The sequence below is a fragment of the Bacteroidota bacterium genome (assembly GCA_030706745.1).
GTDB lineage: Bacteria > Bacteroidota > Ignavibacteria > Palsa-1295 > Palsa-1295 > PALSA-1295.
Genome location: JAUZNX010000001.1, coordinates 403,701 through 604,821, shown reverse-complemented (window position 1 = coordinate 604,821; position 201,121 = coordinate 403,701). Strand labels below are relative to the sequence as shown.

The 201,121-nt window shown below is 54.1% G+C and carries 166 protein-coding genes, 3 pseudogenes and 1 riboswitch (1 of these 170 running past the window's edge); of the genes and pseudogenes, 92 read left to right on the top strand and 77 right to left on the bottom strand.

Translation table 11 applies throughout. The features are described 5' to 3' along the window. Positions 1-327: 327 nt before the first annotated feature. The 4 genes and pseudogenes from Q8902_02660 to Q8902_02645 form a co-directional block, all read right to left on the bottom strand. A complete protein-coding gene (locus Q8902_02660) occupies positions 328-2,652 on the bottom strand; it encodes a DEAD/DEAH box helicase family protein (protein MDP4198454.1) in 2,325 nt (774 codons plus the stop codon). Positions 2,653-2,890: 238 nt separating this feature from the next. After that, positions 2,891-4,030: a restriction endonuclease subunit S gene (locus Q8902_02655; GenBank protein ID MDP4198453.1), complete on the bottom strand. Its 1,140-nt coding sequence runs from the start codon at positions 4,028-4,030 to the stop codon at positions 2,891-2,893. A gap of 257 nt (positions 4,031-4,287) precedes the next feature. Then, positions 4,288-4,827 (bottom strand): annotated as a pseudogene (locus Q8902_02650) (four helix bundle suffix domain-containing protein). A gap of 96 nt (positions 4,828-4,923) precedes the next feature. Continuing rightward, on the bottom strand, positions 4,924-6,381 hold the full coding sequence (locus tag Q8902_02645; protein MDP4198452.1) for a class I SAM-dependent DNA methyltransferase: 1,458 nt from the start codon (positions 6,379-6,381) through the stop codon (positions 4,924-4,926). A gap of 76 nt (positions 6,382-6,457) precedes the next feature. On the opposite strand from Q8902_02645, the gene Q8902_02640 reads away from it, so the two are divergent. The 9 genes from Q8902_02640 (at position 6,458) to Q8902_02600 (ending at position 14,908) form a co-directional block, all read left to right on the top strand. Further along, a complete protein-coding gene (locus Q8902_02640) occupies positions 6,458-7,243 on the top strand; it encodes an ABC transporter permease (protein ID MDP4198451.1) in 786 nt (261 codons plus the stop codon). A 9-nt stretch (positions 7,244-7,252) separates the two neighbouring features. Then, complete coding sequence (locus Q8902_02635; protein MDP4198450.1) at positions 7,253-7,999, top strand: ABC transporter ATP-binding protein; 747 nt, start codon at positions 7,253-7,255, stop codon at positions 7,997-7,999. After that, complete coding sequence (locus Q8902_02630) at positions 8,000-8,566, top strand: phosphatase PAP2 family protein (GenBank protein MDP4198449.1); 567 nt, start codon at positions 8,000-8,002, stop codon at positions 8,564-8,566. 34 nt (positions 8,567-8,600) lie between these two features. After that, positions 8,601-9,458: an FAD-dependent thymidylate synthase gene (thyX, locus tag Q8902_02625; GenBank protein ID MDP4198448.1), complete on the top strand. Its 858-nt coding sequence runs from the start codon at positions 8,601-8,603 to the stop codon at positions 9,456-9,458. Positions 9,459-9,469: 11 nt separating this feature from the next. Beyond that, positions 9,470-10,162: a glycosyltransferase family A protein gene (locus tag Q8902_02620; GenBank protein MDP4198447.1), complete on the top strand. Its 693-nt coding sequence runs from the start codon at positions 9,470-9,472 to the stop codon at positions 10,160-10,162. Next, on the top strand, positions 10,159-10,881 hold the full coding sequence (nth, locus tag Q8902_02615; GenBank protein MDP4198446.1) for an endonuclease III: 723 nt from the start codon (positions 10,159-10,161) through the stop codon (positions 10,879-10,881). Before Q8902_02620 ends, nth begins: the two co-directional genes overlap by 4 nt. A gap of 3 nt (positions 10,882-10,884) precedes the next feature. Beyond that, positions 10,885-11,592: an HAD-IA family hydrolase gene (locus Q8902_02610; GenBank protein ID MDP4198445.1), complete on the top strand. Its 708-nt coding sequence runs from the start codon at positions 10,885-10,887 to the stop codon at positions 11,590-11,592. A gap of 5 nt (positions 11,593-11,597) precedes the next feature. Next, on the top strand, positions 11,598-12,035 hold the full coding sequence (locus Q8902_02605; GenBank protein ID MDP4198444.1) for a DUF3052 domain-containing protein: 438 nt from the start codon (positions 11,598-11,600) through the stop codon (positions 12,033-12,035). A gap of 158 nt (positions 12,036-12,193) precedes the next feature. Then, positions 12,194-14,908 carry an ATP-binding protein gene (locus Q8902_02600; protein MDP4198443.1) on the top strand — a complete coding sequence of 905 codons (2,715 nt, stop codon included), beginning with the start codon at positions 12,194-12,196 and terminating at the stop codon, positions 14,906-14,908. 58 nt (positions 14,909-14,966) lie between these two features. Here Q8902_02600 and Q8902_02595 read toward each other — a convergent pair whose 3' ends face one another. Beyond that, positions 14,967-15,947, bottom strand: coding sequence for an NAD-dependent epimerase/dehydratase family protein (locus Q8902_02595; protein ID MDP4198442.1), 981 nt, complete (start codon positions 15,945-15,947; stop codon positions 14,967-14,969). Positions 15,948-16,007: 60 nt separating this feature from the next. On the opposite strand from Q8902_02595, the gene Q8902_02590 reads away from it, so the two are divergent. Beyond that, on the top strand, positions 16,008-16,367 hold the full coding sequence (locus Q8902_02590) for a hypothetical protein (GenBank protein MDP4198441.1): 360 nt from the start codon (positions 16,008-16,010) through the stop codon (positions 16,365-16,367). Here Q8902_02590 and argH read toward each other — a convergent pair. The 6 genes from argH to argC are packed head-to-tail and all read right to left on the bottom strand — an operon-like array spanning position 16,355 to position 23,723. Beyond that, complete coding sequence (gene argH, locus Q8902_02585) at positions 16,355-17,731, bottom strand: argininosuccinate lyase (GenBank protein MDP4198440.1); 1,377 nt, start codon at positions 17,729-17,731, stop codon at positions 16,355-16,357. The genes Q8902_02590 and argH overlap by 13 nt on opposite strands. Further along, positions 17,731-18,993 carry an argininosuccinate synthase gene (locus Q8902_02580; GenBank protein ID MDP4198439.1) on the bottom strand — a complete coding sequence of 421 codons (1,263 nt, stop codon included), beginning with the start codon at positions 18,991-18,993 and terminating at the stop codon, positions 17,731-17,733. Before Q8902_02580 ends, argH begins: the two co-directional genes overlap by 1 nt. A gap of 57 nt (positions 18,994-19,050) precedes the next feature. Continuing rightward, positions 19,051-19,503: an arginine repressor gene (locus Q8902_02575; protein ID MDP4198438.1), complete on the bottom strand. Its 453-nt coding sequence runs from the start codon at positions 19,501-19,503 to the stop codon at positions 19,051-19,053. Beyond that, entirely contained in the window at positions 19,469-21,361 is a 1,893-nt protein-coding gene (argF, locus tag Q8902_02570; GenBank protein ID MDP4198437.1) for an ornithine carbamoyltransferase, read from the bottom strand. Before argF ends, Q8902_02575 begins: the two co-directional genes overlap by 35 nt. Positions 21,362-21,369: 8 nt before the next feature. Continuing rightward, positions 21,370-22,698 carry a bifunctional glutamate N-acetyltransferase/amino-acid acetyltransferase ArgJ gene (argJ, locus tag Q8902_02565; GenBank protein ID MDP4198436.1) on the bottom strand — a complete coding sequence of 443 codons (1,329 nt, stop codon included), beginning with the start codon at positions 22,696-22,698 and terminating at the stop codon, positions 21,370-21,372. After that, positions 22,695-23,723: an N-acetyl-gamma-glutamyl-phosphate reductase gene (gene argC / locus Q8902_02560; GenBank protein MDP4198435.1), complete on the bottom strand. Its 1,029-nt coding sequence runs from the start codon at positions 23,721-23,723 to the stop codon at positions 22,695-22,697. Before argC ends, argJ begins: the two co-directional genes overlap by 4 nt. Before the next feature lie 115 nt (positions 23,724-23,838). Here argC and Q8902_02555 point away from each other — a divergent pair, with 115 nt between their 5' ends. Both Q8902_02555 and Q8902_02550 read left to right on the top strand, forming a co-directional pair. Next, the gene (locus tag Q8902_02555) at positions 23,839-24,402 is read left to right on the top strand and encodes a hypothetical protein (protein ID MDP4198434.1); all 564 of its coding nucleotides are present in this window, start codon (positions 23,839-23,841) and stop codon (positions 24,400-24,402) included. Next, on the top strand, positions 24,399-27,338 hold the full coding sequence (locus tag Q8902_02550) for an FAD-binding and (Fe-S)-binding domain-containing protein (GenBank protein ID MDP4198433.1): 2,940 nt from the start codon (positions 24,399-24,401) through the stop codon (positions 27,336-27,338). Before Q8902_02555 ends, Q8902_02550 begins: the two co-directional genes overlap by 4 nt. 23 nt (positions 27,339-27,361) lie before the next feature. Here Q8902_02550 and Q8902_02545 read toward each other — a convergent pair whose 3' ends face one another. Continuing rightward, positions 27,362-32,338: a hypothetical protein gene (locus tag Q8902_02545; protein MDP4198432.1), complete on the bottom strand. Its 4,977-nt coding sequence runs from the start codon at positions 32,336-32,338 to the stop codon at positions 27,362-27,364. Between the two features lie 230 nt (positions 32,339-32,568). Here Q8902_02545 and Q8902_02540 point away from each other — a divergent pair, with 230 nt between their 5' ends. The 5 genes from Q8902_02540 to Q8902_02520 all read left to right on the top strand — a co-directional run bounded on the left by Q8902_02540 (position 32,569) and on the right by Q8902_02520 (position 42,874). Beyond that, positions 32,569-33,690 carry an FAD-dependent monooxygenase gene (locus Q8902_02540; protein MDP4198431.1) on the top strand — a complete coding sequence of 374 codons (1,122 nt, stop codon included), beginning with the start codon at positions 32,569-32,571 and terminating at the stop codon, positions 33,688-33,690. Positions 33,691-33,846: 156 nt separating this feature from the next. Next, on the top strand, positions 33,847-34,995 hold the full coding sequence (locus Q8902_02535) for a thiamine pyrophosphate-dependent enzyme (protein MDP4198430.1): 1,149 nt from the start codon (positions 33,847-33,849) through the stop codon (positions 34,993-34,995). Between the two features lie 110 nt (positions 34,996-35,105). Continuing rightward, positions 35,106-40,202, top strand: coding sequence for a hypothetical protein (locus tag Q8902_02530; protein MDP4198429.1), 5,097 nt, complete (start codon positions 35,106-35,108; stop codon positions 40,200-40,202). 282 nt (positions 40,203-40,484) lie between these two features. Then, positions 40,485-41,774, top strand: coding sequence for an aspartate--tRNA(Asn) ligase (gene aspS / locus Q8902_02525; GenBank protein MDP4198428.1), 1,290 nt, complete (start codon positions 40,485-40,487; stop codon positions 41,772-41,774). A 224-nt stretch (positions 41,775-41,998) separates the two neighbouring features. Next, positions 41,999-42,874 carry a hypothetical protein gene (locus Q8902_02520; protein ID MDP4198427.1) on the top strand — a complete coding sequence of 292 codons (876 nt, stop codon included), beginning with the start codon at positions 41,999-42,001 and terminating at the stop codon, positions 42,872-42,874. A gap of 50 nt (positions 42,875-42,924) precedes the next feature. On the opposite strand, the gene Q8902_02515 is transcribed toward Q8902_02520, so the two are convergent. Beyond that, a complete protein-coding gene (locus Q8902_02515; GenBank protein MDP4198426.1) occupies positions 42,925-43,551 on the bottom strand; it encodes a DUF899 family protein in 627 nt (208 codons plus the stop codon). 212 nt (positions 43,552-43,763) lie between these two features. On the opposite strand from Q8902_02515, the gene Q8902_02510 reads away from it, so the two are divergent. Continuing rightward, the gene (locus Q8902_02510) at positions 43,764-43,955 is read left to right on the top strand and encodes a histone H1 (protein ID MDP4198425.1); all 192 of its coding nucleotides are present in this window, start codon (positions 43,764-43,766) and stop codon (positions 43,953-43,955) included. A gap of 3 nt (positions 43,956-43,958) precedes the next feature. Here the strand turns inward: Q8902_02510 and Q8902_02505 are convergent, their stop codons facing one another. Genes Q8902_02505 through uvrA form a run of 7 tightly spaced genes read right to left on the bottom strand, consistent with a single transcriptional unit; the run spans position 43,959 to position 51,948 of the window. Continuing rightward, positions 43,959-44,540 (bottom strand): NUDIX domain-containing protein, encoded by a 582-nt coding sequence (locus tag Q8902_02505; GenBank protein ID MDP4198424.1) that lies wholly within the window; start codon positions 44,538-44,540, stop codon positions 43,959-43,961. 9 nt (positions 44,541-44,549) lie between these two features. Continuing rightward, entirely contained in the window at positions 44,550-45,503 is a 954-nt protein-coding gene (locus Q8902_02500) for a homocysteine S-methyltransferase family protein (GenBank protein MDP4198423.1), read from the bottom strand. 44 nt (positions 45,504-45,547) lie between these two features. Next, entirely contained in the window at positions 45,548-46,273 is a 726-nt protein-coding gene (locus Q8902_02495) for a gamma-glutamyl-gamma-aminobutyrate hydrolase family protein (GenBank protein ID MDP4198422.1), read from the bottom strand. Next, positions 46,270-47,289 (bottom strand): tetraacyldisaccharide 4'-kinase, encoded by a 1,020-nt coding sequence (lpxK, locus tag Q8902_02490; GenBank protein MDP4198421.1) that lies wholly within the window; start codon positions 47,287-47,289, stop codon positions 46,270-46,272. The genes Q8902_02495 and lpxK overlap by 4 nt, the downstream gene beginning before the upstream one ends. Continuing rightward, positions 47,286-47,852: a DUF374 domain-containing protein gene (locus tag Q8902_02485; GenBank protein ID MDP4198420.1), complete on the bottom strand. Its 567-nt coding sequence runs from the start codon at positions 47,850-47,852 to the stop codon at positions 47,286-47,288. The genes lpxK and Q8902_02485 overlap by 4 nt, the downstream gene beginning before the upstream one ends. Beyond that, on the bottom strand, positions 47,849-49,030 hold the full coding sequence (gene lpxB / locus Q8902_02480; protein ID MDP4198419.1) for a lipid-A-disaccharide synthase: 1,182 nt from the start codon (positions 49,028-49,030) through the stop codon (positions 47,849-47,851). The genes Q8902_02485 and lpxB overlap by 4 nt, the downstream gene beginning before the upstream one ends. After that, on the bottom strand, positions 49,027-51,948 hold the full coding sequence (gene uvrA / locus Q8902_02475) for an excinuclease ABC subunit UvrA (GenBank protein ID MDP4198418.1): 2,922 nt from the start codon (positions 51,946-51,948) through the stop codon (positions 49,027-49,029). Before uvrA ends, lpxB begins: the two co-directional genes overlap by 4 nt. A gap of 266 nt (positions 51,949-52,214) precedes the next feature. Here uvrA and Q8902_02470 point away from each other — a divergent pair, with 266 nt between their 5' ends. The 11 genes from Q8902_02470 (at position 52,215) to Q8902_02420 (ending at position 58,757) form a co-directional block, all read left to right on the top strand. Then, positions 52,215-53,090: an alkaline phosphatase family protein gene (locus tag Q8902_02470; GenBank protein ID MDP4198417.1), complete on the top strand. Its 876-nt coding sequence runs from the start codon at positions 52,215-52,217 to the stop codon at positions 53,088-53,090. Between the two features lie 113 nt (positions 53,091-53,203). After that, complete coding sequence (locus Q8902_02465) at positions 53,204-54,142, top strand: MlaD family protein (protein ID MDP4198416.1); 939 nt, start codon at positions 53,204-53,206, stop codon at positions 54,140-54,142. A 99-nt stretch (positions 54,143-54,241) separates the two neighbouring features. Further along, on the top strand, positions 54,242-54,388 hold the full coding sequence (locus Q8902_02460) for a hypothetical protein (protein ID MDP4198415.1): 147 nt from the start codon (positions 54,242-54,244) through the stop codon (positions 54,386-54,388). Positions 54,389-54,515: 127 nt separating this feature from the next. Beyond that, a complete protein-coding gene (locus Q8902_02455; protein ID MDP4198414.1) occupies positions 54,516-55,649 on the top strand; it encodes a DNA cytosine methyltransferase in 1,134 nt (377 codons plus the stop codon). Positions 55,650-55,665: 16 nt separating this feature from the next. Further along, complete coding sequence (locus tag Q8902_02450) at positions 55,666-56,409, top strand: TdeIII family type II restriction endonuclease (protein MDP4198413.1); 744 nt, start codon at positions 55,666-55,668, stop codon at positions 56,407-56,409. Between the two features lie 33 nt (positions 56,410-56,442). Continuing rightward, positions 56,443-57,162 carry a hypothetical protein gene (locus Q8902_02445; protein ID MDP4198412.1) on the top strand — a complete coding sequence of 240 codons (720 nt, stop codon included), beginning with the start codon at positions 56,443-56,445 and terminating at the stop codon, positions 57,160-57,162. A 262-nt stretch (positions 57,163-57,424) separates the two neighbouring features. Further along, positions 57,425-57,655: a hypothetical protein gene (locus Q8902_02440; protein MDP4198411.1), complete on the top strand. Its 231-nt coding sequence runs from the start codon at positions 57,425-57,427 to the stop codon at positions 57,653-57,655. Beyond that, entirely contained in the window at positions 57,645-58,031 is a 387-nt protein-coding gene (locus Q8902_02435; GenBank protein ID MDP4198410.1) for a type II toxin-antitoxin system VapC family toxin, read from the top strand. The genes Q8902_02440 and Q8902_02435 overlap by 11 nt, the downstream gene beginning before the upstream one ends. A gap of 94 nt (positions 58,032-58,125) precedes the next feature. Beyond that, the gene (locus Q8902_02430; GenBank protein MDP4198409.1) at positions 58,126-58,422 is read left to right on the top strand and encodes a DUF433 domain-containing protein; all 297 of its coding nucleotides are present in this window, start codon (positions 58,126-58,128) and stop codon (positions 58,420-58,422) included. Then, positions 58,419-58,622, top strand: a complete 204-nt coding sequence (locus Q8902_02425) for a DUF5615 family PIN-like protein (protein MDP4198408.1) — start codon at positions 58,419-58,421, stop codon at positions 58,620-58,622. Before Q8902_02430 ends, Q8902_02425 begins: the two co-directional genes overlap by 4 nt. Before the next feature lie 3 nt (positions 58,623-58,625). Continuing rightward, positions 58,626-58,757, top strand: a complete 132-nt coding sequence (locus Q8902_02420; GenBank protein ID MDP4198407.1) for a hypothetical protein — start codon at positions 58,626-58,628, stop codon at positions 58,755-58,757. 42 nt (positions 58,758-58,799) lie between these two features. Here the strand turns inward: Q8902_02420 and rodA are convergent, their stop codons facing one another. The 9 genes from rodA to Q8902_02375 all read right to left on the bottom strand — a co-directional run bounded on the left by rodA (position 58,800) and on the right by Q8902_02375 (position 69,102). Then, on the bottom strand, positions 58,800-60,050 hold the full coding sequence (gene rodA, locus Q8902_02415) for a rod shape-determining protein RodA (protein ID MDP4198406.1): 1,251 nt from the start codon (positions 60,048-60,050) through the stop codon (positions 58,800-58,802). A gap of 60 nt (positions 60,051-60,110) precedes the next feature. Next, positions 60,111-61,295: a HAMP domain-containing sensor histidine kinase gene (locus tag Q8902_02410; protein ID MDP4198405.1), complete on the bottom strand. Its 1,185-nt coding sequence runs from the start codon at positions 61,293-61,295 to the stop codon at positions 60,111-60,113. A gap of 48 nt (positions 61,296-61,343) precedes the next feature. Beyond that, complete coding sequence (locus Q8902_02405; protein MDP4198404.1) at positions 61,344-61,799, bottom strand: hypothetical protein; 456 nt, start codon at positions 61,797-61,799, stop codon at positions 61,344-61,346. A gap of 6 nt (positions 61,800-61,805) precedes the next feature. After that, entirely contained in the window at positions 61,806-62,972 is a 1,167-nt protein-coding gene (hutI, locus tag Q8902_02400; protein ID MDP4198403.1) for an imidazolonepropionase, read from the bottom strand. Between the two features lie 108 nt (positions 62,973-63,080). Further along, positions 63,081-64,424, bottom strand: coding sequence for a heterodisulfide reductase-related iron-sulfur binding cluster (locus tag Q8902_02395; protein MDP4198402.1), 1,344 nt, complete (start codon positions 64,422-64,424; stop codon positions 63,081-63,083). A 72-nt stretch (positions 64,425-64,496) separates the two neighbouring features. After that, positions 64,497-64,919, bottom strand: a complete 423-nt coding sequence (locus Q8902_02390) for a rubrerythrin family protein (protein ID MDP4198401.1) — start codon at positions 64,917-64,919, stop codon at positions 64,497-64,499. A gap of 143 nt (positions 64,920-65,062) precedes the next feature. Next, a complete protein-coding gene (locus Q8902_02385) occupies positions 65,063-65,809 on the bottom strand; it encodes a class I SAM-dependent methyltransferase (GenBank protein ID MDP4198400.1) in 747 nt (248 codons plus the stop codon). 183 nt (positions 65,810-65,992) lie between these two features. Further along, complete coding sequence (locus Q8902_02380; protein ID MDP4198399.1) at positions 65,993-67,318, bottom strand: oligosaccharide flippase family protein; 1,326 nt, start codon at positions 67,316-67,318, stop codon at positions 65,993-65,995. Next, complete coding sequence (locus Q8902_02375; protein MDP4198398.1) at positions 67,315-69,102, bottom strand: heparinase II/III family protein; 1,788 nt, start codon at positions 69,100-69,102, stop codon at positions 67,315-67,317. The genes Q8902_02380 and Q8902_02375 overlap by 4 nt, the downstream gene beginning before the upstream one ends. A 73-nt stretch (positions 69,103-69,175) precedes the next feature. On the opposite strand from Q8902_02375, the gene Q8902_02370 reads away from it, so the two are divergent. Both Q8902_02370 and Q8902_02365 read left to right on the top strand, forming a co-directional pair. Next, complete coding sequence (locus tag Q8902_02370; protein ID MDP4198397.1) at positions 69,176-71,266, top strand: DUF2723 domain-containing protein; 2,091 nt, start codon at positions 69,176-69,178, stop codon at positions 71,264-71,266. Then, entirely contained in the window at positions 71,263-72,336 is a 1,074-nt protein-coding gene (locus tag Q8902_02365; GenBank protein MDP4198396.1) for a bifunctional phosphoglucose/phosphomannose isomerase, read from the top strand. The genes Q8902_02370 and Q8902_02365 overlap by 4 nt, the downstream gene beginning before the upstream one ends. Before the next feature lie 45 nt (positions 72,337-72,381). Here Q8902_02365 and Q8902_02360 read toward each other — a convergent pair whose 3' ends face one another. The 3 genes from Q8902_02360 to Q8902_02350 all read right to left on the bottom strand — a co-directional run bounded on the left by Q8902_02360 (position 72,382) and on the right by Q8902_02350 (position 74,534). After that, the gene (locus Q8902_02360) at positions 72,382-73,347 is read right to left on the bottom strand and encodes an electron transfer flavoprotein subunit alpha/FixB family protein (GenBank protein ID MDP4198395.1); all 966 of its coding nucleotides are present in this window, start codon (positions 73,345-73,347) and stop codon (positions 72,382-72,384) included. Further along, positions 73,348-74,100 (bottom strand): electron transfer flavoprotein subunit beta/FixA family protein, encoded by a 753-nt coding sequence (locus Q8902_02355; protein MDP4198394.1) that lies wholly within the window; start codon positions 74,098-74,100, stop codon positions 73,348-73,350. Positions 74,101-74,168: 68 nt separating this feature from the next. Continuing rightward, on the bottom strand, positions 74,169-74,534 hold the full coding sequence (locus Q8902_02350; protein ID MDP4198393.1) for a hypothetical protein: 366 nt from the start codon (positions 74,532-74,534) through the stop codon (positions 74,169-74,171). A 160-nt stretch (positions 74,535-74,694) separates the two neighbouring features. Here Q8902_02350 and Q8902_02345 point away from each other — a divergent pair, with 160 nt between their 5' ends. Continuing rightward, entirely contained in the window at positions 74,695-75,594 is a 900-nt protein-coding gene (locus Q8902_02345; protein MDP4198392.1) for a DnaJ domain-containing protein, read from the top strand. 90 nt (positions 75,595-75,684) lie between these two features. Here the strand turns inward: Q8902_02345 and Q8902_02340 are convergent, their stop codons facing one another. After that, positions 75,685-77,481: an ABC transporter ATP-binding protein gene (locus Q8902_02340; GenBank protein ID MDP4198391.1), complete on the bottom strand. Its 1,797-nt coding sequence runs from the start codon at positions 77,479-77,481 to the stop codon at positions 75,685-75,687. A gap of 145 nt (positions 77,482-77,626) precedes the next feature. Here Q8902_02340 and Q8902_02335 point away from each other — a divergent pair, with 145 nt between their 5' ends. Continuing rightward, positions 77,627-78,166, top strand: coding sequence for an inorganic diphosphatase (locus Q8902_02335; protein ID MDP4198390.1), 540 nt, complete (start codon positions 77,627-77,629; stop codon positions 78,164-78,166). An 86-nt stretch (positions 78,167-78,252) separates the two neighbouring features. Then, positions 78,253-79,779, top strand: a complete 1,527-nt coding sequence (locus tag Q8902_02330) for a hypothetical protein (GenBank protein MDP4198389.1) — start codon at positions 78,253-78,255, stop codon at positions 79,777-79,779. A 20-nt stretch (positions 79,780-79,799) separates the two neighbouring features. On the opposite strand, the gene Q8902_02325 is transcribed toward Q8902_02330, so the two are convergent. Continuing rightward, entirely contained in the window at positions 79,800-80,303 is a 504-nt protein-coding gene (locus Q8902_02325; protein ID MDP4198388.1) for a DoxX family protein, read from the bottom strand. Positions 80,304-80,784: 481 nt separating this feature from the next. On the opposite strand from Q8902_02325, the pseudogene Q8902_02320 reads away from it, so the two are divergent. The 3 genes and pseudogenes from Q8902_02320 (at position 80,785) to Q8902_02310 (ending at position 83,238) form a co-directional block, all read left to right on the top strand. Continuing rightward, positions 80,785-81,372 (top strand): annotated as a pseudogene (locus tag Q8902_02320) (sigma-70 family RNA polymerase sigma factor). 307 nt (positions 81,373-81,679) lie between these two features. Continuing rightward, on the top strand, positions 81,680-82,375 hold the full coding sequence (locus Q8902_02315; GenBank protein MDP4198387.1) for a hypothetical protein: 696 nt from the start codon (positions 81,680-81,682) through the stop codon (positions 82,373-82,375). 14 nt (positions 82,376-82,389) lie between these two features. Next, positions 82,390-83,238, top strand: a complete 849-nt coding sequence (locus Q8902_02310) for a T9SS type A sorting domain-containing protein (GenBank protein MDP4198386.1) — start codon at positions 82,390-82,392, stop codon at positions 83,236-83,238. Between the two features lie 11 nt (positions 83,239-83,249). On the opposite strand, the gene Q8902_02305 is transcribed toward Q8902_02310, so the two are convergent. Further along, positions 83,250-84,416: a hypothetical protein gene (locus Q8902_02305; protein MDP4198385.1), complete on the bottom strand. Its 1,167-nt coding sequence runs from the start codon at positions 84,414-84,416 to the stop codon at positions 83,250-83,252. A 476-nt stretch (positions 84,417-84,892) separates the two neighbouring features. On the opposite strand from Q8902_02305, the gene Q8902_02300 reads away from it, so the two are divergent. The 7 genes from Q8902_02300 (at position 84,893) to Q8902_02270 (ending at position 90,533) form a co-directional block, all read left to right on the top strand. Beyond that, on the top strand, positions 84,893-85,654 hold the full coding sequence (locus Q8902_02300; protein MDP4198384.1) for a hypothetical protein: 762 nt from the start codon (positions 84,893-84,895) through the stop codon (positions 85,652-85,654). 60 nt (positions 85,655-85,714) lie between these two features. Beyond that, positions 85,715-86,488, top strand: a complete 774-nt coding sequence (locus Q8902_02295; GenBank protein MDP4198383.1) for a hypothetical protein — start codon at positions 85,715-85,717, stop codon at positions 86,486-86,488. Next, entirely contained in the window at positions 86,489-86,650 is a 162-nt protein-coding gene (locus Q8902_02290; GenBank protein ID MDP4198382.1) for a hypothetical protein, read from the top strand. Positions 86,651-86,823: 173 nt separating this feature from the next. Next, positions 86,824-87,495: a hypothetical protein gene (locus Q8902_02285; GenBank protein ID MDP4198381.1), complete on the top strand. Its 672-nt coding sequence runs from the start codon at positions 86,824-86,826 to the stop codon at positions 87,493-87,495. A gap of 2 nt (positions 87,496-87,497) precedes the next feature. Beyond that, entirely contained in the window at positions 87,498-88,067 is a 570-nt protein-coding gene (locus tag Q8902_02280; protein ID MDP4198380.1) for an ankyrin repeat domain-containing protein, read from the top strand. A 594-nt stretch (positions 88,068-88,661) separates the two neighbouring features. Then, positions 88,662-89,873 carry a carboxypeptidase regulatory-like domain-containing protein gene (locus Q8902_02275; protein MDP4198379.1) on the top strand — a complete coding sequence of 404 codons (1,212 nt, stop codon included), beginning with the start codon at positions 88,662-88,664 and terminating at the stop codon, positions 89,871-89,873. 105 nt (positions 89,874-89,978) lie between these two features. Beyond that, positions 89,979-90,533: a hypothetical protein gene (locus Q8902_02270; protein MDP4198378.1), complete on the top strand. Its 555-nt coding sequence runs from the start codon at positions 89,979-89,981 to the stop codon at positions 90,531-90,533. 3 nt (positions 90,534-90,536) lie between these two features. On the opposite strand, the gene Q8902_02265 is transcribed toward Q8902_02270, so the two are convergent. From Q8902_02265 to Q8902_02255, 3 genes are all read right to left on the bottom strand, one after another. After that, positions 90,537-91,490, bottom strand: coding sequence for a hypothetical protein (locus tag Q8902_02265; protein MDP4198377.1), 954 nt, complete (start codon positions 91,488-91,490; stop codon positions 90,537-90,539). Then, positions 91,483-91,872: a hypothetical protein gene (locus Q8902_02260; protein MDP4198376.1), complete on the bottom strand. Its 390-nt coding sequence runs from the start codon at positions 91,870-91,872 to the stop codon at positions 91,483-91,485. Before Q8902_02260 ends, Q8902_02265 begins: the two co-directional genes overlap by 8 nt. An 87-nt stretch (positions 91,873-91,959) precedes the next feature. Beyond that, entirely contained in the window at positions 91,960-92,604 is a 645-nt protein-coding gene (locus Q8902_02255; protein MDP4198375.1) for a hypothetical protein, read from the bottom strand. 369 nt (positions 92,605-92,973) lie between these two features. On the opposite strand from Q8902_02255, the gene Q8902_02250 reads away from it, so the two are divergent. Next, complete coding sequence (locus tag Q8902_02250; protein MDP4198374.1) at positions 92,974-94,236, top strand: T9SS type A sorting domain-containing protein; 1,263 nt, start codon at positions 92,974-92,976, stop codon at positions 94,234-94,236. Here the strand turns inward: Q8902_02250 and panB are convergent. Genes panB through Q8902_02235 form a run of 3 tightly spaced genes read right to left on the bottom strand, consistent with a single transcriptional unit; the run spans position 94,233 to position 98,046 of the window. Further along, positions 94,233-95,126 carry a 3-methyl-2-oxobutanoate hydroxymethyltransferase gene (gene panB / locus Q8902_02245; GenBank protein MDP4198373.1) on the bottom strand — a complete coding sequence of 298 codons (894 nt, stop codon included), beginning with the start codon at positions 95,124-95,126 and terminating at the stop codon, positions 94,233-94,235. The genes Q8902_02250 and panB overlap by 4 nt on opposite strands. After that, on the bottom strand, positions 95,093-95,875 hold the full coding sequence (locus Q8902_02240; GenBank protein MDP4198372.1) for a lipoate--protein ligase family protein: 783 nt from the start codon (positions 95,873-95,875) through the stop codon (positions 95,093-95,095). Before Q8902_02240 ends, panB begins: the two co-directional genes overlap by 34 nt. After that, on the bottom strand, positions 95,875-98,046 hold the full coding sequence (locus tag Q8902_02235; GenBank protein MDP4198371.1) for a hypothetical protein: 2,172 nt from the start codon (positions 98,044-98,046) through the stop codon (positions 95,875-95,877). Before Q8902_02235 ends, Q8902_02240 begins: the two co-directional genes overlap by 1 nt. A 331-nt stretch (positions 98,047-98,377) precedes the next feature. Between Q8902_02235 and Q8902_02230 the strand changes: the two genes are divergently transcribed. The 7 genes from Q8902_02230 to Q8902_02200 all read left to right on the top strand — a co-directional run bounded on the left by Q8902_02230 (position 98,378) and on the right by Q8902_02200 (position 106,485). Continuing rightward, entirely contained in the window at positions 98,378-98,875 is a 498-nt protein-coding gene (locus Q8902_02230; protein MDP4198370.1) for a response regulator, read from the top strand. Between the two features lie 76 nt (positions 98,876-98,951). Continuing rightward, the gene (locus Q8902_02225) at positions 98,952-101,927 is read left to right on the top strand and encodes an ATP-binding protein (protein MDP4198369.1); all 2,976 of its coding nucleotides are present in this window, start codon (positions 98,952-98,954) and stop codon (positions 101,925-101,927) included. A gap of 241 nt (positions 101,928-102,168) precedes the next feature. Beyond that, a complete protein-coding gene (locus Q8902_02220; protein ID MDP4198368.1) occupies positions 102,169-103,107 on the top strand; it encodes an ABC transporter ATP-binding protein in 939 nt (312 codons plus the stop codon). 111 nt (positions 103,108-103,218) lie between these two features. Then, on the top strand, positions 103,219-104,355 hold the full coding sequence (locus Q8902_02215) for an ABC transporter permease (GenBank protein MDP4198367.1): 1,137 nt from the start codon (positions 103,219-103,221) through the stop codon (positions 104,353-104,355). A 140-nt stretch (positions 104,356-104,495) separates the two neighbouring features. After that, entirely contained in the window at positions 104,496-104,744 is a 249-nt protein-coding gene (locus Q8902_02210) for a hypothetical protein (GenBank protein ID MDP4198366.1), read from the top strand. Positions 104,745-104,953: 209 nt separating this feature from the next. Then, complete coding sequence (locus tag Q8902_02205) at positions 104,954-106,084, top strand: ABC transporter permease (protein MDP4198365.1); 1,131 nt, start codon at positions 104,954-104,956, stop codon at positions 106,082-106,084. A 35-nt stretch (positions 106,085-106,119) separates the two neighbouring features. After that, a complete protein-coding gene (locus Q8902_02200) occupies positions 106,120-106,485 on the top strand; it encodes a copper-binding protein (protein MDP4198364.1) in 366 nt (121 codons plus the stop codon). On the opposite strand, the gene moeB is transcribed toward Q8902_02200, so the two are convergent. From moeB to thiD, 8 genes are all read right to left on the bottom strand, one after another. Further along, on the bottom strand, positions 106,409-107,557 hold the full coding sequence (gene moeB / locus Q8902_02195; protein MDP4198363.1) for a molybdopterin-synthase adenylyltransferase MoeB: 1,149 nt from the start codon (positions 107,555-107,557) through the stop codon (positions 106,409-106,411). The genes Q8902_02200 and moeB overlap by 77 nt on opposite strands. Next, entirely contained in the window at positions 107,554-108,177 is a 624-nt protein-coding gene (thiE, locus tag Q8902_02190; GenBank protein ID MDP4198362.1) for a thiamine phosphate synthase, read from the bottom strand. The genes moeB and thiE overlap by 4 nt, the downstream gene beginning before the upstream one ends. Further along, complete coding sequence (locus tag Q8902_02185; GenBank protein ID MDP4198361.1) at positions 108,174-108,752, bottom strand: thiamine phosphate synthase; 579 nt, start codon at positions 108,750-108,752, stop codon at positions 108,174-108,176. Before Q8902_02185 ends, thiE begins: the two co-directional genes overlap by 4 nt. 16 nt (positions 108,753-108,768) lie before the next feature. Further along, on the bottom strand, positions 108,769-109,581 hold the full coding sequence (locus tag Q8902_02180) for a thiazole synthase (protein MDP4198360.1): 813 nt from the start codon (positions 109,579-109,581) through the stop codon (positions 108,769-108,771). Positions 109,582-109,685: 104 nt separating this feature from the next. Further along, positions 109,686-109,886 (bottom strand): sulfur carrier protein ThiS, encoded by a 201-nt coding sequence (thiS, locus tag Q8902_02175; protein MDP4198359.1) that lies wholly within the window; start codon positions 109,884-109,886, stop codon positions 109,686-109,688. Then, a complete protein-coding gene (gene thiO / locus Q8902_02170) occupies positions 109,883-111,040 on the bottom strand; it encodes a glycine oxidase ThiO (protein MDP4198358.1) in 1,158 nt (385 codons plus the stop codon). Before thiO ends, thiS begins: the two co-directional genes overlap by 4 nt. Positions 111,041-111,068: 28 nt before the next feature. Beyond that, on the bottom strand, positions 111,069-112,976 hold the full coding sequence (gene thiC, locus Q8902_02165; GenBank protein MDP4198357.1) for a phosphomethylpyrimidine synthase ThiC: 1,908 nt from the start codon (positions 112,974-112,976) through the stop codon (positions 111,069-111,071). 3 nt (positions 112,977-112,979) lie between these two features. After that, positions 112,980-113,834 carry a bifunctional hydroxymethylpyrimidine kinase/phosphomethylpyrimidine kinase gene (gene thiD, locus Q8902_02160; protein MDP4198356.1) on the bottom strand — a complete coding sequence of 285 codons (855 nt, stop codon included), beginning with the start codon at positions 113,832-113,834 and terminating at the stop codon, positions 112,980-112,982. Positions 113,835-113,866: 32 nt separating this feature from the next. Continuing rightward, positions 113,867-113,974, bottom strand: a riboswitch (TPP riboswitch). Positions 113,975-114,253: 279 nt separating this feature from the next. On the opposite strand from thiD, the gene Q8902_02155 reads away from it, so the two are divergent. From Q8902_02155 to Q8902_02130, 6 genes are all read left to right on the top strand, one after another. Then, positions 114,254-114,715, top strand: a complete 462-nt coding sequence (locus Q8902_02155; GenBank protein MDP4198355.1) for an Hsp20/alpha crystallin family protein — start codon at positions 114,254-114,256, stop codon at positions 114,713-114,715. Positions 114,716-114,844: 129 nt separating this feature from the next. Next, the gene (locus Q8902_02150) at positions 114,845-115,396 is read left to right on the top strand and encodes an RNA polymerase sigma factor (protein ID MDP4198354.1); all 552 of its coding nucleotides are present in this window, start codon (positions 114,845-114,847) and stop codon (positions 115,394-115,396) included. Beyond that, positions 115,393-116,427 (top strand): hypothetical protein, encoded by a 1,035-nt coding sequence (locus Q8902_02145; GenBank protein MDP4198353.1) that lies wholly within the window; start codon positions 115,393-115,395, stop codon positions 116,425-116,427. Before Q8902_02150 ends, Q8902_02145 begins: the two co-directional genes overlap by 4 nt. 89 nt (positions 116,428-116,516) lie before the next feature. Beyond that, positions 116,517-117,056 carry a hypothetical protein gene (locus tag Q8902_02140; GenBank protein ID MDP4198352.1) on the top strand — a complete coding sequence of 180 codons (540 nt, stop codon included), beginning with the start codon at positions 116,517-116,519 and terminating at the stop codon, positions 117,054-117,056. Positions 117,057-117,537: 481 nt separating this feature from the next. Beyond that, on the top strand, positions 117,538-119,457 hold the full coding sequence (dnaK, locus tag Q8902_02135; protein MDP4198351.1) for a molecular chaperone DnaK: 1,920 nt from the start codon (positions 117,538-117,540) through the stop codon (positions 119,455-119,457). 76 nt (positions 119,458-119,533) lie between these two features. After that, positions 119,534-120,013 carry a hypothetical protein gene (locus Q8902_02130; protein ID MDP4198350.1) on the top strand — a complete coding sequence of 160 codons (480 nt, stop codon included), beginning with the start codon at positions 119,534-119,536 and terminating at the stop codon, positions 120,011-120,013. Between the two features lie 13 nt (positions 120,014-120,026). Here the strand turns inward: Q8902_02130 and Q8902_02125 are convergent, their stop codons facing one another. Further along, positions 120,027-120,617 carry a hypothetical protein gene (locus tag Q8902_02125; GenBank protein ID MDP4198349.1) on the bottom strand — a complete coding sequence of 197 codons (591 nt, stop codon included), beginning with the start codon at positions 120,615-120,617 and terminating at the stop codon, positions 120,027-120,029. 214 nt (positions 120,618-120,831) lie between these two features. Between Q8902_02125 and Q8902_02120 the strand changes: the two genes are divergently transcribed. Continuing rightward, the gene (locus Q8902_02120) at positions 120,832-121,461 is read left to right on the top strand and encodes a transposase (GenBank protein ID MDP4198348.1); all 630 of its coding nucleotides are present in this window, start codon (positions 120,832-120,834) and stop codon (positions 121,459-121,461) included. Between the two features lie 49 nt (positions 121,462-121,510). Here Q8902_02120 and Q8902_02115 read toward each other — a convergent pair whose 3' ends face one another. After that, the gene (locus Q8902_02115; protein ID MDP4198347.1) at positions 121,511-121,840 is read right to left on the bottom strand and encodes a hypothetical protein; all 330 of its coding nucleotides are present in this window, start codon (positions 121,838-121,840) and stop codon (positions 121,511-121,513) included. 171 nt (positions 121,841-122,011) lie between these two features. Here Q8902_02115 and Q8902_02110 point away from each other — a divergent pair, with 171 nt between their 5' ends. Next, a complete protein-coding gene (locus Q8902_02110; GenBank protein MDP4198346.1) occupies positions 122,012-122,608 on the top strand; it encodes a cupin domain-containing protein in 597 nt (198 codons plus the stop codon). 15 nt (positions 122,609-122,623) lie between these two features. Here the strand turns inward: Q8902_02110 and Q8902_02105 are convergent, their stop codons facing one another. After that, on the bottom strand, positions 122,624-123,982 hold the full coding sequence (locus Q8902_02105) for an APC family permease (GenBank protein MDP4198345.1): 1,359 nt from the start codon (positions 123,980-123,982) through the stop codon (positions 122,624-122,626). Positions 123,983-123,998: 16 nt separating this feature from the next. Then, positions 123,999-124,751 carry an SDR family NAD(P)-dependent oxidoreductase gene (locus Q8902_02100; GenBank protein MDP4198344.1) on the bottom strand — a complete coding sequence of 251 codons (753 nt, stop codon included), beginning with the start codon at positions 124,749-124,751 and terminating at the stop codon, positions 123,999-124,001. 159 nt (positions 124,752-124,910) lie between these two features. Here Q8902_02100 and Q8902_02095 point away from each other — a divergent pair, with 159 nt between their 5' ends. The 4 genes from Q8902_02095 (at position 124,911) to Q8902_02080 (ending at position 128,706) form a co-directional block, all read left to right on the top strand. Continuing rightward, entirely contained in the window at positions 124,911-125,516 is a 606-nt protein-coding gene (locus tag Q8902_02095; protein MDP4198343.1) for an HNH endonuclease, read from the top strand. Between the two features lie 103 nt (positions 125,517-125,619). Beyond that, positions 125,620-125,889: a helix-turn-helix transcriptional regulator gene (locus Q8902_02090; protein MDP4198342.1), complete on the top strand. Its 270-nt coding sequence runs from the start codon at positions 125,620-125,622 to the stop codon at positions 125,887-125,889. Positions 125,890-126,023: 134 nt separating this feature from the next. Further along, the gene (locus Q8902_02085; GenBank protein ID MDP4198341.1) at positions 126,024-126,554 is read left to right on the top strand and encodes a hypothetical protein; all 531 of its coding nucleotides are present in this window, start codon (positions 126,024-126,026) and stop codon (positions 126,552-126,554) included. A 1,147-nt stretch (positions 126,555-127,701) separates the two neighbouring features. Continuing rightward, a complete protein-coding gene (locus tag Q8902_02080) occupies positions 127,702-128,706 on the top strand; it encodes a T9SS type A sorting domain-containing protein (protein MDP4198340.1) in 1,005 nt (334 codons plus the stop codon). 9 nt (positions 128,707-128,715) lie between these two features. On the opposite strand, the gene Q8902_02075 is transcribed toward Q8902_02080, so the two are convergent. Then, positions 128,716-129,468 carry a uracil-DNA glycosylase gene (locus Q8902_02075; GenBank protein MDP4198339.1) on the bottom strand — a complete coding sequence of 251 codons (753 nt, stop codon included), beginning with the start codon at positions 129,466-129,468 and terminating at the stop codon, positions 128,716-128,718. Between the two features lie 19 nt (positions 129,469-129,487). Further along, complete coding sequence (gene coaBC, locus Q8902_02070; protein ID MDP4198338.1) at positions 129,488-130,762, bottom strand: bifunctional phosphopantothenoylcysteine decarboxylase/phosphopantothenate--cysteine ligase CoaBC; 1,275 nt, start codon at positions 130,760-130,762, stop codon at positions 129,488-129,490. Positions 130,763-131,144: 382 nt separating this feature from the next. Here coaBC and Q8902_02065 point away from each other — a divergent pair, with 382 nt between their 5' ends. Both Q8902_02065 and Q8902_02060 read left to right on the top strand, forming a co-directional pair. Next, positions 131,145-132,104, top strand: a complete 960-nt coding sequence (locus tag Q8902_02065; protein ID MDP4198337.1) for a transglutaminase-like domain-containing protein — start codon at positions 131,145-131,147, stop codon at positions 132,102-132,104. Between the two features lie 118 nt (positions 132,105-132,222). Beyond that, positions 132,223-133,872, top strand: coding sequence for a benzoate-CoA ligase family protein (locus Q8902_02060; protein MDP4198336.1), 1,650 nt, complete (start codon positions 132,223-132,225; stop codon positions 133,870-133,872). Between the two features lie 45 nt (positions 133,873-133,917). Here the strand turns inward: Q8902_02060 and Q8902_02055 are convergent, their stop codons facing one another. After that, positions 133,918-137,364 (bottom strand): choice-of-anchor D domain-containing protein, encoded by a 3,447-nt coding sequence (locus Q8902_02055; protein MDP4198335.1) that lies wholly within the window; start codon positions 137,362-137,364, stop codon positions 133,918-133,920. Further along, the gene (locus Q8902_02050; GenBank protein MDP4198334.1) at positions 137,361-139,196 is read right to left on the bottom strand and encodes a T9SS type A sorting domain-containing protein; all 1,836 of its coding nucleotides are present in this window, start codon (positions 139,194-139,196) and stop codon (positions 137,361-137,363) included. The genes Q8902_02055 and Q8902_02050 overlap by 4 nt, the downstream gene beginning before the upstream one ends. Before the next feature lie 336 nt (positions 139,197-139,532). On the opposite strand from Q8902_02050, the gene Q8902_02045 reads away from it, so the two are divergent. Beyond that, on the top strand, positions 139,533-141,245 hold the full coding sequence (locus tag Q8902_02045) for a T9SS type A sorting domain-containing protein (protein ID MDP4198333.1): 1,713 nt from the start codon (positions 139,533-139,535) through the stop codon (positions 141,243-141,245). A 145-nt stretch (positions 141,246-141,390) separates the two neighbouring features. Here the strand turns inward: Q8902_02045 and Q8902_02040 are convergent, their stop codons facing one another. From Q8902_02040 to Q8902_02025, 4 genes are all read right to left on the bottom strand, one after another. Further along, positions 141,391-142,497: a TlpA disulfide reductase family protein gene (locus tag Q8902_02040; GenBank protein MDP4198332.1), complete on the bottom strand. Its 1,107-nt coding sequence runs from the start codon at positions 142,495-142,497 to the stop codon at positions 141,391-141,393. Between the two features lie 405 nt (positions 142,498-142,902). Next, complete coding sequence (locus tag Q8902_02035; GenBank protein ID MDP4198331.1) at positions 142,903-143,367, bottom strand: hypothetical protein; 465 nt, start codon at positions 143,365-143,367, stop codon at positions 142,903-142,905. 175 nt (positions 143,368-143,542) lie between these two features. Continuing rightward, positions 143,543-144,982 (bottom strand): TlpA disulfide reductase family protein, encoded by a 1,440-nt coding sequence (locus tag Q8902_02030; protein MDP4198330.1) that lies wholly within the window; start codon positions 144,980-144,982, stop codon positions 143,543-143,545. 1,250 nt (positions 144,983-146,232) lie between these two features. After that, positions 146,233-147,744, bottom strand: a complete 1,512-nt coding sequence (locus tag Q8902_02025; protein MDP4198329.1) for an NADH:flavin oxidoreductase — start codon at positions 147,742-147,744, stop codon at positions 146,233-146,235. Between the two features lie 120 nt (positions 147,745-147,864). Between Q8902_02025 and pyrF the strand changes: the two genes are divergently transcribed. Beyond that, positions 147,865-148,680: an orotidine-5'-phosphate decarboxylase gene (gene pyrF / locus Q8902_02020; GenBank protein MDP4198328.1), complete on the top strand. Its 816-nt coding sequence runs from the start codon at positions 147,865-147,867 to the stop codon at positions 148,678-148,680. 15 nt (positions 148,681-148,695) lie between these two features. Here pyrF and Q8902_02015 read toward each other — a convergent pair whose 3' ends face one another. After that, positions 148,696-150,129, bottom strand: a complete 1,434-nt coding sequence (locus Q8902_02015; GenBank protein MDP4198327.1) for a T9SS type A sorting domain-containing protein — start codon at positions 150,127-150,129, stop codon at positions 148,696-148,698. A 233-nt stretch (positions 150,130-150,362) separates the two neighbouring features. On the opposite strand from Q8902_02015, the gene xseA reads away from it, so the two are divergent. Further along, positions 150,363-151,625 carry an exodeoxyribonuclease VII large subunit gene (xseA, locus tag Q8902_02010; GenBank protein ID MDP4198326.1) on the top strand — a complete coding sequence of 421 codons (1,263 nt, stop codon included), beginning with the start codon at positions 150,363-150,365 and terminating at the stop codon, positions 151,623-151,625. A gap of 9 nt (positions 151,626-151,634) precedes the next feature. Here xseA and Q8902_02005 read toward each other — a convergent pair whose 3' ends face one another. From Q8902_02005 to rsmI, 3 genes are all read right to left on the bottom strand, one after another. Further along, on the bottom strand, positions 151,635-153,125 hold the full coding sequence (locus tag Q8902_02005; protein MDP4198325.1) for a hypothetical protein: 1,491 nt from the start codon (positions 153,123-153,125) through the stop codon (positions 151,635-151,637). A 36-nt stretch (positions 153,126-153,161) separates the two neighbouring features. Then, positions 153,162-154,625 carry a hypothetical protein gene (locus Q8902_02000; GenBank protein ID MDP4198324.1) on the bottom strand — a complete coding sequence of 488 codons (1,464 nt, stop codon included), beginning with the start codon at positions 154,623-154,625 and terminating at the stop codon, positions 153,162-153,164. A gap of 150 nt (positions 154,626-154,775) precedes the next feature. Then, positions 154,776-155,477: a 16S rRNA (cytidine(1402)-2'-O)-methyltransferase gene (gene rsmI, locus Q8902_01995; protein ID MDP4198323.1), complete on the bottom strand. Its 702-nt coding sequence runs from the start codon at positions 155,475-155,477 to the stop codon at positions 154,776-154,778. A 191-nt stretch (positions 155,478-155,668) separates the two neighbouring features. Between rsmI and Q8902_01990 the strand changes: the two genes are divergently transcribed. Then, positions 155,669-157,780, top strand: a complete 2,112-nt coding sequence (locus Q8902_01990) for a T9SS type A sorting domain-containing protein (protein ID MDP4198322.1) — start codon at positions 155,669-155,671, stop codon at positions 157,778-157,780. A gap of 31 nt (positions 157,781-157,811) precedes the next feature. Next, positions 157,812-159,533 (top strand): T9SS type A sorting domain-containing protein, encoded by a 1,722-nt coding sequence (locus Q8902_01985; GenBank protein ID MDP4198321.1) that lies wholly within the window; start codon positions 157,812-157,814, stop codon positions 159,531-159,533. A 65-nt stretch (positions 159,534-159,598) separates the two neighbouring features. On the opposite strand, the gene Q8902_01980 is transcribed toward Q8902_01985, so the two are convergent. Then, positions 159,599-160,294 (bottom strand): hypothetical protein, encoded by a 696-nt coding sequence (locus Q8902_01980; GenBank protein ID MDP4198320.1) that lies wholly within the window; start codon positions 160,292-160,294, stop codon positions 159,599-159,601. Between the two features lie 617 nt (positions 160,295-160,911). Here Q8902_01980 and Q8902_01975 point away from each other — a divergent pair. Then, a complete protein-coding gene (locus tag Q8902_01975) occupies positions 160,912-161,304 on the top strand; it encodes a hypothetical protein (protein ID MDP4198319.1) in 393 nt (130 codons plus the stop codon). Positions 161,305-161,391: 87 nt separating this feature from the next. Further along, a complete protein-coding gene (locus Q8902_01970; protein ID MDP4198318.1) occupies positions 161,392-162,912 on the top strand; it encodes a hypothetical protein in 1,521 nt (506 codons plus the stop codon). A gap of 14 nt (positions 162,913-162,926) precedes the next feature. Here Q8902_01970 and Q8902_01965 read toward each other — a convergent pair whose 3' ends face one another. Beyond that, complete coding sequence (locus Q8902_01965) at positions 162,927-164,756, bottom strand: hypothetical protein (protein ID MDP4198317.1); 1,830 nt, start codon at positions 164,754-164,756, stop codon at positions 162,927-162,929. Beyond that, positions 164,744-166,447 (bottom strand): hypothetical protein, encoded by a 1,704-nt coding sequence (locus Q8902_01960; protein ID MDP4198316.1) that lies wholly within the window; start codon positions 166,445-166,447, stop codon positions 164,744-164,746. The genes Q8902_01965 and Q8902_01960 overlap by 13 nt, the downstream gene beginning before the upstream one ends. Positions 166,448-166,513: 66 nt before the next feature. On the opposite strand from Q8902_01960, the gene Q8902_01955 reads away from it, so the two are divergent. Beyond that, complete coding sequence (locus tag Q8902_01955) at positions 166,514-167,848, top strand: phage portal protein (GenBank protein MDP4198315.1); 1,335 nt, start codon at positions 166,514-166,516, stop codon at positions 167,846-167,848. Between the two features lie 20 nt (positions 167,849-167,868). On the opposite strand, the gene Q8902_01950 is transcribed toward Q8902_01955, so the two are convergent. After that, positions 167,869-168,252: a hypothetical protein gene (locus Q8902_01950; GenBank protein MDP4198314.1), complete on the bottom strand. Its 384-nt coding sequence runs from the start codon at positions 168,250-168,252 to the stop codon at positions 167,869-167,871. On the opposite strand from Q8902_01950, the gene Q8902_01945 reads away from it, so the two are divergent. From Q8902_01945 to Q8902_01905, 9 genes are all read left to right on the top strand, one after another. Continuing rightward, positions 168,253-168,822, top strand: coding sequence for an HK97 family phage prohead protease (locus Q8902_01945; GenBank protein ID MDP4198313.1), 570 nt, complete (start codon positions 168,253-168,255; stop codon positions 168,820-168,822). Positions 168,823-168,883: 61 nt separating this feature from the next. After that, complete coding sequence (locus Q8902_01940) at positions 168,884-170,161, top strand: phage major capsid protein (GenBank protein ID MDP4198312.1); 1,278 nt, start codon at positions 168,884-168,886, stop codon at positions 170,159-170,161. A 134-nt stretch (positions 170,162-170,295) separates the two neighbouring features. Beyond that, complete coding sequence (locus Q8902_01935) at positions 170,296-172,065, top strand: T9SS type A sorting domain-containing protein (protein ID MDP4198311.1); 1,770 nt, start codon at positions 170,296-170,298, stop codon at positions 172,063-172,065. Positions 172,066-172,099: 34 nt separating this feature from the next. Next, positions 172,100-178,600 (top strand): T9SS type A sorting domain-containing protein, encoded by a 6,501-nt coding sequence (locus tag Q8902_01930; GenBank protein MDP4198310.1) that lies wholly within the window; start codon positions 172,100-172,102, stop codon positions 178,598-178,600. Positions 178,601-178,745: 145 nt separating this feature from the next. After that, positions 178,746-179,354 carry a hypothetical protein gene (locus Q8902_01925; GenBank protein MDP4198309.1) on the top strand — a complete coding sequence of 203 codons (609 nt, stop codon included), beginning with the start codon at positions 178,746-178,748 and terminating at the stop codon, positions 179,352-179,354. A 90-nt stretch (positions 179,355-179,444) separates the two neighbouring features. Next, on the top strand, positions 179,445-179,885 hold the full coding sequence (locus Q8902_01920; protein ID MDP4198308.1) for a hypothetical protein: 441 nt from the start codon (positions 179,445-179,447) through the stop codon (positions 179,883-179,885). A gap of 77 nt (positions 179,886-179,962) precedes the next feature. After that, positions 179,963-180,382, top strand: coding sequence for a hypothetical protein (locus Q8902_01915; GenBank protein MDP4198307.1), 420 nt, complete (start codon positions 179,963-179,965; stop codon positions 180,380-180,382). Between the two features lie 77 nt (positions 180,383-180,459). Beyond that, positions 180,460-181,086, top strand: a complete 627-nt coding sequence (locus Q8902_01910) for a transglycosylase SLT domain-containing protein (GenBank protein ID MDP4198306.1) — start codon at positions 180,460-180,462, stop codon at positions 181,084-181,086. After that, entirely contained in the window at positions 181,083-181,589 is a 507-nt protein-coding gene (locus Q8902_01905; GenBank protein MDP4198305.1) for a hypothetical protein, read from the top strand. Before Q8902_01910 ends, Q8902_01905 begins: the two co-directional genes overlap by 4 nt. Positions 181,590-181,645: 56 nt before the next feature. On the opposite strand, the gene Q8902_01900 is transcribed toward Q8902_01905, so the two are convergent. The 4 genes from Q8902_01900 to Q8902_01885 all read right to left on the bottom strand — a co-directional run bounded on the left by Q8902_01900 (position 181,646) and on the right by Q8902_01885 (position 189,158). Next, entirely contained in the window at positions 181,646-184,564 is a 2,919-nt protein-coding gene (locus tag Q8902_01900) for a choice-of-anchor D domain-containing protein (GenBank protein MDP4198304.1), read from the bottom strand. 387 nt (positions 184,565-184,951) lie between these two features. Continuing rightward, positions 184,952-187,915: a choice-of-anchor D domain-containing protein gene (locus Q8902_01895; GenBank protein MDP4198303.1), complete on the bottom strand. Its 2,964-nt coding sequence runs from the start codon at positions 187,913-187,915 to the stop codon at positions 184,952-184,954. 178 nt (positions 187,916-188,093) lie between these two features. Continuing rightward, on the bottom strand, positions 188,094-188,426 hold the full coding sequence (locus tag Q8902_01890) for a (2Fe-2S) ferredoxin domain-containing protein (protein MDP4198302.1): 333 nt from the start codon (positions 188,424-188,426) through the stop codon (positions 188,094-188,096). 87 nt (positions 188,427-188,513) lie between these two features. Continuing rightward, the gene (locus Q8902_01885) at positions 188,514-189,158 is read right to left on the bottom strand and encodes a hypothetical protein (protein MDP4198301.1); all 645 of its coding nucleotides are present in this window, start codon (positions 189,156-189,158) and stop codon (positions 188,514-188,516) included. Between the two features lie 79 nt (positions 189,159-189,237). Between Q8902_01885 and Q8902_01880 the strand changes: the two genes are divergently transcribed. Together Q8902_01880 and ssb are read left to right on the top strand one after the other, a co-directional pair. Beyond that, positions 189,238-192,258: a S8 family peptidase gene (locus tag Q8902_01880; GenBank protein ID MDP4198300.1), complete on the top strand. Its 3,021-nt coding sequence runs from the start codon at positions 189,238-189,240 to the stop codon at positions 192,256-192,258. A 120-nt stretch (positions 192,259-192,378) separates the two neighbouring features. Beyond that, a complete protein-coding gene (ssb, locus tag Q8902_01875) occupies positions 192,379-192,840 on the top strand; it encodes a single-stranded DNA-binding protein (GenBank protein MDP4198299.1) in 462 nt (153 codons plus the stop codon). 92 nt (positions 192,841-192,932) lie between these two features. On the opposite strand, the gene Q8902_01870 is transcribed toward ssb, so the two are convergent. Then, positions 192,933-193,130, bottom strand: coding sequence for a hypothetical protein (locus Q8902_01870; GenBank protein MDP4198298.1), 198 nt, complete (start codon positions 193,128-193,130; stop codon positions 192,933-192,935). Here Q8902_01870 and Q8902_01865 point away from each other — a divergent pair. Then, positions 193,121-193,315: a hypothetical protein gene (locus tag Q8902_01865; protein MDP4198297.1), complete on the top strand. Its 195-nt coding sequence runs from the start codon at positions 193,121-193,123 to the stop codon at positions 193,313-193,315. The two genes, Q8902_01870 and Q8902_01865, sit on opposite strands and share 10 nt — an antisense overlap. A gap of 117 nt (positions 193,316-193,432) precedes the next feature. Here Q8902_01865 and Q8902_01860 read toward each other — a convergent pair whose 3' ends face one another. Beyond that, entirely contained in the window at positions 193,433-193,918 is a 486-nt protein-coding gene (locus tag Q8902_01860) for a DUF2127 domain-containing protein (GenBank protein MDP4198296.1), read from the bottom strand. A 129-nt stretch (positions 193,919-194,047) separates the two neighbouring features. On the opposite strand from Q8902_01860, the gene Q8902_01855 reads away from it, so the two are divergent. From Q8902_01855 to Q8902_01840, 4 genes and pseudogenes are all read left to right on the top strand, one after another. Next, complete coding sequence (locus Q8902_01855) at positions 194,048-195,799, top strand: DUF1800 domain-containing protein (protein ID MDP4198295.1); 1,752 nt, start codon at positions 194,048-194,050, stop codon at positions 195,797-195,799. 46 nt (positions 195,800-195,845) lie between these two features. After that, positions 195,846-197,486 (top strand): DUF1501 domain-containing protein, encoded by a 1,641-nt coding sequence (locus tag Q8902_01850; protein ID MDP4198294.1) that lies wholly within the window; start codon positions 195,846-195,848, stop codon positions 197,484-197,486. 34 nt (positions 197,487-197,520) lie between these two features. Further along, positions 197,521-197,745, top strand: coding sequence for a DUF433 domain-containing protein (locus tag Q8902_01845; protein ID MDP4198293.1), 225 nt, complete (start codon positions 197,521-197,523; stop codon positions 197,743-197,745). Further along, positions 197,742-198,064: pseudogene (locus Q8902_01840) on the top strand (DUF5615 family PIN-like protein). The gene Q8902_01845 and the pseudogene Q8902_01840 overlap by 4 nt, the downstream one beginning before the upstream one ends. Here Q8902_01840 and Q8902_01835 read toward each other — a convergent pair. Beyond that, on the bottom strand, positions 198,050-198,343 hold the full coding sequence (locus tag Q8902_01835; protein ID MDP4198292.1) for a glutaredoxin family protein: 294 nt from the start codon (positions 198,341-198,343) through the stop codon (positions 198,050-198,052). The pseudogene Q8902_01840 and the gene Q8902_01835 sit on opposite strands and share 15 nt — an antisense overlap. Beyond that, a complete protein-coding gene (locus Q8902_01830) occupies positions 198,324-199,850 on the bottom strand; it encodes a hypothetical protein (GenBank protein ID MDP4198291.1) in 1,527 nt (508 codons plus the stop codon). The genes Q8902_01835 and Q8902_01830 overlap by 20 nt, the downstream gene beginning before the upstream one ends. Positions 199,851-199,937: 87 nt before the next feature. Between Q8902_01830 and Q8902_01825 the strand changes: the two genes are divergently transcribed. Then, a complete protein-coding gene (locus tag Q8902_01825; protein ID MDP4198290.1) occupies positions 199,938-200,723 on the top strand; it encodes a UDP-2,3-diacylglucosamine diphosphatase in 786 nt (261 codons plus the stop codon). Positions 200,724-200,735: 12 nt separating this feature from the next. Next, a protein-coding gene (locus tag Q8902_01820; GenBank protein MDP4198289.1) for a PBP1A family penicillin-binding protein crosses the window boundary here: on the top strand, positions 200,736-201,121 show its beginning. The gene runs 2,056 nt beyond the window's last position; 386 of the gene's 2,442 nt are visible here — the first part of the coding sequence; its start codon is at positions 200,736-200,738; its stop codon lies beyond the right edge, outside the window.

Genomic DNA, 201,121 nt, shown 5'->3' with positions numbered 1-201,121 from the left:
TACATCTCCTCTATGCGATGGAAAAGCATCAACGGGCATATGACCCTAAATATCAAAAATCACAACGGAACGGAGGAACGAACTAATACGGTATCTCCGAAAACAGGTGCCCAAAGTTAAAGTAATACTTTAATTCTCTCTTTTGAGTTGTCATTTAATGAACGCCCTCTCCTTCCCAAAATTCGACTAATGTACCCCCGAGCCCGTTTCATATTTCATACTTCATATTTCATATTTTCCCCGAAAACGGGTGCCCATCACTTCACTAACAACATACAACATTCCACCCCCCTCGCGCAAGGTGCCCATCAAAGAATTCACGAAAAATTATCGAGCGGCGTACAAGGACTTCTGTAAGCCAAAGAACATCCCTCGGACCTTGTCGACGCTTCCCAGTACTTTCAGCGCATCGCTGGGGGTATGGTATTTCAGATTGAGCAGGATCGGGAGTTGCTCCTCGCCCAATTCGTCTACGCCACGTTCGAGATATTTCAGCAGTACAAACTGCAGGAAGTCCTGATGGTTTGCATCCTGCCCGGCCGTGACCCAGCCGCGCGTATGCTCGACCCGTTCGGCCCGCGTCATCCGTGGTGTTAGAAATGAGATGTAGCTCAGAACATCGAGCAGGTCACATTCTTGTGCGTCCAGCATTCGCTGTAGCGTTTCCAGTTCGTCCTTGCCATAACCTAACGCGGCGATGGATTCGAGGAAGGTCTTCCGCGTCCGAGGGTCCGACCAGATTTTGCGAAGCTCTTCCTCGTTCTTGAAGAACTGAGGCATTGCCGCAAACATCGACTCCATAAACTCTTGCACCGAAAGCGGCTTGCCATCCGCACTCCAGAACGAGGTCTGGATCATGTGCTGGATTTCGCGCTCTTTGCCATCGCGGAGTTTGATCCTCAGCTTCGTTGGGCGCTCTTGGGGCTCATCGGTCCTATCGGTCTGATCCGACTGATCGGTCTGATCTGTCCGATCCGACCGATTTTCTCCCACGGCAGTCTCGTCTACAGGATCGCCATCCCACTCCGGATCGGCAAAGTGCTTGTATGCATCCACGAAGTCGTAGATGGTGAAGTATTCCTTGCCTTCGAAAAGCCGCGTGCCGCGACCGATGATCTGCTTGAACTCGATCATCTGCTTGATCGGACGCAGCAGCACGATGTTGCGGATATTCCGCGCATCCACACCGGTCGATAGCTTTTGCGAAGTCGTGAGCACCGTGGGGATTGTCTTCTCATTGTCCTGGAAGGCACGCAAATATTGCTCGCCGCGTGCCGCATCATTCGCCGTTACTCGGACGCAGTATTCAGGGTCAGGATTCTTCTTCATCTGATTGATGAGGTCGCGTAAGGCAAGCGCATGGTCCTGTGTGGCGCCAAAGACTATGGTCTTCTCGCTCTGGTCCATCTCATTCATCAAAATGCGAACGCGGTTACGCTCGCGCTCTTCGATTTCGATGATCCGGTTGAAATCCGACTCCTCATAAATCCGGCCTTCCTCGACTTCACCCTCGATCACCGTGTCGTCAGACGTATAAACGTAGTCATCCAGCGTCGTGGATATCCGTTTGACTTTGAACGGCGTGAGGAAGCCATCGTTGATGCCTTCCTTTAGCGAATAGACATAGACCGGGTCGCCGAAATATTTGTAGGTATCGACATTGTCCTTGCGCTTCGGCGTGGCCGTAAGACCAAGCTGCACGGCAGGCGAGAAATATTCGAGGATGGCCCGCCAGGTGCTTTCGTCGTTCGCGCCGCCACGATGGCACTCATCAATGATGATGAGATCGAAAAAGTCCGCCGGGTAGTCGCCGAAGTATGGAGTGTTCTCCGGCCCGCTCAGGAAGGTCTGAAAGATCGTAAAGAAGACGGCACCGCTTTTGGGGACCTCTCCTTTCTTCCTGATTTCTGCCGGTTCGATACGCCTCAATGCGTCATCGCCATACTCCATCGAAAACACATTGAAATCCCGTTTGGCTTGATCTGCAAGGATATTCCGGTCGGCGAGGAATAAGATCCTCGGGCTTCTTGCGGCATCACGGCGCAGATTCCACTTTGAGCGGAAGAGCTTCCACGCGATTTGGAAAGCAATGAAGGTCTTCCCGGTGCCAGTTGCGAGCGTCAGCAGGATGCGATTCTTCTCTTCCGAAATCGCGTCCAATACTCGATTGGTAGCAAGCTCTTGATAGTACCGTGGCGTTTTTGTACCACCGACCGTCTCAAACGGAATCTTGCTAAATCGTTCTTTCCAATCATTCCAATCGGCAAAGGTCCGGCCCCACAGTTCTTCCGGAGTCGGGAAGCGCAGGACCGTGCCCTCCTTGCCTGTCTTCATCGCGATCTCGTAGATCTCGCGACCGTTCGTCGAATAGGTGTGGCCGATCTGGAGCTTCTTCGCGTAGGACTTCGCCTGCGTTACGCCTTCGGTAGGTTTGAAGCTTTCGGCTTTCGCTTCGATGAGACCAATATTTTGATTCTTGAAGACGAGAACGTAGTCGGCCTTCTCCGGTTTGGCGCGTGGACTGCCGGGCTGAATGCGGCCATCCGTAAAATAGTACTCACGCCGAATGCGTGAACCCTCGACAACACCCCATCCCGCCGCGTGCAGCAGCGGATCGATCAGTTCAGCGCGGGTTTCCGATTCGTTACGCATTAGTCGATTGCATTAGTGCCGAAGGCACGGAGTACTCGCAGCCCAGGGTAGAGTCCGCGCCAGCGGACGGAACCCTGGGTCTTCGTCGCGTTTGAATTCAATAGCCCTGAAAGGGCGATGTTTGCGCGATCGAACATTCGTACAACGCCCTTTCAGGGCTTCAAATTCTTTTTGGTGCTACGAACCCAGGGTTCCACTTCGTTTCACCCTGGGCTGCGGGTACTCCGCCGCTCCGCGGCTACAACTCCCCACGAAACGCGCTGCGCAACACCGATTTCTTCAACTCCTCCAGCGCCAACAGCTTCGACTTGTAGAGCGATTCTAACTGCTTCGTCTCCGAGGAGAGGGCGTCGAGCTGCTGAACGACTCTCTTTTGTTCGCTTACGGGTACTTTGGGAACAAGGAGATTTCGCAAGACCTTCAGTGAAACGGTCTTCTGCGCAGTACCCGTTGCTCCTTCATCGGCTTGCTTGCGCAGCTGGGGCGCAAGAATCAGATAGTACAGCCACTTTGAACTAACACTCGACTTCGGTCTAATCAGCCCAATATGTCGTTGGAAGCAGAATTCCATTTCGGTATCGACAATTACGGGAATGCCATAAGATCCGGTTACTGTGTAGAGAACATCACCGAACTTCGGACGTCGGTTATCCTTTAAGTTCTCGTAATACTTTCGCGCAACCTTGAAGGTGTTACCGAAGTCAATTATTCTAGACTCTTTGTTAATATCTGAAATAGTAATGAAGGGAATCCCAGTGGGTGCCTTCGGCGGCGGAAGGTGATCACCGTCTGTGATGTCTGTTGCCAAATCCGAGAGGCTTACTAGCTCAGCAATCATCCAAGCTCGAGCAAACACCCGTTGCAAATACGACTCAAACACCTCCCTCGCGTTGGCCAGGTTTTTCTCGGCGTTCAGTTTTGCGGTGGCCGCGCGCGCGAAGACCTCATCGAGAATGCCGACGATGCGCCGCTGCTCGGGGAGGGATTCGGGGAAAGAGATTTCAAGTGGACTTAAATTAGTCCGCGTGATCTGCGGCTGTGCAGAACCAGTAATTGCTTGCGACAGATCAATCGGACCTCGTAGGAGATACTCTAAGAATCGAAGATCTAAGTTGCCATTGCGCGGGCGAACAACCATTGCATTGCCTGTTATCCAGGAGCGTGGCAAGGAGACATTAATGCTTCCGCATGTGGCACCCCTGCAAGTTACCAAGAGTTGCGGTTCTTCGTGGTTGAAAGCATGGTATTTCCCGATGATACCATTTGCGCCGAAGACCGGGAATTTCCCATCAGCCGTCATCTCCTTCGCCGAAATTGTCTTCGGCTGGTAAATCTCGCACACCTCCCCGAGTGTCTTGGTCTGCCAGTTCGCTTTCATGGGCGGTGGTGGTTTTGGGGCTGTGGGCGGCCATGCGCGCCAGCGGGGCGCGGCTGAGCGCCGCGGGCCGGGTTGCCGGGAGCGGCGGGGTTGCGGGAATCGGTCGGATCGGTCTTATCGGACGGATTGGCCGGGTCGGTCGAGCGAGGCTGGTCGGTCGCGCGATGCTGATCGGTCTGATCAGACCGATTTGACCGATTGGTCTGCTTCGGCGGCTCTGCCTTTTTCGGCTGAGGCGGTGGCTCATACCCGTGCGTCTTCCGGTAGTCGGTTCGTGCTTTGGTCATCCGCTCGCGGATGCCACCATGGTGGACGAAGTCTCGCTCGAGCTGGCGGATCAACTGGTCCAGCAAAAAGTTAGCCTGATGGATCAAGCAAATCGCCACATTCGCAACCACATCGGCCGAGCGCGTTTCCCAGATCGCCCGATAGGTCTGATCGGCCCGATCCGACCGATAAATATCACGCGCAGCAGTGGCCTCCACGGAATCCCTCTTCCACTGCGGCAGATCGCGCACGCGCAGGTAATCCTCGTAGTCGAGCAGCAGTTCTTCTAAGCTCGCACGCGCGACGTTCATCAGCTTGACCTCTGTCTCCTTGGACGTGCCCGAAGCGCGGCTCCCTTCGGCGATATTTTGTTTGCCGCTACGGGCAGCTTGGACCATCTGGTCGATCGTTCGGTCGCCCTTGCGGAGGAAGCGTTGGCAGAAGTGGAACGTCATGTCGAATGCTGCCTCGGAGGCCTGGTAGGCACGCAGCTTGCGGTAGTCTCCGTGGGGGGTGATGAACTCTGGCATGGTGTGCGTTAGCGGATGCTGGGGCTCGGGGGAATCGGTCTGATCGGTCAGATCAGACCGATCTGTCTGATCTGACCGATTTGACCGATTCCCCGTTCAAGCGGATAACAGTTTGCTAATCTTTTCCATTGCCTCCGCACTCTCTCGGTCGAGCGAGCGCATCTCCTCCAGGATTTCCTTCGCGTCACGCAGCACCGCCTCGCCGCCTTTGCTTGGGTTCTTGACGGAGAGATCGTAGGTTGTTTTGTCAACATCCTTGATATCCACCGACCACGAGTTCTCCGAAGCAGCTTTCGTCTTCTGCAACTTCACAAACTCTGCGAGGTCGCTATCGCTCAGCGGCTGCGTCTTCCCAAGATTGCGACCCGCATTGAGTTGGTAGTACCAAATCTTCTTGGTTGGCGCGCCTTTTTCGAAGAAGAGGACAACGGTCTTCACGCCCGCGCCCTGAAACGCGCCGCTCGGAAGATCGAGCACGGCGTTCAACTGGCAACTCTCAAGCAACAGCTTCCTTAGGCTCACCGATGCGTTATCGGTGTTGGACAAAAACGTGTTCTTGATCACGATGCCCGCTCGTCCGCCAGCGCGGAGAATCTTGATGAAGTGTTGTAGGAAGAGGAATGCCGTCTCGCCGGTCTTGATCGGGAAGTTCTGTTGGATCTCGCGTCCGATGCCGGCTCCGAACGGCGGATTCGCAAGCACAATGTCGTAGCGGTCCTTCTCCTGAATGTCGTTGATGTTCTCGGCGAGCGTGTTCGTATGGAGGATGTTCGGCGCTTCGATGCCATGCAGGATCATGTTCATCACGCCGATGATATACGCGAGCGACTTGATCTCCTTGCCGTAGAGCGTCTTCGTTTGCAGGGTCTTCATCTGCGCGGTCGAGAGCTTCGCACTCTCTCCGGCGAGATAGACAAACGACTCGCACAGAAATCCGGCAGAACCGCAGGCGCCATCATAAATCGTTTTGCCAAGTTCCGGTGCAACGGCTCTGACGATCGCTCGGATCAACGGACGCGGCGTATAGTACTCGCCGCCGTTCCTTCCGGCATTTCCCATTTTCGCGATCTTCGATTCGTAGAGATGCGAGAGTTCGTGGATTTCCTCGTAGTGCCGGAAGTGCATCGTGTCCACGGTGTTCAGGATTTCCCGCAGCCGGTAACCGCTCGTCAGCTTATTCTTCAGCTCGTGGAATATCTCGCCGATCTTGTATTCAATCCGGTCCGGGCTGTCAACGCGGAATTTCCGGAGATAGGGAAAGAGCTTATCGTTGACGAAGTCTTTTAGGTCGTCGCCATCGAGCGCTTTGCTGTGGTCGAGCTTTCCGTCCTTCGCTTTTGGGCACGCCCACGCATCCCAGCGATACTTGGGGTCAAGAATGTAGCTGTACTTCTTCCCTTCAAATGCAGCGTTCTGCTTCTTGGTCTCTTCGAGATCGTCGAGATATTTCAGGAAGAGAATCCAGGATGTCTGCTCAATGTAATCGAGTTCGGTCGCGCAACCGGCATCCTGACGGAGGACATCGTCGATATTTTTGAAGGACTGTTCGAACATAGGCCCTTGGAACGGAGCGCGCCACTGCATCAATTCCCGACAACCTCTTTCGCTCGGCGTTCGTTAGTTGGGCTGCATGCGCAGCCCTTTTATCCTCCGAACCGTAGGCCGTATTGGCGGGAAGACCCGTGCTTTCGTCGCGGAGTTCGGGCAGGCCTCGAAGCTGCTCGGGGAGTCGTTCAGCTACACACGGTGGATTCCACGCGACCGGCGGCTGCTGCTCGATCAGATGGCGCACATCGGTTCGGACTCGCTGCCGCTCGTCTTCGTCATCGGATTTTTCACCGGCATGGTGAGCGCGTGGCAAGCGGCGTATCAATTCAAAGGGCTGATTCCGTACAGCTTGCTCGGCGCGGCCGTGAGCCGCGCGATCTTTATCGAGCTGGGTCCGGTGCTGACGGCGATCGTGATCGCGGGCCGCGTCGGCGCTTCCATCGCGGCGGAGCTTGGCACGATGCGGGTAACCGAGCAGATCGATGCGCTCGAAAGCCTCGCGATCAGTCCCGCGCGCTACCTGGCGCTGCCGCGCATCGTCGCGGCCATCGTCATGATGCCGCTGCTCGTTATTTTTGCGAACACGATCGCGCTCCTGGGCGCATACCTCGTCAGCAACATGTTCCTGGATATTTCATCCAAAATGTTTTTCGATTCGGTCCAGCGGTTCTTTCATCTCAAAGATATCTTTGGCGGACTCGTCAAGGCGCTGTTTTTCGGCGGCGTGACGGCGCTCATCGGTGTCCACGTGGGGATGCGAGCCTCGGGTGGCGCGGAGGGCGTCGGCAATGCGACGATCCGCGCGTTCGTGCTCTCGAGCGCGATGATCCTCGTGATGGACTACATGCTCTGGACCATTCTCTTCTAAGCACCCGGCATGATCGAAATCCGCAATCTGGTGAAATCGTTTGGCGAGCAGCCCGTGCTGCGCGGCATCGATCTTCGCATCAATGATGGCGAGACCGTGGCGATCATAGGCCAGAGCGGCTGCGGCAAGAGCGTGCTGCTCAAACACATCATCGGGCTATTGAAGCCGGATGCCGGCGATGTGTTGGTGGATGGATTGAACATGAGCACGGCCAAACCGCGCGCAGTCGAGAAGATGCGGCGACATATCGGATTCCTGTTCCAGGGTGCCGCGCTGTTCGACTCGATGAGCGTATTAGAGAATGTCACGCTTGGCCTTCGCGAGCATGGTCTGCGCGATGAAGCAGAGCTCGCGCGCATCACAAAAGAGAAGCTTGCACTCGTTGGGCTTTATGGCATCGAACATCAGATGCCATCGCATCTTTCGGGCGGTATGAAGAAGCGCGTCGCGCTCGCGCGGGCGCTCGCCACCGAGCCGAAGTACATGTTCTACGACGAGCCGACAACCGGACTCGATCCCATCACCAGCGATCAGATTGACGCATTGATCGAAGACCTGACAGCGAAGCTCAGTGTTACCAGCGTCATTGTCACGCACGATCTGTTTACGGTCGAGCGGATTGCCAAGCGTGTGATCTTTCTTCATCAGGGCCGCATTCATTTCGATGGCAAGCACTCGGAGTTGAGCGCGTCCGCGGATCCGATCGTTTCATTGTTTCTCGAGCGATACCGCGCTCCACTTGCGATCGTAAAATAAATGTACGAGATCGATCTCGCCATTCTGCATTTTTTCAATCAGTCGCTTGCCTGTTCCGCGCTGGACACGATTACGAGCGTCCTCACCAACGTGCGCTACTGGTATCCCGTCTATCTGCTCGGCGGGTTGTTCCTGATCTACCGGTACAAGTGGCACGGCGCACGAATGCTGCTCGCGGCCATCCTTCTCATTACCGTCACCGATTCCTTCGCACATCTCATCATCAAGCCGCTGGTCAATCGCCCCCGGCCCTGCGCGACCTTGCCGGATGGGTCGCACGTCGTTTCGTGGATTCGCCTTCCCGATGGCGCGCGGTGGGACGGGAGCTTCCCATCGAATCACGCACTCAACAACTTTGCGATTGCTGCATTCTTTGTCACACTTTGGCCGAAGAAACGTCGCACCTATTGGTTGTTGGGGGCCGCGCTGCTTATCAGTCTTAGCCGCATCTACGAGGGCGTACACTATCCGAGCGATGTGCTGGGTGGAACCGTGATTGGAATCGTGTTTGGGATTGGGTTCGCATCTCTCCAGCGAGTGCTCGAACGGAGTCTCCAGCAACGCTAACGATTTCAATTCGTCATGTGTTGAAAAAACCATTATGCCGCTTGACCCCAGTTTCGATTCCCAAAAGCCCGTCCTTGATCACGGATACGTCCGCCTGCTCGATATTATGGGCGATGACTCATCGCCGGACTCCGACGCACGCATTTCGACCGGTGTGGCCGCCCGAAGCGAAGACGCGCAGACGACGCTCGTCCGCTTCCTGCTCCGCCATAAGCACACGACGCCGTTCGAAGGAAGCGTGCTGAAGTTCGAGGTCCGCGCGCCGATCATGGTGATCCGTGAGTGGCACCGGCACCGGACGTTCAGCTATAACGAGGAGTCAGGACGTTACAAACAACTCGATCCGCTCTACTACACCCCCGCGCCAAATCGCGTGGCCTATCAGGCGAAGACCAACCATCAAGGCTCGGGCGAGCAGCACCCAGACGCCGAGCGGTTCATTCAGGAGTGGAACGAGGAGCAGCAGGAGTTCGAAGCGGACTACACCGAGCTAATCCAGACGCATAACGTTGCGCGCGAACTGGCACGACTGAACATGCCGCTCGCGCATTACTCCACATTTGTTGTCACCGGCAATCTGCTCAACTGGTTTCGCTTTTTGCAGCTTCGGATGGACCAGAACGCTCAGTATGAAATTCGTATGTATGCGAATGCCATTTACGAGCTGGCGAAGCAATACTTCCCTCGGTCGTTCGAAGCCTTCCGCGATTACTGGCTCGAAGCGGTCTCACTCTCAAAGCGCGAAGCAGACTTACTCAAGCAAATGCTTGGCACTGCGATTACGTCCGAGACTTTTGTGTCCGCACAGCCCACGCCCGGACCGAACTTCACCAAACGCGAATCGGAGGAGTTCCGTCAGAAGCTCGTTCGTATGGGACTGCTTGCGCAATGATGACTATTTGAATGATGAAGAATGAAGTACCAGTTGCAGTCGCGCCGTTCTATTCCGTCATTCTTCCAGCCTACAATCGCGCGCATCTAATCCGATCTGCCATAGAGAGTGTTCTTGAACAACGATTCTCCGATTGGGAGCTTCTGATTATCGACGATGGCTCGCGAGATAATACATTCAAGGTAGTCCGCGAATTGGTTTTGAAGGACTCGCGAATCCGTTACCACTTTGCAGCGAATCGTGGTCTTGCCATGGCGCGCAACCTTGGTCTGACAATGGGTCTCGGGAAATATTTCACGTTCCTCGATTCCGACGATGAATATGCGCCGGAGCATCTTGCACTTCGCGCCAAATATCTCCAAGCACATCATGAAGTAGAATTGTTGCACGGTGGCGTTGAAGTCATCGGCCCGGACACGGTCGCCGATAAGTACGACCCGTCGCGGCAAATCCCAATATCAGACTGCGTCGTGGCCGGCACATTCGTGATCCGACGCGATCTGGCGGAACGTCTGCATGGCTTCCGCGATGTTCCGTATGGCGATGATAATGACTTTTTCGAACGTGCACAAAATGTCGGTGTCGTCATTCACAAGATCGATTCGCCGACCTATCGATACAACCGTTTGGAGCCTGATTCGCTGTGTGCCATCGTGGAGCGAGAAGGCATCGAGGGTATTCGCAAATTCCGGGGGATAACATGAGCAAGCAAACACTGTCCGCCGCGCCACGTGATGGTGCGCTCGCGCCACGCAGACTTCCATCCGGTGAGTCGTTCGAGGAACGCACAACTCGCTTCCAGAAGATATTCACCCTGCTGCATAAAGCATATCCAGACGCAAGATGCGCACTGGAGTTTACAGACGCCTACGAGTTGCTTGCGGCAACGATCCTTTCGGCCCAGTGTACGGATAAGCGCGTGAACATGGTGATGCCGGAATTTCGAAAGGCATTTCCGAACGCGAAGAAACTTGCGAATGCTGAGCTTGCAGACATCGAGGACGTAATCAAGACCACCGGGTTCTTCCGGCAGAAGGCAAAATCGCTGAAGTCAATGGCGTCCGATATTGTCGAGACATTCGGCGGCAGCGTACCCGATACGATGGAGCAACTCATCACCCTCCGCGGTGTCGGTCGCAAGACGGCGAACGTTGTGCTTGGCGATGCCTTCGGCAAGGCCGAGGGCATCGCGGTCGATACGCATGTCACAAGGCTCTCGGGTCGGCTTGGCCTAACGAAGGAAACTGAGCCGGTCAAGATTGAACAAGACCTCATGAAGCTCGCGAAGCCCACGCAGTGGACGCTCACCGCTCACGTTATCATTTTGCATGGCCGCGCCATCTGCGATGCCCGCAAGCCCAAGTGCACGCAGTGCGTGGTTGCCGAGTTGTGCCCATCGGCAGGGATGAAGGGGAGTGTCTGACCAGTGCTGAAAGCCGTTCTCTTTGATCTCGACGATACGCTCTTCGATCATCGGCACAGTTCGCGCGAGGCCCTTGCTTTGTTGCAGCAGGATTTCTTTGGTGATCGGGATGAGGTGACGCTCGATGAGCTGGAGGCTGCAAATCACGCAATCCTGAACGAAGTCCATGTCGAAGTCCTCGCCGGAACCCTTGGCCCGGATGAAGCACGTGTCAAACGATTCGGGATGTTCTTTCGGCGGTTTGGCATCAAGCTTTCAACACACGATCTGCAGATTGTTGCGGCCTCCTATCGCGCGAATTATCAGTCCTCCTGGCGCGCTATGCCGGGAGCAGAGAAGCTGCTTCGGGCACTCCGGCATCGGGGTGTGAAGACTTCGATCGTCACCAATAATTTGGTCGAAGAGCAAATGTCCAAACTAGCGCGATGTGGACTCCTCGAACTTCTCGATAGCATCACGATTTCCGAAGAAGCCGGATTCTCGAAGCCCGATGCTCGCATTTTTCAGATCGCACTGGACCGACTTGGTCTGGAGGCGCAAGAAACCGTGATGATTGGCGATGCCTGGGAGAATGACATCCTTGGTGCAAGAGCGGCCGGAATTCGAAGCGTGTGGTATAATGCTTATTCCTCCGAACCGCCGGAACGGACGGTCCCCGAAATCCGAACTTTTGAGGATTCCGATGCGATACTACGACTGTTGTTTTTGTAATACTCATGCCTTCGAAGCGGAAATCCAAACGACTTAAACCGAATCCCGCCGGATATTCCAGCCGTCCGCTCAAGGATAAGCTTGGAATTAAAGAGGGCGCGGCGATCGCAATCCTCGAGGCGCCGGCGAACTACGCGTCGCTCGTCGGGATCGAGAGGTTCGATACTGAACTGGATCTCGATTCTTACGACTTTCTTCACTTTTTCACAGCAAGCGCTATCGGACTTGGACATGTCTTCCCCGTTCTCGCAAAACGCCTCAAGATGGATGGCATGCTTTGGATTTCATGGCCGAAGCTCTCTTCGAAAGTCGAGACAGACCTCAGCGAAAACGTGGTTCGTGCAATTGGTCTTGCCAATGGTCTGGTCGATGTGAAAGTTGCAGCCGTTGACGACGTCTGGAGCGGGCTGAAATTCATCTACCGCCTGTCAGATCGCGCCTGAACGCTCTATACAGTCTGGCCGAGTATTTGTTCGTAAAGAACTGGCCTGTCTCTCCATCAAAAAGAGGAAACTGAATTTAGGGTTAGGTTTGTCGTAACCGTGGATTTGAAGTGTTTCACAACATTGCCATAGTTGCCTGACTGTCAACGCCCACTCGGATGAGTCTCAATACAGCGGAGCGCGAACAACTTCCCGAATTGACTGTCCCATTTGGTGACAGGTTACCAGACTTACTCTCTAAACTCCCGGCATTTTTTTGGGAGACCGAGCTAAACGCCGACCTGAGAACCAGCCACTTTACATATCTCAGTGATAATGCCGAACGTATGCTTGGGTATCCGCGCGAGCATTTGCTGCGGCCCGAAAGCTGGCAGGAGATGGTCCATCCTGAGGATCGCGAGGTCTTCTACCAACAAACGCGAAGTCTCTATGCATCGAGTGATCGCGCAACCATTCATCATCGGATACTGACCGCCGATGGGCACGTGCTGCCAATCGAAGCTACGATCGTTGTCGTACGCGATCCCGCCGGTACGCCTGTGGCCTTACGCGGCGTGACGCTCGATATTACCGAGCGCTATAAAGGAGAGATGCGGTGGAAGCTGCTAATCGAAGCCGGCAAATTGTTTTCGGAGTCGAGCGAGTTCGAAGCGGCGCTCGATGCCGCAATTCAATTGCTGGTACCGGGCATGGCCGATCTCTGCCAGATTTTCCTGATGAGCCCCGATAAGGGCCTCGAGCTATTTTCGGTCGTCGCATCGACGCCAGAATTGGCTCAGCTCTCGAGAGAATCACAAGCACGGTTTACGCTGAGGGAAGATACTCGGCTCATGATCTTCAACGTGCTCCAGCAACGCGAGTCCGTTCTACTTCCCGAGATTACTGATGCGTTTCGAATCGAGCATAGTATATCCGATGAGCATCTGGCATTTCTGCGCCGCATGGACATCCGTTCGGGAATCATCACCCCACTCTTCGTTGGCGAAACGATGTTCGGCGTGATCTCGCTTTCGAGCAAATTCGAACAGCGCCGCTATGGCATTGAGGATAAGCTGTTCCTGGAAGAATTCGCGCGGACTGCATCGCACGCGCTGCACAAGTCTCGGTTGTCGCACGATGTCGAAAATGAACTCGCTCGCCGATCTCGATTACAGGCCCGCCTCGAGCTCATGGAGGACGTGAGCCAGCGTGTTGCCGGCTCGCTCGATCTCCAGGAATTACTGCACGAGGCGGCGGAAGCCCTTGTACCTCGATTCGCCGATTGGCTGACGATCGATCTCGTCGATAGAGTCGGAGATGTCTCACGCATTTTCGCGTTCCATGGTGACCCGAAACTGAAAGAGAAGCTCGAGGAGTATCGCGTTAAATACGGTCATGAAGCGACGCGGGGTCTGGTTGACATCATGCGGGAAGGCACGTCAGTCCTGATTGAACATTCCAGCGATACCGGCCCTCACAGCTTTGGCATTTCACCGGAACGATGGGCCGCACTCGAGGAGATCGGCGCGTCTTCGCTCATCATGGTCCCACTCCGCTCCCGCCGTCGAACGCTGGGCGTGCTCGGGCTGGACTTCGGACATTCGAAACGACACTATACACCGGATGATACCGAGCTCGCTCGAGAGATTGCTTCGCGGATCGCATCCGGAATCGATAATGCTCTGCTGTTTGCCGAGGCCCGAACTGAAATCGAACATCGCATTCAACTTCAGCAGACGCTCGAAGCGGCAAAAGAAGAAGTCGATGCCGCAAGTCGCGCCAAGGACCAATTCATGGCGGCACTCAGTCACGAATTGCGAACGCCGCTCACACCCGTGCTGGCCACGGTGGATCTGCTCGAAGGCGACCCGACCCTGCCAGCGGATTTTCAGCCGTTGATCGGGCTGATTCGGAGAAACGTCGAGATCGAGTCGCGACTCATCGATGACCTGCTCGACATGACACGGATCACCAAGGGGAAGCTCCGCATGACTGCCACGGATGTCGATCTTCACGCGCTTTTGCCAGAAGTCATCGAGATTTGCCGAACCGATATTGCGCGAGCGAATCTCCAAATCACGACCCGCTTTGCCCTCGATAACTCCTTCGTTCGCGGAGATAAGGACCGGCTGAGTCAGGTGTTTTGGAATGTCATTCACAATGCCACCAAATTCACTCCGGCGCATGGCGTGATAACCATCGAGACTCGCGCCGAGGGCGGCTCTGCCGTCATTGAATTCCGCGATAGCGGACGCGGCATTGAGCCATCCGAACTTGAACGAATTTTCGATCCGTTCGAGCAGCGTGATGTTGCCCGTGCCGGCCGTAGCGCTCAATCGGGTTTGGGACTTGGGCTCGCCATCTCCAAATCGATCATCGAAATGCATGGCGGATCGATCGAAGCGCGAAGTGATGGTCCGAATTCCGGAGCGACGTTTCTCGTTCGGCTGCAATCACTCCAGGTCAAGCAGGCGGCTTCCAGCATTCCTGCGCGACCGGTTCTCCCCGCCAATGGTGCGCGAATCCTCTTTGTGGATGATCACGCCGATACGAATGCGGCGCTTAAAGTCCTCCTTGAGCGACGCGGCTATATGGTCAGCACCGCTGTTAGTGTCAATACCGGACTCGAACTCGTGCGCAAGGAAGAATTCGATTTGCTCGTCAGTGATATCGGATTGCCCGATGGTAAAGGCACCGATCTTCTGCGTTTGATTCGCGCCGATGAAGCCGCTCATGTCTCACGGCGGCCTTTGAAGGCTATTGCTGTGAGCGGCTATGGTACGGAGGCCGATATTGCCCGCAGCCACGAAGCCGGATTCATGTTCCACCTGAAGAAGCCGATTGCATTTCCCGATCTCGAACGCGCGATTTCCGAAGCGCTCGCCAAGACGTAATGCTTCGTCAACAAGTGATGAAGAATGCGAGCTGGAGAACTACGCCACTTCGTCCTTCTTACATCCAACCTTCGCGGCGATACCACTCGACGGTATCGCGGATACCATCTTCAAGCGATACTTGCTGGCGATAGCCGAGGTCGCGACGGGCTTTTTCCGTGCTGCAGGTCCAGTGGGCCTGGACCATATCGCGCCCCTTTTCCCAATTCAGAACACTGGGCTTGCTGCGGAACATCGAGAAGAATTCGGAGAGTCCGGCAACGGTATACACAACCGCATGTGGAAGCTTCACAGTCAGACCCTTTCGGTTTACGATCTCTGCGGTCAGATCGCTGACTTCCCGCCACGTATGCTGATTTTCACCGGCGATGAAGTATGTCTCGTTTTGTGCTTCGTCGCGCTCGAGCGCCAGCCGTACACCTTCGGCGACATCTGACACATGCAGGAGATTTACGCGCTTATCCTTCATACCGATCAGTGGTTTCAAGCCTTTTCCGACGGTCTGGAAGAACGTGAGAATCGCCGTGTCTCGAGGTCCATAGGTCGCCGGGAGCCGAACGATCGTCACTGGGAAGTCCTGACGGGCGCGCTCGCATTCCTCCTCTGCCGCGCGCTTGGACTGCCCGTACGCTGTGATTGGATGCGGTGGGGTCAATTCATTCACGGGCTGACCGTCCAGTGAGGGACCCGTAGCCGTCTGGCTCGAGCACTGCACAAACCGGTGAATTTCAGGATTGTAGCGGCGGACTGCCTCGAGGATCGCCCGCGTAGCAAGTTGGTTGCCCTCGAAAAAGCCTTGTTTGTTCTTCGCCGCCGTGACTCCAGCGACATGAATGATCGCATCGACGTTCTCAACGGCGGGTTTCAGGGATTCGGCATCGAGCAGCCGTCCTTCGAGGATTTCTATAGGCTTTCCTTCGAGCCAACGGCGGCTGGAGGAGCCACGGACGAGAGCGCGCACATCATGTCCGGTTTCGATAAGCCGATCGGCGATGTGGGAGCCGACGAATCCGGAAGCACCGGTGACGAGAACTTTCATGTGCCAGCCCCAACGTGCATCGTGGGGAGTATACTCCCGATTTTACGGGTTTGGAATACTATGCTGAAACGGTTAATCCTACTCGCCTGTGCGGCGCTTTTTGCGGCCTGCAGCACCGATTCCACGCCACCCACTACGAGCAATTATTCGCTCCAACTCCAGTTCACGTCGCCGCCTTCCGTCTCCGGTACGGTCGCGAGTTTCGATCTCAAGGTGACGCGAAGCGGAGCGCCAGTGCAGGGGGCAACGCTAAAGATTACAACCTATCCCAAGGACACTGTCATCACAAGCAAGATCCTCTCCGGAGCGGACGGTGCATGGACTAACATTGGTGTCGTCATGGGAGCCTCGACGCAACAGGTCGCATTCCAGGCGTTCAAGGACACGATGACCAGCAACTTTGTCGTCTATGCGCCCTGACCGCGCCAAACTTCGATAGCTTTTCGGACCATCTTCGGATTCGAGCTGCCGGCAGATTTCTTCTCTTTGAGACTTCTGAGTGGATCGAGAAATTCAAACAAATCCTGATCGATCAGCGGCGAAAACGACTTAAGAGTTGAAAGTGGAATAGCTGGAAGACTAAGCTTGTGATCCGTCGCATAGGCCACGATCGTTCCGGTAACGTGATGGGCTTCACGGAATGGTAAACCCTTTCGCGCCAGGTAGTCGGCAATTTCCGTCGCCATCAATTCTCCTGTCATGACGGCCTCCCGCATCGTGCGAGTATTGAAAGTCGTTTCGCTCAACAAATACGCCATCATCTCCAGCGAATCGCGCGTCGTCTCGATGGCATCGAACATCGGCTGCTTATCCTCCTGCATGTCGCGATTGTAGGCCAGCGGCAACGCCTTCATCGTGGTCAACAGATTGATCAATGCGCCGTAAACTCGTCCCACTTTCCCACGGATCAGCTCTGCCATGTCAGGGTTCTTTTTTTGTGGCATGATGCTTGAGCCGGTGGTCACCCGGTCAGACATCGTGACAAATCCGAACTCCGTCGTGGACCAGATCACGAGTTCCTCGGCAATGCGGCTCAAGTGCATCATAATGATAGAGCAAACACTCGCGAGCTCAATGAGAAACGCACGATCGCTGACTGCATCGATACTATTATTCACCAGTCCTTCGAACCCCAGTTCACTCGCCACGAAATGGCGGTCGATCGGATGCGAGGTTCCGGCAAATGCCGCAGCTCCAAGCGGGGACTGGTCGACGCGGCCTAAGCAATCATCCAGCCGCTCGCGATCTCTCGCAAGCATTTCCAGATGCGCCATCAAGTGATGACTCAGCAGCACGGGCTGCGCCTGCTGTAAGTGCGTGTAGCCCGGCATGATCGCGTCCAAATGCTGCTCTGCTAAATCGAGCAGAACCTCGATGACGGCGGTGATCCGCGTGATCAGTTCGGGGATGGCTGCCTTGAGATAGAGTCGCTCATCGAGCACAACCTGATCGTTGCGGCTGCGACCAGTATGCAATTTGCCGCCGACCGCTCCAACCCGCTCCGTCAGCCAGGTCTCGATCGCAAGGTGCACGTCCTCCATGGAGGGATCGAACTGGAGCGCACCGCTTTCAATCTCATGACTGATCGCCTCCAGCCCGCTGACAATTGTGGCGGACTCCTCCTGACAGATGATCCCGGTTGCACCGAGCATCTTCGCATGCGCAATCGAACCGCGAATGTCTTCGCGCCACAGTTTGGAATCGAGCGCGATCGAACTTGAAAAGCGATGCGCGACATCCGCAATCGCTTCTCGGAATCTTCCGCCCCACAACGCAATCGCCATTAGCTGGTCACCTCAATAGTGGATCGTGATGTTTCGTGTTTCGAGACTCGGGCAATCGTACGAAGCGGTAGCGAATAGATTTTTGAGAAGCCCTCGCCGGCCGAGTGATCGAACGTATCCTCGGAGGTATACGACGCGAGCGCCTTGTCATAAAGCGAATTCGGCGACCAGCGCGATTGCACCGTGAGTCCGCCTTTATAGAGCTTCACGGTGACCGTCCCGCTCACGGCTTGCTGCGTCTCATCGACAAAGGCATCGAGTGCGACGCGGAGCGGCGAGAACCACAGGCCGTTGTAAATCAAATCGGCATAGTCCTGCGAGACTTTGGCTTTAAAATGCGCGGTCCAGCGATCGAGCGTAATCCGTTCGAGCTCGCTGTGTGCAAAATGGAGCAACATAGCTCCGGGTGCTTCATAAATTTCTCGTGACTTAATGCCAACGAGTCGATTCTCGATCATATCAATCCGTCCAACTCCATGCGATCCTGCGAGACGATTCAGGATTCGAATAAGAGCAACCCCGTTCATCTGCTTTCCATTCACAGCAACCGGAATTCCTTTTTCAAAATCGATTGTGACCTGCTCGGCCTGGTCCGGCGCGGATTCCGGTGCAACCGTTCGCTGGTATGCGTCCAATGGTGGCGCAACCGTCGGATCTTCGAGCACACCACACTCGATGGACGTACCCCATAAATTCTCATCGATTGAGTAGGGACTCTCTTTCGTTGCCTGAACGGGAATGCCGTGTTCCTGGCAGTATAAAATCTCTTCCTCACGCGAGCCGAACGGCCAATGCCGCACCGGAGCGATCACGCGAAGGTCTGGCGCAAGTGCCCAGACCGATGCATCGAATCGAATTTGATCGTTGCCTTTGCCGGTACAGCCGTGAGCAACCACGGTGCATTCTTCCTTGCGGGCAATCTCGACGAGAGATTTTGCAAGCAGAGGACGACCCAGCGCGGTCGCGAGTGGATAAGCACCCTCATAAAGCGCACTGGCCTTCAGCGCATGCCAGAGATAATCCTTCACAAACGACTCCGTCAAATCGACATGATACGCCGCACGAGCGCCCAGCGCCAGAGCACGCTCCCGAATGCCAACGAGTTCTTTCTCCTGCCCGAGATCGCCCGAGACGGTTACGATCTCCGCGCCAAATTCGGTTTGCAGCCAGTGCGCGATCACCGAGGTATCGAGCCCACCGGAATATGCCAGCGCAATCCGCGCACCTTCGAGGCCACTCAGTCCGTTTATGTTCTTGTCCATTAGTTTTCGTTGCTCGCATAAATTCTATAGATTCTATTGAACCTATAGATGTGTTTTTCAATCACCCTGCTCTGTAATAAATGCTCGAAGCCGTTTGATCAACTTCGGAATATCTTTCACCGATTGTGGCGCGACAAAGATCGTATTATCGCCGGCCAGCGTGCCGAGTACTTCTGGCGCACCCAAAGAGTCGATCAGTTCTGCTACACCCTGCGCGCGCCCGGCAAGTGTCTTGATGACGATCATCGACTCGTTCGCGTGGATCGCCGTTACTTCGTAACTGAGCAACGCGCGGACCCGATGATCCTCATTGCCATCCGAGGCCAAATAGCGCGGACCATCGGCCGTACCAACGCGAGCGATTCCCATCTCAGCAAGATCGCGCGAGAGCGTGCCTTGCGTGATCGCCATTCCGGAGCGCCGCAACGCGCGCGCTAAATCCTCTTGTGAGCCGACGCGCTCTCGAGTCAGAATCTCACGAATGGTGAACTGTCGCTTCTGTTTGTCCATATTCTTCAAACTCACCTACGGTTTCATGCTGCGGATCCTCATTCAGCTCCGCATTTTCCGCGAGCAGGGTGACCAGAATCGCCTTCTGCACGTGCAGCCGGTTCTCAGCCTGATCGAAAATTACGGAATTCGCCGAATCCATGGCTTCGGCCGTGATCTCTTCGCCGCGATGCGCCGGAAGGCAGTGCATTATGAGTGCATTCGGATGCGCCAGCCGCGTCAGCGCCGCGTTGATCTGGTAGTCCTTAAACGCAGCCCGTCTGGCCGACTGCTCCGACTCCTGACCCATACTCGTCCATACATCGGTATAGATCGCATCAGCGGAATCCGCGGCAATGCGCGGATCATCGACAACTTCAATCGTACTAATACCAGCCGCTTGCGCTCGCGCGAGCGTAACAGCATCCGGTGCATACCCATGCGGTGAGGCGATCGAGAGATGCATCGGATAAATTGCCGCCATCTCAATCCAAGAATTCGCGACGTTGTTGCCATCGCCGACAAACGCGATCTTCAGTCCCGGGCGCAATTTGCCATGCTGCCGGATCGTGTAGAGATCGGCCAGAATTTGGCATGGATGCGATTGGTCCGTCAGCGCGTTGACGATCGGCACATTCGCATGCTCTGCAAGGCCGAGCAAAATATTATGATCGAACAGTCGGGCAACGATGCAGTTCGAATACGATGCGAGTACGCGCGCGACATCCGAAACCGCCTCGCGCTCACCAAGGCCGACTCCCTCATTCGAAAGATAGAGCGATGTCCCGCCCAACTGGGCAACGCCAACTTCGAAAGACACGCGCGTCCGTAGCGAAGGTTTCTGAAACAATAACGTCACGTGCTTGCCCGCAAGCGGCTTCGCGTTCGTATGCTTGAGCACATCGGTCAGATGCATCAGATCCTCGAAGTCCTGCTTCGTCATGACCGTTAAGTCGAGCAGGTCCTGCTTCTGAACTGGCAACGTGGATGTACCAGACATGGCGCTCTTGATAGGGCGCGCTCGGCCGAAGACTTTCTCCTCTCGGATGATCTGCGTGCCGACACCTTCGTGAGTAAAGATCTCGAGCAACAACGAGTGATTCGTCGCACCATTGATCAAGTGGACTTTCTTCACGCCGTTTGCCAGCGCTTCGAACGCAGCATGCACCTTCGGGATCATTCCGCCACTGATCACGCCTTGTTTGATGAGTTGTTGCGCGCGGGCATTGGTAAGTGTTGGAACAAGCTCGCCTTCTACCAAGACCCCTTCAGTATCGCTTAGGAAAAACAACTTCTCCGCTCCGAGTGCCTGTGCAACACCGCTGGCGGCAATGTCCGCATTGATGTTATAGACTTCACCGGAAGTAGAAACACCAACCGGGGCGATCACGGGAATGACGCCCGTTCCAATCAGCGTATTGAGAAAGGCCACGTTGACGGATTCGACCTCGCCGACAAGGCCCAAATCGAATCCCTTCGGCGCGTATTTCTTTGCGGTGATAAGGTTGTTATCGATGCCCGAGAGTCCGAGCGCACTGCCTCCGGCATGATTAATAAGCCCAACAATGTCCTTATTGACACTGCCGGCGAGCGTCATCACAACGTTCTTTAACATTGCCTCGTCGGTATACCGCTGACCGCCAACAAAGCGGCTTTCGGTGCCGAGGCGCATCGCGAGATCAGTTACGGAATTGCCGCCACCATGCACGATAACGACGTTGATGCCGATCTTCTTGAGGAGCGTTACATCCTTCGCGAACGCGTCCTTGAGACCATCATCGATCATTGCGGCACCACCATACTTGATGACGAAGGTCTTGCCTTCATAGCGCTGGATGTATGGCAGCGCGCTTGTGAGTATTTCTTCTTTCGTTTGCATCTCAGGTGTCATGACCGGTAACTCGCGTTGATATGAACGTATTCCTTTGAAAGATCGCAGGTCCAGAAATTAGCTTCGGCATCACCCTGGTGTAAGTCAATCGTAATCGTGATATTTTCCTGCGAGAAGATTTCTTTTGCCTTTACTTCGTCAATCACGATGTTGTAGTTCTGCCCCAGCACCGGCAAGGTGCCAAAGAACAACTCGACATTCGCAGGATCGAAGTCGATGCCGGAATATCCAACTGCGGCAAGAATGCGGCCCCAGTTGGCGTCCGCTCCATGGATCGCAGTCTTGACCAGATTGCTGTTCGCAACGGATTGCGCAGCCGTGACCGCTTCTTTCTCGGTGTGCGCGCCTCGCACAACGATCTCGACTAACTTTGTTGCGCCTTCGCCATCGCGCGCAATCATCTTCGCAAGCTTCGTGAGAACATGCTCCAGCGCCGATTCGAACATCTCGAACTCAGGACCCTGAACGATTGCCACGCCGGACATGCCATTGGCAAGCATCAGCGCCATGTCGTTCGTGCTCATATCGCCATCGACGGAGATACGATTGAACGAACGATCGATGAGCCGACTGAACGTCCGCTGCAACAGCGGCTGCGGTACGGATGCGTCGGTAGTGATAAACGCAAGCATCGTCGCCATGTTGGGCGCAATCATTCCGGAGCCTTTTGCGATGCCGCCGATACACACAGGTTTGCCGTGGATCTCGAACTCGACGGCAATTTCCTTTGAATAGGTATCGGTCGTCATGATCGCGACCGCCGCATCGTTGCTTCCAAAATCCGAGAGTTGGGGCGGCAACTGCTGAATGCCCTGAACGACATTATCGATTGGCAAATATTGCCCGATCACTCCGGTCGAGGAAATCAGAACTTCCTCTTGTGGAATATTAAGTGCGCTGGCCGTTACCTCGACCATCCGCCAGGCGTCCTGCATGCCGCGATCGCCGGTACAGGCATTCGCATTCCCGGAGTTGACAACAATGGCCGAGCACTTCCTGCCGCCACGTGCCAGCAATTCCTTATCCACCACGAGCGGAGCGGCAATCGTCTTGTTGAGCGTGAAGACTGCGGCAACATCGGCCGGACTTTCGCTCTTGATCAGCGCGATATCCTTCTTGACCTTGCGAATTCCGCAATAAACACCCGAGGCCGAAAATCCAAGCGGGGCGGTTATGCCGCCATCGACCTCGTGAATATGTTCGTTCGAAGCGGGATCTTCGATCCATCCCTCGCCACTGGTTAGAATCTCGACTTCCGCGAGCGGCGCGTGACCGTTCAATGTCGCCGCCGGAATTTCGCCACCACTAAAAGTTGATGTGCTCATAATAGTCCCTCTGTCTCCTGAAACCCACACGCAAGATTCATATTCTGTACAGCCTGACCGGCGGCACCTTTCACAAGATTATCGAGCGTAGACATAATAATAACCTGATTGCGCTCCGGCACATACCGAAGCCCGATATCGACATAATTCGTATTCGTCACATGGCGAACTTCCGGAATTCGCTTCGCATGAAAGCGCACGAATGGCTTATCCGCATAATATCCTTCGAACGCCGCCTTGAGAGCTTGTAGCGCCTGCATCCCACTTCCGCGTTGCCGCGCAACGATGGTCGAATAGATCCCACGTGTAATCGGAATCAGATGTGGGATGAATGTCACCTGCACGGGTTGGCCGCCGATCTGTGTGAGCGCCTGCTCTATCTCCGGCGTGTGCTGATGATCGCCGGCGCGGTAGGCGCGGATGTTCTCGTTCACTTCGACAAACGAGTATTCGATCGCAGCCTTACGGCCAGCGCCCGAGACGCCGCTCATGCCATTGATGACAATGGAGTCCGGCTCGATCAATCCATTTGCAAGCAGCGGTGCGAGAGCAAGGATTGCGCTCGTTGCATAGCAGCCGGGATTCGCGACCAGACGCGCCGAGCGAATCGCCTCCGCGTTCCACTCCGGCAAGCCATAAACAGCCTTCGCCATGACACTTGGCGGAGCCGCCGCGCGCCTGTAATATTGCTCGTATGCCGAAGAATCCATCAGGCGATGATCCCCGCTCAAGTCAATCACGATCTTCCCTGCCTCGAGCAGTGCCGGTGTAAGTTCGATGGCCTCGCCATGTGGAAGCGCGAGAAAACAGATCTCAGCATCGAGCGAGCCGACACCATCGAACGATTCAAACTCCATTGCATCGCCATCAGCCCTGCCCGCATGAACGCTGCTCACCAGCGCACCCGCAGAGGTGTTGGCAAATGCCTGTGTAATCTTCACCGAAGGATGCCGCTCGAGTAAACGCAAAAGCTCGCCGCCGGAATACCCCGATGCCCCAAAAATCGCTGCCTTCAATTGCTTCACAGAATCCAGACAGAATACTTATGCAGAAAGTTGCATAATTATGCAGTTGGGTTCTTTGTCCTCAAAATTTCGTGGTGAACACCGAACAAGTGAGACCTGTGTTGATAAGAACATCATGCGTCCGATCTTTTTTTTCATGCTGATTATCGGTGTTGCCTCGTGCGGGACGCAACCGCGTGGCGAGGTCACCATCACGCTCAAATCCGGTGAGCAGCAACACGTACGATTTCTTGCTGTCGAGCAAGATGCAGTCGTCGTTCGGTCCGAACCCTGGGGTGATCTCAGCCGTATCAGAATCGGGGACATCGCCTCGGTGGAGCGGCCCGGAGCCGTAAGCCCGCTTGCGGTGATTGCCGGCGGGATTCTCGGTGCGGCCTTGGGTGGTTGGCAAGCATCAAGCAACTACACGTATTGGTCTGCGAGCCATCAAGTCAAGGCTGATTTCCGATCGATAGACGCCTTACCCGTGCAGCCCCCAGCCTCTCTCGCCGTGCTTGCGGTTGCGGAACTCCTGACTGGAACAGCACTTGGCATTTGGGCGGGTACCTTTATCCATAAGCCTGGCACGCAAGTGTCAACGGACGATTCGGATGTTGTTGCCAAGCTTCGCTCGCTCGCTCTATTTCCAAATGGAATGCCACGCATTGCTCGTGATTCTTCTGCACAGAATAACAGATGAACCAAGACTATTTGAATCTCGAACGTGACCTTCGCCGACACATCACGGGCGAAGTCCGGTTCGACCGTGGCTCGCGCGCGATCTACGCCGAGGATGCTTCAAATTACCGGCAGATGCCGATCGGTCTTGTCATTCCTCGGACTACGGAGGATGTCATCGCAGCCGTCGCCATTGCCCGCGAGCATGGCGCGCCGATTCTCTCTCGTGGCGCAGGCACGAGCATCGCCGGACAATGTGTGAATGCCGCCGTTGTGCTCGACTTCTCGAAGTACTTGAATCAAGTGATCGAGATTGATCCTGTTCGGCGGCTCGCGCGAGTTCAGCCGGGATGCGTGCTCGACAACTTAAGGAGTGCTGCCGAGAAGCATCACCTCACATTCGGTCCCGACCCGGCAACGCACAAGTATTGCACGTTAGGCGGAATGATCGGCAATAATTCTTGCGGCGTGCATTCCATCATGGCTGGCCGCACCGTGGACAACGTTCACTCGCTCAATGTCTTGCTCTACGATGGCACTCATTTGGTGGTGGGCAAGTCTATTGACTCCATAGACTCTGTAGAATCTACGAGAGCAAAAGAAATCTACCGGCGGCTGCAAACTCTAGCGGAGACTTATTCCGCTGAGATCCACGCCCGATTCCCGGATATTCCGCGCCGCGTATCCGGATATTCGATCGATCAGCTCTTGCCGGAGAACGGATTTCACGTTGCTCGTTCGCTCGTCGGCTCGGAAGGAACACTCGTAACGACCCTAGAAGCTATGGTTCAGCTTGTGCCGAGCCCGCCGAGCCGGGTATTGTTGGTCGCGGGATACGATGACATGGCAGCCGCCGGCGATCGTGTACCGCTCGTGCTCGACCACAGGCCGATCGGCTTCGAAGGCATGGACCGCAGGCTTACGAATGCGATGCAGAAGAAGGGGCTCCATACCAATTCGCTTCCGTTGCTACCGAGTGGCGACGCGTGGCTGCTCATCGAGTTCGGAGCCGAAACGGTTGATGCCGCGCGTGATGCGGCCGAGCGCTGCCAGAAGAGCCTGAAGCATGAAGGCGCGATGGTCGAAGCACGCATCTTCGATAGCGTGCAAGATCAGAAAGCCGTTTGGAGCGTGCGCGATTCTGCGCTCGGTGCGATTTCGCGAACACCCGGCGAGAAAGACAATTGGGAAGGCTGGGAGGATGCCGCTGTACCGCCGGCAAAGATTGGTGGGTATCTCAGAGAGTTTCGGGCGCTCATGGACCGCTTCGATTATAGCGGCGCGCTCTACGGGCATATTGGCGATGGCTGTTTACATAATCGTATCGATTGGGACCCAAAAAGCCAAGAAGGCATCGCGAAGTGGTTGCGCTTTGTCGATGAAGCGGCCGATCTCGTACTCAGCTACGGCGGCTCACTCTCTGGCGAGCACGGCGATGGACAGGCGCGAGGTGCATTGCTCCCGAAAATGTTCGGCCCGAGACTGATGCAGGCATTCGAGGATTTCAAGACCATCTGGGACCCCGACTGGAAGATGAATCCCGGCAAACTCATTCGCCCCTTCGGCATCGATGAGAACTTGAAGTTCGGCGCGCATTACAGTCCGCCGATCATCCAAACACATTTTGCATTCGCCGATGATGATGGCAGCTTCGCCCGCGCGACCGAGCGTTGCGTCGGCGCGGGAGTCTGCCGCAAAGAGCATGACGGTGTCATGTGTCCGAGCTACCGGGCGACGCGTGACGAACAACATGTCACGCGCGGCCGTGCGCACTTGCTCTGGGAGATGCTACATGGTGAGGTCATCACTGATGGCTTCAAGAGTAGCGAAGTTCGCGAGGCGCTCGATCTTTGTCTTTCCTGCAAAGGCTGCACCGGGGAGTGTCCCGTGCGCGTGGACATGCCGACGTATAAAGCAGAATTCCTCTCGCACTACTACAAAGGTCGCCTGCGACCGCGCGCGGCGTACGCCATGGGCCTCATCTATTGGGGTGCGCGTATTGCTTCGCGAATGCCCTCGCTGGTCAACGCGCTCACACACGCTCCGATCACGAGTACAATTGCGAAGAAGCTTGCAGGCATTCATCCGAAGAGAGCAATCCCACGCTTCGCGAATGAGACGTTTAAGCATTGGTACTCACGACTCCTGCCGGAAGGCCACTCCACACCGCCATCCGTCATACTCTGGGCCGACACATTCAATAACTACTTCCGGCCCGAGACGGCTATTGCGGCAGTGAAAGTTCTGGAAGACGCTGGCTTTGGGGTGAAGGTATACAAGCAGACAATGTGCTGCGGTCGTCCATTATACGATTGGGGCATGCTCGATCTCGCGAAGAAGCAACTCCTGGACATTCTGAGCATCGTTAGCGTGGATGTTGCGGCGGGGATGCCCATTGTAGTGCTCGAGCCAAGTTGCGCGTCTGTTTTCCGTGATGAAGCGCGCAAACTCTTTCCCCAGCGTGAAGATGCCAAGCACCTCGCTGAGAGTACATACTTATTAAGCGAATTCCTTGCGAAGTACGCGCCGGACTACCGTAGTGGCGCGATTTCCGAGTCTGCCCCGAACCACATCAAGTCCCACAGGGAAGGCGGGGAAACCCCGCCGCTACAATCTGGCATTCTGCATCTCCATTGCCATCACCATTCCATCCTCGATCGCGAAGCAGAAGGCTCGGTCCTGAAACGCGCCGGGATTGATGCCGAACAACTCGACGCCGGCTGCTGTGGTATGGCCGGAGCGTTTGGATTCGAAACGGAGCATTACGAGCTTTCGATGCAGATTGGCGAGCGCAAGGTGTTGCCGAAAGTCCGGGAGACTTCTGGCGATCAATTTATCATCGCCGATGGCTTTTCCTGCCGCGAGCAGATCCAGCAAGCCACAGGACGCAAGACCATGCACCTGGCGGAAGTACTCGCTTCGAATGTGGCTGAGCAAATACGCAGTAGCGAGCAATAGCTCGCTACTGCTTACTCAAATGTTTACTGCACTCGCGTCAAGGTAATATAGGAATGTGCATTGATGCGAAGAGGATCGGTACCGCTGCTTGTTTTCCGATCCTGAAACTGTAACGAACCGGAAGTGCCGCCTGTGATTAGAATACCGGTGATGCGCATCATCTCCGGAATTGTGCCATTGGCTGTAAAAGTATTATTTGTCTCGGTTCCTGAGCCACTAACGATCGTATGGCTGCGGGTTGATGTCGGATCGATAAATCCCCATAGTAGTGTGGAACCCGAGGGCGAGGTAAAAGCAAATTTGCAGCCGAATCCAAAATTGTTTGGATCCGTGTACATGATGAAGCCATCGAAAGTGTAGGTTGCACTGGCTTCCACCGAGGCACTAAGACCACTGACATTACTGAGTGTTGTCCCCGTATAATCCTGGTTGGAAGAGTTAGTCGCGAAGACCGGCCCCGAAGCACCCGCGGATGCCCAACCCAGAGTCACCGCATACGGACCGCTGCCACTGACACCGGTAGCGGCCAGTACTTGATTTGCCGTTGGCTGGGATATTGGCAGTGTGTAATTTATGCTTGCTGAACCCTGCGCGCCAGCCTGGAATGTCGTTACGCCAGTGCTTGTACCTTGGAGTTGAAGTTGCGTCGCCGTCCCGCTGTTCGAGAGTAGCAGGTTGCCATCTTTCACTTCCAGTGCTTGTCCAGGGGCGTTAGTATTAATCCCCACTGCTCCGCCCGAGAGCACGCGCAGACGTTCCGTGCCATTCGTTTTAACGATAAGATCGCTCGCGTTCGTCGTGCCGATGAACTCTGTCCCTGCAAGCGCGTTGCCGGTCGTGGCCCAACCGCTGCCGCCGGCCGATGCCCAGCCCAGCGTGACAGCCGAGCCGCCAACCGATGTTGCCGCGAGAACCTGATTCGCTGATGGCAACGAGACTGGCAGTATGTAGTTGATGTTCGTCGCACCTTGAGCGCCGGACTGGAACGTTGAGATGCCAGTGCCCGACCCTTGCAACTGCAACTGTGTGGCAGTGCCGCTATTCGAAAGAAGAACGTTGCCATTGCTCACTTCAAGTTTCTGTGATGGTCCGGTCGTGCCAATTCCGACACTCCCGCCGACATACCCGTTGCCGCTAATATTGAAATTCGATGAGGGTTGCAGGGTCAAGCCATTGTTGATGAATGTCCCACTCGCTGCAATCGTCGTAGCAATCACCGAAGCGACGGATGATTCCGACGCCGTCCCCACCACTTGATCGGCGCCGTTGTTGACGTAGAATGTAGCCGGTATGGCCGAGTTCAATCCATTGAGTGTCAGGGTGCCCGCCGCCGGATCGACGTTGATCGAGGTAGACGAGCCTGCTGCGGTTTTGCCGATGGTCGTATTGCCACCGAATGCGGACGAGTTGATCTGCACGCCGGAGATAATACCAGGCACACCATCAATCTCGACACCACCGTGCGAATTACCGATACTTGTAGAGCCTAAACCATTGGTATTGATTCTCAGGCCGACATCCGTATTGCCTGACTGGAGCGTGATGACACCGAGGGATGTGGTATTGCCGATCCTGGTATCGCCGGTCAGGTCAGCCCCCGAACCATATTGGATGTACACACCGCTTCCGATTGCGCCGCCATGCGTGTTTATGTCCACGCGATCTGCATTCGTAATATTGCCGATCGTCGTCGAGCCGTTGTCCGTGCCGCCATTGATGACGGTTGTCCCGGTCACAGTCAAGCCATTGCCGATCGTACCGCTACCATCGATATTGAAAGTTGCTCCGGACTGTTGCGTCGCACTATTATCTATAAAGGTGCCGAACGAAGCCAGCGATGATACCACATCGAGCGCCGATGCGATGCCCATGACATTGTCCACCCCGTTATTGACATAGAAGTTGCCAGGAACGACTGGGTTAAGTCCGTTCAATGTCAGACTGCCAGCTGCCGGATCGACATTGATCGCAGTCGACGACCCAGGCATCCAAAGATTTCCGATCGTGGTATTGCCCCCAATACCGTTTGTGGCGTTTATCATTACGCCATGGACGATCCCATTGACCCCATCGATTGCAACGCCACCAGATGCATTGCCGATGATTGTGGATCCCGCTCCATTATTATTGATGCGGATGCCGACATCCGGATTGTGTGATTCGATGTCCACGATGTTGCCGCTGGTGGCGTTTCCGATTTTGGTGTCGTATGGCTCGGCGATTCCGTTGATCGTCGTGAAGCCGCTAATACTCGCTCCGCCTCGCAGCACCGAGCCATTGGCGACTTGGAGACCATCATCGATGACACCACTTCCCGAAATGTTGAAGTTCGCACCGGCTTGTGTTGAGGTGCTATTCGCGATGAACGACCCATTTCCATCAAGCCAGGTAGCCGGAGCATCTGCGCCTTGGCTCATCAGGACTTGCCCTTGCGCACCTTGATCGCCTGCTGTTACAAGCTGAGCAGTGTTTCCACCGAGACCAATATTGGGTAGCAGGTATGTGTGCGAGGCCGTGAGGGTGCCGGGCGCAATCGAAGCATAGTGATACGCACCAACCCCGGCGCCATCATTCAAGGTAAAGGTACCCTGATTCGTCGAGGTACCGGAGATTATGCTACCATAACCATAAATCGCACCGCCGCCAGTAAAGGTCGAGATCACTTCGTAATTCGAGGTCAGACTTCCGCCGACGGTACCCGTGCCTGCGATGTTGAAGTTGGCGGTTTGCGGAGATCCATTTTGGTTCAGAATGAACGCGCCGCTGGCCGATGACCATACTGCCGGAGCGTCCGCGCCCTGACTCACAAGCACTTGTCCAGTGGTCCCTTGATCCGTTGCGATCACAAAGTCAGCAGTATTACCAGCAAGACCAATATTCGGTAGTAAGTAAGTATGCGAGGCTGAGAGTGTACCGGGTGCAATCGATGCATAGTGATAGGCACCAACCCCGGCGCCATCATTTAAGGTAAAGGTACCTTGGTTCGTCGAGGTACCGGAGATAATGCTACCATAACCATAAATCGCACCGCCACCGGTGAAGGTCGAGATGACCTCGTAGTTCGAGGTCAAACTCCCGCCGACCGTGCCAGTACCGGTGATACTAAAGTTGGCGGTCTGGGGAGCACCATTCTGGTTCTGAATGTAATTGCTGGAATTCGCAGGGAGATCGCCAGTTTGTATTGCCGAACTCGCCCACGACGAACCGTTACTTCGCAAGAAATTTCCACTGGCTCCGCTCGCGGTGATTCCCGTTCCGCCATTAGCTGCTGCAAGTGTACCGCCAAGTGTAATCGTCCCGGCTGCCGTGATTGGACCGCCAGATGTGTTTAGTCCAGTCGATCCGCCCGATATTCCGACCGAGGTGACTGTCCCAGAACCGCTCGAAGCTTGCCAGGAAGCTGTGGTGCCATTGCTCTGCAACACTTTGCCGCTATTCCCGGCTTGCGAGGGCAGGAGATTATCCAGTGCACCGCTGGCCGTCGTTGCGCCGGTACCACCTGCGGCGATTGCAAGTGGCGTGGTGAGCCCCGTGAGTGAGGTAATATCATTATTCACGCCGCTTGCTGCCGCACCGAGATTGGCACGGGCGCCGGCCTGGTTTGCGGATCCGGTCCCACCATGAAGCACGGATAGAGTATTGGATACTTCTGAAGTCAAATTGACCGGCCCAACATCGAGAAATCCGCCGCCATGCACGACCCCCGCGGGGAGCGAAGTCATGATCGAGCCGCCCAGACTTGTATTGCCAGAGACAACGAGATCGGTCGTGACACCGAGAGAGTGAGTGCTGACGGCATAGCCAGTGATGTCACCTGCCGCGAATCCCCCGCTGCCATCGCGCTCGATGAGTGTAAACGGAATATTGTTTGGTGTGCTTGCGCTGACAGTCTGCACGGTAGCGTGCACGCTGGTTGCGGTGGATCCTCCCACGCTTGCTACGACCGTAGCACTCTGCATACCCGTAACATCTCCAACGAGCGAACCGGTAAAGCTTCCTGCACTGCCCGATGTGTTCGAGTTATTGTTCGGAATATCTGAAGCCTGAATTGCGGAGCTTACCCACGCGATACCGTTGCTCCGCAGGAAATTCCCGCTGACACCACTCGAAACAATGCCTGTACCACCATTCGCAATCGGAAGTACTCCACCGACTTCCGTCGTGGCCAGATCGATTGCATCGGACGTCGAGCCTGTGCCGATGAATGCCGTCGCTTCAATCCGACCGCCGCCCGCCAGCAATGAAGCACCCGCACCCAGGGTCATCGCAGCTCCGGTATTCAATCCAGAGGTGATATTGTCGAATGAAATCGTGGACAGTGCAGATGGCGAAGTCCAAACAGGATTTCCCGCCCCGTTTACCATCAGAACTTGTCCGCTCGCGCCCGTGCTGCCATTGGACCCGAAGGTCCCAGTCAGAGTCAACCCGTTGGCGGAAGTCAGAGAGCCGGTGCCGGTCGTCGAAATATTGCCGCTCGTGGTGACATTATCGCCCGGAGTCGTCGGCGAAACAGTTGCGCCAGTTCGCGTCCAGACATCAGCAAATCCGGTGGTGCCGATGATGTTATCGACATAGAGCGTGGCGAAGTGATGCGTTGCATCGCCAAGATCCAGTGTGCTGGTGGTTGCCGGTCCCATCGCCGCGTTGAGTGTGATGGGGAATGCGAATGCTGGTGGAATCGTGACGAAACCGAGTCCCATTGCCGAATTCGTATTGGCGATAAAATTCGATTGGACCCACGTCGCACCATTCCAATACATGGTCTGACCGGTCGATGTCCCTTCGACGACGAACCCGGCGGGTGCATTGCCCGCCGGAGGTGGTGGCAACAAGTAAGTGTAATTGCTGCCAAGTCCGGGCGGCACTTCCAGCGTGATAGTGTGTCCGCTCCCATCATCGAGGACGATCGAATTCGCTCCAATCGAGCGTTGGGCGTAAATGGAAATCGGGACAAGGCAGGCAAGAATCCACGCCGCTACAAGGAGAACGAGATACTTCATAGGTATTATTAGGATGAGAACATTCGAGTGAATGGTGGATAGTATTCTCTCTATTCACTATCATTGATTCACTGCCAAAATCCTCCCTAAGACCAGCGAGAAAAAGAACCTATACTAAAATACGAACGTTTTTCTATGATCCGGCCAAAAACGGGAATTGTTAAGTGGATCAATCTGGCTTGATATGCCGCTGAATTCCATCTGTCCCTTCCTCGCCGTAACTTTGCAGAATGAGAATTGCAATCATAGGTGGCGGCCCGGCCGGACTCTACTTCGCACTGCTGGTCAAGAAGTGGCGACCGGATATTCAGGTCGATCTCTTCGAGCGAAACGGACCGGACGATACGTTCGGCTGGGGCGTGGTGTTTTCGGATAAGACGCTCAGCTACTTGAAAGTCGAAGATGCTGAGACGCATGATGAGATCGTTCGTCGGTTCGAAACGTGGGATAATGTCAACGTCGTCCACCACGATGAACTCGTGACGATTCGCGGCAACAAATTTTCTGGCATTGCCCGGATCGAGATTCTTCATATACTGCAAGCACGGTGCCGATCGTTGGGTGTGAACTTACACTTCCGCTCACCAGTGACCGATCCGACCGAACTTAAGTCTTACGATCTTTTGGTTGGCGCGGACGGCGTAATGAGTGTCGTCCGATCACGATTCGAGGACGCCTTCAAGCCCGATCTCTCGACGCGACCGAACCGATATATCTGGTATGGCACGCCACACCTGTTTCATGGGCTGACTCTGACCTTTCGCGAAAATTCCGCTGGTGTGTTCGCCGCGCATTCTTACAAGTTCAGCAAGTCGCTCAGTACCTTTATTGTCGAGTGCGACGAGGAGACCTGGGCCACCGCCGGCTTCCATGATATGGATGACGACTCCACCCGCGCCTATCTCGAAGCGGTTTTTCATCTCGATCTTGCGGGCTCGAAGTTGCTCTCGAACAATTCCAAGTGGATCAATTTCGTACTCGTCCGCAACCGACACTGGTCACATGAGAATGTGGTATTGCTCGGTGATTCGCTGGCAACAGCGCACTTCTCGATCGGCTCCGGTACCAAGCTCGCGCTGGAGGACTCGATCTCGCTGTTTCATGCCCTGCGGCTCAACGAGCGAATCCCCGACGCCCTGATCGCATTTGAAGCGCAGCGCCGTCCGGCGGTCGAAGCGCTGCAAGATGCGGCCTACGAAAGCCTGATCTTCTTTGAGAATCTCAAAGACTACATGCACCTCGATCCCGTGCCCTTCGCCTACAAACTGATGACGCGTTCTGGCCGCGTCGATGATGAGAAGCTGCGACAACGCGATCCCAAGTTTGCCGAGCGGGTGTTCGCGAGTCGATAGTCAGTTTCGGTGCATAGTGCTTTGTACTCAATACTACCGATCTTGGTGCCGAGTAAGCCCCTGTCTGAGTTCTTAAGACACCTTTTAGTATCTTTAGTAGCTGAACTCAGGACCCAGCACTGAGCACTTAGCACTCCCCAAATCCGTTATATGGGTATGAAACTCTCCCACGCCATCAGCCGCGCACTTTTGGATAGCGGCGTCCGAATCGCCACACATGTTCCCGGCCACGGCGCCACCGAGACCTTCGAAGCATTTCGCGATGCACTCGGTCAACCACTCCCGGTCTCCTTCCACGAAGAACCAGCGTATGCCATTGCACATGGTGCGGCACTCACTGGGGCACGTGCGGCCTGCATTATTAAGTCGCATGGATTTACAAAAGCGATGAACGCCATCACGGATTCGCTCTCCTGCGGAACGACAGCGGCCCTGATTACCATCGTGTTCGAAGATAAAACCGGAAGCCATTCGGACAATATCATCGAGATCCTTCCAATCATTGAAGGATGTGAGATCCCGTATCGATTGGGCCGTCCTGAAACCGCCTACCGAGATGTCGTCGAGCTTCTGATCCTTTCGGAGAAGTATCAACTCCCCGTCGTACTCGTGCTCGATGCAGCCGATATGGATCGTGATGTCGAAGCGGCTGGGCCCACGCTGCAATCGCCTCCCGCGTATGAGCGCACTCCATTGACTCATGTCGTCTGCCCATTGCTGGCACCGTATCAGCGCGAGTTGCTCGTGCAGAAGTTGCGCAAGGAGGATTGGCGTGAGATCCCACAACCTCAGCTTCCGATCGTCCCTGCATCACTTCCGCCGGCATACCAGAAGGCTGTTGCACCCTACATGCCGCTTTTTGACGTATTCAAAGAATTGGAAGTCGACTTTGTCTGCGGTGATGCTGGCGTTTCGACGCTCTCGGCATTTCCACCATTCAACATTGCACACGCTGCACTCTATATGGGCGGCAGCATCCCGACAGCAATTGGAGCATATCTCGCTGGCATGAAGCATTCGTGGAGTTTCATCGGTGATTTCTCATTTATAGCGGCCGGACACTACAGCTTGGTCGAAGCAGTATTGCGCCAAATTCCGATCAAGGTCCTGATCTATGCCAATGCCAAAGCCGAGACGACAGGTGGGCAGACTCTCGATCTTGCATTGCTGGAACGGCTTTTAGCCGGGTACGAGGAATATGTGATCCCTTTGGATAATCCATTCGATGCCGTGAAGACTCGTCAGATTTTGGAACAAGCGAATAGCTCTCCTGACTTGAGCATCGTGGTTGCGAACTACTGTTAGTGTATTGGGAAATTAGCTGATGTGAATTTTTGCCGGTGGGACGAAGTGGGAGTTGTGTGAGACAAAAGTCAATCCTCGAGTGTCATACATAGACTAATAATCTGCTGTTCATGGCTAAAGCCATCGCCATTCTTCTCGGATTGGGTTTCATTCTCACTGCTCCGCTTGCGGCGCAGCCCGGAGAACACGTCCGTTTATCTCAGGCATCGGGCCTTCGTGGCTCGATCGCCTTCGTCCCGAATCGCGGCCAGCTTGCCGATCAATTCGGAAAGCCGATGCCGGAGGTGCTGTATTCCGCGCAAGGCCAATGGCTGAAGTTCTATTTCACGAAGAGTGGATTTCACTATGTGTTCACACGAGGCATTTCGCGTGTGCGCAAGACTCATACCCCAGTAACAGCCGAGGATTGGATTCCGAAGAAGCTTCAGCTCTATCGTGTCGACGTGGCATTCACGGATGCCAATCAAGATTGCCAGATTGATGCGAGTGAGGAGTCCGCCTACTACACCAACTATTACGGTCCGAATTTTCCGGCTGGTATAACTCATGTCCCGGCTTTTCGCCGGCTCGTCTATCGCGATCTCTATCCACATATTGATTTGGTGCTCTACGTGCATGATGCGCAATCGAGGACACCTCTGGAGTACGACTTCATCGTGCATCCAGGCGGCGATCCTCGAGCGATTTCGTTGCGCTACTCGCACGCAACCTCACTTGCAGTAACACCGGATGGAACGCTCCGAATGGTATGTCCTCTGGGTTCTGTCCTTGATGAGAAACCGTATGCGTACCAAGCGCGAGAGGCTGGAAAAGAGATTCGGCCGGCGCAGTTTCATCTACACCATAACCAACTTAGGTTCGAGGTTGGCGCGTACGATCGCTCGCGCGATCTTGTGATCGATCCACCTCGATCCTGGGGGACGTACTTCGGCGGTGCGACCGATGACTTTGCGACCGATCTTGGAGTGGACCGTCACGGCAATACGGATATCTGCGGCGTGACCACGAGCTCGAACAACATCGCCACGCCCAACGCGCACTGGAAAACCCTAACAGGCAGCTTTGGGGTCAATGGATTCGTCGCCAGTTTCAGTCCGGTTGGTAATCTCCGCTGGGCAACCTATTACGGCGGGGATGCCCGAGACTGGCTCTATGGTATTGCGTGCGATACGTTTTGCGGCCCGGTTGTCGCGGGATGGAACGGTTCGGTCTGCATTCTGGGGGCCTTCGATAGTGACGGTGTGATACGATGGGCCAAAACTAATAGTGGCTCCCCCAGTGGACTCACAGGCTGTTCTGCCGTTGCTGTCGATAGCAGTAACAACATTATTATCGGGCTTGCAACACCGTATCCGACTGGTCCACCACCGCCTCCGCCGCCACCACCAATTCCCGAGGCATGGATAGTGAAGTACAACGCTGCTGGGACCGTGCTCTGGACGAAACATTTTGGCGCCGGACCAGTCACCCCGCCATTCAGCGGACTCGCGTGCGATGCCAGCAATCACATTTACCTCGGTTTGACGACTACGGCTGCGGGCTTGGCCACTCCCGGAGCCTTTCAAACGACCCCGGGTGTGTTCTGTATCGCAAAATTGGAGCCGACTGGTGCGACAGACTGGTCAACGTATTATCTGAATCTCAACTCGAACGGCAGCAGCACATCACTGCGGCATATTACAGTCGCACCCGATGGACATCTCTATTTCTGCGGCTATACAACTATTCCTGGGTTCGCCACGACCGGCGCATGGCAGACATCACCCGGAACCGGAATCAGTGGCATACTGGGTCACTTCGATTCCTCCGGTCATCGGATATGGTGCAGCTATCTTGGCAATAACGGGACATATTTACTGGCCAATGGCGTGGATACCAGCGGCAACGTCGTCGCCGGTGGATATACCGGCCAAGCCGGACTTGCCAGTGCGGGCGAATACCAGACCACGCTGATCGGTTCGACCACCAATCCGTTCATGGTTCGGTTCGATAGCTCCGGCGGTCGGCATTGGGCCACATATTATGGCGATGGCGGACAAATCAACGGCATCGGAGTCAATCGGTCTGCTCACGTATCGATCGCCGGTGCCTGTCCCTCCGACACCAGCCTTTTTGCAACAGCAGGCGCCCATCAGCTAAGTGGCGGTGGTCACACAGATGCCTTCATCGCAAAATTTTGCGACACACTGGAAATCAATGTGGCAGCTTCGCCGAGCCACGTTATTTGCCCGGGTACTCCACTGGTACTGACGGCAAGTCCAGGTTTCAACGGGTATCAGTGGACGCTCAATGGGATCCCAATCGCAGGAGCAAACTCGACTGTTCTGAATGTCGGCTCAGCTCTCGCGCCCGGACATTACCTGTATGCCGTACGAGGTAGTGCCACCGATGGTGAAATTTGCGCTTCAAAATCCTGGGACGTTCCGATTTGGGTAGTGAGCGGTCCCACGATCGCAATGGCCAGCGGCTACTGGCTTTGCAGCGGAGACTCAGTGCGGCTTCGGGATACTATCGTCGCCACTGGGCAGACTCGATACCTCTGGAGTCCAGCCACTGGACTCGATCATCCGGATTCGGCTCAGCCAATCGCTAAACCAACTGCGACGACAACGTACACGCTTATGGTTTTGGACTCGACGAACTGCTCGGCGTCGTCTCAGGTCATTGTCACCGTCAATACTCCGCCCACGGTAAAGGCACTGTCGACGATCACGCACGCCTTATGTCCTGGCACGGCGGATACGTTGAGCGCGATACCGCAACTGGGTAGCCCTCCATTCTTTTTCAACTGGTCACCGGCTGCCGGACTGAATAAGCAGACCGGCAATCCTGTCGTGGCTACACCTACTTCGACCACGCACTATGTCGTGACAGTCTCCGACGCGAACGGTTGCATCGCGAGAGATACCGTCGTCGTAACGGTCGGACAAGCACCGAAGCTTGCGCTGATAACTCCGCCAGCGATTTGTCCCGGCGCATCCGTCGATCTCAATGGGACTGTATCCGGTGGCCTCGCGCCGTATACGTACGAGTGGGCGCCAGATCCCTCTCTGAGTAACACCAGCATTGCAAATCCAAAAGCATCGCCCAATATCAGCACGAAATATTTTGTCACCGTAACGGATAGCAATGGCTGTGCCTCCACCGATAGCGTTCTCGTATCCGTTCGAACGCCTGCACATCCGCATCTCGCCTCAGATCGAGATACCATCTATTGCGCGAGCGATGCTGCAACGCTCACAGTTCCTTCCGCCGGTCTCACAAGTTTTGTTTGGTCGAGCGGAGAGAAGACGAAGACGATCCAAGCTGGAGCAGGTCCACATTGGTGTGTCGTAACCGATGCTAATGGCTGCACAGGCACGAGTGACACAGCAATGATCGTAACAGGCATTCTTCCGGCGCCCATCATACAAGGGCCGCCCTCAGTCTGCCCGAATTCCAGTGGAACATACACCTCGCATGATAAAGGCATCGCTACATACGAGTGGACCCTTTCGGATGGCGGCACAATCGCAAGTGGCAGCGGTACTTCCAACCTCGGCGTGACCTGGCAAAGCGCCGGCACGTGGACGCTCGAACTCAAAGAGACCACGACCGGCGGCTGCATTCGCGACACCACGATCACAGTTTCGGTCGAAAGCAGTCTGCATCCGCAAATCGTCGCATCGGGTCCACTGACAGTCTGCGTCGGCGATAGCGTTGTACTCACAGCATCGAGCGGCTACGATTCGTACAAGTGGTCGACCAACGATACCGGACTCACGCTCGCAGTGAAGACTACCGGCGATTACTCGGTCGCGGTCACGAACAGCGGCGGATGCGCTGGCACGTCGAGCGTCGTGCATGTCACCGTACTGCCGGACACGATGCCGCCACCGGTCATCACGGCAAGCAGCACGGTCATCTGCGAGGGCGATAGCGTTCGGCTCGGAACTTCGAAAGAATATCTGGGCTACCGATGGGCGATGAACGGCGCGCTCACCGGCGATACCACAGCATTTATTTACATCAAGCAAGCCGGTTCGTATATTGTCACGGTGGGCACCAGCACGCCATGTCCGATCACCAGCGCGCCGCTTACTTTTACGATTGCTCCTCGACCCAACGCGAGCATTTCGCCGTCGGGTCCGACCGCATTTTGCTCCGGCGATAGCATCGTGCTCGATGCCGGAGCCAACCATGCTGCCTATGTCTGGTCGCTCGATAGCACTGCGATTGCGGGCGCGACGGGCCAGACCTTCATCGCGCGACAATCCGGAAATTACTCAGTTGCCGTACAAGATCCGGGGACCTGCTTTGCCAATTCATCGCTGGTTGGCGTGACGGTCTATCCACTTCCGGCAAAGCCAGTCGTTACGCAGAGCGGTTTGCAGCTTACTTCTTCGCCATCGAATCAATACTTCTGGCAACGAAACGGTCAGGCAATTCCATCGGGTACTGCACAGACGATCACTGCCGATTCCGATGGAGCCTACACCGTTACCATCACCGATGCACATGGATGTTCTGCGACGAGCGATCCATTCAACTATTCGCGCGATACCGCGGAGGCCCTCGCAACTGTCTCCGTGCGGCGCGAAACGCTCGCAAGTCCAAACCAATCGTTTACCATTCCACTGGTGCTCTCGAACACGAGCCGCTTCGTCGAAAGCGGCGTGACAAGTTATGCGGGTGTACTCCGAATCGATCAAAACTTAGCAAAGCCCACGAATCCTGCAAGCACATTGGTGGCCGGCAACTGGATGATCCCTGTCGCGGGACCGATTACGATGACGCAGGATACGTTGGAGATGCTTACCTTTACCGCCGGACCAACCGGCCCACTCTGTGGCGATCTCCTCATCGACTCGTTCACGTTTCCGAATGCTCGCGTCGCAGTCACACGCGCAAACGGACAGGTATGCATCACAGCTGAGTGCAGCCCGATAGTTGGTTCATCGGACACGGCGTTCTTCATCCATTCCATCACGCCAAATCCATCCTCCGGCGCGTTCACTATCGAGTATCATATCCCTGAAGATAACCAAGTGACCATCCTGCTCGAAGATGTTCTCGGACGAACGGTCGCAGTGCTAAATGACGAGCCACTAACCCTTGGGACCTACCGCGAGATGTATTCGACCGGTACGCTTTCGAGCGGCGTCTATCGCCTCGTGCTCCGATCCGGCGAGCGGGTGCTGCATAAAATGATCGAAGTGAGCCAGTAGGGTGCTGGCCCATCAATTCCGAGTACCTCGCAGCACGTCCCTGCGGCCACTTCGTGCACCCGCACTGGCAGCTCAGGTCGCGTTGGTTCTGATTGCACGAACTCATAGTGGCGGAGCCACGGCAGGTATTAGCCTGGGGTGAAGCGAAGCGCAACCCCAGGACCCTTTGAACCGAATTTGTCGGAATCGCTTAGCAAGAACTCCTTGTTGATTTTTTGCTGACAATTATTCGCCTTTTGTGGCTTTAAGTTAGGATAACCGCATCAATGAACGAATACTCCTGTGCATAATAAGAATAGAGCCTACGTAAATGCCGCAATGCAAATGGTTGGTAATACGGTTTGCTTATGCGGATTCGCTGAACAAGTCCGCGTGCTAAAAAAAGTGGCCTTTCTTATTTTAAGAGATTCGACTGGTTCTATCCAATGCGTTACTACTGATCCAATTCTAATGCATTTGGTTGCTTCTTGTCCCGTTGAATCGGCTGTTCGCGTCCGAGGAACAGTTTCAATTAATGAGAACGTGAAGCTCAGCCCATTTGAACTATTGCTCGAGGAGATTGAAATTATTAACCCCGCTGAAGCTCTCCCATTTCAACCCGATGCCCATGAAGACGTTAGAGTAATGTGGAGATTCTTGGATCTTAGGACTTCAGCAAGGAATCTTATGATCTTTCGTATACAAACTGCCATTGAAGACGCAATGCGAGAGTATTTATCGGAAGATTTTGTAGAGTTACATACGCCAAAGTTAATGGGAGTGCCGAGTGAAGGTCGAGCCGAATTATTCGAGACTGATTACTTCGGCAAACGCGCATACCTTGCTCAATCTCCACAACTCTACAAACAACTTGCGATTGCCTCGGGCTTCGAAAAGGTATTTGAGATAGGCCCGGTGTTTCGCGCCGATCCGTCTGCGACGAGTCGACACACTGCGGAATTTACTGGCGTCGATATAGAAATGTCCTGGATCGATAGCCACGAAGACATCATGGACTTTGAAGAACGTTGGCTTGCGCACGTGATCGCTCGCGTAAAGGAGGATTACGGAGACACGATCCTAAAAGAATTTCATGTCACTCTTCAGGTGCCCGTCATTCCGTTTCCAAGAATAAGCATCGCCGAGTGTTATGATATTTTGGAACAAAAAGGACATCCGGTACATCGGAACGGGGATTTAAGCTCAGAGTTCGAAAAACTTATTGGTGAACACGTTGCGCAAACGCATAACCATGAATTTGTCTTTATAACCGACTATCCGATTTCGGTGCGGCCGTTCTATCATATGCGAACAGGTAACCTCACCAACAGCTTCGACCTTCTCTGGAAGGGCATGGAGATCACGACTGGTGCGCAACGCGAACACCGCTATGACATTTTGTTGGAGCAAGTCGCAGAGAAGGGTATTAACAAAGAGCACATTCAGTTCTACTTGGATTGTTTCCGCTATGGATGCCCGCCGCACGGGGGACTCGGCCTCGGACTCTCTCGTCTGCTTATGAATATGTTAAACCTTGACAATGTGAGAGAGGCAACCTTTATTAGTCGTACGAAGACTCGCTTAGTGCCGTGATGGATCACAGGGACATGCTACGCGAGCCCATCTCCCGGATAAACTGGATGTTCCTGAGAAGTTGGCGTCGGACGTGCTGCGCACTTCCACTTACAGGATAAGCGGAATGTTTGTGCTGCTCAGCGGCAGGACGTGCGCGGCACGTCCCTACGATTGTGTACAGGCGTACTCGCGGGGTACACGCCAGTCCGAAACAATAGCACTTCTCGCGTGTTAACCGCCCGATGAAAATTGCATTGGTCCGGTGTAGTGTGGAGGAATATTATTCCGGAGAAGGCATCGCCGATGAAGATTCGGTATTGCTCGCGGCGCTGCTCGGCAAGGGACTGGATGTTGAACCGGCGGTTTGGAATGACGCGAGCGTCGATTGGACGCGATACGATCTCGCCATTCTAAAATCGCCGTGGGGCTATGACGATCACATCGAGGAATTCTATGCGTGGCTCGACACGCTCGAATCGCTCGGCGTTCGTGTGCTCAATCCAGCCAACACGGTGCGATGGAACAGCAACAAGCGGTACTTGCGCGATATTGCGGAGGCAGGCTTGCCGGTCGTCCCGACCGAATATCTCGCTCACGGCACGCACGCCGATCTTGCGCCATACTTCGAGCGGTTCCGGGCCGAGAAGCTTGTCGTCAAACCGTGCGTGAGCGCCAGCGCAAAGAACACCGTCGTTGTTAGCCGCGACACACTCCGCGAGAGCGAGCAATCCATCGATCGATTGCTGATGGATGCCGAATATCTCGTGCAGCCATTCATGGAGGAAATCCTTGAGGGCGAGTGGTCGCATCTGTTCTTCGGTGGCACGTACAGCCACAGCTTGCTCAAAGTCCCGAAGCGCGGCGATTTCCGGGTCCAGCATTTTTTCGGCGGTGTGGTCCTGCCTCGCGTTGCGAATACCTCCGAAGTTCGCGAGGCCGCGCAATACGTCGAGCGATTTGCGAGCGACACTCTCTATGCCCGCGTCGATGGCGTGACCCGCGGCGGAACATTCCATCTCATGGAGTTGGAGCTGATCGAGCCGTACCTCTATCTCGACGCCAGCCCGAATGCGTGCAAGAATTATTGCCGCGCCTTACTGCAACGTGTGATGGAATAATTACCCACCCGTTGTGTACCGGCGGGTGCAACTCGCCGGTACACCGGGAATTAGCTGTGCGCGAGGTCCTTCTTTACTGCCTCGGAGTAATTGTATTTCGGATGCCAGTCGCGCTCGCTTGGCAAGAGATCGAGGAAATGCCAGACCGAGCAGTATGCGTCGCCAGGACCGAATGCAGCTTTCGATACGTGTTCGATCTCGAAGCCAGCGTCCACGCTCGACCCCGAAGCATTCTTGCGAAAGATCGAGACGCCGGGCTCATACCGTCTTGGCTCGGGCTCGAATCCCATGTCGTGCTTGAATGTCGTGCCTTCCGTTGAGAGCATGCGGAAATTCCAGCCACGGTCCCGTGCGAACTGGCGTTGCGTTTCGGGATCGTTCGGCGTGGTGACGACGAACGCGGCGCGGTCTTCCAGGTGCTTGGTGATTCCGATAAAGCTATCGGCCCACAGCGTACAATAGGAACATTGCTTGCCCATGTTGTGCACCACGATCAGCTCATCTTTATCGCCGAATAGCTCGCTCAGGCGGACTTTGACGCCGGGCCATTCGGTCAGTTCGTAATCGGCCACTCGCTCGGGTGGCTGCTCGCGGCGAAGCTTCGCGAGTTGCTTCTGCATATCGACAATTTGCTGTTCGAGCGCTTCGATTTCTGTTCGGTCCGTTGAGGTTTTCATAGTGCGGCGAATGTATGATGGAAATTCCGGTCCACGAAAATAGCGAATTTTCGGGTAAAACACTTGCATTCTGGCTCAGAATCTCGTATTTTAGCGATGTGGATGATCGGTCATCCGCCAGAACTCAGTTCTGATGGGAATCCAGCCAATGCCGGAAGGGTTTCCGAAATGTGGTTTTCGTCCATCAAATACGACAAATAGGAGGCAATAACATGAGCCGTTTTAAGGAATTGCAGGACTTACTTGCTAGCTTTGAGAAAGACTTCGAGAAGTTTTACGACAAGGGCAATAAGTCCGCCGGCACGCGCATTCGCAAGGCGATGAACGATATGAAGCGAAAAGCGCAGGAAATCCGCAAGGAAGTCCAGGAAATGAAGACGAAAGAAGAGCCGGCCGGAGCCTAATTCTTACGTTTCTTCGCTTGATGAGCGGCCTGCTCCTTTGGCAGGGCCGCTCGTTTCGCTTCTCCCTCCCACACCGGGCGATCCCGCACGGGACGATCCCAGAAGTGAGTCGCTGATTCGCAAGTACTCTCGAGCGAGCCCGCCATCGAGAATGTCCTCACACAGGTGCTGCAGAATCCTTCGATCTTCGGGCCACATAAAGCTCTCTCGGATTTTCTCGCGGGCGATCCAACGGTAATCGTCATGCTCGTGATTGAGCTTAACCCGTTGCTCCCGTGAGACGATGGCCAGAAACAGGACTTGATGAAAAAGTTGGTCGGTCTCAGTGGTCGGTCCCGGAATATAAAACGAACCGAAAGTACCAGAACGGTAAAACTCTTGCGGAGTGAGTCCGGTCTCTTCGTCTAATTCACGCAACGCCGCTTGCCACGCGGTTTCACCCGGCTCCATGCATCCTGCAACGGTCTGCCAGGTTCCACCCATGTAGTCATCGGCAGCCCGTCGAAGTTGGAGAAACTCATAGCCATCGTTCAAGGCGTTCATTCGAACGATGTAGCAACCGATCAGGTCAGTCCGAACGAGCATCAGGGACGATCAAAAAGGCATGTCGTTATTACTATCGCCTTCTTCGGAAAGGTCGATGTGCTCCATGTTCAGATAAAAGAGATCGCGCTTCGTGCGAATCTCCCCTGTCGTCGTGGGCGTGGTGCCACAGCAACTCCCGACCATGACGGCTCCCTCTTGCATCCATGCAAGACAACCCAGGGTAATTTCTTTGTTGCTCGAAGCATAGAGATCCCACGAACCATCGGGTCGTTTTTCCGATGCGTTCGGGTAACAGCCAAACCAGACCATCGCGCGCCGGGCCGCTTTCGAAAAAATTGGCAGCGCATCCATGATGACCGAAAGCGGCGCACAATTCAGCGCGACTAAGTGCGCCCCGCCTTCGGCCAGACGTTTGACCGCATAATCGAGCGGCGTGCCATCGAGCATCGTCTCGCCATCTTTGGGTACAAGCGAAACCCATACATATTTATTGGATTCCGCTTTCGCTGCCGCGAGCGCGCACAGCGCCTCGCGAATCGAGTTCATCGTCTCGATCAAAATAATATCGACTCTTGCTTCATCAAGCCATCGCGCCATGACACGATGTTCTTCGATAAGCGCAGCGTCGCTGGCCGGCACCAACTCCGGCGAGAAACAATCTTCGACCGGCGCGATCGATCCCGCGACCTGCATCCCACGGTTTTTTTCACGCCGTGCTCGGCGCGCGATGCGGACCGCTTTCTTCGTGAGCGCTTCGGCATCCATCCCGGTGCCTTTGAGGGCGCGAGGGTTCGTGCGGAATGTGTTGGCGGTGATTATGTCCGCGCCTTCCCAAAGATAATCTTTGTGAACGCGATAGATGAGATCGGGATGGGTGATGAGTCCACGGGCGGTCCAGCTCTTGCCGTGCGTTTTCACGCCACGGCCTTCGAGCTCTGTGCCTAGGGCACCATCGAGCACGAGCGGCCGCACGCCAAACGCAGTATCGAGATCGCGAGTCATGTTTTGATAACGCGCTCCCGGAAAAAAAGACTCATTCGATATAGCTACGCGGTCCGTGCTCGAAGCGCCTTGTGTGCCGCTACTTCCCACAGGAAGGACTCAAAGACCTGACCGGCGAACCGCTCACTGAAATCCATTCGCTCGGGATGCCATTGCACGGCAAGAAAGAACGGTTTTCCGGTTGGATCGGCCCATTCGAGCGCTTCAATGGTGCCATCTTCTTCCGCGCGAGCGGTCACAAGAAGACCATCGCCGGGACGCTCGGCCGCTTGGTGGTGAGCCGAATTGATCTCACCTTCACGCGTGCGAAGAATACCGCTTAGATACGATCCTGGCTCGACCTTAACACGATGCCGCTGGTCATAGCCATCCAACTTGCTGTGACTTCTTCCACCAAACGTTTCGATGTCGGTCACGAGTGTTCCACCGCGATGCACGTTCAAGAGTTGCAGCCCACGACAAATGCCGAGAGTTGGAATACGCTTCTCCTCGACGTTTGATGCCAGATCGAACTCGGCCTGATCGCGAGCATCATCAATGTCCTTACAGAGCTGCTCTTCGGCTTGTTTTCCATATCGGGCCGGATCGATGTCCGCCCCGCCGGTAAAGAGAACGCCATCACACTCGCCGAGCCGATTCGGATGCGCCGAAAGATCGATCAGCGTAACGTCTTCCTCCAGACGCCCGGCGGCAGCCCGTATCGCGTCTCGATAGAAATTGTACTTCTCGTTCGATTCGGGTGCGTAGGAAAGACCGATGGTTAGCATCATAAGATTCGATCGATGGAGTCGTACAAACTCTGCTCACCACTCAAGAATTCAAGTTCTTGCTTGAGAACAAGAACGGGCAGGGACGATTGCCCGAAATATCCACGGCTTTTGACCGCATCCTTCATGGTCGTGACTAACAGTTGAGCGCCCGAGCGTTCCGCATCGCTCACGAGCGATCGCGCCAACGCCTGAGAATACTCTGCGTGATCGCCGAGCGAGCGCGAAATAACTTCGGCGCCCAACGACTCGAGCATTCGATGAAAGCGCGCGGGCGAAGCAATACCGGAGAGCGCCAAAACCCGTTTCGCGCGTATTGCTGCAAGCGGAAGCTGCTCACCGTCCCTCAAAGATTCAAGTGCGATCGGAATCGCGTGAATTGCTGCGACAACAACATTCGTATTCGCATAGGGCTTCAGCCGCTCCCAATAGTCTCGAAGCCGTGACTTATCGCTGGCATTCGTAAACGCAATCGCACCAGCCGCACGCACGGCACTGAACGGCTCTCGAAATCGGCCAAACGGAATGACCGCAGAAAGCGGACGCTCCGCATCGATCAGCACGATATCCAAATCGCGCTGCAAGCGCTGATGCTGAAAGCCGTCATCGAGAAGGATCACATTGGCACCGAGTCGTTTTGCTTCGAGCGCACCACGAAGGCGATCCTCGCTCACAATAACGATAGTGCCAGGCAGCGACTGCGCGAGCATTTGCGCTTCATCGCCAGAATCTTCGATCGAAGCCAGGATGCGACGAGCATCGCTGACTACAACGAGGCCCTTCGAACGCCGTTTGTATCCTCGCGAAACAATGGCAACGCGCCGTTGGCGTTTCTGCGTGAGATAGTGTGCAACGAGCAAGACCATCGGCGATTTGCCGGTCCCGCCCAGTGAGAGATTTCCAACACTGATGACCGGAACGCCGGGATGGGACGCTTTCAATAGCCCGCGTTCATAGAACCAGCGACGCAGGCGCATCGCATACGCGTATGGATTCAGATAATCGAAGATCGCGGTCATTCGGCAAAAGAAAGCGATGCTCGTTCAAGCGTCGCATCGTCCAATTCGTTTGTTGCTGGAACTCGGTCAACCTGAATCTCCACTCTTGAAAATGGCAACGGCACCTCGAACCGGTCCCAACTCTTTGTGAGAACTGTACGCCAACGATAGCGAATCGTAAGCATATACAGTGGCACATCCGCCTCTCTTGCGGCGATAAACGCACCGCGCTTAAAGATGTGTCGTGGCCCGCGAGGACCATCCGGTGTAATGGCAAGCGTGTCTGCTTCACCTTCATTCAGCATTCGTATTGCCACGTCGAGTGCTTCGCGGCCACGCTTGCCGGTCGAGCCGCGAGCAAGCTGGTAACCCCAACGCACGAGAACACTGGATAAGAGTTGCCCGTCCTTGCTTCGACTGACCAGCGCGACCGGTGCTCGCGTGCGGACGGCGTACCATCCCGCGAGCATTTTCCCATGCCAGAACATGACGATGCTACGTTCGGGCAAGGTCTCGCCGCTCCAGCGGAAGCGGAGCGTCCGTGCAAGAATTGTCGCGCCGAATGGCAGCAGCCGTTCGATCATGATGCAAGCAAAGTTTCCGCGACGCGCCGCGAAGGTCCGGGCCATTGATCACGATGCGCGGGTCCGCGTAAAGTGTCGGCAAGCCCCTGCAACGATCGGCGAAAATCATCGGCGCGCGCCAATATTTCGTCCAGTTCGGTTACGATTTGTTCGACAGACATGTCCTTCTGCAGAAGTTCCGGATAGAGTTTTCGCCCGAGTACGATATTCGCAAGTCCAACATACGGCAGCTTCACGAGCCGCTTTCCGATCGCGAAGGATATGGGATGCGTCTTGTAGCAGATAACGCCAGGCAACCCGAGCAAGGCCGCTTCGAGCGTCGTCGTCCCGCTCTTGAGGATACCGAGCGTTGCGTGGGACATTAGTTCGTGCGTGGCCTTTGCATCGCGGAAGCGTATCAGCTTCGTGGATCGGTCTGATGGGTCGGATTCGACCGATAGGTCGTATCGAAACTCCTCGATCGCTTCTGACTCGACCAGAATTGGCAAGAAGTTATGACGCGCAACAAATACATTGGCGGCCCGCGCCATCGTTGGAAGGAAGCGTCGCACCTCTTCCGTTCGGCTGCCGGAGAATACGAGCAGCCAGTCTTTTGTTGCATCGAGCCCGTATGCCCTGGCGAACTCTTCACGAGAGCGGAATGCCGAACGCTCCTCTTCGATCCGCTCGACAAGCGGATGGCCGATGAAATGCGCGTTTGCGAGTCCGTAATCCCGATAGAGCTTCTCCTCGAACGGAAACACGACCAACATCTCATCGACGACTTGCTTCAACACTTCGATGCGCGAAGCATGCCATGCCCACACTTGCGGACTCACATAATAGACAACCCGAATGCCGCGCTTCTTTGCTTCGCGGGCGAGACGAATATTAAAGCCGGGATAATCGATGAGAAGTAAGACATCCGGGCGTCGTGTGTCGAGCAACTCCGTCATCTCTCGCAACACATTTCGAAAGAACCGAAACCGCCGTGCAACTTCGACAAACCCCACGACCGACATCTCGCGAGCATTGTAGAGGCACTCGACTCCTTCTGCCAAAGATTCATCGCCAGCAATACCAAAGATACTCACCTCGATGCCACGCTCGCGTGCAAGTGCATTCACCGCACGCACGGCCCGCGACGCGATTCTGTCACCGGAGGCTTCTCCGGCAATGAGCATGATGGTACGGGTCATTTCAATAACGGTGCGAGATATTTTCCGGTATACGACCGCGCTTCCTTCGCGATCACTTCCGGTGTGCCTTCGGCCACGATCTCGCCACCATCCGAGCCGGCATCGGGGCCGAGATCGATCACCCAGTCGGCAGTTTTGATCACATCGAGATTGTGCTCGATGGCAATCACCGAGTGCCCACGCTCGACAAGTGCATTCAGCGCGGCGAGCAACTTTGCAATGTCATCGAAGTGAAGTCCCGTCGTCGGCTCATCGAAGATAAAGAGTGTGTGTTCCTCGGCCTCGTCCGCCAGATGCGCGGCGAGTTTCACGCGTTGCGCTTCGCCACCCGAAAGCGTCGTAGCCGGCTGACCCAGCCGCATATAGCCCAAGCCAACATCATCGAGTACCTGCAATCGGCGGCGAATACGGTCGTGCTCTTCGAAGAACGTGACGGCTTCGCTTACAGTCATACCCAGCACATCGACGATGTTTTTTCCGTCCAACGTGGCGTCGAGTACTTCTTGCTTATACCGTTTGCCGCCGCATGAGTCACAAAGCAGATACATGTCGGCCAGGAATTGCATCTCGACTTTTACGTATCCCTCACCCTGACAGGCTTCGCATCGTCCACCCGGAATGTTGAACGAAAAATATCCCGGCGCCCAGCCCCGTTGCTTCGCATAGACCGTGCGGCTGAATGCCTCGCGGATCAGATCGAATACTTTCACATACGTCGCCGGATTCGAGCGCGGCGTGCGACCGATCGGCGTTTGATCGACAAGCTCCACGTGCCTGACATGATCGGCTCCTTCGATCTCATGGTGCGAGCCCACGGCTCCCACACTTTCACCTTTCAACTTCTTCAGGGCGGAATAGAGCACCGAGTGAACCAGCGTGGATTTGCCAGAGCCGGAGACGCCAGTTACAACGACAAACGACTCCAGCGGAAATGAGACCGTCAGGTCTTTGAGATTATGCTCGCTGGCGCCGGTCACACGGATCACATATCTAGGATCGGTGCGCCGGCGCTTGATCGGCACCGCGATTTCGCGCTCGCGTCGCAAATACTTACCGGTCAGAGATCGGCCCTTCTTATCGGCGAGCAAGCCCGCCACACTTCCCTGAAACAGAATCTCGCCGCCAAGCTCACCGGCCAGTGGACCGAAATCCACGACCTGATCGGCGGCAAGAATTACCTCTTCATCATGCTCGACAACGATCACGGTATTGCCGAGATCGCGGACCCGGTGCAAAATGGCGAGCAGCTTTGCCGTGTCGCGCTGATGTAAGCCAATGGTCGGCTCATCGAGCACATAGAGGGCGCCGACAAGCGCACCACCGAGCGAGGTCGCAAGATTGATCCGCTGAGATTCACCGCCCGAAAGCGTATTCGAAAGTCGATCGAGCGTCAGATAGCTGAGACCGACTTCGTCCAGGTAGCGTGTGCGCTTGCGCAACTCATCCAGGATGCGAACGGCTATCGTCTGTTCGTACTCGGGAAGCACCAGCTCTTCGAAGAAGCGGCGCGCCTCGCGCGTCGTCATGCGGACAATATCGTGGATTGTCTTATCGGCAACACGGACATTCATCGCAGCCGGCCGCAACCGTGAGCCGTGACATTTCGGGCAAACGGTGTAGCCGCGAAAGCGCGAGAGCATCACGCGGTAGTGCAGTTTGTACGTCTGCCGTTCAAGTTCGGTGAAGAATCCATTTACGCCGACGAAGGCCCCATGACCGCTCCAAACCACTTCGCGCTCGTGGTCCGTCAGTGAGTTGTAAGGAACATCCGTGCGCACGCCAGCTTCTTTTGCGATTGCGATCAATTCGCGATTGTATTCGGAGAACTTTGGACCCGACCAGCAGACGATTGCACCACCACGAATCGAACGCGTTCTATCCGGCACAACGAGATCGGCGTCGATCCCGATTGCGCGGCCAAAACCCTGGCACTCCGGGCACGCGCCATACGGATTGTTGAAGGAGAACAGTCGCGGCTCCGGCTCTTCATACGCGAGGCCATCGTTCGCACATTCGAACAGCTCTGAGTATAGCTCTTCGTGCGTCGAAGCATCGCCATCCATGTAGGCGATAATCACGCGGCCACTACTTTCGCGGAAAGCGGTTTCGATCGAATCCGCGATGCGCGAGGGCAGTCCATCATCCTCGGCACGCCAGATAAGCCGGTCGATCAGAATGCGCACCGTCGACGGATCGATCTGTTTTGGATTCTCCTCCGAGAGATCGAGAACCCGCGCTTCGCCTTGCAGGACAATGCGGAAGTATCCTTGCTGGCGCAAGTTGTCCCATTCTTCGTTCAGTGTGTGATCCTCGTGCTGGTGCATCGGGAAGAGCACGTAAAACTTTTGACCTTCGCGTATGTGCTGACGAATCGACTCGACAATCGACTGCGTCGTATCCTTGCGGACAAGCCGGCCACACCGAATGCAATATGTTTTGCCCACGCGCGCGAAGAGCAACCGCAGGTAATCGTAAATCTCAGTCTGCGTGGCAACCGTCGAGCGTGGGTTGCGCGTCGTGGTCTTCTGCTCGATCGCCACGGCCGGACTGATACCGGTAATCGAATCGACATCCGGCTTCTGCATCCGCTCCAAAAACTGCCGCGCATACACCGAGAGACTTTCGACGTATCGGCGCTGACCTTCGGCATAGAGGGTATCGAATGCCAGCGACGACTTTCCCGAACCGCTCACGCCGGTGAAGACGTGAATCTTGTTGCGCTCCAAATCGAGCGAGAGGTTCTTCAGGTTGTGCAGACGCGCGCCCTTGACCGAAATCGGCCGCTTCGCCGAGGGAAGCTTGTTTGGGGCAGCAAGTTGAGGGTTGAGAGCAGTAGATGTTCCGTTCTGCGGCACAATAGCTTTCTTGCCGCTCGCAGGCAGCACTTTCGATCTCGACGTACGAACGGTCTTGGCCAAGCGGAAAAAATGTGAAAAACTGTGAGGTGGTTATCCCGAACCCGGTAAAATGCTTTTTGACCGGGAAGAATTCGACTGCCGCATTTTTCACAATATCTTAATACGGAGCGACCAAACCGGGAAATCGCGTGAAATTCAGCAGTATTCCGTATTCTGAGATGCGAGCCGCACGCGACGCCGCATGGAGGCTCGAAACGGAGCCAATGCGCGACAGGGTTGAGTATAATGCATCCGTTCTCTACTCATAACTGATCTTGCTGGTAGCTATGCATTCTCGAATTGTTCGTTATTCTGAACTCGCGATCGCTTTACTTGCCGGCGTGCTGTCCCTCGGCGGATGTGCGCACAAACCCGCGCGGCCAGATCACATTGTGATTCTGATGCTCGAAAACCGAAGCTATGGAAACATCATCGGTTCTCCGAATGCACCATATCTGAATTCCTTGCTAAGCGATCCGAATGCCGCGCTCTTTACCAGTTCCTTCGGCATCGAGCATCCCAGCGAGCCGAATTACCTCGATCTGTTTTCCGGATCGAACCAGGGCGTGACGAGCGATTCACTGCCCAAGGGGTACCCATTCACCACCGATAATCTCGCCAGCGAGTTGATCGATGCCGGCAAGTCTTACGTGACCTACTCCGAGGACCTTCCGGCTGTCGGTTCCGATACGGAGTCCTGCGGTCTCTATGCGCGCAAACACAATGCATCGGTCAACTGGATCGGGACAGGCCTGCATCAAATCCCACCGACAACCAATCAGACTCTTGCCGCATTTCCGTCCGATTACTCGCAGCTTCCAACCGTCTCGATGGTCGTTCCCAACCAGGATAACGACATGCACAATGGCGTTGCCGCGGCAACGATCCAGAGGGGCGACAGATGGGTCAAAGATCATCTGGATTCCTACATTCACTGGGCGAAGGAGCATAATAGTCTGCTCATCATCACATTCGATGAGGATGATTACGCGACCGGCAACCATATCCCGACAATCTTTATCGGCTCGCAAGTGAAGGGTGGCATCTACGGTCAGCGGATCGATCACTTTTCGGTCCTCCGGACGATCGAGCAACTCTATCACTTACGCTACGCCGGCAAGGCTGCGGACGCCAGTCCAATACTTCTCTTTTGGAAGGGCTGAGCGAAGTGACGTTGTGGCTGGCGTTCTAAGGACCGCACGAAGGCGGAGCAACTGACCGAGTTGCTCGGCGAACGGGTGAAGTCATTGTTCAGACAATCTCGTTAGATTGTACCGTGACCAAAGAAGAACGAACGGACATTAAGGTAGGCGCAACGGTGCTTGTGGCGATCGCCCTGCTGCTTTTCGGCATTCTTTGGGCTAAAGGCTGGCATTTTGGCCCAAATGAGGTTGTCGTGCGGGCCATCTTCCCGACCGCCGGTGGCATTGAGAAGGGCGACCCCGTCATGGTGAGCGGGATCAAACGCGGCCTGGTCCGCGAAGTCCTTCTGCGCGATACCGGCGTCATGGTCACGATGGGCTTTGACCCGCCGGTCGATTTGCGACGGGATGCCTCGGCAAAGATCTCCATGCTCGAACTCATGAGCGGTAAAAAAGTCGAGATCGATCCCGGTGTGGCGAGCGAACGGCTGCCGGCCGGTGCGATCATGTACGGAGTCTATTCCGGGGATGTCAGCACGCTGGTCGCGATGGTCAACTCGCTATCGGCAACGCTCCAATCGGTGACCGTCAAGGCGGATACACTCTTCACGTCGCTCAACAGTGTGTTCCGTGGCGATAGTATGAAGACCCAACTGAGTGCCGTGCTGGTGAGCGTGGATCAGGCCGCGAAGCGGGCAACCGCGATGCTGGCCGAGAACGGTACGGCCATCCGGCATACGTTCTCGCAAGCGGACACGGTCACGCGCGATCTATCCGCGATGCTCTCCGAGAACCGAGCCGGCCTCAAGACTTTGATTGACACTGGCTCCATGGCCGTGGGCGAAGCGCGAACGGCGCTGATTCGAGCGAGTAACTTAGCGGTGCGCTTCGACAGCCTTCTGGCAAGCGCCAACAAGCCGAACACCATGTTGTACCGTCTGACGAAGGACGAGCAGTTCGCCACACGCTTGGACAGTACAGTCTCCTCCCTCCTAAAACTCATGGAGCAACTCCGCCTCCAGGGACTCGACGCGAATATTCGGTTCTTCAACAGCGCGAAGCCGGGGAAGTAGGACTCGGGCACCATCTCGCCCTTCGTGTACTGTGGAGTTGTACTCCACAGTCCCGCGTTCGCGGGAATCACACTGTTGGATTGTGGTAATCATTATCCGATGAACAAACTCTATTTCGGCGATAACCTCGACATCCTTCGCGAGTATATCAAGGATGAGACGGTCGATCTGACTTATCTTGGGGCCGCCCCCTTTCAATTCGAAGCGCGATTACTCCGTGCTCTTCAAAGACGCCGAAGGGAATGACCGCGATTGACGTCGCATTATGAGCCTCGCTGAACGACTCAATCGTTTTATTTTTTCAGAATGTTAACAACTTTCTGAACCTAGGAGCAGTCCTTGTGGATTATTGATTCCAAGTGAAAGTGCCAGTATGATTCGCGTAACAGAGTTCAATTCGATCTCGCTATTTTCAGGAGCTATGGGTCTCGACCTTGGGCTGGAAGAGGCGGGGATCAGCACGCGCATTTCTCAAGATTATGATAAGTATTGCGCTGAGACTGCAAAGCTCAATAAGCGCAAAATGATCTTGGGAGACATTCGCGATATAAGCGGGAAGGATCTCTGCATAGCCGGTGGTGTGCGCCCCAAAGACGTATTCTTGGTCGCGGGAGGGCCGCCATGCCAGCCATTTAGCACAGCCGGACTTCGAGGTAGCCTTAACGACCCGCGTGGCAGCCTCTTCATGGAATTCAAGCGCGTCATTGATGAAGTACGTCCCCGCTTCTTTGTGATGGAGAATGTCAAGGGCATTCTTTCTGCTCCCGTGATACGGGAGAACGGGTTTCCTACCACTGCGTTCGAGATTATCATGGAGGAGCTCGAAAAGCTTGGTTACAAATTGACGCATAGCATAGTAGATGCAGTTCATTATGGGGTGCCGCAATTTCGTGAGCGTCTTATCGTAATTGGAAGTCGCGACAACGAGCCGATTTTTATTCCTAATCCCACGCACTTTCAGTCACACCAAAATCCGGATTACCGCTGGCAGACGTTACGTAATGCGATCAGCGATCTGGAAGCCAATCCCGGAGAAGGTGCGAAGTACAGCAAAGAACGCAGCATGCTACTGAAGCTCGTACCGGAAGGCGGCAACTGGAAATCCCTGCCCAAGGACATTGTAGCTAAGGCCATGGGCGGTGCGTTTGAATCCGGAGGCGGTAAGGTAGGTTTTTATCGGAGACTTTCATACGACCAGCCATCTCCGACCCTGGTCACAAGTCCCATTCATAAGAGTACAATGCTAACACATCCCACGGCACGGCCACCACGCCCTTTGAGTGTTAGCGAATATGCGAGGATTCAGCAATTTCCGGATTCCTGGAAATTTGCTGGGGAATCAACACAAGCTTATAAACAGATCGGCAACGCTGTTCCCGTTGGTCTTGGCAAAGCAATTGGACAGATGCTCATTAGCGTTGCTACAGGCACCGCGAAGGTGCATGTTAAAAGAGCACGGGGTACGTCGGTACACCATCGCATGATACCGCTTGCGTTCTCGAATTAGTAATTGATTGACGACAATGCCACTTACTGAAACGACTCGACAGGCAATTCACGATTACCTACTGAGACAGGTGACACGTTTCGTCCAAGACAACCGAGCCACCGCTCGACAAAAGCCGTTTCACGTTCGTCTTCTTCCAATACTCTCTGAGGTGAAGTTCTCTGAACGTTCATTTTCTACTCGTTCTGGCTCATGGTTTCAAGAGATGGCACGCCTTGTTGCTTCCCAGTTCCACAGAGCAGCGACTCTCGGGTACTCTGTGACGGGCCGCATTCAGCCTGCTGCGGAAGCTGATATTGTTGCCATCACCGAACTTATGGATCACGGTGTGCCACGTCGGATTCCAAATCGTGCGAACGACATCGCCCGTGTTCTCGGGGTTCAAGATCCTGGCGGAGTCGATCGATCCATCATTAGCGATCTCTTTATCCTTCGGCACGACGACTCTGAGCTCTATTTCGAAATGAAGACACCTGATCCTAACAAAGGTCAGTGCAAGAAAATGAAGCACGACATACTGCTGATCTCGGCTCTTAGAAAGGGTCACAGCGCGGAAGCATACGCCGCGGCTGCCTACAATCCGAATGGCGATGATGCTCCCTATATGAACAATTACGCGCGACAGTTTCTGGAGATAGGTCAGGATTTGCTAGTTGGTCGACAGTTCTGGAGTAAGATAGGAGACGACCAAACCTACGATGAACTGCTCGAAGTTGCCGAAGCGGTGGGTAATGAGATAAGGCCGATCTTGAATCGTTAATTGTGAGTATGTGGATATTGACTGTTAATCACATTGGCGGCAATCACAGCAAAACAAAAAAGAACCGATCTTCTTTTCAAGGTCGCGAGACAGATAAGGAGGAGGTATAGTATTCGCCGAAATCTACTTGCTTGGGGCCAAGAGTTTTACCAGTCATTTAAGTGGCGCGACGCGAACAATAAATTCCATGGCCTAATAGCCGAAGTGCTGTTGCAGCGCACGACGGCAAAAGCGGCTCATCGCGTCTACGAAGCCTTTGTGACAAGATTTCCTTCCGTTCAATCGCTCGCAAAATCTACTCCAGAACAAGTTCTCGAAATCATAAGGCCGCTGGGCATTTACTCTCGTGCGAATACACTCGTTGAGATGGCGAGGATACTAGTCGATGAACACTCGGCGGATGTGCCCCAAGATTTTGACGTTTTGCTTTCCCTTCCTGGTGTTGGTCGCTACGCTGCATCTGCCTTCTTATGTCTTCATGCAAATCAAGCAGTGGCGATTGCGGATTCGAATGTTCAGCGCGCTGCAAGTAGATTAATCGGACAAAAAGTAACGGTGGATGAAGCTGCGGATTTCTTCGCGATGATTCTTCCGCCCAAAGACGCGAGACGGTTCACATTAGCGTTTCTTGATTTCTCGATGCAGATTTGTCGGCCAAACCCCTGGCAGCCCCTTTGTCGCGAATGCCCATTCTTATCCATCTGTAAGACAGGTTCGAAGATCATTGCAGGCAACAAACCAAGTTGGATGTAATATCATCTGAAGTCGCTGGTGCTCCACCCTGGGCTGTGCGGGTACTTCGTGCCTTCGCCACATTGTCGCTGCCGCGCCCAAGTGGGTCCGCGAGCAACCACTCCCACACGCGACCTGAGCGGCCGGTGTGCGACTGCATCGTTGCTTCGCTAATCCGCGCAAGCTGAAGCATGCTCCACACCTTTGGCAGCACGGGCCCGGCGGCGGCTGGGCACAGAACGCGCGCGGGGGCGGTTGCTAAGAGTTGGGAGGTAGTATTGTTATGTCACAATCCGAAATTCAACATCAGCTTTACGAGGAGATCGACAAGCTCAGCGCGGCTGAGCAATTGCGGCTACTTGCGAGCGCTCGGGCAATGAGATCGGAGACTCCGAAAGGCACACCCTGGTCAGAGATTCAGCACCTTACCGGTACGCTCCCGGATGAAGATGCTAAAGAAATCATTTCGGCAATCGAAGCCGGTTGCGAAAATATCGATCTCGATGAATGGTAAGGCCTTACTGGATTCGAACGCAGTCGTTCAAATCCTGAATGGCAAGCTTGATCTCCCTCGGCTTGGCTTCGATGAAATTCTGGTGCCGATGACCGTCGTCGGTGAGCTATTCTTTGGCGTTCATAAATCGGCGCGGGTCACTGAGAATCGTCGGAGGCTTCTCACGTTTCTCGATTTGGTTTCGCTCGTTAGCAGTGATCTGGAGGTAGCAGAGATGTACGGTCAAATCAAAGCAACACTTCGGAGCAAGGGCAAACCAATTCCGGAGAACGATATGTGGATCGCCGCAACAGCAATTCGGCACCGCTTGCCGCTCGTTACGAATGATAAGCATTTCGGGGAGGTCGAAAGGCTTGCTGTAATCCGCTGGTCATAACCCTGTTGCTTGCCATGCGCTGATGACCCTTGTTTAGGGCCGGTGGCGGCTTTGGGCACAGAATGCTCGCGGGGCCGGTTGTGAGAATATGCAGATGGTTACACAGCAGGCAGTTGGTTATCCGCACATTACGTCGGACGCGCGCATTCTGAGCGGCGTGCCAATCGTCGAGGGTACGCGCACGCCGGTGCGGAGTATTGCAACGTATTTCAATATGGGCATGTCGGTCGATGAAATTCTGATCGCGCTGCCGTATCTCAATTTTGGTCTTGTGTTTTCGGCACTTTCGTATTACTTCGATCACAAGTCAGAGATCGATGCTAACATCGCTGAGAATAATGATGTCGATCGCTGGGACGCGATGGCACGAGCCGCGAAACGGCCGTCGTGAGCCACCGGCTGTTGCTCGATGAGGATATCCAAGGCGATCTCGCCAAAGCATTGCGTGCGAGAGGAATCGATGCCATTCGCATTCAGGAGGTTGGAACATCGGGAGCCGACGATCCCGATCAATTGGCCTTGGCGGTCCGATTAGAGCGAGCGTTCGTTACGTTCAATCGCGGTGATTTTACGAGACTACATTGCAAGTAGTATATGGAAGAAGGATATCACCACTTTGGTATCTTGACCTGTCCGCAATTGCCGATTGGTGAAATGTTGCGAAGAATTCTGCGATCGCTCGATGAGCATAATAATCTTCGTGATGGTATCTTCTATATCCGCTGAGTGATGCGCACTTCGGCCCTCACTGTTAGCCCGTTGTCCCTGCTAAAACAGCACCTTCCGGTTACGATACAAATTCATCAGGATGCCGGCCATGAGGAGATTGGTCAGCAACGCGGAGCCACCGTAGGACATGAACGGCAGCGGAATACCGATGACGGGCATGAGTCCGAGCGCCATGCCGATGTTCACCGTCACGTGCAAGAACCAGATGCCGGCAATGCCGATCGCGACCACGCTCGAAAATATACTGCGCACTGAGGAGGCGATCGCGACGCCCCGGAAGATTACGAAGAGATAGAGCAAGAGAATCACGACCGCGCCGACGAATCCGAATTCTTCCGCTGGGACGCTGATGATGAAGTCGGTCCACTGTTTCGGCACGTATCGGAGTTGCGTCTGCGTGCCGCGCAGATAGCCTTTGCCGGTGAGTCCGCCGGAGCCGATGGCCATGCGCGTTTGGATCACGTTGTATCCCGCGCCGAGCGGATCGAGTTCGGGATCGAGCAGCACCTGCACGCGATTGCGCTGGTACTGGTGCAAATGCTCGTAAATAAAATTCGTCGAAAATGCGATGGCAATCACAATGCCGAAGGCCAGCACCGTAAGCACAAGGTTGCGCCGGAAGACAAAAAATAGCACAAGTCCACCCGCGAGCACAGCAATGACGGTCGGCGTTTGTCCGAAGAGAGAGAGCACAGCGACGAGCGCGGGAATAACCACCGCCGCCAGCAGGAAGAGATCGATGCCCGACCAAAGCAAGATCACGACGAGCAGTCCGGCAAAAATTACGGCGGTGCCGGGATCCGGTTCTTTTAAGATCAGCGCGACAGGAAGGATGACCAATCCGCAGACGGTCAGCAGATTTTTAACATTGGAGAGATCGCGTCCTTTGTTCAGGAAGGCACCGATGGTGAAGATGGTCGCGAGCTTCGCAATCTCCGACGGCTGGAATTGAAATCCACCGATCGCGATCCAGCTTCGATGTCCATAGACAAGCTTACCTTTGAACGCAACAAAAACGAGCAGCGCAAGACTGATCCCGTAGAGCGGATAGGCGACCGCTTGAAACCATCGGACCGGCAGCATCGCCATCACGATCATCCCGCCGATACCGCCCGCCGCAAAGAGCAGCTGCGAGCCGAAGCGGTTGTTCATGTTGGCGGCGTATGTCGCGCTGTAAATCGCGAGAAATCCAGCCGTAACCAGCAGCAAAACGGAGAAGAACGTCGTGATATCGAAGTTCTTCCGCTCGAGCATCTCGGGAAATTCGATCTGTTTGCGATCGGCTGGCATTGCGTTCAGGTCGGAGTTGCAAAAATCGGGTGCGAACGTGTTCGGTAACCGAGAACACCATTAAGCCAACTCTGGCTTCGTATGTGCAGGAATCGTAAATGCGAACGTCGAACCCTGACCGTCGTTCCGCTCGACCCAGATCTTCCCGCCGTGCTGCTTGACAATCTGCTTGGCAATGGCGAGCCCGAGCCCCGTTCCCAAATGCGCCGTTTCGGGTGCCTGCCAGTATTGTTCGAAGATTTTGTCTTGATATTCATCAGGAATACCGGGGCCCGTGTCCTCGACCGTGAATCGGACATCACCTTCGACAACTTGGGTTCTGACCCTGACCTTTCCGCCCTCCGGGGTAAACTTGATCGCATTATCGATCAGGTTCGTAAGCACCTGCATAAGCCGATCGCGGTCCGCATGGATAATGGTGCTGCCCTCGAGGTCGCATACAATGTCCACCCCTTTCGATTTGGTGTGGAGCATCGCCGCTTCGCAGGCTTGCTGAGTAAGTTCTTTGGCTTCCTGCGGCACTGGACTGAGTGGCAACTCTCCCGTCCGTTCGACGATGGCGGTATCCAACAAATCGCGAAGCATTCGGCTCATGCGATTGACCGAATCCATCGCCATTCCGAGCAGCTCATCCCGCTGCTGAACCGGAAGCTTTTGATCGGCAATGGCTTCGAGTACAATCGAAACGGTGTTCAGCGGATTGCGGAGATCGTGCGCGAGGAGGCGGACCATTTGATCGCGAATGTGAACGGAGCGTTCGAGTTCTACCCGCTGCCGCTCCGATTCCTGCAGCAAAATAATCCGATTCACGCCAATCGCAGCCGCCTCGGCAAGCGTCTGCATGCTGACTATCTCACTGGCCTCAAATGGTTTGGCTCGAATCACAATGAGCGCGCCAATTTTCCGCTCTTCGGCAACAAGGGGCAATACCGCTGCCGGCGCATGGTACCCAATCGACTGTAAAATCGACCGGCTTTCCGAACGGACATCGGCAACAGTAATTGGCTCGCCGAGTTCAATTACGCGTTGAATGATCGATCCTTCATACGGCCCGCGGGTCCCCGCCGGTGGAAGCCCCTCGCCATAGGCTGCTAGGGCAACGGTTTCGTTATCCTCGAGGCGCTCGATGTACGCGCCAGAGGCACCGGTCAGTATAGCCGATTGCTCGGCGATATATCCAAGAACGTCCGCGGGATCCTTGCGCGTCGCAAGCCCACGAATAATATCTCGGAATAGATTAGTCATGCATTGTCCTATCCAAAAGCCGGGCCGAACGGCGCGAATGAAGTGCCGTTAATAGGAGCGGCCGCGGAATCGACTGGAAAATGGCTTTTTCGAGCGAGGAGGGCCAAGAACCTCACGGGTCACGACAAAAGTCTGAATCGCGGCCCGATCGAATACAAAGCGAGGACGCACCACCGCAGAAGTTGTATACGCATCGGCGACAGGTGCGACTTCAGGAACGATCGTCTCAACAACCTCCGGCTGCTCCGGCGCTATTGTCTCACTTTCGGCGGGCTGCTGACGGCGCGAATACTGTAAAAGTCGCTGGACCTCCGGAGGGAGGTCTCCTTCATCGTAGGGTACGTAGGGCTCGTCAGGGACGACGTTCGTGCTCGTGTAAGCATTGTCAGTCGTTGGAATCGCCATGGCTGCCGCTTGCTTCCGCTTCTCTTCACGCAGCGCTTTGCGGCGCGCCTTGAGCACGCTCCACAAAATGATGATGATGAGTAATACGATCTGTTTCATGCGTTCCTAAATCCGGTCTCCGTACACGATCTTCCCTGCTTTCACAACGCTTACGACATCACTGACGCCAACGTGATACGGAAGATATTCGAGTCTTGGAATATAACACAACACGAAGTCCGCGAGTTTATTCCGCTCGATGGAGCCGTGAGTACTGGCGCGGTCAAGTGCGGCGGCGCCATTTATTGTCGCGGCACAGAGCGCTTCGGCTGGTGTCATTTGCATACCGAACACGGCAAGCGATATCGCAAGCTGCATATTCTCGCTCATGGCGCTTCCCGGATTGCAGTCCGTTGCGATCGCGACCGCGCATCCGGCATCGATCAACTTGCGAGCCGGGGCGTAAGGCGCGCGGAGACTGAGTGCAGTGATCGGCAGCAACGTTGCGACCGTCCGCTCGCTCGATGCCAAAGCCCCAATCCCATCATCGCTTATTTTGAGAAGATGATCGGCGCTGAATGCGCCGAGTTCGGCGGCTGTTCTCGCGCCATTCGTCTCGGCGAGTTCATCCGCGTGAAGCTTGATCTTCAAGCCAAGCTCTTTGGCGCGTATGCAGATGCGAATTGTCTCCGCACGCGTAAAATATCCTTCGTCCATGAAGACATCGCAAAACTCCGCCAGGCCGTGCAGCGTTGGAAGCTGCTCAGCTACGATCTCTTCGACATACTCCGTCTGCGACTTGTTTTTTGGGACGGCGTGCGCACCGAGATATGTCACGATGACTTCCATCGAAGTCTCGCTGCCAAGTCGCGCTGCTGCTTCGAGCAGCTTCCGTTCATCAGAGGTCGAAAGCCCATAGCCAGATTTGATCTCCATCGTTGTCGTGCCGAGCGCAAGTGCACGCTGAGCAAATGGCTTCGAATACGTGACAATATCATCTATGCTGGCCGCTCGCACCTGCTCGACGGACGATCGAATGCCGCCGCCCATTTGTGCAATCTCCTGATACGAACGGCCTTCGGCGCGCATGGCGGCTTCAGCACTTCGCTCACCGGCGAAGGCGCAGTGTGTGTGAGAATCGACGAAGCCAGGGAGAGCAACAAGTCCGCGACAATCGACCAATTCAAATGATGAATGATGGATGTCGAATGATGAAGCGGGGCCGACCGCTTCAATGGTGCCGTCATCGCGGACAAGGATTGCGGCATCATCAAGTTCGAGAATACTTCTCATGCTCACGCCTCGCACGGCTGCAGGGCCGAGCGGTGTGTAAAGCTTGCGGATATTATGAAATAGAGTCACAATCGAGAATCACAACCTTCATCCCTCATGCTTCGTCCCTCATCCTTGGGCCGGAGCGAGTCCCATTGCGCGATAGACAATCTCGATGGGATGTAGCGCATGCTCGCCCGTGCCTTCCTCGATGTGGAGGTGGGCAAGCGAACAATCGCTGACAACCGTCGCCGGTTTATCTTTGTCGATTGCCTTGAACAGCTTCTTACCAACATCGAGCGAAATCTCGTAGTACTCTTTTTTCGCGGACCATGAGCCATCATGTCCTGAGCACTGCTGGACCATCGTAACGTTCACGCCGGGAATCAGCTTCATCAGGTCACGCGAGTTGTAGCCGATATTCTGTACCCGAAGGTGGCACGGCACGTGGTACGTCACGTTTTCAGTAACACTCACCGGAAATTCCAACGCGATCTTCTTCTCTCGATGTAACTTCATCAGGTATTCGCATGGATCGAAAATCGCAGCCATGACACGCTTTGCGGCGGCCTTGTCGGTTGCGTAATTCTCGTACTCGAGCCGCATCATCATCGAGCAGCTTGGACTCATGGCGATGATCTTGTAGCCTTTCTCGACCCATGGTAACAACCGTGCAATGTTTCGATCGACCGTTCCAGTTACTTTCTCGATATTCCCAGTGCCAAGCTCCGGCATGCCGCAGCACTCTTGTTCCGGCACCGCAATCTCGATTCCGAATTTCTCTAGAATCTGGACATACTGCCTGCCGATCCATGGCTTATTCTGATCGAGCATGCAAGTGTAGAAGAGCGCAATTTTTTCATCGACCACCCCCTGCATCGTGGTCAATGTGCCCTGCCTTAAGGCGGGGGTTCTTATCTTCCACCACCCATGAAACGTCTCCCTCGCATACTCGGGTAGTTTCTTACGCCGATCAATTCCGATGGTCACTTCCATGGCCGTTCGGGCGAGTGGATTCTTCGCGCCCCAATTCATCAATCCAGGGATGGCTGCGCCAATCGCGCCGGCGCGATCGGTATCGCCAGTCACGAAATCGCGCAACCTGCTTTTGATCGGTTTGCCGTGCTCTTTCGTCTTGATCGCATCGGCACGCAAGAGTAGTCGCGGAAAATCAAGCTGATACTCGTGCGGTGGAGTGTACGGGCACTTTGGATAACAAAGCTTGCACTGATAGCAGTAATCGACCGTATGATCGTAGTCTGCTTTAGTCAGATGGTGAACTGCGCTTTCGGAGGTCTTCCCCGCTGCCGTCAGCTTGTCGTCCTCGGCTTCGATCCGGTCGAAGATGTCCGAAAACGGCGGACACAGGTTGTCGCATAAGCGACAACCGTTGCAGACATCCAGAATGCGGGTGAACTCGCGCTGGAGGTCGGCGGAGTCCCAATAGAGCGGATCGTGTGTGTCGAAGACCATGCTGGTATCGTCCCAAGGGACCTATAGGGCCCATGGGCTCTATAAGTCCGATGAGAATCTTGCGCAGAAAGGTTAGACGCCTACCGAGTCGTGCGCCTTCTGGAAGCGGCCGGCATGCGATTTCTCAGCACGCGCGAGGGTCTCGAACCACTCCGCGATTTCGTCGAAGCCTTCTTCACGGGCAGTGCGGGCGAAGCCAGGATACATCTCGGTATATTCGTAGGTCTCGCCGGCGATCGCAGCCAGCAGATTGGTTTTTGTGTCACCGACCGGTTTGCCGGTAGCGGGATCGCCGACTTCGGCGAGATACTCCATGTGACCGAATGCATGTCCCGTCTCGCCTTCCGCCGTGTCACGGAACACGCCGGCCACATCCGGATGTCCTTCGATATCCGCCGTGCGTGCGAAGTAGAGATAGCGTCGATTCGCCTGCGACTCGCCGGCGAAGCCTTCCTTTAAATTCTCGAATGTTTTGCTGTCTTTTAGATTAGCCATGATAGAAAAAGTAACGAGTGATGAGTGAAATTATTGTGGCGGGCTCCCGCTCCGATGCGTACGAATTCACGCCGCCACGATTGACAGACCCCCAAACAACAGATCGGGCCTGAACGCGCCCGTTTCTCGAGAGAATTACATGCTTAACTTGTCGCCAAGCCGAGCTTCTGCAGCGCCCCGACAATTTTACTGCGTCGGATTGGCAACTTCGAAAAAGGCCAAACCCAGCGCACGGACAAAAGCAGCTGCTCGAAAGAGGTTGTCGGACGTTTTCGCACGTGAAGCTGCCAAAGCTTGTGAAGCAGGGCAAAGTCTCCTCTATACTCCTCGAGGAAGCGGTTAATTCCGATCTTTGGCGATTGGACCTCTCCCGTGATCGAATCCTTCCATGTCCACCGATAATCATCGAAGGCAAGGATGCCCCCATCCTTCAATAGCGGCCAGACAAGCACGGCATCGCGGTAGACGTCGTCCTGATGGTGAGAGCCGTCAACGTAGATGAAATCGAAGACCGGGCCGAGCATTTGAAACGACGGTAATACTTCTTGTGAGTATCCCTGATGGATACGAACTTTGCTCCGGAATTGCTCGATGTTGTGCTCGAAAATCCCGCGGAGGGTGCGGATGATATTCTGGTATTGCTCGCCCTCGTGTTCCGGTGAGCCTTCGAACGTATCGATGACATCGATAGAACTGGTGGGATGTGTAAGGATATTTTCCAGCATCCAATGCGTGGCCCGGCCTTCGAAGCAACCGATTTCGAGAAATCGCAGCGAGGGCCTATCTTTGAGGGGCGCGAGCTCCCGCGACCAATACTCGATCTTATCGTCGAACCATGCGGTCGAAAAATGTGGCATGTGCACTTGGGTGTCGGTCAGGTCTGGCCTCATCAATTATGTCCTTTAACACAGTTCAGCCGTCAAGGTGTCCAGAGTAGCTCATTATTCACCGTGGACAAGCAATCAATTCTGTTGGCTGGGCCGTTTCAAGGCTCTTACTCACAGAGACAGCCACGACGCACCGGAAATGGCGGACAAAGCAGGTGATCCGAGAGCCGTTTAGCGAACGGTCCATTACTCGCCACCTCTTCGCGTGCGCTCGGCCACAAACCTTCGGGCATCGGAAGCCCGGCGTATGATTCCACGAGCGGAGAGCTGGACCTCTGAGCGCATCGCAAAGAATTGGAGAAACGCGAGGACCGTCATTGAGAGAAACACCGCAAGTGCCTGACCACGCGAAGCCATGAACGGCACGAGGAAATAACTCGCCACGAAAAAGGTCGTGACTGCACCCAACGTCGCCAAGAACAAACTGCGTGCTTTACCCATACCAATCAGAGCGTTCGTACCGACAAGCGAGAGCGGAAGCGTGAAGCCTGAGAGTATCAATATCTGAAAGACTGTTGAAGCCGCATCGTATTGGCCACGATACAGAATATGAAGCAGCGGATGTGCGCCGAGCGCCAGCACAAATGATAGCGGGACCAGTGCGGCAAACGCGATGAAGAGCGACTTCTCAATGAATGTCGAAAGTCCGGAAATATCCCGTTGCGTGTAGAGCTTCGAAGTCAACGGCACAATGAGAAGTGTCGCTCCTTCCCGGACCGCATCCAAAAAGCGATACATGTTCTTCGCAGCAGTATAGATCGCGACTTCGGTCGGCTTGTAGTAAAAGCCGACGACGAGCACGTCCGACCATTGTTGGAGCGTCAGAAGTGCGCTTGTCCCGGCTTGGAACTTCGCAAAGGACATCATACGCAAGTATTCCTGGCGAGGGACCCGGAAGAGCGGCATTGTGCGAAATGCCTTTGCGCAAAAGACGATCGCCACGAGACTCGAAAGCGCGCCGCCGATCAGATTGATGATCAGGAAGTCCATCGCCGTGTGGAACATGTTCAGCGCATTGGCGAGGACAGTCAGAATAATAACCGACCCAAAATAGGCGAGATCGATCCAGAAGATTGCGTTGATGCGAAGGAATATTTGCTGATACCGAATGCCGACATTCCGGAACAACGTAAGAATGATGAATACCGGCAGGAGCGGCATCATTTCAGTGAGTTCGGGGCTACTGAACATCGCACCGAGAGTCGCGGCGAATGCGGCAAGCGCAAAGCCGCTCAGGAGCATCGAACTCACATATAGATTGAAACTGCCTGCTAATACCTCCGGGACTTCCGCTTCGTGCTCGCTTGCGAATTTTACCATCGGCTGCAGGAAGATTGAGTCCGCCAGCACGCACAAAATCAGAAAGATCGATTGAAACAGCGAGAACGCGCCAAACTCATCGGGTGGCAGCACGTTGGCGACGAGCACAATAACGCCAAAGCCATACAGCAATAACAGCGTTTTATCTGCGACCGTCCAAATTCCACTGTTCAGGTGCTCGGAAAGTCTCATGCGGCGCGTTTCAGGGTCATGTGAATTGTGTAGGCACCCTTGGGGCCGTTGGCAGTAAGACGGAGCATCATGGCTCGTGCGTGAACACCATAGGACGGTGAATAGTCGTATTCCTCGATGCTCTCAGTTTCAAATTGTCCCAATAGCGTGATTTCAAGTGTGTCGCCGTTTACTGTCTCGAAGCGATACCCAGTCTCTGTTTTGGTCTGCCGCAACCAAATCGGGTCCAGATGGAACCACCATTGGCAAGCTGCATCCGGTGGATGATGGAATGTGTCCGTAATGCGAAGTCGGTTCGAAGTGAGTTCTAATTGGCGAGCATGCAGCGGCCACTCACCAAAGCGACCAGCGAGCGTGGCCGAGTCATCGGATTTGGCCGCATCCAGCAAAATCGCATTCGGCCGCACACGCTGCCACCCGAAGTTGAGTTTCTGGACGGCACCCGTTGCATCACTGATGACCAAACTATTATGTGCCTCAACGCCACGATATTTCGCGCGCTCTGCGGTGTTACCATTATAGACGAATGTGCCGGGATCGGCCAGGACGGGCAGACCCCCTAAGAACGCGATCGGCGAAAGAAAGTCATCATGGGCGTGCGAAGAGAATCCATCGCCTCCCATACCGAACTCACCGGCGCGCATAAACATGAATGATGGACCGACATGGAATGCCACCTGACGCGCAATCGGGAATACGCTCTGCTCACGCGCAGCAACAGTTGATGCCGGCCCGAAGATCGCAGCCTTCCAATCTTCATCGATATCAATAGCGCGTCCGTCATCTGCGTCACCGTAGCGCACGATCGATGCATTGGCAGTGAGCGCCGCTATGTAGGACTTCATCTTCGTGAGATGCGCACGAACGTCTTCACTCATCGGCTGCCCAACGCGCGAGGCAACCCGCTCAACGAGATCGAACAGGTCGGTCACAAATTGATGGTACCAACTCGACGCCTCGCGTGTCACGCCATCGGAATATGTTTGGCGGAACATCTCGCGCTCGAGAATTGCGCGTGCACGGACGCGATACTCTTCCGCGGCAGGAAACTCCCACATCGATGCGACAACGAAGAGACCCGCGGCTTCACCGATCAGGTGATTCGTCGGCACGACCTTATCGGTTGAAAGATCGGCCGCAAGATACGCGGCTTGATGAAATATGGAGCGGGCAATGGTCCCGTTTGTATCGAGTGCGAAGCCCGCTTCGCGCAAGATAGCAAGCGTTGCCGTCCATGACAGCAGCCGAATCGAGATTTCGAGTGCGCTGGCCCAGTTGATCGTTTGGGCAAATGGATTCTCATCGATCCATGAAAGCATTCGCTTCTCCGCTTCTGCGGCGAAGGTCTCATCTCGTGTCATCAACGCAGCCTGAGCAAGGGTCGGCAATTCGACGAAGCGGTTGATCTCCCATACGATCTTCACATCGCGCGGAGTATCACTCGCATGAAGATGCGACTCGGTATAGTGCCGGCGTGGCCAGTGCTTCTTTTCCACAGGGTCGTATTCCCACGCGCGATCGACGTTTCGAAGCGAGTAATCCCAGGAGAATATCCGGTTGCGGTCCTGCAGAAGGTTGTTTGCCCTTTCGATGATGGTGGCGTCGGCCGCGAATGTCGCATTCCATTTGATGGGCAGCAGCCTGGCGGGCGTATCGCTCTTCGGAACCTCTCGCAGCATCGCGTGGTAGCGCGCCTTCTTTGCAAACTTTCGGAATACCAAACCGACGGCTCCCACGGGGCCGAGCCGTTGGGTTATTCGAAGGAGTGGCGAGAGAATCTTCATCGGAGCCTAACACGGAAGAAAGCGCCGTGTGTTTCTGCGACAAAATGCCGGGCCATGCTGTTGCCAAGCGACAATGACCCGACTATTCTCACGTCCGATCGTTTTGGCGGCGCTTGTGGCCACCAGTGCCTTCATCGTTTATTTGTTCACGCTGGCTCCTACGGTCGATTTTATCGACGATGGCGAGCTCTCCACCGTCTGCTGGACGCTCGGCATTGCACACCCAACGGGTTACCCATTGTTTACGCTCATCGGTTGGATCTTCGCACATGTGCCAATCGTCAGCAGCGTTATTCTGCGGCTGAACATCATGGCGGCATTCTTCACCGCACTGGGTGCCGGTGGTGTCGTCCTGTTGGCCTATGAAGTATTTCGTTTCTGGATGCCGGAGCGTCTGAGGCGAACGACATCCGCAAGACCTGCGCCCCAGAAATCCCAGACGGCAAAAGGGACGAAACGGCCGGTACAACGAAAAGCCGCCGTTGAGAAGGAAGTTGCGGCACCACCGTTGAAGGAGACACCTCACGAACTCGCACTTTTCGCAGCGGTTGCGTCCGGCGTTGCAGCGGCATTTAGTGCAACGTGGTGGTCGCAGTCCACTTCGATCGAAGTCTATCCGGTCCACGTGTTTCTGGTGCCGCTCGTGCTGACATTCTTTCTTCGAATGCTCTGCAGGGAGGGGACGGAAAGGATTGAGCGCGATGGAAAGCTCTTCGCCGTCATACTCGGTCTCAGTTTTGCGAACCACATGACGACGGTCTTACTTGCGCCGGCGTGTCTCTATATGTTCTTCGCGCGATATGGATTCGACCGCCTTGCCTGGCGGCGCGTGCTGCATCTTGCGCCGTTCTTCCTGGCTGGTCTTGCAGTCTATCTTTACTTACCCATCCGCTCCGCGATGTATCCGCCGATGGACTGGGGCCACCCAACGACACTCGGAGCATTCCTGCGTCACGTGACCGGCGGGCAGTATAAGATCTGGATGTTCACCGGGGGCGGTGCTGCAGCAAAGCAGTGGTCATACTTCTGGCACCGGGTGCCACAAGAGTTTACGATTGTTGGCGCACTCTTGGCGCTGGCCGGAATCTATAGCATGTTTATGTCCGGCAAAGCTCGTCGGACGCATGTGCTGGCATTTACACTTTTGCTGTTTTTCGGTTGTCTGCTGTATGCGATCAACTACGACATACACGATATCGACTCGTATTTTCTGCTTGCATTTCTCGCGGTGGCGCTGTGGGTTGGTGCTGGCATTCTAATGCTGGCGACTCGGCTGATGCCATCGAAGACCGATGCAACAGAGCGCAGAGCAGCATCGCCTGCCGTGGCAATCGCCATCGCTGCGGTTGTGCTTGGTGCGATCGAGATCGGCATGAATTATGCGGAAGTAGATGAGAGCGGCAATTACTTTGTCGAGGACATGACAAAGAACGTGCTGACGAATTTGCCGCCCAATGCAATCGTCTTCTCGACGCTATGGGATTTCTGGGTCAGCGGTGCATTTTACTACCAAACAGTCGAGCATATTCGGCCGGACGTGCTTGTCATCGATAAGGCCATGCTCCGCGACCGTCCGTGGTATTACGCGCAACTTGCGCAGCGCGCGCCGGACGTGTTCCGGCGCGTGAAGCCGGAGCAAGATGCATTTCTCCGGTATCTCTGGGCGTTCGATCGCGGCGAGGCATTCGATCAGGCCGGTATTGCACCCGCCTACGAGCAATTCACGAGCGCACTCGTCGAACGCAATAGCGAACGACCGATATTCGTCACGCAGGAGATGGTCGACGAGCACGACGATCTCTTCGCGCCCAAATGGAAGCCGGTGCCTGCGGGACTTCTCTGGCAACTTGTGCCGCACGACACCACAATCGAAGCACCGTTGCCAAAGCTTCGGTGGCACGACAAGAACTACCGAAAGCGCAACTATTATACGGATGATTCGCGTATGCTGCAAGCGATGCCGCTTGTGATCTATGCGCAAGAATTGCTCAAACGTGGGGAGCGCGACAGGGCCCGCGCGTTCGTGGATGCCGCACTCACATTCAAACCGGATCTTGGCGCAAGCCTGGACGATCTTGGCGAACGCGACCGATCGCTCGCCGATGTTGCCAACGAGCGATTCGGTCAAATCGAAGCGTTACAAAAACAACTCACCAAACCATGAGCTTTACACATCGTCTCACGCCGGATGACGTTCGTCGCATCGACCAGAGTGGCATGACCGCGCACATCGCCGCGATGGGAAGTCAGATTCGAGAATCGATCGAGCTGACGAATGCCGCGCTCAGCGGCGCGACACTTTTGAAGGATGTGAAGCAAATTATTGTCTGCGGCATGGGTGGCTCAGCTATTGGTGGGGATTTCGTCCGTTCCTATCTTGGCTCGGCGTTGCACGTTCCATTCGCCGTGAATCGGTCGTACGAACTTCCGGCCTACGCCGATGCACACACACTGATTATCGCTTCGAGCTACTCGGGCAATACCGAGGAAACGCTTGCGATGTTCGACGAAGCTTCGCGGCGCAAGTGCCCAATCGTTTGCATTTCCACGGGAGGCGAATTAGTCGAGCGCGCAAAAGCGCAAGGCATACTCGTGTTGCCGTTGCATGAAGGACTCATGCCGCGCGCAGCATTTGCATACTCATTTGTACCGGTCTTGCTTGTGCTCGATCGACTGGGATTCACGAGCGGCGAGCAGAAGAACCTTGAAGCCGCCGCAACTCTGTTGGATACGCTTGCAGAGCGATATGGCACCGGTCATCTCGAGGAATCTAATCCCGCGTTTCAATTAGCCGGCCAGTTTCTTCACAGGATTCCGGTCATTTATTCCGCGAGTGACTTCGAAGCGGTGTGTCTGCGCTGGCGTGGACAGATGGAGGAGAATGCCAAGCACCTTGCTTTTGGCAATGTGCTGCCGGAGATGAACCACAATGAAATTGAGGGCTGGTCGCATCCGGCCGATGTGATCGAGCACTTGTTCGTGATCATTCTGCGCGCTCCGGAAGATGAGAACCCTCGGATCCAACTGCGGTTCGCCGCACTGAGCGACATCCTTCGGGGCAAGCAAGTGCCGGTCGTGGAAATCAAAGCCGAAGGCACGACGCGGCTCGAACGAATGCTTAGCCTCATCGCAATGGCCGACTGGACAAGCTTGTACCTGGCACTGTTTGCCGGCACTGATCCGACGCCGATTCAGACCATGGAAGAGCTTAAGAAGAAACTAAGCCGAGAATAAAACGGGTCGGCTCGGACTGATCCGGCCGATCGAATCCGAAGCCCTTTAGTGTCCCCGCAGTTTCTTGATTTCTTCCGTAAGCGGCGGCAAGATTTCGAAGGCATCGCCGATAATGCCGTAATCGGCAATCGAAAAAATCGGCGCGTTTTCGTCCTTGTTGATAGCCACGATGGTCTTCGCGCTCGACATACCAGCCAGATGCTGCACCGCTCCTGAAATTCCGACAGCGACGTAGAGCGTCGGGGAAACGGTCTTGCCGGTTTGCCCGACTTGCTCGGAATGCGGTCTCCATCCGGCGTCCACCACGGCGCGTGAGGCCCCCGTCGCGGCACCGAATGCCTGGGCGAGATCCTCGATCAGCGGCCAGTTTTCCGGGCCGCGCAGTCCGCGTCCACCGGAAACAATGATATCGGCCTCGGCAACATCGAGCTTGCCTTGTGAGAGCACGAGGTCTTTCGTATGCTCCTTAAAGTCTGCATCGGACCAATCTACGGCAACATTCTGCATCGTCGGCTCCCCCGTGACTCCATCCTTCGGAGCCTTCCAAAGATTCGGACGCGTCGAAAACACTTTGATCGGGGTCGTGACTTTCATCACCATTTGCGCTTTGCCGGCATAAACAGGATGTGTGGCAAGGATCTCGCCGCCATCGATCGAAAGCGCGGTGATCTCCGGCACGTAGCCAGCTTCCAGGCGCACTGCGACGCGCGGTGCAAGGTCTTTGCCGCGTCCCGTCGCGCCGATGATGATAACATCCGCCTTCGCTTCTTTGGCAATGGCGGCCAATGCACGACCAAATGCGCGCGATGAGTAATTCGTGAGTCGTGCATCGCTCGCAACGATCACCGAACTGACATTCAGGCTCTTCGCCTGCTCAATAAGTGCACTCGCGTCGGCCGCCACGATTGCGACACTCACTGTGCCACCCAGGGCATGCGCTGCGCTAATCGCTTCAAGTGATGGCTTGCGGATTTGACCGTTACGGTCTTCGAGGTAAACGAGAATATTCATTTAGATTACCTTTGCGTCTTCGTGGAGCATTCTTGCGAGTTCTTGTGCGGCATGCGTAGCATTGCCATCGGTCTTGAAGATCTTGTTCGCGCGCTTCTTTTCCGGTTTCGTCATCTGTACGACTTCCGTACGCGCAGCGGATGGTGCGCCCTGCACTTCGGCGATCGGTTTCTGCTTCGCCTTCATAATATTCGGCAATGAAGGATAACGCGGATCGTTGAGTCCCTTTTGCGCCGCGATGATGCAGGGCAGATCGATCTCGATTACCTCGCGACCGCCTTCGACTTCCTTCTCGACGGTTGCTTTCGTATCTTCAATGTTCAATGCGACGGCAACGGTCACGGCCGGCAGATTGAGTAATTCGGAGAGCATCGGCGCGATCTCCATACCGTCAAAATCAATTGACTGCTTGCCGAGCAAGATGAGGTCGGCATTGAGTGGTTTGATTGCAGTTGCGAGCATTTCCGCAACTTGCCAGGAGTCTTTCTTCTCGCCTTTGACGAGCACGCCTTTGTCGGCTCCCATGGCAAGCGCCTGACGGAGTGCTTCTTTCGCATTATCGGCGCCGACCGTAACTACCGTGACTTCACCCTTCAACTTATCGCGCAGACGTAATGCCTCTTCGACCGCGAATTCGTCGTAGGGATTAAGGATAAACTTGACACCGGCTGCGTCGATGGATTTCGCATCGCCCGCAACATTGATGCGGGTGGTTGTATCCGGTACGTGACTAACGCAAACAATAATATTCATAGTGCTGAGTGCTCAATGCTGAGTGCTACGTTTGCTCCGTTCTGCGTCTTCGCACTTAGCACTCAGCACTAAGCACTGACTATAAACGATAATGGTTCGTCCAATTCCTCATTCATTACTTCCACGCGGAGGTTGCCATAGGGCGTAATGAAAAAAGGTTTTTCGCGCGCGGAGGAGGCCTTTTCGGATTTCGCGGCATCCCCTCCATGCGCGGGGGCCTTGAACACGAGTCGGCGATTCAAAATTTCATAAAGGTCGCGGGAAAGCATGAGGGTCGCCATGGGCCGGCCTTTCTCGCGAAGATACTTCGCCTGCGCATAGATCGCGCCTTTGATCGAGTCGTAGGTCAGCTCGTTCGGCAGGACTTTCACCCGTACGGGAGCATCCGAAGCATTGGAGACGGCTTCGCTGGCAGATGGTTCTTGATCAATCACAAGGAGTGGAACAGCAGCGGCCGTAAGGACATTCAGATTCGCCGGAATCCACTCGCCCTCAGCGATGCCACCCGAGGGCGTCTGCCGTGCCCAAATGCCGTGTCGAAACTAATAACAGCCCGCCATTTGTAGCATTAATATACTTTCCGAGTTTGCCGGTATGAAGCCTGTCATCGATTATTTTGCCGTGCTTGGACTCACATCCCGCGCTTCGGATCGTGAGATCCGAGAGGCATACCGGAAACTGGCAAAACTCCATCATCCCGATCCGAATCCAGACAATCCTGAGAGCGCCCTCAAAATGCGGGTGCTGAATGAGGCAAAATCTGTTCTGTTCGACCCCGTTAAGCGAGAGGAGCATCGCGTTCTGCTTGGGCTCCGAGACAATCTATCCGCCAAGCGTATCGAAGAGCTTCGCAATAATCCGCGGTTTCAACCCGTCACGCAGTATACCCCGAAGATCGAGCGACCGCGAAGCCCCTGGGACCGCAAATGGAAAAAGTACCTCAACGGGATTGTGGCTGTGTTGGTCCTCGGAACGATCGGGACCCTGGTCTATGAGCTGCTTGCCGTGCAGCCGAATCCTGTCGAGCCAATCAAAGATATTATCGCAAGATACCGGCGCATCGAGCCGATGTTTATCGATACGTCGAAGGCCGATACAGCAGCAATTCCGGATGACAGTGCCGATCGCCTGAAACGGCATGGCGATATTCTGTTTTCGCTCGGCGAATACCGATCGGCAGCCAAGTACTACGAACAGTATCTTCGGCATGTACCAGACAATGATACCGTGCTCCGCAATCTGTCGTTCGCATATTTTCGGCGCGGACGATATGCCGAATCACTCGAAGTGCTCTCCAAGCAAATGCATGGCGATTCGAATCTTGTCGTTGCCTACTACAATATCGGCAAGATGTTCTTAGCTGATGAGAAGCCATTCGATGCGCGAGATGCCTTTGCCGAAGCGGTCAAGATTGCCGACACCATGCGCCGCTCGGGCCGCATGCCGCCCGATCTCGCCCGCCGCGCCCGGAGCGAGCTGGCGAAGCTGGAGTAATTTCATCTATGGGCTGATCGGACTCCTGTGACGCATGGGTCATATTTGTCGCACAAGTCCCATGAGTCCCATACGAGCGATAGGTCCATATCACGCCGCCTGTGCCACTGCCTGCTCTTTGTATTGCAATTCGTATAGCGTGCGGTAAATGCCACCCATGCGGAGCAGTTCATCATGTGTGCCCATCTCGCGGATTTCGCCGTGGTGCATGACGATAATCGCATCGGCCCGCTGAATGGTCGAGAGCCGGTGGGCGATCACGATGGAGGTCCGGTCTCGCAAGAGTGTCTGGGTTGCGCGAGTGATCATCTGTTCGCTTTCGGTATCCACGGAGGACGTCGCTTCATCGAGCACGAGAATACTCGGATTATACGCAAGCGCTCGCGCAAACGAGATCAACTGTTTCTCACCCACGGAGAGGATCGCCCCGCGCTCCTTGACTTGGGAGTGAAACCCTTGCGGCAACCGCGCAATAAAATCCCCGGCGCCGACATTCCGTGCTGCTTGCTCGATTGATTCTTGCGAAATATCCGGATTGCCAAGACTGATATTGGTCGCAACGTCGGCACTGAACAGGAATACATCCTGCAGGACAATCGCCATGTTGCGCCGGAGATCGCGCGCGTCGAGCGTACGAATATCAATGCCATCGATGAGAATCTGGCCCTTTTGGAAATCGTAGAGACGGGTTAGGAGATTCGTGATCGAGGTTTTGCCGGCGCCTGTCGCGCCGACGAATGCGACGGTCTGTCCTGGCTTGATGTGAAAAGAAATATCGCGCAACACATAATCTTCATCGTTATACGCGAACCAGACATTTCGGAATTCGACTTCACCGCGAATGCGTCCGATGGTAATGGCCTCCGCCGCAAGCGGAAGGACGGATTGGTCGTCCAACAACTTGAATATCCGTTCACTTGCGGCCATTGCGGATTGCAGAATATTATATTTATCTGCAAGGTCGCGAATTGGGCGAAAGAACTGCTCCGTATATTGATAGAATGCGACGAGCGTCCCGATCGTCAGCGCGTCGGTGGGGTTCGTCCGATAGCCCAGCACCAAAGCACCGCCATACCAGATGATGAGTGCCGTCGCGACCGACGACAAGAATTCTACCGCGGGATAGAAGACCGCATAGTAAAAGATACTCCGGATGTTCGCATCGGCCTGCTCCCGGTTGATCTTATCGAAGGTGCGGAATGCGTGTGCCTCCCGCCCGAAGAGTTGCACGGTGATCATGCCACCGACGTGCTCGTTAAGGAATGTGTTCAATCGCGCAACCAGCTTGCGGACTTCGCGATAGGACTCGCGCGCCTTTTTGCGGAAGATTGCGGTCGCCAGCATCAGCAGCGGAAAGACCGTAAGCGTGACGAGCGATAGCTTCCAACTCGTCGCGAACATAAAGATGAAGATCCAGAGCACGACGAAGACATCGGCCACGATCATGATAATACCCGAGCTGAAGAGCTCGTTGAGGACTTCAACATCATTCGTCAGGCGTGTGACAAGCCGGCCCACAGGATTGCGGTCGAAGAACCGCATCGAGAGCTGGTGTAAATGGGCGAATAGCTCGCGACGGAGATCGAGCACCGTTTGCTGACCGATCCATGCTGTGAGCAACGCCTGTGCATAGAGCACGATGGACTGCAGCACCAGCGTCGCGACGATGATCGCTACGATCGTCATCAATCCGCCCATGTCATTCTTCGCGATGTACTTGTCGATCGCGAGCATTGTGAGGTACGGACGCAAAGGACCGAGCGCGGAGACAACCACGGTGATCACGATCGCCAGGACTACCTGCGTCCGCCGCGGCGCCAAATAGCGGAGCAGGCGGCGCATCAGCCGCGCATCGTATGCCTTTCCTAAAATCTCTTCTTCTTGCATGGATGAGCAACGGGTAACGAATATTCCTCACTTGCGCGTTCTCGCAACCCTCAATTCGGAGGAATTCGATCATTCCATTTGCTAATTTTCAGTAATGTTGAACGTGGTGGCATCGTTTATGGGATCAATCCTCGACCACTGACCGATGCAAAACCTTAAAGATGTTCCGATCGGAGCCAACGCGCCCGACGTCATTAACGCAATCATTGAAATTCCACGAGGCTCCCGGATGAAGGTGGAGTATGACCCTGAACTCGGGCTCTTTCGGCTGGACCGAGTCCTCTACTCGTCGGTTCATTATCCCTATTCGTATGGCTTCATCCCTTCAACCCTCTGGGGCGATGGTGATCCGCTCGACATTCTGGTCTTTTGCGATCAGGACCTGTTTACGGGTCTGCTGCTCGAAGTGATTCCCATTGGCGCGCTGGAAATGACCGATGACAAAGGAAGCGACCTGAAGATTGTCGCAGTCGCAGCGGGCGATCAGAGTGTGAACCAGATGACGGAATACACCGAATTGGCGGAACACCGGCGCCTCGAGATCGAACACTTTTTCGAAACCTACAAGCTGCTCGAAGGCAAAGGTGTACAGGTCGGACATTGGCTGCCATCGAATAAGGCCAAAGCCGCGATCATGAGTGCCAGAAGAAATCATGAGCAGGCCGCATCAAGTTTTCAACCCTGAGTGATCTGCACTGGAATTGAGATGAGCCTGCCGTACCCATTGTGTGTGCGGCAACTTCTCAGCGTATGCATTCTGTTGCTTTGGCGATGACGTTGCCCCACCGAGCCAGGCTCGGACTCTCGATCAGTCTCATCGCCGGGCTCGCCGGGTTCTTCCGTTTCTATCGCCTACACACACTCCCGCTTGGCCTGTATCATGACGAGGGCATGAACGGCAACGATGCGCTCATTGCATTGCGAACCGGAGTGTGGCACGTCTTTTATCCAGACAACAATGGCCGCGAAGGACTCTTCATCAACCTTCAGGCAATCTCGATCCGGTTGTTCGGTGCTACTCCGTTTGCGTTGCGGGCGGTAAGCGCGATGATGGGTGTTCTCGCGGCGATCGGGCTGTTCATGCTGGTCCGAGATTTCTTTGACGTCCGTGGCCATGGAGAGCCGGGTCGCAGCGCATTATTTTCGCGATGGCCGCGCTACGCACTCGTTGCCGGTACAATCCACGCGGTGTTGATTTGGCCGGTAATCACCTCTCGGCTGGGATTGCGGGCGCAGATGTCGTCCGCGGCAATTGTCTGGGTGCTCTGGGCCTTTCTTCGATTATATAACTGCAATTGGGTTCATACCAGAACCTCTCGCTTCATGTGGTCCGCACTTGCAGGAGTGTTTCTCGGGATTGGACTTAACTCGTATATCGCGTTTCGCGCGGCACCAGCGATCGTCATAGGAGTCATTGTTCTGGCAGTTTTGGCACGCCGTAAATATGTTTGGGGTAGCACTGCGGTTATCGCTTGCTTCGCGGCCGCTCTTACCGCTCCGCTTATGGTATATTTTTTACAGCATCCATCGATGGCCTCCGGCCATATCGAGCAAGTCTCGGTGTTTGGTCAGCACAAGGTCCTGCTTGGAATCGGATATAATCTCTGGATGGAGCTTCAGATGTGCTTCTGGCGCGGCGACATGAACTGGCGCCATAATTTCGGAGGAGCCCCGATGATCCCTTGGTTGCTTCAGCCGTTTTTTGTCGTGGGCATTCTTCTCATGCTGCGTCGGATCCTCACGCAACGCAACAATCTCCATGGCTTCTGGCGAGAGGCCGTCATGGTTTTGTGGTTTGTCTTTGGCTCTCTGCCGAATGTTCTGGCCGAGTCGCACACGCAACCCCACGGCTTACGTCTCCTCCTGATCGCACCCGCGATCACGCTGGTAGTCGCCTTTGGCATGGTCCGCACGTTCGATTGGCTTAGCGCGAGACTTGCCATTCCGCGAGCCTGGACCAATGGCATTCTCGCGATCGTGCTGATCGTCCTGACCGGATACGAATACAATCTCCTCTTCCATCAGTACACCGATCGTGCGGAAATGCACACAGCGTATTCCTATCGGCAATATGATCTGGCTAAATCACTCGAAGAACACTCTTCCTCGAAGCGGCGCTACGTCCTCTCTCCGTTCGGCGATACAACCGCACACGGCATCCCGATTCTGGCACAAGGCATCGCGTATCTCACGCAGACGCTCACGCCCGAAGAGCAAGCCGCGAAGAATATCCACTACGCAATTGCGGGGTCAGTGCCAGCATCGGATTCGGTTGAGTTGATTCCGATTCCCTGGTAAACATTGCCAGGCGCTTCGGCTTAAACTGCCTTGCGCACAAGCGGCGGCATGGTTCGTCGATTACCAGCTTTGGAAGTCAGCTCGACTTTCTTGTGCGCTTTGAAGAGTAGCGCATCGAGACTGAAGCGGCCGGGTCCCATGATCGTGATCGCGAGCGCGATCATCGCGAGTGTCAGCGGAAATTCAAATCCACCCTGGCCGATAAAGCCATTCTTCAGGTGGACCGTCATGACTGCTACTGACATATTGATCAGGATTCCGATGCCCCAGAATCGCGTAAGGATACCCAAAATCATTGCGGCGCCGCCAAGGAACTCCGTAAATGCGGACAGGTACGGAAGCAATGATCCATACGAACCGCTCATCATGCCGACCGTCGTCTCGAGACCCTTGCCGCCAAAGACTCCAAGGACTTTCTGAGAGCCATGCGCGAACATCACCGCGCCGAGCATGAGACGAATGACCAATATTCCCACATCGATCAGACGACTATTTGAGGAGGTAAAAAGCTTTCCTAAATTCATAACCGAATAATTTATTTGTTTGAACAAATACTACGCCGGAGCGGCTCCCCAAGTTTCACCCATCTGGTGTGATTCTCCTGCAAGGGTGTGATAATCAAGCCGTCCCGACAATAAATGACCTGAATTCTTCTTCATATTCTGTGACATCTGTGTCTTTTGGGATTCTCATGTGTTGTACCTTCGGGCTGGCGGAATTGAAACTTACGAGCCATTTTTCCGTCTCGGAGAATTGCCGGAAATGCTGGAAAATAACGAAGGAGACTCTCGGTCAATGACGATTTGATGCTCCGCCCCAAAAAGTTTCGTACTTTTGCACGCCAAATTCGGAGTGAGAAGGACATTTGAAGACAGCCCGATACAACAGTGGCGGCTCGATGAAAGAATCCTTCCAGAGCCATGAATTGATTTTGAATTGCCCTTGCACGGATGACCGATGAGGACTACCGTTCAAGAGACGTTGCAGCCGCAGAGAGGATAGACCATGACGCTTAGTGAATTAGACGAAAAAGGAATCCGGGACCGACATCGCGACTTTGAACGCGAGGCGATGCCGCACATCAACGCGCTCTATAACTTCGCGTTGCGCATGACCGGCGATCCGGACGATGCGAACGATCTCCTCCAGGAGACCTACATGAAGGCCTATCGCTTCTGGGATAAGTTCGAGCCTGGCACGAACTGCAAGGCGTGGCTCTTCCGCATCATGAAGAACTCCTACATCAACATTTACCGGAAAGAATCGAAAGAGCCGGATAAAGTTGATTACGAGGACATCCAGAATTTCTACAACACCATCCGTTCGGAATATACCGATCCGAACGATATGGAGGCACGCCTCTACCGTAACTTGCTGGACGACGATCTGACCCGCGCGGTCGAATCGCTGCCGGAGGACTTCCGCACGGTCGTCATCTTGTGCGATATCGAAGGCTTCACCTACGAAGAGATCGCGGAGTTTGTCGATTGCCCGATAGGGACAGTCCGTTCGCGCTTGCATCGTGGCCGTAAGTTACTCCGCAACAAGCTGATCGAATACGCGCGCGTCCGCGGGTACAACGTGGACGAAGAGCGTCACCGCAAGTCCACGCAAGGCCTCTACGAGAACGAAAGCGGCCAGCTCATCGGCAAAGATAGCGGCATGCCTATCGAGAACGGCGAGCCGTTCACCAACGGCCGGCACTAAGGACAAGCCAGAGGCATGTCCTACATCTGAGGTGATTCAGAATTGACCTAAGAAGCGAGCATGATATGCTCGCTTTTTTTGTATTAGAATTATGAAGTGTTTGATGGTCCTTATAGTTTTGGTGGCTTGTAATGCCAAGGCTCAGCCAATCAACGATCCAGTACTACGAGCTTTGTCTCCGTTAACTTGGCAGTTGAATTTTATGTGCTATGCTGATCTGCCGAACGACACACCAGACGTAAGGCACATTTGGTCCGGCAGTCGAGACCTTACTGCTTATGATTCGTTTTATTCTGGCGATACTTTTGAGATCAAGAATGGGCCGACCTACATTATTCACTCAGGTGCACCATACCATGTTCTCTATGGTCCAATAGGTTATGGATGGGATGCGACAATCAAGCTGGATACCATTGTGCGTCTAATTTCGATCTCGTACGATGAACACACACCCGACCCATACTTCATTCCACATGGAGCAGGATCATTTAGTTTTGATTCGATGTCATTCGTCATGGATAAATTCAACATTCAAGGCTTAACTACAAAAATTAGCGCAGAATGGGAAGGAAAGGCAGGACATACATGCTTCTTGGTAAATGGTTGGGTTACTATCGGTGACGCCTCTCCTCCCGCGAGCGTATCTACAAAACAGATTCCGTCAAACACATTCAAAGCTATCGCGATGCCCGACAATAGCATTCGATTTTCATTCGAGACGCGCACTGAAGCTTCCCCACTTCTTATCTTCGATCTCCTAGGCCGCGAGCGCGATGTGATTTCAATTGCACCGGGAAGCGAGAGCTACGAGTACAATAGCGCTCACCTCACACAGGGGATGTACGTTGCGACGCTGGGTGGAAGCGCGGTAAAGATTGTTGTGCGGTAAGAACAAGCTAAAGCATGTCCCACACCACAGGATTCAGAATTGACCTAAGAAGCGAGCATGAGCTGCTCGTTTATTTTGCTCATAAGATCGTCATGTTTAGAAAACTTGGACTTTGCGTGCTCATGGTATTATTTACACAACATTGCGCCCAAGCACAGACGGCATGCTCGAAGGATTCTCTATTGCTTTCATTGATGCCGGTCATTGGTTCCATGCAGTGGCACTGTTATTATCCGCGAGATACCTTTGGAACTTGGGATCTCGCTTTTGGGCCGGGGGCAATTGATTGGGATTCCGATTCATGCAGTCGTACAAGCGGAGGCGATACCATTATATTCAATATCTGGGGCGGTCCGTCGTCATATCATCGTTCCTTGTTGATTACGATTGATACCTTGCGCCAGGAGGTACGTACATTCAACTTCAGTGAAGGGGTGTCGAATCCGCCGCACCAAGCATACGTCGACTTTAACCATAAACCGTATCAGATCGTCGGCAGCAAAAAGCATGTGAGCGTTGAACTGTATGTCACATGGTACTCGCCAGATTGCCAAAATGGATCCTCGTCGTTTTCGGGATGGTTAACGTTGGGTGGTGCATCACCGCCAGCAAGTGTATCCCAAAAGCAAGCTCCGATAAATGTATTCAGAGCTATCGCCGCGCCCGACAATAGTATTCGATTCTCATTCGAGACTCACGCGGAGGCTACATCGATTCGTATCTTCGATCTCCTCGGCCGCGAGCGCGATGTGATTTCAATCGCGCCGGGAAGCGAGAGCTACGAGTACAATAGCGCTCACCTCACACCGGGGATGTACGTTGCGAGGCTAGGTGGGAACGCGGTTATGTTTGTTGTGCGCTAGTCCCTGAAATCTTATTGCACCCACACCCACGTCCCGCCGGCGAACAGAAATTGTGCGGCGGCATTGGCGAGGACTGTCGTTCCAAATAAGACCACGCTATATGGCGTCCGGTTGATGAGATAGAGCCACTGGCCTTGCGCCGCGCTCGTGACATTCGCGCTGATCGTATTCGTTGCTGCACCGGTCATTATGATTGCGATCGGCACGGTCCCCGTGATCGTGACGGTGTTGAGGTTGGTCGCGTTATCGTTTTCGTTGCCAAGTGTGAAGATGTTGTTCGTATACCTCAACGTCGTCAGCGTAGCGGCGGCAGGATTTGTCGCGCCAATGGTCGTGCCGTCCATGGCACCGCCGGTGATAGCAACTGCGCCGGAGGACTGTGTCGCGATCGAGCCGAGTCCCAAATTTGTGCGTGCCCCAATGGCGGTGTTCGAGCCGGTCCCACCTTGCGCGAGCGAGATCGGAGTAGTCAGCGCGTTGAGCGCCATGATATCGCTGTTCGATCCGCTGGCCGCAGCACCCAAATTCACGCGCGCGCCAACAGCCGCGTTTGCGCCGGTGCCGCCTTCATAGACTGGCAGTGGGGATGTGAGTCCCGAGAGCGATGTGATATCATTGTTCGTCGCACTCGATGCCGCGCCGATGGACTGCCGCGAAATTGTGCCAATACCACCTTTGAGTGAGTCGGCGATGACGGCATGCTGTGCGTGTAACGATGAGTCGGCGAGGGTGGCGCGCGCGGCGGTTGCCGCCGAACGGGCGGTGTTCGCGCTGAGCGCGGAATCCGCTAGCTTCGCGTGCGCCGCTTCGATGGAATAAAACGCATAGGGCGTTGCTGTAACCGCCGTTGCCTGACCGATGAAGCCTCCGTTATCAAGCTTCAATCCGAGATAGATCGGCTTCGAAAAAACTGTATTATCGGGGACGGCAATCATCACGCCGAAGACGCCTTCCGAAAATGTTACAGCGGGCATCGTCACGTTGTACACGCTCGCAGAATTCGTATCCGCTGAGAGAAAGAAATAGACCTGCACGCTATGGGTGCCGGTGAGTGGTCCGCCCGGATTGTTGATCAAGCCCTGATAGCTGATGTATCGCGGCACCTGGGCTGTGGCTCGCGGCGCAACGCTCGAACCGATAAGGAACAGAACGGCTGTAAACAGTAAGAGATGTTTCATAGCTTCAGCAGTTTATGATATGGGAATGAACCTCCGGCCGCCGAATGTAACACCCGCTCAGCCGTAATGCAATCCTAAGGATGAGGTACAGACTTCCTCAGGAGGAGTAGCTCGTGTAATATACCACATGCTTGCACGATTGGTACTCCACCCCCCAATCTTTTTGGATAATTTTTGAAGTTTGTTCGTATAAATAACCTTGAGCCCGCGACGGAACGCATGGCACCAAACGTGACGGCGAGGCATTGACTAGAGGTAATGACATACCGTTTCGCAATCTAATTATTTCTTATTTTGCCTGCTTGCGTTCGTCTTAGAGGTTTTCGTCAGAAATGAGGGTTTGATATACTCCTATCCTCAGTATTTTCTACAGGTGATCATATTCTGTACCATAACCTTTTGGCGGAAAGTAAAATCATGAGCGGAGAGAGGCTGGGAACAATAGATTGGATTACCACATAGATTGATCGCATCTTATGGCAACGAAGCTCACACCTGAGGAATGGGTTACATCATCCGGCGATCCGAGCGATCTCGGCTTTTCCATTGCGCGCAGCCCGCAGCCGTTCAGTCCGCTTCCGTATGGGGCTGATAGCACCCATCAATGGCGGAAAGACTATGGCGGCGCAACGATGGATAATGATGCTTGCCTCGGTCAGCCTCCCCCAAGCAACCCTAACAAACCCACGCCAGACGATGGCGGCAGTGGGCAGCCAAGGGGGAAGCCAATATCGAGCGATTTCCCATGTCAGGACATGGATACGGGCTGGTCACAGAGTGCTGCAGATCAAATTCCCGATACGTACCCCTTCAACCCAGAAACCAAGAAAGCAATTCTTGCTGCCGCAAAAGAGTATGGAATTAATCCGATATTATTAGCGGGAATAGGGCTCCAAGAATCTCATTTGGGGGATGGAAAAGGTTACATTCCTTATGATCCTAGTACAGGAAAAGGGGGAACAGGAGATAACGGTCATGGACGTGGCCTATGGCAGATTGACGATCACTATGGTACTAAGCCGCCACTCAGTCTTACGGCAGCCCAATTACTGAAATGTCAGTCCGACCCTGCATATTGTGCGATGCAGGCAGCAAAATTGATCGCCTATGACTTGGCTCTAAAGAAGAACCAAGGGAATGTCATGAGACTTGTTGAATCCTATAATGGTACTCCGGGCACCGCTGTAACTATCGCTTACGCGCAGAAGGTGTGCCATTACATGCGGTCTTTCAGGTAAGGAATCATGCTATCCCGGCTCTTCATCTTTTACGCTGTATGTTTGCTTCTCCTTGCAAGTATGCATAATGCTCGCTCTCAAGCGAAGCCATATTGGGGGGATATTCCGATATCTGAACGCTATCGTGAAACCCAGCATTTTAAAGACTCACCTGAACATAGCAAACGCCCGAAGTTTGTCTTGCTCCATCACGATACGGTGACCTTTCAGGACATTTGGGTGGACCCAGCTGGTTGGGCTTTCTTGGTCTCCCCAGAATACCCTGGATTGCAGGCAATGATCGTGCCTCCATTCAAGATTAATGGCAAGTCTTACTATCGCAAACTTTTGAAGAATTACGAATTACCTAATTGGATCATCCCGGATTCTGCGCTTCTTGTCGTAACATGGTGGTGCCGCGATTCGAATGAATTTTGTTGGCAATCAACTGACGACATTACGGTATTGAAGGGCGACCACAGCGATTTTAGAAGATCTTTTCATCGCCCCACAAACGCTGTTATTCATAAGGATACGGGGACGTTCAAGGGCTTCTATCCCGAAAGCATAAAATATACACCAACACTTCGAGTAAGTATCCATGATTCTTCTGAATCCGGGTTCTCACTTGCCCCTCCATTTTTGATTGACGGCGAACCATCTTACCGGCTGATTGCGCAGGGCGCTGAAGATCTACCGGGTCTCGCTGATGCACTTCGAAAAGATGCTCCATGCACACTTTGCCCTCCTTCTCTCGTTCCAGATTCGACTATTCTTGAAGTCACTTCTTGGTCACGGCCAAAGTATCCTGATCTCCACATCGTTGATGCGGTGCGGATTTTAGGGCGGAAGTAAATGGCTACGAAGATCACTCATGAGGAATGGGTTACATCATCCGGCGATCCCAGCGATCTCGGCTTTTCCATTGCGCGCAGCCCGCAGCAGTCCGGCGAGCAAGCGATAGAGGCAATTCGAGAGATGTTATGGTTTATGTATGGAGGATACAAGTATCGATGAAACCCGAATATTTATTTAGGCTATGGACGCTTGGTCTGATATCATACTTGGCGCTTTGGGTGTGTGGTCAGATCCATTACACATTCGAGTATTTTGGAGGCTTAGTGATGTTTTTGGGTGCGCTGAATGCTTGGAGGGACATGAAGAACCAGCGGAAATACTGATCGCATCTTATGGCAACGAAGCTCACACCTGAGGAATGGGTAACATCGAGCGGCGATCCGAGCGATCTCGGATTCTCCATTGCGCGCGGCCCGAAGCCGTTCAGTCCGCTTCCGTATGGGGCTGATAGCACCCATCAATGGCGGAAAGACTATGGCGGCGCAACGATGGATAATGATGCTTGCCTCGGTCAGCCTCCCCCAAGCAACCCAAATAAATCACCGGTGGATGATCGGGGCCCGCAACGTTTTCCGAAAGCTGATAATACTGGCGTGAAGTCTCTCGCGCAGCAGCGAATGGAGAATGCGGCCAATGCTGATACAGTGCTTAGGGGCGCCTCCACATGGCTCGCAATTCTCTCGAATGAGTATAATCAGATTAACTGGAATGACACCGTTTACAATATCCTCGTTCTGACTATCAACCTTATAAACCGCTTTATTGCTAAGGGCAAAGACTTCATTGACTCAGCTCTGCCATCTGATAGTTATGACCTCCGCACTGATCTTCAAACGATTAATGGGAATATTGCTTCGCTGAAAAAGCTTCTTACTCAACTCGGTGCCGGGACATTGCTTCCTCCATCTGGTGTTTCGGCGTCCGATTTCAAGGACTCGATTCAGAACATGATAGATAAATTTCAATTCATAGCAGATGAAATTAACTGGAAACTCACTCATTGAGTATGATTAGTGCATGTAAACCATCGCGAGTATTGTATCTTTTCATCTGGGCTTGCCTCCTCCTTTGCGCTTGCAGTCGAGCCAATCGAACCACAGGTTCGTCCGAGGATGCCAACTCGCTGGGCGACTCACCTTTGCATATGGCAGTAGGCGAAGGCGATCTAGGTAAGATCAAGCATCTTGTGGAGAGTGGGGCGGACCCAAATTTAGAGAATAAGGTGGGCTTTACGCCATTTTCAGATGCGGTAACGTACTACGAAGGCAATTCAAACCGTCAACTTCAAGCTGCTGCCGATATGGTACGATGGCGTGATTCTTCTGGCTTGATAAGACACGCAAGATACTTGGAAATCATTCGCTTCTTGCTCGGCCATGGCGCTTCACCGAATGTGTCGGATAAATGGGGCGGAACCCCGCTTCACAATGCCGCAGCGTTCTGCGACTCAGCGATTATTGCTCTCTTACTTCAACATGGTGCAAATAAGAACGCAAAGGACCTGAAATCGGAAACACCACTCGACATCGCAATAGCTCATGGTTGTGGCGATAGCGTGCGGGTATTACTCAAATAGATACGTCAGACAAACCTGCGAGTAAATACCTAGTCAGTTGTTCGCGACAACTCTTTTGCCAACAAGTATCGCCCGTCACGTTAAGCCATGATGGGCCATTCCTTTTGTAGGATTCTATTTGCGACTGCATCGAGTGCTCCATGAATGCTTCTGCCGCGCGAAGATTTTTCTTGCACTCGCGGTTTCGGTGTCGTATATTGTTGGTGAGGTCACAGGCACCTATTTGCTCATTGACAAGAGAGATTCTTATCCAACTGGAGAACAGCCTTCCGATGGGTCTCTTGGCTTCGCATCATGCGATCCTTCATTGCGCTACGCTTCATTCAGGATGACGTGGTTCAGGTATGAAGCGGAGATGGCGTTCATTAAATGACAACTCAAAAGAGAGAAATTATTCATGAAGTAAATCGGATCAAATGGCGAAATTGGCTCGCAATCGGCAGTGATTATGAATATGAAATTCAAAAAACAAAGAGTGGCGACCGGTTTTTCGTGGCAGGGGCTGCATTTTCGTAGTTTTGCGTGAGGATCGAATTCTGGCAGTGTTCTTTGTTCGGCTGGCGATTTTCCGCAGTCCTCATTCTATCGAAATTTATGAAATTTAGCCGATATTCCATCATTCCATTTCTAGGAGCCTGGTTCGTGCTCCTTGCTCTTTCCGCGTGCCGTCACACCTCGCCGACCGAGCCCAATCCGACGCCAAATCCGGATTCCTGCTGCAATGGCGTGATCAGTTACCACTTGCAGGACTCGACCGGTTCGCCGATCAGCGGTGGAACAATCGCACTTGCAGGGCCGAACAGTGTAACGCGCACCGAAACCACCAATGGCGATGGCAATGCCCACATGGTCCATCTGTGCCCGGGCCGTTATGTCATTCACAGTTCGAAGGATGGCTACCAGACGAAGGAGACCGTCGTCGAACTGACCTGCAATGACACGGTCAGTGATACGATCACGCTCGGCGTCAGCTCGCATGTGACCAACAATGATTGCTGCCACGGGAGCATCACGCTGATCGTCCACGACTCCGCAACGGGCACCGCGCTCGATGGCGGTTCCGCGACACTATGGATGAATGGTCATAACATGGGTTCGAAACCGATGTCGGTGCATGGGACCGTTTGGGACGGCCTGTGCCCGGGACAGTACTCGTTCAGCCTTTCGAAAGATGGATACCACGGCACCGAATTCCGTATCGATAGCATGGGCTGCAGCTCGGTCCGTAACGTTTCGCATACGATGAGTTCGACGACGACCACGGATTGCTGCGGCGGCGTCGCGGAGATTACAGTCATCGATTCTTCGACAGGCCATGCAATTAATGATGCGGCGGTCACGCTCAACGGTGTGAGCATGAAGACCGGTGCGGATGGTGGCGTTCGTTACGCGCATCTGTGCCCGGGCGCCTACCGAGCGACGATCATCATGGACGGTTATTCGCAGGGCGTCATCGAATTCCAGCTTGGCTGCAACCAGACGATTGGCTACACCAAGGGCTTAATGCCAGTGCATCAGAATAGCGTCTGCGATACAGCTTCCTTAGGAATTACCGTCGTGGATTCAATTCATCAGGACATGCGCCTGAGTGATGCAGCAGTCACAGTGCGGCTGAGCGGACATAGCGATATTCTGGCTCAGGGCAAGACTGATGTGAACGGGTACTTCCAAACCCCAAGCACGCTCACCGGCAACTCGCAATACAGCGTGACGATCTCGGATGACGGTTACCACGAGAAGACCTTTACCTGGCAGATCGGTGAGTGCTATACCCACCTGGAGACTTTCATGTTGAGTCCGCAGTGAGTTTGCTACTGAGGCATTCAGACGAATCCGTCATCGAATCGCGCGCTCCCGAAACGGAACGCGCGATTCACGGTTATGGCGTATGACTTGCCGTAAATTTGCGTGGTGATAGATATCGAACCAAGCCTCACAACTCGTATTCATAGCGCCCGGCGAGTGCTTCTGGCAGGCCATGCCGAGTCTGCCCTCGAGACACTCGAAGCACTCGGGGCAGAACAATTCGCGAGCTATCATCTGGTTCGCGCCGAGTGTTGCTATGCACTGCACCGGTATGCAGATGCCAGAGATGAGGCAGCACAGACACTCGAACTCGCGCCGAATTCGCCGCGCGCGGAAATCCTGCTCCAGCTATGTCAGGAGATGATCGAATTGGACCGGATGGTACAACCGCCTCCGGCTATGACGCGTCTCCAATCAGACAAACCAATGCCGATTGTTCAGTCAGTGCCATTTGTTCCTGAGCGTACGATTGATCCGGAGGAATTCGAACACGCCGAGGAATCCGGCCTGGTCAGCGAAACACTAGCTGAGATCATGACCCACCAAGGCAAGTTCGAGGAAGCGCGGAAGATTTATATTCAACTCTCGCGGCTCGATCCCGGCAGAGATGCCTATTATCACGAGAAGATACAACTCTTGTCAGAACCTGGATTACGCTGATTTTTACTTAACGAAGATCAACTTTTGCCGAGAGGGATCGATGATGAGTGCAGAATAGGTCCGTAGAATGTCGGTGCCGAATGTGCCAAGCAAGGGGACGCTGAGATCGTGATATTCTTTTGGCAGGCCGGCGACAATACGATGTGGACTGCGACCTGCGAGGTTATCACTCTGCCCGGAGAGCATTCGCACGCGGAAATCTGTCAGCGAAAGCCCCAATGGCCGCTTGACGCCGGAAAGCGAATCCTGGAGGTACTGCTTATCGAGCAGGGTACTGGTCTTCTTATCGAGTGCATCCGCGAAGATCTGCGAGAGCGGTTGTTGAAATGCCAACTGCACGTGACCGGGTTGGAACGGCGGGGCGGTCGCATCGAGCCAGATCGTGTGAAACTCACAATGGCAATACGTAACCTTGGCATCGTCGATGAGCGGAAGTTGCATGAGGCTCGCGTCGGTATCGGAGACATCCACTTGCGAGTAGAGCGGATAGATGGTGAGCCGCTGATTCTTAAAATCGAACACGGTTATGAACTGCTTCAGGAGTCCATAGCCAATCACGCCATCGAACGTCGTGTCGAAATTGAGGTATTCCTCATGCGTATGCGTGGGTGAAAGACCCGCGTGAATGATATGCCCCTTCGAGAATACAAACTCAAACGGCGTGTTGCCAGTCACACTATGCACAGTATCCGGCGAAAGGAATAGGCCATCATGCGATAAGTTAAGATCGATGAGGAACGCCCGATTGCTGATGACCGTATCGCCCCACTCCATAACTTCGCGTGTCGGCAGATGTGCCAGCGTGTACCCACCATTGGGTCCCGGAAACGTCAGTTTGGCGGACCCAATCGGCTGAACGTGCTGAAGGTACCGATCAACGGAGGATTGCGCCGATGCCGTCGCGACCGTAAGAACAGTGGCGAGGCAGATGAGGATTGCGAACAAGCGATTATTCATTCTCTTCAATATTGACCAGTCGAGAGTTAATATAGTTCTGGGTATGCAGTGTAATGAAATACAGTCCGGCGTTCAGTCGAGAGCCATCGGCACTCAGCGGATCCCAACTTGTGGCATAGATCCCCGGCGCGAGCGCCGAGTCGGAATACTGGGTGATCTCATCTCCAATCGCATTTTGGACCAGAACGACTGCACTACCCGAATCCTTCAACGCAAAACGAATATGCAGTGTCGTATCTCCGGTTACGCGATTGAAGGGATTTGGAAAAATGGGAAAGAGTGAGTCGGGGATGCTGGAGCCACCTTTGCTCAGATTGAACTCCAACTGATTTCGCGGGATGGGCACATCCGTCGTGCAGCCAGCGGCCAACGCTAACAGCAATGATAAATGACAAATGACGAATGATGAATGAGGCTTGCGCAGACTTCCCTCCTGCCGACCTGGTTTGGGCTTTTTCGTCATACGGTTTTAGAATTCTGCGCGATACATTAGGTCCAGCGAGACACCACCAATATTTCCCAGGCCACCGCTCGACACCGGATTTCCGAGATAGGTTGCGACATGCACAATCCCATCGATTGCACTCGATGGGCTGAGCGGATAGCTCGCGCCAACATCAAGTCCAATCCCCATATTAAAATAGTCTTTGGATACAGCCGCCTGACCGGTAACGGTACCATCAGCAGACGCATCATACGTACTTTGTACCGTAGCGCGCGCCAGCAATGCTTCGATCATCCCGAAGAGTCGCAAGTCGCGATCTCGCTGGTGTTCCAGGTAATATCGAACGCCCGGCTCGATCGAGATCACGCCGATCGACGTACCCGTGATGAAATTCGCCGCACGCCGTTCGTACCGGATCGTCACCGGCACAAGCGTGGAAACCGAAATTGGCATCATGACACCGCCGAACACTTCCAGTGGGAGTCCGCCGAGATTCGTCGAATAATTGATTCGGTAGCTATCTCGCAGTGGGATGAAGCCACCGAATCCTGCAAAAAGGTGCGCGCTCGAAAGTTGGGTAGTGTCGGCTGAAGTTTGAGATTGGGCGGAGCTCTCCGCACATGCGAGGGAGAGCAAGATAAAGCTGACTACTATTCGAAGCGAGTTCATCCACACGGAGCAGAAACACCGGAATTGCGGATACGATGCCAACAACTTGGGCGCAGGTGGCGCAGAGAGTGGCAGTAGGCCCGACTGAACTCGGAACTCCTTGGGACTTGGCTGCATTCGTTTCATTCTCAGTTCAAAGTCAGTTCGTCTGCTTTTTGGAATATCCAAATGGATATTAGCTCACTTCGTTTCGTACGCAGTACCGTCTGGGTTATCGTCATTTGGATGATGGCCCATTCGGCCTGCGCTCAAAACGCTCCTGGTCACTGGCGCAAGGTTGCATTGCCTCAACCCTCCTCGAGCAATACACTCGATTTTAGTTTCATCGACAGCCTGAATGGGATCTGCTTATCAGATAATGGATCAATAATGTCCACCTCCAATGGTGGCCAGATCTGGATTCTCGATACTAACTTTGGATCCCAGGGCTATCACAAGGAGAACCTGAGCAGCCTCGAGTGTACCGCTCCGCACCATGGGTTTTTGCATGGTCGCGAAGTAACTCTTTCCATAATCCCTGGGAGAACGAGTATCTTCGGTCCTCCCGAACCTGACGAAGCAAACTACGGCGCATATCTTACGCTCGCCGAAAAGATGTACGACACCGCGCACGGTTTCCGGCTTGTGGAACTCCTAAGCGCCCATGATCCAAATGAATACGACGATAGTGTCATCATCCTCGTGACACATGATGGCTGGCACAGTTCGAAGGAGTATGGTGCAGCCTTTATTCTCACGCCGGATACTACATATGCAGAGATGCACTCGGAGCCGATGTTCACAGGGTATATAGTTGACAGCAATGATATTTGGACCGCGGCGGGGTCTCTAAACTATCGGTACAATAAGATTATTCACACGACGAACGCCGGCACCCTTTGGGAGACGAGCAATATTTTTGGCGCATTGGTAAGTCAGACACAAGTGAAGGACTTGTTTGTAAATGCGAAGTCGAGGGAGGCGTTCTATCTCTGCAATTTGGGAGCATCTGAAGTGTCATATTCGAGCAGCGATATTGATTTTGCATATTCGAGTGACTATGGATCGACCTGGCGGTTGGACTCAACCTTCGGCGTTCGCTTATGGCGGCTGGCGAATCCCGCGCCAGGAATTCTGTGGGCAATGATCGGCCAGAGCGGTTCAGGAGAGAACGGCGCGAATGTCGAAATCTACCCTCCGCAAGATGTTCAGGGAGCGCCCAACGATTACTGCAGTAAGATCGCTTACAGTTCTAATAATGGAGCAACGTGGTTGATTGACTCGACAACGTTTGTCGATGACTCATTGGAAGAGATGCACTTTATCGATGCACGGCACGGCTGGATCGCGTCGTGGAGTCACGACAGCCTTTTCATGTGGTATTACGATGCCGATGCAATGAGTGACGTGGCGGAGAGTGTCGCATCGCGTTCAGATCCGATGTTTGTGCTTCCCAATCCAGCGCAGACAAGCATCACAGTTAAGGGCGCTGGTAAGGACTTAGAAATCTTCGATGCACTTGGCCGCTCGTTTGAGTGCCCTCGCAATGGCAGTACACTCGACATTTCCCGCCTTCCCGCTGGTGTCTATTACGTTATCGATGGTGGAAGTACCAATGATGCGCCGCACCGCACGCGGTTTGTGAAGGACTAATATGACTCTTCTTTGCTTGGAAACTTGCCCTTCTTAATGTCCGCGTCATATTTGCGAACGGCTCCTCGGACGGTATCGGCCAGCGCGGCATAATGGCGGACAAACCGCGGGTGAAATTCCTCTGTCAGACCGAGCATGTCGTGCATGACGAGAACCTGGCCGTCGCAGTCCGGTCCGGCACCGATGCCAATGGTCGAAACTTTCAGCATCGCTGTGACTTCCTTTGCGAGCGAGGCAGGGATTTTTTCCAGCACGATTGAAAATACGCCGGCATCTTCGAGCGCTTTCGCATCATGCTTCAGCCGCTCGGCCTCATCGCGGGACTTGCCACGTGTGATATACGAGCCAAACTGGTGGATCGATTGCGGCGTGAGCCCGAGGTGCCCCATGACCGGGATTCCGGCTTCGCTCATGCGGCGGACCAACTCGCAGACCCGCTCGCCACCTTCGACCTTAACCGCTCCCGCGCCCGCTTCCTTCATGATGCGCCCCGCGTTGCGAAAGCCTTCGTCCGGCCCAACCTGAAAACTCATAAACGGCATATCGCAGACGACCATCGCATGTTCACGCGCGCCACGCACGACAAGCCGCGCATGATAGATCATTTCATCGAGCGTAACCGGGATCGTCGTCTCGTTGCCCTGAATAACATTCGAAAGCGAATCGCCGACCAGAATCACATCGGCGCCAGCCTCATCAAAAAGCCGTGCGAATGTATAGTCATACGCAGTGATCATGGTGATCTTTTCGCCGCGCGCTTTCATCTCGCGGATCGTGCGCGTCGTCACGCGCCGCGTTTCGCGTTGCGCGTCGCGGGACGCGGTAACTTTTGGAGGAGCGGAGGTCTTTGCCGCGCTTACGCGGGCGCCGTTGGTGCTGGTTCTTGACATGCGAGCAGTTCACAAATCTCCGGGACAAAACGTTCGCGCACTGCAAATCCTGCCTCGGCGATGGAGATCGGTCTGCCGCAGACATCGGCCAACGTGGCAGTTTCCCGTTCTAATAATGCATGCATTCGAGCACGATTCTCCTCGCTAAGCCGTAGCAGACTCGGAAGCTGCATATGGTCCGTTGTGAGCAGGATCGAGCCATGCTGCAAGACCACATCGCCAAATCGTCGTTGTGCGGAGCCAATGACCTTGCGACCTTCGAACGTTGCTTCGTGCCGCGCGCTCGATGCGAAACAGGCGGCATTCGTCAGCGTGCCCTGCGCGTACGCCGCGCGGATATTCGTTTGTCCGCCGGTCAGGTCAAGTCCTCGCGCGGACGCGCTGAGCGTCTCGAATGATTTCAATAGCGCCCGCACGATGAGATTATGCGTATGGTAAATGCCTGTGTTGGCGCGCATGATGACCGCGTAGGTCAATTCATTCGCGTGCAATACCGCCCGGCCACCGGTCGGACGGCGCACTACATCGATGCTGGCCTGAGCGCAGGCTTCCAAATCGATTGCATCCATCGACTGCTGATAGCCGGTGGAAACGGCATGCGGTTGCCAGGAATAAAGTCGCAGTATGTTTGGCAGGTCCGGCTGGTCGATCCGTTCGCGCGCCAGCTCTTCATCACGCTCCATGTGATACGCGCCGGTCCGATCGAATGATTCTTCGATCCTCCAATCTGCAGATACTTTTGATGCCACTACTTTTCGACAGTGAATTTACAAGTACGCCGATTCAGTAGCATTCCAGATGCGGAGCGCGCTTCCGTCGTGACGTATGCCGCTCCGGAGGATGGAAGTAGCTCGGACGGGAGCATACGCATCCCGCGCCCCGCGGCGCTAGACCAAGTATCCCTGCCGCAAATATTGCCGGATGCATCACAGACCGTCGCCGTCATTGCCGCTGATTGCGCGATTTCATAATTGATTGAAATGCCACGCTCGCCCGCCGGATTGGGCCACAGGCTGGTAACACGCAATGGAAGCGGATCGTCGCGAAGAAACGCCCGGAGTGTCACATCGCCGCAATCATCCGCGTAAGGAATGGTGAGCGTGAAGGGGTGCAGATTGTAGGCGCACGGATGCGTCACGAATGTCAGGACAGGGGTAACGGTGACCACGGTGTCGGCGGTGAGGTATGCCCGCATCTTGACGCGAAACAGCAGATCGTTAAATACGGTGTTGGAGTCCGAGAGCTTTGCGCCGCGAACGGTGATGATATAGGTGCGGGACGGCTGGTCCCATCTTGTGGCCAGTGAGAATGGTGTCGTATCATGCGCCGTGACGAGTCCGCCACTCGTATCGAGTCCTGTTGGTTCGAACAGGTCGTTCGAAAACGTAAGGGCGAGTGTCCAGTCATCCAATTCATGCACCCCTTCGCGCGGGCCTTCGACTGTGATCGGAAGCCGCAAAGGATCGACATCGTTTGCGCTGGTCACAAATGTCGGCAACTGTGCATGCAATGTCAATTCTGGCCGTTTGCGAAAGAGGAGTACAGTTGCTGTGCCGATCGTGGGCACGCCATCAGCGTGTCGCTCAACAAGGTGCAATGTTATTTGCTGCAATCCGTTGAGAGAATCCGGGGGAAAGGAATATGCAAAATACAGCATATAATCACTATCAGCCGGAATGTTGATCGGCCATCCAAATGGATTACCTGGATTGAAGGAGAGACCCGATGCTGTGGAATCGAAAGTGATCGTATCGATTCGAATCGCAATCGGTGCCGGATTGTGGATGTCCAACGAATCGATGAAGACGGTGCATGTTCTGATTGTGTCGAAGAAGATTGGACGGACAATCAGCGGTGGAGTCCGCACGTGCGCCTTGAGAACGATCAGGGTATCATGTTTCGAAACCGTGCTCCCATACAGGCTGTATCTGGTGTCCGTCGTGAGCCGTACCGAATCGGTGAAGTCGCCTTCCCCGTTGACTACAAATTGGACGTTAACACGAATGCTGGCACCGGTATCCAGCGTCTGCCCGACGACAGTGGCATCGGGATGGAAATTGGTATCGGAATGAGTGAGCGCGAGAATCTGGCCGGGAAATGTGCCCAGGTTCGAAATCGTAAAGAACGTATCGACCGGTGCCGGTACGGCATTGGTAACGTGGATGGTATCGAACGCAACCGTGTCCTGCGGCATCACGACGAGTGGCTCGAGACCGGTGCCGTGGATCGTGCTCAGAATAGTATCGCCATCGATGGTATGGATGAACAACACGGCGGTATGCGCGCCGACCGAGCGCGGATAGAACCGCAGGGGCAACCGGATTGACGTGTCCTGGCCGCTATAATCCAGTGTAGTATTGCTCGCATGCGAGGGAAGGGCGCCGAAAAGTCTAAAATCGATTGTATCGCTTCCCGCAATGATTCCGATGCTATCGATCGCGGTCGTATCTGAACCACGGTTGCTAATCACAAGCGTATCGAAGAGTGAATCATCGACACGAATACTTCGAACGGTATGGCTGGCCGAGACGATGCGTGGCGCGACTCCCTCGCCGATCAATACGAGCAGAAGCGGACTGCTCCCGTTCACATATCGAATGCGAATCCGCTCGGTGTCGCGCCCTTCTTTCGAAGGCCGGAAGTGGAGCGAATCCACGAGAGAGCTGCCATCATCAATCACGGGATCTTTGAGGGAATCAATCGTGAAATCCTGGTCCTTGACAGAATCCCGGTAGTGGTAATCCACTAAAGGCACCGTTCCGCCGGTCGCGTGGAGGGTAAACACGCTGTCTCGCTGAGTCCCGACCCGCACTCGCCCAAAGTCGATCGTGTCATGCTCCAGGGTGATGGTTTGCCCGCGCCCCAGCTCAGACCATCCGAAAATGGCCAGCAGGAGTATGATATACCGAATGGGTTTCACCGAAATAATCATCTGCAAAAGGCGACCAGGTCCGAAATGGAAGAATCGTCCTTAACTATAACAATTCCGAAACGGTCAAATAGTTACAGCCAGGCCAATCAATAATTTGAATAACGAGCATTCCTTCGGATTTCAGTCGACTGCACGGGATGCCTGTTTCAACTGTCTCCGGGCCAACTAGGACGAAGAATCTTCGACTCTTGGGCCAATGTGGGTAGCAACGCGTCGGAATTGACATCGGTCTTCCCGGAACGGTTCAGCCAGCGATTTGCCTTTTGTACTGTTACGGGTGAAAACGAAAACCGCCCCCTGACCACACAACCTGAATCTCATGGCCTCGGAGACCAGTCTTTCCATTGCAATTATCGACGATGATGTCACGCTCTGTGAAATGGTACGCGATACCCTTTCGCGGAAATTCCCCGGCACGCAGTTCGTGACGTATAATACCGGCGAGGATGCGCTCGCGCAACTCGTGGATCAGCCGGACATCGTGGTCCTCGATTATCAACTGGATTCCGTACGTCCGGATGCGATGAACGGGATTCAGATCCTTTCGAAGCTTAAAGAACGGTTTCCGGAATTGCCCGTGATCTTTATGAGCGCGCAGGACCGTATGGAGGTCGCTTCGAATACGATTAAATACGGTGCCTACGATTATATCGTCAAAGGCGAAACGGCATTTCACAAGTTGGAACTCGCAGTACGGCAACTTTCGAATCTCCGGACACTCAAAAAATCGCATGGCTTCCAAAAAGGGATGAATGTTGTCTTCTGGGTGCTGGTGCTCGCGCTCGTAATTTATATTGTGTATTTGCGGCTTCACTGATTCGCGGCCCGGAATTGCGAATGACATCAGAGGAATGAGAATATTGGGGTGTATGATGGGATATGAGCATGACCGCATGAGACGATATTTGCCATTTGTCATTCGTCAGTTGTCATTGATTTGTTTACTCCTGTTTCTCGTCTCGACGAGCCGCGCACAGGAGCAGAAGCTATTCGATAGCCTTCACGCACGACTTGCATATGCGCGAAGTGATGCGGAGAAGAGTGATATTCTTCGCGCCCTGTCAGTCGCTCTCGAGGAAACGGATACTTCTGCCACACTTGGATATGCGACGCAATCCTATGAGTATGCGCGTGCCGCGCGCGATCAGGCCCGGATGGCCCGCTTCGATCTCTTCATGGGAAAGCGATTCTCGCAACAAGGCCGCTACGATAGCGCGCGACCGCGGCTGATGATGGCAATGAAGCAAGCGGAGGAAGCGAAAGATACCGATCTGTGGGTCCGGACCTATTCGCAGTTGGGTTGGAATGACATGGAGATCGGAGACTTTCGGGAAGCGCTGGACTTTCATCTACGCGCGCTCGATCTTGCAGTTCATTCGCGCGATTCCGTCGCTATCGGACTTGCATATAATAGCCTTGGATGTCTCGCCATCGATCAGAAAGAGCGCAGCAGCGCGTTGAATTATCTCGGACGAGCACTGGCCTTTTCCAGACACACGGGCGATCTTCGTACACAAGCTGCGGTCTATAATAATATCGGCCTGAACTATGCAGATTCGAATGCTGGTCGCAATAGCATGGCTGGCGGTTTGGATACTGCGCTTTCGAATTTTCGCCGCAGTGGCGATCTCTATGAGAAGCTTGACGACCGCGTCCAGCGAGCCCGCGTGCTTGGGAATATCGGTGCCGTCTTCGAACGCAAAGGCACGCTCGATAGCGCGCTCTATTATTATCGTCAGTCGATTTCACTGCATGAGAATTCGGATGCGAGTTCGACCTATACAGCCGGTGCGTATGCCTCGCTCGGCAATCTGTTCCTTTCTGTTCGTCGGAATGACAGCGCGTTTTACTACTTGAATCTTGCGCGCGAAATCGATGAACGGGCCGGGGCAAAGCGCGGACTCTATGACCGGTATCTCAGCCTCGCGAAGGCCTACGCGCAAGTTGGGGATTTCAAACAAGCGTACGCATTCCTCGATAAGGGTGCGGCACTTCACGACTCTCTCTTCAATGGCGATAAAAGTCGAATTCTGGCCGACATGGAGGGGAAATACCAATCCTCCAAGAAAGAGGCAGAGCTTTCCACGCAGCGCGAAGAGCTATCGCGTCAGCGATGGATCACCTATGCGATTATCCTCGTCGCGATTGCACTCTCGATCATCTCGATCCTGATTTATCGAAGCGACCGCCAAAAACAACGGGCCAACGAAGAACTGGCACGCGCCAAGGACCGCGCCGAGGCAAGCGAATTGCTCGAGAAGCAATTCCTGGCAAACATGAGCCATGAGATTCGCACGCCAATGAATGCCGTGCTCGGCATGACCCGTCTGTTGCTCGAAACTGATCTCGTGCAAAAGCAGCGCGATTACCTCGAAGCGATCGCGGCATCGGCGGATAATCTACTCGTCATCATCAATGATATTCTCGATCTTTCGAAGCTGCAGGCTGGCAAAATGGAGTTCGAACGCGTGCCGTTCCGCTTGCGCGACGTAACGGGGCATGTGCTGGAAATGATGCGCTTCAAAGCTGAGGCGAAGGGCCTAAAGCTCGTGGCCGAAATCGATGAATCAGCACCTGAGGTTGTGATTGGCGATAGCACAAGACTCAACCAGATCCTGGTCAATCTCATGGGCAACGCCATCAAGTTCACCGATCACGGGACAGTGACGCTGACCGCCAGTGCGAGCGCCGTGGGGCTCGATAATCGAATGACCGTTCGCTTTGCCGTTCGGGATACCGGCATCGGTATCTCCAAAGAGAAACAGCACGCCATCTTCGATTCCTTCTCGCAAGCCGATTCGGAGACGACTCGAAAATATGGCGGGACCGGACTGGGCCTTACGATTTCCCGTACGCTGGTCGAATTGCAGGGTGGGACAATCGGGGTTACGAGCGAGTTAGGCCATGGCTCCGAGTTTGCCTTCACGACACCCTATGATGTTACGAGTGAAGAAGCATTGAATGGCGAGGCGCGAGCCACACGCGCAGCCGAAGTCATCGATCCTGCGCTATTGCGCGGCATTCACATTTTGCTCGTCGAGGACAACGAATACAACCAGATCGTGCTTGCCGATACGTTGCGAAATGTGATCGGCGAAGTCGCGCTTGAAATCGCAAACAATGGGCGCGAAGCCATTGCGCTCGTCGAGCGCTTTGGATTCGACCTTGTACTCATGGACGTACAAATGCCCGAGATGGACGGCATCGAAGCAACAAAGCACATCCGAGCCCGATTGCCACGGTCGAAGAAAGATGTGCCGATCATCGCGTTGACGGCGAGCGTTATTAAGAGTGAAATCGACCGCTGTTTTGCGGCCGGCATGAACGATTATGTGCCGAAGCCGTTCAAACGAGACGAGCTACTTCGGGTGCTCGTAAAATATTTCAAGCGATCCTCCGTACCCTCACCCGCCGCGGCTGCACCAATCGCAAACGGCCATGCGGATGAGGCTCGGGAGGCAGTTACGTTGAGCGGGGGCGCTCAACCAACTCCAATGCGTAACGGTATGAACGACATGCAACCGGCCGCTGGGCCTGCTCTGACAGATCTCTCCACGCTCCGCGACATCACAGGCGGGGACGAAAATCAATTGAAGAAATACATCAAGATGTTCCTGGATGGTGTGCCGCCGCAACTCGAAAGCATTCGGGTGGCGCTCGAAGCAAACGATTTTGCCGCGACCAAGCGCCAGATCCATGCCATGAAACCACACCTCAAGTTCATGGGCATGAAACACACCGCAGGATTCGCCGAGTCCATCGAGCAGCTCTGCGCCGATGCGAAAGACCCCGACCGCGTCAAGCGTGAGTTCGTAGCCGTCCAAACCGATTGCGCCAGAGCCTTCGAGGAGCTACGGGCGAAGCTGTAGTGCCAATTGTGAATTGGGAACTTGGCTGAAACGCGATGAGATCCGCCATATTGTTCTTCCTCGTCTGTTCCCTAACGTTTGTAGTAGAAGTCTTTGTAAGACGTGAAGGCTTAATCTATTCCTATCCACATTACTTTATTCTCGTCATAATTATTTGGACGCTAATAATTTGGCGGAAGGCGCGGGGCAAGCATAAAGAGGTGAATAATTAAAGCCACATTTGTGATGTTTTTCCCGCATCATGCCCGATCTCTCCATCCAATCCCACTCGCTCACCAAACGCTTTGGCAGCTTCACGGCGGTCGATGATGTCTCGTTCGAAGTGCGCAAAGGTGAGATCTTCGGATTCCTGGGCGCGAATGGCTCCGGCAAATCGACGACGATCCGGATGCTGACGGGACTTTTGCAGTCGACGAGCGGCACTGCCACCGTCGCTGGATATGACATCAACAAAGAACCGGAGCGTGTCAAAGAACGCATCGGATATATGTCGCAGAAGTTTTCGCTCTATGGCGATCTCACGGTGGCTGAGAATATCCGCTTCTGGGGCGGCATCTACGGCTTAAGCAAGGAAGTCATCGCGAAGAAGCACGCGTGGGCCATCCAGACTGCCGGGCTCGAGGGCCGCGAGAACAGTCTTCCGACCGAATTACCTGGCGGGTTTAAACAACGCCTTGCTCTTGCCTGCGCGATGCTGCATGAACCGGAGATTGTTTTTCTGGACGAGCCGACCGGCGGCGTCGATCCGATCATGCGCCGAAGATTTTGGGATTTGATTCGCCAACTTGCCGAGGGCGGGACGACAGTCTTCGTTACCACCCACTATCTCGATGAGGCTGAGTATTGCAACCGCTTAATGCTGATTCACGCCGGACGCATTATCGCCGGCGGTAGTCCGCAGGAGTTGAAGACGCAGTACATCACGAACCCGGTGATGGAAGTCGAGACCGAGCATGTGATCGAAGCCATGAGCGCGCTCTCGGATGATAAGAGGATCGAAGAGACATCTGTCTTCGGCACATTGTTGCACGTGAGTGTGAAGCCCGAGCTCGACGCGGAGCAAGTGATTGGCGAAGTTCTTGCGAAGCACAATTTGCCGCTCATTCGCATCGAACGGATTGTGCCATCGCTCGAAGATGTGTTTCTGCATTTGCTGGACCGGCAGGCAGTGGGTGAGTAACGCGTAAAGAGCAACGCGTAATGCGCGGATGCTCAACGCGTCGGGACCTCCTGGCATGAGAATACTCTTCACGCGTTACTCGTTACGCATCCACGCGTTACGTAAAACACAGTGATCTCACTTCATCGCATCCGGCCCATCATCAAGAAGGAGTTTCGCCAAATCCGGCGGGATAAGCGCTCGCTTGGCGTGCTGCTGGTGGTACCGGCCTTCATGCTCGTGCTTTTTGGCTATGCGCTGAATTACGACGTGAAGCATGTCCCTCTTGCGATCTACGATCAGGACCGCACGACCACCAGCCGCGAACTCACCGATGGATTCCTCCACACTGAGTATTTCGATAAAGTCGCCGCGCTGACAAGCGACCACCAGGTCGATAGTGTCCTGACCGGACAGATCGCACGCGCGGTGCTCGTCATTCCGATAAACTTCGAGCGAGATTTGCGGGCAAACCGATCGGTCAAGATCCAAGTCCTGGTCGATGGATCGAACGCGACGAATGCCACTGCTGCCGCAGGCTATCTCGCCGAGATGGCGCAGGATTATTCGACGCGTCTTTCGCTCGCTCTGCTTGCCCGGGCGGGCGGCGGGAGACCGGCGTTGCCAATTGATTACCGCGCACGCATCTGGTATAATCCCGAGCTGACGAGTCCGAAGTTTCTGGTGCCGGGACTCATCGGGTTTATTCTCATGATCGCAACGGTGATCTCGACTTCGCTTTCGATCGTGCGCGAGCGCGAAAACGGGACGATCGAACAGATCATCGTTTCGCCAGTCCATCCAATGGAGCTCATCGCCGGCAAGACGTTGCCCTATGTGCTGATCTCGATCATCAGCACATCGCTCATTCTCCTGACGGGCTATGTTCTGTTCGATGTGATTGTGCGCGGCAATTTACTATTGCTGTATGTCGAAGCAATGATCTTTATCCTCTGTGGTTTGGGACTCGGGCTGTGGGTCTCGACAGTTTCCTCGCGGCAAGAACAAGCCTTTCAGCTTGCGACGCTGCTTTCGCTGTTGCCGACGTTCATGCTCTCCGGTTTTGCATTTCCGATCCGCAACATGCCGCTGCCGATACAGGCGCTGACATATATCAATCCGGCGCGCTATTTCCTCTCGATCCTGCGTGGCATTGTGCTGCGCGGCGCGGGGCTTGAAGTCTTCTGGCAAGAGACGCTCTTCATGCTCGCCTTCGCCACCTGGATCATCGTTGTAAGCTGGAACAGACTGCGGAAGAAGGTATTGTAATGCACGGGAAGTACTTACTACCCGCAGTAAAGATTCTTTCCCTAATCTGGCGACGAGACCGACAATTCTTCTCATTCCGCGCTATCCCCGGAATGGTGTGACTGTTGCACAAGGGCTTGTAACATTAGCACGAGGCGTCTATGCCAGATTTTCTTCTCATCAAATTATCCATCGTGTGTGGTTTGGTCTCCGGCTGGGTGCTGGAGCATACGAGCGAAGGGCGAGCTCGCGCACACCATCTGCACTCACTGCGCACCCCGCGTCGCACACCAGTGTGTCTTGCCACACGACCTGACGCAATCGCTCGCAATGCCGTGTCGGACACGGAGATGGACGACTTCGAGTATCTTCGGACCTTCCATGCCGTGAAACCGATACATTGGAATTGAGGGGATTGGTCTGTAAATCCACAGCGACACTGATCCGTTGGATTGAACTCTCTCGCAAGCTGCGAACTACCACCGAAGTAGGCGGTGGTGTTTTTGACGCGCCGAATGTTCGTATTGTGTTGTTCCTGCTGTCATGGGCAACAGATCGTACTTTTGCATGAGCAGTGCGTTGAGCATTCAAGTACGACCATAGTGTTGCACAGACATTAATGCGAGCCATTCTTCATATTCTACGCAAGGAATTCCTCCAACTTCGGCGTGATCCGAATATCGTGCGGCTGATTTTTATTGGCCCGATCATGCAGTTGCTGATTTTCGGCTTTGCGATCAATCTCGATGTCAACTCGGTGCCGATGATCGTATGCGATCTCGACCATTCGCTGCAAAGCCATGATTTCATCGCGCGATTTGAGAATTCCGGTTACTTCCCCATCGTCGCCTACGTCAATAAAATGTCGGACATCGACGACTATCTCGTGTGTGGCAAAGCCTCGATTGCATTGACAATTCCGCGGGAGTTCGGACGCAAGCTTTCACGAGGCGAGCCGGCGCCGATCCAGGCGATTGTGGATGGTTCGGAGAGTAACGCGGCGTCTGTCGGGCTCAACTATGCGGCAGTGATCGTGGCAGGATATTCCCAAGATGTCATGCTGTCGGGATTTGCACGAAAAGGGTTGGGAATGCTGAAGCCGATCACGGTCCAACCGGAGATTCGTGTGTGGTACAATCCCGATCTCAAGAGCCGCAACTACATTTTACCGAGCCTGCTCGGGATGATCCTGATGCAGGCGACCGTCGTGCTGACGGCACTTGCGATCGTGAAAGAAAAGGAGCAAGGGACGATGGAACAGCTCATCGTGACTCCGGTCAAAACGTGGCAGATCATCGTCGGAAAGCTTGCGCCATTTACGATCATCGGCATGATCGATATTCTGCTTGCGCTGGCCGGCGTGACGCTGCTGTTTGGCATCCCAGTCCGCGGTTCGATCATAACGCTCGGCTGGCTTTCGGTGCTGTTTATTCTGACAACGCTTGGGATTGGGCTTTTCGTCTCAACTGTCAGCAGCACGCAACAGCAAGCGATGATGACCGCAATGTTCTTTGTGATGCTGCCGATGAACTTCCTATCGGGATTTATCTTCCCGATCGAGAACATGCCCAAATTGATCCAGGTCATCAGTTATCTTCTGCCGCTCAGATACTTCTTCGAAATCATCCGCGGCATTTTTCTTCGCGGTGCGGGACTGGATGTACTCTGGCCGCAGGTACTGGCGCTCTTCATCTTCGCGACAGCGATCCTGACATTGAGTGCGCTTCGCTTTAGGAAGAAATTGGCATGAGAATGGGGAATAGAGTATCGGGTATGAGAATTAGCATGGCAAGAGAGCGAGGTAGAGCAATCATGAGCGTCGTCCGGTACTACTCATTTCACGTCACCGCTTACTTCCTGCTGCTTTTTGCCATGCTCGGCTGTAACAAACTATTTCCGGTTGATACCGGCACCGGGAGCGGCCGTGGCATCGTGCGGCGAATCGATTACGAACATCATCTCATAACGCTGGAGCATGGGACGGTACCGAAGCTGCTAAGCCCGATGATGTATTCCTATCCCCTGATCAGCGACTCGATTATGAAGCCGATCAAGGAAGGTGACACGGTGCACTTTACGATTGAGGAGCTGAAGCTGGGGGAGTTTCGGGTGCTGACGTTGCAGAAAATCCATCCAAAGCCACGACGCTGATGGCAAGTTCTGGATTGCGCTGCAATCCTCCGGCAAGGCTGCAAACATTGGAGAAGCCGCGAGCGATAAGCATATTGGCTGCCGTCAGGCTTCGAATGCCTGAGGCACAAAGCAAGACAATGGCTCGATCACGTGGCAATGCCTCGATGCGTGAAGCAAATATGCTCATCGGGATTAGCTGAGCACGCGATGGCCGCGTTCGAAATTCAATCGATTCTCGGACATCGATGAGCAAAGCATCATCCGGCAATTGCGCGAAGGTGATCTCAAGCGGTTCGGTCTGGCAGGCGAACTCATAACTTTCAAACAGCGTGCTTCGCCCATCTCGTCCGCACATCGGACAATCGGGATCGCGAGCAATGCGAAACTCCGCAAAACGCATCGCAAGCGCATCGTAACGGAGCAGCCGTCCGATGAGCGGCTCGCCAATGCCGCATAGGAGCTTGATCGCCTCGGTCGCCATGAGGCTTCCGATCACCCCGGGCAGTACACCCAACACACCGGACTCCGCGCACGATGGCACGAGCGATGGATCGGGGATTTCCGGGAAGAGGCAGCGATAGCAAGGACCCCCACGGGTGGAAAATACGCTGACCTGTCCTTCGAAGCGGTCGATCGAGCCGGAGATCAGCGGGATGCCGCGAATCACACAGGCGTCATTGGCGAGATAGCGTGTCGAGAAATTATCCGATCCATCGAGCACGAGATCGTAGCCCGTAAGAATATCCAGCGCGTTATCCGGTGCGAAGCGAGTTTCGTGCAATGCAACCGTGACGTGTGGATTGACATCGACAACTCTCCGCTTTGCTTCTTGCGCTTTGGAGCGTCCTGCGGAGGACTCGCCAAAGAGAATCTGGCGATGGAGATTCGAAATATCGACGCGATCATCCTCGACAATGCCGATCGTGCCAACGCCGGCTGCCGCGAGATAAAGGAGAGCTGGGGAGCCAAGTCCGCCCGCACCGATTACAAGCACGCGGGCAGCTTTGAGCAGTGTTTGCCCGCGCTCGCCGATCTCGGCGAGTGTCAGGTGGCGTTGATAGCGCTGGCGTTCTTCGTTCGACAACATCATGGCTGCGGCGTGGCGCGAAGGTTCACAAGCGCGAGCAACTCGCGAATCGTCCGCGCCGGATCGTCAGAATTTTGAATTGCGCCAATTACGGCGATACCAGAAGCTCCGGCTTGAAGTACTGGCGCAGCGTTCGCAGGTGTAATGCCGCCAATGGCAATAAGCGGGACGGAAATAGCCGACGCAAAATCAGAGACCTCTTGCAGAGTCTTCTGCGGCGTTCGCTTTTCTTTGGAACGGGTTGGATAGATATGACCGAAGCCAATATAATTTGCCCCAACAGTTTGCGCTTCCATAGCTTCAGTTAACGAGCCGCATGTGGCGCCAATGATTGCATCGGGCCCTAGCAAGACGCGAGCGTATTCGACAGGCAGATCGTCACTACCAAGATGCACGCCATCGGCATGAACGGCGCGCGCAATGTCTGCCCGATCGTTGATGATGAAGGCAGCATGCGTCACGCGAGTTCGAATCGCGTCGGCGACGTCGAGTATTTCCCCGAGAGGTCTATCTTTTTCTCGAAGCTGAATCACGCTCGCACCAAGTTGATCGGCAAGCGTGGCTAACTCGATGGCACGATCGCCACCCACAATAACATGCAGGCCCGTGAGGTCGTATATCATAGTTGGCCAAGAGCGGATTCGTACTCCTGGAGACGCGCACGAAGGTCGGAGGCCAGCAGCAAGTCGGACATCACTGCGACCCCTTGTGCGCCATTCTCGCGGCATCGCGCGGCGCGTTCTGGCGTCATGCCGCCGATCGCGAAGACCGGGACTGGCGCCAACTCGGCTGTCTGCCGAAGCGCGCCGAGCCCGCGAGGGCCAATGCCAAGTTCAGTTTTCGACGGAGTTGCGAAGACAGGTCCGAAAGTAGCGAAATCAACACCAGACCAATCCGTCATCGGTCCGACCGAATGCATGCTCTTGCCGCACAAGAGATCGAAGCTCTGGTGCAGACGGTGGGCAGGCCAGCCCGCTTCGGACGCCTGGATACCGGCTGCGCTGCAAGCCAGCGCGACATCGGGCCGATCGTTGATGAAGAGTTGAAGCTCCGGCGCTACCTCGCGAATCTGAAGAGCGAGCGCAAGCAACGCGCGCGTCGAAAGATCTTTCTCGCGCAATTGCAGTGCGCGCAATCCATAAGCGGCGGCTTCGCGTGCGAACACGACGAGATCGCCCCGCATCTGTCGATTACTCACAACGTACAGCCGGAAGTCAATCACGAATCACTCCTTGTGCCATCCTGGATAAAAATGGGGATGTGGCTATTCCCTGGATTGGACTCGATCGCTCTGCGTATAGCTTCTCTGGAATCCGGCCAGCTTGATAGGCCATTCGTCCCGCTTCAACTCCGAGCCGCATTGCGCGGGCCATCATGACAGGATGCTCCGCACAGGAAATTGCGGTGTTGAGCAGAATGGCATCGGCGCCAAGCTCCATCGCTAATGCGGCGTGTGAAGCCGTGCCGATTCCGGCATCGATGATCACCGGCAGCGAAATCAGCTCGCGAATAATTTGAATGTTGTATGGATTCCGAATGCCCGCGCCGCTTCCGATGGGTGCGCCGAGCGGCATCACGCACGCGCAGCCCATGTCCGCAAGCTTGCGGCACGTGATCGGATCATCGTTTGTGTATGGCATGACGATGAAGCCGAGTGAAACAAGTTCGGCCGCTGCCTTCAGCAACTCCGTTACGTCCGGCATCAGCGTTTCATCGTCGCCAATGACTTCGAGCTTAATCCAATTCGTTTCGAGAACCTCACGCGCCAACTCGGCGGTGAGCACTGCCTCTTTCGCCGTATAACATCCCGCCGTGTTTGGAAGCAGATGATACGGCCCATTGCGTAGCAGCCCGAACACGCTTTCATGCGACTTATCCAGCACATTGTGCCGACGAATGGAAACGGTAATCATCTCGGCGCCACTTGCTTCGATAGACTGCAACATGATCTCCGGGCTGATGTAGCGCGCCGTGCCGAGGATCAGGCGCGAGCTAAATTCTTTGTCAGCGATTCGAAAAACATCCATAATTATCCCAATAATCCTTTTGATCCGTCATTCCGAGCTGAGCAAAGCTTCGCGGAGCGGAGATTTGCGGAGTCGAACTCCGTTCCGGGTGACAAAAAAAGAAATCATCCTCCTTGCACCGCACGCACAATCTCCACGCGGTCGCCATCGCGAAGCTCGCGCTCTGGCCACGTACTGCGGCGTACAACCTCATCGTTCACGGCCACGGCAACGCTGCGCTGATCGAGCGCAAGGCGCTCGATCAGCGCAGAAACGTTCACCGCACTCTCGAACTCCCACTCGGTGCCACTGACGATGAGCTTCATGCGGCGACCGGCTCCTTCTTTGACAGGAAGCGTGATGGCAAAAACTCATCGAATCGGGCGTCCCACTTGTTGGCAACGATCAAGTCGGCAATCATGCGAGCGGCCAGCGGCGCGTGTAAGATGCCGTGACGATAGTGTCCCGTGGCATAATATAGATTGTCAGTCGTGCCGCGTCCCACGATCGGCTTGTGATCGCGTGGGGTCGGACGGAACCCGGTTAGGATCTCTTCAATTTCGAGTTCGTAGATCGCGGGGACCATTTCCCAGGCGCGATGCAAGATATTCAGGATCGGTCCGGCGGTCACGCGCTTGTCAAAACCTACTTCCTCTGCAGTGGTGCCAATGAGAAGGCGTGTATCATCTTTCGGCACCAAATATGCTTTCGTCGCAAGGATTGGTTGGCGTAGCATAGCAAATGGCTCCGCGCGTAATCCAATCATCTGTCCCTTGACCGGACGCACGGGAATCGGATCGATTCCTTCGATCTGCACATTGGCGCCAGTCGCAATCGTGACCGTAGCCGCCTGGGTATGGGCGAACTCCAGTTCGAGCGCGGGCAAGCTGGAGCTTGTCCGCACGCCCAACCGATCGCCATCTCGAGTAACGGCTTGAACGCGAGTATGTTCGTGCAAGAGTCCTCCCCGCTTCAAGTATGCTTGCTTTAGTGCGAGTGCCAGCGTACGATTGTTGATCTGTGCGTCACCATCGAGCCAAAGGGCGGAGGTCACGCGTGGTCCCAGCAATGGCTCGCGCTCGCGCGCAGCAGTTCCATCCAGCCGCTCGGCGGGACACCCGATGCGTTTGCGGAATTCGAACTGACGATCGAGTTCGCGCTTGTCATCGATGTTCGTCGCGATCATGAGCGAGCCACAAGTATCGAGTCGCGGCACCTCATTCGCGTCTTCTTCAAGCCTCGCGAGAAAGTCCGGATAGGCATTCAAGCTCGCCACGCCCGCATGATAGATACCGACTTCCTCGAAGTTCGCTTCAGCGCGTGGCGCGAGCATTCCAGCCGCGACCCATGTCGCACCGCTCCGAACGGCTTCACCTGCCTCGTAAATCTCGACGTGCTCCGCCCCATTGCGCAGCAGTTCCCATCCGATCGAAAGACCGATGATGCCGCCGCCAACGATGACGTGAGGATGATTGCTCATGGTGTGGGTTGGATGTGACGAATGTGACTCATGGGGTCAAAGGATCGTCGTGTAATGCTATCGAATAAAGCTCGGCGCCGGACTCGATAAACTCCTTACTCTTTTGCTCAAGCCCGATTGCAAGCGCATCTGCTTCGAGCACCGCGTGCTCTGCTGCATACTTGCGCACATCCTCAGTTATCTTCATGGAGCAAAAATGCGGGCCGCACATTGAACAGAAGTGCGCGGACTTCGCGCCTTCTTGCGGCAGTGTCTCATCGTGGAATTCGCGGGCACGCTCCGGATCGAGCGAAAGATTGAACTGATCTTCCCACCGGAATTCAAAGCGCGCTTTGCTCAGTGCATTATCGCGCGTCTGTGCTCCGGGATGACCCTTTGCAAGGTCGGCCGCGTGCGCAGCGATCTTGTAGGCGATCACACCGTCTTTCACGTCTTGCTTATCCGGTAACCCGAGATGCTCCTTCGGTGTGACATAACACAGCATCGCACAACCGAACCAACCGATCATCGCCGCGCCAATGGCGCTCGTGATGTGATCGTATCCTGGTGCGATATCGGTCGTAAGCGGCCCGAGTGTGTAGAAGGGTGCCTCGTGGCACTGCTCGAGTTCGAGTCGCATGTTCTCCTCGATAAGCTGCATTGGGACGTGGCCGGGACCTTCGATCATCACCTGGCAGTCCTGTTTCCACGCAACAGTCGTAAGTTCGCCGAGCGTGCGAAGCTCCGCAAGTTGCGCTTCGTCGTTCGCATCGGCAATCGAGCCAGGACGCAAGCCATCGCCGAGCGAAAAGCTCACGTCGTAAGCGCGCATGATCTCGCAGATCTCGGCGAAGTGAGTGTAAAGGAAGCTCTCCTTATGATGCGAGAGGCACCACTTCGCCATAATGCTGCCGCCGCGCGAGACGATGCCTGTCATGCGATTCGCCGTTAGGGGCACAGACGCAAGACGCACGCCGGCGTGAATCGTGAAATAGTCGACCCCCTGCTCGGCTTGCTCGATCAGCGTGTCCCGAAAAATCTCCCACGTGAGTTCTTCGGCACGGCCATCCACTTTCTCGAGCGCCTGATAGATCGGCACGGTGCCGATCGGCACGGCGGAATTGCGGATGATCCACTCGCGTGTTTCGTGAATGTTCTTGCCAGTCGAGAGGTCCATGACCGTGTCGGCCCCCCACTTGGTCGCCCAAAGCATCTTCTCGACCTCTTCCTCGATCGAACTCGCGACCGCGGAGTTGCCGATGTTCGCGTTGATCTTGACTAAGAAGTTGCGACCAATCGCCATCGGCTCGCTCTCGGGGTGATTGATATTCGCCGGAATGATCGCGCGACCGCGCGCAACTTCATCGCGAACGAACTCGGGAGTGATTACTTTCGGAATCGCTGCGCCAAAAGAATTTCCCGGGTGTTGAAATCCGAGTGATGTTCGTTTGGTGGCCGACAGTTCTGGTGCCTTCTCCCGTCCCATGTTCTCGCGGATCGCCACGAACTCCATCTCAGGAGTCACGATGCCTCGCCGCGCGTAGGCCATCTGCGTTACGGCATTGCCCTGAGTTGCCCGCAGGGGTTTGCGTCGAAGTCCCGGATAATACTCGAGCTTGCCGTTCTGCTTTTCGAACGCATGACGAAGCTGTTCCTCATTGGAGTAACCATTGTCTTCAGCGCGAATGTTTCGGCCCTGGTACTCTTCGACATCCTTGCGCGCAATGATCCACTCGCGGCGGAGCGCGGGCAATCCTTCGCGAACGCTGCCGGGTTGCTCGCCATACGGTCCGGTGGTATCGTAGGCACGAATCGACGCGTTTGGCTCGAAGCCTCCTGCGGAGAGACGTGTCTGTGAAACGGAAATCTCCCGCATAGGCACGCGAATATCCGAGTGAAGCGAGCCGCTCACATATATCTTGCGGCTCGAAGGAAAGGAAGTCTTTAGTTCTTTCATAGGTTAAGCGACAAAGTCAGGAATAAAGCTTATTGGCGAAGCGATACGTTGCCCGCGCGGAGATGATCGGTCATCCCCGCCGCCGATTTGCATTGCGGATGCGCGAACTTGATGCACGAACTCTCGTGCCTGCTCGATGGCGTTCAGCATGTCTGCATCGTGCACAAGCAATGCGGCGATTGCGGATGAAAGCATACAGCCCGAGCCATGTAAATCGCCAGAAATACGTGGCGATGAAAATGTTGTTGCACCTTCGTGATCGAGGAAGAGATCCTGCACGCGATCAACACTATTCACATGCCCGCCTTTTAAGAGCACGCTCTTCGGTCCAAGTGCGAGAATGGATCGAGCAGCATCTTCCATCTCATCGAACGATGCAATCTTCCTGCCGAGCAGTACTTCTGCCTCGAGGATATTCGGCGTGAGTAGCGTGACGTGTGGGAATAGTCTATTTACCATCATATCCACAGCGTCTGAACTTGTCAACTCCCGTCCACTCGTTGGCTGAATAACCGGGTCGAGAATCACCGTGTACTCTCCGCCAGCAACGAAATCTACCACAACTTCTACTGCCTCGCGTGAACCAAGCGCACCGATTTTGATGATGGAAAACGGAATGTCTTCGCGGAGAGCGTTGAGTTGGGATTGAAGAGACTCGGCGGGCACAGGCCAGACGCTCCGAACGCCAAGGGTATTCTGTGCCGTGATTGCGGTTATTGCGGAAAGACCATGGACTCCGAAAGTCTGAAGAACCTTCAGGTCAGCCTGAATGCCTGCGCCTCCTGTCGGATCGCTGGCAGCAATGCTTAGTGCAATAGTGGAAAGTGGATAGTGGATAGTGGAGGAAGAGTTATTCACTATCCTCTCTCCACATTCCTCTATCCGCTCTGAGCCAAATGTTTCCGCTTTTCCCACGCTGGCATGATCCAGATCAGGTCCCCGGGGTATGATCTCAGCCGCTCACCTAACTATCGTGAGTGACACCCCCATCGGAAGTCCAACGGAGATGACCGATCATCTCCGCGCGGCACGCAACCGAATCGTAATGGCGAAAGATTCCATGACGAGCTCGAATGCAAGACTGTCCGAAGTCGCGACAAATTTGCGGCGAATCTCTGACAGAGTGTCAGTGTAGACTTCTTGCTTCACTGCGAAATTGCGCTGATTTCTAATGATTGGCAGGTTGGCATGTTCCTTCTTGATACCAGAGGGCAATTAGCGAGTACACCGAAGCGTGTCACTCAAAACTATTTCTCATTCACATAACAGAAACTGCAATGACAGTATACCGATGGGAGCCACGTAAAGATTTCGAAGTCGCCTCGCAAAAGCTCCGAAGATTATTCAACGATGTGGAGGGTGCGATCACAAACGGCATCCAGCAAGGCATTCATGTCGAGTTAGGCACGTTCGCGCCGCGCGTGGATATTTCCGAGTCGAAGGAGAACGTCTATGTTCGCGCCGAATTGCCGGGCATGACAGCCGAGGACGTGAAGATTACGCTTTCAGAAGGCGCACTCACACTTCGGGGCGAGAAAAAGCGCACGGAAGAAAGCAAGCAAGAGAGCTTTCACCGCATCGAGCGTTCGCATGGGGAGTTCGTCCGTCAGTTCGCCTTGCCGGCCAATCTGAATGAAGACGCCATAGAAGCGAACTTCATCGATGGCGTGCTCGAAATCCGCATTCCGAAGCGCGAGCCTGAAAAGCCACGCGAGCGCGAGGTCAAGATCGGAAAATAAATCAGATCTTTCGGCAATCGAAAGTCAGCAGGGACGCGTAGCGGCGTCCTTGCTGGCTTTTGCCTTTCATGATAGAATCTCGCGAAGAACCGATGTGACTTTTTTGCGGGTTGCGTCACTTACTGTCGCATGCAGGTCGAACAACAATTCTGGGCACTGATCGAAAAGTATTGGGAGAGCCTTTGGCGCTTTTCCCTCGGACTGACGTGCTCGAAAGATGATGCTGCCGATCTCCTGAGCGACACGGTTCTGGAGGCCCATAAGGGATACCCCACGCTGCGGAGTCCCCAAGCGTTCAAGAGCTATTTGTTCACGATCGCGCACCGCTTGCATAAACGCCGGAGCTGGCGACTCAGAATATTCGCGCAACTCGAGGAAGCCATGCATATTGGATATGAGAACTCACGCGAGTCCTCGTTCGATCTGGACCTTTTGTTGGTCGCGCTGGGTGCACTCCCTGAGAAACAGCGGGAGGCAATTTTGCTTTTCGAAATCTCAGGACTCTCGCTCGAGGAGATCCGCGCGATTCAAGGCGGGTCACTTTCGGCAATCAAGACTCGGCTCTCCCGTGGCCGCGAAGCGCTTCGTGAAACGCTGCTCGATCGCACCGACTTGCGAGAATCGCTATCAACTGAACAGATCTCTTTCCCCAAACTTCCTGAACCGGGATTCCAGTCATGACACAGAATAGAGAACAGATTTTTGCCACCCGGCAAAATATTGATCTTCTTGGCCCGCTTAAGGCAGCGCAGCCAACGATCAGCCTGGGCGATGTCAGAGCCGCCACTCTCAGTGCTTCGACACGATGGCGCGCATGGCCGTATGTGACCGTTGCGCTCGTTGGCATTGGTCTAATAGCCACGCTCATCCTCCGACAAAATGAGGTGTCGGCTCTCTTCCCACAAGCTCGGCAATCGATTGAGGAATTCCCGGCGATTGGAGCAGCAAGTAGTGGCACTGGCAATTCCAGTTCGTCTCCGCTGCCTTCTCGTCGGGTCTCGGTTACACCGCTTCACGACAAATTGGCTATGTCATCGCAGTTTGTTTCGGAGCATGCGGCAAGTGCCGCCAGCGCCACCAACAAGCTTAGTGAGATGCCGGCCGCATCAAAAGAGAACACCAATTCTGCGAGCACTCCGCCGGAAGCTGTACGTGTGGATTCAGCGAAAGCCGATGAGCCACTCTCGGAGCATTCTTTTGACAGAGACTACCGCACACGAGTGGCAGCATTGCAGCCGCAGGACAGAGTTTATGGTGCTATTCAGATCGGCACCATCATGGGATCCCTGAATACATTGGGCGGTGGAATCTCACTCACAGGCAGTCATGACTGGATGCAGGCCACTCTGCGATACACCAGCACGTTCGGACTCTCTGCGAGCGATTTGTTTTCACAGCCAATTGGCAAATCGGCAAGCCAGGACGTCCGCGAATATGCATTGATGTTTGGTGCACGCCTCGAGCAGGGCGATTTCTGGGCGAGTATCGAGGCCGGTCCGAATGTCATTCATGCCTCGTTCAACACCTTCATTGCCTCTCCGAGGGCGGATTCACTCACGAATGACATTGGCGGTGGTTTGGGCGCCTCAGCACAAGCGACGTTCGGATACAGAATCAGCGATTATCTTGGTATCGATCTCACCGGATTCGTCAGCAATCACTCAATCACCTACGGAGGCATCCTATTTTCGGTAGTTGGCGGAAGTCTATAGAAAGCCAATCGCGAATTCAAAAACTCATTCATGCTTCCGAGTGTATTGATAGCTCGCATATTTGCGGTCACCATTTTTTCTTGTCATACATGAGTATCAAACAGTCACTCCAGAATAGCATCTTGCACGACCTTACAGTTTGCCAGCACCTGTACACCAAGCTCGATCCAAAGAACGCCGACTGGCGTCCACGCGAGAACATGCGCTCCACGCTTGAGCTTCAACAGTATCTTTGCTACATCGGTAAGACGATGACAGGCCACTTTGTCAACCCGGCAGAGGACAAATCGCTTGCGGTCGATAATTACCGCGCGAAAGCGAAGTGGTCGACGGAATCGGTAACGTTCGAGAACTTCCCCGAAATGATCGAGCGCGAAAAGGAAGAGATCAGGGAGGTTTTATCCCACGTCTCCGATGCGGACCTGACGCGCATGACGTATCATCCGTTCAGCAAAGAAGAGACGACGCTCTTCGATGCGCTGCTTACAGTGACGAAATACATCTGCGCTTACCGCCATCAGCTTTTCCTCTATGCCAAGCTTTCCGGCGCGGAGATCAATACGCGCAATAATTGGTATGGAGTGGATGCAGCGCCGGCAGTGGCCAAGCCAGCAATGGCGGCGGCGTAGCACTGTCACATCGTCATACTATTTTTGTAGAAACGGTCGAAATCAACTTGATTTCGACCATTTTGCTTATGGCATGGTCCTTCTATTTATTCCCGATGCCGAAGCAGGTTTGGCACTTGATAGCTTTCTAAGATTTTGAGATCAGCGTCGAAAAGACTCACCGGAGCTCGAGTGTAGAATTTTAGAATTGACTACTACATGCTTGGAACGGCATACTTCATGAAAAACAAACTCAAATACTAAAATGGGTTAGTTTTCTTAAGCTTGCATGGGAAATCAACATGGACGGGCAAGACCTACTAAGTAAGCCAGTCAGCATATGACATTCTGGCAGTGAGCTCTCATTCGCTGCGCAGCCGGCGCTGTGCTTCGAATCCGCTCCAGGCACGGCAATCCGCGCCGTGCTACACAGCGCAGCTTCCGGAGCTTGAGATTACGGCCAGAGAAATTTTTCAGAAGCGTTTAACCACCACACACAACAATGAGTAAAGTAATCGGTATCGACTTAGGAACAACGAATAGCTGCGTGGCCGTCATGGAAGGCACGCAGCCGACGGTCATTGCGAACACGGAAGGCGCGCGCACGACGCCCTCCATCGTCGCATTCACGAAGACGGGCGAACGGCTCGTCGGGCAGGCCGCAAAGCGGCAGGCCGTGACGAACTCGCAGAACACGATCTTCTCCATCAAGCGCTTCATGGGACGCAAGTTCGGTGAAGTCAACGAGGAGATGAAGCTCGTGCCCTACAAAGTGATTCGCGGCGAGAACGACAACGTGCGCGTCGAGATCAACGGGACCGTCTATTCGCCGCCCGAGATCAGCGCGATGATCCTCACCAAAATGAAGCAGACCGCCGAGGACTATCTCGGACAGAAGGTCACCGAAGCGGTGATCACCGTACCGGCCTACTTCAACGACTCGCAGCGTCAGGCGACGAAAGATGCGGGCGAAATTTCGGGTCTCTCCGTGCGCCGCATCATCAACGAGCCGACGGCTGCGGCGCTGGCTTATGGACTCGACAAGAAGGGCAAGAACGAGAAAGTCGCGGTCTATGACTTTGGCGGCGGCACGTTCGACGTCTCCATTCTCGAACTCGGCGAAGGCGTCTTCGAAGTGAAGTCCACCGATGGTGACACGCACTTAGGCGGTGACAACATCGACGCGCGTCTTGTCGATTGGCTGGCCGATGAATTCAAGTCGCAGGAGAACATCGATCTCCGCAAGGACCCGATGGCGCTGCAACGCCTGAAGGAAGCGGCCGAGAAAGCAAAGATGGAGCTCTCATCGCTCATGCAGACCGACGTGAACTTGCCGTTCATCACGGCCACAGCCGAAGGTCCGAAGCACATGAACATCACGCTCACGCGCGCGAAGTTCGAGCAACTTGTCAATGACATCTTGCAGCGGACGATCGAGCCGTGCAAGCGCGCCATCGCGAACGCGAAGGTTTCGCCGAGCGAGATCGACGAAGTTATTCTCGTCGGTGGTTCGACACGCATTCCGAAAGTGCAAGAAATTGTACGTAGTTTGTTCGGCAAGGAGCCGCACAAAGGCGTGAATCCGGACGAAGTCGTAGCGATTGGCGCGGCGATCCAGGGCGCAGTACTCACCGGCGAAGTCAAAGATGTGCTCTTGCTCGATGTGACGCCTCTCACGCTCTCGATCGAAACGATGGGCGGCGTGGCAACACCGATGATCCCCTCGAACACGACGATCCCGACTCGCAAGTCGGAGACGTTCTCGACGGCGAGCGATTCGCAGCCGAGCGTGGAAATCTCGGTATTGCAAGGCGAGCGTCCGATGGCCCTCGATAATAAGTCGCTCGGGAAATTCCATTTGGATGGCATTCCACCGGCGCCGCGCGGCGTGCCGCAGATCGAAGTAACCTTTGACATCGATGCGAACGGCATCCTGCATGTTTCGGCGAAAGACAAAGCGACGAGCAAGGAGCAGTCGATCCGCATCACATCGTCGGGCGGACTTTCGAAGGAAGAGATCGAAAAGATGAAGCGCGATGCCGAGGCGCACAAAGCCGAGGACACCGAGCGCAAGGAACAGGTCGAGACCCGTAACACGGCGGACCATCTCGTCTTCCAATCGAAGAAGCAACTCGAAGAACTGAAGGACAAGATGACGCCCGAAGGTCAGGGCAAGATCAACTCCGCAATCACGGATCTCGAAAACGCGCTCAAGGGCACCGACAACGCGGCGATCAAAGCGGCCGTCGAAGCGATGAACCGCGCGTGGTCGGAAGTCTCGACGCAGATGTACCAGCAGCCCGGCGCCGATGGCGCTCCCGGCGGCCCGCAGCCGCCACCGAACGGCCACGACGGACAACCCTCCGGCGGCCCGAAAGTCGAGAACGCCGACTTCGAGGTGGTGGATGAGGAGAAGAAATAACGCACATTGACCAGCAGCCCGGATAGGAACTCCTGTCCGGGCTGTGGGCTTTGAATTTAAGTAACCGAATACTTTTATGGAAATCTTTGAACTTGAGATTATTTCTGGTATTATCGATGGGCGAATTGCTGACATCAACACATTCATGCTCCAAATGGGCGGCTTGCAGCCAGGTGCACCGCCTTCGTTCGGTTCGGTTCAATTGAGAGCGCCAGATGATGGACGTATCCTTGTTTTGAGTATTCCTGAAATTTCTTACGTTCCGACCGACTTTGATGAGACCGCAATCAGGGTGGCACGATTCAGAAATCTCATTCGCTCATTGGCTAATTCGGAATATATCACCCTTTCGACGAAACCCGGCACCGATTTAAATCGGCTCGGTACTATCTGCCTCCTTGAGACGAACCGGCAGCTTAACTTCGCCTTTTACAAAGATAATTGGGATTTGCTTTTCAAGAAGATTCTTCCTCTCCCGGGGCTATCGACTTTGTTTTCAGAGATCACTCAACAACAGATGGAGAAACCGGCGATAGGATTTAAGCTCGGCGGATGAGTAAGTTGGATGCTTAGGCATTACCATGCGGGGACGCTGAGGTATGCTCTAACCCGATACGCTCGTACACCGCTTGCCAGTACTGTGGATTATTCGATCCGATTGCTACACAACAGTTGGAGAAGGAGGTGCTGCTCTCAAATTCACCCCATGGTTTCAACATTTTAAGTGTCTCAGGATTCATTACCTCGATCCAGCCTTGAAGTTGCAACATCATTGGAGAGCTCGAATTAACATAGTCCGCATAGACCTGTTCAGAGACAGAGTTTTTAGCTCTGTAGAGGTACATCTCAGCGATCCCGATCTTAAAAGCTGCATCTAATTCCCATGGCTGATAATTCTTAAACGGGCTGGTGCGAAGAACTTGCTCACGGGCCTTACGACGAGCAGTCTTCCATGAGTCAGACCCGTTGCTCTTTGCAATAATGTTTCTCAAAGGCTTTGGCAGCAATCGGAAATACTTACTACGCCAGAGTCTCGTTAAGACTCTACGATCAAACTTCTTCATCGCTCTTTGTTCAGCCTCCACAGGAGAAACTCTATTTAAGAGCGCATCTGAAACCAGATCGATTATGCGTCGAGACTCCTCAAGTGTCATGGTCATATCGATTCAAACAATCGCAAAACGCTTAGAATGCCTGTCGTCGGTGGCAGACGGCCCGTACTAACAGCCCGCTGTTTCCGGGCCGGCGGCGGGTGGGCACAGAATGCGCGCGGGGGCGGCACGCGAATGTAGCGCATGCTTTAGCTTGCACTCTGCAGCGGAGCACCGAGAAAAGAGCAAGCTAAAGCATGCTCTACATTTCGTATTTTTGTACATGCAGCATAAAGACTATTACCGGCGTAACCTTCCACACTTCACTCCGGAGCATGCGGTCTATTTTGTCACGACGCGCCTCGCCGATTCTTTGCCTGTATCCGTTACCGCCAAGCTAAAGCAAGATTACCTCGATCTCGTCGAGCGGCGTAAGAACGAACCGAATCTCGATCCAGAAATCTTGAGGCGCCTCTCCAAGCGATATATTGTCGAAATAGATAAAGCGCTCGATGCATGTGCAATGGGGCCGAAGTGGCTCGCGCAATACTCAGTCTGTCAAGCCCTTCAAAACGAGATAGCGAAACTTGAACAAGAAGGCGTGATCGAAGTGTGGTGTTATTCGATCATGCCCAATCATTTGCATATCGTGTTCACCCTAAAGAACGGAGAACTCAGTCATGGGATGCAATTACTAAAAGGCCGATCGTCAATCGTTGCCAACCGGATTCTAGAACGGCATGGCTCATTCTGGCAACATGAGAGTTACGACCATATTCTGAGGCAAAGTGAGTTTGAGCGGCTTGTCCGATATGTGTTGCTCAATCCTGTGAAGGCTGGCCTTGTCGACCGTTGTGAGATCTGGCCCGGTAATTATTTGAGACCTCATTCTATTGAGATAAGCGCAAGCTAAAGCATGCGCTACATTGATCAGGGCACAGAATGCGCGCGGGGGCGTATGCTTACACCGGCGGTTCTTTGAGACGAACAGAGTCCTTCTTCGGTAGCTGTGGGATCGAGTCGTGTATATTGTTCGGATCGCAGTCCGGTGGGATCGTCGGATGCTTCTTCGGCAGCAGCCACTCGAAGAACTTCGTATAATCAAAATAGAGTGTGATACCCGGCTTCGGTGGTATGGGCCATCCATTTGCCTTCTTCCAGTCATCGAGATGCAGGTCCGGCACCGTTGGTTTCGCCTTGGAAGACTGAGGGAGAAGCGTATCAACCGACTGCGCCTTCGCTTCCCTCATAAGAACGAGCAACAAAAGGGCAATGAGAGTGGATTTCATCATACGTAGTCGGCCTTCGTCATAAGAACCCTAAAAGTAGTTAAGTGCCCCGATGATGTGAGGCATCGCAGCGGCACACGATTTGCTGGTTTTTGGATTTTACGTGTGACATCCTCCATCACAGCGTATTTCGCTCTCTAGACCATCACTCACCTATTGTTGACCGGAAAGATTATGGACACTCCACGCAATCCGCATTCGCTTTCAGCTCGTAACCATCCGATTCGTTTTGCGACGATCGCAGTCTTCGTCTCGCTCACGTTCTCTTTGGTCGGATGCTCGCGCCAAACGGGAACATCGAACGTCGCAGACACGACGAACTCACAGACGGCGGCAACACCTAAACCAGCGGCAGATACGACGCGGCACATCGAATCCTATCTTGGAAACATTATCCAAAACACCAACGCTAATCAGAACTTCCGGAAAGTGCTGTTTACCGGACAAAAGAGCCAGTTAGTCGCGATGAGCATTCCTCCCGGCGGTGAAATTGGCGCGGAGACTCACTCACACGTTGAGCAGACGATCTTCATTCAAAGTGGAAGTGGTACGGCGAATCTCGGTGGAAAAGTCTCGGCGATCAAGGCGGGAGATGTACTCGTCGTTACTCCCGGCACTGCCCATAATGTTGTGAACGCCGGCAAAACGGACCTGAAGCTGTACACGATCTATACTCCTCCGAACCATATCGATGGCCGTATCAATGCCACGAAGGCTGACGCTGAGCGCGACAAGGAAGATGAAGCATTCGGTGAAGCGGTCGGAGACTAATCGTGTCGCTAGCACTCACACATTGTAGTCCGGTTGTACGCCCGGTCGCTTAAAGCGAATCAAAATTATTCCGCTCAGGGCAGCAAATGCAAACAATGCTACCGTTTCCTTCAAAGATGAGGAAAGCATCTCGATAGTGGCCGCTACGATGAGCAGTGCGGGAAGAAGCGAGATGAGAATGATCGTCGGCATTCCGCCCATGATACGGAATGGTCGAGCGATGTTCGGCTGCTTGCGCCGAAGTTGAATCAGCGCCCAGAACTCGAGCAGCAGTGCGGAAGAATAGAGCAGCACATCGACTTCGGCAAGCTGCTCGAACGAGAAGCCACTAAGTGCGACGTAAATCGCTGCACTCAAGGTGATGGCGCGGGCCGGCGTAGCATATCGCGTGTTCAGCTTTGTGAGAGCGGATGGCATATAGCCATCCGCTGCGAGCACGAAAGGAATGCGAGATGCCGCGAGCAGGCCGGCAACGAATAGTCCGGCAGCGCTGAGGAGTCCACCAATGCCGACAGCAAATTCAAGGCACTCGCCGCCTGCGGCGCGCGCAATCAACGGCCAGCTTCCCTCGGTCCACTTGGTGATATCGGGCACAGCGTTGAGTCCGACGAAGACTGGCAGGAAATAGAACAGCACAACCAGCGGCAGTCCAATCATGAGTGCTTTGGGAAATACACGTCGTGGGTCTTTTATCTCGCGCGAGATCGTCGAGATGGAATCCCAGCCCAGGTAATTCCACATGATGACGAAGAGGCCGGTTGCGATTGCGCTCGTTGTGGAAACACCCTGAGGTGCAAGCGGTGAAACAATAGAGGAAAGGTGCAGCGCCGAAGGGATAAAGCCTAATGCGACCATGCCGATAAACGGGACTAATAGGACGACAGCAAACACCAGCGCTGCATTTCCGGTCGTAACAGCGCCGCGAATATTCAGCCAGGTCAGCGGGATCACCATCGCAAGCCGCACGGCGAGATTCGCGATGGGATCGGAGAGATCGAATCCTAACGCACCGAGATATTTTGTAAACAGCACCGGATAGATCGCAACATCGACGCAGCTATAGAGATACGTTAGCCACGCGCACGCAAAGCCAGCACGCGAACCCACGCCGCGCTTGACCCACTCGTAGTAGCCGCCTTCTTCCGGAATCGCCGATCCAAGCTCGGCGCTCATGAGTGCAATCGGCAGCGCCCAAACAAGTGGCACGAGCACGATGAGCAGCAGTGCAACGCCGCGGCCAGACTGGACGATGGTTTCAAGACCATACGGTCCGCCGCTGACGCAAAAAAAGATGGTCATGACAAGCGGCCACAGGCCGAGCTTGCCTTTACCCTTGATGTTATTGAATGCCAGGGACGCCCGACTGAACTTCATACTCTCTGTTGAGCAACTATCCGCACAGAACCGAGCCGCCGTTGACGTTCAGGATTTCGCCAGTGATCGCGCTCGACATATCGCTGGAAAGAAAGACGACTGCATTGGCGATCTCTTCGGGTTTCGCAACGCGACCGAGCGGAATCGCGCGTTCGATCTGGACACGATCTACCTCCAGTGCTTCACTCGTCATATCGGTCGAGACCCAGCCGGGCGCGACGGAATTCACGCGGACACCGTGTGGCGCAAGCTCCACGGCAAGCGATTTCGTGAAGCTGATCTGTGCGCCTTTGGAAGCGGCATAGTGTGAATGACCAGACTCGCCGCGCTGTCCGGCCGTCGAGGAGACGATGACAATCGCGCCGCTTTTCTGCCGGATCATCTGCTGGGCCGCTATCTTCGAGAGAAGAAACGAGCCGGTCATATTGATATCCATCATCTCGCGAAATTCCTGGACGGTCATTCGCTCGATCGGCACGCCACTCCAAATGCCGGCATTGGCGACGGCGACATCGAGCGATCCCCACTCGTGGGCGATGCGAGTAACGAACTCGGCGAGTGCCGCTTCGTTCGTCGACTCTGCTTGTAGCATGAGCGAACGCACGCCATGACGTTCGATGTGGTGCGTGACCATGTTCGCGGCAACGGCGTTGGCGCGACAGGCGATCGCGACGTTGGCGCCGAGCTCTGCAAACGCGAGTGCGGTGGCGCGGCCAATTCCGCGCGAGCCGCCCGTGATCAGCACGTTCTTTCCTTTGAAATCAAGCATGAGGGATTGTTAAGAATTGGTAATGCCACCGGAGGGCGGGAATTCATCTGCCCCGTTGTAACATTACAATGAGGGATATATTGTTTCCCGAAAGGACGGAGTACCGCATTCGACCCAGGCAAATATAAACGATCGGATTACCTTCGCGCAACCTATGGCATGAGCCACGGTGGCGCGGAGCACCGTCTTGGGCCAAAACACTTCGAGGGTCTTGGCCACATTGAGGAGGATGAGCATGAGTTTCATCCCTCACACTCCACACTCCACGGCAAAGTCCTGATCCTGAACGGCAACTACGAGCCGCTGGCAATTTCAAGTGTAGAGAAGGCCATCGTCTTGCTCTATCTCGGAAAGGCGGAGTTGGTCAGCGCGCTGCATAGCCGCGCCGTCCGGTCGACTTCGATGTCGATGCCATTTCCAAGTGTAATTCGGCTGGCGAGTTATGTCCGCGTTCCGTTCAAAAAGGTGATCCTCTCGCGCAAGAATATTCTGCGACGTGATGGACACCGCTGCCAGTACTGCGGCCTGATCGGCGTGACGCTCACAGTCGATCACATCATGCCGAAGAGCCGTGGCGGTGAAGACTCGTGGGAAAATCTCGTGAGTGCGTGCTTGCGATGCAACAATTTGAAAGGCAGCCAGACGCCGGATGAAGCACAGATGACGCTGATGCGGCGGCCGATCCGGCCCAACCACGTGACGTTCATGCGGCAGTTCATTGGCCGTATCGACAAAGATTGGGAGCCGTACCTGTTTATGCGTTAAGTATTGACGACGCAAATCATTCTTAAATGAAGATTGATGTGAATGATGAAGCATCCGATCATGTCACTCATTTCGTCATTCTTCATTCTTCTATTGCCCCACAATGGATTATCGCGATCAGCTTGGAGGTCTCTTCCGCGAGCTTCACGACCGGGAAGGTCTGAGCCGCTTTCGCATCTCGCAGCGCGCCGGCATCAGCGAGCAAACAATCTCGAACGTGCTTAGCAAACGGCGTAATCTCTCCGCGAAATCTTTGGAACGCGTGCTGCATCGATTGGGCTATGAACTTCGCTACGAGCCGGTCCGCGAGGTCACACCCGGTACCGGCGATGCACCACACGCCGATCGGGAATTGCTGCCGCTGGACCGTTAGGCTTCAGCGCTGATCGCGCGGTCCAAAGCAAGGACCGCAAGATGTTGTATCTTTGTACTGTCCGAAGTGGTTGGTCATTGATCGTTCGCGGTTCTTCTGCGCTCATGCCCGAATCGAGGTCACACTACCGAGAGTTGAGAACACGACTTGAAGGCACGCTTGCAAGGTCGGATTTCAGTGCGTCCGAATCCGAAATCGAGGATGCCATGCAGCATGCGTTCGAAAAAATTATACCGGTAATCAAGGAAATCCGAGATCAGGATAGGTGGCTCTTCGTGGTTGCGACGCGCTACATGAAGCGGGAGCGGCACAGGGCGGAACGGTGCAAACCCCTTGACGCGACAGTAGCGGAGGAGGAGGAGGCAGAACTCACGATCTGCAACGATGAGTTAGCGGCAGCGCTCCGAACGATGTTCCCAAGTGACGAAGCATACGCTGTCATTCGGTATCTCTACGATCATGACCCGGAAGCATTTGCAACCGCGATCTATCATTTCGAGCGCGGGCGAACGTTTGATTCGCTCGCGGAGGCGCTGCGGAATGATGGCAAGAGCGTTACTGCAAACGCAATCCAAAAGAGACTCCATAAGGCTCTCCGGAATGCATCCAAAGCGGTTGGAATCACCCATCCCCGCAAAAGTCGACGAAAAGATGACCCCAAATAATAATTTCTTCCCGAATGCTATTTTCTTAGGCTGAAATAGGAGTCTCGCGGCTCTTTATAAATGATGAGGCCGGAGTGGATAAGACTCCGGCCTCCCGGCCGGGCCGTAGCCTAGCCGGTTTGTCCATTAACATAGACGAGGGAATTACATTTATGAAACACGTTCTGTTCATGTTACTTTTGGCGGCGGCTATCGCAGTGCCTGTCGCCTCGATAGCGCAGTGCCCAGCCGATGATGGAAATGGGCCTTGGCTGGGACCTTTAACGCTCCACATAAACTTGCAGCCATCCGGATGTCAGATTACTGAAATATATTGTTATCGCGATGTCGTCAATTCGGGAAGCCATAATAACTTAGAGAGGCAGTTCTACGTCGAGGAAATTGACTACGGAGTGGGATGCAGCGGGCTCAGCTTCCCTGATATTCTACATGGGGCGGCAGATGCCTTGGCGAAGACGATGGATGGTCTACCATATTGCGGAAGTGGAGTAACTCTGCAAGTCATTACTACAGTGCTTAATTCCTGTTGGGGACTCGCAGGGTTCAACCCCGATGGTACCATGCGCGCTATGCCCTGCTCCAGCGGTACATGCGTACGAACCTGCGATTATTGTATTACTCTTAATCCGGTGACACACCACTACGAAGCACAACAGAGTAATTGTACTTATAGCGATACGAACCCAGGCGACTGTGTGGACATACCGACGGGTTGCGCTCTGGCGATTGGTGCCTGCTATCATATGCCTTGCTGGACGGGTGGCCCATGCTCCACGGACTATACTGGTGGTGGCGGCAGTCAATAATCCTTCACACAAATCACATTCTGCCTATGAAAGCCTTCCGTTTTTGTTTGATACCGGCGTTATTTCTTTTACTCGTTCCGCAGGTGTGCCCGGCGCAATATGTCTGGCAAGTAACGCATAGTTACAGGGACGATACGACGGGTGATTATTCTCCGATTCTCATGTCCTGCTCCGGCAATCATTGCACCGCAATTATGGGAGTGGGTAGAGACTCCGCCGGCAAGCCCGCCCACAATTGGTTTGGTTTTTTTCGGAGCGATGACGGAGGGCTTTCATGGCGAGAACAGTCACATGTTGCTAACCCTGGCACCACTTACCCCGGCTTTACATATTTTTTTGCGATGCAACAGCTCGATTCATCGAATGCTGTGGCCGTTGGCGATTCCGGAAATATCTTTCGGACGGTCGATGCCGGGGTGACATGGAAACGACAAACGCCGCCGCAAGACTATTCAGCCGCATCGCTTTGGGGCGTACACTTCCACGATCCGATGAATGGGATCGTCGGCGCAGCAGACCGTCCGTTGACAACATCCGACGGTGGCGAGCATTGGACGCTTGCGCCGCTGACACGACTCGCGATTCAAGGTTGTCACTGCTATGGTCCGGGCAAATTTGCGGTACTGTCCGAGCTTACGGGCCAAATCTACCGCACATCGGACAATTGGGCTACGATTGATTCCACCCCTCCCATCCCGGAAACGGTAGCTCAGCAGTTCTCATTGCGCCGGTGCAATTTCGGCGATGGGGATACCATTATTGCATACGGATTTGACAGCAAGAGCGGGCTCATTGTTCGCACGCTGGATGGTGGAAGGACATGGGAGAAGTGTTCTTTGCCTGACGCGTTCTATACCGCCGGTCCAGTCATCGCTATGACTCCCATAAGCGACGATACCCTCATCGCTGGCTGCGACTGTGATGGCAAACTTCTCTATAGCACTGACCTGGCACATACCTGGCAATTCGACACGGTTCCGATTTCAAATGGCTTCACAGCATCGGCCAACGGTGTTGGGCGCCCATCTCCCGGAGTCATTGTTGCGTCGATGCCGATGCCGGGCGGTCCGGGTTTCATTGTTCGTGGCACGCTTGCCACGGCTGGGGTACAACTCGATCACACGCTTGGGATTGCAGGCGCCTACCCGAACCCCGCCAACGAAAGCGTGACGCTAACATTCATCGCTCCTGACGAGCCGGTTCATGTTCTCGATGTTCTGGGCCGAGAGCTATTGCAGATCAAGATGCCGCAGCAAGGCCCGCTCAGTCTGAACATCGCCTCACTGCCGGCCGGGATTTACTTTGCACAACATGGGAGGGAACGTGCGAGGTTTGTGAAAGAGTGAGACTCGCGATTACACCAGTTCGTCGTACATCCTTCGGAGCTTTTTCAGGTCTTCCCATGCGCCGTGCTTCCAATCGGGATTGCGGAGCAATGCGGCGGGGTGATACGTCACGATGACCGGGATGCCGCAGAACTCGTACGGCTGACCGCGCATCTTGCCGAGCGATTCGTTCAGCTTGAGCAGGTTCGTGCCTGCAATGCGGCCTAAGCAAAGAATGAGACGTGGCTTGACAATCGCGATTTGCTTCCAGAGATATGGCTCGCAGGCTTCGACTTCTTCCGGTTTGGGATCGCGGTTGTTCGGTGGACGCGATTTCAAAATGTTCGCAATATAGACATCCTTGCGCTCGAACTGGACTGCGGCAAGCATTTTGTTCAGAAGCTGTCCCGCACGGCCAACGAATGGCTCACCCTGCTTATCTTCATCGGCGCCCGGCGCTTCGCCGATCACCATCACTTTGGCATTAGGATCGCCGACGCCAAAGACGAACTTCGTACGCGTTGCGCCCAGGCCGCACTTCTGGCAATTACAGATTTGCGATTCCAACTCGGCGAGCGTTGTTGCCGTGTACCACGGCTCCTGCGCGTGCGGCGCGAGCTTCTCATCGAGCCCACTTATCGTAACTTCGGTCACTGCGACATCGGGCTTCTTTGGCATTTGAAATTCTATTTTTTGTTCGGGGACATACGAGATCACGTCTCCGAATCGCGAGGCCTGCTCGCGGACGAAACGTTCGAGATCGGATGCTAAGGTCTGTTCCATAAAGTCTTGTGTAATACCGTCATTGCGAGGAGCGACTCCTCGCAATGACGGTCAATATCTCTTTTGCACACGCTTCCTTAGAAAGCAGTGGCAAGGCCTGAACCGCTCCGTTGTGCAGATAGATCGTCACTTTGTTCGTATCGCTGCCAAAGCCAACACCTTCCTCGGCAATGTCGTTAAGGACGATGGCGTCCAGGTTCTTCTCCGCAAGTTTTGCCTTTGCGTATGCTCCGGCGCCTTCACCCTTTTCGAGTGCGAAGCCAACAACAATTTGTTCGGCGCGTTTCGAGCGCGCAATCTCGGAGAGAATATCCGGCGTCCGCTTGAGGCGAATCGCAAGGTCGCCATCGGTTTCGCGCTTCTTCATTTTGGACGTCAGTACGTCCTCTGGTGCGAAATCGGAGACAGCGGCATTCATAATGATGATGTCTGCTTTCGGAAGCTGCTCCCGGACCGCCAAAAGCATTTCGTTTGCGGTTTCGATATTGATTCGATCGGCGATGCCATCGGTACTAATCGCGTTGGGCCCCATGATGAGCGTCACCTTAGCGCCCATTCGCTTGGCCGCCATTGCCAGCGCGGCAGCCATCTTACCGCTGGATCGATTGCCGAGAAAGCGGACGGCATCGATGGGTTCGAAAGTCGGTCCGCCCGTGATGAGCACGTGCTTTCCGGCGAGTAGTTCTGGTTGGGCGTCGAGCAGTGATCCGAACTGGCTCACGATGTCCTCCGGCTCGGGCATGCGTCCCATTCCGGTGAGTCCGCTCGCCAGGCGTCCTTTGACGGGACCGATCTGCAACGCACCATGCATGCGCAGCCAAGCGAGTGCTTCCTGCACGGCCGGTTGCAGCCACATATCCTCATCCATCGCGGGTACGAGGATGAGTGGCGTCCAGCGTGGCAAGGACGCCGCAACGAGCGACACCGGATCGCCATAGAGCGCCGAGCGGAGTTTGCCGATCATCGAGGCCGAGCACGGCGCGATGAGCATCGCGTCCACGCTCCTTGCGAGATGGACGTGCCAAGTGGCATGCTCCCCCGCCTTTTCAAGGCGGGGCGCATCGCCCACGATGTCGGCGGGTGGTTGGCCCGCAAAGATCTGCGTGATCGTCTGATTGCCAGAGACCTCACTCAACTCATCGGCGCTGATGAATTGTCGAGCGTTTTCAGTCAGGACGCAGAACACGTCGGCCCCCTGCTGCTTGAGTTGGGTAACAATACGCGGCGCTTTGATCGCAGCGATCGAGCCGGTCACCCCAAGAAGAATACGCTTTCCACTGAGAGCCTCTGTCATGCGGGCAAAAATACGACCTGAAACCGCGACAAAATGTTTTTGGAGGAATATTGATTCATAACAAGTGTCCGTATGACGTTTGGGTTGATTGTGGCATTCGTTCTGTAGGGTTAATTGGTATATTTAAATCTTATAGCCGGCAACCACCTTGGCATATGCCAAAGGGACGCTGAAACGAATATGCAGAAAATATGAGAGTGGTATAGTGCTAATCCGATGGAGCGACAATAGTCGATTCCACGCGGAGGCAGGAAAAAAGCACTTGCTTCTATTAGGGAGAACAAAGGGTACCGGTTCTCGAGAAACCCCGCCGCGAGGCGGGGTTTTATTATCCGCGCCACGGATTTCTCTTGCCCTCGGCGGATGTTTGGTTACTTCCAGCATGAACGAGGTCATTCATCACATCGAGCAATCGATACTGCCGCCGGTCGAACCCGATTCCGAGTTGCGGTCGCTGCTCTCGCTATTAGACGATCCCGATCCCCGTATCGCCGATGCCGTCACGCAACGAATTCGGATGCGCGGCGAGGATGCATTGCTCCCGCTGATGACCTTTTTGGAATCCGCTTCGGATCCCCTGGCTCGCAAACGCGCGGAGGAATTGTCGGCGCAGTTCAATCTCGAACAACTGCGTGCGGGGTTCGAGAATCTCGCGCTGCGATTTAAGCGTAGCGGATTGAACGCTCGTGCCGATGCCCAGGCATTTGAAGATGGGCTGTTCCTCATCGCGCGGTATGGCAATCCACGTTTAAATGTCGCACAGTGCCGGCAAATGTTGGATGAGTTCGCGTCATCGCTCGATGCACGCCTCGTGGGTCTTTCCTCGGCGCTCGAAGTCCTGGACGAGATTAATTACTTCTTCTTCGAAGAGCTTCACTTTCGGGGCAACCAGGCGAGCTTTTTGGAGCCGGAGAACAGCTATGTCGATGCCGTGCTCGAGCGCCGGATGGGGATTCCAATCTCGCTGGCCTCGGTGTATTTGCTGGTCGTGCAGTGCCGGTTGCATTTGCCGTTCAGCGGCGCAAGTGCGCCGGGACATTTCCTTGTCCGCTATGATGGCTTGAGGACAGAGCCGCTGTTTATCGACGCCTTCAACGGCGGGACGATCCTTCGCGCGCGCGACATCAAGCGATTTCTCGATTCTTCGGGTTTGCCATTTCACAATCAATTTCTTGCACCGAGCCATCCGCGCGGAATCGTGCTCCGGACAATCCGCAACCTCATTCTTGTTTTCAATGAGCGCGGTAATATCCCGGCCCGCAAAGCGTTCGAAGAATTCATGCGCATCCTCGCGCCGGACGCTGCCGAAGGACAAGCATTTTTAAGAGGGCTGGAAGGGTAACCGAGCGCGATCGCGCTGGCAATGTTGAATGATGAATGAGGAATGATGAATAATTGGCGGGAATTTCCTGGCTGACTTCATCATTCACAATTGGGATTCATCATTTGTCGCTGCCCCTATGTCGTATAACTCATTTGCAGATAATCTGCCGCCCCTCGAAGATTGGGGCGAGCGCATTTACACCCGGCCTGAACTCGACTACCCGAGTCATATCAATGCGGCCGCCGAACTCATCGACCGTAATGTCGCGCTCGGTCGCGGCGATCGTCCCGCGATCTTTTATAAAGATCAAGTCATTTCCTATGGCGAGTTGCTTGCAGGCGTCAACAAAATGGGCAACGCCCTGAAAGAGCTTGGAGTGGATGTGGGCGATCGTGTGCTGATGCGGTTTCCGAACACACCGACCGCCGTTGCCGTATGGCTCGCGTGCCTGAAGATCGGTGGCGTGGCCGTCATGATCATGCCGATGCTTCGGAGTCGCGAGATCAACTATCGCGCGAACGATGCTGAGTGCAAGCTGGTACTTTGTGACATCGCTTCGATTGACGAAGTCCAAAAGGCCGCGCCGGCCATGACGACGGTGCAGAAGATTTTGGTCACCGATGGGACGCATGATACATACGAGTCGTTTGAATCCTACTGGCACGAAGAATCGCCAACGCTGAAGCCGGCAACGCTTACGCGCGACGATCTCGCGCTCATCGGCTATACCTCAGGCTCGACTGGCGACGCCAAAGGGACCGTCCATTTCCAGGATGACGTGCTCGCGATTGCCGATGGATACGCGCGCAACATTTTGCGGCCAACGGAAGACGATGTCTTCGCTGGCCATCCATCGCTCTCGTTTACCTTCGGTTTGGGTGGTCTGCTCGTGTTTCCGTTTCGGTTCGGTGCGAGCGTGGTGTTGCTGGATCAGTTCACTCCGGAGAATATGCTGAAAACGCTCGTGCGCTACAAAGCGACGATCTCGTTCTGCGCGCCGACCTGCTACAACATGATGATGCGCCTGGACGAGAAGAACGAGTACGATCTCTCCTCGCTCCGATTAGGGGTCAGCGCTGGTGAGACGCTACCGAAGCAAGTGTACGAGAAATGGAAGGCAAAGTACGGTGTCGATCTGCTCGATGGTATTGGTTCGACGGAGATGCTGCATATCTTCGTCACCAACCGTCCGGGCGATGTTCGCGCCGGAGCGACCGGCAAGCCGGTCCCGGGATACGAAGCGAAGATTATCGATCCCGATGGCAACGATCTCGGTCCCAACCAACCAGGTTTGCTTGCGATCAAAGGTCCGACGGCCTGCCGGTACTGGAAAAAGCCCGAGCGCCAGAAAGGCTATGTGCTGAATGGTTGGAACGTGCCAGGCGATGTGTTTATGATGGATGAAGGCGGATACTATTACTATCAGTGCCGCAATGACGATCTTATCATAACCGGCGGATATAATGTCTCGCCACCGGAACTGGAAAGTGTGATCAACGAGCACCCGGCGGTGAAGGAATCGGCGACCGTACCGAAACCAGACGAGTTGCGCGGCGCGATCGTGAAGGCCTACGTTGTGTTACAGCCCGGAGAGCAAGGCTCCGTGCATTTGGTCAAAGAAATTCAGGACTTCGTTAAGCGAGAACTCGCGCCTTACAAATATCCACGCGAAATCGAATTTGTCGATGCGTTACCACGGACGGATACTGGAAAAGTCCAGCGGTACGTGCTGCGCGAACGAGCAGCGAAAGAACATGAAGAGCGGATGAGCGAGGAGGTTGCCTGACTGTGCAGGGAGGGGCAAGCTGGAGCTTGCCCCTACACACACTCCTTAGCGTAATTCGGGTTCAGATAGTACCATCACATCTCGCGTGATGATCCCGGTCGGCGTGTGAATCAACAGATACCGCATACCGTCCCCGCTTGTTTTGCCGAGATCGAGCGAGATCATTTGTTGTCCAGCGCCAGCAAATATGAGTGGCTGCGCGAGAAGTTGCTCGCCCAATGCATCATACACTTCAACAACGCCATCGTTCTGATACGTCGGCGGGACCGAGAACGTAAGCGCGACCAGTCCGCTCGTCGGATTCGGACTCACGCGATCCAGCAGCAGCGTACCATACTTAATAAAGTCCTTGAGAGTCGAATCGCCACAGGCAGCGATCAGTGTGAACGACGGCGCGCTATCGGTAACACTTTGAGTCAACAGACAGCCGGTTGTGCCGCCAAGCGTTGCGAAGTTCGGACGCATCAGTGAAATGTTTGTCGCGAAGGTGTCGCTAATAAATGCTTCGCAGTCTATTTCGCAAATCTTGCCCGCAGGGATCAACGCATCGCTCGCAAGTTGAAGATGCACCTGCGCGCTTGCGCCAGTCGACGTGATCGAATGCGTGCTGGCAGCACCGAACGCCCCAACTCCAGGAACAATATCGAGCGGCGTGAGCAGGTCCGTGTGCATATCGAGCGCGAAATCAAGCGTGCCGAGCGGCGATCGACTGGCGACCAGCGCATAGACCGGAATGTGAATGTGAGCACCGGCTATTGCGGAATAGTGCGTATTTGCCAGTGCAACCGGTATCGCCGGCACGCCAATGCCGAGTGCCGAAATCAGCAATGTGGTGTCAGTCACTGTCCCATCAGCGCGCTTGATAGTTAGAACCGCTGTGGCGTTGCGTTGAAGTGAATCCTGCGGCTTGAACATCCCGTTGATCGACACTTGTCCGCGCGTGGCGAGTCCGACTGGAAGATTCGCCGCAAGAGCGAAGTCATTGGAGTCCGCACCTGAAATATGGAATGCGATAATTGTAATCGAGTCGCAGGTGCTGTTCGTAACGGAGACGCCAAAGGCCGCCGAATCGCAGGTCAACGAGCTGACGTTTTGCGGCGATGCCAGCACGACGTGTCCGGGGTCGTTCGTCACATTGATATAATATGCGATTGTCTTCTCACCGGCGCTCGACCATATATGAAATTGCGAAGAGTCTTTGCCGGGGACCGAAGGATGGTACCGCAAGAGAATGGTATCCCGCTGACCGCCAGCGAGAGTTCGACCGGCGATGACTGACATGATATCGTATCCTCCCTGCGCCCAAATGTATTGCGCGCTGTCGAAACTCGTTTCGCCGCATCCTGTGCCCGTGAGCACTAACGTATCGAAGGCATCGGAGCAGATCGAGAGGTCGCCTAAATCGCGCGTGCTAACTTGCAAGGCGGAGGTCGAGGAGATGGTGAAGTCCGGCAAGCCACTCGTGCCATTGCCGATCAGTGTGAGTGTCGTGTCGTACTCGCCGGAACCTTCATACGAGATCGTTATCCGGACCTGCCGCGGAGCGGGTCCCTGACTTGTCGGCTTGAATGACAAACGCAATTGTGCCGATTCCCCGCTGTGCAGCGAGTCCATCCCACTAATTGGCAGTGATGTAAACGGCGTATCCGCAACGACCGATCGTATGGCGAATGGTTTACATGATACGTTACGAATATTGATGCTGAAGTTTGCGGAATCACATAGTGAAGATGAGATCGTATCTGCAACAGCGAGCACGACGGCGCGCGAGGGTGTGTAGCCGATGCCCGATAATGCGAGCGTATCGATCTTCGTGCCGTGATAGACGTACAGCGCACCATTGTCCGATTGCGGCGCTGTCGGCGAGTACCGAAGCAGAAACGTGCGCGAGCTGCCGCCACTCAACACGAATGGACGGAAACTGGAAGCGAGTGAGAACGGATCGCCGCTCGTCTGGAGGTTATCGATAGAAAGGTCGGCGCAAATCCGGTTGGCAAGCGTGACTTTATGGACATCGCTCGCACAGATCGAGACGGAATCGAAGCTGAGCTGCTTCGGCGAAGTCGTGTCCAAAAACGTGACGACATTATTACGCGGTGGCAATCCCGTGAGTCGAATTGAAATCACTGTATCTTCGAGATAGCCATCGGGTTGCGCAATCGTAATGCGAATTTGCGCGGTCCAGGAGCGTTCGAGCGCGGACTGATACAGGATATGCAGCGTATCGACGTGCGATTGGGTGAAGAACCCGAAATCATTTGCGTAGCCGGGCGCGCTGAGTTCGTGCAGCGTATCGTTCAGGAAGCGAATGCCAGCTATCCGGCTCGAATCGCAGGCGCGATAGCCGAACACGATGTTGGCGTATGAACTATCGCAACGGTAACCAGTCGTCGTGAACGCCGGTGCAATAGTCACGTATTGCATCACCGATGGCGAAAGAGTGCTATCGCCGCCGTTCATCGTCTTATAGATATTGCCGATTGTATCGAATGCATAGACTACAGCACCGCGCCCCGTCACGGCAAAACGGGTGTCGTTCGTATTCATCGGCCCACCGACAAATTTCCAATTCGCGCCGCCATCCATCGTCCGAATGATGCCAAGGGGACCGACGCCATGCGAAGGTTGTCCCTGCACATAAACAATGGACCGGCAGATGCCGGAGCCGGCAACGCCACCGCTTAAGCCATCAAGGCCATACGTGCGAATCGTGACTGGATTCGGAGAAGCAGCAGGACTCTTAAGTATTGCGGTGATTGACGAATTGTAGGCGCGCTCGCTTGCAATCAGGAAGTTACGTGAGAAGCGATCGCCATATACAGACCACGCTTCACTCGAATCGCTTGGAGCGACCGACCACGTGCGGCCGGAATCAGTCGTCGCAATATGCGGCTCCGTCGGACCGCCGGTGCCACTTGCGTATCCGTAGGCATCATCGATGAAATCGATGCCGAGTGGATAACCCGCCGATCCGACCAACGACCATGTCTTGCCCTGATCGCCAGAGAATACGACACCATAATAAGGATACGATTGGACATCGCCATGGTCCGTATAGAATACTCCTCGCTTTGTTTCTCGAATACCAAACGGATATGCCGCCGTCTTGATCAGATTCCACGAGCGACCGCCATCGGTGGAGCGATAGATTCCACTCCAGCCTTTTGGGAAGCTCTCTTTGATCGTCGCCCAGCCATGGAGCCGGTCGCGAAAATAGATATCGGTGACCTGACCGATGATCTGATCGTTCGGAAGCACCGCATTCTGCCATGTGGTGCCACCATCATTGGTATAGAATATCTTTGCCGGCAGGCTGCGGAAGGGATTGTAGTCTCCGGTGCCGATGACGCCTTCGGTCGCGTTAAAGAAAAACGCGCTCGCGCCGCGCGTGCCCGTAAGTTGTGTAAGGAATTTCCACTGCGCGTGACCAGACTCCCCTGCGGCGCAGAGTACAAGCATGAAGAGAAGCAGCGTGTGTAAGATTCTCTTCATGGGCGTGCGATCACAATGCGGGAAACGAATTGACCAATCCGAATAACGTACGTTCCTTCCGGGAGCGTGGACACATCAACAGTGCCGTGCTTCGATGTTCCCTGCAAGACCATCCGGCCAAGCAGATCGTATATGACGATTGGCGCATCAGAGGGCTTCGAATTTCGAATGGATACGAAGGTATTAGCCGGATTAGGAACGAGTATCCCTGAACCGACATCGCCAGCCTGCTCCACGCTGCTGGACGTCTTCAAGCCAAAGCCTTGCGCCGCGATAAAGCGGTGCCCGGCGTTCGTCCCGATCTCGATGGACTCCAGAGCAAGGCCGCTCGCTTGTGGCGCGAAGCGGACGTATACCGTGATCGCACTATCTGCACCAAGGCGCGCCGGCATTGCGGGCGTGTTGACGATAAAGACATCCGGACTGGTCGATACGACGGAATCGACGCGAAGAATCGCGCAACCCTGATTCGCGATTGCGAAAGAACGTATCTGTGGCGAATCTACCGAGACGGTGCCGAAATCGAGATCGCTCACGGGTCCGAACACGGCGGGTTCGGCGCCGGTCTCGACGACAATTGCGAAATCGGTATGCTCGCGAAGTCCCCACTCACCACCGTGATACCATAGCCGGAGCATGACGGAATCTTCGCCGGCATCCGTTGGGGTGTAAGTCAGCGAAGTATTGGCACTGGTTCCGGTGAGGCTGTCGGTCAGAAGTTTCTTTTTCGCGATCTTGCCTATCGAGCGAATGAGCGTGATGGAATCAAGCCGGATGCCGGTGCAGACGCTCGATGCGATATGGATATTGATTGGGAAGTTGACTTGCGGGCCGCACAATGTATCGAACAGCGAATCAGCTTGCACGGAAATGTATGGACTGATCGAGCGCGTGATGCTGCTGTCCAAACCATCATGGCTGACGGCAAGCAGTTGCGTTGTATCCCACCACCAGAAAATGGAACCACGATCGAACGTCCAGCCGCGGACGAGCACGCGCATCGAGGGCGGTGCAATCCCAACGTCCACCATGGTCCGCGCCTGATCGGTACTGCGAATAGTATTGAAGTCGAGCCCGGTGTTGTCCGTCACGAAGAGCGTGCCCATACAATCGTGTGAACCCATGACCGTCCCCGAAATCCGCTCCCATGAAAAGGGCGGTGGGACACCAATCGATTGCCACGTGAGCCCGCCATCGGTCGAACGCCGGACCGTATCGCCACCGGCGAACACAACGGAGTGTATCGCATCGGCAAAGATCGATTGGCACGCGTTGATCCCCGATTTGACAACCTGCCACGCCGCGCCGAAATTCGTGGAGCGATAAATAGTCGTTTGGGAAACCGCGAAGATGGTGGTATCCGAAATGTGGTCCATCGCCCGGATCGAGTCTCCTCTGGGGATCCCGCTCGCCAGAGTAAACGTCGAGCCATCCCGCGTGTAATAGAGCTGACTATCGGAATACACGAAGAGATGGCTTGGCGTCGCGTGGAGAAGCGTCAGATTGCTGCGCGACGAACTCAGCGTCCAGAGTGTCCACAAATGCTGCCGGCCATGAAAGAGACCGATGCCGTTGACGGTCGCCCACGCGTTCACCGAATCCTGAATGACAATACCGGTGACGACATCGGGTGCGGAAAACACGCCGGTCAAAACCGAATCATCAATGCGCTGAACGGTGTGGGTCGGGTCCTGAAACGAGAGCAGACCGTGGTGCGCGTTATAGAAATCGAGCGCGCCGACGCGCTGGGTAGTGATGACCTGCCAGGACGCCTGGACTGGCACCCCCGTAACACAGAGAAGCAACAGAAAGGACAGCAGAGATGCGCGCATAGCTCATCCTGTAACGCAATCGGAGGAGACACCCGTTCTCTTCGGATTCCCGGCTGTGGGCCGGCATTGCCCCATGCGAGAAATTGTCGTGCGGCGGACACTTCGCCACACAGACAGCATTTCGCCACACGGAGCATTAAGGAATAGCGGACCACATAATCGGTGCCGTGCTTGCCAGCGCACGTAAACGCATGGCGCGAAACGTAACGGTACAGAACTAAAGCGATCGTTTGTTTTCCGCATTTTTTGCGCGGAATCACTAAGAAGCTGTCCCGGTTCCTTTCAAGCCGTCTATTGCTTCTGGGATAGTCCAGTGATGTGTTTAAGGTAATAACCATGAGACTGACCTTACGTCTTCTCGTCCTATGCGTGACGATGCTTCTTGTCCCGCGTCCCTCACACGCCCAAACAGCTCCAAGGCTCGAGTGGCAGGACTCGTATGGCGGCTCCGACTTCGAAAACTACGAAGGATATAATCCTCTTTATGACCACATGCTCGTTCGTACTCGAGATGGATACACATTTGTAGCACGGACGTTCTCGAACGATGGTGATGTTAGCGGGAATCATCAAGTGGATATTGGGACCCAGTTCGATGACATCTGGCTGGTCAAGACCGATCTCTCGGGCAAACTTGAGTGGCAGAAGTGTTTTGGAGGTAATAGCTCTGATGCCCCGACATGTTTGATTCACACATCGGATGGAGGCTTTGCTTTCTGCGGCTGGACCGCTTCGCATGATGGCGATGTGACCGATCCTTATCCTGAAACAATCATTCTTAATCCTACCACTGGAACGATAGCCCCTAAAAACGAAGGCTGGGTCGTCAAGACGGATTCGATGGGAGTGAAGGAGTGGGCGCACAATATTGGATCGCATACAGGCCTAGAGGCTTTTAGCTCAGTGATCGAAGTACCAGATGGCTTCCTTGCTGTCGGCACAACGGTAGATGCTAGAGACGAAGGATGGTCGGGACATAGAATGACTGACGCATTAATTGTGAAGCTAAACTCGAAGGGTGGTCAACAGTGGCATAGGATCATCGGAGGCAACTATGGAGACGAAGCAAACTCTGTGATCTCCGTACCGGGCGGTGGATATATCTTTGCAGGTTGGACCGAATCGACCGATGGTGACCTAACAGGCCAGACTATGCATGGGCTTGAAGATACATGGGTGGTCCGGCTCGATACAGACGGCAGTATCCTCTGGCAAAAATGCTATGGCGGTTCTTCCACGGACAGGGCAAATTGTATTCTGAATATCCCTGGCGGTTTCCTCGTCGCCGGCTGGACAAGCTCAAAAGACGGCGATGTTGTCGGGCAGCACGGCCATGAGGATGGCTGGATTATTACGATCGATACCAATGGCACGCTGCTGAAACAGCTCTGTCTGGGTGGCTCCAATTCCGATGTTATTCATTCCGTGATTCGGACCGAAGATGGCAATTTCGTGTTCGCGGGAAGTTCCAATTCGCACGATGGCGATGTCTCCGGTTTGCATCGCGGTACCATTGATTCTGCGGACGGTTGGGTTGGCGAATTGTCGTCCAACCTGACACTCCTCTGGCAGAAATGCTTAGGTGGCAGCGGCAGGGATGGCTTCGGTAGCATCGTCGAAACTGCGGACCATGGTCTTTTGCTGAACGGCTCGACAGAAACGGCAAATAATGGCGATGTCAGTGGTAATCATCCCGGCAAAGGGACGTCAGGCACGCCGAATCGCGTGTCCGATGTTTGGAATGTGAAATTGCGGAACCCCGCAGCGAGAGTTGAAAGCGAAATTGCTCTTGCTGCCAGGCATGACCTGTATCCGAATCCAGCGCAGACCGAAGTGTATTTGGATATAGAAGGCACTACTTTTCTCCGCAAGATTCAGTTTTACTCATCGCTGGGAGTGGAAGTGTTTCCGGAGTACCACGTTCAGGGCACTAGAGCCGTCATTACTGTAAAGGATCTTCCCGCCGGCGTGTACGAGGCCAGAGTCACATCCGCCAACGCTCTCGCCGGCACCAGCAATGTGCGGACGATTAAGTTAGTGAAGGAGTAGGGGCCTCATCATCGGCACCGGAAATGCTCCGGCGGACAATCGCCCCTCACGAGAGAGATTTCTAACGGCGTGGGCGATGGATACTCCTTCGCCCTGACGTCCTATTTTGGTGCGGAGTGTGATATTGGTGTCAATCGCCGGTCCATCAAATTCTTTCGGCATCAAGAATTGCCTTTTCAAGCTCAGTGTTCTCGTAGTTTGTTCCAGAGAAGGAGTTAAGAATTTTCCCTTTGTCATCTATCACGAGTCGAAAGGGAACACCAATAATTCCAAGCTTTTGGGCAACATCGCTCTCCCAAAGTCCCTCAGCATAGAGTTGTATGCCTGCAAGTTGATGCTCCAAAAGAAATTTCTTCCACTTCCCATAACGGTGATCTTCTAAGGCCACATTCAAGCAAACGAGGTTTGAGTCGTTGGCATGCTTTTGTTCGAAGTCGCGGACTCTCTCCAACTCGTTGATGCAAGGTCCACACCATGTACCCCAAAAATGGATGAGAACAGCTTTGCCTCGAAAATCAGACAGCGAACGGATATTATAGCTCGAATCTGGAAGCATGAAGTTGTAGGCATCCGCGCCTGGGGAACGCTCTTCGAGTAAACCAATATTGCGCTCAAGTGCTTGCCGGGCAATGGGATTTGCCCCATACTTATACATCGTATCCACCATAGCCCAAAGGTATGGAAGGATATCTTTCGGGCGCTCGTTCGGGGCCATTACGGCCACATAAAGAAATGCAAAATCTCGGGCCAGTCCGTGTAATCGAGATGCAATCTGAAGTCGCCAGGCCACATCGTTTTTGGGAACGGCTGATTCGGTGTTGTTACGTTTCGCTCTCGAGAGTCGAGCCTCAACAACGGAGCCGACAATTTCTGCAATGTCCAATGGATTAAGTTGATCCTTTTGAAAATCAAGATTCACAGTGTCAAGCCATTGTGAGTTATAAGAGGAACAATCCAATAGCCCATGTTTCTCGAACCTTTTGGCAAGCACCGCCATGGCATATAGCTCAAAAGTGTTGCACCATCTTTTGAGATCGCGAACGAAGTTAACGTGTTCCGGGTACATCCGACTAATCCGGTCGTAATCAGACAGAATTCCGGCGCTGGTTGTTGCTACAGAATCACGGAAACTCGCAACGCCATCGCAAGTTATCTTTTCCGGTACGGTCCGAATGAACAACTTACCACCATAGTATGTGTAGTATCTGTTTTCCTCTGTGTAGGCGCCAATTCTATCAAATATGACCTTCATGTTCCATCCACCCGGTGACACCACGATACTGTCTCCATTCGCGAAGCACCCATACATGATGGCGTTACCGGCGACTTCAATTCTATAGTACCAATAGGGATTTGGTTCGAACGAGAACTTGAACGAACCGCCCGAATCCGCGGTCACAGAAAGTTGCTTACTCTGCCCGATCGACATAATACCGGGTATGTAGGGGTTTGCATACAAGGAAGCGACTGTCCCTGCCTCTTTCTTGGTCAGAATCTCTATCGTAGCGTGCAGCATTGTCCCGCGTGCGGGCAGCGCGATCGGAATTGAAAACATCAGGCTCAGGAAAAAGAAAGTTCTTCGCAGCATTGTTCTTGTTCGTTGATGCATAACAATCAAACCCCTCCGCTGAGATCACTCGGCGGAGGGGTCATGAGATTAATAGAAGTTACCGAGATGACCCGCACCGCCAACCAAGGTGTTGTTCGATGTAGGACACGGGCAAAGAATGCACCCTGAACCGCAGTCTCCAAACTCACAACTGCATGTCACGTCCTGACTCCCGTCCAAGTATATGTAGCCAGAGGATTGCGCTACGGGTACCTTTGCGACTACAGAGGCCAAACCGCTATTGCTGCCTTCTGCTACCAAATAGTGGATTCCGCCGACTACCACAATACTAACACTAGTGAACGTAGCATTGTATACCGTTGTGTCCGAACCACTATTGAGTTCATCCGTAAAGGCAGCTTCGAGCGTACTGTTGTTATATGTAAGCACCCAGTTGCCGAATACGTCAACATTACCGATCGATGTCTGTGCAAAGCTCTTGCTCGCAGGGATCGCCAACGCCAGCAGGAGTGCTGCCAGCGCCAATAATCGTAATGGAATTCGTGTTTTCATGTCACTGTTGGTTTTGAAGTCAAGAAATCCCGGCCGGTTGCGAGCCGGGGTTTTGAAGCAGAAGAAGCCGGAGCCGCAACCGCTCCGGCTTCTTTTTTGTGGCTCGCGCCGGCAAAGCCGGAGATTATTTGTTCCCTCAATCGTTCACAAAACATGCTTGAGTTGACTTATGCAACTATTCTCGTTCAGCTCTTTCAATCTCCCTTTCAAAATCCTTCTTAAAACCGGTTGACATATGTGATGCCGTAATTTGACCATCTCGGTTTATGACCACATAGGCTGGAAACCCACTAAAACCAAAACCCTGAGCTGTTTCATTTTCAACGACTCCCTCTCCGTAGAGTTCAATACCACCACTTAGCTTTTGAGTCGATAGAAATTCTTTCCATTTTGTAAAGGAGTGATTCTCCAGTGAAATACCAACACATGCGAGTGAGGTGTCTCCAATATGCCTTCGCTCGAATTCCTGAAAGTAAGGAAGGTCCTTTAGGCAAGGTGGGCACCAAGTTGCCCAGAAGTGCAATAGGATTACTTTTCCACGAAAATCAGACAGAGTCCAGAGCTTATAGTTAGAATCGGGTAGCATGAACGCGTAAGCAGGGCTCATGGGCATCCGCTTGAGGACCAAGAACTCTCGCGCCTGAAGTGATTTATAAACCTCCGGGCTCTCGTGGTAGAGGCGAAGCGTGTCTATCATCATCTTGATATAGGGCAACTGATTTTCCGGAGGTGCATTCGACTCGGCCTCAGTGACATAGAGGTATGCAAGACTCCGGGCAAAATGAACGAACTTGGTGGCGATGTCGAAGCGTGAATCTAGCCCATAGTTTTTCGAGGCAGATGGGTGCAATTCGTTCAAGCGCGCATATTGAGCGTCAATCAGGAGTGAGACGACGAGGTACGGATCCGCAGGATCAAGCTTAGTATCCAGAAGGTTGAGCGAGGCCGTATCAAGCCATCCACAGGCGTAATTCGGGCATTTGGCAATGGTGCTTTGATTCAGACTAGCAAAGAGTGTCGCTAAAGCATATTGACTGAATAACCACGACCATCGCTCAATGTCCTTTACGAAGTAGGCGTGTTCGGGAAATTTCATCCGAATCTGGACTGCCTCGGCACGAAAGCGATTAGCCTTAATCTGAATAGAATCCATATATCCTGAGATACCCACGCAGGAGGTATCCTTGAGTATTTCCGGGATGCTCCACTTCTCGTGATAGTAGTATTGAATCTGCTTTGTGAACGCCCCGATCTTATCGTATCTAACTTGTAGTCCTCGAACTTTTGGATTTGTTTCGGCAATAATGCTGTCACCAAGCGCAAAGCAGCCATAGGCGAGTTCTGCAAATCCCACATCTAGGCGATACCAAGCATTCGGATCGGGAATAAACCGAAATCGTACAATTCCTTGGTTATCAACTTGCACCGAATCAATGGGTTCGCGCGGAAGATTGAGAAACTGGTTCTTGAGTAGGTATACCCAAATACCTGGCGTTGCCTTAGTGTGAATTTCCAGCGACGTAGAGCGGAATGGAATTGAATTCCGACTTTGGGGATGGCTTTGAGACCTATTCCCAAATAGGGCAAGAAGTGTAACCAGAAGGTACTTCGTCATGGGTTCCTCAACAAAAGTGATAAAACCTCACCACCGCTCGAACTTGACACGGTGGTGAGCCATCAATGATTTCTAAGTATTAATAGAAAGTGCCGAGGTGATTTGCCCCGTTATAAAGCAATGTGGCAGATGAAGGACAAGGGCAACGAACGGTTGTGCAATCCGCAGGACACCCTCCCGCAGAACAATCACATGTCGTTGAGGAGTTGTCGCTAATTCGGAGATTTCCCGATAGATCTTCAGTAAGCTCCACTCTACTGACGATGGAGAAGTAGGAGGCGCTACTTCCCTGAGCAACAAGGCAATAATTGCCACTAATAATTAGAATGCTAATGCTCGTGAAGGTTGCGCTGTGCAACGAATCGTTTGCATTTTGATTGAGCTCGTTTGTGAATGCAGCTTCTATTACGCTGTCCGATACGCTGAGTACGCCGTTACCATATTGGTCAACGTAACCTACAGACGTCTGCTGCGCGAGGCTCTTGCTCGTGGGGATCGTCAACGCTAGCAGCAACGCTACCAGCGCCAATAATCGTAATGGAATTCGTGTTTTCATGTCACTGTTGGTTTTGAAGTCAAGAAATCCCGGCCGGTTGCGAGCCGGGGTTTTGAAGCAGACTGATGGCCGGAGCCGCAACCGCTCCGGCTTCTTTTTTGTGGCTCGCGCCGGCAAAGCCGTTGGCGGCCCCCAATGGGGCCACTTAGCGCTGACACGCCACAAAGTTATCGAGAGGATGACGGATTTGCCGTTACCAAAATCGCGATTTTATCCCAACGTTTTTCGTTCACACAGACACAATATTCGCTGTTATATTCGTATCCGCTTCAAAAACGCAGATTGAGAGGGTCGATTTGTCCCATTTTTTCCAAAACTTCGAGTCTAAAACATTTTTGCGAAATGTAAGCGAATCACTTGCATTCGCATTTTCGGTGACGTATATTGCTGGTGAGGTCACAGGCACCTATTTGCTCATTGACAAGAGAATCGCGTTCCGATAGCCCGATGGCTTCACATCATGCGATCCTTCATTGCGCTTCGTGGGGTCTTGCTCCCGTGGTCGCAACTTTCGCTCCGCGGGTATTCAGGATGACGTGTTCGGAAGGAAGGCTAATGGGATGAAGGATGATGGGGAGAAGGCGTTCATTAAATGACAACTCAAAAGAGAGAATTAAAGTATTACTTTAACTTCGAGCACCTATTTCAGGTGGCAAAATCGCGAGCGCGACCCGGAAACGGCAGTCCGCTACGGCTATGCCATGGTTGAAGCGGCCGGGGAATTGGCAAGAAAGCTCGGACGCGCGATCGGTTTTGCGTTTGCTACGGGCAGCGCAACTTCCATCGGCAGCTCGGCGGTGACGATGTTGGAGGGAGCGCTCTTGTTGCCGGCCAGATCGTAGGCGCGGACGTAGTACTGATACCGAATACCGGACGTGGCGAGGTGGTCGGTCCACATGGAAGTGGTGATGGAATAGATGTGCGCGAAGCTTCTTCCGCCATCATCCGAACGCCAGATTTCGTAGCCCATGATGGCTTCGTTGTCGGTCGCTTGCTTCCAGCTCAGGCGGATGTTGCCGGAGCGGACGAGGACCGCGAGCGGTTCGGGAATGGTCCATTCGGGAGCGATCGTGTCATCCGAGTGTGGCGCCTGGATGTCATCTTTGGGCCAGAGTCCGCAGACGACTTTGTGAAAATTTTCGTCGAGTGCTTTGCAGATATTCCAGTAGATGCACTTGACAATCTTATCGCTATCGCCCAGGCGGGCTTTGCGCGGGAGATCGGGATCGGCGAGCAGCGCGCGGGCCATGCCGATGAGATCGGCGCGGTCCGACTGCAGAATTTCTTCTGCGAATTCCGGCGACGGGATTTTGCCGGTGGCGATGACCGGCGTTTCGAAGCCATGACGGCGCAGCATGCGTCTGGCCGCTTCGGCCATGTGCAGGTTGTAGCCATCAGGATATTCCATCGGCGGCATACAGCGATCGCCGGAATATCCAGTGTAGGGATAAAGCACTTCGCCATCCTTGTGGACGGCATCTTCGAACTTGCCACCGGCCGAAAGCGAGATGTAATCGACGCCGGCCGTTGCAAATTTGAGCGCGATGACTTGCGACTCTTCGGTGGTGTATCCACCTTTGATGCACTCTTCGCCTAAAAATCGGACGCCAATGGTAAAATCACTGCCGACCATTTCGCGGACTTTTTGCACGACTTGCAATGGCAGCCGAACGCGATTATCGAGCGACTTTCCGCCGTAGAGATCGGGCCGTTTGTTCTTCTTCGAAAGAAAGCTCGAGAGCGTGTAGGCATGGGCCATATGGAGTTCGACACCATCGAAGCCGGACTCGCGAGCGCGCAGTGCGGCCTGGCCGTATTGCTCGATGATAAGCTGGATGTCCGCAATCGAAAGGTCTTCGATCTTCTGGCGCCAGCCGGATCGAGCGATCTTGAGAAAGTGAATGATCTGCGGGACCGCTTTGGAATCGCTGGTATCATGGATCTTCCGGGCAAGCTCGGTGAGGCCCGGTTTGAACTCATCGCCGCAGATGCGGAGCAGCGGACCGGACTTCGCCGAATGCACGGCCATGGCTTCGAGCACGATGAGTCCGACCTCACCTTTGGCGAAGCGGACGTACCGATCGGTGATGTCCTGGTTGACGAAACCATCCTCACCCGAAAGCCGCGTGACCATGGCCGGCAAAACAAGCCGGTTGGCAAGCGTCATCGAGTTGATACGGTATGGTGTGAAGAGTTTGGCGAACATGAAAACTGGATTACGCAGATTAAAATGGATTTCGCGGATTAACGTTCAATTTTTTATTCGGGACTTGCATAGAATATCACTTGTCTGCCGTCTTGGGTCATTTATCATTATATTTGTTCCATGACATTCCTCGAAAAACTCCGCGCCGCACAGGACCGAAGCCAATCTCTGCTCTGTGTTGGTCTCGATACCGACTGGCGCAAGCTTCCCGAATCGCTGAGCGGTGAAGCGAATCCTGTGCTTGCCTTCAACAAAGCGCTGATCGAAGCCACGAGCGATATCGCCTGCTGCTACAAGTTGCAGATGGCCTACTACGAAGCCTACGGCGAGCGTGGCATTGCGGCGGTGCGCGAAACGTTGGCAGCGATTCCAGCACACATCCTCACCATCGCGGACGTGAAACGCGGCGACATCGGCGCAACGACCGACCTTTATGCGTATGCCTATCAGGAGTTGTTTGCGTTCGATGCCGTGACGGTAAGTCCTTACATGGGTTATGATGCGGCCGAGCCATTTCTGCGTCGGGAAGATAAAGGCGCGTTCTTTTTGGGACTCACCTCGAACGCCAGCGCGCGCGATTTCGAATACCTCGAACTTACGAACGGCAAGCGGCTATATGAAGAGATTACTGACAAAGTCCGCGAGTGGAACACACCGAAGCAAAACGCCGGTCTGGTCGTCGGCGCGACCAAGCCATCCGAGCTGCGAGCCCTACGCGAGCGCGCCCCGGAGTTGCCGTTTCTCATTCCCGGCGTAGGCGCGCAGGGCGGGACGATCAAAGAGGTGATGGAAGCCAATGGCAATGGGCTCGCGCTGATCAACATCAGTCGCGGCATTGCAGGCGCATCGAAAGGCGCAGATTTCGCTGAAGCCGCTCGCAAGGCCGCGATGAAGTTTGTGGACGAGATGCGATCGAGCATGGAAGTAAGCGCCTGAATCGTCCGACCCCCTCTATCTTTGGATCATCAATGCGCCTGACTGCACTTCACCGTTCGCCTCTAACCGGTATACGTAGCTTCCATTTGGTAGCGCATGAAGATCCATCATCCGAGCGTGCTCGCCAGCATCTTCGTGGGACTCATCTCGATAGACTGTGCTGCCCACAATCGAAAGTAGCTCCAACTTCACTTCCGCCGCAGCCTTCAATGTGTAGCTGATCGTTGCGAAATCGTTGGCAGGATTTGGGACGAGCAGGATGTTACTCGGTGGCGTAACAAATGCTGTCTGTTCAACTCCGGCATCACATTTCGTGACAATAACGGTTGCGATCAGCGGGCGCCCGCCAATGAGTTTGGTCGTTCCATCAGCTAGGTCAATGTAGTACGCCCATACTGTATCGGTGAAGGTAGTATCTGCATCCAACGGAGCGCCGAGGCTCTCGGTGATAAAGAGATGTGAGCCCGGATTTAGATTCTCCGACATGTTAGAGGGATTGGCCACCAGACTGCCATTGTCGCGAGTAACAGTGAATCCTATAACGACCGGCGAACTGTGTGTGACCTTGCTAATCAGGCTCGACGCAGTGCCGGTTGCCGTGATCACGAACTCGAGATGCACACTGTCGTTCTCCGGGCCGGTTGGACAGTCGATAGTAACCGTCGTGTCGGCGGCGAAGGTCTGACTCGAAGCGACAACATTGCCCGTGAGAAGATTTGACCGAACGCCAGTCTCGTTACCACCCGCAAGTTGATAACTGCGAGCATGCCACAGTGTCCGGAGCGGACCAACCGAGTCACTTGGAGATGTATGAAATGTAAAGGCTACGACATCGATACCTTTGCCGGAAATGACAACGGGATTGATAGGAGTGGCCCAGTGGGAATCCATAGTCGGGACAAAATGCACCGGATCGTCAACCCACATCGAGTCAATAGCAATTGGCTGATTTGGTGAGCTGTTCACTACTTCGATAGCCAATCCTTTCGTGCCGTCCCAAATCGAATCGGTGCCCCGCAGTTGTGCGCTCCAATCATGTCCGGTTATTCGGAAATCCGGCGCTCCCCCGGTACCGGTCAGGATGACGTCATGAACGACGGTGCCATCATCCAGCCGGAGTGTGTCAAAAACGGTCGAGCCTTTGATCGATTTGAAGCAAATCCTTATGAGACTCGAGCTCCCGACTGGCAACGGCGATACCGGAAGAGCGCTATCGATCGTGAATCCTTGATCGCCAAGCACAAGCTTAATACTGCGGAAGGCGAAGGGTACATTACCGGTATTGACCGCTGTATCGTACATTACGATACACGTATTCGGATTTCCGACGCCGAAATCCTGTAGTGGCGGCCCGAGCCGGACTGTTTGAGCCGACGAAGCCGGGGTGGCAATAGATGCCAAGAGAGCGACAACGAGCGACAGCGCACCCGCAAAGAATATCTTGTTCATAATTTCAGCATTGAAGTCATTCCGAGTAGAACGAAGCCGGTTTTCAGGTCTGTGTTCCGCCTTAGCATGATAGCATCAACTTCGCCAATGTGAATTTGTTACCGATCGTTCGAGTGATCGCGATCCGAAAGATCACGATCCGAGAGTCAAGCCTGAATCGTCGACCTTCTGACCGAATATGAATCCTTCGGAATTGAATGGATTTCGTGGATTTGCGTTGAAGATAATAACGAATGAAGACCTTTCGAAAGTCAAATCTGCCAAACCTGCGTAGTATCGCTACGCTGGATGACCGCGCATCCTCCGAAGGCGCTTCGGATGTGCTCAGTGTTGGCGAGCTGACTAAGGGGATCCGTTCATTGCTCGAAACGGCGTTCGTGGATGTGATGGTCGAGGGAGAAATCTCGAACTTCCTGCATCACCGGTCCGGTCATCGATATTGGACGCTCAAAGATAGCGACGCACAAATTTCATCTGTGTTTTGGAAATCGCGTCAGCTTTCGTTTGAGCCGGAGGACGGCATGAAGGTGATCTGCCGCGGACGGCTGACGGTCTACCCTCCGCGCGGTCAATATCAATTGGATGTCTTCCAAATGCGCCCCAGCGGTATGGGCGATTTGCAGTTGGCCTACGAAGTTTTACGCCAGCGTTTGGAGGCTGAAGGGCTGTTCGATGAAAGCCGCAAGCGCCCGATCCCGCGATTTCCGAAAACAATCGGTATTGTGACCAGCGAGAATGGCGCGGCGCTTCACGATATTCTTACCGTACTCGAACGCCGGTATCCTTTAGTGCGCGTACTATTGCGTCCCACAGCAGTACAAGGCATCGGCGCCGAGTTGGAAATTGCCAGAGCAATCCAGGAATTCAACTTGGTTACGAATTACTCCCGACCCGATGTTCTCATCATCGGAAGAGGAGGCGGTTCGCTCGAAGATTTGTGGTGCTTCAACGAAGAGGCCGTCGTTCGAGCGATCTACGCTTCGAACATCCCGGTGATCTCTGCGGTCGGACATGAAGTGGACTACACAATCGCGGACTACGTCGCCGATCTTCGTGCGCCGACACCGACTGCCGCAGCCGAACTCGCCACGCCAGATCAGGCAGAGCTTCGCTCGATCGTGAACGCCAGTGATTATGCCGCGACGCTGACGATGCGCCGGCATCTTGCTGTGCTTCGGCGGGAGATCCGGGATGTGCTGGATACGCAGGATCTTATCTCATCGGCACTGCTCCGAAAGCGCGAGACCATTGAGCGAACAATGAGCAGGATTCAACGCAGTGTCGAGCATGGCCTTGAGCGCACGCGTCTGAAACTCGAGCGCGACGGCGCACGACTTACCGCAATGAATCCGGACAGAGTGTTGGAGCGCGGGTTCACCGCGCTCGAATCGACAGACGGCGAGATCATTTCGCGATTGGATTCCCTGCTGACGCGCGGCGAGAAGAATGGCATTCTAATTTTTGCCGATGGACGGATTACCGTGCGCTTTGATTAACGCACCCCTTTACCATCGGTAATTCAGCGTCAGTGCAATATCATCGCGCGAGACGGCATCATCCGGAATGAACGCGCTGATTGGTTGGCCGCTTGGCGTGGAATCGTTATAGATCGTATGACTTGTGTGATACGTCGAGTGGCGCCAGGAGCCTTCGAGCAGCACGGACTTACCAAGTAGAATTCCGAGTCCAGCCGAGATCTTCTTCGTATCGAACGTCGATGGGTCGCCTTGATAGGGGGATGGTTCATCGGCAAAACCCGCACGGACGCTCAGGCCAACGATCGGGATGATATACTCTGCTCCGATTTGCCATGCCACAACCGGGCGAAGTAGATTGACTGCTTCCTGATTTTTATCGGCGAAGGACGTATAAACTGGAGTTGGATTCTTGAATCGGATTGCCGACATATCGGCATAGGTCGCACTCGCAGAGGCCGTCAGGCCAGCCAGGTGCAAAGACGCTCCCGCGCCGAGTCGTGTCGGAAGCCAAATATCATACTCGAGCTGGTAGACCGGCAGCGCGTTGGAATTATCCGATGTATAAAATCGGCCATCGGAAAATTGTGATGTGCCGGACTGAACATCCTGCTCTGTCACGTGAATGATCTGGGGCGTCTCCACGGTCAAACCAAATCGGAATGCCTTCAACTTACTGACAAGCAGACCGAACTTGATGCTGGCTCCGGACTGATCCTCGTGAACGTTATCGGAGATAGTCGCTGTCGTGAGCGTGGTGGTGTCCGGACTTGCGCCGGCATGTGTCGCGGTGTAATCACGGTTCCAATCATAGGACCCAATAAGGATATTCACCGCCGCACCGACCGAAACGCCCTCCGCGATGTCCACACCCGCGCCGATACGAAGCGCATCCAGCGAGCCGGACTCGGTCACCGTGCCAGACTCTCGAAAGCCGCTGGTGAAGGGCGTCGTCAGTGTGACGGCACCTGTATCCGCGACAGGATTCGTGAGATGAAGTGCATATGCAAGATTGTGATCGGTCAGCCAGGATTGGTTACCGTATGAGCCGGATGTAAATGGGTCCTGGATAAATCCCCGAGTATTGAACAGTGTCGAGGTTGGATTGACGGCATCAAAGCGATAGGTGGTATTGAACTCACGCTGCCGGTCATAGGAAACACCAACGGCGAGATGGCCTTGCACAGTCGCGAATGGCGCGGCAAGTCCCAATGACCCGAGTGAGAACGCGTTGATGGACGCCGTCGAGGTTTGATCGAAGTATTGTGAGGATGAACTGTGGTTATTGTCAAACAGCGTCAGTCCAAATTCGCGGGTTCCGAGCGGCGCGATGGCCGCAGGATTGGCCTCGAGCGCGGAATAGCCTTCGGCGGCGGAGATGAGTCCGCCACCCATGGCGAGCGATCGAGCGCCGCTCGGTAACGGATCGGTCGCTAATCGAAGCGCATCGGCCAGACCTTGCGCCATGAGCGCCGTCGGCCAGAGAGCGAGTGCGAGGAGAAGTGCGAGAGAGCGCAACATGTTGGAGTTGTCAAGTGAGGTTGAGATGAGAAACTTCTATTCACCACGACTGCGCGATGGCGCCTGGCGTGTGCTGCCTTCATTCGGTGCTGGCCGAGATACTTCACCGCCGACCGGACGTGGAGGACTGCCACCGGATGGTCGTGCTTCGCCGCCGGAGCGCCGGGCTTCACCTGTTGGACGGGATCCTCCACTCCGCACCCGGCCGCCGGAGGTTCCCGAGCGACCATTGCTCGGCGCCGTTGGCCGATACGATCCATTATTATTCGGTGTATTATTATTGCGTGTGGCGGGTGCGTTAGGCGTAGCACTCGATCTGGTTCCTCCCCAGTTCGGGTTCGAGGATCGAGTACCTGCAGCGTTTGCCGCTTCGGCCTCGGTTCTTCGGATGATGATTACGCGTCTTGGTGTGGCATTCGTCGCGTTCGTGGAAGTACCGGGCGTTACTGCGGTTGCCGGAGCTTGCTTTGGAGTTGCATTACTCACAGGCCCGCCGGTGCCGGGGTCCACGACGTGGACCGGATCACTCCGGTTTGCAGCTCTCTCGGTTACGACTGTTTCATTGGCAGTCGCTGCGTTGGCATTTGCATTTGCGTTCACCTCAGCAGCATTCTGGGTGGCCGGGGTTGCATTCGACGCGTTTGGATTGACATTCGTAACGCGCTCGCGCACTGGTGTCCCAGCGGCCTCATTTAGGTTTGCACCGGCTGGAAGCCGTACTTGAACGAGAGGGTGCGGCTGTGTTCCGGGTCCGGTCGTTTCGCCGGCACGACGCTCTCCGGTATTGATGCGGCCATAGTGTGGTACGCGGCCCCCTTGGGTTCTGCCATAACCATCAGTGTTGTAGTAATGTCGATGCCCGTACCCACCGCCATACCCATAACCATAGTACGGGTTATAATACCCGCCATAGAATGGTGAATAACAATCGTAGAGCGGAGGATAAAATCCAGGATAGCCCCAGGGATCGTAATATCCACAATAGGGGCGATAATACCATGATGGATAGTAACCGTAATCGTACCACGGACTATACCATGAATGATAACCCCAGTAGGGATAGCCAATAATGATCGATACTACCGCGCGGGGATGCACAGGTCCCCAATAGTCATACGGTTCATAGCCGCCGTAATAATTGTTGATGATGGTCTCGGTCGCATTTGTCGGCTGGGAATCGTTCGTGGTGTAATCCGCACGCGTGCGTTCCGTGATGAACATCGTATCGCCCTTCATCACCGTATCATACTCGACCTGCGGCGTAGCCTGCACCTGAGGCTGCGTTACAGCCTGAGATTGCTGCGTAGGCTGAGGTTTTTGAGCGACCTGAAGTGTGTCCGATCGTTGCGGCGCCGGTTTTCGATGAACCGGGCCGGTATAGCCGTAATAATCACCTCGATCGGTTGCGAGTTGCGTGTAACAGCTGGTAAGGAGGCCTGTCGTGAGGAGGAGAAGCCAAATCGGGATTACCAAGGATCCCGTGAACAAGGTTCGTTTCATAACGGTGTTATCAATGCAGCATGTGACTCTTCTAACGCAAATCTAATCATTTCGTGACGCGAAGAATCTGACATCAGCGTTAATTCGGGTTAATAGCTGGTGCAACAAGGTTTTTCTCCGATTTTTCGAGTGGAGGATGACGGAGCGACTCTAGGAGTCCGAATCTTCAAAACCCTTAGGGGCAGCTTCCAAAATGACAACGCACTCCCCCTTGACCTCATTCGGAAAGTGCTCGGCAAGTGTTGCGGAGACTTCGGCAAGTGTGCCGCGCAAAAATTCCTCGTAGTGCTTCGTCAACTCTCTGGCGAGCGCCACTTGACGGGTTGCGCCACACGCTTCGGTGAGTTCATTCAGCAACCGCTTAATTCGGTGCGGCGATTCATAGATCACAACTGTGCGGTCCTCGCGGGCAACGGCGGCGATTCGCTTCTTGCGACCTTTCTTGAGCGGCAAAAAGCCTTCGAAGGCGAAGCGAGTCGTATCCATGCCACTTCCGGTCAGGGCAGCAATCGCTGCGCACGCGCCGGGGACCGGCACAACGTCCACGCCAAGCCGAATGGCCTCCTTCACAATCGCCCATGCAGGATCGGAAATTCCGGGTGTACCGGCATCGGTGACCAGCGCAACGGATGCGCCGCCAACAAGATCTTCGGAGAGTTCTGCAGCGCGCGACCGCTCGTTCATTGAGTGATAACTCACTAACCGCTTGGGTCGCACGCCGTGGCGCTCGAAGAGAATGCGCGCGTGCCGTGTATCCTCACATGCGACAATATCGGCTTCACCGAGTACGCGGATGGCGCGCAGTGACAAGTCTTCCAGATTTCCGATGGGGGTTGCGACGAGGTAGAGCAAAATAGAATTACAGTTGTGAATTAGAAAAATACGAATGAGAGTCCGGCACGATGAATTCCCCACTGTATTTCTTTGGGCACGACTTTCTCCCGCAGCAGGTTCATTTCGCGATATTGTATCGCATGCGTTTGCATGCATGAAGATGCAGCGCAACCCAGTATTGTGCGCTACTAATCACAAGGAGTCGGTCTATGCTCCCACGGTCTCGGTTTCTCGCGGTTGTGCTCTTCGTATCTCTTGCAACGAGTAATGTCATCCACGCACAGCAGCTCGTGATGAATCAGTTCGTCGGCGCGACAGTAAACGGTGGTCAGGGGCTTCTCACATTTTATAAAGGTAATCCGGCCAACAGGGAGCTACTCTCTTTTCATGGTATGTCCTTCCTGACGGTTAATGTTGAGAATATCTATTACAGCAATAGTCCATACGGGGGGCAAATCGGCTCGACTGTACATCCGATTGATGTGCAATTGATGAATGGCACGACCTCGAAGATCCAGGATACGTTGCGGACGGTCTGGAAAGAGAGTGGCTTTGACATTGTCCAGGATGCGTATCCTGTGGCCTTCACAACCAGTGGCGTCATTGTTTTGAGTGTCAAGATCGTCAATCACACATCCACGCCACTCACGACGGCCGCGCAGTTTCTACTCGATAACATGAACAGCAATGCCAAGACCAGCAATAGGCTGCAATCGGCAAATGATAATCCGTATCTGATTCAACGATACGGGTACACCCGAAATTGGCAGGACTGCCCGCCGAGCTCCTTACCGAGTTTCTTTCTGTCGTTCGAGTTTCCGCCAGATTCGATGGGTGCCGGGACGATTGGGATCGGTTATCTCAACGATTCCTTCCCACCACAGCCGCTTGGCCTCCTGCCGCTCTCCATGGTCGAGTTTGGCGATTGGCGCGTTCAGACCGACTACACGTTTGGCCTGCCCAATCCAGGAGACCGTACACAATTCACCGATCTGGCAACGCTGCTGATCGGTACGTCATTCTCGGCTCACGCATTCGAGCCGGGCGTGAGCGACAGCGTGACGGAGATCATGCGGACGGCCTATGGGACGCAAGAGTTTAGCATGTGCTTTGGCAGCAAACTTGTTGACATCAATTTCTTTCCGAGGCATGTCGGCTTTGACAATGTACTTCATCGGTTCGTGCCTAATCCTTTTCGGGTCTCTTCGTTTGTGTATAACATCGACACCACCACTATCACAGGACTGCAAGAGACTCAGTATGCCCCTGGACTTGCGATTCTTGGAGGAGCCACCCAAAACGGATCCGCTGTAGCGCGCGGTACCATGACCACATTCGGTTGGTTCGATTCTGTTTTTTTCCACGACACGACCATCAACATCTCCTTTGGTTTGGATGGGACCGGGCTTTCGCAACCGGTCATCTTTGGCGATTGCACCGGGAGTATCCTGATCGATGGATTTGGCGGTCCGCTCAAAGCGAAGCCCGTCACCAACATCACCCAACGCACCGACAGCTACGATGGCAGCGAATGCAATACAAAGAAGACCGACATTCTGATTGTTGATACCGCAAAGCCCCGGGTCGGCTTTAAGAGGATTGCTCCAGTCAGCGCCACGAACATGGCAATAGATTTTGGAACGCTACTCCCACCAATTTACGATTCCGTACGTGCGCAGATCGTAGTCCTGGACTCGATGCAGGATGGCCAGATTGTCATCAGCATCACCGACACGCTCGGCAACGAAACGCTCGACACGTTCCGCTATTGCACGATTCCGGACAAGACAAAGCCGCTCTTTTGGCAGTATCTATACCCTGACAGTTCTTTCTTGTTTGCTGTCAAGATCTCCGACTTTCAAGCGTGGGATCGCGGGCTCGATTCCATCGGAATCGTTAGTGTGCAGAATTTGGTCGTCGATCAGATTCCCGTTCGCGGTCTGTCCAACGTGATCATCTCAGGGCACCCGGTGGATAGCAGCGCCGCCTGGACGGTCTGTCTTGCCGCCATTGATCTGGCCGGCAACCGCAGCGACACCTGCTTCTCTTCTGCGCCCGCCAACGTCAGCGAATCAGAACGAACCAGTGCGAAACTGAAGATCTACCCCAACCCATCCGCCGATCTTTTCACGATCGAGCTACCTTCATCCCTCATCCTTCATCCTTCATCCTTGAATGAGGCAGCGGTGCTCGATGTTTTGGGTCGCACCGTCGCACAATTCCTGGTGCAGGGCACGGCAACATTCGATGCGAGTGCATCGCCTTCGGGAACATACATTGTACGCGTGGGCGGGATGAGCGCGAGAATAGTTAAGGAGTAATTATTTGAATACGAAGTTTAATCTTTTATTGGTGGCAGTTCTGCTTTTTCTGGCGGCGGATGCGCACGCACAGGCATTCGTGACACAGAACAAGTTCGTTGCCGCACTCGTCTATAGTGGAAGTACCGGCAAGGTCACATTTACGCAGGTCGTCAATGGCAAGGCGGTTGTTGCACAGGGAGCGCACGCGCTATCGTTTCAGGATTACTCGTACCTGAGCATCATGGTGAACGGTCAGTATTGCACGAACAACACCGTGCCACAGCCGACACTGGCCACAAGCCTTCTCGGAGGGGCCTCGCACCTGCTGAAGCCTGACATCAATCTCGATAACGGCACGACCAGGAAGATCAACGATACGATTGAGACAATCTGGCATGAAGGCGGATTCGACATCGTGCAGGATGTGTATCCGGTGGCATTCGCGACGAGCGGTCAGATCGTGCTGAAGGTCAAGGTGATCGATCACACCGGCACGTCTTATGGCGCGCTTGGGCAGTATCTGCTCGATGTTTGCGCCGGCACGAATGACGACGCATACATGCTCGATCAATACACCTACGAGAGCAACAACACCTGGAAGATCTACAACTCTGGATCGCCCATGTACTACATGGGCTTTGAGCATGACACAAGTACAGGGGGCGGCGGCACCGTCGGCGCTGGATACACAACCGATATGTTTGCTCCTGCCCCAATGGGACTCACGGCGTGCTCGGGAATGGTCTTCGGCGATAGCAAAGTCCTCGATACGTACACGTTTGGCGCGCCCGCCGCGCCGGGTTCGAACACCAGCCCAATCGATGCCGCGGTCCTTATGCAATGGCCCTACCTCACCGTGCATGGCAACAACGGCATCGATAGCGTCACCGAAGTTTTTCGGACGAGCTACGGCACGCGTCCGGGCACGACAGTCGACACGACGCCCATGCGTGGCAACCCGGTCATCGCCGTTCAATCGCGCACCGGCAGCTGCGATGGCAGCATCTGTAATGCACGCGTGACATACATTCTTGCGACCGATACCAACACGCCACCGCTTGGATTTGCGGGCGCGACAACCCTCAGCGCGACCAACATGTCGCAGATTATCTGGGCTCCGCCGCACGCCATCAACGTCCTGCCCATTGCCGTGCATGTGCTCGACTCGATGCTGGACGGACAGATTGTCCTCCGCATCGTCGGCAATGATAGCAGTGTTACGCTGGATACGATTACGTATTGTACGATTCCGGATACGCATCCGCCCGTCACCAGACCCGAGTCGCCGGACTATACCCGCATTCACATCACCGATTCCGATGCTTGGGATCGGGGCTTAGATTCGATCTATGTTACTGAGGTACTGAATGTCGTCACAACTCCGACACTTCCGATCGTTGGATCGTGCACTTCTGCGTTCGATGTTACAATCACGCCGAGGGCCAAAGGAAGCTATCATTGCTTGCTCCATGCGGTCGATTGCGCCGGTCATTCCTCTGTACTTCCGATCATGGTCGATTTCGGCGAAGTAAGCTCCAGTGAAGTAACCTCATCTATCCTCCACATTCATCCCAACCCCTCAGCCGACATCTTCACGATCGATGTAGGGCAAGCGTCCCCGCTTGCCCAGGCCGAGGTGCTCGATGTTTTGGGTCGCACCGTTGCGCGATTTTCCGTGCAGGGCACAACGACGTTCGATGCCAGCACTTTGCCTGCGGGGACGTACATCGTGCGCGTGGAGGGAATGAGCGGGAGAATGGTGAAAGAGTAAAATTAGAACCCCCGCCTTTTGAAGGCGGGGGTCATCGTCCACGATGAGGGGTTGTTGACCGATGTTCATTGCCTGATGGTCAGCACGTTCGAAGGCGCGCCGGGACTTGAGAATCGCCAGAGGGGATAGGAGCGATCGAAGTAGACGCCCGTGACCGGATTGTATGCGACCGCGCGCACGCGCATCCCGACGATAGCATCCACGAGGTCGGATGAATCGAACCACGCAAACCAATGATTGCCGGTCACACGCTGGACGAACGAGCTATAGGCCCATACGCTGAAGAGTGAATCGGGTTCGCCGGCATGACGAATCTCAAAGCCGAGCGCCGCGCCCTCCTCATCGGGCATGGTCGCATATAGTCCCAGTCCCCCGCGCCGTGAGCCAACAATCGAATCGAAGACGGGTTGTACGGTCGGCGCTTCACCAAGCACAAGTTGCATCGAGTCCACCGGAGCAAGCGCGTGGCCGGTTGCATCGGCAGCGAGCGCTGTGCCATAGCCATCTTTCGCGGCAAACAGGTTGTAATCGTCCATTGCAATATTCTTGAATATCCAGTGGCCAGTGGTGTCTGCGTGAACATAATAACCGCCGCCGTTGATGGTCAGGACAGAAACAGTGACATCACGATACGGCATCGGCACCCGCACACCCGTCAAGCTCACCAACCGGACAGAACCGGCGAGACTCATTCTCGGTCCGACATAGGGCGTGTCCACCCCCGACTCGCAGCCCGCACCCAGCACGACGATACAAATCATGATTGGTCGAACAGACCAACGCGACACGATGCGGAGGTACGCCTTGACGAAGAACGCCCAGCGGCGACACGCCCTGGCGAAGAACGCCTTGCGGAAGCATGAAGACAAAAGCATAGACGAATAATTGCGAAGTGGAGAATGAACGCCGGGCAAAGAAGGGCGGTGCCGAAAGCCAAATAGTGGCGAGCGTTCACGCGGAAGATTGGCGTTCAATTCCGTGGTGCCTAAAGTAGCACTTGAAGAATTATGGCTAAGTCATTACGGCATATTAAGATGCGCTACAATAACAATGAATCGCGATGATTGATTTATAAAATAAATTATGAATTCTAAGGATTAGTATATAATTATTTGATGTCGTTGCAACACCGAGACCCTCGAACAACGTTGTAATAGATGGAAGGGGTACTCATTGATAATGACATCAGAGCAAGAAAGAAAATGGCATATCCTCGCCAGAGTGGCGATGGCAAAATTGCGGAAACGAACAGTTTTGCCAGACTTTGACACGAGACGAGACTATCCATCGGTAACCGATCGCCGTCGGTCATCCCAGTACAATGGCATGCAGGACGATCATCGCCATCCAAGTTTTTTCATTTAACTTTTTGCTAATTATGAGAAACGTTGAGAAGCTATATGCCGACAATCACTACCACGCACGTTCCAACCGGCCGCTTTCGCCATCGAGCGGATTCTCGAACGAGTACGATCCTGACGATCCGGAGCTCGATTACGACGATCCGGAGTTCGATTATGATATTTCGGAATTCGATTATGACGATCCCGAACTCGGCGATCTCTTCCTGGATACACCCGACCCATTTCGCGATGAGTCCGACCTCCGGTTCCTTCGCGATTTCATTCTGAGCTGCGCGCTCTATGTCGAAGAGCTCGAAAGCGCGCTCTGCGACCGCTCGGATAACTTCTGGGAAGCCCGCGAGCATGCTTACCGAATCATCACATCACTCTTGATCGATGTATTTCGATATGAGATGGCGGGCGATTAACCTGCGGTGGAAAGGCAAGCTCCAGCTTGCCCAACAGAGATTTGTTCGAACAGGGGCGAGCTGGAGCTCGCCCCTACACCTCAGAGTATGTCCCCACTTGAATTCTCAAAAGACCTCGGCGTTGTGCCGTGGTCCAAAATAACTGAAATCTTAGATGCTGTTGGCACGGGCCAGCGAAAGACGCTGGTCCGAAGCTGCAACGGCGCTGGCAAGACTACCACGCTTGCCGCAATCTGTAACTGGTATTTCTCAACGCACGACAATTCGATCGTGCTCACGACAGCATCATCCTGGACCCAAGTAAGAAGGAACCTCTGGGGCGAAATCCGCAAGCAGGCGCGGCACGGAACGCTCTATGGCATCGAGGATCGAAAGCCGCGCGACGAATCGGGCAAGTTTGTCAAGCGCGACTTCGACGGCAATCCGTTCAAGATCACTGAGACGTGCATCAAGCTTTCGGATAAGCATTTCATGCTCGGGATTGCGCCGGATACGCCAGAGAACGCGCAAGGCTTCCATGCCGAGCATGTGCTGATTGCGATCGATGAAGCTACGGGCGTCTCGCGCGAGATCATCGATGCCCTCATGGGTAACCTGACTGGCGTGGACGCGCAGATCGTTTTGATCTGCAATCCGATCAACATGCAGTCGTTTCCATTTGAGGCGGAGCAGTCGGGCGACTGGAAGGTGATTACCATTTCCGCGTTCGAACATCCGAATGTTGATGAAGGTAGAGAGATCATCAAAGGCGCGGTCACGCGAAAGTGGATTGAAGATCGACTGAAGGCGTGGTCGTATGAAGTGGAGGCTCCGGTTGCGAATAACGTCTTACGAATTACAAATGAGGCTCGGGATTCTATTCGTCATTCGTCATTCGCAATTGACAATTCCGTTTATGTTCACTGGCTGAATAAGTGGTTTCGCAAGACTCCCATCATTGCCGCACGCATCCTGGGCGAGTGGGCGGATACCGAGTCAGAAGGCTTTATCAGCATGGAGTTGATTCAACGAGCTGCGATGGGAGCCATAGGGCCCATAAGTCCTGCAGCGGCTTCCCTGAAGGTAATGGGCGTGGATGTTGCCAGAAGTGGTTCGGACTCCACCGTGTTCGCGTATTTCGATGGTCCGAAGCAATTGCCGTTCGAGACGTTTCAGTACCAGGACACCATGCAGACCGCGAACAAACTCAAACAACGTTATGAGGAGGGCTGGACGATTATCGCTGTGGATGATACCGGCATCGGCGGCGGCGTGACAGATCGACTGCGCGAGATGAACGTGCCCGTGCTTGCTGTAAATTTCGCACAAAAGGCCCGTAGCTTTCTGGGACCACACAAAGAGCTGGCCAATGCGCGAGCGGAGATGTACTTTGTACTCGAGCAGGACATCCGAGATGGGTCGGTGCAGCTTCTGAACATTGCATCATTTCATCGCGAGCTTGCTGCAGTGCGCCTTGGCTTTTCCGAGAACTCGACGGCCTATCGCATGGAAGACAAAGACCTGACACGACAACGACTGGGTCACTCACCCGACCGTTCGGATGCAACAGCACTCGCCCGATATGCGCTACACTTGAAAAAGTATGAGACCCGTCGGATGCTGCTCTGAAGGCTCAGGTCACACTACCACATACATTCGACCGGATGGCCGATGAGCGGATTGATTCCGATGTTGCGCGTAAATGCCGATGTAATATCTCGATAATGATGCGAGGACGTATCGACGAGCACGTTGAAATCATAGACGACCTCCGAGATTGTCGCGACTGGTCGATAGCCGCTCGCAAGCGCTTGCTGCGCGAGCCGTGGATAGCCACCCTGCCCAATCAGTCCATGCCCCCAGCGAATGATCTGACGGCATGTGTCGTGACCATGTAGCGGATCGGCTGGCCGCGCGAGCTCGACCGGAATAAAGAGCACATCTGGCCGGGCGCTATCGAGATACCGAAGCACATCATTCGTCGTTCTCGCACGAGCGATTGCAGTCGTGTTCAGACCCACGAAGTCAATGTGCTGAAAGTTGGCATAGTACGGCAGGATTCCGGCATCACCAGTAGCCAGTGAAATTGCTTCGTGATTCGGAATGCTCTCGAGTATTGGAACGACGCGCATCGCGTGTTGCTCGTAACTGGTATCCCAATTGATCCACATCCATCCACCACGGACCGTGAGAGACCATGCAATATGCAATAGCACGAATGCTCCGAGTGCCGATGGGACCAGCCAGCGACGGACCCCCGGCTTATTCTGTCTTGCCAAAACGATGGAGGAAGCTGCCGCACTTAGAACGATCAACATCGCTTCAATGGAATTGAAGAAGCGATAGTAGTTCGGCATCATGACCTGCGAAAACACATAGAAACCGCTCATCAAAACGACCCACAGCCCGGCCACCAGAAGAACCCGGTACTGCGCGAGAGCAACAAACGAGAATCGTTCTCGGAGCATTGCACGCAATGATATCCACAGCACATAGAATGCGGGCAACGCAAGATACCATGAACGCAAATAATAGGCAAAGACCATTCGGCGGCCCGGACTCCACGTGTGATTCGGATTGGCTTGCGAGACCTTTACATAAAAGGAATTCGGAAGCAGATCGCCGAAATACCACAGCTTCCATGCTGCATAGAACAGTAATGGAAGCACAAAATAGAATACCGCTGGCGCGAACAACCGTGATAAACGTGTTTCATAATCGGTGCGACCGTGCCAGTAATTTATGGCGAAGAGAATCGCGCCCAGGATCGCACCCTCGGGTCGCGTTAGTGTCGCGAACGTTGCAAATATATACGGCAGCCGCGGCCGATCGCATGTTGTGATTGCCAGCACAATCCACATCGTGAAGAGGCTGGTTTCCATCCCACTGTAGGCATTGATCCACGTCAGTGGATCGAGTAGAAAAAGTGTGGCGGCGAACAGACCGATCCATTGGGCACTAAGACCTGTGGGACCACTTGGACCAATTCGTCTGACAAATCCAGCGACCTTCAATCTGGAAAGAGCAATCGCAGTAATGATGACAGCGATGACACAAAGCGCCTGCGAGATGATAAGAAGGTCCGCGCCAATTGCGCTGAATGGGGCGAGTAAAAGCACGAACAGGAAATTCGTATATCCTTCCGTATGCGGCCCTCCGGGATTCCAGACGATGCCAAACCCATGCGCGATATTTGCGGCGTACCGAAAGGTGATGTAGGTATCATCGAACGGGAAATGCATCCGAGCCGGCACCCAGATCGCAGCGATGATAAGTCCGACCAAGGCAACCAGGATTGATGAACGCCGAGTGATAGATGGCGGTACGCGCATCGGCGTGGTTGCTGTGGTGCGGGATTCGTCCAGGGGCATCGTCATCAGAGTTGCATCATAGAACGCACGTTTGTCATCATTCGTCCATGTGCTTGCCACCAAGCGACCCGCCGATTCGAAGAATCCGATTATCGGAGACAATCCGGCACCGGCAGAAAATCGGAATCGTGACCGATGCGTGGCACAAGCGTCTGCACTATATCGTGATAGTGCGGCGAGCGGGTGTCGGCGAATACATCGAGATCGTAGACTGTCTGGGGGATCATGACGATTGGCTGATATGCATTCGCAACGGCAGCGGCTTCCAGCGCCGGGTAGGACCGCCCGATTGGGCCATCGCCCATGCGGATAATCAGTCGGCAAGGGTTGTCTGTGGCAGTATCGGCGCCCAGATGCGGAAGGTTCAACGGTATGACGATCAGATCGGGCCGCGATTGCATGATGAAACGGATCACTTCCTCTGCGGAATGTGCATGGGCAATGGCAGTCGTATTCAATCCGATTGGATCGATATGCTGAAGTCCTGCAAAATATGGAATGCGTCCGGCATCGCCCCAGGCCAGGGAGATCTTCTCGTGATCCGGTATGGTACGAAGCACCGATGCGACGCGTGTATAGCAGCTCAAGTACTCATTGGTGCGCAGGAAATAGGAGAGACCTCCGCGAAAGTAAATGGACCATGCGATATGGCAGGCGAGCAAACCAAGGAAGATCGCCGCGCTCGCCCGATTGCGATATCTCTGAAACGCAACACCGGCAAGCACAATCAGCATCGCTTCAATCGAATTTGTGAAGCGTTGATATTCCGGTTGAATCAGATGCGAAAACAAATAGAAAATGCTAAGTAGTACGATCCATGCTGTCGGAATCAGCATGACCGAGGGTACTCGACGGTCGCGGATACACACTCGCAACCATGCCAGCGCTGCAAGAACGACAATGATCCACATACCGGCATACGCCCGAAAGAGCGTACCCAAACCCGGAAGCTTTCCTACATCCGGTCCCTGCGGTTGCGCGACTTTAACATAAAACGAATTTGGCAGCAGATTGCCAAAGTATGAGTATTTCCAAACCGCGTAGAGCGCCAGGGGCAGGCCGAACACATAAAAGGCATTCCGAAGATTGGCTTGGCCACCACGAGACTCACGAGCTCCGCCAGTTCCAGATACCTTTGAAGCAGATCTATCTTGCAAGATCTTTGCTGCGAGCAGGATGACGCCGAACAGCGCTCCTTCCGGCCGGGTGAGACTTGCCAGCGTTGCAAAAACAAATGGAAGCAGTGGGCGCCCCGCGGTTGCTACTACCAGCACGACCCACATCGTAAAGAGGCTCGTCTCCATGCCGGAGTGTGCATTGAACCAGGTGAACGGATCGAGAAGGAAGAATGCCGCCCCCAGTATGCTGCTCGATAGCTTGGGTTTCGGGGATTCGCTCGAACTGCGGCCTGGGGAATCCTTAAGGATGAGCCGCCCAACTGCAATCGCCGAGGTAATTACAGCTAGAACATTTATCGCCTGCGCCACGACTACCAAGTCTAAGCCCAATGCACTAAATGGTGCGAGCAGCAAGACATACAGAAAATTTGTGTAGCCTTCAGTGTGTGGGCCGCCCGGATTCCAGACGATGCCAAACCCATGCGCGATATTCGCTGCGTACCGAAATGTGATGTATGTATCATCGAACGGAAATCGCATGCGGAAGGGCCACCAGCATGCGGCAATAGCGAAACCTGCGCACCCAATGATGATTGATGAACGCCGGGTGATATATGGCGGCACACGCATCGGGGCGGCTTCCGTGGTTCGGGATTCGTCAAGGGGCATTGTCATCAGGGTTGCATAATAGAACGCACGTTCGTCAATATTCATCAAGCTTCACTCATCACTTTTTTATCTATGAATTTAACAATCGGAAAATACTCCCTTGCGATATCGCGCGGTGAAACACGCAACGCGATGCGTGCTCCTGGTCAGGAACTTGGTGCCAGCCGCGCCAGCCCGGCCGAAGTCCCCGTTCTCGTTAGCATGGACCAGCCGCGATCCTCATTTATTACGAATCCATGGGATCATCCGCGGCAGAATATCCAGCTTATTCGCGAGACTGTCTCGGCATGCATGCACGCCCGAAGCGAGGCACTTTCGAAAGGCCGATTTCATGCGTATGCGATTGATAATGGAACGCGTATAGTGGATACCAGGAAATCGAGCTATCCACTTTCAACGATTCACTCTCCGCTTCCCAGCAATCATCCGCTGGAGCGGTTACTCCAGAATCCGAACCCACTGTTCGATTTTTCGGATATGCTGGAGCTCTCGAGTCAGTGGCTCGATGCAACGGGCAATGCGCTGTGGCTGAAAGTTCGGAACGGACATGGGATAGTCACCGAGTTGTGGCCGGTCGCGGCGCTTTCGTTCATCATTGAACGCGGAAACGATCAACTGCCCGCGGCCTATCGCTTCCTGCCGGCGAACGTTACAATCCCCGCTGGCGATATCATTCACATTCGCCGCGCCGATATTCGCAGCGCACCTTTTCTCGGTCATGCGGTGCTTAGTGATATTCTTGACACAGCCAAGGCTGAGACAGCCGTGCGGCTGTTTCAATCGCGCTTCTTCGATAATGATGCGACGCCCCGGGCAGTGCTGCGATGGCCGGCGGGTGCAATGATGACACAGGAGCAGATGGACCAGGTCCGTGCCGGATGGGAAGCGAAATATGCGACGCCGCTGAACGCCGGACGCATTGCCATCCTGCCCGATGGCGGCGAGGTACAGCTACTGGCTCCTGGCTCGAAAGAACTCGACTTTTCGAAATCGAAGAAGGAACTTCGCGATTCGATTCGCGAAGCGTTCAAAGTCCCGCAAATCGTGCTCGGCGATGTCGAAGGTGTGAATCTGGCGAATGGTGAGACGAGCTATATGATCTTCATGCGCGATGTCGTGGACTATTCCCTCGCCAAACATGCTCGTGCATTCACACGTGCATTGGCGCCGGACTTCCCCACGGGCAATATTAATTCCGGCACCTCTACATCCATTATCATTGAGCATGAATCGCTGGTACCTGAGACCGAAGAGCATTTTATGACAAGAGTCTCCGAACTCAAACAAGCGATGACGGTCGATGAGCAACGGGCCTTGGTGAACTTGCCACCCTTACCCAATGGCAAAGGGAAGGTATTTCTGCTCGGTTCTGAAGTAGTCGGGGAAGACTGGAAGACTATTTCATAGGATCGAACGAATCTGAGAATTTAGGTAGCGCCCAACACGGCGATCGCCTTTTCGGTAGCTTCCGATTCCGTGGCTCCGCCCAACTCCATCGCTTCGAAATAAACTCGCAGAGCGTGCGCCTCCTGGCTGAATCGATCGATTGCTGCCAGCAGTGCGGCGCGCACAAGCTCCAGTTCTTCCTCACTCGATGTCTGCCAACGCTCGCCATCGGCGAAATGCAGAAAGACTTCCTGAAATGCTTCCGGTCCTTCACGGCGCGCACCGGCCCGGATGAGTCCATACAGCATCCCGGCAAAGATCTCGATGTCGTGCCGATCGATCGTACTGGCATCGGCGTGTGTGCTCGCCTCGCCAAGCGTGGTCGATAGGATGCGTTCGCGAACTAAATCTTCAAAATTCCTCACATGAATATAACCAACATCATTTCAAAACAGGTCACGGATCGTCCTCGATCGTTTGTCGATCCCGATCAACTCGATCTCTTCGAATCAAAGGACTTCACAGTGACTACGCAAAATACTCGTCAGCGTTGGCTCAAAATGGCGACCGGCGATGTCGATCGTGCCGGCGACATCCTCGTCCTCGCAGGACTCGAATCCACCAACTTCCTGAAGAACCCGCAATTTCTTTGGCAACATGGCGCATCGGGCGCACTGGTGAACACGATTGGAAAGGTCTTAGAGCTAAAGACCACTCAGACCGCTCTCTTTGCGCTGGTCGAGTATGCGCCGGCCGACACCAACTCACTTGCCGAACAAGTCTTCCAAATGGATCTGCTCGGACTGCTGCCCGCAAACTCGATCGGCTTTCGACCCATCGAGTGGGAAGCCAATGACTTTGGCGGACATACCTTCACCAAATGGGAGCTGATCGAATGCTCGAAAGTCGAGCTGCCGATGAACCCACAAGCCGTCGACAATACCAAAGCCTATTCCATTGAAGAGGCTGCCGTATGGCTGCTTGCATCAGACTAGCTCACATCGCTTCAAAAGTATCCCTGCACTCTCCACAATCTACATTCCACAATTATCTATTATGACAATCAACGAACCCACCAACACCCTGACTGCCACGCGTGACGAACTCTCCACCCTGATCGATAAAGCCCTCGACCACAAAATCAAAGCTCTACCCGATCGCTCTGCACTAGCGTCCCTTGGAAACCGGGACATGCTGCGGACATCTGCTTCACCAGAACCGTTGCACACACAGGGCCGTGAACGATATGTGCCGACTGCCAGCCGCGATGGTATCCTGAAGACGTTTCGCTTCTTCAACGCCGTCGCACAGAACGACCATGCTACGCTGCGATCGATTCAACAGTCGTATGAACCCGAATACGTTCGCACCCTTGCGACACAACTCGAGGGTACCAGTTCGTCTGGGGGCTATTTGGTGCCGCCCGAGTTTTACTCGGATGTGCTCTACATGCTCAACGAGTTCGGATTTGCGCGCAAATTCTGCGGGCAGATCCAGATGCGAACCAATGTCCTCAATGTCTCGACCTTGACGGGCAAGCCCTCGGTTGCCTGGACGGCGGAGAATGCCACCATCGCTGCCAGCAAGGCCGTCTTCGGACGCCTCACGCTCACCGCGCAGAAGCTCGCTGCGATCTATCCCATATCGAACGAACTGCTCGACGACGCGAACATCGATGTCTACAAAGCCATCCTGCAAATCTTCGTCGAAGTCTTCGGACAAGAAGAAGATACGCAGGTCTTCCGTGGCACCGGCTCGCCATTCACCGGCATCCTGAACACCAGTAGCGTTGTCACAACCTATCTCGGCGGCTCTTCGACTTCGGGCAAGACGAAGTACACCGACATCACGCTCGATGACCTGATTACTCTCGCCAATTCAATCGGACCGGCACAGCAACGCGGTGCATCTCTTTTCATCGAACAAAACACGCTTACTGATCTGCTGAAGAAGAAAGATTCGCAAAATCGGTACCTCTGGGATTTGGCGCAGAGTAACAACCCGCCGATCCAGGGAATGACCGGACTGCAAGGCGCCGGTGGCTTGACGTTCCGTGGATTCCCAGTTGTTGTGCTGCCCAATGGAATCGTTATCAATGGATATGATTCCGGAAGTCATCCTTCTACTCCATTCGCTGTGTTTGGTAATTTCAAGACGGCCGGAGCATGGATGGGACAGCACGGAGGCATGGAAATGCGAATTTCGTTCGATGCAACTGCCGACGGAGTGAACGCATTTACCAACGACATCCAAATGTTGCGACTCACAGAGCGTGTCGCTTTCGGCGTCGGACAACCCGGCTACCTTGCGGTGCTTTCAACGTCAGCGTCCTAACACTCCTCTCTTCTCCTTTCCCGTACCTGCGGGAGGGGCCGGGGGAGGGTTTTCTAATGAGGTCACAAATTTTTGCCGTACATTTGCGCCGAGGGGGTGTAACCTTTTGCGCTCTCGCGGGTCTTCTTAAGAGTATGAAGCAACGTGCCCTGAGGCGGTCATTGGTGTTGGCTATCCTGATGGCGTTCCTTTTTATAGGAGGGGAGTCCCACGCCCAAAACACGCCGTTCCAAAGTCCCTCGCTTGATTCGAATTGCTATTTCCCGAACATCGGCATGTCGGGCGAGATCGATACGATCTACGGCAACGCCCATGACACGGAAGGCAACTATATCTACGGTGAAGGGCTCGGCGGTTATCTTCATAATCTTGGACCGAAGACCGATGGTTCGTTTGGTAAGATGCTGCTCGGCAAGGGGAATGTAAGTCCATTTGTTGATTGGGAAGAGACTTCAACGGGTTCGAACTTTGATTTACACTCACTGAAGGCAATCGCATTAACCTTGTCGATTGATCCACATGTTCTCCGTTTTGGCCATTTTCGCGATCGTACACATCTCGATCTTTTCGACGAAGATTGGCGGCGCATTTACTGGGCTGATGAAGATGGAAATTATGATTCATCCCGGTTCACTATACTCCAGCCTAATATTTATGGCGATCAAGGAAGTAGCGGCGGAAGTGACGGCATTTTCGATCCTGCTTACATTGCTCACCTTACAAGCGATACCGTTGATGATGTAGTAACGGGCTTTATTACTTTCAATGCCGACCATACAAAAGATTCGCTATACCTTGCTCTATTCAGGGGCGGATCTGGACTCACCCTAAATCGTGTAGCCCACGAGGACACGTCCATTGTAATGCCACCGCCATATATCGGCAACTCACATTATACCCTGCAAGGTGATTTTCGAGGAACAGGCAGAGATGATCTTCTTATTACGGACAATTTACATAATTTATTCTTTTATAAGAATGACTCTCCGTTCTCTTTGGAGAGGTTGCTTCATTCAATCCTGTACGACACTCTTTGGTCTCGCGCCGGCGATCCCAAATGGAGAGATACTACCTTAGGATGGTTGGAGACTTTCACTTCTCTTGCAATGCCAGCGCTGCCCAAGAAGACTAGCGATCGTTCAAGCGATCTGGTAGTTTCGCTTCCCACGACAACAGATAGTAACAATGGTATTTTCATTTTCCGAGGCGGTCCCGATTTCGGCTCGCACCGGATAATGATCGATAGCGCAGCATTTGTTATTACGAAGCCCAAATTTGGATGGACTTATTGGCCGGGCCAGTTTACCGACGCAGGCGATTTGACTGGGACAGGAAATCATGTTTTTTACACATTGGGCGGGGATCAAGGATATGCCGCCCAGACCTTTTACATCACGGGCCGCGCTCTAGACAACAAGATAGATATTTATGATTGGTCAACTGCAGGTGCATTTGGCGACACACTCACAGCTGACAGGGATAGTCTGGAAGATATTTTAATGGGGCTTCCCGGTTATACATCTTCCGACGATTTATCCAATGGCAAGCGAACCGTCGGCTCAATTTGGCTGATGCATGGCTCGACGCAGATTCCGGTACATTTGAATCCACAATTTTCCGATGTCAGGAGCATACCCCTAAAAGATGGCGCGGGCATAAACTTCACTCCGAACCCGGCGACGCACGGATGGAGCGTCGCAACCATCATTTGGCCAGAAGCAGAGAATGCTGAATATGAAGTGTATGATCTTTTAGGTACCGTGGTACAAGGAGGACGGATTCGGATGCTTGGCGGAACCCAGCAGCAGAGGGTTAATTTCTCCAATCTCCTGAGCGGCACATACTTTTTCGTTGTTCACGGTGAGTTGCATGAAGCACAAACGAGACTAACGGTCATGCGATGAGCCAAACACCTCAACCTGTATCTTATCGACTCCAATGAAACGGACATCCAATATTCGATTGCTTTCTATTATGATCGCAATAGTCGTTCCGCTAACGACGATAAAGGTCGAATCCATCAGAGCCCAAACACCGAGACCACCAGTTCCTGATTGGGTGTTCCCATTGGGCGCGCTATCGTTTGGGACTGGTCTTAACGGAACGATAAGTGATTTTAGCGAGGAACTCCTGAAGTTCGGTCTTAACACCTATTTCGATGGTATACCGCTGAATCCGGACCGCAGTCCCCAGCTTCTGACGATTCCTGGAGAAACAGCTTATCTGAATAAGGATATAGACGCTGGTGGGCTCGGTTGGTTTTTTCCGAATGGCGAGGCGTATAATCCGCTGTTCGCAGAATGGGATTTCAATCTCGCCTCGAATGAATCCGGTGATGCTGCTTGGGACTTGCAGTCAAGTTGGAGGCTTCGCACTGGATCACTAAACTCAAATGACGAGTGGTCGATTGGTCCGACGAGCGCTGACCTTAGTTCTCAAGGACATGCCGGCTATTACCTTTGGGGTTTTAACGAACCGACGGGATCGGTTGCGGCATTTACTTCGGGAACGTATAACGCCGGGAATCCAGTCGTCCAAGCACAAACCGATCCAAATTGTCCATTCAGCTTTTGGGTCTGCAATCAAGATGGCACGCAGAGTCAGCCCAGTTGTAGCAATGCATCGTGGAATCCAATGTCTCAAACCAACATCCTGCCGTTCCCGGGCGTGAATTATTCGAACTCTGAAGCGCCTTATTTTTACATCGACTTCGTATCGCGTATCAAGCCATCCGATTATAGCTCAATCACTGATCCAACAACAGAGATTTACGCCCTTGAGATGACCATCTTATGGTCTGATTACTCGAGTAGCGTTACTTATACCTATTCGATCGATGGTGGCCAGAGCTTTACGACGACATCTGGCTCTGGCATGCAATCCATTCCCATTACGATCAATGATGTGTTATATGCGGGCAAGGGCGGAAACTTTAGACCATTGCCCAACGAGAACAAAAATATTCTGAATTTTCCAAGCAACGTGCTTAGCGATCCGACAAAAAACATTACACCTTCGCCATACACAATTAAGCGGATCAAGATTCAAACAAGTGGCAAGACTCCAATCGGAATCGCACTAAACCTAAAAGGCGTCAATGCGCATGGCATTTTTGTTCGCGGTGTCCGTCTGCGCTCAGATTATGCCGATCATTTGTTCAGGGGCGATTTCGATGACCACAACGTGCTCTCTGATGGCGACCAAATTCCCACTTCCGTGAACGGAATTCTTCACTCTATTCATACACAAATTGGCAACAACGGTTGGTCGCATACGAAGGTATTGAAATGCGGAAACGAAACAGGAACTCCATCCTTCCGAGCCTTCACACATTTTAACGAAGCGCTTCGAAAATATTCCAAGGCCCTCGGGGATAAGGTCATTAAGAATTTTTACATGCTAAAAACCGGCGGTCCTCCTGAGTGGCGTTCCGTTTATGAAGATGAGTCGGGCGGTAATCCACCGCCCCCACTGCAAATGGAGGGAATTGGATTTTCGAGCGGCGGATACTGGTACTTTAATACCGGACCATTTTTCTCATACGGAAGTCAAATTGGCGGCCGCCCGGACCATGACTTTAAGACGAGATGGCAAGCATTCAATGGCGGAGCCACATGGACAGGGATTCCCCCTGCTGCACCGGATGCTAATTTTACATACTGGCAAATGGTTACTCCGCTTCTGTTCGCAGGAGATGCAATTCCCTCGGAAGTTAAGAATCATACTAACTTCCTGGAGTTAGGACTCACAATTACCGGCTGGAATTCGGCTAGCTCGATTACAGCCGCGAATCCAAGTGGAACATATGGGAACACTGTCATTCGCGCATCGAGTGACTCAGACGATTACTCCACTTATACCCTGCATTATCAGAATGCAGCGAGAGATATGAGCTTTAGAAATCAATCGGCTGCAAAAGGCTCGTACCCGCAGAATAAATTCCCTCAGCCGAATCAGCCCTCATTGTGGACTTCATTCTTTAGTTACCCATCCACATTTGACGACCAAACACCTTATGCTTCCTGGCCGCTGATTCGCGATGGGCTACGAAAAGTTCTCTACGATGCCTTAAGAAATGGCCAACCACCACCTACCACGTTTACATACGATCAGTTGAATGCCATGAGCGTCCTCCCGACCTGGAGCGCAACTCAAACGTATCTACCAGGTGCATGGGTTATATACCCGATCCCAAATTGTTCGACAGTGTATTGGACTGCCTTGAGCACTAACACGAATACGCCTCCAACTTGCGGAGGTAACTCTTCATGGCAGGCGAGTTCATCGCCGCCCCCTCCTGTTAGTTATGATCCGACCAAATCATATTCAATGGGTGATGTCGTTTATTACAAGGGATGTGGCAGTTTCGTGTATTTTGTCTGCACCCAAGCCGGGACAAATCAAACGCCAGTCTCTGTCGATCAGCATGGGAATTGCCAATTAAGCGCATATTGGCAGCCCACAGAGACAAGTCTTGGTGATTATTTCAGGTTCGGATCAATTGAGCCCCTCACTACCTCCGAGATCCGTGAGGAAACATGGGACTGTTTAACTTGGGGAGCCAAAGGTATCATTTTTAATCCGATCGGGAATGATGGAGGCAGTAACATCGGCTTCTGTGGCAAGAATTTCGAAGATGGCGTTAACAGTGGTTTTGCGGATGTAACCAATGGCGACCAGGTAACTCCGCAAGGCGGCTCGACTTATACTTTTTCCGAATTACCGGGAGTCGCATTTCACCCAAATGACGGTGTTATTCCTCCTATTAGATCATCTTCTGATGACCCGTTAACACATTTCCCAGACCATGTCATTTGGAACGGTGGCGACTATCTTTGGGTACCGACATTGAGCGATTATGATATATATGATGGTCCGTTGGGTAGCAGTAATAAGCTACTAAGTGCTGGAGATCAAGTCGATGCGTTTAGCAACTGCCCGCCCCCAAACAACACCGAAACGAAGCTTGATGCATATGTAAAGGCCATGCAAAATGGGTGGGCTTATTTGGGAACTTACCCGAGTGGAACGGCTGAAGATGGAACAAAAAAGAGCTATTACGCTTCTCGCCCTCAAACCCACTGGAATCCTGGCTGCCAGGGGCCGAGTTGTATTGCTAACAATTGGAATAATTGGGTAGCATTTGATCGAATGCTTGACGCCCACTATCCCTCGCATGGACCACATACTTATGATCCGTGGTGGTATGCTCCTTATTATGCCAATCCAATAGCACCATGGTATTACAACGTCGTTTCCTTGCCGACTTATTACGGTGTGAAAGACCGTGCTGATGGGGTAAAGCGTTCGACGGCGGATATTGCCCCGATAGCATCTGAACTAGCGAAACTGCAATGGATAACCAGCTTCTCATATTCCGATCTGGCCGATAACACACTGCCGAATTATCACTGGGCGCATGGTGATCTTCAGGCAGGACCACATCCTACAGGAGATGGAGTCTTTCCTTTCACTGTCATCCAAAGTCGAAAAGTGGATCGTTCTACATGGCCGCTTGTACCCAAGACAGTCAATGACACTATTAGTGGAACGCTTGTAGATCCCGCCGATTCCATGTACTATAACATCGGAGTATTCCACGATCCTGATGATCCGAACGCAGTCTATGTAACGGTGGCTAATAAACGAACCTGGCCAATAGTCTATAACGCAGATCACTCGATTTCTCGAGTCGATGCAACCGGCCCTGCCTCGATTGGATTACTCGGCGCAATCGACGCTCGCCGTGTAACAGTTCAACTCAAAGGCAGTTGGACCGATTATACTGGGCAAACCAAATCTCCTTCATACCTTTTTGGAACATTTTACACGATTTCTGATCTTCGAGGGAAGAATCTCTTCAAGACGACGAACAATGGAACCTCATGGACATCAGTTGGTCAGGAATATATCGATCCAACTGTAAGTCCATCGGCATTTGGAGTCGATCTCGAACCAGGGGAGGGCACTCTGCTCCGTATCGCACCTGCGACGGGTCTGGTAGTAGGCCGGACGGACAAGTGGCGATACAACAATGGGCATGGAGTTTGCGAAATTACTTCGCAAGGTCCCGGATGCGCGATTGCAAACGACCGTGGGGTTGTCTGGGCTTCGAACGGTTCTATAAATTTCTGTAGAGTCAAACCCGCTGGCAATGGGGACGATGTCTTCCAAACGCTGGCCGGTGGTAATCTCGGTTATCAACCTCAACCGTTGTACACTCCAACCAATTCTCTTCTTGGTCACGATCCAACGATTGCAAGCAAGCACTCCTGGGATGTCCATACAAATACCGTCAACGGTCCAGATACAATTGCAGTCGTCTACTCAACTGATGACTACATCTCTCGCACTACCCCACGGTCAATTACGGTGGTAATCCTTACAAGCACGGATGCTGGCATTTCATGGTCTCCCACCGGGACCGTTCCACTGTCCGATCATCCTGGGTATGGGCATACGTTAGTGCCTGAGGTGACGGGCAATGGACGTGATGTCCTTGCACCTGTTATCACACCGGCAATTGATGGATTTTTGGTCTCATACACTGCTGTGAGCATGCCCTATCGGCGCGCTCCAAATTACCAGATTCATTATTATCAGGGTAATTGGACTGCCACCCCGGTACCGGATTGCCCGATTTCGAGCCAATGCAAAGCTTCCGGTCAGGTCCACTTTGTCACATCTGCTTCGCGCAACGAAGGCCCGCATAATCCAACGTATGAAACGTTTTATTTGGCTTGGGAAGAGGACTTCAGTGGAGGCTCGTCTGCAATCATGGTTGCACCTCTCGAACACTATTTCATGAATGGTCTGACGCCCGAGTCGTGGTTTTGGCTGCCTGCATATCAAATCTCGCAAGGCGTTCGATATTGCTCGAATCACCATCCGTTCATTGCACTCAAGCCAGCTCCTTCCGGTGGGTCTACGCTGCCAATCGTTACGTGGGAAGGTCAGGATACGGCAGGTTGTTCCGGCGGCCAGACGCCGATTGACGCTGTACTTGGCAATCAAGTTACAACATCTCCCGGGCAATCTGCCTTGAATTGTTGGAGTGACGTGAGGCGGGTTCTGATTCGCGAAGAGACGAGTCCTGAGTCATTCAATAATCCTCCAACATTTACGACCATTACTTCTATTGATTCGGAGTTTCACAATCTTCCGCTTCCAATACTGCGTGTCGAGACAAATCTCTGCGGCGGCGTTAGCGGCAATGGACTTTTGGAGGAGGTAGTATTCAATGATACGCTTTCGAACCAAGTCCTTGTCTATCGTCATCAGAGCGACAATTCCTGGCAGTTCAAGCGCCTTGAAGAGTATGCTCAGTGTGGAACGGTGAGCTTGCCTTACGAGCTGGATCCTCCGGGTCCTCCTCCGGCCAATGCTCCGAAGGACCTCGGGTCAATTGCGTACCGCAGCATATCTGCTGACGCGAATGGGCTCTACGCTCAAAAGATCGTTGCCAATCCTCCCGTGGAAACGAAAGTGGATGCATCGCTCATTCAGACGTTCTCAACGGGCAAGTATTGTCAACCGCTCATTCAACAGGCTAGCGACGATATTAAATTATTGATGCGTGTAAATCCCGATTCGACTTTCACAAAACAAGTGAACTGGCTTTATGCGCCTGCGGGAGTGTTCCAGGGTGATTCGATTGACGATTCGACTACGACGATCGTGCAATCACAATGGCCGGTCACGGAAGATACTGTGCGAACAACTTGTTTCCCGACAACCATGGACAGCGCGATCCTCGACATGAAGAGGATTCTTCTTGTCGATACCTCGCAACTCTCGACGCAGCTTCCTGATCCAACTAATTTTATCTCCTACTCCATCGTTATCAAGGACTCAGCAAGCCAACTCGTGAGCCAAGTCCTCGATTCGGCTGTCATCCATGGCCAGGGTGTATTCGGTGGCTCAAATCCGGGAGTCGATATGAATGATACTACTATGATGGGTGTCGGGTATCATATTCAATCCAGGATTTTGCCGACTGCTTCTGGTGTCGGATACATCACGATCATCTGGAACAAGGACACTGGCACCAGTGCGGAGCTAATGCAGCAGCAACAGTTTGGTGGGACGATCACATTGCCTGCACCAAACCCTGACGACAGCACCGCATACAAGAAATCACAACCGCACCCGAAGACCACGACGGCGAGAATCGGTGATCTCAACATCTCAATCCATCCCAATCCAGCAACGACTCGGGTGCTGATCTGTGTCGATGCGCTTCCGGCGGATAATCCATTCATGGCGGAAGTCGTGAGCGCGACCGGCCAGCACATCGCTACGCTTTATGATGCAACACCGGAAGCGGATATCGGGCTGTGCTACACGCTCGATTGCTCTGGCCTCGCCAATGGCACGTATTACGTCCGCGTTGCGAATTCCGTCCTTGGCGGCGTCGTAAAATTCCAGGTCGTGAAATAGAATTCTGTTTTGCCCCGGTTCGTCTTTGGCCCCTTCCCATTGAAGGGGCCAGCGAAAGCTTTGCCCTTTCATCGTTCATCCCTTCCCAATGGCGAATTGGGTAATCAGCCATGATCGCCTCGCCGCTACACTAATCATACCCACAATGCCAACCTACCCCAGTCCTGTGTTGCTGGTCGAATTCCAGGAATACATTAAGGATGCCTCGACCGATGCCGCGCTTCTGCTCTTCTATCAGAGTCTGCTCGACACGGCGACGGAATCGGTCTATACCTGGCTCGACCGCGACTACACACCGGCCGCTCCGAAGACCGATACCTTCTTTGGCGATGACACACAGTGTTATGCGCCCCGCAATCGCGTAGGCACGCTGCTGACCTGGAGTGCGACGGACGCCGCCGGCACTACGACCATTTATGGCACCGGCGAGCTTCTGCTCCGCGCCAATGGCTATCTCATCCAGATTGCCAGCACGAGCGTGAAGACATTTCAGTCGGGATATGAGCACGCACTTACGTATCAGCAGCCGAGCGCGATCCAGTGTCCCGAGACTATCAAACAAGTAATTACGGAAATTGCGACGCTGGCATTTCAGGCAAGCAATCAAGGCCAGGGCACACTTGCCCTTGCGAGTTCGAGCGAGCGCCAGGGTGCGCTCGGATTCTCCGGAGGCTTCTCCGATCGTGAGAAATTTCTCGACCTTACCGAACGACACAGGGAAATGCTGCGACCCTACAAGCGCTATCCAATATAGTAAAAATGTGGATATGTAGCGAGCTGAAGTAATGGAACATAACAATACTACTCGATACTCATTACTCATCCACTCAGTTTGCCAAACCCTATGACACGAGAACTTCTATTTACCACCAGCTTCGAGCCACAGTTCGCAGCTCACATGGGCTGGACCGCCGTCGGTCTTGAAGGTGCGCGACCGCTCGCGCTCAGCGATCTCCCTGGCTTCGAACTGGTACTCGGCGAGACGACATTCACGGCGTACGATTCCTTCGGATACGCAATTGCGGGTTCGCAAGCCCTCGGGCTAAATATCCTGTGGTCGCATCCACAACTCGAACTCGATGCCCGGCTCGCGACACGATCCGATTACATCGGTCTGACCGAGTCTTTTTTTGGCGGACTCTACACTCCGCCCACCCCAAGCCCCAGCGATCCCGATCGCATCGATTCCATCACGATTGTCAAAATCGATCCGCCAACACTCCGCAAGAATGATACTCGCTCAGTTCTGTCGGTGCGCGGACAATATTCCTTCACCATCTTATAGTCTGTCGCTTTATCCAATGCACACTATGATATTCCTGTATCTCAGAATAGCATTGGCTACATCGAGAGCCCAAACCCATGATACCACTCTACCTCCGTTATCGGAATTCAGCCAGTGATCCGTGGAGCACAGTACCTTCTTTGACGGGCGCATTTCCAGGGCTCGCCGCCGGATCAATGCCGATCAGCTCGACAACACTCGAAACGGCACCTCAAGCTGTGACGCCTTGTGGTTGTCCCGGCGCATCGACAGAGGATAGCTATCTCATCCTTCGCGCGAATTGCGCACCGATCCCGCTAGCCTCCGAGGCTTCGCTTCTCACATTCCTGATGCTCTACAAAACTGCGACCTATCACGAAGCCAAGTTCACCCGTTACGGACAAGGCGGCTACGTGTCTGCATCGGTTTCCCTGATCGAAGCGCATGAGCAAAATGGAATGCTGCAACTTTGCTTCCGGCTCGCGGCGGCGATTTCGGATGCACTGACAAATACATAGTTAACGATGGACTCGATGGACAGAAGCGGTCACGCAACCTGTCTGCCTCGTCCACCGAAGTCCCTTTCTGAAGACCAATGATCTTTCTCATTATCCTTCATCTCTCTACTCCTGCGCTCATCGCGCGCACGATCGATGCGATTGCGCTCCGGGATTCCACTTCGGCCGTCGAGCCATTGCTGATTCCCTACCGCAACGAGATCCTCCGAGCGGCGGCGCGATACCATCTCCAGCCGGCACTCATAGCGGCTGTGATTCAGGAAGAGTCGCGGTTCGAGCAATGGGCCACGCGACATGAGCCACGCTATGCCACATCACGCCGCGTGCACCATGCTGCTATAAGTTGGGTCCGAACACATCGTGTCGGCCCGAACTCTGCAACAGAATTCGCCGATCGGTCGCGCTCGTATGGCCTCATGCAGGTCATGGGCGAGACAGCTCGCGAGCAAGGCTTCGATGCCCCATACCTTGCCGAACTGTATCTACCGGCGAATGCGATCGAGCATGGCGCCCGATTGCTGGCGCATCTTCTCGGGCGGTATCCGCGCGACACGCTTGCAGCAATATCCGCCTATAATCAGGGCTCTGCTCGAAGGGCGCGCGAAGGTCCACGGCGCGGCGCCTTCCTGAACGCGCGCTATGTTTATCGCGTCTGTTTGGCATGGCAGGCCTATACAAAGAGCTTCGCGGAGGAAACACCATGATCCACATGAAGTGGCAATGGGCAGTCCTTGGGCCGATCGCGGCGTTTCTGCTCGGGCTGTTATGGAATGCTCCCAATGGGACCGATGAGTCACGCATGACGCATGAGTCCCAGATAATCCGACTCCGATTGGATACGGCACATGGTCTCATCGGTGTTTCTGTTGCCCCAATCCATCTTCAGGCAAAAGTCAATCGGATGCGTCCGATCACCATTCACGATAGTGTCTGTACCGAACGCTGCCTCGACACCTTACTAATAGCGGACACGTCGCAGATCGCGCCCGACACACTGTCCGTGTGTTTTGCGCATAACATGTTTTCCGTCGCAGTGGGTTTGGGCACACGGCGAAAGTCAATCGACATTCCATACATGGCCCGCGATACATTCTATTCGCGCGAAGATACCATCCGGATTGTATCGACCGACAAACGAAACTGGTACGATCAGGTCCTGGCCATCCTCGTCTCTGTCGCGGCCGGTATAGTGATCGCGAAATTGTGATCGAAAACACAAAACCCCTCTTCCGAGGGGCTTTGTATCGATGGAATCGTTGAATTCTATTTGCTCAGGATCATCTCTCGCGTCAGACGAGTGTCACCACTCGTCAACACAACGAAGTACGTGCCACTTGCCAGATCGCGTGCATCGAGAGAAACAACGTTGTTCCCCATGTTCAATGCGCCATTGTAGATGGTCCGTACGACTGAACCCTGAAGGTTCAGAAGAGCAATCGTTACCTTTGCCTCTTGTGGAAGCGTCACGATCACGTCAGCCTTGCCGTTCGTCGGGTTCGGATAGCTCGCGCCGAGCGAGAAGCCATTCTGCTCCGTGCGCTCTGTCACGCCAGCGGATGTTCCCATCGCGCTTACAGTCACGGTGCCTGATAACGGCGCAGGGCTCGATGTAGGGAATGACATATCTGCCGTTTCATTGCCAGACGTCGTCGGGCAGAACTGCACCATCAGAACTCCCGAGCCACCGGCTGGGATGGTCGCGGGTGTCGTTGTCCCGATTGCCGTGAAGTCCTGACTGTTTGGTCCCGACATGACAGCGCCGGTACCAGGTGTCCACGGTGTGTTGCCCGTGTTCTCGATCGTCACGGCGAACGTGTCGCACTTGGTCAGCGATGTCAGCGTGCCCTGGCCAGAGCCAGCGATCACCACACCGGCACCTGTGCCGGCAAGTGGAAGCGTCTTGGCCGTTGCCGACTTCTCGCTTGCGCTGACAATCACCGAACCGGGCATGATGCCGATCGTGTCCGGCTTAAAGGCGACGCACAGCGTGCCAGTCCCGCCCGGAGCAATCGGACCAATGATGAATGGAGCAATCAACGAATAGGCATTGCTGGTACCCGGGCTGAGTGCCGCCGAGAAAGTCTCCGGTACATCGCCACAGTTCGTGACTGTGATGCACGTATCGTTCTCAGTATTGGCGAGCGTCATTCCAGAGTATGCGGCGGAGCCGAAAGCGAGCGGCGATGGCGCTGCATCCAAACATGCTGCAAGGCCAACGCCTTCGAGCGGCAGCGACTGCGTGAGGGGACGGCCGGACGTCGTGCCGGTCAGTACGAGCGTTGCGGCTTCCGGGCCGCGGGCCGTTGGGGTGTAGCAAATATCAATGAGCTGCGATTGACCTGCTCCGAGTGTGATCGGCAGTGGCGGAGTCGTGCTCACTGCGAAGTTAGTTGAACCGCTAATCGTCGCCGTCGTCACAACCAACGAGGACAAGCCAACATTCTTGATCGTCGCGGAAGTACACTTTGTGCTGTCGAGCAGTACCGAATCCAGTACCGTACCGGCCAATGAGAGAATACCGTACGGTACACCGGTACCGGAAACATTAACCAGGAACTGGCTTGTGTCCCGATTGTCAGGATACGTCTTAGGAATGCTGGTGTAGAACCGGACCGAAGCGAAGCGTGCACCCTGCTTGATCGGTTTGAAACAAACATTCACAATCTTCGAGGCGTCCGGTGGGAGGGTCACATCGGATCCCGTCAGCGGATAGAATGTGAAATCATAATCGCCATAAGTCACAACCTGATTGGTGATTTGAAGCGTGTCCGAACCCGTATTGTGCAGCGTCAAGGATTTGCAGATCGAATCGCCGATTGCGACCGAATCGAAGAGCAGTGTGCCTGCTCCATTGGTGGTCGTCAGGCCCTCCTGCGGAGTGATAACCAAATGCGCCAGCACGCCGGCGCCCCATAAGGAGACAGTATCCGATGGATTATTGATCGCGTTGGTATTGACGATGAGTTGCGCGTCCGGGCGGCCTTCGAGCCACGGTTTGAACCGCACACCGATCGAGTCCGTCACACCGGATGGCAATGGGCTCGGTGGTAAATGGATGATCGAATACATATTGGCCTGCAGGCCGGTGAAGTAGACCGAGTTGAAGTTCAAGCCGGCCACACCGGTGCTCGCCACATAAAAATACTGTGTCGCCGAGTCCCCCAGTGGCCGGGCCACGTGATGGAAAAGACTATTCGGGGGATAACTCTCGTTATATGGGAAAGAATATTGCACGCCGGCAGCGGCGCCCACACCGTTCAACTGGCACACTTGCGTGCCGGAATCTTTTCCATTCGTCGAAAGGGTGAAGGTCCCGTTCAAATTGCCGGATGAAATCGGCGCGAACCGGATACCATAGACTCCGTATTGCCCGGGAAGAATGATCGATCCAACGGGTGGGCCGCTCACCACTGAATAGCTGCTCGCACCTGCTCCAGCGATCCCGTAACCATTGATCTTCATGGAAGCCGGGCCGAGGCAGTAAGCGGTGTCATACAGCGTCAATGAACTTCCGCTGCTGACTCCTCCGTAGTTGAGGCTCTTCGGCTCCAGCGAAAGCTGCGTCGGAGGCAGTGCATAACCGGTGATCGACACATTGTCAATTGCGTAGTCCGAGCATCCCCAACCGCATTGCTGGGTAAACGCGACCGCCATGCCGGAAGTCCGGTCAGCAACGGGAATAAGAATGTGGTAATGATGCCAATACGCGGAATTGGTTTGAATGGTGCTATAGGAGCAATCCGATGTGTTATAATACGAGTAGAGAGTCGCTTGTGTACCCTGCAGCAAAATATCGGAACCGACCATCAGCTTGAAATTATCATCGCCGTAACCGTAGCTGTCGTAACAGTTGTATTGCCAGAAGAAGTCGAAATCGACCCACACCGAATCGGCGGTGGCGGCATAGCTACTGACATCGAACGATGGAGTTTTCAGAGGGCCTTGCTGACAGCCCCAAATATCTATATAATAACTGCCATTCGAGCCGCCGTTGCCGTTTGAAGTCCAATAGAACCCGCCACCAATGCTCCAGCCGCTCGGCGAGGCCGATGTGAAGCTTTGCGTGCTCATCACCGTCGTGTAGACTCCTTGCGACATCGCGCTCGATGCGCAGAGAGCCGAAACAAGAACCGTTGCGAGGAGGCTGGCGCTCGCACGAATGAATCTATTCCACGTATTCATAAGATGCCCAAAATTAAATGTAAGAAAGAAATAATGGACAACGGACAGCAGGGGAGTTTCCGGCAACCTGACCGCATCCAATTCCTTAAGATCAAACAAATATAACAGGCTTTTCCGGCAATTTCACGAAATGTGGATTTTGGATGTGTTCTCATAGAAACAAAGCCCCATTCTGGATGGTCCGGGGCACATTCTTCTCCGGCGCCAAGATGGCTCCGGCGCCAAGATCGCAGATTCACCCGGCGAGCCTAACGCGAGCCTAAATCGAGGTAGACGAATCCTGATAGGTGGAGAATCCCCGCTGTCTGCCGAGACTGAAGCTCAGATAATTACCAAAACACAAAACCCCTCTTCCGAGGGGCTTTGTATCGATGGAATCGTTGAATTCTATTTGCTCAGGATCATCTCTCGCGTCAGACGAATGTCGCCACTCGTCAAGACAACGAAGTAGGTGCCACTTGCCAGATCGCGTGCGTCGAGAGAGACAACATTGTTTCCGGTGTTCAACGCACCGTTGTAGATGGTCCGAACAACTGAGCCCTGAAGGTTCAGAAGAGCAATCGTTACCTTTGCCTGGCTTGGCATCGTCACGATCACGTCGGCCTTGCCGTTCGTCGGGTTCGGGTAGCTTGCGCCGAGCGAGAAACCGTTCTGCTCCGTCCGCTCTGTCACACCAGCAGAGGTGCCAATTGCACTCAATGTTACTGTGCCATTGAGTGGCGCGGGGCTCGAGGTCGGGAAGGACATCTCCGCAGTCTCAGTGCCGGAAGTCGTCGGGCAGAATTGCACCATCAGAATTCCCGAACCGCCGGCTGGGATCGTTGCTGGTGTCGTCATGCCGATTGCTGTGAAGTCCGGACCGTTTGCTCCGGACATGACTGCACCGGTACCAGGTGTCCACGGTGTGTTGCCAGTGTTCTGAATCGTCACGGCGAACGTGTCGCACTTGGTCAGCGAGGTCAGTTTGCCCTGGCCAGAGCCAGCGATTACCACACCGGCACCCGTGCCGGCGAGTGGAAGCGTCTTGGCCGTTGCCGACTTCTCGCTTGCACTGACGATCACCGAGCCTGGCATGATGCCGATTGTGTCCGGCTTGAAGGCGACGCACAGCGTGCCTGTTCCGCCAGGAGCAATCGGACCAACGATGAACGGTGCGATCAATGAGTATGCACTGCTCGCATCCGGGCTGAGTGCGGCCGAGAAAGTCTCCGACACATCACCACAGTTCGTGACCGTAATGCACGTATCGTTCTCAGTATTGGCAAGCGTCATTCCGGAGTATGCGGCGGAGCCGAAAGCGAGCGGCGATGGCGCTGCATCCAAACATGCTGCAAGGCCGACGCCTTCGAGCGGCAGTGACTGCGTGAGCGGACGACCGGATGTCGTGCCGGTCAGTACGAGCGTTGCTGCTTCCGGGCCGCGGGCCGTCGGGGTGTAGCAAATATCAATGAGCTGCGATTGACCCGCTCCGAGGGTGATCGGCAGTGGAGGAGTCGTGCTTACTGTAAAGTTATTTGAACCACTGATCGTCGCCGTCGTCACGGTCATCGAAGACAATCCCATGTTCTTGATCGTCGCGGAGGTACACTTCGTGCTATCGATCAGAACGGAATCCAGTACCGTACCGCCCAAGGAAAGAATGCCGTAGGGTACACCGGTACCGGATACGCTGATCAGGAACTGGCTCGTGTCCCGATTGTCGGGGTACGTCCGCGCAATGTCCGTATAGAACCGGACCGAAGCGAAGCGTGCACCCTGCTTAATTGGTTTGAAGCAAACATTTACGATCTTCGACGCGTCCGGTGGAAGGATCAAATCGGATCCGGTCAGAGGATAGAACGTGAAATCATAATCGCCATAGGTGACAACCTGATTGGTGATTCGAAGTGTATCCGAGCCAATATTTTGCAGCGTCAAGGATTTGCAGATCGAATCGCCGATTGCGACCGAATCGAATAGTAAGGTACCTGCGCCATTGACAGTCGCCAGGCCCTTCTCCGGAGTTATGACGAGATGCGGAAGCACACCGACACCCCAGAGCGTGACCGTATCCGATGGAATGTTGATCGCGTTGGTATTGATGATAAGTTGCGCATCCGGCCGGCCCTCCAGATAGGGCTGGAATTGAACTCCAATCGAATCGGTCAGCCCCGACCCCAGAGGATTCGGGGGGACGTGTACGATATGATACATATTAGCCTGCAGGCCGGTGAAGTAGATCGAGCTGAAGTTCAAAGCGGCGATGCCAGTACTTTGAACGGTGATATACTGCGTTGCCACTGCTCCAAAGCCGCGGGCCACATGATGGAACAGAGTATTCGTTGGATAGACCGTCGTTGGGAACGTGTATTGCACACCCGCCGCCGCTCCGATGCCGTTCAGAGCACACGTCTGCGTACCAGAATCCCTGCCGGTCGTTACCAAATTGAACATTCCCGTGAGAGTACCGGAAGCAGTCGGTGAAAATTGAATGCCGAAAACAGCGTACTGTCCGGCCGGGACCGAGGCACCGGGAGCCGGGCCGCTGACAACGGTAAAATTCGTCGAGCCGGTGATATTCCAACTCGTCAATGTCAGAGGATTTGGACCCAGGCTGTACGCCGTGTCATAGAGAGTCAGTGATGATCCCGAGGTCACTCCGCCATAGTTAAGCGCCTTCGGGCTCAATGAGAGCTCCGCGGGAGGAACATTGAACGGTGGGGTCCATCGAAGATCAGTCGACTGGCTTGAGGTCGAAGACGAGCCGTAGCGATTATAGACAAAGGATGGGGTTGAGGAGCCGTTCAAGCCCGTTCCCATCGAGCCGCCGCCCATCGCATAGCTGTGACTGGAGTATAGCATCTCGATGACGTTCGACGTCTCATACAGTTTGACCTGCATGTTCATGTGGTTCGTGTTCGAACAGCAGGGCGAAAAGTTGTACCACTCAATCGTAAATACGCGGTTCGGCGCGGTGCCCGTCACTGCATAATAGAGTCCCCCAAAAATGTAACCATCGAAGTCATCAGGCATGATGAACTTCTGGTAGGTACTATTGCCAACATAATCGGAGCAGCATCCACTTTGCGAATTCCCAAATGACATACCACCATTGGTATTGACGTAAATCGACTGACCGGCAGAGTAGCTGGCACTATCATAATTGAAAGCGAATGGCAAGGTCTGTGGACACAAATAGGAGTTGTCATCGCCTGAGCCGAAGCTGCTGCCACCGTTGATCGACGAATAGCTCCCACTGAATGTCGTCGTTGTGTAACGCGTAACTCGCCCAGCCTGGGCGAAGGCCGAACCTGACAATGCAAGGACGACCAGCAGGCCTAACGCTGCCCGGAGTTTATTCCAAGAATTCATAGCGGTACTTAAATTGTAGAATTGAAACTGCAATCTGCTTCGAGGGAGGAACCACACAGTATGATGTCGGGGGGACAATACACCCACGCAGTCCTGAATCGGAGTAAACCTATTGGGACAAAAATACTAAAGTCTCAGGACGTTGTCAAGAAAACGATAAGATCATTCTCAGGGCAACCTATTCATGCTCAAATTCGCGATATTTCGCAATTCTTAGCCGTTCAACCGGTTTGCCGCCGATAATGTGTTGCTCGATAATCTCCGGGACATCTTCCGGTTTGACGCCACCATACCAGATGCCTTCGGGATAGACGACCATCGATGGTCCGAACTCGCAGGCATCCAGACAGCCCGATTGATTCGCGCGGACTTTTCCGCGAAGTCCTCGGCGCTTGATCTCGTCCTTGAGCGCGGCCCGGATGAGCGGCGAGCCTTTTTGGGCGCAGCACCCTTTGGGATCATCCTCGCCACGGACATTCTCGCAGATAAAGATATGATAATCGAAGCGCATAAGAGTGGATGAGTAATGGGTAACGAATAACGAGTTGCTAACCAGCAGCGATCGACTTTCCTCTCCGCGTTCAGCGCGTTCGCTCAATTACTCCCGAAGATCGATCACCTTCATCGATGCATTTTGCTTGAACAAGAAATCGTCACTCCGAATCTTGTTGATCGGCTTGATGGTGAGCGAACTGGTTTGCTGCACTCCGCGCGAACTCATGACTTGCGCTTTCACAATCTTAATCGATTTGCCGTTCGTCCTCAGCGTGAGTTGGAGCTTTTGCGCACCGCCGGGAGCCGAGCCACTCGCGGCATTCAGCAGCGCGGAGAGATGGCCGTCCGGTGTGAGATCCAGAGTATATGTTTGGCCGGCGCGATGAGACACTTGGGCGGCGTAATGCTCGGCGAACTGAAACACCATCGCCGGATCGGCGAACGGCGAACCGGTTTTTGCGACGTTATCGATTGTCAGCCGGTTGGTGGATTTGCTGAGATTCCAAAGTGTCGAACCATCCGAGATGATCAGGTTGCTCGGACTCTCAATGCGAATGCGCTTTGCATGAAAATCGATCTTGACGGAGATCGAGCCCTGCTGAGGCACACGGACTGTCATCGAAACACCCGGCGAGCGGAGCACTGATGCTTCCGCACGCTGGGCCAACGCGATAGCGCTTTCCTGAGCCCTCGCAGAGAGGGCTCCAAATAACAATAAGCCGGCTGCGAAATATAGCATGGATTTCATGGATTCTAGAGATATACTACGGATGGCATCGTACTGGTTTCAGGGAGTCATTAGGCTTTATCAAGAGTTGCCCCCTGCGATGAGGAACACCCTTTCGATTCTTCTAATCGTCCTTGCGAGCGCCGGCACAGTGAACGCGCAGCCTACGGGCGAAGTCCCCCACTTGATCCGAGTCCTCGTTCGGCCGCAGGCGATTGCACCACTTCGTGCTGCGTTTGCGATGCACCGCGTGCGAGAGCACGATATCCAACAAATCATTCTTCATGAGTCCGATTCTATCGGATCGCTTCTGGGACTTCCTCCGACTATTCACATCACGCGGTTCGCGCCATTTGCCGCGCAGCACAGTGCCGTCTTTGAGGATATTCGCGAACGGCTGAATCCGGGGTTATTTCATGGGAGCGATGCTTCCGTTCGCGCCAATCCCCTCAACGATCTGGCGATTGCGGAGGACAAACTTTCCCGCTGGTTCACGCTGGAGTTCTCCAATGACATTTCTCCAGAACGCGTGATCCTTTATGCGCACAAATCGTCGCTGATCGAACTGTCCGAGCCGGTCTTTGTCCGGAAGCACAATGCGCTGACAAACGATCCATTGCTCGACTCGCAGTACTATCTAAAAGTCACTCATACGCTTGCGGCCTGGGGCATTCAGCAATGTGATTCGACGATGGTCGTTGCATCGATCGACGGCGGAGTTTCGCTCGATCATGAAGACCTGGCTGCGGCCATCTGGCACAACTCCGGTGAGATGGGGACCGACGCTCAGGGCAATGACAAAAGCTCCAATGGCATCGATGATGATTCTGATGGATTTGTCGATGACTGGCAAGGCTGGGATTTCAGCGGATTCTTCGGCAGCTCGTCAAGCAACCATCCGACGTCGGAATCGGACCACGCGCATATCGTCGCCGGAATCCTGGCCGCGGTCGGAAACAACAACATCGGCATTGCCGGCGAGGCGTTCGGCGCGAGGCTCATGGTCATCAAAGCGGAGAGTAATTTCCCCTGTCAGGACGAGATCAACAGTGGCTTTCAGGGAATTCTCTATGCGGTGGACCACGGTGCCAAAGTCATTAGTTGCAGTTGGGGTTCGTCAGGCCGGTCGCAAGCCGATCAGGACGTGATCGATTATGCCTACTTCAAAAATGCCTGCGTCGTCTGTTCGGCCGGCAACAATGGGACGCTCGCCGAGAATTATCCTTCTTCGTTCGACCATGCCTTTGCCGTCACGGCGCTGGCTTCGGATGGCAGCGTCAAGAACTACGCAAACTCGAGCACACATGTCGCTGTCGGCGCGCCGGGGGATTCAATTCTGAGCACGCTCTATCCCGATTTGGCCGCGCGCTGTCCGTTGGATCTCTGTGGGAGCTCTTCCGATACCGATGCCAGCGGATATGGCGAAATGTGCGGCACCAGCATGTCGGCTCCGCAAGCTGCGGGGGCACTGGCGCTGATTCGCCAACACTGGCCGAATGCTACGAACCGTTGGGCGATGGAGCGATTGCGCGCGACGTGCGATCCCATCCTGCTGGATCCACATCCGGGTTTTAATGGCCGCGGAATGATGAATGTCTATCGGGCGCTGAGCGATGCCCATGCATACTCGCTCCGGCTCGAACGCGCGCAAAAGTTGGACACGATCCGGCAATGGATTGTCTCCGGTGAGTCCGCGCAATACCGTCTGGTACTCAAAAATTATCTCGACTCGTTGCCCGATGCGAATGTGACGCTCCAACTCCTGGATGTTCAGGGCAATCCGCTTCCGAACGGAGGGCACTTTGCTCTCGATAAGCAAACGATCGGACCGATGAGCTCGATGGGTCCGATGGATTCCTCAATAGTGACGATCAGCATCACTGCCGATAGCACAACTCCGCCACAAACGGATCTTCTTGTCCGCCTGTGGCTGAGCGATTCCTCGGTAGGCTACACCGGCGATTATGATTACTTTGTCGTCCATGCGAATCCGGGGTATGCGACTGTTCACAACAATCTCGCAGTAACGATCACGGATAACGGTGCCATCGGATTTCGGGATGCCACGCTCGATCAGCATGGCGATGGCTTCCGATGGATGAACGCGCCGAGTCAGATTCGGGTCGATGGCCGCGATGTTCTCTTGGGCGGTGGACTTATCATTGCTTCGGACAGCTCCCATGTCGTCGATGCAATCGGCGGATTTAATTCCGGCGGCGACGGCGCCACGTTCACACCGATTCAACCACTCTCGCAACAGACGAAAGATACCGGCGACTTTGTCTTTGGAAGTTTCTCGGACAGTATCGCAGATGCTTCCCAGCGGGTTGGCGTGCGGGTCAACGAAGAATGCTATGCCGAGCCGGGTGCGGCAGCGAATGGAGTAATCCTGGCCTATAGCATGGCACGAACGGATATCCCTTCCAGCTTCACGCATCTCGACGCCGGTATTTATATGGATTGGGACATCGGCGAGTTCGGCCTGCGCGATTCGACCTGGTTCGATGCGCGAGATAGTATCTTCTACACACAGCGCAACGAACCTGGATATGCGACCGTGGCAATGAAGATTGCGGAGGTCTTCCCAATCGGCTCGCCGATTCGGCACTATGCTTTGAACAACTCATACGATACGGGCCGATCAGTCAGTGGTGTATTTTCGCAAGCCCTGAAATGGGATCTCTTTCAGCAGAATAACGTGCGCGCCGGCCAAGGTGATGTTGCCGTTCTGCTCGGAGCGAATCTTGATTTTACGGGCGGCGAGACTTCGATCGTCTACGGCATGGCACTCGGCGTGAACGCTGCCGATGCAAGAAAAAACCTGCAACTGACAATCGGTAGATGGAATGGAACGCTGGACGTCAAACCAGGCAGCCGGACCGGAAGTGGTATTGAAGTGTGGCCAAGCCCGGCCACGCAACGCGTGCGCGTCGAGTTGCGCGACCTCCCGGCTGGCTTGCCCCTCTCGATTCGCGCGAGTGACATGCTTGGTCGCGTTGTGCTCCGTACATCAGTTGCGAACGGCGATGAAATCGATCTCTCACATATTCCCTCCGGGTTGCTGGCGATAGAAGTCAGTGGTCAGGGTACAAGTCTAACGCGGATCATCATCAAGCAATAGCGTACAACTTTACTCCGCTCGAAACGGTTAGAATTTTTCGACGTCCGCGAGTTCCTCCGTATATTTAGAAACCCGTTGACGGGCACCAACCGCATTATTTAAAGAAGAAGGAAGATTACTATGGCAGGCAGAAGTCTCAATAAAGTCATGCTCATGGGCCATGCTGGCAAAGATACCGAGATCGCATACTCCGGTGCCGGGATGGCCATCGCAAAGTTCAGTCTTGCAACCAACGATCGGCGCAAAGACAAGGCCAGTGGCGAATGGGTCGATCACACCGAGTGGCATAATATCGTCGCGTTCGATAAGCTCGCGGAAACCTGCAATCAATATGTGAAAAAGGGCAAGCAGGTCTATGTCGAAGGAAAGATTTCAACTCGCAAATACGAGCAGGACGGCCAAACGAAGTACTTTACCGAGATCATCGCCAACGATTTGATTCTTCTCGGTGGTCAGGGTGGACCGAATGCGGCGATGAGCACGCCCGCCACGTCTAACTATCGCGCACCCGCAGCCAGCAACTCCGCGCCGGAGCCAGACTATGAGCCGGCCTCGGCTCCTGCTGACGATCTGCCATTCTAATCCGGCCCTGAATTCCGAATATCATAGAGGCGCCACTCCGAACTCGAAGTGGCGCCATATTCTATTGATTGTCTTGAGTCAATTGCCGCAGCTTATACACCAATTCCGCGATAGAAGCGGTCATGCGTGATGTTTTCTGTGTCAATACCGTCTTCACTCAGCCCAAAGAATTCGCCGACATCATGGATGACGGGGTCCATGAAATCGCTGACGGCATCGAACTGCATTACTCCATAGAGGAGCGTGCCGACACCGACACATCCGAGTGAAATCGCAAGCCATGGTGGCATTCCGAGTATCGTCGAATACCGTTTGCTCCTGCTGGAGCTACCCATACTGGAGCGGCTTCGGCTGGAGCTACGTGATCTGCTTCGACGCAATGAACGTCCACTCCGGCCTCGCGATGTTCTGGACCGCGAGCTGGATGACGAACGAAGTCCTGAACCGTTACTTGACATTCCACTACTGCGTGTGAGTGAATCTGATTTTTTCTTTCTTGTTCTTGTCATAATGAGCCTCCGATAATTTTTCCATAATACTTTGATTGGTATAGTATAATCCTGTATATTACCGGGCAAGGTACATGCCACGATCACTCATGCTTCAGCGGCTTTCTGATTCGCACAATCAAATAGATCACTGTTGCGATATTCAGGGCGATCACAATAGCTTTCAAGTTGTCTGGATGGCGAGAGATCGAATAAATCTCCCAGGGAAGGAATGAGCCGGTAACGATCGCGGTGAAATATTCCGCCCATCGTTTTGCCAGGAGCAACCCAACGCCTTCTATAGCGAATATTGCACCATAGAAAAAGAAGCCAGCAGTGAAGACCTTGATCCGCCCCGGACTTGCCAATCCCGCTTGCACGAGCAAATGGTGAATGTAACGATTGCCCGGATCGACGCCAAGTTGCTCGAATCGATGCGCCAGCACCTCTTGCACATCTCGATGGACTAACGAAAGAGCACCAAACGCCAGCGCCAGCACGAGAATGGCCTTCAAAAGCTTGAAGATACCAATGAGAATCTCACCCCGGTCCCGGCGCGGAGCTTTCGAAGGATTGCGGGGAGTGCTCATATCCCCCTTCGAACACCGAGATTAAACCATTTTGTTTAGGTCATCGTCTATAGGAGCTGCCATCGTGTCGTGGGTGGCCGGAATTCGGAAGCAATCGTCGCTTCGAACCATCTAATCTTGTCGTCTGCCATGGAACGCAGGACCTTACTAAAAGCTGGCGGAGCCGCCGCTTCACTTATCGGAGCCGGCAGCATTTTCGAAACACTCGAACCTTCGGGAGCCGTTGCCGCCCGCCGAACCGATCGCGCGTGGTATCGCATGCGGTCGAACTTGACTCCACTCGATGCACCACTTCAAACCGAGTCGAATGACCTGACACCGTATACCGGTCCCTGGTCTGATGAACTGCTACATCATTTGCTTCGACGCTCGATGTTCGGTGTTCCGCCCGCGCAGTTTGCGGAAGCGAAGTCACTCGGCACAATGTCGGCCGTGCTCGACCGGTTGCTCGCCGCCGCCGATCTCGGCAGTGTCCCGTTACCGCCGGATCCCGCGGCATGGGTGTGGGATTTAACGCCACCCAGTCCGAAGGACCCGAACTATCAGGTGGAGGCCACCAATTTTAATCGCCTACACGGCAATCGAATCAATCAGATCGCAAATTGGTGGTTCGATCTCATCGTGAAAGAAGACCTTTCGCTGCGTGAGAAGCTGACACTGCTCTGGACCAATCATTTTGTGACTGGCTCGCTCACAGTGCAGTTGGCGCCGTATATGTATTCGTACTTGCAGACCTGCCGTCAGTATGCGCTTGGGAATTTCAAGACGTTTGCCCACGCGATCGCAATCAATCCGGCGATGCTGGTCTATTTGAACGGCGATCAGAATTTTGTCGAGAATGGCACGCCGCACATCAACGAGAATTTCGCTCGTGAGTTGATGGAGCTGTTCACACTCGGCATTCTCGACCCGAAAACCGCTCAACCGAACTACACTGAGACCGATGTGCAAAATGCCGCTCGGGCCTTGGCTGGATGGAAGGAAGGAAAGACCGCCCCATATACCGGCGTCCTCTGGGATGGCACCAACGGAAATCCCGATCGTCGAGATACCGGTGTCAAGACATTTTTAGGCCAGACGGGGAATTGGGGACTTCAGGATGTGCTCAATATCATATTCGAGCAAGGCACGCCGCAGGGCTATAACGCCGCTTACTTTGTTTGCCAGAAGCTCTATCAGGCATTCGTCTATTATGTGCCGAATCCCAGCGTGATCGATACAATGGCAACCGTCATGCTTGCGAATAATTTCGAGATCGCACCGGTCATGCGAGCGCTGCTTTCGAGCGCGCATTTTTACGACGTGAATACGATCGGCGCACAATTGAAAAGCCCTGCTGAATTTTTTGGGAGCCTTGTCCGCGAGTTAGCACTCAGCTATCCCGCATTCAATGCGGCCGATCCACCGGTCACCGGTACCGATACTCAGGGATACAACACGTATGGCGATCCGAATCCGACGCTTTCGGTTATTACCTCGATCATGAGTGGCCAGGGTCAACAACTTCTGAATCCTCCAAACGTCAAAGGTTGGCCCGGCGGTCATAACTGGATCTCGACCGGCACATTCCAGAACCGAGAGATTTATAGTCTCGGCATCGTGAATAATGCATTGGTCAATGCGAAAAAGAACTGGAATTTGGCCTTCGATGCCGATCGCTACGCAAGCCAAATTGCCAATGCCCAATCGCTGCCCTCTGCCGCATTGAGTCAGAGCCTCGAAGCGGCTTCGCTCGCATTTACACTCGGGCCAAATGAAGGCGGAGATCTCGATATCGATATTCAAGGGACGTATCCGAATCCGAACTACCAGTACAATACATTGGGCGCGAAGAATTTCGCGGTACTCATGACCAACTTGCCGGAATTTCAACTCTATTAATAACATCCCCTTCAATTAAAGTAAAGAAGGGACATGGAGGCGGTTTATGAAACGTCGCGATTTTCTTAAGACAGGACTTAAACTTGGCGTAGCAGTCAATACTCTTCCGGTGCTCATCGGTGGACGGCCCGTTCGCGCGCTCGGGCGCTCGCCGCTCCGGCGCGCGCTCGAAACGACGAGTGCGAACAATAATAAAGTGCTCGTCATCGTCCAACTTCAGGGTGGCAATGATGGACTGAATTGTCTCGTGCCATATACCGATTCGCTCTATAAGCAACTTCGGCCCACGCTCGGACTCGATAAGACTGCCGACAATCTGCTCGTGCTCCCGGACCATAATACGCTCGCATTTCATGGCGCGATGACCGGCCTGAGTACGCTCTATGCTGAAAGCAAAGTTGCCATTTTGCAGAACGTCGGGTACGCGACACCGAGCCTCTCGCATTTTCGTGGGACCGATATTTGGAACACGGCGACCGATCCCTCAATCTATGCTTCCACTGGCTGGATTGGACGCTATTTGCTCTCTCAAAATCCCGGTTATCCGCCACAGACGATTCCGTCGGGAAGTTGGCCACTCGCGGTCGAATTTGGTAACGCGCTGAGCAATCTCTTTCTTGCACAGACCGGCGGCATGGGTGTCGCGATCAACCAGATGCCGACAGCGTCGAATCCGAGCACCCACCATTACGATGCGATCCCGCCGAACCCGACGACGCAATACAATGAGCTTGCGTATGTTCGCATCATCCAGGAAGAGACGGAGATTTACGCACAAACGATCGGCGGACGGAGCGTCTCATCTAACAACGTGACCTATCCTACAGGCAACGCCCTTGCGACGGATTTCGCGGGCATCGCACAAATGATCAAGAGCCAGATCGATTTGGGACAGGTCCAGACAAAGATCTACCTTGTCACGCAAGGCAGTTACGATACGCACTCAAATGAATTGACAGGACAGGCCAAACTCCTTGGCGCACTGAGCGATGCGCTCCTGGCATTCCAGCAAGATCTTGAGGCATTCGGTATCGCCGATCAGGTTGCCATCATGACATATTCCGAATTCGGCCGGCGTCCCAAAGAGAATGGTTCCGGCACCGATCACGGTACCGCCGCGCCGCATTTTGTGATTTCAACACAAGTCATTCCGGGTGTGCACGGCAGCGATCCGAAGCTTGACACGAACTCGCTCATCGCTGGTAATCTGGCCTACGATCCGCAGCATGAGTTTCGAAATGTTTACACCACCATGCTGAATGAATGGCTCATGGAAGGTGGTTCGCAAACGCAAATTGATTCGGACATCCGGTCTATTCTGACTGCCGACACCAACGGCACATACTCGACGAATTCGAATTGGACTTCGCTTGGGATATTCAAAGCGCAGCCGCAGCAAGCTGTCGCGGCGGACCCGAACGCGATGGGTCTGACGCTGATGGAGAATTATCCCAATCCCGCTTCAGGCCTCACGACAATAGAATATGCGCTGCCCGCATCAGGGCCTGTTGAGTTAGGAATTTTCAGCACCAGCGGTGCGGAGCTCGAGCGCATCATCGATCAGCGGCAAGAAGCCGGTCTGCAACGAGTGTCGTTCAATACGAGCCGGCTCGCAAGCGGGGCGTATATCTACCGGCTCAAGACCGCTACAGGTGAAATCGCACAACGAATGATCGTCGAGCATTAAGGAATTCCTCCGTACCGCTCGTAGTTCGTCCTTCATGGACTACAGGGACCGCATCACGATCGAACCGGGTAAGCGTAGCGGCAAGCCATGTATTCGTGGGCTACGCATTACCGTATATGATGTGCTCGACTATATGGCTTCGGGCATGACGAATGAAGAGATTCTTGCCGATTTCCCCGACCTCGAGCCAGAAGATTTCCAGGCCTGTTTGGCGTTTGCCGCCGATAGAGAGCGTCAGATTATGGGACTCGCAGCATGAGACTGTTGCTTGATGAGAATCTCTCACACAAGCTTGTAAGTGCTCTCCCGGCACGCACCATGTTCGGGACATCGGCCTATAGCGTTCGCCAGACGAAGATATCTGGGAATATGCCATTGCAAATGACTTCTGCATTGTATCCAAAGACGCAGACTTCCATCATCGGAGCCTTCTTTACGGCTTTCCTCCGAAGGTCATTGGGATATTCTCGGGCAATTGTCCGACCAAGGTTATTGAGAAGTTACTCTTAGATAATGTAGCTCTTATCGAACGCTTCCATCGGGATCCTGTGTCGTCATTGCTGTCATTGATTCCGTGACCAAAACTTCCACTTCGGTTTTGGCTGCAGCTTTCGAATCAGAAGGTCCCGTGTCGTGCGGTGTCGGAATGCAAATTTGCCATCGATCAGAATCACCGGGAAGTCGTTTTTGTAACGCTCCCAATCGCTATCGCCCTCGCGGAGCTTCACGATTTCAACTTCGAAATCGACGTAGTCTTTCGCGGACTCGACCTCTTCGAAGGCTTCCTCGCAGAGCGAGCAGCCGCCTTCTTTTGTGATGAACTGGAGTATCGGCAGCTTATTTGGTTGCGATGGCATACGGGAATGAATCGCTTGTGGAAGCGGCGGTGAAGATGATGGAAATCGGCGAATCGTTGGTCAGGTTTAGCGGTATGTTTTTGGAGTTGGTACCATCGCTAACCTTGATCGTGTGATTGCTGATCGGAATATCTTTCGTGACAACCGTGCCCTCTGCACCAAGCGAAGCAATGAGAGCACCCGTCGTGGAATCCGTCACGGTGATCGTCGCATGATCCGGCGAAGCATTGATGAACCGAGCACGGCACTGATTCGCATTTGCTGGAATATCCAACGTATCATTGAGACGGAGCACGGAAATGACAGAGTTCGGAGAACCAAGCGGTGTCGTTTCCTCGGCGATCAGCGTGTAGCGCGCGTTGTCCTCTGTCGCAAACTGCAAGTTAAAGACGCTATCGGCACCCGTTTGATGGTGCGATTTTGCGATCGTGAAGATCGGGTCCCAATCAAAGGTGGTTGTCAGTCGCCAGTATTCGGAGATCGCGTTGGGCTTGATATCGAAGACGACCTGTTGCTGCGGCAAATTATCGCGAGGATCGGGCTCCGCCTTGATTGCTCCCGGTTGGTGGACCAGGAGGCTCAAGCTGTCGATCCTCGTGGCATTGAGGAATCGGACGCCATAGAGGCGATAATCGATGGATGTCGAACCGCCGAATTTCGAGCCATCACGGAAATCGACCAATGCAATATTCGCCTGGGTATCTACCGGCTGTCCGCGGCCTCGAATCAGGATCGTTGAGAAGAGCCCACTCGTGCTGAGCGGATATGGCACACGGACGATAATGCCGGATGCGCTGGTATCCTTCGCGATTGTGATGAGCGTGTTCGGCGCGTAACCGAGCACGACATAGTCCGAGAATGATTTGCCGGTGCCTCGTCCGCCCCCTTGTCCATCCGTTACTTCTCCAAAAGCAAGCCGAATATCCGGCTTGAGTGTATCGACATGGTTGGTCGTATCGATCCGCGGTCCTTTGCCGGAATCGAGAAAATAGACATCGATTCCCTTGATCAGATCCGGAACCGCCTGCACAAATCGGAGCCGTGACGGGCCGGTCCCATCGAATGGCCACTCGTCATACAGTTGGATAATTCGCGGACGTGCGTTGGCGAGGTCAGCCTGGAGTCCGGCGCAAGTCAGCGTTTCATCCTGCTCGGTGAGCGTCAATGAAGTATCGAGTATGACTCTGCCGAGTGTGTCATGGCCTTCGTAGACGGTAATACGGTGCGGGCCAGCCGAAAGGCCTGAGCCATCCAGGTACTGACTGATGTAGCCCAGCGGATGGAACGGTGCTGTGTAGCGATCGAGATTATAGTAGGCGTGATCGAACACTTTGCTGTTGTCGATTCGAATCGTTACCTCCGGCACATCGGCGACAGCATCGATGATCCGAAGATGGGCTAACGATTGCGTTGGGACAATGTCGCAGGCAGGGGTGCAGCCTCCGAAAAGGATTCCGCCTAACAAGCTGCACCCGATGGCGACAAACAGGAAGCTCCGATGGATCATATAAGTCCTATAAAATCAGGGTGAATGACCGTCCATCCACGATGAAACGTACAAGGAAGAAACACTCTCGCGGCCCGATTGTTACGGATGGGGCAAAAAAAATTGCAATTCACGATACAACCTGCTCCTTTTTCTTTGAGATATTACTTCATTAGTGATGTGCACTTGGGCTATGGTCCTCGGGAGGAAGACCGAGCCCGGGAAGGCCGTTTGCTTACGTTGCTCGACAAAATTCTCGATGAAGCTATTCGTGGTGAAGCCGGTGGCGTCTTTGTCGTTGGCGATTTATTCGATTCCTGGTTCGATTTTGCCCATGTGATCCCGCGACGGCATGTGCGCACCATTGCCGCACTGGCACGGATCGCTGACCGGGTGCCGGTCGAGTATCTGATGGGCAATCATGATTTCGGGCATCGGGACTTTTTCGAAGAGGAATTGTCGATTCCGCTTCATCGCATGGATATTCGCCGCGAATTGCTTGGAAAACGCTTTTATATTGCCCATGGCGATGGCAAGGCCGCGAACGACACCGGTTATCTTTTCTTGCGCAAACTTTTACGGAGTCCCTTTGCGCAGGCGGCCTATAAGATCATACATCCGGACCTCGGCATTCCCTTTGCCGAATGGATATCCGGGCGCTCGCGACTTCATACGGATGCCCGCAATGCGCTCAAGAAATATGATGGTCTCCGACAATTCGCGGAGAACATCCTTATGAATCGCGAAGCGGATTATGTGGTCATGGGCCACAAGCATGATCCTGCGATCATTTCCGCACACGGCGGAACGTACATTAATCTTGGCGATTGGCTCCGCAGTTATACCTACGGGGTCTTTGACGAAGCGGGATTTCGGATCGAGAATGCTCCTTGAACCCCCCCAATTATGCCGAATCGATGGTGGCACGAAGATCACGAGGAATCCGCTCCAAATGGGGGCTTGGATGAGCCATTGATCGAAACGAATGAGGATGCGGAACAGCGCGACCGGAAACGCCGAAGCCTGCACCGTTGGGAAATTGTCGTCGGCTCCATATTTATCGGATTTCTACTGGCTGGCGTCTGGCTTTGGATTGCTGTCAGTAAAGGCATGCCGACCCTGGACCAACTCGAAAATCCACATCCGGAGATTGCCACCCGGCTGATCAGTGCCGATGGTGAACGGCTCGATCAGTACTTCATCAAGAACCGGACGACCGTCGATCTGAAGTCAGTGCCTCGCTATGTCGTAGCGGCGCTGATCGCAACGGAGGACCGCGATTTTTATCACCA

What these genes read in the sequence shown, in the direction of transcription:
- Q8902_02285 (MDP4198381.1), top strand. Translation starts at nt 86,824, where the DNA reads ATGGCAACGAAGCTCACACCTGAGGAATGGGTAACATCGAGCGGCGAT.
- Q8902_02145 (MDP4198353.1), top strand. Translation starts at nt 115,393, where the DNA reads ATGACACAGAATAGAGAACAGATTTTTGCCACCCGGCAAAATATTGAT.
- Q8902_02340 (MDP4198391.1), bottom strand. Translation starts at nt 77,481, where the DNA reads ATGCAAGAAGAAGAGATTTTAGGAAAGGCATACGATGCGCGGCTGATG.
- Q8902_02410 (MDP4198405.1), bottom strand. Translation starts at nt 61,295, where the DNA reads ATGACTAATCTATTCCGAGATATTATTCGTGGGCTTGCGACGCGCAAG.
- Q8902_02200 (MDP4198364.1), top strand. Translation starts at nt 106,120, where the DNA reads ATGGCAAGAGAGCGAGGTAGAGCAATCATGAGCGTCGTCCGGTACTAC.
- Q8902_01920 (MDP4198308.1), top strand. Translation starts at nt 179,445, where the DNA reads ATGACACGAGAACTTCTATTTACCACCAGCTTCGAGCCACAGTTCGCA.
- Q8902_02500 (MDP4198423.1), bottom strand. Translation starts at nt 45,503, where the DNA reads ATGACTCGCGATCTCGATACTGCGTTTGGCGTGCGGCCGCTCGTGCTC.
- Q8902_02590 (MDP4198441.1), top strand. Translation starts at nt 16,008, where the DNA reads ATGCTGAAACGGTTAATCCTACTCGCCTGTGCGGCGCTTTTTGCGGCC.
- thyX (MDP4198448.1), top strand. Translation starts at nt 8,601, where the DNA reads ATGCCGCTTGACCCCAGTTTCGATTCCCAAAAGCCCGTCCTTGATCAC.
- Q8902_02210 (MDP4198366.1), top strand. Translation starts at nt 104,496, where the DNA reads ATGCCAGATTTTCTTCTCATCAAATTATCCATCGTGTGTGGTTTGGTC.
- Q8902_02025 (MDP4198329.1), bottom strand. Translation starts at nt 147,744, where the DNA reads ATGTTCGCCAAACTCTTCACACCATACCGTATCAACTCGATGACGCTT.
- Q8902_01860 (MDP4198296.1), bottom strand. Translation starts at nt 193,918, where the DNA reads ATGAGCACTCCCCGCAATCCTTCGAAAGCTCCGCGCCGGGACCGGGGT.
- Q8902_01970 (MDP4198318.1), top strand. Translation starts at nt 161,392, where the DNA reads ATGTCCCCACTTGAATTCTCAAAAGACCTCGGCGTTGTGCCGTGGTCC.
- Q8902_02015 (MDP4198327.1), bottom strand. Translation starts at nt 150,129, where the DNA reads ATGAACAAGATATTCTTTGCGGGTGCGCTGTCGCTCGTTGTCGCTCTC.
- xseA (MDP4198326.1), top strand. Translation starts at nt 150,363, where the DNA reads ATGAAGACCTTTCGAAAGTCAAATCTGCCAAACCTGCGTAGTATCGCT.
- Q8902_01835 (MDP4198292.1), bottom strand. Translation starts at nt 198,343, where the DNA reads ATGCCATCGCAACCAAATAAGCTGCCGATACTCCAGTTCATCACAAAA.
- lpxK (MDP4198421.1), bottom strand. Translation starts at nt 47,289, where the DNA reads ATGACCGCGATCTTCGATTATCTGAATCCATACGCGTATGCGATGCGC.
- Q8902_02630 (MDP4198449.1), top strand. Translation starts at nt 8,000, where the DNA reads ATGTACGAGATCGATCTCGCCATTCTGCATTTTTTCAATCAGTCGCTT.
- pyrF (MDP4198328.1), top strand. Translation starts at nt 147,865, where the DNA reads ATGACATTCCTCGAAAAACTCCGCGCCGCACAGGACCGAAGCCAATCT.
- thiO (MDP4198358.1), bottom strand. Translation starts at nt 111,040, where the DNA reads ATGAGCAATCATCCTCACGTCATCGTTGGCGGCGGCATCATCGGTCTT.
- Q8902_02310 (MDP4198386.1), top strand. Translation starts at nt 82,390, where the DNA reads ATGTCCCACACCACAGGATTCAGAATTGACCTAAGAAGCGAGCATGAG.
- Q8902_02550 (MDP4198433.1), top strand. Translation starts at nt 24,399, where the DNA reads ATGAACCAAGACTATTTGAATCTCGAACGTGACCTTCGCCGACACATC.
- Q8902_02345 (MDP4198392.1), top strand. Translation starts at nt 74,695, where the DNA reads ATGAAGCCTGTCATCGATTATTTTGCCGTGCTTGGACTCACATCCCGC.
- Q8902_01975 (MDP4198319.1), top strand. Translation starts at nt 160,912, where the DNA reads ATGAGAAACGTTGAGAAGCTATATGCCGACAATCACTACCACGCACGT.
- dnaK (MDP4198351.1), top strand. Translation starts at nt 117,538, where the DNA reads ATGAGTAAAGTAATCGGTATCGACTTAGGAACAACGAATAGCTGCGTG.
- Q8902_02575 (MDP4198438.1), bottom strand. Translation starts at nt 19,503, where the DNA reads ATGGACAAACAGAAGCGACAGTTCACCATTCGTGAGATTCTGACTCGA.
- ssb (MDP4198299.1), top strand. Translation starts at nt 192,379, where the DNA reads ATGGCAGGCAGAAGTCTCAATAAAGTCATGCTCATGGGCCATGCTGGC.
- Q8902_02115 (MDP4198347.1), bottom strand. Translation starts at nt 121,840, where the DNA reads ATGATGAAATCCACTCTCATTGCCCTTTTGTTGCTCGTTCTTATGAGG.
- Q8902_02660 (MDP4198454.1), bottom strand. Translation starts at nt 2,652, where the DNA reads ATGCGTAACGAATCGGAAACCCGCGCTGAACTGATCGATCCGCTGCTG.
- Q8902_02180 (MDP4198360.1), bottom strand. Translation starts at nt 109,581, where the DNA reads ATGGATGTTTTTCGAATCGCTGACAAAGAATTTAGCTCGCGCCTGATC.
- Q8902_02140 (MDP4198352.1), top strand. Translation starts at nt 116,517, where the DNA reads ATGAGTATCAAACAGTCACTCCAGAATAGCATCTTGCACGACCTTACA.
- Q8902_02150 (MDP4198354.1), top strand. Translation starts at nt 114,845, where the DNA reads ATGCAGGTCGAACAACAATTCTGGGCACTGATCGAAAAGTATTGGGAG.
- Q8902_02460 (MDP4198415.1), top strand. Translation starts at nt 54,242, where the DNA reads ATGAACAAACTCTATTTCGGCGATAACCTCGACATCCTTCGCGAGTAT.
- Q8902_02430 (MDP4198409.1), top strand. Translation starts at nt 58,126, where the DNA reads ATGGTTACACAGCAGGCAGTTGGTTATCCGCACATTACGTCGGACGCG.
- argJ (MDP4198436.1), bottom strand. Translation starts at nt 22,698, where the DNA reads ATGAGCACATCAACTTTTAGTGGTGGCGAAATTCCGGCGGCGACATTG.
- Q8902_01890 (MDP4198302.1), bottom strand. Translation starts at nt 188,426, where the DNA reads ATGCGCTTCGATTATCATATCTTTATCTGCGAGAATGTCCGTGGCGAG.
- Q8902_02360 (MDP4198395.1), bottom strand. Translation starts at nt 73,347, where the DNA reads ATGAATATTCTCGTTTACCTCGAAGACCGTAACGGTCAAATCCGCAAG.
- Q8902_01865 (MDP4198297.1), top strand. Translation starts at nt 193,121, where the DNA reads ATGGTGGCATTCCGAGTATCGTCGAATACCGTTTGCTCCTGCTGGAGC.
- Q8902_02645 (MDP4198452.1), bottom strand. Translation starts at nt 6,381, where the DNA reads ATGTTCGAACAGTCCTTCAAAAATATCGACGATGTCCTCCGTCAGGAT.
- Q8902_01900 (MDP4198304.1), bottom strand. Translation starts at nt 184,564, where the DNA reads ATGAATACGTGGAATAGATTCATTCGTGCGAGCGCCAGCCTCCTCGCA.
- Q8902_02300 (MDP4198384.1), top strand. Translation starts at nt 84,893, where the DNA reads ATGGCAACGAAGCTCACACCTGAGGAATGGGTTACATCATCCGGCGAT.
- Q8902_02275 (MDP4198379.1), top strand. Translation starts at nt 88,662, where the DNA reads ATGAAATTTAGCCGATATTCCATCATTCCATTTCTAGGAGCCTGGTTC.
- Q8902_01880 (MDP4198300.1), top strand. Translation starts at nt 189,238, where the DNA reads ATGAGGAACACCCTTTCGATTCTTCTAATCGTCCTTGCGAGCGCCGGC.
- Q8902_02305 (MDP4198385.1), bottom strand. Translation starts at nt 84,416, where the DNA reads ATGAAACATCTCTTACTGTTTACAGCCGTTCTGTTCCTTATCGGTTCG.
- Q8902_02250 (MDP4198374.1), top strand. Translation starts at nt 92,974, where the DNA reads ATGTCCACCTCCAATGGTGGCCAGATCTGGATTCTCGATACTAACTTT.
- lpxB (MDP4198419.1), bottom strand. Translation starts at nt 49,030, where the DNA reads ATGACCCGTACCATCATGCTCATTGCCGGAGAAGCCTCCGGTGACAGA.
- Q8902_02105 (MDP4198345.1), bottom strand. Translation starts at nt 123,982, where the DNA reads ATGAAGTTCAGTCGGGCGTCCCTGGCATTCAATAACATCAAGGGTAAA.
- Q8902_02120 (MDP4198348.1), top strand. Translation starts at nt 120,832, where the DNA reads ATGCAGCATAAAGACTATTACCGGCGTAACCTTCCACACTTCACTCCG.
- Q8902_02255 (MDP4198375.1), bottom strand. Translation starts at nt 92,604, where the DNA reads ATGAACTCGCTTCGAATAGTAGTCAGCTTTATCTTGCTCTCCCTCGCA.
- Q8902_02640 (MDP4198451.1), top strand. Translation starts at nt 6,458, where the DNA reads ATGCGCAGCCCTTTTATCCTCCGAACCGTAGGCCGTATTGGCGGGAAG.
- Q8902_01870 (MDP4198298.1), bottom strand. Translation starts at nt 193,130, where the DNA reads ATGCCACCATGGCTTGCGATTTCACTCGGATGTGTCGGTGTCGGCACG.
- Q8902_02655 (MDP4198453.1), bottom strand. Translation starts at nt 4,030, where the DNA reads ATGAAAGCGAACTGGCAGACCAAGACACTCGGGGAGGTGTGCGAGATT.
- Q8902_01905 (MDP4198305.1), top strand. Translation starts at nt 181,083, where the DNA reads ATGATCCACATGAAGTGGCAATGGGCAGTCCTTGGGCCGATCGCGGCG.
- Q8902_02035 (MDP4198331.1), bottom strand. Translation starts at nt 143,367, where the DNA reads ATGAAAACACGAATTCCATTACGATTATTGGCGCTGGCAGCACTCCTG.
- Q8902_01945 (MDP4198313.1), top strand. Translation starts at nt 168,253, where the DNA reads ATGAATATAACCAACATCATTTCAAAACAGGTCACGGATCGTCCTCGA.
- Q8902_02390 (MDP4198401.1), bottom strand. Translation starts at nt 64,919, where the DNA reads ATGGCTAATCTAAAAGACAGCAAAACATTCGAGAATTTAAAGGAAGGC.
- Q8902_02495 (MDP4198422.1), bottom strand. Translation starts at nt 46,273, where the DNA reads ATGATGCTAACCATCGGTCTTTCCTACGCACCCGAATCGAACGAGAAG.
- thiE (MDP4198362.1), bottom strand. Translation starts at nt 108,177, where the DNA reads ATGATATACGACCTCACGGGCCTGCATGTTATTGTGGGTGGCGATCGT.
- Q8902_02365 (MDP4198396.1), top strand. Translation starts at nt 71,263, where the DNA reads ATGAGCTTTACACATCGTCTCACGCCGGATGACGTTCGTCGCATCGAC.
- Q8902_02030 (MDP4198330.1), bottom strand. Translation starts at nt 144,982, where the DNA reads ATGACGAAGTACCTTCTGGTTACACTTCTTGCCCTATTTGGGAATAGG.
- Q8902_01935 (MDP4198311.1), top strand. Translation starts at nt 170,296, where the DNA reads ATGAAGCAACGTGCCCTGAGGCGGTCATTGGTGTTGGCTATCCTGATG.
- hutI (MDP4198403.1), bottom strand. Translation starts at nt 62,972, where the DNA reads ATGAGAAGTATTCTCGAACTTGATGATGCCGCAATCCTTGTCCGCGAT.
- Q8902_02060 (MDP4198336.1), top strand. Translation starts at nt 132,223, where the DNA reads ATGTCGTATAACTCATTTGCAGATAATCTGCCGCCCCTCGAAGATTGG.
- Q8902_02295 (MDP4198383.1), top strand. Translation starts at nt 85,715, where the DNA reads ATGCATAATGCTCGCTCTCAAGCGAAGCCATATTGGGGGGATATTCCG.
- panB (MDP4198373.1), bottom strand. Translation starts at nt 95,126, where the DNA reads ATGTCAAGAACCAGCACCAACGGCGCCCGCGTAAGCGCGGCAAAGACC.
- Q8902_01845 (MDP4198293.1), top strand. Translation starts at nt 197,521, where the DNA reads ATGGACTACAGGGACCGCATCACGATCGAACCGGGTAAGCGTAGCGGC.
- nth (MDP4198446.1), top strand. Translation starts at nt 10,159, where the DNA reads ATGAGCAAGCAAACACTGTCCGCCGCGCCACGTGATGGTGCGCTCGCG.
- Q8902_02205 (MDP4198365.1), top strand. Translation starts at nt 104,954, where the DNA reads ATGCGAGCCATTCTTCATATTCTACGCAAGGAATTCCTCCAACTTCGG.
- Q8902_02325 (MDP4198388.1), bottom strand. Translation starts at nt 80,303, where the DNA reads ATGAATTTAGGAAAGCTTTTTACCTCCTCAAATAGTCGTCTGATCGAT.
- Q8902_02095 (MDP4198343.1), top strand. Translation starts at nt 124,911, where the DNA reads ATGAGCCACGGTGGCGCGGAGCACCGTCTTGGGCCAAAACACTTCGAG.
- thiS (MDP4198359.1), bottom strand. Translation starts at nt 109,886, where the DNA reads ATGAAGCTCATCGTCAGTGGCACCGAGTGGGAGTTCGAGAGTGCGGTG.
- Q8902_01960 (MDP4198316.1), bottom strand. Translation starts at nt 166,447, where the DNA reads ATGACAATGCCCCTTGACGAATCCCGAACCACGGAAGCCGCCCCGATG.
- Q8902_01980 (MDP4198320.1), bottom strand. Translation starts at nt 160,294, where the DNA reads ATGATTTGTATCGTCGTGCTGGGTGCGGGCTGCGAGTCGGGGGTGGAC.
- Q8902_01930 (MDP4198310.1), top strand. Translation starts at nt 172,100, where the DNA reads ATGAAACGGACATCCAATATTCGATTGCTTTCTATTATGATCGCAATA.
- Q8902_01885 (MDP4198301.1), bottom strand. Translation starts at nt 189,158, where the DNA reads ATGAAATCCATGCTATATTTCGCAGCCGGCTTATTGTTATTTGGAGCC.
- argF (MDP4198437.1), bottom strand. Translation starts at nt 21,361, where the DNA reads ATGCAAACGAAAGAAGAAATACTCACAAGCGCGCTGCCATACATCCAG.
- Q8902_01895 (MDP4198303.1), bottom strand. Translation starts at nt 187,915, where the DNA reads ATGAATTCTTGGAATAAACTCCGGGCAGCGTTAGGCCTGCTGGTCGTC.
- Q8902_01910 (MDP4198306.1), top strand. Translation starts at nt 180,460, where the DNA reads ATGATCTTTCTCATTATCCTTCATCTCTCTACTCCTGCGCTCATCGCG.
- Q8902_02545 (MDP4198432.1), bottom strand. Translation starts at nt 32,338, where the DNA reads ATGAAGTATCTCGTTCTCCTTGTAGCGGCGTGGATTCTTGCCTGCCTT.
- Q8902_02100 (MDP4198344.1), bottom strand. Translation starts at nt 124,751, where the DNA reads ATGCTTGATTTCAAAGGAAAGAACGTGCTGATCACGGGCGGCTCGCGC.
- Q8902_02370 (MDP4198397.1), top strand. Translation starts at nt 69,176, where the DNA reads ATGACCCGACTATTCTCACGTCCGATCGTTTTGGCGGCGCTTGTGGCC.
- Q8902_02065 (MDP4198337.1), top strand. Translation starts at nt 131,145, where the DNA reads ATGAACGAGGTCATTCATCACATCGAGCAATCGATACTGCCGCCGGTC.
- Q8902_02090 (MDP4198342.1), top strand. Translation starts at nt 125,620, where the DNA reads ATGGATTATCGCGATCAGCTTGGAGGTCTCTTCCGCGAGCTTCACGAC.
- moeB (MDP4198363.1), bottom strand. Translation starts at nt 107,557, where the DNA reads ATGATGTTGTCGAACGAAGAACGCCAGCGCTATCAACGCCACCTGACA.
- Q8902_02265 (MDP4198377.1), bottom strand. Translation starts at nt 91,490, where the DNA reads ATGAATAATCGCTTGTTCGCAATCCTCATCTGCCTCGCCACTGTTCTT.
- Q8902_02595 (MDP4198442.1), bottom strand. Translation starts at nt 15,947, where the DNA reads ATGAAAGTTCTCGTCACCGGTGCTTCCGGATTCGTCGGCTCCCACATC.
- coaBC (MDP4198338.1), bottom strand. Translation starts at nt 130,762, where the DNA reads ATGACAGAGGCTCTCAGTGGAAAGCGTATTCTTCTTGGGGTGACCGGC.
- Q8902_02220 (MDP4198368.1), top strand. Translation starts at nt 102,169, where the DNA reads ATGCCCGATCTCTCCATCCAATCCCACTCGCTCACCAAACGCTTTGGC.
- Q8902_01925 (MDP4198309.1), top strand. Translation starts at nt 178,746, where the DNA reads ATGCCAACCTACCCCAGTCCTGTGTTGCTGGTCGAATTCCAGGAATAC.
- Q8902_02470 (MDP4198417.1), top strand. Translation starts at nt 52,215, where the DNA reads ATGCATTCTCGAATTGTTCGTTATTCTGAACTCGCGATCGCTTTACTT.
- Q8902_01855 (MDP4198295.1), top strand. Translation starts at nt 194,048, where the DNA reads ATGGAACGCAGGACCTTACTAAAAGCTGGCGGAGCCGCCGCTTCACTT.
- Q8902_02040 (MDP4198332.1), bottom strand. Translation starts at nt 142,497, where the DNA reads ATGAAGGTCATATTTGATAGAATTGGCGCCTACACAGAGGAAAACAGA.
- Q8902_02395 (MDP4198402.1), bottom strand. Translation starts at nt 64,424, where the DNA reads ATGGTCTTCGACACACACGATCCGCTCTATTGGGACTCCGCCGACCTC.
- Q8902_02530 (MDP4198429.1), top strand. Translation starts at nt 35,106, where the DNA reads ATGGCTAAAGCCATCGCCATTCTTCTCGGATTGGGTTTCATTCTCACT.
- Q8902_02420 (MDP4198407.1), top strand. Translation starts at nt 58,626, where the DNA reads ATGGAAGAAGGATATCACCACTTTGGTATCTTGACCTGTCCGCAATTG.
- Q8902_02335 (MDP4198390.1), top strand. Translation starts at nt 77,627, where the DNA reads ATGCAAAACCTTAAAGATGTTCCGATCGGAGCCAACGCGCCCGACGTC.
- Q8902_02230 (MDP4198370.1), top strand. Translation starts at nt 98,378, where the DNA reads ATGGCCTCGGAGACCAGTCTTTCCATTGCAATTATCGACGATGATGTC.
- Q8902_02555 (MDP4198434.1), top strand. Translation starts at nt 23,839, where the DNA reads ATGCGTCCGATCTTTTTTTTCATGCTGATTATCGGTGTTGCCTCGTGC.
- Q8902_02580 (MDP4198439.1), bottom strand. Translation starts at nt 18,993, where the DNA reads ATGGACAAGAACATAAACGGACTGAGTGGCCTCGAAGGTGCGCGGATT.
- Q8902_02510 (MDP4198425.1), top strand. Translation starts at nt 43,764, where the DNA reads ATGAGCCGTTTTAAGGAATTGCAGGACTTACTTGCTAGCTTTGAGAAA.
- Q8902_02635 (MDP4198450.1), top strand. Translation starts at nt 7,253, where the DNA reads ATGATCGAAATCCGCAATCTGGTGAAATCGTTTGGCGAGCAGCCCGTG.
- Q8902_02005 (MDP4198325.1), bottom strand. Translation starts at nt 153,125, where the DNA reads ATGTTGCGCTCTCTCGCACTTCTCCTCGCACTCGCTCTCTGGCCGACG.
- Q8902_02440 (MDP4198411.1), top strand. Translation starts at nt 57,425, where the DNA reads ATGTCACAATCCGAAATTCAACATCAGCTTTACGAGGAGATCGACAAG.
- Q8902_02620 (MDP4198447.1), top strand. Translation starts at nt 9,470, where the DNA reads ATGATGAAGAATGAAGTACCAGTTGCAGTCGCGCCGTTCTATTCCGTC.
- Q8902_02225 (MDP4198369.1), top strand. Translation starts at nt 98,952, where the DNA reads ATGAGACGATATTTGCCATTTGTCATTCGTCAGTTGTCATTGATTTGT.
- Q8902_02280 (MDP4198380.1), top strand. Translation starts at nt 87,498, where the DNA reads ATGATTAGTGCATGTAAACCATCGCGAGTATTGTATCTTTTCATCTGG.
- Q8902_02605 (MDP4198444.1), top strand. Translation starts at nt 11,598, where the DNA reads ATGCCTTCGAAGCGGAAATCCAAACGACTTAAACCGAATCCCGCCGGA.
- thiC (MDP4198357.1), bottom strand. Translation starts at nt 112,976, where the DNA reads ATGAAAGAACTAAAGACTTCCTTTCCTTCGAGCCGCAAGATATATGTG.
- Q8902_02520 (MDP4198427.1), top strand. Translation starts at nt 41,999, where the DNA reads ATGAAAATTGCATTGGTCCGGTGTAGTGTGGAGGAATATTATTCCGGA.
- Q8902_02375 (MDP4198398.1), bottom strand. Translation starts at nt 69,102, where the DNA reads ATGAAGATTCTCTCGCCACTCCTTCGAATAACCCAACGGCTCGGCCCC.
- Q8902_02535 (MDP4198430.1), top strand. Translation starts at nt 33,847, where the DNA reads ATGAAACTCTCCCACGCCATCAGCCGCGCACTTTTGGATAGCGGCGTC.
- Q8902_02050 (MDP4198334.1), bottom strand. Translation starts at nt 139,196, where the DNA reads ATGCGCGCATCTCTGCTGTCCTTTCTGTTGCTTCTCTGTGTTACGGGG.
- Q8902_02485 (MDP4198420.1), bottom strand. Translation starts at nt 47,852, where the DNA reads ATGATCGAACGGCTGCTGCCATTCGGCGCGACAATTCTTGCACGGACG.
- Q8902_01915 (MDP4198307.1), top strand. Translation starts at nt 179,963, where the DNA reads ATGATACCACTCTACCTCCGTTATCGGAATTCAGCCAGTGATCCGTGG.
- Q8902_01990 (MDP4198322.1), top strand. Translation starts at nt 155,669, where the DNA reads ATGCTCCCACGGTCTCGGTTTCTCGCGGTTGTGCTCTTCGTATCTCTT.
- Q8902_01940 (MDP4198312.1), top strand. Translation starts at nt 168,884, where the DNA reads ATGACAATCAACGAACCCACCAACACCCTGACTGCCACGCGTGACGAA.
- Q8902_02330 (MDP4198389.1), top strand. Translation starts at nt 78,253, where the DNA reads ATGACGTTGCCCCACCGAGCCAGGCTCGGACTCTCGATCAGTCTCATC.
- Q8902_02450 (MDP4198413.1), top strand. Translation starts at nt 55,666, where the DNA reads ATGCCACTTACTGAAACGACTCGACAGGCAATTCACGATTACCTACTG.
- Q8902_01830 (MDP4198291.1), bottom strand. Translation starts at nt 199,850, where the DNA reads ATGATCCATCGGAGCTTCCTGTTTGTCGCCATCGGGTGCAGCTTGTTA.
- Q8902_01850 (MDP4198294.1), top strand. Translation starts at nt 195,846, where the DNA reads ATGAAACGTCGCGATTTTCTTAAGACAGGACTTAAACTTGGCGTAGCA.
- Q8902_01825 (MDP4198290.1), top strand. Translation starts at nt 199,938, where the DNA reads ATGGGGCAAAAAAAATTGCAATTCACGATACAACCTGCTCCTTTTTCT.
- Q8902_02600 (MDP4198443.1), top strand. Translation starts at nt 12,194, where the DNA reads ATGAGTCTCAATACAGCGGAGCGCGAACAACTTCCCGAATTGACTGTC.
- Q8902_02155 (MDP4198355.1), top strand. Translation starts at nt 114,254, where the DNA reads ATGACAGTATACCGATGGGAGCCACGTAAAGATTTCGAAGTCGCCTCG.
- Q8902_02405 (MDP4198404.1), bottom strand. Translation starts at nt 61,799, where the DNA reads ATGAAACAGATCGTATTACTCATCATCATCATTTTGTGGAGCGTGCTC.
- Q8902_02505 (MDP4198424.1), bottom strand. Translation starts at nt 44,540, where the DNA reads ATGCTCGTTCGGACTGACCTGATCGGTTGCTACATCGTTCGAATGAAC.
- Q8902_02130 (MDP4198350.1), top strand. Translation starts at nt 119,534, where the DNA reads ATGGAAATCTTTGAACTTGAGATTATTTCTGGTATTATCGATGGGCGA.
- Q8902_02045 (MDP4198333.1), top strand. Translation starts at nt 139,533, where the DNA reads ATGAGACTGACCTTACGTCTTCTCGTCCTATGCGTGACGATGCTTCTT.
- Q8902_02540 (MDP4198431.1), top strand. Translation starts at nt 32,569, where the DNA reads ATGAGAATTGCAATCATAGGTGGCGGCCCGGCCGGACTCTACTTCGCA.
- Q8902_02290 (MDP4198382.1), top strand. Translation starts at nt 86,489, where the DNA reads ATGGCTACGAAGATCACTCATGAGGAATGGGTTACATCATCCGGCGAT.
- Q8902_02355 (MDP4198394.1), bottom strand. Translation starts at nt 74,100, where the DNA reads ATGAATATTATTGTTTGCGTTAGTCACGTACCGGATACAACCACCCGC.
- Q8902_02385 (MDP4198400.1), bottom strand. Translation starts at nt 65,809, where the DNA reads ATGAGGCCAGACCTGACCGACACCCAAGTGCACATGCCACATTTTTCG.
- rodA (MDP4198406.1), bottom strand. Translation starts at nt 60,050, where the DNA reads ATGCCAGCCGATCGCAAACAGATCGAATTTCCCGAGATGCTCGAGCGG.
- Q8902_02000 (MDP4198324.1), bottom strand. Translation starts at nt 154,625, where the DNA reads ATGAAACGAACCTTGTTCACGGGATCCTTGGTAATCCCGATTTGGCTT.
- Q8902_02380 (MDP4198399.1), bottom strand. Translation starts at nt 67,318, where the DNA reads ATGAGACTTTCCGAGCACCTGAACAGTGGAATTTGGACGGTCGCAGAT.
- Q8902_02515 (MDP4198426.1), bottom strand. Translation starts at nt 43,551, where the DNA reads ATGAAAACCTCAACGGACCGAACAGAAATCGAAGCGCTCGAACAGCAA.
- Q8902_01955 (MDP4198315.1), top strand. Translation starts at nt 166,514, where the DNA reads ATGAATTTAACAATCGGAAAATACTCCCTTGCGATATCGCGCGGTGAA.
- Q8902_02080 (MDP4198340.1), top strand. Translation starts at nt 127,702, where the DNA reads ATGCAACAGCTCGATTCATCGAATGCTGTGGCCGTTGGCGATTCCGGA.
- Q8902_02110 (MDP4198346.1), top strand. Translation starts at nt 122,012, where the DNA reads ATGGACACTCCACGCAATCCGCATTCGCTTTCAGCTCGTAACCATCCG.
- Q8902_02435 (MDP4198410.1), top strand. Translation starts at nt 57,645, where the DNA reads ATGAATGGTAAGGCCTTACTGGATTCGAACGCAGTCGTTCAAATCCTG.
- Q8902_02125 (MDP4198349.1), bottom strand. Translation starts at nt 120,617, where the DNA reads ATGACCATGACACTTGAGGAGTCTCGACGCATAATCGATCTGGTTTCA.
- Q8902_02055 (MDP4198335.1), bottom strand. Translation starts at nt 137,364, where the DNA reads ATGAAGAGAATCTTACACACGCTGCTTCTCTTCATGCTTGTACTCTGC.
- Q8902_02455 (MDP4198414.1), top strand. Translation starts at nt 54,516, where the DNA reads ATGATTCGCGTAACAGAGTTCAATTCGATCTCGCTATTTTCAGGAGCT.
- argH (MDP4198440.1), bottom strand. Translation starts at nt 17,731, where the DNA reads ATGGCGATTGCGTTGTGGGGCGGAAGATTCCGAGAAGCGATTGCGGAT.
- Q8902_02075 (MDP4198339.1), bottom strand. Translation starts at nt 129,468, where the DNA reads ATGGAACAGACCTTAGCATCCGATCTCGAACGTTTCGTCCGCGAGCAG.